This is a genomic window from Gardnerella sp. KA00255 (genome assembly GCF_049244095.1).
GTDB lineage: Bacteria > Actinomycetota > Actinomycetes > Actinomycetales > Bifidobacteriaceae > Bifidobacterium > Bifidobacterium vaginale_F.
In genome coordinates, this window is record NZ_CP058374.1 from 403,701 (window position 1) to 634,386 (window position 230,686).

194 protein-coding genes, 6 tRNA genes and 5 pseudogenes (2 of these 205 only partly in view) are annotated in these 230,686 nt (G+C 39.9%); 63 read left to right on the forward strand and 142 right to left on the reverse strand.

Translation table 11 applies throughout. The annotated features are described in order from the left end of the window. Both HXT51_RS01555 and HXT51_RS01560 read left to right on the forward strand, forming a co-directional pair. Window positions 1-138, forward strand: partial view of an FAD-dependent oxidoreductase gene (locus tag HXT51_RS01555; RefSeq protein WP_421776608.1) — the 3' portion only. The gene continues 1,905 nt to the left of window position 1, outside the view; the window shows 138 of its 2,043 coding nt (coding positions 1,906-2,043); its start codon lies off the left edge, out of view; it ends in the stop codon at window positions 136-138. Between the two features lie 67 nt (window positions 139-205). Further along, window positions 206-295 (forward strand) — tRNA-Leu (locus tag HXT51_RS01560). A 94-nt stretch (window positions 296-389) separates the two neighbouring features. Here HXT51_RS01560 and HXT51_RS01565 read toward each other — a convergent pair. Continuing rightward, on the reverse strand, window positions 390-1,340 hold the full coding sequence (locus HXT51_RS01565) for a DMT family transporter (RefSeq protein ID WP_421776609.1): 951 nt from the start codon (window positions 1,338-1,340) through the stop codon (window positions 390-392). Window positions 1,341-1,782: 442 nt separating this feature from the next. On the opposite strand from HXT51_RS01565, the gene HXT51_RS01570 reads away from it, so the two are divergent. Continuing rightward, window positions 1,783-2,187: a pyridoxamine 5'-phosphate oxidase family protein gene (locus HXT51_RS01570; RefSeq protein ID WP_415692075.1), complete on the forward strand. Its 405-nt coding sequence runs from the start codon at window positions 1,783-1,785 to the stop codon at window positions 2,185-2,187. Between the two features lie 145 nt (window positions 2,188-2,332). Here HXT51_RS01570 and HXT51_RS01575 read toward each other — a convergent pair whose 3' ends face one another. The 10 genes from HXT51_RS01575 to HXT51_RS01620 form a co-directional block, all read right to left on the reverse strand. Then, entirely contained in the window at window positions 2,333-2,782 is a 450-nt protein-coding gene (locus HXT51_RS01575; RefSeq protein WP_421776610.1) for a DUF3021 family protein, read from the reverse strand. 89 nt (window positions 2,783-2,871) lie between these two features. After that, window positions 2,872-3,393 (reverse strand): LytTR family DNA-binding domain-containing protein, encoded by a 522-nt coding sequence (locus tag HXT51_RS01580; RefSeq protein ID WP_421776611.1) that lies wholly within the window; start codon window positions 3,391-3,393, stop codon window positions 2,872-2,874. Window positions 3,394-3,533: 140 nt separating this feature from the next. Further along, complete coding sequence (locus HXT51_RS01585; protein ID WP_415706168.1) at window positions 3,534-4,352, reverse strand: histidine phosphatase family protein; 819 nt, start codon at window positions 4,350-4,352, stop codon at window positions 3,534-3,536. Window positions 4,353-4,376: 24 nt separating this feature from the next. Further along, window positions 4,377-4,799, reverse strand: a complete 423-nt coding sequence (gene rsfS, locus HXT51_RS01590) for a ribosome silencing factor (RefSeq protein ID WP_415692078.1) — start codon at window positions 4,797-4,799, stop codon at window positions 4,377-4,379. A gap of 14 nt (window positions 4,800-4,813) precedes the next feature. Continuing rightward, window positions 4,814-6,223 carry a bifunctional UDP-N-acetylglucosamine diphosphorylase/glucosamine-1-phosphate N-acetyltransferase GlmU gene (gene glmU / locus HXT51_RS01595; RefSeq protein ID WP_103084088.1) on the reverse strand — a complete coding sequence of 470 codons (1,410 nt, stop codon included), beginning with the start codon at window positions 6,221-6,223 and terminating at the stop codon, window positions 4,814-4,816. A 117-nt stretch (window positions 6,224-6,340) separates the two neighbouring features. Further along, a tRNA-Gln gene (locus HXT51_RS01600) sits at window positions 6,341-6,411 on the reverse strand. 91 nt (window positions 6,412-6,502) lie between these two features. Further along, window positions 6,503-7,525 (reverse strand): ribose-phosphate diphosphokinase, encoded by a 1,023-nt coding sequence (locus HXT51_RS01605; RefSeq protein WP_103084087.1) that lies wholly within the window; start codon window positions 7,523-7,525, stop codon window positions 6,503-6,505. Window positions 7,526-7,606: 81 nt separating this feature from the next. Continuing rightward, window positions 7,607-8,395, reverse strand: coding sequence for a nicotinate-nucleotide adenylyltransferase (gene nadD, locus HXT51_RS01610; RefSeq protein ID WP_103084328.1), 789 nt, complete (start codon window positions 8,393-8,395; stop codon window positions 7,607-7,609). Window positions 8,396-8,501: 106 nt separating this feature from the next. Then, entirely contained in the window at window positions 8,502-9,032 is a 531-nt protein-coding gene (locus tag HXT51_RS01615) for a phosphoribosylglycinamide synthetase (protein ID WP_421776612.1), read from the reverse strand. 28 nt (window positions 9,033-9,060) lie between these two features. Continuing rightward, window positions 9,061-10,338, reverse strand: a complete 1,278-nt coding sequence (locus tag HXT51_RS01620; protein ID WP_103084085.1) for a glutamate-5-semialdehyde dehydrogenase — start codon at window positions 10,336-10,338, stop codon at window positions 9,061-9,063. A gap of 200 nt (window positions 10,339-10,538) precedes the next feature. Here HXT51_RS01620 and thrC point away from each other — a divergent pair, with 200 nt between their 5' ends. Continuing rightward, window positions 10,539-12,071, forward strand: a complete 1,533-nt coding sequence (gene thrC / locus HXT51_RS01625; RefSeq protein ID WP_103084084.1) for a threonine synthase — start codon at window positions 10,539-10,541, stop codon at window positions 12,069-12,071. Window positions 12,072-12,187: 116 nt separating this feature from the next. Here thrC and HXT51_RS01630 read toward each other — a convergent pair whose 3' ends face one another. From HXT51_RS01630 to HXT51_RS01660, 7 genes and pseudogenes are all read right to left on the reverse strand, one after another. After that, the gene (locus HXT51_RS01630; protein ID WP_103084083.1) at window positions 12,188-12,751 is read right to left on the reverse strand and encodes a regulatory protein RecX; all 564 of its coding nucleotides are present in this window, start codon (window positions 12,749-12,751) and stop codon (window positions 12,188-12,190) included. Between the two features lie 63 nt (window positions 12,752-12,814). After that, window positions 12,815-14,062, reverse strand: a complete 1,248-nt coding sequence (recA, locus tag HXT51_RS01635; RefSeq protein ID WP_103084082.1) for a recombinase RecA — start codon at window positions 14,060-14,062, stop codon at window positions 12,815-12,817. Between the two features lie 334 nt (window positions 14,063-14,396). Next, the gene (locus HXT51_RS01640; protein WP_103084081.1) at window positions 14,397-14,636 is read right to left on the reverse strand and encodes a DUF3046 domain-containing protein; all 240 of its coding nucleotides are present in this window, start codon (window positions 14,634-14,636) and stop codon (window positions 14,397-14,399) included. Continuing rightward, complete coding sequence (locus tag HXT51_RS01645; protein WP_421776613.1) at window positions 14,623-15,369, reverse strand: CinA family protein; 747 nt, start codon at window positions 15,367-15,369, stop codon at window positions 14,623-14,625. The genes HXT51_RS01640 and HXT51_RS01645 overlap by 14 nt, the downstream gene beginning before the upstream one ends. Before the next feature lie 237 nt (window positions 15,370-15,606). Continuing rightward, window positions 15,607-16,218, reverse strand: a pseudogene (gene pgsA / locus HXT51_RS01650) (CDP-diacylglycerol--glycerol-3-phosphate 3-phosphatidyltransferase); the annotation flags it as partial. Window positions 16,219-16,459: 241 nt separating this feature from the next. Then, window positions 16,460-19,321 (reverse strand): DNA translocase FtsK 4TM domain-containing protein, encoded by a 2,862-nt coding sequence (locus tag HXT51_RS01655; RefSeq protein ID WP_421776614.1) that lies wholly within the window; start codon window positions 19,319-19,321, stop codon window positions 16,460-16,462. A gap of 144 nt (window positions 19,322-19,465) precedes the next feature. Next, a tRNA-His gene (locus HXT51_RS01660) sits at window positions 19,466-19,541 on the reverse strand. Between the two features lie 145 nt (window positions 19,542-19,686). Between HXT51_RS01660 and purT the strand changes: the two genes are divergently transcribed. The 6 genes from purT (at window position 19,687) to purD (ending at window position 30,233) form a co-directional block, all read left to right on the forward strand. Beyond that, the gene (gene purT / locus HXT51_RS01665; RefSeq protein ID WP_421776615.1) at window positions 19,687-21,045 is read left to right on the forward strand and encodes a formate-dependent phosphoribosylglycinamide formyltransferase; all 1,359 of its coding nucleotides are present in this window, start codon (window positions 19,687-19,689) and stop codon (window positions 21,043-21,045) included. A 194-nt stretch (window positions 21,046-21,239) separates the two neighbouring features. Beyond that, on the forward strand, window positions 21,240-22,028 hold the full coding sequence (purC, locus tag HXT51_RS01670) for a phosphoribosylaminoimidazolesuccinocarboxamide synthase (RefSeq protein WP_415692088.1): 789 nt from the start codon (window positions 21,240-21,242) through the stop codon (window positions 22,026-22,028). Window positions 22,029-22,222: 194 nt separating this feature from the next. Continuing rightward, a complete protein-coding gene (locus tag HXT51_RS01675; protein ID WP_421776616.1) occupies window positions 22,223-25,987 on the forward strand; it encodes a phosphoribosylformylglycinamidine synthase in 3,765 nt (1,254 codons plus the stop codon). A gap of 195 nt (window positions 25,988-26,182) precedes the next feature. After that, entirely contained in the window at window positions 26,183-27,670 is a 1,488-nt protein-coding gene (gene purF, locus HXT51_RS01680; protein WP_421776617.1) for an amidophosphoribosyltransferase, read from the forward strand. 122 nt (window positions 27,671-27,792) lie between these two features. Then, on the forward strand, window positions 27,793-28,827 hold the full coding sequence (gene purM / locus HXT51_RS01685) for a phosphoribosylformylglycinamidine cyclo-ligase (protein ID WP_421776618.1): 1,035 nt from the start codon (window positions 27,793-27,795) through the stop codon (window positions 28,825-28,827). 134 nt (window positions 28,828-28,961) lie between these two features. Beyond that, window positions 28,962-30,233, forward strand: coding sequence for a phosphoribosylamine--glycine ligase (gene purD, locus HXT51_RS01690; RefSeq protein WP_421776619.1), 1,272 nt, complete (start codon window positions 28,962-28,964; stop codon window positions 30,231-30,233). A gap of 223 nt (window positions 30,234-30,456) precedes the next feature. Here purD and HXT51_RS01695 read toward each other — a convergent pair whose 3' ends face one another. Together HXT51_RS01695 and HXT51_RS01700 are read right to left on the reverse strand one after the other, a co-directional pair. Further along, window positions 30,457-33,084, reverse strand: coding sequence for a bifunctional lysylphosphatidylglycerol flippase/synthetase MprF (locus HXT51_RS01695; protein ID WP_421776620.1), 2,628 nt, complete (start codon window positions 33,082-33,084; stop codon window positions 30,457-30,459). A gap of 2 nt (window positions 33,085-33,086) precedes the next feature. Next, on the reverse strand, window positions 33,087-34,475 hold the full coding sequence (locus HXT51_RS01700) for an alpha/beta hydrolase-fold protein (RefSeq protein WP_421776621.1): 1,389 nt from the start codon (window positions 34,473-34,475) through the stop codon (window positions 33,087-33,089). Window positions 34,476-34,789: 314 nt separating this feature from the next. Between HXT51_RS01700 and HXT51_RS01705 the strand changes: the two genes are divergently transcribed. The 5 genes from HXT51_RS01705 (at window position 34,790) to purK (ending at window position 39,577) form a co-directional block, all read left to right on the forward strand. Then, on the forward strand, window positions 34,790-36,982 hold the full coding sequence (locus HXT51_RS01705) for a sulfatase-like hydrolase/transferase (protein ID WP_421776622.1): 2,193 nt from the start codon (window positions 34,790-34,792) through the stop codon (window positions 36,980-36,982). A gap of 292 nt (window positions 36,983-37,274) precedes the next feature. Next, complete coding sequence (locus HXT51_RS01710; RefSeq protein ID WP_415706190.1) at window positions 37,275-37,673, forward strand: Fur family transcriptional regulator; 399 nt, start codon at window positions 37,275-37,277, stop codon at window positions 37,671-37,673. An 84-nt stretch (window positions 37,674-37,757) separates the two neighbouring features. Next, window positions 37,758-37,830, forward strand: a tRNA-Arg gene (locus HXT51_RS01715). A 75-nt stretch (window positions 37,831-37,905) separates the two neighbouring features. Then, window positions 37,906-38,421 carry a 5-(carboxyamino)imidazole ribonucleotide mutase gene (purE, locus tag HXT51_RS01720; RefSeq protein WP_415692095.1) on the forward strand — a complete coding sequence of 172 codons (516 nt, stop codon included), beginning with the start codon at window positions 37,906-37,908 and terminating at the stop codon, window positions 38,419-38,421. After that, entirely contained in the window at window positions 38,405-39,577 is a 1,173-nt protein-coding gene (gene purK / locus HXT51_RS01725; protein ID WP_415692096.1) for a 5-(carboxyamino)imidazole ribonucleotide synthase, read from the forward strand. Before purE ends, purK begins: the two co-directional genes overlap by 17 nt. Before the next feature lie 172 nt (window positions 39,578-39,749). Here purK and HXT51_RS01730 read toward each other — a convergent pair whose 3' ends face one another. Beyond that, complete coding sequence (locus HXT51_RS01730; protein ID WP_421776623.1) at window positions 39,750-41,627, reverse strand: acetolactate synthase large subunit; 1,878 nt, start codon at window positions 41,625-41,627, stop codon at window positions 39,750-39,752. A gap of 181 nt (window positions 41,628-41,808) precedes the next feature. On the opposite strand from HXT51_RS01730, the gene HXT51_RS01735 reads away from it, so the two are divergent. Next, window positions 41,809-43,008, forward strand: coding sequence for an SLC13 family permease (locus HXT51_RS01735; RefSeq protein WP_415706196.1), 1,200 nt, complete (start codon window positions 41,809-41,811; stop codon window positions 43,006-43,008). A gap of 100 nt (window positions 43,009-43,108) precedes the next feature. On the opposite strand, the gene HXT51_RS01740 is transcribed toward HXT51_RS01735, so the two are convergent. Continuing rightward, entirely contained in the window at window positions 43,109-44,224 is a 1,116-nt protein-coding gene (locus HXT51_RS01740; RefSeq protein ID WP_258004154.1) for an ROK family protein, read from the reverse strand. A gap of 546 nt (window positions 44,225-44,770) precedes the next feature. Here HXT51_RS01740 and gnpA point away from each other — a divergent pair. The 4 genes from gnpA to HXT51_RS01760 all read left to right on the forward strand — a co-directional run bounded on the left by gnpA (window position 44,771) and on the right by HXT51_RS01760 (window position 51,024). Next, window positions 44,771-47,020 (forward strand): 1,3-beta-galactosyl-N-acetylhexosamine phosphorylase, encoded by a 2,250-nt coding sequence (gene gnpA / locus HXT51_RS01745; protein ID WP_421776624.1) that lies wholly within the window; start codon window positions 44,771-44,773, stop codon window positions 47,018-47,020. 109 nt (window positions 47,021-47,129) lie between these two features. Further along, window positions 47,130-48,212 (forward strand): phosphotransferase enzyme family protein, encoded by a 1,083-nt coding sequence (locus HXT51_RS01750; protein WP_421776625.1) that lies wholly within the window; start codon window positions 47,130-47,132, stop codon window positions 48,210-48,212. 121 nt (window positions 48,213-48,333) lie between these two features. Further along, window positions 48,334-49,938 carry a galactose-1-phosphate uridylyltransferase gene (locus tag HXT51_RS01755; RefSeq protein ID WP_421776626.1) on the forward strand — a complete coding sequence of 535 codons (1,605 nt, stop codon included), beginning with the start codon at window positions 48,334-48,336 and terminating at the stop codon, window positions 49,936-49,938. A gap of 141 nt (window positions 49,939-50,079) precedes the next feature. After that, window positions 50,080-51,024: an ROK family protein gene (locus HXT51_RS01760; RefSeq protein ID WP_103084061.1), complete on the forward strand. Its 945-nt coding sequence runs from the start codon at window positions 50,080-50,082 to the stop codon at window positions 51,022-51,024. Between the two features lie 342 nt (window positions 51,025-51,366). Here HXT51_RS01760 and dnaG read toward each other — a convergent pair whose 3' ends face one another. The 7 genes from dnaG to HXT51_RS01795 all read right to left on the reverse strand — a co-directional run bounded on the left by dnaG (window position 51,367) and on the right by HXT51_RS01795 (window position 62,195). Further along, entirely contained in the window at window positions 51,367-53,574 is a 2,208-nt protein-coding gene (gene dnaG / locus HXT51_RS01765; protein ID WP_421776627.1) for a DNA primase, read from the reverse strand. A 139-nt stretch (window positions 53,575-53,713) separates the two neighbouring features. After that, window positions 53,714-54,997, reverse strand: a complete 1,284-nt coding sequence (locus HXT51_RS01770; protein WP_103084059.1) for a deoxyguanosinetriphosphate triphosphohydrolase — start codon at window positions 54,995-54,997, stop codon at window positions 53,714-53,716. Window positions 54,998-55,071: 74 nt separating this feature from the next. After that, entirely contained in the window at window positions 55,072-56,442 is a 1,371-nt protein-coding gene (gene alr / locus HXT51_RS01775; RefSeq protein ID WP_103084058.1) for an alanine racemase, read from the reverse strand. Between the two features lie 118 nt (window positions 56,443-56,560). Next, window positions 56,561-58,300: an ABC transporter ATP-binding protein gene (locus HXT51_RS01780; RefSeq protein WP_103084057.1), complete on the reverse strand. Its 1,740-nt coding sequence runs from the start codon at window positions 58,298-58,300 to the stop codon at window positions 56,561-56,563. Next, complete coding sequence (locus HXT51_RS01785; RefSeq protein WP_180978556.1) at window positions 58,290-59,147, reverse strand: ABC transporter permease; 858 nt, start codon at window positions 59,145-59,147, stop codon at window positions 58,290-58,292. Before HXT51_RS01785 ends, HXT51_RS01780 begins: the two co-directional genes overlap by 11 nt. A 4-nt stretch (window positions 59,148-59,151) precedes the next feature. Beyond that, window positions 59,152-60,138 carry an ABC transporter permease gene (locus HXT51_RS01790; protein ID WP_103084055.1) on the reverse strand — a complete coding sequence of 329 codons (987 nt, stop codon included), beginning with the start codon at window positions 60,136-60,138 and terminating at the stop codon, window positions 59,152-59,154. Window positions 60,139-60,491: 353 nt separating this feature from the next. Further along, window positions 60,492-62,195, reverse strand: a complete 1,704-nt coding sequence (locus HXT51_RS01795; RefSeq protein ID WP_103084054.1) for an ABC transporter substrate-binding protein — start codon at window positions 62,193-62,195, stop codon at window positions 60,492-60,494. 698 nt (window positions 62,196-62,893) lie between these two features. Between HXT51_RS01795 and pdxS the strand changes: the two genes are divergently transcribed. The 3 genes from pdxS (at window position 62,894) to HXT51_RS01810 (ending at window position 66,047) form a co-directional block, all read left to right on the forward strand. Continuing rightward, window positions 62,894-63,727 carry a pyridoxal 5'-phosphate synthase lyase subunit PdxS gene (pdxS, locus tag HXT51_RS01800; RefSeq protein WP_421776795.1) on the forward strand — a complete coding sequence of 278 codons (834 nt, stop codon included), beginning with the start codon at window positions 62,894-62,896 and terminating at the stop codon, window positions 63,725-63,727. Between the two features lie 9 nt (window positions 63,728-63,736). Then, on the forward strand, window positions 63,737-64,396 hold the full coding sequence (pdxT, locus tag HXT51_RS01805) for a pyridoxal 5'-phosphate synthase glutaminase subunit PdxT (protein WP_421776628.1): 660 nt from the start codon (window positions 63,737-63,739) through the stop codon (window positions 64,394-64,396). A 334-nt stretch (window positions 64,397-64,730) separates the two neighbouring features. Further along, on the forward strand, window positions 64,731-66,047 hold the full coding sequence (locus HXT51_RS01810; RefSeq protein WP_421776629.1) for an ATP-binding protein: 1,317 nt from the start codon (window positions 64,731-64,733) through the stop codon (window positions 66,045-66,047). A 144-nt stretch (window positions 66,048-66,191) separates the two neighbouring features. Here HXT51_RS01810 and HXT51_RS01815 read toward each other — a convergent pair whose 3' ends face one another. From HXT51_RS01815 to pgi, 3 genes are all read right to left on the reverse strand, one after another. After that, complete coding sequence (locus tag HXT51_RS01815; RefSeq protein ID WP_421776630.1) at window positions 66,192-69,740, reverse strand: BspA family leucine-rich repeat surface protein; 3,549 nt, start codon at window positions 69,738-69,740, stop codon at window positions 66,192-66,194. After that, complete coding sequence (locus tag HXT51_RS01820) at window positions 69,718-70,140, reverse strand: DUF1317 family protein (protein WP_421776631.1); 423 nt, start codon at window positions 70,138-70,140, stop codon at window positions 69,718-69,720. The genes HXT51_RS01815 and HXT51_RS01820 overlap by 23 nt, the downstream gene beginning before the upstream one ends. A 529-nt stretch (window positions 70,141-70,669) precedes the next feature. After that, window positions 70,670-72,364 (reverse strand): glucose-6-phosphate isomerase, encoded by a 1,695-nt coding sequence (gene pgi, locus HXT51_RS01825; protein WP_103084051.1) that lies wholly within the window; start codon window positions 72,362-72,364, stop codon window positions 70,670-70,672. Between the two features lie 439 nt (window positions 72,365-72,803). Here pgi and HXT51_RS01830 point away from each other — a divergent pair. The 3 genes from HXT51_RS01830 to HXT51_RS01840 all read left to right on the forward strand — a co-directional run bounded on the left by HXT51_RS01830 (window position 72,804) and on the right by HXT51_RS01840 (window position 73,767). Further along, window positions 72,804-72,876 (forward strand) — tRNA-Thr (locus HXT51_RS01830). Between the two features lie 199 nt (window positions 72,877-73,075). Continuing rightward, window positions 73,076-73,156, forward strand: a tRNA-Leu gene (locus HXT51_RS01835). A 167-nt stretch (window positions 73,157-73,323) separates the two neighbouring features. Continuing rightward, complete coding sequence (locus HXT51_RS01840) at window positions 73,324-73,767, forward strand: toxin-antitoxin system HicB family antitoxin (protein ID WP_421776632.1); 444 nt, start codon at window positions 73,324-73,326, stop codon at window positions 73,765-73,767. Between the two features lie 23 nt (window positions 73,768-73,790). On the opposite strand, the gene HXT51_RS01845 is transcribed toward HXT51_RS01840, so the two are convergent. Next, window positions 73,791-74,396 (reverse strand): pyroglutamyl-peptidase I, encoded by a 606-nt coding sequence (locus HXT51_RS01845; RefSeq protein WP_421776633.1) that lies wholly within the window; start codon window positions 74,394-74,396, stop codon window positions 73,791-73,793. Between the two features lie 236 nt (window positions 74,397-74,632). Continuing rightward, on the reverse strand, window positions 74,633-77,668 hold the full coding sequence (locus HXT51_RS01850) for a type I restriction endonuclease subunit R (protein WP_421776634.1): 3,036 nt from the start codon (window positions 77,666-77,668) through the stop codon (window positions 74,633-74,635). A 169-nt stretch (window positions 77,669-77,837) separates the two neighbouring features. Here HXT51_RS01850 and HXT51_RS01855 point away from each other — a divergent pair, with 169 nt between their 5' ends. Further along, complete coding sequence (locus tag HXT51_RS01855) at window positions 77,838-78,425, forward strand: restriction endonuclease subunit S (RefSeq protein WP_421776635.1); 588 nt, start codon at window positions 77,838-77,840, stop codon at window positions 78,423-78,425. On the opposite strand, the gene HXT51_RS01860 is transcribed toward HXT51_RS01855, so the two are convergent. From HXT51_RS01860 to HXT51_RS01875, 4 genes are all read right to left on the reverse strand, one after another. Next, a complete protein-coding gene (locus HXT51_RS01860) occupies window positions 78,422-78,961 on the reverse strand; it encodes a restriction endonuclease subunit S (RefSeq protein ID WP_421776636.1) in 540 nt (179 codons plus the stop codon). The genes HXT51_RS01855 and HXT51_RS01860 overlap by 4 nt on opposite strands. A gap of 12 nt (window positions 78,962-78,973) precedes the next feature. Further along, window positions 78,974-79,963 carry a site-specific tyrosine recombinase/integron integrase gene (gene xerA / locus HXT51_RS01865; protein WP_421776637.1) on the reverse strand — a complete coding sequence of 330 codons (990 nt, stop codon included), beginning with the start codon at window positions 79,961-79,963 and terminating at the stop codon, window positions 78,974-78,976. Between the two features lie 110 nt (window positions 79,964-80,073). Next, window positions 80,074-81,192, reverse strand: coding sequence for a restriction endonuclease subunit S (locus HXT51_RS01870; protein ID WP_421776638.1), 1,119 nt, complete (start codon window positions 81,190-81,192; stop codon window positions 80,074-80,076). Beyond that, entirely contained in the window at window positions 81,182-82,690 is a 1,509-nt protein-coding gene (locus tag HXT51_RS01875) for an N-6 DNA methylase (RefSeq protein WP_421776639.1), read from the reverse strand. Before HXT51_RS01875 ends, HXT51_RS01870 begins: the two co-directional genes overlap by 11 nt. Before the next feature lie 185 nt (window positions 82,691-82,875). On the opposite strand from HXT51_RS01875, the gene HXT51_RS01880 reads away from it, so the two are divergent. Continuing rightward, complete coding sequence (locus tag HXT51_RS01880; protein ID WP_421776640.1) at window positions 82,876-83,124, forward strand: type II toxin-antitoxin system HicA family toxin; 249 nt, start codon at window positions 82,876-82,878, stop codon at window positions 83,122-83,124. Between the two features lie 20 nt (window positions 83,125-83,144). Beyond that, window positions 83,145-83,543, forward strand: a complete 399-nt coding sequence (locus HXT51_RS01885; RefSeq protein ID WP_421776641.1) for a toxin-antitoxin system HicB family antitoxin — start codon at window positions 83,145-83,147, stop codon at window positions 83,541-83,543. A gap of 11 nt (window positions 83,544-83,554) precedes the next feature. On the opposite strand, the gene HXT51_RS01890 is transcribed toward HXT51_RS01885, so the two are convergent. Next, on the reverse strand, window positions 83,555-85,762 hold the full coding sequence (locus tag HXT51_RS01890; protein ID WP_421776642.1) for an SNF2-related protein: 2,208 nt from the start codon (window positions 85,760-85,762) through the stop codon (window positions 83,555-83,557). 498 nt (window positions 85,763-86,260) lie between these two features. Here HXT51_RS01890 and nox point away from each other — a divergent pair, with 498 nt between their 5' ends. After that, window positions 86,261-87,601 (forward strand): H2O-forming NADH oxidase, encoded by a 1,341-nt coding sequence (gene nox, locus HXT51_RS01895; RefSeq protein WP_421776643.1) that lies wholly within the window; start codon window positions 86,261-86,263, stop codon window positions 87,599-87,601. A gap of 207 nt (window positions 87,602-87,808) precedes the next feature. Beyond that, a complete protein-coding gene (locus tag HXT51_RS01900; protein ID WP_421776644.1) occupies window positions 87,809-88,960 on the forward strand; it encodes a 4-hydroxybutyrate dehydrogenase in 1,152 nt (383 codons plus the stop codon). Between the two features lie 427 nt (window positions 88,961-89,387). Here the strand turns inward: HXT51_RS01900 and HXT51_RS01905 are convergent, their stop codons facing one another. From HXT51_RS01905 to HXT51_RS01915, 3 genes are all read right to left on the reverse strand, one after another. Further along, window positions 89,388-90,422, reverse strand: a complete 1,035-nt coding sequence (locus HXT51_RS01905) for a class C sortase (RefSeq protein ID WP_421776645.1) — start codon at window positions 90,420-90,422, stop codon at window positions 89,388-89,390. Between the two features lie 556 nt (window positions 90,423-90,978). Beyond that, a complete protein-coding gene (locus tag HXT51_RS01910; protein ID WP_421776646.1) occupies window positions 90,979-92,631 on the reverse strand; it encodes a SpaH/EbpB family LPXTG-anchored major pilin in 1,653 nt (550 codons plus the stop codon). Between the two features lie 315 nt (window positions 92,632-92,946). After that, complete coding sequence (locus HXT51_RS01915; RefSeq protein WP_421776647.1) at window positions 92,947-97,155, reverse strand: hypothetical protein; 4,209 nt, start codon at window positions 97,153-97,155, stop codon at window positions 92,947-92,949. A gap of 59 nt (window positions 97,156-97,214) precedes the next feature. On the opposite strand from HXT51_RS01915, the gene HXT51_RS01920 reads away from it, so the two are divergent. The 3 genes from HXT51_RS01920 to HXT51_RS01930 all read left to right on the forward strand — a co-directional run bounded on the left by HXT51_RS01920 (window position 97,215) and on the right by HXT51_RS01930 (window position 100,039). After that, window positions 97,215-97,463 carry a hypothetical protein gene (locus HXT51_RS01920; protein WP_421776648.1) on the forward strand — a complete coding sequence of 83 codons (249 nt, stop codon included), beginning with the start codon at window positions 97,215-97,217 and terminating at the stop codon, window positions 97,461-97,463. 987 nt (window positions 97,464-98,450) lie between these two features. Further along, window positions 98,451-98,954 (forward strand): hypothetical protein, encoded by a 504-nt coding sequence (locus tag HXT51_RS01925; RefSeq protein WP_415692116.1) that lies wholly within the window; start codon window positions 98,451-98,453, stop codon window positions 98,952-98,954. Between the two features lie 50 nt (window positions 98,955-99,004). Beyond that, a complete protein-coding gene (locus HXT51_RS01930; RefSeq protein ID WP_421776649.1) occupies window positions 99,005-100,039 on the forward strand; it encodes a hypothetical protein in 1,035 nt (344 codons plus the stop codon). Window positions 100,040-100,223: 184 nt separating this feature from the next. Here HXT51_RS01930 and HXT51_RS01935 read toward each other — a convergent pair whose 3' ends face one another. The 3 genes from HXT51_RS01935 to HXT51_RS01945 all read right to left on the reverse strand — a co-directional run bounded on the left by HXT51_RS01935 (window position 100,224) and on the right by HXT51_RS01945 (window position 106,760). Beyond that, complete coding sequence (locus tag HXT51_RS01935) at window positions 100,224-101,261, reverse strand: class C sortase (RefSeq protein WP_421776650.1); 1,038 nt, start codon at window positions 101,259-101,261, stop codon at window positions 100,224-100,226. A gap of 651 nt (window positions 101,262-101,912) precedes the next feature. Beyond that, a complete protein-coding gene (locus HXT51_RS01940; RefSeq protein ID WP_421776651.1) occupies window positions 101,913-103,874 on the reverse strand; it encodes a SpaH/EbpB family LPXTG-anchored major pilin in 1,962 nt (653 codons plus the stop codon). A gap of 228 nt (window positions 103,875-104,102) precedes the next feature. Next, entirely contained in the window at window positions 104,103-106,760 is a 2,658-nt protein-coding gene (locus HXT51_RS01945; RefSeq protein WP_421776652.1) for a hypothetical protein, read from the reverse strand. A gap of 1,236 nt (window positions 106,761-107,996) precedes the next feature. On the opposite strand from HXT51_RS01945, the gene HXT51_RS01950 reads away from it, so the two are divergent. Both HXT51_RS01950 and rpiA read left to right on the forward strand, forming a co-directional pair. Next, entirely contained in the window at window positions 107,997-109,079 is a 1,083-nt protein-coding gene (locus HXT51_RS01950; RefSeq protein ID WP_421776653.1) for a ribonuclease H family protein, read from the forward strand. A 175-nt stretch (window positions 109,080-109,254) separates the two neighbouring features. Then, window positions 109,255-109,953 carry a ribose-5-phosphate isomerase RpiA gene (rpiA, locus tag HXT51_RS01955; protein ID WP_004105437.1) on the forward strand — a complete coding sequence of 233 codons (699 nt, stop codon included), beginning with the start codon at window positions 109,255-109,257 and terminating at the stop codon, window positions 109,951-109,953. 238 nt (window positions 109,954-110,191) lie between these two features. Here the strand turns inward: rpiA and HXT51_RS01960 are convergent, their stop codons facing one another. Continuing rightward, window positions 110,192-110,281 carry a 30S ribosomal protein bS22 gene (locus tag HXT51_RS01960; RefSeq protein ID WP_004268639.1) on the reverse strand — a complete coding sequence of 30 codons (90 nt, stop codon included), beginning with the start codon at window positions 110,279-110,281 and terminating at the stop codon, window positions 110,192-110,194. A 227-nt stretch (window positions 110,282-110,508) separates the two neighbouring features. After that, complete coding sequence (locus tag HXT51_RS01965; RefSeq protein ID WP_421776654.1) at window positions 110,509-111,123, reverse strand: hypothetical protein; 615 nt, start codon at window positions 111,121-111,123, stop codon at window positions 110,509-110,511. A gap of 87 nt (window positions 111,124-111,210) precedes the next feature. Here HXT51_RS01965 and radA point away from each other — a divergent pair, with 87 nt between their 5' ends. Further along, entirely contained in the window at window positions 111,211-112,740 is a 1,530-nt protein-coding gene (gene radA, locus HXT51_RS01970) for a DNA repair protein RadA (protein WP_421776655.1), read from the forward strand. Between the two features lie 161 nt (window positions 112,741-112,901). Here radA and ribF read toward each other — a convergent pair whose 3' ends face one another. The 5 genes from ribF to nusA all read right to left on the reverse strand — a co-directional run bounded on the left by ribF (window position 112,902) and on the right by nusA (window position 121,165). Then, window positions 112,902-114,203 (reverse strand): bifunctional riboflavin kinase/FMN adenylyltransferase, encoded by a 1,302-nt coding sequence (ribF, locus tag HXT51_RS01975; protein ID WP_421776796.1) that lies wholly within the window; start codon window positions 114,201-114,203, stop codon window positions 112,902-112,904. A 76-nt stretch (window positions 114,204-114,279) separates the two neighbouring features. Next, the gene (locus HXT51_RS01980; protein WP_421776656.1) at window positions 114,280-115,767 is read right to left on the reverse strand and encodes a tRNA pseudouridine synthase B; all 1,488 of its coding nucleotides are present in this window, start codon (window positions 115,765-115,767) and stop codon (window positions 114,280-114,282) included. Window positions 115,768-116,074: 307 nt separating this feature from the next. Beyond that, window positions 116,075-116,626 (reverse strand): 30S ribosome-binding factor RbfA, encoded by a 552-nt coding sequence (rbfA, locus tag HXT51_RS01985; protein ID WP_421776657.1) that lies wholly within the window; start codon window positions 116,624-116,626, stop codon window positions 116,075-116,077. A 2-nt stretch (window positions 116,627-116,628) separates the two neighbouring features. Beyond that, window positions 116,629-119,835 carry a translation initiation factor IF-2 gene (gene infB / locus HXT51_RS01990; RefSeq protein ID WP_421776658.1) on the reverse strand — a complete coding sequence of 1,069 codons (3,207 nt, stop codon included), beginning with the start codon at window positions 119,833-119,835 and terminating at the stop codon, window positions 116,629-116,631. Window positions 119,836-120,121: 286 nt separating this feature from the next. Continuing rightward, a complete protein-coding gene (gene nusA / locus HXT51_RS01995; RefSeq protein WP_103084311.1) occupies window positions 120,122-121,165 on the reverse strand; it encodes a transcription termination factor NusA in 1,044 nt (347 codons plus the stop codon). A gap of 289 nt (window positions 121,166-121,454) precedes the next feature. Here nusA and HXT51_RS02000 point away from each other — a divergent pair, with 289 nt between their 5' ends. Beyond that, entirely contained in the window at window positions 121,455-122,897 is a 1,443-nt protein-coding gene (locus HXT51_RS02000; protein WP_421776659.1) for a hypothetical protein, read from the forward strand. 344 nt (window positions 122,898-123,241) lie between these two features. Here HXT51_RS02000 and HXT51_RS02005 read toward each other — a convergent pair whose 3' ends face one another. The 6 genes from HXT51_RS02005 to HXT51_RS02030 form a co-directional block, all read right to left on the reverse strand. Next, window positions 123,242-124,183, reverse strand: a complete 942-nt coding sequence (locus tag HXT51_RS02005; protein ID WP_421776660.1) for a phosphorylase — start codon at window positions 124,181-124,183, stop codon at window positions 123,242-123,244. 390 nt (window positions 124,184-124,573) lie between these two features. Next, window positions 124,574-126,208: a hypothetical protein gene (locus HXT51_RS02010; protein ID WP_421776661.1), complete on the reverse strand. Its 1,635-nt coding sequence runs from the start codon at window positions 126,206-126,208 to the stop codon at window positions 124,574-124,576. 520 nt (window positions 126,209-126,728) lie between these two features. Further along, entirely contained in the window at window positions 126,729-128,336 is a 1,608-nt protein-coding gene (locus HXT51_RS02015; protein ID WP_421776662.1) for an InlB B-repeat-containing protein, read from the reverse strand. A 477-nt stretch (window positions 128,337-128,813) separates the two neighbouring features. Beyond that, the gene (locus HXT51_RS02020) at window positions 128,814-130,076 is read right to left on the reverse strand and encodes an ATP-binding protein (RefSeq protein ID WP_421776663.1); all 1,263 of its coding nucleotides are present in this window, start codon (window positions 130,074-130,076) and stop codon (window positions 128,814-128,816) included. A 306-nt stretch (window positions 130,077-130,382) separates the two neighbouring features. Next, window positions 130,383-131,240: a nucleotidyl transferase AbiEii/AbiGii toxin family protein gene (locus tag HXT51_RS02025; protein ID WP_415692131.1), complete on the reverse strand. Its 858-nt coding sequence runs from the start codon at window positions 131,238-131,240 to the stop codon at window positions 130,383-130,385. Next, complete coding sequence (locus HXT51_RS02030; protein ID WP_415692132.1) at window positions 131,237-131,827, reverse strand: type IV toxin-antitoxin system AbiEi family antitoxin domain-containing protein; 591 nt, start codon at window positions 131,825-131,827, stop codon at window positions 131,237-131,239. Before HXT51_RS02030 ends, HXT51_RS02025 begins: the two co-directional genes overlap by 4 nt. A gap of 429 nt (window positions 131,828-132,256) precedes the next feature. Here HXT51_RS02030 and HXT51_RS02035 point away from each other — a divergent pair, with 429 nt between their 5' ends. From HXT51_RS02035 to HXT51_RS02050, 4 genes and pseudogenes are all read left to right on the forward strand, one after another. Beyond that, complete coding sequence (locus tag HXT51_RS02035; RefSeq protein ID WP_415692133.1) at window positions 132,257-132,529, forward strand: type II toxin-antitoxin system Phd/YefM family antitoxin; 273 nt, start codon at window positions 132,257-132,259, stop codon at window positions 132,527-132,529. Continuing rightward, window positions 132,516-132,842 (forward strand): type II toxin-antitoxin system RelE/ParE family toxin, encoded by a 327-nt coding sequence (locus HXT51_RS02040; RefSeq protein WP_421776664.1) that lies wholly within the window; start codon window positions 132,516-132,518, stop codon window positions 132,840-132,842. Before HXT51_RS02035 ends, HXT51_RS02040 begins: the two co-directional genes overlap by 14 nt. Window positions 132,843-133,157: 315 nt before the next feature. Continuing rightward, on the forward strand, window positions 133,158-133,718 hold the full coding sequence (locus tag HXT51_RS02045; RefSeq protein ID WP_421776797.1) for an ECF transporter S component: 561 nt from the start codon (window positions 133,158-133,160) through the stop codon (window positions 133,716-133,718). A gap of 141 nt (window positions 133,719-133,859) precedes the next feature. Then, window positions 133,860-134,060, forward strand: a pseudogene (locus tag HXT51_RS02050) (energy-coupling factor transporter transmembrane protein EcfT); the annotation flags it as partial. Between the two features lie 143 nt (window positions 134,061-134,203). Here HXT51_RS02050 and HXT51_RS02055 read toward each other — a convergent pair. Continuing rightward, window positions 134,204-135,100 carry a hypothetical protein gene (locus HXT51_RS02055; protein ID WP_004122116.1) on the reverse strand — a complete coding sequence of 299 codons (897 nt, stop codon included), beginning with the start codon at window positions 135,098-135,100 and terminating at the stop codon, window positions 134,204-134,206. Window positions 135,101-135,192: 92 nt separating this feature from the next. After that, window positions 135,193-137,139, reverse strand: a complete 1,947-nt coding sequence (locus HXT51_RS02060) for a type I restriction enzyme endonuclease domain-containing protein (RefSeq protein ID WP_225791482.1) — start codon at window positions 137,137-137,139, stop codon at window positions 135,193-135,195. 580 nt (window positions 137,140-137,719) lie between these two features. Between HXT51_RS02060 and HXT51_RS02065 the strand changes: the two genes are divergently transcribed. The 3 genes from HXT51_RS02065 to msr(D) all read left to right on the forward strand — a co-directional run bounded on the left by HXT51_RS02065 (window position 137,720) and on the right by msr(D) (window position 141,076). Continuing rightward, on the forward strand, window positions 137,720-137,890 hold the full coding sequence (locus HXT51_RS02065; RefSeq protein ID WP_000873143.1) for a hypothetical protein: 171 nt from the start codon (window positions 137,720-137,722) through the stop codon (window positions 137,888-137,890). Window positions 137,891-138,275: 385 nt separating this feature from the next. After that, the gene (mef(A), locus tag HXT51_RS02070) at window positions 138,276-139,493 is read left to right on the forward strand and encodes a macrolide efflux MFS transporter Mef(A) (RefSeq protein WP_000417519.1); all 1,218 of its coding nucleotides are present in this window, start codon (window positions 138,276-138,278) and stop codon (window positions 139,491-139,493) included. A gap of 119 nt (window positions 139,494-139,612) precedes the next feature. Then, window positions 139,613-141,076, forward strand: a complete 1,464-nt coding sequence (gene msr(D), locus HXT51_RS02075) for an ABC-F type ribosomal protection protein Msr(D) (protein ID WP_368078507.1) — start codon at window positions 139,613-139,615, stop codon at window positions 141,074-141,076. Window positions 141,077-141,193: 117 nt separating this feature from the next. Here msr(D) and HXT51_RS02080 read toward each other — a convergent pair whose 3' ends face one another. Together HXT51_RS02080 and HXT51_RS02085 are read right to left on the reverse strand one after the other, a co-directional pair. Further along, window positions 141,194-141,484, reverse strand: coding sequence for a DUF5960 family protein (locus HXT51_RS02080; RefSeq protein WP_004121959.1), 291 nt, complete (start codon window positions 141,482-141,484; stop codon window positions 141,194-141,196). After that, a complete protein-coding gene (locus HXT51_RS02085; protein ID WP_004121956.1) occupies window positions 141,484-141,696 on the reverse strand; it encodes a helix-turn-helix domain-containing protein in 213 nt (70 codons plus the stop codon). Before HXT51_RS02085 ends, HXT51_RS02080 begins: the two co-directional genes overlap by 1 nt. 311 nt (window positions 141,697-142,007) lie before the next feature. Here HXT51_RS02085 and HXT51_RS02090 point away from each other — a divergent pair, with 311 nt between their 5' ends. The 7 genes and pseudogenes from HXT51_RS02090 to HXT51_RS02120 all read left to right on the forward strand — a co-directional run bounded on the left by HXT51_RS02090 (window position 142,008) and on the right by HXT51_RS02120 (window position 149,956). Beyond that, window positions 142,008-144,332 (forward strand): phage/plasmid primase, P4 family, encoded by a 2,325-nt coding sequence (locus HXT51_RS02090; RefSeq protein WP_004121944.1) that lies wholly within the window; start codon window positions 142,008-142,010, stop codon window positions 144,330-144,332. A gap of 418 nt (window positions 144,333-144,750) precedes the next feature. Beyond that, the gene (locus tag HXT51_RS02095) at window positions 144,751-145,698 is read left to right on the forward strand and encodes a phage major capsid protein (RefSeq protein ID WP_004121942.1); all 948 of its coding nucleotides are present in this window, start codon (window positions 144,751-144,753) and stop codon (window positions 145,696-145,698) included. A gap of 18 nt (window positions 145,699-145,716) precedes the next feature. Then, on the forward strand, window positions 145,717-145,884 hold the full coding sequence (locus HXT51_RS02100; protein WP_004121940.1) for a hypothetical protein: 168 nt from the start codon (window positions 145,717-145,719) through the stop codon (window positions 145,882-145,884). 71 nt (window positions 145,885-145,955) lie between these two features. Next, window positions 145,956-147,608, forward strand: coding sequence for a recombinase family protein (locus HXT51_RS02105; RefSeq protein WP_050567752.1), 1,653 nt, complete (start codon window positions 145,956-145,958; stop codon window positions 147,606-147,608). Window positions 147,609-147,684: 76 nt separating this feature from the next. Further along, a pseudogene (locus tag HXT51_RS02110) lies at window positions 147,685-148,284 on the forward strand (energy-coupling factor transporter transmembrane component T family protein); the annotation flags it as partial. Further along, window positions 148,266-149,117 (forward strand): energy-coupling factor ABC transporter ATP-binding protein, encoded by an 852-nt coding sequence (locus tag HXT51_RS02115; protein WP_421776665.1) that lies wholly within the window; start codon window positions 148,266-148,268, stop codon window positions 149,115-149,117. The pseudogene HXT51_RS02110 and the gene HXT51_RS02115, both read left to right, overlap by 19 nt. Continuing rightward, window positions 149,117-149,956, forward strand: coding sequence for an energy-coupling factor ABC transporter ATP-binding protein (locus HXT51_RS02120; protein WP_421776666.1), 840 nt, complete (start codon window positions 149,117-149,119; stop codon window positions 149,954-149,956). Before HXT51_RS02115 ends, HXT51_RS02120 begins: the two co-directional genes overlap by 1 nt. A 271-nt stretch (window positions 149,957-150,227) precedes the next feature. On the opposite strand, the gene HXT51_RS02125 is transcribed toward HXT51_RS02120, so the two are convergent. From HXT51_RS02125 to HXT51_RS02150, 6 genes are all read right to left on the reverse strand, one after another. After that, window positions 150,228-151,976 carry an ABC transporter ATP-binding protein gene (locus tag HXT51_RS02125; protein ID WP_421776667.1) on the reverse strand — a complete coding sequence of 583 codons (1,749 nt, stop codon included), beginning with the start codon at window positions 151,974-151,976 and terminating at the stop codon, window positions 150,228-150,230. A 171-nt stretch (window positions 151,977-152,147) separates the two neighbouring features. Beyond that, window positions 152,148-152,570: a GNAT family N-acetyltransferase gene (locus HXT51_RS02130; RefSeq protein ID WP_103084302.1), complete on the reverse strand. Its 423-nt coding sequence runs from the start codon at window positions 152,568-152,570 to the stop codon at window positions 152,148-152,150. Between the two features lie 68 nt (window positions 152,571-152,638). Then, window positions 152,639-153,943 (reverse strand): MFS transporter, encoded by a 1,305-nt coding sequence (locus HXT51_RS02135; protein ID WP_421776668.1) that lies wholly within the window; start codon window positions 153,941-153,943, stop codon window positions 152,639-152,641. A gap of 401 nt (window positions 153,944-154,344) precedes the next feature. Then, window positions 154,345-155,298, reverse strand: coding sequence for a hypothetical protein (locus HXT51_RS02140; RefSeq protein WP_421776798.1), 954 nt, complete (start codon window positions 155,296-155,298; stop codon window positions 154,345-154,347). A gap of 10 nt (window positions 155,299-155,308) precedes the next feature. After that, window positions 155,309-155,815, reverse strand: a complete 507-nt coding sequence (locus tag HXT51_RS02145) for a GNAT family N-acetyltransferase (RefSeq protein ID WP_103084300.1) — start codon at window positions 155,813-155,815, stop codon at window positions 155,309-155,311. 410 nt (window positions 155,816-156,225) lie between these two features. Next, window positions 156,226-157,197 (reverse strand): cell filamentation protein Fic, encoded by a 972-nt coding sequence (locus HXT51_RS02150; protein WP_421776669.1) that lies wholly within the window; start codon window positions 157,195-157,197, stop codon window positions 156,226-156,228. Window positions 157,198-157,439: 242 nt separating this feature from the next. Here HXT51_RS02150 and HXT51_RS02155 point away from each other — a divergent pair, with 242 nt between their 5' ends. Next, on the forward strand, window positions 157,440-157,688 hold the full coding sequence (locus tag HXT51_RS02155) for a prevent-host-death protein (RefSeq protein ID WP_102703089.1): 249 nt from the start codon (window positions 157,440-157,442) through the stop codon (window positions 157,686-157,688). Beyond that, window positions 157,685-157,828, forward strand: a complete 144-nt coding sequence (locus HXT51_RS02160) for a hypothetical protein (RefSeq protein WP_421776670.1) — start codon at window positions 157,685-157,687, stop codon at window positions 157,826-157,828. Before HXT51_RS02155 ends, HXT51_RS02160 begins: the two co-directional genes overlap by 4 nt. Window positions 157,829-157,891: 63 nt before the next feature. Here HXT51_RS02160 and HXT51_RS02165 read toward each other — a convergent pair whose 3' ends face one another. Then, window positions 157,892-158,494, reverse strand: a complete 603-nt coding sequence (locus HXT51_RS02165; protein WP_421776671.1) for a hypothetical protein — start codon at window positions 158,492-158,494, stop codon at window positions 157,892-157,894. Between the two features lie 469 nt (window positions 158,495-158,963). Here HXT51_RS02165 and HXT51_RS02170 point away from each other — a divergent pair, with 469 nt between their 5' ends. Next, window positions 158,964-160,238, forward strand: coding sequence for an ATP-binding protein (locus HXT51_RS02170; RefSeq protein ID WP_421776672.1), 1,275 nt, complete (start codon window positions 158,964-158,966; stop codon window positions 160,236-160,238). 447 nt (window positions 160,239-160,685) lie between these two features. Here the strand turns inward: HXT51_RS02170 and HXT51_RS02175 are convergent, their stop codons facing one another. Then, on the reverse strand, window positions 160,686-162,023 hold the full coding sequence (locus tag HXT51_RS02175) for an ATP-binding protein (protein WP_421776673.1): 1,338 nt from the start codon (window positions 162,021-162,023) through the stop codon (window positions 160,686-160,688). A 567-nt stretch (window positions 162,024-162,590) separates the two neighbouring features. Between HXT51_RS02175 and HXT51_RS02180 the strand changes: the two genes are divergently transcribed. Both HXT51_RS02180 and HXT51_RS02185 read left to right on the forward strand, forming a co-directional pair. Beyond that, entirely contained in the window at window positions 162,591-162,896 is a 306-nt protein-coding gene (locus HXT51_RS02180) for a type II toxin-antitoxin system RelB/DinJ family antitoxin (RefSeq protein ID WP_353938800.1), read from the forward strand. Beyond that, on the forward strand, window positions 162,893-163,225 hold the full coding sequence (locus HXT51_RS02185) for a type II toxin-antitoxin system RelE/ParE family toxin (protein ID WP_421776674.1): 333 nt from the start codon (window positions 162,893-162,895) through the stop codon (window positions 163,223-163,225). The genes HXT51_RS02180 and HXT51_RS02185 overlap by 4 nt, the downstream gene beginning before the upstream one ends. A 523-nt stretch (window positions 163,226-163,748) precedes the next feature. Here HXT51_RS02185 and HXT51_RS02190 read toward each other — a convergent pair. The 54 genes and pseudogenes from HXT51_RS02190 to HXT51_RS02455 all read right to left on the reverse strand — a co-directional run bounded on the left by HXT51_RS02190 (window position 163,749) and on the right by HXT51_RS02455 (window position 209,195). Beyond that, window positions 163,749-164,834 (reverse strand): hypothetical protein, encoded by a 1,086-nt coding sequence (locus HXT51_RS02190; RefSeq protein ID WP_421776675.1) that lies wholly within the window; start codon window positions 164,832-164,834, stop codon window positions 163,749-163,751. Between the two features lie 783 nt (window positions 164,835-165,617). Beyond that, window positions 165,618-166,115: pseudogene (locus tag HXT51_RS02195) on the reverse strand (Fic family protein); the annotation flags it as partial. A gap of 209 nt (window positions 166,116-166,324) precedes the next feature. Then, window positions 166,325-166,588 (reverse strand): integrase, encoded by a 264-nt coding sequence (locus HXT51_RS02200; RefSeq protein ID WP_103084292.1) that lies wholly within the window; start codon window positions 166,586-166,588, stop codon window positions 166,325-166,327. Between the two features lie 136 nt (window positions 166,589-166,724). Then, window positions 166,725-167,312 carry a DUF7010 family protein gene (locus HXT51_RS02205; RefSeq protein ID WP_103084291.1) on the reverse strand — a complete coding sequence of 196 codons (588 nt, stop codon included), beginning with the start codon at window positions 167,310-167,312 and terminating at the stop codon, window positions 166,725-166,727. Window positions 167,313-167,689: 377 nt separating this feature from the next. Beyond that, window positions 167,690-168,175: an NUDIX hydrolase gene (locus HXT51_RS02210; RefSeq protein WP_103084356.1), complete on the reverse strand. Its 486-nt coding sequence runs from the start codon at window positions 168,173-168,175 to the stop codon at window positions 167,690-167,692. A 191-nt stretch (window positions 168,176-168,366) separates the two neighbouring features. Beyond that, complete coding sequence (locus HXT51_RS02215; RefSeq protein ID WP_421776676.1) at window positions 168,367-168,687, reverse strand: type II toxin-antitoxin system RelE/ParE family toxin; 321 nt, start codon at window positions 168,685-168,687, stop codon at window positions 168,367-168,369. Then, window positions 168,684-168,989: a type II toxin-antitoxin system RelB/DinJ family antitoxin gene (locus HXT51_RS02220; RefSeq protein ID WP_004134770.1), complete on the reverse strand. Its 306-nt coding sequence runs from the start codon at window positions 168,987-168,989 to the stop codon at window positions 168,684-168,686. Before HXT51_RS02220 ends, HXT51_RS02215 begins: the two co-directional genes overlap by 4 nt. A gap of 209 nt (window positions 168,990-169,198) precedes the next feature. Then, complete coding sequence (locus HXT51_RS02225; RefSeq protein ID WP_421776677.1) at window positions 169,199-170,002, reverse strand: KilA-N domain-containing protein; 804 nt, start codon at window positions 170,000-170,002, stop codon at window positions 169,199-169,201. 25 nt (window positions 170,003-170,027) lie between these two features. Continuing rightward, complete coding sequence (locus HXT51_RS02230; protein WP_421776678.1) at window positions 170,028-170,933, reverse strand: exonuclease domain-containing protein; 906 nt, start codon at window positions 170,931-170,933, stop codon at window positions 170,028-170,030. 816 nt (window positions 170,934-171,749) lie between these two features. Beyond that, window positions 171,750-172,082: a hypothetical protein gene (locus tag HXT51_RS02235; protein WP_421776679.1), complete on the reverse strand. Its 333-nt coding sequence runs from the start codon at window positions 172,080-172,082 to the stop codon at window positions 171,750-171,752. A gap of 44 nt (window positions 172,083-172,126) precedes the next feature. Then, entirely contained in the window at window positions 172,127-173,122 is a 996-nt protein-coding gene (locus HXT51_RS02240; RefSeq protein WP_421776680.1) for a type II toxin-antitoxin system antitoxin SocA domain-containing protein, read from the reverse strand. A gap of 23 nt (window positions 173,123-173,145) precedes the next feature. Then, window positions 173,146-173,556, reverse strand: a complete 411-nt coding sequence (locus HXT51_RS02245) for a hypothetical protein (RefSeq protein WP_415706463.1) — start codon at window positions 173,554-173,556, stop codon at window positions 173,146-173,148. 418 nt (window positions 173,557-173,974) lie between these two features. After that, complete coding sequence (locus HXT51_RS02250; protein ID WP_421776681.1) at window positions 173,975-174,304, reverse strand: type II toxin-antitoxin system RelE/ParE family toxin; 330 nt, start codon at window positions 174,302-174,304, stop codon at window positions 173,975-173,977. Further along, a complete protein-coding gene (locus HXT51_RS02255) occupies window positions 174,304-174,606 on the reverse strand; it encodes a type II toxin-antitoxin system RelB/DinJ family antitoxin (protein ID WP_207760327.1) in 303 nt (100 codons plus the stop codon). The genes HXT51_RS02250 and HXT51_RS02255 overlap by 1 nt, the downstream gene beginning before the upstream one ends. A gap of 129 nt (window positions 174,607-174,735) precedes the next feature. Further along, window positions 174,736-175,170, reverse strand: a complete 435-nt coding sequence (locus tag HXT51_RS02260) for a hypothetical protein (RefSeq protein WP_421776799.1) — start codon at window positions 175,168-175,170, stop codon at window positions 174,736-174,738. Between the two features lie 395 nt (window positions 175,171-175,565). Beyond that, the gene (locus HXT51_RS02265; protein ID WP_101890230.1) at window positions 175,566-175,889 is read right to left on the reverse strand and encodes a hypothetical protein; all 324 of its coding nucleotides are present in this window, start codon (window positions 175,887-175,889) and stop codon (window positions 175,566-175,568) included. Beyond that, window positions 175,876-177,294, reverse strand: coding sequence for a hypothetical protein (locus tag HXT51_RS02270; RefSeq protein WP_421776682.1), 1,419 nt, complete (start codon window positions 177,292-177,294; stop codon window positions 175,876-175,878). The genes HXT51_RS02265 and HXT51_RS02270 overlap by 14 nt, the downstream gene beginning before the upstream one ends. After that, window positions 177,284-178,033 carry an ATP-binding cassette domain-containing protein gene (locus HXT51_RS02275; RefSeq protein WP_421776683.1) on the reverse strand — a complete coding sequence of 250 codons (750 nt, stop codon included), beginning with the start codon at window positions 178,031-178,033 and terminating at the stop codon, window positions 177,284-177,286. Before HXT51_RS02275 ends, HXT51_RS02270 begins: the two co-directional genes overlap by 11 nt. A 113-nt stretch (window positions 178,034-178,146) precedes the next feature. Beyond that, window positions 178,147-178,920 (reverse strand): Abi family protein, encoded by a 774-nt coding sequence (locus tag HXT51_RS02280; protein ID WP_421776800.1) that lies wholly within the window; start codon window positions 178,918-178,920, stop codon window positions 178,147-178,149. A gap of 773 nt (window positions 178,921-179,693) precedes the next feature. Continuing rightward, complete coding sequence (locus tag HXT51_RS02285; RefSeq protein ID WP_004128517.1) at window positions 179,694-179,873, reverse strand: hypothetical protein; 180 nt, start codon at window positions 179,871-179,873, stop codon at window positions 179,694-179,696. A gap of 493 nt (window positions 179,874-180,366) precedes the next feature. Continuing rightward, complete coding sequence (locus tag HXT51_RS02290; protein WP_421776684.1) at window positions 180,367-180,978, reverse strand: CadD family cadmium resistance transporter; 612 nt, start codon at window positions 180,976-180,978, stop codon at window positions 180,367-180,369. 561 nt (window positions 180,979-181,539) lie between these two features. Then, on the reverse strand, window positions 181,540-183,117 hold the full coding sequence (locus HXT51_RS02295; RefSeq protein WP_421776685.1) for a recombinase family protein: 1,578 nt from the start codon (window positions 183,115-183,117) through the stop codon (window positions 181,540-181,542). A gap of 1 nt (window position 183,118) precedes the next feature. Then, the gene (locus tag HXT51_RS02300; protein WP_421776686.1) at window positions 183,119-183,529 is read right to left on the reverse strand and encodes a DNA recombinase; all 411 of its coding nucleotides are present in this window, start codon (window positions 183,527-183,529) and stop codon (window positions 183,119-183,121) included. Beyond that, the gene (locus HXT51_RS02305) at window positions 183,499-185,094 is read right to left on the reverse strand and encodes a recombinase family protein (RefSeq protein WP_421776687.1); all 1,596 of its coding nucleotides are present in this window, start codon (window positions 185,092-185,094) and stop codon (window positions 183,499-183,501) included. The genes HXT51_RS02300 and HXT51_RS02305 overlap by 31 nt, the downstream gene beginning before the upstream one ends. Window positions 185,095-185,155: 61 nt before the next feature. Beyond that, entirely contained in the window at window positions 185,156-185,368 is a 213-nt protein-coding gene (locus HXT51_RS02310; RefSeq protein WP_019260894.1) for an SHOCT domain-containing protein, read from the reverse strand. After that, window positions 185,355-185,762 carry a helix-turn-helix domain-containing protein gene (locus tag HXT51_RS02315; protein WP_421776688.1) on the reverse strand — a complete coding sequence of 136 codons (408 nt, stop codon included), beginning with the start codon at window positions 185,760-185,762 and terminating at the stop codon, window positions 185,355-185,357. The genes HXT51_RS02310 and HXT51_RS02315 overlap by 14 nt, the downstream gene beginning before the upstream one ends. Before the next feature lie 148 nt (window positions 185,763-185,910). Further along, window positions 185,911-186,831, reverse strand: a complete 921-nt coding sequence (locus HXT51_RS02320; RefSeq protein WP_421776689.1) for a GH25 family lysozyme — start codon at window positions 186,829-186,831, stop codon at window positions 185,911-185,913. Beyond that, window positions 186,824-187,243, reverse strand: a complete 420-nt coding sequence (locus HXT51_RS02325) for a phage holin family protein (protein ID WP_421776690.1) — start codon at window positions 187,241-187,243, stop codon at window positions 186,824-186,826. Before HXT51_RS02325 ends, HXT51_RS02320 begins: the two co-directional genes overlap by 8 nt. 164 nt (window positions 187,244-187,407) lie before the next feature. Continuing rightward, on the reverse strand, window positions 187,408-187,731 hold the full coding sequence (locus HXT51_RS02330) for a toxin (protein ID WP_421776691.1): 324 nt from the start codon (window positions 187,729-187,731) through the stop codon (window positions 187,408-187,410). Next, window positions 187,731-187,895 (reverse strand): hypothetical protein, encoded by a 165-nt coding sequence (locus tag HXT51_RS02335; protein WP_019260890.1) that lies wholly within the window; start codon window positions 187,893-187,895, stop codon window positions 187,731-187,733. Before HXT51_RS02335 ends, HXT51_RS02330 begins: the two co-directional genes overlap by 1 nt. A gap of 45 nt (window positions 187,896-187,940) precedes the next feature. Beyond that, window positions 187,941-190,748, reverse strand: a complete 2,808-nt coding sequence (locus HXT51_RS02340; protein ID WP_421776801.1) for a phage tail spike protein — start codon at window positions 190,746-190,748, stop codon at window positions 187,941-187,943. A 12-nt stretch (window positions 190,749-190,760) separates the two neighbouring features. After that, entirely contained in the window at window positions 190,761-191,414 is a 654-nt protein-coding gene (locus HXT51_RS02345) for a hypothetical protein (protein ID WP_421776692.1), read from the reverse strand. 11 nt (window positions 191,415-191,425) lie between these two features. Then, the gene (locus tag HXT51_RS02350) at window positions 191,426-193,993 is read right to left on the reverse strand and encodes a phage tail tape measure protein (protein WP_421776693.1); all 2,568 of its coding nucleotides are present in this window, start codon (window positions 193,991-193,993) and stop codon (window positions 191,426-191,428) included. Window positions 193,994-194,484: 491 nt separating this feature from the next. Next, complete coding sequence (locus HXT51_RS02355) at window positions 194,485-195,141, reverse strand: hypothetical protein (protein ID WP_032812428.1); 657 nt, start codon at window positions 195,139-195,141, stop codon at window positions 194,485-194,487. Window positions 195,142-195,429: 288 nt separating this feature from the next. Further along, window positions 195,430-195,795, reverse strand: coding sequence for a hypothetical protein (locus tag HXT51_RS02360; RefSeq protein WP_014554474.1), 366 nt, complete (start codon window positions 195,793-195,795; stop codon window positions 195,430-195,432). A gap of 17 nt (window positions 195,796-195,812) precedes the next feature. Beyond that, on the reverse strand, window positions 195,813-196,385 hold the full coding sequence (locus tag HXT51_RS02365; protein ID WP_421776694.1) for a major tail protein: 573 nt from the start codon (window positions 196,383-196,385) through the stop codon (window positions 195,813-195,815). Continuing rightward, window positions 196,369-196,707, reverse strand: a complete 339-nt coding sequence (locus HXT51_RS02370; protein ID WP_421776695.1) for a hypothetical protein — start codon at window positions 196,705-196,707, stop codon at window positions 196,369-196,371. Before HXT51_RS02370 ends, HXT51_RS02365 begins: the two co-directional genes overlap by 17 nt. Beyond that, on the reverse strand, window positions 196,700-197,080 hold the full coding sequence (locus tag HXT51_RS02375) for an HK97 gp10 family phage protein (protein WP_285070214.1): 381 nt from the start codon (window positions 197,078-197,080) through the stop codon (window positions 196,700-196,702). The genes HXT51_RS02370 and HXT51_RS02375 overlap by 8 nt, the downstream gene beginning before the upstream one ends. Further along, complete coding sequence (locus HXT51_RS02380; RefSeq protein ID WP_421776696.1) at window positions 197,077-197,409, reverse strand: phage head closure protein; 333 nt, start codon at window positions 197,407-197,409, stop codon at window positions 197,077-197,079. Before HXT51_RS02380 ends, HXT51_RS02375 begins: the two co-directional genes overlap by 4 nt. Beyond that, window positions 197,410-197,688, reverse strand: a complete 279-nt coding sequence (locus HXT51_RS02385; protein ID WP_174142805.1) for a head-tail connector protein — start codon at window positions 197,686-197,688, stop codon at window positions 197,410-197,412. It abuts the gene before it with no gap. A 30-nt stretch (window positions 197,689-197,718) separates the two neighbouring features. Further along, window positions 197,719-198,903, reverse strand: coding sequence for a phage major capsid protein (locus HXT51_RS02390; protein WP_421776697.1), 1,185 nt, complete (start codon window positions 198,901-198,903; stop codon window positions 197,719-197,721). Between the two features lie 2 nt (window positions 198,904-198,905). Then, window positions 198,906-199,649, reverse strand: a complete 744-nt coding sequence (locus HXT51_RS02395; protein WP_421776698.1) for a head maturation protease, ClpP-related — start codon at window positions 199,647-199,649, stop codon at window positions 198,906-198,908. Window positions 199,650-199,765: 116 nt separating this feature from the next. Continuing rightward, entirely contained in the window at window positions 199,766-200,533 is a 768-nt protein-coding gene (locus HXT51_RS02400) for a hypothetical protein (protein WP_421776699.1), read from the reverse strand. 13 nt (window positions 200,534-200,546) lie between these two features. After that, window positions 200,547-200,981, reverse strand: coding sequence for a DUF7689 domain-containing protein (locus HXT51_RS02405; protein WP_421776700.1), 435 nt, complete (start codon window positions 200,979-200,981; stop codon window positions 200,547-200,549). 395 nt (window positions 200,982-201,376) lie between these two features. Next, entirely contained in the window at window positions 201,377-202,624 is a 1,248-nt protein-coding gene (locus HXT51_RS02410) for a phage portal protein (RefSeq protein ID WP_410294673.1), read from the reverse strand. Window positions 202,625-202,635: 11 nt separating this feature from the next. After that, a complete protein-coding gene (locus HXT51_RS02415; RefSeq protein WP_421776701.1) occupies window positions 202,636-204,228 on the reverse strand; it encodes a terminase large subunit in 1,593 nt (530 codons plus the stop codon). Between the two features lie 129 nt (window positions 204,229-204,357). Then, a complete protein-coding gene (locus tag HXT51_RS02420) occupies window positions 204,358-204,582 on the reverse strand; it encodes a DUF7678 domain-containing protein (RefSeq protein ID WP_020757781.1) in 225 nt (74 codons plus the stop codon). 150 nt (window positions 204,583-204,732) lie between these two features. After that, complete coding sequence (locus HXT51_RS02425; protein WP_020757782.1) at window positions 204,733-205,017, reverse strand: hypothetical protein; 285 nt, start codon at window positions 205,015-205,017, stop codon at window positions 204,733-204,735. A 163-nt stretch (window positions 205,018-205,180) separates the two neighbouring features. After that, on the reverse strand, window positions 205,181-205,345 hold the full coding sequence (locus HXT51_RS02430; protein WP_020757783.1) for a hypothetical protein: 165 nt from the start codon (window positions 205,343-205,345) through the stop codon (window positions 205,181-205,183). Next, the gene (locus tag HXT51_RS02435; protein ID WP_032819288.1) at window positions 205,329-205,979 is read right to left on the reverse strand and encodes a hypothetical protein; all 651 of its coding nucleotides are present in this window, start codon (window positions 205,977-205,979) and stop codon (window positions 205,329-205,331) included. The genes HXT51_RS02430 and HXT51_RS02435 overlap by 17 nt, the downstream gene beginning before the upstream one ends. Window positions 205,980-206,077: 98 nt before the next feature. Then, the gene (locus tag HXT51_RS02440; protein WP_421776702.1) at window positions 206,078-207,313 is read right to left on the reverse strand and encodes a site-specific DNA-methyltransferase; all 1,236 of its coding nucleotides are present in this window, start codon (window positions 207,311-207,313) and stop codon (window positions 206,078-206,080) included. Between the two features lie 14 nt (window positions 207,314-207,327). Continuing rightward, window positions 207,328-208,113: an S-adenosylmethionine synthetase N-terminal domain-containing protein gene (locus HXT51_RS02445; protein WP_421776703.1), complete on the reverse strand. Its 786-nt coding sequence runs from the start codon at window positions 208,111-208,113 to the stop codon at window positions 207,328-207,330. A gap of 11 nt (window positions 208,114-208,124) precedes the next feature. Continuing rightward, window positions 208,125-208,676 (reverse strand): P27 family phage terminase small subunit, encoded by a 552-nt coding sequence (locus HXT51_RS02450; protein ID WP_415696794.1) that lies wholly within the window; start codon window positions 208,674-208,676, stop codon window positions 208,125-208,127. A 159-nt stretch (window positions 208,677-208,835) separates the two neighbouring features. Next, window positions 208,836-209,195 (reverse strand): HNH endonuclease, encoded by a 360-nt coding sequence (locus HXT51_RS02455; protein ID WP_020757788.1) that lies wholly within the window; start codon window positions 209,193-209,195, stop codon window positions 208,836-208,838. 73 nt (window positions 209,196-209,268) lie between these two features. Here HXT51_RS02455 and HXT51_RS02460 point away from each other — a divergent pair, with 73 nt between their 5' ends. Continuing rightward, complete coding sequence (locus HXT51_RS02460) at window positions 209,269-209,667, forward strand: hypothetical protein (RefSeq protein WP_032842297.1); 399 nt, start codon at window positions 209,269-209,271, stop codon at window positions 209,665-209,667. 72 nt (window positions 209,668-209,739) lie between these two features. Here HXT51_RS02460 and HXT51_RS02465 read toward each other — a convergent pair whose 3' ends face one another. From HXT51_RS02465 to HXT51_RS02525, 13 genes are all read right to left on the reverse strand, one after another. Further along, entirely contained in the window at window positions 209,740-212,061 is a 2,322-nt protein-coding gene (locus HXT51_RS02465) for a glycoside hydrolase domain-containing protein (protein WP_421776704.1), read from the reverse strand. Between the two features lie 142 nt (window positions 212,062-212,203). Further along, window positions 212,204-212,632 (reverse strand): sigma factor-like helix-turn-helix DNA-binding protein, encoded by a 429-nt coding sequence (locus HXT51_RS02470; protein WP_004125740.1) that lies wholly within the window; start codon window positions 212,630-212,632, stop codon window positions 212,204-212,206. Continuing rightward, window positions 212,592-214,031 (reverse strand): SNF2-related protein, encoded by a 1,440-nt coding sequence (locus tag HXT51_RS02475; RefSeq protein WP_421776705.1) that lies wholly within the window; start codon window positions 214,029-214,031, stop codon window positions 212,592-212,594. The genes HXT51_RS02470 and HXT51_RS02475 overlap by 41 nt, the downstream gene beginning before the upstream one ends. Next, entirely contained in the window at window positions 214,012-214,302 is a 291-nt protein-coding gene (locus tag HXT51_RS02480) for a VRR-NUC domain-containing protein (protein ID WP_421776706.1), read from the reverse strand. Before HXT51_RS02480 ends, HXT51_RS02475 begins: the two co-directional genes overlap by 20 nt. Continuing rightward, entirely contained in the window at window positions 214,274-214,555 is a 282-nt protein-coding gene (locus tag HXT51_RS02485) for a hypothetical protein (protein WP_231108433.1), read from the reverse strand. The genes HXT51_RS02480 and HXT51_RS02485 overlap by 29 nt, the downstream gene beginning before the upstream one ends. A gap of 452 nt (window positions 214,556-215,007) precedes the next feature. Beyond that, entirely contained in the window at window positions 215,008-217,227 is a 2,220-nt protein-coding gene (locus tag HXT51_RS02490) for a phage/plasmid primase, P4 family (protein ID WP_421776707.1), read from the reverse strand. Then, window positions 217,214-217,492 carry a hypothetical protein gene (locus HXT51_RS02495; protein ID WP_421776708.1) on the reverse strand — a complete coding sequence of 93 codons (279 nt, stop codon included), beginning with the start codon at window positions 217,490-217,492 and terminating at the stop codon, window positions 217,214-217,216. The genes HXT51_RS02490 and HXT51_RS02495 overlap by 14 nt, the downstream gene beginning before the upstream one ends. 248 nt (window positions 217,493-217,740) lie before the next feature. Next, window positions 217,741-219,717: a DNA polymerase gene (locus HXT51_RS02500; protein WP_421776709.1), complete on the reverse strand. Its 1,977-nt coding sequence runs from the start codon at window positions 219,715-219,717 to the stop codon at window positions 217,741-217,743. Between the two features lie 226 nt (window positions 219,718-219,943). Then, a complete protein-coding gene (locus tag HXT51_RS02505; RefSeq protein WP_020757304.1) occupies window positions 219,944-220,492 on the reverse strand; it encodes a DUF2815 family protein in 549 nt (182 codons plus the stop codon). 4 nt (window positions 220,493-220,496) lie between these two features. Continuing rightward, a complete protein-coding gene (locus HXT51_RS02510; RefSeq protein WP_421776710.1) occupies window positions 220,497-221,627 on the reverse strand; it encodes a DUF2800 domain-containing protein in 1,131 nt (376 codons plus the stop codon). Continuing rightward, a complete protein-coding gene (locus HXT51_RS02515) occupies window positions 221,620-221,928 on the reverse strand; it encodes a hypothetical protein (RefSeq protein WP_004105034.1) in 309 nt (102 codons plus the stop codon). The genes HXT51_RS02510 and HXT51_RS02515 overlap by 8 nt, the downstream gene beginning before the upstream one ends. Before the next feature lie 11 nt (window positions 221,929-221,939). Next, a complete protein-coding gene (locus HXT51_RS02520; protein WP_016815920.1) occupies window positions 221,940-222,161 on the reverse strand; it encodes a hypothetical protein in 222 nt (73 codons plus the stop codon). Between the two features lie 60 nt (window positions 222,162-222,221). Beyond that, window positions 222,222-222,854 carry a sigma-70 family RNA polymerase sigma factor gene (locus tag HXT51_RS02525; protein ID WP_421776711.1) on the reverse strand — a complete coding sequence of 211 codons (633 nt, stop codon included), beginning with the start codon at window positions 222,852-222,854 and terminating at the stop codon, window positions 222,222-222,224. Between the two features lie 664 nt (window positions 222,855-223,518). On the opposite strand from HXT51_RS02525, the gene HXT51_RS02530 reads away from it, so the two are divergent. Together HXT51_RS02530 and HXT51_RS02535 are read left to right on the forward strand one after the other, a co-directional pair. Continuing rightward, window positions 223,519-224,091: an IS3 family transposase gene (locus HXT51_RS02530; protein ID WP_421776802.1), complete on the forward strand. Its 573-nt coding sequence runs from the start codon at window positions 223,519-223,521 to the stop codon at window positions 224,089-224,091. A gap of 45 nt (window positions 224,092-224,136) precedes the next feature. After that, on the forward strand, window positions 224,137-224,286 hold the full coding sequence (locus HXT51_RS02535) for an IS3 family transposase (RefSeq protein WP_421776803.1): 150 nt from the start codon (window positions 224,137-224,139) through the stop codon (window positions 224,284-224,286). Window positions 224,287-224,501: 215 nt separating this feature from the next. Here the strand turns inward: HXT51_RS02535 and HXT51_RS02540 are convergent, their stop codons facing one another. From HXT51_RS02540 to HXT51_RS02560, 5 genes and pseudogenes are all read right to left on the reverse strand, one after another. Beyond that, entirely contained in the window at window positions 224,502-224,927 is a 426-nt protein-coding gene (locus tag HXT51_RS02540) for a hypothetical protein (protein WP_103014072.1), read from the reverse strand. Next, window positions 224,893-225,618 carry an amidase domain-containing protein gene (locus HXT51_RS02545; protein WP_158245255.1) on the reverse strand — a complete coding sequence of 242 codons (726 nt, stop codon included), beginning with the start codon at window positions 225,616-225,618 and terminating at the stop codon, window positions 224,893-224,895. The genes HXT51_RS02540 and HXT51_RS02545 overlap by 35 nt, the downstream gene beginning before the upstream one ends. An 838-nt stretch (window positions 225,619-226,456) precedes the next feature. Next, window positions 226,457-226,702, reverse strand: coding sequence for a hypothetical protein (locus HXT51_RS02550; RefSeq protein WP_421775745.1), 246 nt, complete (start codon window positions 226,700-226,702; stop codon window positions 226,457-226,459). A 13-nt stretch (window positions 226,703-226,715) separates the two neighbouring features. Continuing rightward, a complete protein-coding gene (locus HXT51_RS02555) occupies window positions 226,716-227,279 on the reverse strand; it encodes a hypothetical protein (protein ID WP_103014073.1) in 564 nt (187 codons plus the stop codon). A gap of 296 nt (window positions 227,280-227,575) precedes the next feature. Next, a pseudogene (locus tag HXT51_RS02560) lies at window positions 227,576-227,722 on the reverse strand (MFS transporter); the annotation flags it as partial. A gap of 602 nt (window positions 227,723-228,324) precedes the next feature. Between HXT51_RS02560 and HXT51_RS02565 the strand changes: the two are divergent. The 3 genes in view from HXT51_RS02565 to HXT51_RS02575 are tightly spaced (at most 55 nt apart) and all read left to right on the forward strand, a layout consistent with a single transcriptional unit that may run on beyond the window. Beyond that, window positions 228,325-228,915 carry a hypothetical protein gene (locus HXT51_RS02565; protein ID WP_103014074.1) on the forward strand — a complete coding sequence of 197 codons (591 nt, stop codon included), beginning with the start codon at window positions 228,325-228,327 and terminating at the stop codon, window positions 228,913-228,915. 55 nt (window positions 228,916-228,970) lie between these two features. Further along, on the forward strand, window positions 228,971-229,309 hold the full coding sequence (locus HXT51_RS02570; RefSeq protein WP_103014075.1) for a methyltransferase: 339 nt from the start codon (window positions 228,971-228,973) through the stop codon (window positions 229,307-229,309). A 33-nt stretch (window positions 229,310-229,342) separates the two neighbouring features. Next, on the forward strand, window positions 229,343-230,686 hold the 5' portion of the coding sequence (locus HXT51_RS02575; RefSeq protein WP_103014076.1) for an ATP-binding cassette domain-containing protein. 258 nt of this gene lie beyond the right edge of the window; the window shows 1,344 of its 1,602 coding nt (coding positions 1-1,344); the start codon lies at window positions 229,343-229,345; its stop codon lies beyond the right edge, outside the window.

The following is a 230,686-nucleotide window of genomic DNA, read 5'->3' on the forward strand; positions in this document are numbered from 1 at the left end:
CCTAATCACGACGATTCCAATCTTCCTCAGCATTCATTTATTGACAATCAAAACAATCTATATAACAAGCCAGTTAATATAATTGATTTTCAACCAAATAAAGCTGTAGATAAATTTATTTCATTAAATATTAAATAAATTTGCAACACGCCGAAGCAAAGATTTGGAAAAGGTGTTATAGTTCTATCTGTTGCCTAAAAACAACGTCCGGGTGGCGGAATGGTAGACGCGCTAGCTTGAGGTGCTAGTGCCTATTTGTACAGGCGTGCGGGTTCAAGTCCCGCTCCGGACACCATGTAAATCTCAGCGAATATGGATTATATCCGCTGAGATTTTTTATTTCACATCACAGGCTTCAGCGAATATGTCACCATATCAGCTGAAACTTTTTATTTTTGCAAGCACTGTTTTTTATGCGCTATATGCTCTCCAAGACTTGCCAACAAAATAGCACCAAAGATTAAAGTGAATCCAATAAGAGCCATATATGTTACTCGCTCACTATAAAGAACACTGGAGAATAGAAGAGTAAACAAGCTTTCAGTGCACATAATTACAGAAGCATTGGCTGTAGAAAGGTAAATCAAACTATAATTTTGCATGATTTGCGCTACTACAGTTACAACCACAATAAGATAGAACATATTTGCAAAAGTAGACCAATTATTATCTGAACTGAAATTAGGCAATGGTTCACTTATTGCAGCTCCAGATAAGAAAAGTACGCCAGAAACTACAAACTGACCAAAAGTTAATGTAATTGGATTATACTTGCGAGAATAATATGCCAAGAATGTCAAATTAAAAGCAAACACTGCAGCACAAATCAGAGTCAAAGTATCTCCATGAGAAAGCGTAAGAACAAGCATTCCAGGCTTCAAAGCAACAAATCCAACGCCTGCAACACAAGTAACTGCAGCTAATAATCCCAACAAAGTGGGCTTTCTCTTAATAATAAGCCATGCTGAAAATGGCGCAATCACGCAATACGCAGCTGTAAGAAAAGCGCTTCTACCTGGATCGATCCAACGCAAACCCTCAGTTTGCAATACAAGAGTAGCGTAATATGTAATACCCGTCAGAATCGAAGGTACAATAAGTCTTTTAGTAAAATTCTTACGAATCGTCTTAAAGAAAATAATACCCATAATTACGCACGCTCCAACCATGCGCAATCCCATAAGCCACTGAGGCGGGAACACACTAAGCGCATATTTCGATGAAACATAGCTGCCGCCCCAAATTGCAGCACAAGTTAGTAACATGATTTGAGCCGAATGAACGCCAAGGCGTTTTGACTTTACAGATAATGACTTCGTTAAGTTGTTTTGCAAAAACATGTCACTCCCCTCCCTACTTACAGCAGTAACACAAACGTAGCATTAAAATTTTCTTTTATAAGACGGTAAAGCCTTATAAATTTAAAAGGATAGATACAAAAACAAGAAAAGTACAGTGCAATACTATTATTTAGTAAAATTTCCGAGATTTACATATTGTTAACAGTATATTTGCGCCTTCAAAGTTTATATATTTCAGAATCAGTGATTAATATCACATCGATTAATAAATTTCTATCTAATTTCATTAACCAAATCTTGTAATAATTATCTAAAAACAACGATAAAAAGCCAAAAAATGATGTTAAATCGCTTATATAATGCAATTAATTTAATTCAACTCGAGCAAGAAAACTACTGACTATGTCAAAAAAACTTATAGAATTGATTAAAGGAGTTATAAAATCTCAACAAAATAAAGATTATAAAGAAAGGAAATATTATGGCATCACTTACAGCTGATATGAAAGAATTTATTGCAAATAATTTGGCTTGGATTGCAACAGTAAGCAAGGATGGCGAGCTTGATCTTGGACCAAAAATGTCTATGTTCGTGCTCGACGACAATCATTTGGCATACCATGAGCGCACTGCAGGCCAGCATTATAAGAACTTGCAAGACGGCAGCCAGCTGGTTGTAGCAGTTGCTAATTTGGCAGAAAAGAAGGGCTATCGCTTCCGCGGAACCGTAACTCTTCACACTGATGACGCAATTTACGAAGAGCAGGTTCGCGTAGCTGAAGAAAAAGGCACAAAGAAGCCAGCTGCAGTTCCAGTTATGGAAATCACTGAGATTCAGGATTTGACTTCCGGAGCTACTGCCGGCAAAACTATTGCAAAAGATTAATTCATAATTTAAAGCAAAACGCCGAATTAGTACGTTTATAGTAGGCGTCATAAAATATCGAGTGGCGTTCGTCCTCAACGGCGAAGATGAACACCACTCAATTTTTTTATTTAATTATTTATTTAATTATTTAGTTGTCACTAATTTACTTGCTTTCTTTACGCAATTCGCGCAATCTAGAGTTCATTTCTTCCGCTTTCTTCTTCTCGAAGTAATAGATTATTCCAGCAATAGCAATCGGGAAAATAACAGTGAACGCAATCCATCCGCAAATAACCGCTGGCTCATCTTTGAATGAAATCCATCCAACAATCACAGACACAATAAATTGAATAGCAATTGGTGGAACTAGTGCAAAAACAAACTTTGCAAGATTTGACATACGCTCATTCGACCAAAAAATAGCGAACACTCCATAGCCTATGCCAATAACAAACGACGCTACAGCATAAGATGCGATTCTGTTTCCAACTGCGGTATGCGCTAACAGGCTCGACACAAAACTAATTGCAGTAAAAATAGTGCACGCTATGCCAATGCCTTTAACAATATTTTTTACAATTGTTTTGCCTAAAGTTGCAACTTGCTTTTCCATAATAATCGCTTCCTTTTTAAGTATTAAAATCTAGTAATAAATAATTAGTATTAAAATTTTGATAGTTTTATATTTAACTACGCTTAAAATTACATTCCTAAGCGCTTTTTGAACCCAGCTAAGCATCTGCGACTAATCCACTCAACGCTTCCGTCGTCCATTTTTACGCTCATACTTCCGCCGAATCCTGGATCAACTCGAACAATGCGATTCAAGTTCACGATTGCGGATTTAGATATGCGCACAAACGACGCGAATTGCGGATTGTCGAAATCCATTAAGCGCTTGTAAGACACGCACTCGCCTTTATCACTGTGAATGATTACGCGCGAATTTTCCACGCAAATCATAATCACATCTGGCTCGTGCATAACAATAATCGAATCGTTAATATAACCATATATGAATGAATTCTTGTTGCTATTTGCCGCATTCACAGTATTATTTTCAGCAATCTCAGCATTATTTTCAGCATTGCTTGCTTCTGCATTTTTAGAATCAACGCTTTGCAACTGAGATATAAGACGCTTAATATCATCGTCAATATTGTGAATTGACAACTGCGCGGACTGCTCCTCTTCTGGCGGAACAATAGCAATCATTACTTTCATAAAGCCTCCTTTCCATATTGCTACCGTTAGCGTTTGCTAGCTTTTTGTTTTGTAATTTTGACTATACGGCACTGTAAATAGTCTGTCTTCACAAAATCGCTAAACGGTAGCTTTCGAGGATTAAGCGGAAAAAATAAGATTCACGCAGTACCCCAAATACGAATAAGACGCTGGCTTGTAGGGTCGGCTGCAGGACCCTGATCATAAGCATCCAAACGCCAATGAATCGAGCCATCTGAGTTTTGACTTGGAATTAAGCGCGCCCAACGTCCGTTTCCCATTCCGCCAATCGTCTTATAAGAAGGATCTACTTTATCTAATCCAAGTAGTTTATGAACAGTTTGTGAAAGACAAGATCCATGAGAGAATACCAGCAAATCACGGTCCGATCCAGTTTTACGCGTCCAATCCTCAATAGCGGCAGCTGCACGCTCACCTACTTCTTGCTTAGTCTCTGCACCGTGATTGAGTTCCCCACCTTTGCCATCAACCCATGACTTAAAATCTTCAGGCCATTTTTCACTAATCTGCTGGCGATTAAGACCTTCCCACTCGCCAAAAAATCGCTCGCGCACGCCATTTTCAACATGCACATTAAGACCAATCTTATCTGCAAAAGCGTGAGCCGTTTGCTGAGCACGAATAAGCGGAGAAACAATCGCAACAAAACTATTATCTGCTTCTTCTGGCGTAATACGCACATGTTCTTCACTGTTAGGATTCTTTGGATCTTCTAAATCGGAAGCTCCAAAAAGAACGCGCAAAGCTTTACCAGATCTAGTAACTTGATCTATTCCTGAATCATCCAAAGCAATATCAATCATGCCTTGAAGACGAAATTGCGCATTATAAGGCGTTTGACCATGGCGAATAAGCATAACAGATCGAGCAATTCCTTCATGCGCACTATTAATGGAATTATTTACGTTACTCGAAACATTTTCTACGAAATCAACCATGGTTTGTACCGTACTTTCTTCTTATTATTCAGCTTTACTAGAATCTTCAGTCTCACTAGAATCTTCAGCTTCGCTAGCATGCTCTGGAAGTTGCAAATCTATAGACGGGCAATCATTCCACAAGCGTTCCAAACGATAAAATGCGCGCGCTTCTTCGTGCATAACATGCACAACAAAATCACCAAAATCAAGCAAAATCCACTGCGCTAATTCCAAACCTTCGCGAGACAAAGCCTTGCGCTTGTTGTCTTTTAAGTACAAATCCTTTTCTATTTCTTCAGCAACAGCTAATACTTGACGTTCATTCGACGCAGAAACCACAAGCATGGCATCAGTAATACCAAGCAAATTACTAACATCAAAAGCTTGTTGATTGGTAGCTTTTAACCTATCTGCTGCAGCCGCAGCAATTCTAATCGCGTTAACAGAGCTTTCTAAAGCTGCCATATGTTTCTCCTTAACTATCGCTCCCAAGCTGGCTTCCAGCCCTCAACAACATGCTGAGTATTTTCCGAATACACCATCGAATCCGCTGGAACATCGTGACGCACAACAGAGCCTGCACCAGTTGTAACTCCATCTCCAACAGTAACCGGTGCTACAAACAGATTTCCTGCACCAACGTGAGCATTAGAGCCAATAGTAGTGTGATTCTTATGTACGCCATCATAGTTTGCAGTAATCGTACCACCGCCAATATTCGTATGCTCACCTAAATCAGCATCGCCCATATAGCTTAGATGCGGAACCTTAGTGCCATTCCCAATATGAGCTTTCTTCATCTCCACAAATGCTCCAGCTTTACTTTCCTCGCCAAGAACATTTCCTGGTCGCAAATAAGTCCACGGACCAATATTGGCAGCTCTGCAAATATGCGATTCCTGCACGCGAGAACGCTCAACAACTGCATCTTCATCTACCTGAGCATCAATAAGAGTTGTATAAGGACCAACTACAGCACCGCTTGCAACCTTAGTGCATCCCTGAAGGAAGCAACCTGGAAGAACTGTAACATCTTGGGAAAGAACAACACCATCTTCAATCCACGTTGTTTCAGGGTCAAGAATAGTCACGCCTTCAAGCATCCACTTTTCACAAACGCGTTTATTATGAGCTTTTGCCAACTCTGCTAATTGCACACGCGTATTTACGCCTTCAACACTCAAAGGATCCGGCGCAGCCATAGCGCCAACACGACCAAGAGTATGCGCATGCTCAAGCGCATCAGTCAAATAAAACTCTTGTTGAGCATTCTTAGAATTCAAGTTAGCTATTGCATCTGAAAGAACTTCAGCATCAAACACATAAACAGAAGTATTAACTTCATGTATAGCTAATTCATTTGCGTTAGCGTCCTTATGCTCTACGATTCGAAGCACATCACCATTTGCTTCTCGCACAATACGGCCATAGCCAGTAGCATCTTTTAAAACCGCTGTTAAAACAGTTGCAACATTCCCATGATTTTTATGGAAGTCAATTAAAGATTGCAAAGTTTCAGTATCTAGAAGAGGCATATCGCTTGCTGCTATTAAAACAGCACCAGTAAGATTAGTGCCATTTTTTTCTTGACAAGACGCGTTCAAATCTCTCATTGCACACTGAACTGCTCGCCCTGTTCCAGGTTTATCGTCTTGATTTACAATTCGTACTTCTTTGTTATAGCTAAGCGCAGCAGAAGATACGCGATCAGCTTGAGCATGCACTACTACAGCAAGCTCTTCTGGTTTTACACCTGCAACAGCGTCTATTACTCTATTTAGGAAAGTTTTACCAGCAAAAGGATGCAACACTTTTGGAGTAGTTGAACGCATACGTGTCCCATCACCTGCTGCCAAAATAATTGCCGCGGCTACTTCATGCTCTTCCACGTGTATGCTCCTTACATTTAATCACAGAATAAATATCGCGTATTTAATTCTATTACTTCTCATAGTCGTGTAAAACAAAAAACGCCACCCGACTAAACGAGTAGCGCCTCAAGCAAGCTCCCTCACCTGGATTCGAACCAAGACAAAGGGTTCCAAAGACCCGTGTGCTGCCATTACACCATGAGGGAACGGCGGAAAAACCGCCGAGTATCTATTATGCCATAATATCGAAAAACGTCAAATTGGCGTGCCGCAAAGCAAACCAAACGAAATCAATACTTAAGCAAATAAGAATCCTTGTCCGTGATGTTCAGGATAAGTGTCGAACAACTTAGCAACTGATCCATCTTCAAACACTGCTTTAATAGCACTTGCAAGAAGTGGAGCAATTGAAAGAACAGTCAAACCATCCCAACGCTTTTCTTCTGGAATTGGCACAGTATCAGTCAAAACCACTTCGCGAGCGCCGCAAGACTTCAAGCGTTCAACAGCAGGACCAGAAAGCACGCCGTGAGTTGCAACTACTGTAACAGACTTAGCTCCAGCCTCTTTCAATACATTGCAAGCACCGGAAATAGTTCCTGCAGTATCAATTAAGTCGTCGACCATTACGCAATCGCGTCCATAAACGTCTCCGACTACACGATTAGCAACAGCTTTATTCGGGCAAGTAATATCGCGAGTTTTGTGGACGAAAGCCAAAGGACCGCCGCCCAAACGCTGAGCCCACTGCTCAGCCACGCGAATACGACCGGCATCTGGAGAAACTACAGTAACATTATCTAGTTCATCACGGAAACGATCACGTACATAATCAACCAAAACTGGCATTGCAATCAAATGATCAACAGGTCCATCAAAGAAACCTTGAGATTGAGCAGCATGCAAATCCACACTCATAATTCGATCTGCGCCAGCTGTTTTCAATAAATCAAACATCAAACGGCAAGAAATAGGCTCTCTACCGCGATGCTTTTTATCTTGACGAGAATACCCAAGCAATGGGCATACAGCTGTAATAGAACGAGCAGAAGCTCGCTTCAAAGCGTCAATCATGATCAACTGTTCCATAATGGATTTATTAACAGGATCACAATGGCTTTGTAAAACAAATACATCAGTACCACGCACAGATTGCGTATAACGAACATACATTTCACCATTAGCGAAATCGTATGCCGTAGTTTCCAACACTTCGATACCAAGCTGAGATGCCACATCACGAGCAAGTTTCGGATGGGCACGGCCGGTAACAAGAACAAGGTTTTTATCTGGCTTTCCTTCAAGGATGATGCTCACCATATCTCCAAACGCTAGTTCGCTGAGTTGAACTTACTTAATACTAGCCATTCACAAAGACTAAGCCGACAGGCCAATATTCTTCTACTCTTTTACGTATAAACCGTGCTTGACAATATATTGCACTACTCCATCTGGCACCAAGTACCAAACTGGCTCAGAATTCTCAGCACGCCTTCGAACATCTGTTGAAGATATAGCCAATGCAGGTATTTCTAAAATATCTACTGGAAGATGATTTAAATCTCTATCGCTTATATCGTTAGAATCATTAATATTCATTAACTTGCCAGAATCATCCATTCGAGCTGCACGAGGAACTAAAGGATAATTAGATGAGGCTAATTTTTCTGGCCTAGAATACCCTGGACGAGTAACAGCCACGAATCTAGCTAAATTCCACATTTCGCGAGCGTCTTTCCATTGCATAATTTCAGCAATAGCGTCAGCTCCAGTAATAAAGAAAAGTTCTGCATCAGGATGCTGAGCGCTTATATCTCGCAAAGTATCAATAGTATAAGTAACTCCAGGTCTATCGATATCAACTCTTGAAACAGTGAACTTTGGATTAGAAGCTGTAGCAATAACAGTCATCAGATAACGATCTTCAGCATTCGTAACTTTTTTATCTAGCTTAAAAACAGGCCTACCAGTAGGAACGAAAATAACTTCATCCAAATCATAAACCCAAGCAACTTCCGAAGCTGCAACCAAGTGGCCATTGTGTATAGGATCAAACGTGCCACCCATAATCCCAATACGCTGATGCTCGTGCAAATTTCCTCTTGTAGAACGACGCTTAGAATGAGCCGTAGCAACTGTAGGTGGAGCAGCTATTGTTTTATTTAAATCACCCTGAAATAAATCTGACATGCGTCGAGAATCTTCGCGATTGGCAATATTAATGCTATTGGCGCAACTGTTTGTACTATTGGAATTACTTTTTAAAGCACTCGAAGAATTCAAATCCGCAGCGCAATCATGATTCATGCGACTTGTCTTCCTTTTCTTCTAATCTGCTCTCATCAATAACTTCTGAAGCGGCATTAGCACTATTAGGATCAATATTGCCCATTTCTTCATTCCACTCGTCTGTTACGACTCGTTCTATTTCACTAAAAGTAGGAAGTGGGAAACTAGGCTGAAATACACCTCGAATTTTTGCAACGCTATTCGTCACATTAACCAAAGTGTCTGTCATTCTATCAACATCGCCTGCACGCTCGAAATCACTGAACGAAGCAATATCATCTTCCATGGAACGCATTGCAGTGTAAACTTCTTGCATTTGAGAATCGTCTGGAGGCATAACAACATCATCATCGCTTCCTTCAGGCCATCCCATAAGAACAGCATCGGCATATTCTAGCGAAGATCTCTGCGATGCAGTCGGTATGCCGTCTTCTATTTGCACAAGGAAGACATATCTAACAATAGATAAGCGCTCGGCCGCAACGTCAAGAGCTTCTAAAGGAGTTAAACAAGAACTTTTCTCATCCATATTTACCATATTCTTACAATACCTCACTTTATGCCCTTTATGCTCTTATTTGGCCATCGCCATAGCCAATCCACTTGGTTGTTGTCATTTCAAGCAAACCCATAGGGCCTCTTGCATGTAATTTTTGCGTAGAAATACCAAGTTCTGCACCAAAACCAAACTCGCCGCCATCCGTAAAACGCGTTGAAGCATTTACCATAACTACAGCTGAATCAACACTTGCAATAAAACTTTGAATAGTTGAATAATCTTCAGCAATAATGGTTTCAGTATGACCCGTAGAATATTTCGCTATATGAGAAGCTGCATCAGCATAATCGTCTACAACTTTCACACCCATATTTAGCGACAAATATTCTCGCTTCCAATCTTCCTCAGTGGCATGCTCAAGCTGCAATTCTTGAATATTAGCGGATTGCAAAATATTGTAAGATTCCTCATCTGCGTGCAGAATTACATTATGTTCAGCTAAAGCAGCAGCAATTTGTGGCAAAAATTCTTGGGCAACATCTCTATGTACTAATAATTTTTCAGCAGCATTACACACGCCTACTCGCTGCGTTTTTGCATTAATAATAATCGGTATAGCTTTTTTAATATCAGCACTTTTGTCTACGTAAATATGTACGTTTCCAGCTCCAGTTTCAATAACGGGAACCGTAGATTCTTGAACAACTGCTGCAATAAGATTTGCACTACCTCTAGGCACAAGCACATCAATGTGACCGTGAGCATGCATCATTGACGTAGCTCCGTCTCGTCCTAAATCGTCAACAGACTGAATCAAATCAGCACTAAAGTTAGAATTTTTAAGAACTGACTGTATAACTTCGATACTCGCCTGATTCGTATGAAGAGCCGCGCTTCCGCCACGCAAAATCGCAGCATTTCCAGATTTAATACACAAAGCAGCTACGTCAATAGTTACGTTTGGACGAGCTTCGTAAATCATTCCCATAACGCCCATTGGAACTCGAATTTGCGAAAGTTTAATTCCGTTAGGAAGAGTGTACCCGCGAACTACTTGACCTACAGGATCCTGCAATTGCGCGATTTTTCGCACGCTTTTAGCAGAAGCTTTGATTCGCTCTTCATCAAATTTAAGCCTATCAAGCTTTCCAGCATCCATTCCCTTAGCTTCAGCTTCTTCAAGATCTTTTTTATTAGCTGCAGCAATATTTGAAGCTGAAGATTCTAACGCGTCTGCCATTTTTTCGAGAAGAGCATTTTTTGCGCGAGTATCTGCATTAGAAAAATTACGCCACGCTTTTCGTGCACAATCCGCACGATTATTCACTAAATCATCAACAGACAACGTTTCCCCCTGTAGATTATTTGCCTAATCATCAATTAATTAATAGTAAAACAAAAGTATTTATACATATGAGATTAGCACACGCCCATTCGCCCAGCGCTTCAGGTACCATAATTTGATATAAGTTGTGTAAATAATTTACATAAATAATCTATGTAAATAAAAAATATTCTCTATAAATAGACGGTTACGGAGTCATTATGGCATCAGATACAGCTATTTTCCATAGCACTCGTTCGCTTAAGCCAACATACACATCAAAAGAAGCAATACGTAAGGGAATCGCTGAAGATGGCGGATTATTTGTAGCTGATAGCCTTGGTAGCGAGCGTTACGATATTTCTAAATTGCAAGGAAAATCGTATCAAGAAATTGCGCAAGATATTTTGCAACTGTTACTGCCAGATTATACTTCAGAAGAGCTTTCTTCTTGCATTAAACTTGCATACGGTAATCAGTGGGCTGATGATGATAGCGCTATTACCCCACTTCAGCAGCTTGGAAACACTCGCGATTTTGTGATGGAACTTTTCCATGGCCCTACTTGCGCGTTTAAGGACGTTGCTTTGCAAATGTTGCCACAATTAATGTCTCGCACTAAAACTCAAAATGAGAACGAATCTGATATTGAAAAAAACGTTATGATTCTAACTGCAACTTCTGGAGATACTGGTAAAGCTGCTTTGGCTGGTTTTGCTGATGTTCCAGGCACTTCTATGATTACTTTTTATCCAGAAGGAAAAGTTAGCCGCGTTCAAGAATTGCAAATGACTACACAGGCGGGCAAAAATGTGAAAGTTTGCGCAGTTCGCGGCAATTTTGACGATGCTCAAACAGGCGTTAAACAGATTTTCACGAATGCTGAGCTCAACAAAAATATTGAAGAAGATGCGAATATAGTATTGTCTTCAGCTAATTCAATTAACGTTGGCCGTCTTGTGCCTCAAGTTGTTTACTATTTTGCAGCATACAAGCAGCTTGTTGAACGCGAAGTTATAAAACTTGGAGACGAAATAGAATTTTGCGTCCCTACAGGCAATTTTGGCGATATTCTTGCAGGATATTATGCGAAAATGCTTGGTCTTCCAGTGAAGCATCTTATTGTTGCTAGCAATAGTAACAATGTGCTTTTTGATTTTTTGGTAAGCGGAACTTACAACCGTCAACGCGCATTCCATCACACTGTTGCTCCTTCTATGGATATTTTGGTCTCTTCTAATTTGGAACGAATGCTTTATTACATGTGCGATAAAGACACGCGTTTAATACAAATGCTTATGAATGACTTACAACAGTGGGGAGCTTTTGAGATCCCAGAAAATGTGCTTGCAAAGATTCGCTCACTGTTTGGTTGCGGTTGGGCAAATGAAGATCAAATTCGCGAAGCTATTTATGACTGCTGGAATAAGTACAAGTATGTGATTGATCCACATACTGCTTGCGGATTCTTCGTTATGCAAAATATTCCACATGACGAAAGCACACCTAGAGTATTGCTAAGCACTGCAAGTCCGTATAAATTCCCTCGCGTTGTTGCTGAAGCTTTGAATATTGAGCATGTGCAAGATATGGATGATTTCAAATGCATGGATGCGCTTAGTGAAGCTACAGGAACTAAAGCTCCGAGAATGCTTAGAGATCTTGAAAATCAAACTCCAAGGTTTAACGATGTTATTGATATAGCTGAAATGCCTAGCTATGTTCAAAAACAAGCACACAATTTTGCTAAATAACAAGTTAAGCTTCAAATGAAATAAACATTTTAAGATAAGAGAGGCTGATTCTATAAAAATTAGCCTCTCTACGATTAAACTATCTACAATTAAACTATCTACAATTAGCCTATCTGTTATTCTTCATCGTTTGCAAAAAGCTCTTCGTATATTTCTTTGATTACGCTTAAATCATGTCCTTTTCTAGCTCCAGCTGAAAAGAATCGTCTTTTTCGCACGCACTCGTCAAGATTCCTTGTTCTTGAAGCAACCTTCCTGCCTAATTCCCAAGCAGCTTCTTCAAAAACTCCATTTTCTCTAGCTTCTTGTAATAATTGCGACGAAGCACTTATAGGAATACCTTTTCTTTGTAACTCAACTCTGGTAGCGCGCTCACCTAACATTCTAGATGCGCATGACTGTATGAAACTTTGTATATATCGCTCGTCATCAACTAAATGTAATTCTTCTAAGCGATTTACTACTGTATCAACAGTATTTTCTTCATAGCCTTTTGCTAGCAGTCTATTTTTTAAATCATAAGAGGATCTTGCAGCATAATCTAATATGCGCAAAGCAGCTTCCTTACAATTATCAAAATCATCAGCTTTACTAGCATCAACCTGTTTTATAGACTTCTTATTATCTTCAGAAGAATTAACAGGTTTATGACTGCGAAGAAAATTTTCAACACTAATCATTTTTACGCTACCAATATCGCCTTATACAATCGCCTATTCATACATACACTGTTAAAGGATAGATTATTCTTCAAAACTATCTTCTTCACCTGCTTCTAAAAACGAATCTGATTCTTCTGAAGATTCAGAATTCGAAGTCTTAGAAGACTTAGAAGACTTAGAAGAAGCTTTAGAAGACTTTTCAGCCTCAGAAGCAAGTGATTCAGACTTATCAGTATTATCAACTGAATCATTGTCTTCATTTTCTGCAAATTGATCTTCTGGACGCATAAGGCCAAATGCAGCCTTAACTTTATCACTTATTTCTTCAGTAATAGCAGGATTGTCTTTCAAGAATTTACGTACGTTCTCTCTACCCTGACCTAACTGATCTCCTTCATAAGTGAACCATGATCCAGATTTCTTAATAACACCGCATTGCACAGCCATATCAATAACAGATCCTTCTGTCGAAATGCCTTCACCGTAAAGCACATCGAATTCAGCAGATTTGAAAGGAGGAGCCATCTTATTCTTTACAATCTTAACCTTAGTACGATTTCCAACAGCTTCTTCGCCATTCTTAATAGTCGTAACTCTGCGAATATCCATACGCACAGAAGCGTAGAACTTCAAAGCTTTACCACCAGTAGTAGTTTCTGGATTGCCAAAGAAAACACCAATTTTTTCACGAAGCTGATTGATAAAAATCGCAGTAGTTCCCGCTTGAGCTAAAGCTCCAGTCATCTTGCGCAAAGCTTGGCTCATTAAACGAGCTTGCAAACCAACATGACTATCCCCCATGTCTCCTTCAATTTCAGCTTTAGGAACCAATGCTGCAACAGAATCAATTACAATAACATCTAAAGCTCCAGAGCGAATAAGCATATCGGCGATTTCCAAAGCTTGTTCACCATTATCTGGCTGAGAAACAATAAGCGAATCTGTATCAACGCCCAACTTACGCGCATATACAGGATCCAAAGCGTGTTCAGCATCAATAAAAGCTGCTACGCCACCATTTTTTTGAGCATTAGCCACAATATGCAATGCCAAAGTAGTTTTACCTGAAGATTCAGGTCCATAAACCTCAACAACACGACCGCGCGGCACACCACCAATGCCTAATGCCATGTCTAGCGCCAGAGATCCTGTAGGAATAACTTCCACATCTTGCATTGGCCTATCGCCCAATCGCATAGCAGAACCTTTACCATACTGCTTTTCTACATTTGCTAAAGCAGTTTCCAATGCCGCCTGACGACGGGGATCCGTGCGATCAGCATCGATCAATCTACCGGCAGAACTTTTAGTTTTTGCTTGTTGCACCATGTTTGCTACTCCTTTCACACGTGCAGTCCGTATCGACGAGATTAACCTGCACATTGCGTCTGTGCAAGCGTTTAAGAGCAATGTGGTCAGAAGTTCAGTACACTACATTTGCATAGCGAAATGCAATTCACATAAACGCTAAGCTAACGTAGTACGACATTTACATAGCCTTCCACGCTGCAACCAGCCCGACATAGATTATTATATATCATTTTACGAACATTTGTTCGATTTAGCGTGTTGTGTTGAAAATTAAGAGATGCAAGACCAATAGACACAAGACTAAGAACTACAAGACCAAGAACTACAAGACCAAGAACTACAAGCATATAAATCAAAATTGTTTAGCCGGCATAGGCGGAGCATTATGATCCTTACCCCACCTTTTATCATCCGGAATACTCATATGATCACATAAAACATTCCAAACAATTCTAGGTTCAATACCAGCATCCAAAGCCTGAATCACATTCATGCCATCAAGCTTTTGCAAACCCTGATCTCTAGCAATACTTCGTCCGAATTCTCTTCCAAAAACCTCTTCGAGAAGTTGCCAAAATTCACGCTCTTTCAATGTTCCCACAACCTTCACATAGCAATAAATGCAATAATTTCAGCAACTTTGCAACTACACTGTTACGAACTTCTTCGCGATTTCCGCTATTATGCAATTCGCTTGATATAAGAGTCCCATAAACTGATTTATCTACAGTTATATCAAAATAATCTTCTAAACAATCTCGACTAAATATTGGTTTTTCTGAATAGCAAGAGTCAGAATCAGCACATGATTTTACATTTTCGTCAACATTCAAACAAAGCAAATCATAAATAGAAGAATTAAGCGAACTTTCAATATATTCCTCTACTACTTGCGGCAAGAAAATACCTACATACGCCAATCCTGCAGGCTTATCACCATCAGGCCCAGGGCCAGCAACTCCTGTAGTAGATAATCCAATTACAGGAAAATCGGGATTTCTTAAATCTTTAACATATCCCTTATAAACATAATCCCACTCTGAGCCGCTATATAATCGCGCAGCACCAAGAGCCATCAAACGAGCAACGCGAGCATCTACAGCCCCACGCGACTTTAATAATTCAACGTCAACACCAAGAACTTTAGCTTTAGCGTGAATATCATATGTCACAGCAGAACCAAGGAATACTCGCGAAGCTCCAGGCACGCTAACAAAAGAATCTGCAAGCAAGCCGCCAGTTAGTGATTCAGCAGAAGCAATATGCCAATGATTTTCTAGACAACAATCAAGAACACTAGAAGCATCATCTAAAATTGTCTTCATTTTCACATTCGCCTTTAATCATAAAACTAAAGAATATACTGCTATGCTGCTTATCACTAACGCTAATTTCTAACGATTATTAACACCTTCATTAAAAGCATTATTATTAACAGCACCATTATTCGCCGTATCAGTAGAACCCTCAGAATCAGGAACACCACCAGCAGAAGTTGGAGTATCAGCGACTTCGGAATTACTTACTGTTCCATAACCTTTTCTAATAGTGCGCAACGTAGCGAAAGCTGCCTTGCAATATCCGTAACCAGAATACAAAGCAAGAACTAAGGCAGCCCAAAGTAGGCTATACGCAATGAAATAGTAAACTAGCACCCAAGACGGTAAAGTATAATCCGTAGTTACAGCAAGAGGAGAAACAGGGAAAACAACCATAGAAATTCCGATTGATTGCGCAACAGTTTTGTACTTGCCAAGAGAAGAAGCGGCAATAACTTTACCGCCTTTAGCGATAACAATAAAGCGCAATAAAGTTATTCCAATTTCTCGTATTACAAATAAGACTGTAACAATCCACAAAATTTCAGAAAACATTGCAGCAATAATTAACGCACCAAGCATTAGAAGCTTATCAGCAATAGGATCAAGCAACTTACCTAATTCAGTAACCTGATTGTATTTGCGAGCCATCCAACCATCTAATTTATCACTTGAAGCAGCAACAACGAAAAGAATAAAAGCACCCCAACGCGAAGCTAAAGAATTGAAACCATAAGATCCAGATATCACATATAAGAATATAAAAACAATAGCAAGAAGAATACGAGCATACGTAACTATATTCGGTGCATAATTCCAGCCATGCAGCAAAGACATTTTATTGCTTTTTCTCATTTACCTACCTCCATGAATGCTACGGAATATGCCATAGCAAAAGCAAAAACTTGTTAACACTCTGTATTGAACCTAAAACTTAATTCTAGCAATGACCGCATAAATATCTATAGCAAATAAATATCTATAGCAAATAAATATCTGCAGCAAATAAACTTAAACTAAACTTAAACAGTAAATAACTACAGATACTAAATCGCTACAAATAGATACAGGTAGCTACAGGTAGCTGCAAATAGCGCTAACTTATAGATTCAGATTCTCCGCGTATAAATGCCAAAACTTTTGGCAAATCTTCCGGCTGAACCAAAACTTCGCGAGCTTTAGAACCTTCAGAAGGACCAACGACGCCTCGAGATTCAAGCAAATCCATCAATCGACCTGCTTTTGCGAATCCAACACGCAACTTTCGCTGAAGCATTGAAGTGGAACCGAACTGCGAACCAACAACAAGCTCAGCAGCCTGGAGCAATTCGTCCATATCGTCGCCAATATCGCTAGTTTTAAGCTTGTTTTGAGCTTGAGCATCCGCTTTTTGAGCCATTTGCTCAATATCTTCACGATACTTTGGCTTGCGCTGCGTGCGAACATATTCCACAGCTTTACGAATTTCAGATTCACTCACCCACGAACCTTGCACACGCTGAGGCTTAGCAGCACCCATTGGAAGGAACAAAGCGTCTCCTTGACCAATCAAGGTTTCTGCGCCAACAGTATCGAGAATAACCCTTGAATCAGTAGCAGATGAAGTAGCAAAAGCCAAACGAGAAGGAATATTTGCCTTAATTAAGCCTGTTACAACGTCAACAGACGGACGCTGAGTAGCAAGAACCAAATGCACGCCTGCAGCTCGAGCAAGCTGAGTAATACGCTGAATAGAACTTTCAACATCGTTCTTAGCAACCATCATCAAATCAGCCATCTCGTCTACAACCACAAGCAAATACGGATATGGAGCAACTTTTCGATTAGAACCAGCCGGAGCATGAACTTTTCCTTCACGAACAGCCTTATTGAAATCTTTAACATGGCGGAAACCGAAGAATTGCAAGTCGTCGTAACGAGCGTCCATTTCTTTAACAACCCACTCAAGAGCCTGAGCAGCCTTCTTAGGATCCGTAATAATCGGCGTAAGCAGATGCGGAATGCCAGCGTAGGCAGAAAGCTCAACGCGCTTAGGATCGACCATAATCATGCGAACTTGCTCAGGAGTTGCCCTCATAATAATCGAAGTAAGCATTGAGTTAATAAAACTCGACTTACCAGATCCAGTAGCACCAGCAACAAGCAAATGCGGCATTTTATCGAGAGCTGCCGTTACGAAATGACCCTCAACATCTTTTCCAACGCCTGTAAGCATAGGATTAGGATCATTCATAGCTTTTTGCGAGCGCAGAACATCTCCCAAATGCACAATTTCGCGGTCGACGTTTGGAATTTCAATACCAATAGCAGACTTTCCTGGAATTGGAGACAAAATACGCACATCCGTACTAGCTACAGCGTATGCAATATTTTTTTGCAAATTCGTGACTTTTTCAACCTTAACTCCAGGACCAAGCTCAACCTCGTACTGTGTAACAGATGGGCCTCTAAGGAATCCAATAACGTGAGCATCTACGTCAAATTGCTCAAAAGTGGAAGTTAGCGCGCGAATAACATTGTCATTAGCTTGAGTTCTTGCAACATGAGGCTTACCGTGAGCTAGCAAATTCATATCCGGAAGACGATAAGGCTTATTTTCAGGATCTGTTGAAGAGGCAGAATCACCAACGCTTGAATCTTTTAAGATTTTCGAATCGCTATTTTCTAAATCGCCTTCTTGAGATTTTCTATAACCTTCCATTTTTTCTTCTGGAATAGCACCCCAAGGATCTTCTGATGCTGAAAGCGGCATAGAAGTTGTTCCGCCAATATTTCCCATATTTCCAGCATTTCCCATAGAACTCATAGGAGCTTTAGGAAACTCATCAATACTCATTGTATTGAAATGATTTGCGCTAGAAGGACTAGATAAGTCAGATGAATCAGTAGAATCATGAGAATCGGAATGCCCTGAAGAAACAGAGCGACCTGAAGAATTACTACTTGCTACTCTTCTAATCGGAGCAGCAGATTCTTCATTAGCGTTTCCATGAACAGAAGCCGCAGAATCAAAAGCATCGTCTCCAGCATATTTATCTAACAGCTCTTTACCATTATCTTTGCGCTTGTTTTTAAACAGTGAATTAATCCACTTCAATAATGGAGATTGATTTTCAACATTTTTCTCATCATTTCCATCATGTTTTGGTACGCCTTCAGCAAATTCCAAAGAATCATCGTTTTCTTCAGAATTCAGCTCATTTGAATCTTCATCAAGTTCACTATTAGATGAACTAGAAATTACCCTGGAAGTATTGGAATTATTAGACTTATTAGACTTATTCGATAACTTATTTTCAGAACTTTTTTCAGATTTACTATCAGATTTATTCTCAGAATTTTTTGCAAGCTTAAATGAATGATTCTTGATAATAGAAGCAAAGAAGCCAAAAACATCCGTTACATGCAATCTTGAAATTAGCAATAACGAGAAAACAAATATAAGTATAAAAATCACTAATGCGAATGTTTTAGATAATCCCAACGAAAGAGGCGAACCTAATGCAAATCCAACTAATCCGCCAGCTTTTTGCAAATCAACTATGTTAAAAGCATCTTTATTTGGAACTAAAAGAATATCGATAATAGAGCAAATGGATAACAGTACAAGTAAAAATCCACCTATAACTCTCGGATTACCAGATCCAGAACCACTGTTTCTCATTAACCTAACAGCTATTACAGCTAACCAAACAGGCAATACGATGCTCATCATGCCTAAAACGCTTGAGGCTATAATATGCAGCCAAACTCCAATACAGCCTTTTACTCTAAACCATTCAGAAGCACAAAATAGCACTGAGAATACAAGCATTATGAAGCACAAACCATCTCTTCTATATGCTTCATCGTACTCACCTACACCAAAAATAGAGCGAACAACTTTACCGATAAGTCGCGGTATAAAAAGCAGCATTTTCTTCCACCATATTTCATTTGATGACTCTTTACCCGCCATATGCTGCTCCTTAAAACAGATAATTAGAAAATTACCAACCTTTTATATTTTACTCAGATAAGTGTTAATTCCCAAAAACAAATAAAACAAAACTAAAAACAAATACAAAAACAAAAAACGGCCGATATTTATCAGCCGTTTAAGTGGGGTGGCTAACGCGGCTTGAACGCGCGACCTTCTGAACCACAATCAGATGCTCTACCGACTGAGCTATAGCCACCATGTGCATGAAACATAATGAAACACAACGAATCACACAACAAAGGGATACTATACACTATTTTTTATTTCCACGCTAGTCCACTACTTTTCGGCGCGTCGCTATTAGAACACATAAATTCAATACTCAATGACACAATAGGCTTATGAGTTCTTACGATTACGCGCAACAAAGCAATTCAAACACCCGCATTTTTGGCTCAATCACGCAAAAAAACAACACTACTGCCTTACTTCTTGGCTCCGGTGAACTAGGTAAGGAAATTGCGATTGAACTTATGCGATTAGGCGTACGCGTGTGCGCTGCAGATAGCTACGAAAACGCTCCAGCAATGCAAATAGCTCACGAATATTACGTGCTAGATATGTCGAACCCGCAAGAATTGCAAGAACTTATTTCAAATGTAAAGCCTGACATTATCATTCCAGAAGTTGAAGCTATTGCTACTAAAGTTTTGAAAGATGCTGCTAAAAAGAATATTCAAGTCGTTCCTAGCTCAGATATTGCCGCGATTGCAATGGATCGCGAGCGCTTGCGTAGGATTGCGCACGAAGATTTAGGACTACCTACTACACCGTATCGTTTTGCTTCATCATATGAAGAATTAGAGGATGGAGCTAAAAAAGTTGGATATCCTTGTGTAGTTAAGCCTATTATGAGCTCTTCTGGGCACGGTCAGTCAATAGTTCGTAGTTCTGAAAATTTGCTTGCAGCCTGGAATGAAGCTCAGCATGGCAGGCGTGCTGCAGCTGGTCATGAAAATGAGTGTTCACGCGTTATTGTTGAAGCTTTAGCTCCGCTTGATTATGAGCTTACAGTACTCACAATAAGCTCTTGCGCAGGAATTACTACTTGCGAGCCGATTGCTCAGCGTCAGCAAGACGGGGATTATAGAGAATCTTGGCAACCTGCGAATATTCCTGAATCAATTCGCACTAATGCGAAAGATATTGCAAAGCGCGCTGTAGAAGGTTTAACTGATATTGCGCAAAAAGCTGGCGAAACAGGTTTTGGCGTTTATGGAGTTGAGTTATTCGTATTAAAAGATGCCTCACTATTATTTAACGAACTTTCACCTAGACCACACGATACCGGCATGGTAACTATGATTTCGCAATATTACAGCGAGTTTGCATTGCACGCATTGGCTATTTTGGGAGTACCAATTACATCTAACTATACAGAGCTTTCTTTGAAAAATAATGAAGTTGCGGCCAGCCATGCAATTGTTATAAATGGGAATGGGCCAATCGGATTTACTAATATTCCTAAAGCTCTTGATACAACACAAGTAGATCAAGATAGCACAGAAAATCAAAAGACTTCAGAAAATCATGATGGCGAAGAAAAAAATAGTGAAAACATGCGTTTAGGTTTGAGAATCTTTGCCAAGCCTGAAGTTCATGGTCGAAGAAGAATGGCTGTAGCATTAGCTACTGGAAAAAACGAAAATAGCGCACGCTTAAATGCGACACGCATCGCATCTTTGCTACAGACAAAATAAACATATGTTAAAGACGTTGGAAATAAAGGAATATTTAAATTTGCAAATCGCTGATTTTCAATAATTTTCAATGTTTACGTAATAAAAATGTAGGTAACAATTGTTAGTCTAAACGTGCTGGCTACGGTCAGGTAAACCTACAAATATTGTTGGTTTGCGCCTACAACTATGTATGCACAAAGAGAGGCGAGTCAATGGAAAAACTTGACAAGTTGTATGAAGGCAAAGCCAAAAAACTGTATGCTACCGATGACACCAATGTGCTCTGGGTTGAATATATGAACCAGGCTACTGCTGGTAACGGTCTGAAAAAGGCTCAAATCGCCGGTAAAGGCAGTTTGAATAACAGGATTACTTCCCTACTATTCCATCTGCTCGAGGCTCGTGGAGTAAAAAGTCACTTCCTCGGACGTATTTCAGATACAGAACAACTCGTGAAGCGTATGCGCATGTTCCCACTAGAAATCATAATGCGCAATACTGCAGCTGGATCCTTCGCAAAGCGTTATAACGTTAAAGAAGGAACTCCTTTGAAGAAGCCATTATTGGAATTCTGCGTGAAATCCGACGAACTTGGCGATCCATTTATTAATCCTGAAGGCGTTGTAGCTCTTGGATTAGCAACAGATGAAGAGATGGCAGAAATTACTCGCCAGGCTCATGCTGTTAATGATGCATTGCTTGATGTTTTCTCTAAGATTGACGTTCAACTTGTTGACTTCAAGATTGAAGAGGGCGTAGACGCGCAAGGAAATATTCTTCTTGCCGATGAAATTACTCCAGATACTTGCAGACTTTGGGATAAGCGCAACTCTGACTCAGATTCTTCTCATGTAAGCCACTTAGATAAAGACTTATTCAGACGAGATTTAGGCGATATAATCCCAGCCTACGAAGAAATCTATAGCAGACTGAAATCTCTTGCTCAAAGCGAAGGTTTGGATTGTGCTGAAATCAATCCAAACGAGTATGAAAAACACTAGATAATTTTGTGGCTCGCATCCTCAACTGGGTGCGAGCCATGTGCGTTCTTAAGAAGAACAAAAACTAAAAAACAAACAAAAAACTTAAAAATAAAAACTTAAAACAACAAAACAACAAAACAACAAAACAACAAAACTTAAAATATAAATAGAAGCAACAGGAATACAGCAAACAAATACAAGGCAGGTTCACCGTGGTATTTCGCGTGTATGTAGAAAAGCGATCCGGTTTTGCAGTAGAAGCGCAACAACTTCTCCACGAGCTTAAAGAAATTCTTGGTATGAGCGCGTTAACTTCAGTGCGCGTAATTAACAGGTATGACGTTGAAGGTATTTCGCAAGAATTATTCCAAACAGCAGTTCAAACAGTATTAAGCGAACCTCCTGTTGACAATACTTATGACTATCTTCCTATTAATACGTCTGAACACGTATTTGCAATAGAATTTTTGCCTGGCCAATTTGACCAACGCGCACAATCTGCTAGCGAATGCATTCAGCTTATTAGTCAAGGCGAACGCCCTCAAGTTCGCAGCGCAAAAGTAATCGCTCTTTCTGGAAATCTTAGTGAAAAAGATATTGAAACAATCAAACACTATGTAATTAATCCTGTAGAAGCACGAGAAGCGTCTCTTGATACGCTTACTACTCTTAAAACTGAAAGCATAATTCCTTCAGATGTTGAAGTACTTAATGGCTTTAACGATTTAGATGATTCAGGCTTAGAAGAATTCATTAATTCTCGCGGTTTAGCAATGGATTTAGCAGATGCAAAATTCTGCCAGCAGTATTTCCAAGAAGAACAACGAAATCCTACTATTACCGAAATTCGAGTTATTGACACGTATTGGTCTGATCATTGCCGTCACACGACTTTTGGCACTGAGCTTACCGATATTTCTATTGACGATAGCACTGTTCAAGAAGCATTTAACCGTTATCTTGATTTGCGAAAAGAATTAAATCGCGAAAATAAACCTATTTGCCTTATGGACATGGCAACTATTGGCGCAAAATACTTGAAGCATACTTGCGAGTTGAAAAATTTGGATGAATCTGAAGAAATCAACGCTTGCACAGTAAAAGTCAAAGTAGACGTAAACGGTCACGATGAGGATTGGCTGTTCCTATTTAAAAACGAAACACATAATCATCCTACAGAAATTGAGCCTTTCGGTGGAGCTGCAACTTGCATTGGCGGCTGCATTAGAGATCCTCTTTCCGGTAGATCTTACGTTTATCAAGCAATGCGAGTCACGGGCGCTGCAGATCCGCGCACTCCTATTAGCGAAACCTTAAACGGTAAGCTTCCACAACGCAAAATCGTAACTTCCGCTGCTGCAGGTTATTCTTCATACGGAAACCAAATTGGTTTGGCAACTGGCGAAGTTCATGAACTTTATCACCCTGGATACGTTGCTAAGCGCATGGAAGTTGGAGCAGTTGTAGCTGCTACCCCAGCGGATCACGTGCGCAGAGAAACGCCTAGCGAAGGAGATGTAATTATTCTTCTTGGCGGACGTACCGGACGTGATGGAATTGGCGGCGCAACCGGCGCTTCTAAAGCCCAAGATACGGATAGTATTGAAGAGTGCGGAGCTGAAGTACAAAAAGGTAACGCTCCTATTGAACGCAAACTACAACGACTTTTCCGTAGAAAAGACGCTTGCAGACTTATTAAGCGTTGCAATGATTTTGGCGCAGGCGGCGTTTCTGTTGCAACAGGAGAAATTGCGGACGGCTTGGTTATTAACTTAGATAAAGTTTCTAAGAAATATGAAGGACTTGACGGAACTGAACTTGCTATTTCTGAATCCCAGGAGCGCATGGCAGTAGATGTTGCTTCAAATGACGCTAACGAATTCTTGGAATACGCGCGCGAAGAAAATCTTGAAGCAGAAATTATTGCTACTGTTACTAAAGAAGCTCGAATGCGTATGACTTGGCGAGGAAAAACTATAGTCGACTTAAGCCGAGCATTCTTAGCATCAAACGGAGCTCCAAAACAGCAGATTTTGCATGTAGAAAGTGGAGAAAACTACGAAACTCCATGGCAGAATCAATCAGATTTGCCATTAGAAAAGCGCATGAACGCCTTAGTTTCAGATATTAATATTGCTTCAAATAAAGGCTTGTCTGAAAGATTTGATTCAACTATAGGTGCCACAACTGTTTTAATGCCTTTCGGTGGCGTAAATCAGCTTACTCCAGCTCAAGCTATGGTTGCTAAATTCCCGGTATTTGGTAAAACAAACACTGCTTCTGCAATGGCTTGGGGCTTTAATCCATACTTAATGGAAAAGAATCAATTTACTGGAGCTTATATTTCTGTTGTGGAATCTTTAGCTAAGCTTATTGCTACTGGTTTTACTCGCGAGCGCGCTTATTTGAGTTTGCAGGAATATTTTGGAAAGCCTCAAGATGTTCCTGAGCGTTGGGGTAAACCAGCTGCAGCAGTTCTTGGTGCATTAAGCGCACAAATTGATTTTGGTGTTGGAGCTATTGGCGGCAAGGATTCTATGAGCGGCAGCTTTGAGAATCTTGATGTTCCTCCAACTTTGATTTCATTCGCTGTTTCTACAGGAGATGCTCGTTTAACAGTTTCTCCAGAATTTAAGGGTGTAAATCATCGTGTTATTCGCATTTGCCCTAAATATAAATCTGATGGAATTACTCCAGAACGCGAAAGTTTCTTAGAAGCATTACGCGTTATGCAGAATCTTACGCAATCTAAAAAAGCTTTAGCTGCTTCTACTCCAGGTTATGGAGCGAGCGCAGAAAGCTTGTTTAAGATGACTTTAGGAAATCGCATAGGCGTTGTCTTGCAAAATATTAGCGACGACGATTTGTTCTCTAACGCATACGGATCATTCTTTGTTGAACTTGCAAACGAAGCCGATATTCCAGAAAGTTCCGAAAACGTTACTATTAGCGTTATTGGAACGACTTGCAAAGATTATTCCTTAACTTCTGCTTCTGGCGAATGCGTTGATTTAAACGATTTGCAGCAAGTTTGGGAATCTCAGATGGAAAACATCTTCCCTTACAAGCATGCTGGAAATGGAAAAGAAGCTAATCAGCAAGTTGCAACAATTAGCGCTAAGACAAGAGTTTCTAAGCATAATCACATGCGTTCTCACCGTTTGAAGCCGCTTTCTCATCCGCGCGTTATTATCCCAGTTTTCCCGGGTAATAATTGCGAGTACGATACTCAAGCTGCTTTTGAAAAAGCCGGAGCAGACGCTCATACGCTTATTATTAATAATTTGAGCGCAAAAGATATTGCACAGTCAGCTAAACAGTTGGTTGAAGAAATTAAGAAGAGTCAGATTGTAATGATTCCAGGCGGATTCTCTGGAGGCGACGAGCCGGATGGTTCTGCAAAATTCATTACAGCATTCTTTAGAAATCCTGCTGTTAGCGATGCGGTTCGCGATTTGCTTAATAATCGCGATGGCTTAATGCTTGGTATTTGTAATGGTTTCCAAGCTCTTATAAAACTTGGATTAGTACCATTTGGAGATATTGTGCCAATTGATACTGAATGCCCAACTCTTACTTTTAATACTATTGGACGCCATCAAAGCCGTATTGTTCATACTCGTGTAGCTTCAAATATTTCTCCATGGCTTGCAAATACGCAAGTTGGCGATGTTCATTCTGTAGCTATTTCTCACGGAGAAGGCAGATTTATTGCAACTCCTGAAGTTATGAGCGCTTTGATTGCAAATGGTCAAGTCGCAACTCAGTATGTTGACATCAATGGTCAGCCTTATATGGATCTTGATGTGAATCCGAATGGTTCTGTTATGTGCGTAGAAGGCATTACAAGCCCAGACGGTCGAGTTTTCGGCAAAATGGGTCATTGTGAGAGAAGCGGTGATGGCTTATATGTAAATATTCCTGATTTTAAAGCTCAAGATTTGTTCTCAGCTGGCGTGGAGTACTTTACTGCATAGTTAAAAATTAAAAGCTGTTAGCTGGTAGATAATTACTGCCAGCTAACAGCTAAAGAAAGTTGAATAAATATACAAGATTATTTTAAATAAAAGTGTCTTAATCATTGAAATATACTTGATTACGGGTGCTTATACAGTTGCTTATACTGTTACTTATGAAGTTGCTTAAAAAGTGACTGAAAATAGGGGGTGTAGATGTCTGCAGAGCTTGAAGATATCCATGAAGAATGCGGCGTTTTTGGCGTTTGGGGTCATCCAGATGCTGCAAGACTTACTTATTTTGGATTACATGCGCTTCAACATCGTGGTCAAGAGGGTGCTGGGATTGTATCTAACGATGATGGGCACTTGCACGGACACAGAGGACTCGGATTATTAACCCAAGTTTTCAGCAATGAAAAAGTTATGGATCGTCTTACCGGTAACCGGGCTATTGGTCATGTGCGATATGCTACTGCTGGTTCTGGAAGCGTTGATAATATTCAACCTTTCTTATTCCGTTTCCACGATGGAGACGTAGCTCTTGCACATAATGGAAATTTGACGAATTGCACTAGCCTGCGTAATTCTTTGGAAGATGAAGGCGCAATATTCCATTCAAATTCTGATACTGAAATATTAATGCATTTAATTCGTCACTCTAGTAAAGCAACTTTTATGGATCGCTTAAAAGAAGCTTTACAAACTGTTCATGGCGGTTTCGCTTACTTATTGCTTACTCAAGACGCATTAATTGGAGCAACTGATCCAAATGGTTTCCGCCCTCTTTCGCTTGGTCGTATGAAGAACGGCGCGTACGTGCTTGCTTCTGAAACTTGTGCGCTTGATATTGTGCGAGCAGAGTTTATTCGCGATATTGAGCCTGGCGAAATTATTGTTATTAATGACGATGGCTACACTATTGAGCAATATACAAAGCACGTTCAGCATGCAGTATGCTCAATGGAATTTATTTATTTCGCTCGCCCAGATTCTAATATTTACGGTATTAATGTTCATTCTGTGCGAAAGCGCATGGGTGCACGTTTGGCTAAAGAATCTCCTGTTGAAGCAGACATGGTTATTGGAGTGCCTAATTCTTCACTTTCTGCTGCTGCTGGATATGCTGAAACAAGCGGAATTCCAAACGAAATGGGATTGATTAAAAACCAGTATGTTGCACGCACTTTTATTCAACCAACGCAAGAATTACGCGAGCAAGGTGTTCGTATGAAACTTTCTGCTGTTCGCGGCGTGGTTGCAGGAAAACGCGTTATCGTTATTGACGATTCGATTGTTCGCGGAACTACTTCTAAGCGCATTGTGCAATTGCTTCGAGAAGCTGGAGCTAAAGAAGTGCATATGCGCATTTCTTCTCCTCCGCTTAAATATCCTTGCTTCTACGGTATTGATATACAAACCACAAAAGAACTTATTGCAGCAAAGCATTCAGTCGAAGAAATTCGCGAGTATATCGATGCTGATTCCTTAGCATTTTTGTCTTTAGATGGATTAGTCGAGTCGATTGGATTAAAAAAGCCTGCGCCTTATGGCGGTTTGTGTGTTGCTTACTTTAATGGTGACTACCCTACTGCACTAGACGATTACGGCGAAGAATTCTTGGCTTCACTTACTCCTGAAGAACGCGAACATTTGCAAGAAGTAAGAAAGCACAGTAAATACACACACGAAAATCTTATATAACTTAATAACTTAATAATTTAGTCGTTTACTAATTTAATTGTTTATCGCAATTTATAAATAAAAATAAAACTTAAGAAAATACTTATAACATAGTTATGAACATAGTTATGAAAGGAACCGATATGCCACACGCATATGAAGAAGCTGGCGTAAGCGTAGAAGCAGGATACGAAGTAGTACGTCGTATTAAATCTCATGTGAATCGCACGAAGCGACCAGGCGTTGTAGGTGGCATTGGCGGATTTGGCGGCTTATTTGATTTGGCATCTCTTGGTTACAAAGAGCCAGTGCTGATTTCTGGTACAGACGGCGTTGGAACCAAGCTTGTGATTGCAAAAATGATGAATAAGCATAACACCATTGGCATTGATTGCGTTGCAATGTGCGTAAACGATATTGCAGCTCAAGGTGCCGAGCCGCTTTTCTTCCTCGATTACATTGCGTGCGGAAAAAACAATCCTGAAATACTTGAGCAGGTAGTTTCAGGCGTTGCAGACGGTTGCGTGCAATCAGAAGCAGGTTTAATTGGCGGCGAAACTGCTGAAATGCCTGGAATGTACGACGAAGACGAGTACGATCTTGCAGGTTTTGCAGTAGGCGTTGCAGAACGTTCAAATATTGTTGACGGCTCCACTATTACTGCCGGCGATGTGCTTATAGGACTTCCTTCTTCAGGCGTTCATTCAAACGGATTCTCTCTTGTTCGCAAAGCTTTGTTTGAAGAAGCAGGTTTTAGCGTAGATACGAAGTTGGATGAGCTTAATGGCAAAACACTTGGTGAAGTTCTTCTTGAACCTACTCGAATCTACGTAAAAGCCTTGAAGCCACTTTTTGCTGAGCATCTTATTAAGGGAGTTGCTCATATTACAGGCGGCGGATTTATTGAAAATGTTCCACGCATGTACGCAGACGATTTGGCTGCAAAAATTGACACTTCAAGCTGGAACGTTCCACCTATTTTTGGCGTTATTGAAAAAGCTGGAAAAGTTGCGCACGCTGAAATGTTCAACGTTTTTAATATGGGCATTGGCATGGTTTTGGCAGTTGATGAAAGCCGGGCAAACGATGCAATGCGTATATTAAACGAGCATAATGAAACAGCTTATATTATTGGCAAAATGGCTAAGCGCGAAAACGCTGCAGTTGAGTTGCTATAAGTAAAAAATACGCAAAACAACAAATACGCAAAACAACAAATACGCAAAACAACAAATACGCAAAACAATAAGCAGCAAAATAGTAAGCAGCAAAATAGTAAGCAGCAAAATCTTAAAGCAATAAAGGATTAAAAATGAAAGTTTTAGTAGTTGGTTCTGGCGCTCGCGAACATGCTATTGCACACGCGCTACTTAAAGGAGAAAGCGTTGAAGAAGTAACTGTTGCTCCTGGAAATCCTGGTATTGCAGCAGATGGAATTCAAACTGCAAACATAAGTCAATCAGATCATGACGCTCTTATTAAGTTCGTTAAAGACAATAACTACGATTTTGCGTTCATTGGTCCTGAAGTTCCACTTATGAATGGCATAGTGGATGATTTTGAATCTCAAGGAATCCCAGCTTTTGGTCCAAACAAAGCCGCAGCTCAAATCGAAGGCTCTAAAGATTTCGCAAAAAAGCTTATGGCTCGTCACAACGTTCCAACTGCCTCCTACAAAACATTTGATGCTTTGGAACCGGCACGCGCATACGTTCTTGAGCATGGTGCTCCAATTGTTATTAAAGCGGATGGTTTGGCTGCTGGAAAAGGCGTTACTGTTGCTATGGATGAACAAACAGCAGTTGAGGCTTTGGAAGATATTTTCGTCGATCATCGTTTTGGTCAGGCCGGAGCAAAAGTTGTTATTGAAGAATTTTTGCAAGGTCAAGAGTTTTCACTTATGAGTTTTGTAAGCGGAACTGATTTTTGGGTTATGCCTATTTCTCAAGATCACAAGCGCGCTTATGACGGCGACAAAGGACCAAATACTGGCGGCATGGGAGCTTATAGCCCTGTTCCACAAATTAGCGACGAAACAGTTAAGCGTGCTATCGACGAAATTGTGCGCCCAACTGTTGAAGGACTAGCTAAGGAGGGTACGCCTTTTACTGGCGTGCTTTATGCTGGCTTAATTGATACAGCAACAGGTCCTAAAGTTATTGAGTTTAATGCTCGTTTTGGAGACCCAGAAACAGAAGTTGTACTTCCTCGCCTTACTTCAGATTTTGGTGCAGCTATATGGAATATTTTGCAGCATAAAAATCCTACTTTTACTTGGAAAGATAGCGGTGTTACGCTCGGCGTAATTATTGCTAGCGAAGGCTACCCTGGCACTTTAGTTACTGGAACTCCTCTTCCTCAAATTCCTGTTGACGAAAATCAAGGTCAGCACGTGTATTATGCAGGAGTAAAAAGCGATGAAGAAAGCGGAAAACTTCTTACTTCTTCAGGTAGAGTAGCTCTTGTGCAAGTGCATGGAGACGACGTAAAAGACGCTCAGAATAACGTCTACAGCATATTAGATAAGCTTAATCTTCCGCATATGTTCTTTAGGCATGATATCGCATCTAAAGCTTTAGAATAAAAGACAAATGTCTAAAACAATAAAGCTTTGTCTTTAGAACAATAAGTCTTTAAATAAGTCTTTAAATAATGCTTTAAATAATAAGGCTTTAGGATTTTAAGTAATTAGAATTCTAAAGCCTTAAAAAATAGTTACACGCCAAGTAACGCACTAAGTTACGCTCTAAGTCACATGCCAACGCACACGCTAAATTACACGCTAAATTACACGCGCAACTTACATATCACGCGTCTTTTTTATGCCCACTTTGCAAAGTTTTCACCATTTCTAATAATTGCTTAGGCTTCGTTTCAGGCAAATAAGAGTTTGTGACAGCTAGCGAAATTTGAGCTAATTTTGCAGAATCCTGATAACAAATATACACAGGACTTGCATCAGGCTGGAATTTCTTTTTGAAGAAATACAGGGATTTAAATCCATACGCAGGCTCCAAAATATCTGAAACCATTGTTAGAGCATGCTTTATTATGTCATTATCTTGAGCGTTCTGCGGCATTGATTTATCGCCATTATCCGCATCATCCATTCCAGCTAAAGGCGCTGCCGACAAGCTCATAAATTCAATTGCAGAATCTGGGTTATCTATCCCCTCATCACGCAATCTTTCAGCCATTCTAGCTATAAGAAATTCCATGATTCCATTAGGACTATCAGTACGATGTCTCATAAAATCAAGAGTCCAACCAACAACCTTATTATTTTTATAAACAGGCATCCAACTTGTAACGCCCAAAACGCGATTATGCAAATCAATAGCGTAAAGAATCATAACTCTAGGGTCTTGTAATTCTTCAATTCCACCAAGAGTAAATTTCATCTCAGGCAACGCTTTAAGCTCAGCCCATTCTTCAGAGATCTCAACAATTTGCTGCTTAATATCAACTGGAGCACTGTCAAAGCTGCTTAAAATATCAGTAATGCCTTCTCGCTTAGCCTTATTAATAGCAGTGCGAATATCCTGCCATTTTTTGCCACGCGTCTGCCAACCGCTTGGATTAACAAGCATTTCTGTACCGACTTTAATAGAATAGAATCCCAATTCTTCCAATACTTTACGCTGATTTTCATGAACAGCATAGAACACAGGAGTCCAAGAATTATTCTCGCAGAATTGTATGAATCCACGTAAACTTTGATTATATTCGTTTCTTTCTCCGAAAGGACCAGTAAGAGTAAGAGCTATTCCATATTTCACACGGTAAGCGATTCCCGATTTTCCACTTGAAGAAAACCAATAATGATTTCCAGACCAAGTGGTCATAAAACTCATGCTTTCTCCGCCAAGCTCCACTAATTTGCTTGCTTTCTTACGATCTTCTTCGCTTAAAACAATCATAGTTCTAAACCAACGTAAGCAAACCAATAGCATAACAATCCAGAAAATTACGCCTACGCCTTGCATAATAACAGAAGTTAGAATTGTTTTTGGCAAAAGCATAACTCTAGTTCTGCTGCCAAATCCCATTGGCATCCATCTTCCTGGAAGATCACTTAACAAGTGATATAAACTAGCTTTCGGTAAGAATTTTTTAGGCATCAATAAACCGTAGGAAATATACCCTGCAGCAGTTATTAGCAAAGTGGACAAAATAATAACAAGTCCAATTATGATCTGACGTTTATCTGTTTGAATTGGGAAATGCTTAATACTTAATGCCAAAGAAATTGCAATAAGAATAGGAGGCAATGCAGTTAACGCAAACGCTACAGTAACAGCACTATACTTATGATGCGCGCTTTGCAAATATATAAGCAAAGGCAAAATCGTAAAGTATGTTATTACAAATATTGCAGTAATAGCATTAACTATTATTGCTGTCCATGCTGCGAGCCGTCTTCCATGAAGCAAACCCCAAGCTATTAAAAGCATTACAATCATTGGCAATGCTGCGCGAACTAATAATCCTGTAAAAGCAGCATGCTGTAAGCCAGAATGAAGTATGCAATTAGCTGAAGTTGAATTCGTCATGCATCTAGTAAGCCACGATTTGCCATCTAATTCTGGAGACATAAACAAACCAAGCATAGTTAGTATGCCTGCATGAGATTTAGACGAAAGAGCCAGAATAGGTCCGATTGCCATAACTACTTGTGTTATTGCAAACAGTCTTCTAACTTCGTAATCAGTACCATGCCACCAACTATTTGACTTATTTTCTGAAGAATGAGTTATAAGCTTTCCAATAGCATGACCGCTTAAAGCAGCAAACATAGTGCAATAATCCCCTGGATTGCCACTGTATAGCATCATTGCAAAAGTTATAGTGTAGCCGAGCACCAACATTCTTCTTCGCAAAAGAATTGACTTATAAGAAGCAGATGCCATAAACACGCCTACTAATAACGTGAATGGCGAAAGATGTATAGGTATTCGTCTAATCCATCCTAAACTACTGATTATTGCAGAAAGCCCGCCTATAAGAACTAAGCCAAATATTATTCCAAAAATAGTGCTAATAATTGAAATCCAAAGCATGCGAAGTTTTCTTATGTGATTTTCTGCTAAACCAATCAATATGATTGCAAGAATCGCATTCACTATAAGAGACAAAAAACTATCGACGTAAATAAGCGTTTTTAATAGTTGTGAAATAAGTATAGGAATATTATTGTGCCCAAAGAATAAAGCACTTCCTATTTTCGGCTTTTTATAAAGAAATAATTTAGAAAGAGTTGCCTCAGGGCCATGAACGTATAAGTGCGTTATTGAAGTCGAAATCCAATTAACTACATTGAGAATAATTAAAATTGCAGCCGTATAAGTTGCAAGAACACGTTTTTTAATCCATACAAGCATGTCCTTATACAGAACTCTCATATGGTTAGATTGTGGTGAGGAAGCGCGTTTCATAATTACTCTCGTTTCACTAACTGTTCTTTAACGATTTTTATGTCTTTATATGAAGTAAGAGAAGGAAGTTTGCTAGAAATACCTGTACGCTTGCAAAAACGGTCAATTGCTACACTCAATCCTGCTTTTACAGTATGCCAATCATGACCATGCCCATTTGCAATCATTGTAATAACGCTTATGCCTGATTTATGCGCAGCTTTAGCAATTGATTCTTGACTTTTTTGAGATTCCACATCAAGTTGACCTGCAACTGAATAGTAATATTGATTCAATGGAGCTTGAAGAGTCATAATAGTAGAAGGAACATGATTCTCATAGGCTTGGGCGTCACCATTGAAATAACGGTCTATAGTTTTTTGACGATCTTTGTACGTTGGCTCTAATTCTCCAGAAGCTGCAAAGATATTTCCATAAACATCAGGATGAGCTGGAACTAATTGAGTACTGCAAGTTCCTCCTTGAGAGAATCCTCCCATCATCCAAAAGTCAGGATTATTGCTTACAGGTAGATTTTTCTTAATCCAATTAGGTACGTCTTTAGTAAGATAAGTTTCCGCATTCCCATAAACTGTAGTATCTGCGCAAAGAGAATTATGCGATTGGTTACCGTTTTGATCCGGAGAAACGACTATAGGCGCAAGACCGTTGTGTTTACTAGCATAATCGTCAAGAGTTGCAACAATATTACTTGCAGAAAAGAATCTATTAGGGCTTCCTGGCTGACCTGCTAGCATAACCATAACCGGCAATTTAGGAGGATTCTTTACTAATGCTGCAGGAGGCAGATAAACATTCGCTATACGAGCTTCAAAATGCGATTTTGTATTAGGTATTTTTACAGATCTTGTAATTCCTTTTGAAGGGATTGTAGGCAATTCATTTTGTTCCGCTAAATTATTCCATTGCTCAATTGTCATATGAGGGCTTTTTTTCATAGATTTTTCTAATTTAGGATATCCGCCTAATCCAAAAATAGATCCAATCGTTGTGTATTCGCCATAGATTATGTCTACTTGTAAAGCTGTGCTTATTAATACGAAGAAAATCGTGACTATTGAAATAATGCGCAATGTTGAGCGCGTCATAATGGCAGATGAAATTGCAAATCCTAAAAAGCCAAATCCGGCTGCAATACTTAGCATAACAAGTATTCCGACGCTTACTCCGAAAACCATAAAAACGTCTGAAATAAGCCAGATTATAAGCCACCCAACAAAGAACGATATAACAGATATTCCAAGTTTTACAAGAGTTGGTATGACATATTTTTTCTTTTTACCCCAATTAGACTTACAACATAACAATATTATTATTCCTAAGCCAGTTAAGCCAAAAACGCTTATTGGTAACCATCCTTGTATAAGACTGATAGATTCCAGCGATTTCATAATATTAACGTTCCAAGTCCTTATCTATTGCAAAATTCATACGTAGCTAATATAGTTCTTTTCCCTAATATTTTTCTATAAAATTTCTATAATTTTTCTATAAAGTTTCTATAATTCACTCCATAAATTTAAGTATTTTTAACAGTTTAATAGTAAAAACAATCGCATTAAGTGTAATCGTCCTTAAGTATGAAAGTCATATTTGTTTTAATCTATGACGACAGGAATAAATATAATGTTTTAGTATTGCATTTTCTCGTACAGATTATATACGAGTTTATTTTCTAAGAATGATTGAATGATTGGAATAGATTATGGACAAAACCACAGTTGAGTCTTTAAAAAGCGAAAAGAAAGAGGGTGAAATTAAAAATTTCTTTAAACGCTTACAAGCAATATTGGGTAAGTGTCGTATAACAATTCCACGCTGGCTTTATATTGTATTTTTCATTATTAACGATATCGCAATTATTGTTATTCTTCATACTGGTGTTCAAACCGGTAATCGCGAGCAAGTTTGTACAAGCTTAAGACAAAATCTTTCTAGGATGATTAAAGGAATATGGAAGGATCTGAATTTCATATTCATTTTGAACATGCTTATTGTCGCTGCGATTTATGCATTATTGCTTTTTATAACTAATCGCTTTTGGATTACTTCTATGATACTTCTTTCAGTTTCAATGGTTATTGCAACTGTTGAATACATGAAAATATTTGTACGCAATGAAGCTATTCTTCCAGCAGATTTGAATTTTTTGCAAAGTGATACTGGCAATATTTCAACATTCTTACCATATAATGCGCATAGAGTTATTTCATATGCAGTTATTGGGATAATTTTCTTTATTTTACTTTTTATATCCCTTAATTTTATAGATAAAAACCATGGAAAAGTAGTTTGGTTTAAACGTAAAAGTCTTAGATACGGCGTCCGCGGCGGTATTTTCGCATTCATATTCTTAATATTTACGTTATATGTTGCGTTTGTTGGAACTGTCGGATCTGCTGCAAATTCTTTTAACAAATTCATGGGCGATTTCCCAGTAATGTGGGATTCAGCATATGATGCTCAAACAAATGGACCTTTAGTTGCATTCTTTAGGCAAGTTAATACAAAGGTAATGCAAAAGCCTGCAAATTATAGCGAAGCCACTATGAAAGAAGTTGTAGCTCGTTATGAAAAGCAAGCTAATAAGCTTAATGATTCTCGAAAGAATAAGATTAATAACAGTACAGTTATTATGATTCTTTCAGAAAGCTTTGCAAATCCTGAGCGCGTTCCTGGTATTTCTTTCAATAAAAAGGTTATTCCTTTCATTGACGATTTAAAGAAGAATACTGATAGCGGTCTTATGCTTTCTTCAGGATACGGCGGTGGAACTGCAAATCTTGAGTACATGTCTATTACAGGCTTGAGTATGGTTAATTTCGATCCTTCTCTTACTAGCCCTTATCAGCAATTAGTGCCGAATACTTCATGGACTCCTACTATTAATCGATATTGGAATAATGGTAAAGATTCTTTAGCTTTCCATCCGTTTGAGCCGTCTATGTATTTGCGAGCTAAGAATTATAAGAGGTTTGGATTTACTAAGTTTTATTCGCTAAGAGAGCCAGATGTCATAGCTTATCAAAATCATATTGACTCTACTCCTTATGTTTCAGACGAATCTGCTTACGATAGCGTTTTGGATTCGATTAAATTGAAGAAAACTCCAGAATTCATACAATTAGTGACAATGCAAAATCACATGCCTTATAACAACTGGTATAAGGATAATGATTTCAAGGTTTCTTCTACTGATTCCAAGAAGCCTTTAGGCGTTGAGGAATCTTCAATAATTCAAACGTATGCTAAAGGTGCTAATTACACTGATAAAGCTACAGAGAAATTCCTCAAGAGCTTAGATGAATTAGATAAGCCAGTTACAGTGTTGTTCTATGGAGATCATCTTCCTGGAGCGTATTCCACTGCTAGTGCAAATAAAAATAACTCTCTTGTTTTGCACTTAACTGATTACTTTATTTGGTCTAATAAAGCTTCTAGAGAAGAGCTGAAGTCTGAGGAAAAGACTTCAGAGGAATCCTCGGAAAAGTCCTCAAACAAGTCTGATGAAAAGACTACAGAAAAGACTGCTAAAAAGTCTGAGGAAAAGACTGTTGCGAATACTGCTGCTAAGACAAATCAGTACTCTTCTCCTAACTTCTTCATATCGCAAATTGCAAGTCATATGAATGCTAAAGTTTCTCCTTATGTTGCTTTCTTGACTAAATTGCATGAACACATTAGTGCTATGGAACCACCTGTAGTTAATAGTGTGCAAACGTGGTATAGAATTCCTGCAGGTCAGTCGATTTATCTTGACAATAGCGGTAAGCCAATGGCTTATTCAGATATGGATAAAGAAACTAAGCAATTATTAGAAGATTACAGGCTTATACAATACGATATTACAGCTGGAAAGAATTACGTTCGTAATACTGACTTCTTTAAAATGCCGTAATTCATATAACTTAAGCAAAATGTAAAACTACCATAAATCGCACTACGTGTTTAAACATGCGGTGCGATTTATTTTATAAAGTTAAATATTTGATTAATATCTTTACTCACAAATTTATACGATTAAATCATGGAAGTTATGACGTTATAACATATACTTAAAGGCAGATTATGCGTTAATATTGCTTTATATACGAGTTTTAATAAAGATTTGTATGCAAGCTTTATCACGCGCTATATAACAAGCTTTATCGAGATTTATCGAGTACATGTCGCTGAAAGGATCGCTAAATATGGTAGGAGTTCAGCCAGTTAGAAGGCATACTAAGCAAAAAGAAACAGTTTTAGAATATTTACGCGAATCACGTAATTTCGTTTCAGCACAAGAATTGCACAGATTACTTGCAGACAACGGTGAAATCATTGGACTCGCAACTGTATATCGTCAGCTTAATTCACTTACTCAAAGCGGAGAAGTTGATACAGTTAGATACAACGGACAACAGTTATTTAGAATATGCGATGAAAACACTCACCATCATCATCTTGTTTGCGAACGCTGCGGTAAAACTGTTGATATAGAGCCGCCTGACGATGAAGGTTGGATTAACAAAATCGCACAATCTCACGGTTATAGCGTTGTAGATCACACTCTTGAAGTATTCGGTTTATGCCCAGACTGTCGCAAATAATCTTATTATTTTTTTGATTATTAAATAAAAAAATTGATTATTTAGCGAGTGTTATATTACATATTTGCTATACTAGCTTTTTGCGCCTCTGTAGCTCAATGGATAGAGCAACGGCCTTCTAATCCGTTGGTTGCGCGTTCGAATCGCGTCGGGGGCACTTTTTTATATGCTTTTTGCTTTTAATACACAACTATTCTCTATTCTCCTTAGCTTTGCGTAAAGTTAGCATTGCATGTCATGGGAGGTTATTGTGCCAGAAGCAAAACCAATTGTTGCAGTCGTAATGGGATCCTCTAGTGATTGGGAAACCATGCGTCATGCTTGTGAAATTCTAGACAGATTCCGTGTTCCTTATATGAAACAAGTTATTTCCGCACATCGCACACCAGAATTAATGGCAGATTTTGCTCATAGTGCGCGTGCAAACGGATTCCATGTGATTATTGCTGGAGCTGGAGGAGCCGCCCACTTACCTGGAATGATTGCGGCACAAACCACACTTCCTGTTATTGGCGTGCCAGTGCGCTCGCATGCGCTATCAGGCTGGGATTCATTGCTTTCAATAGTACAAATGCCAGGAGGTATTCCTGTTGCAACTACTGCAGTTGGAAACTCCGGAGCAACAAACGCTGGATTGCTTGCTGTAAGCATTTTAAGCACAACTGATAATCGTCTTGCTGATGAACTAGCAGAATATCGCAATGAATTAAAAGAAAAAGTTGAGGAATCAAATGCCAACCTTATCTGAAGTCACTAATGGCGCTGTTGAACGTTTAATGCCGGGAGCCACTATTGGAATTATTGGCGGCGGTCAGTTGGGTCGCATGATGGCTATTGCAGCTCGCCATATGGGTTTTCGTATTGGTGTTCTTGATCCAACACTTGACTGCCCTGTTTTCCAGGTAGCAGATTTGCAAGTTGAAGCCAATTACGACGATCCAGAAGGATTGCGCGAGCTTGCTGAGCGTTGCGATGTATTAACTTACGAATTTGAAAATGTTAACGCAGACGCACTTGATAAAGTTCGTCATTTAACTGCAATTCCTCAAGGAACTGACTTATTGCGCGTAACTCAAGATCGCGTAAGTGAAAAAACCTTTATCAATAGTCATGGAATCGAAACAGCTCAATGGCGTGAAGTAAATAATTTAGATGACTTAGATGCTGCTATTGACGAAATAGGCTTGCCAGCAATTCTTAAAACTCGTCGCGGTGGCTATGACGGTCACGGTCAAGATGTTTTGCGCACAGAAGAAGATGTTGCAAATATTCACCATCGTGCGGATCGCGGCGGAAAATTCCCTCCATCAATTCTCGAAGGTTTCGTCGATTTTGCTTTCGAAGCATCAATCCTTGTTTCCGGAAACGGTAAGGATTTCGTAACTTATCCTCTAGTGAAAAACGTGCATCACAATAGTATTTTGCACATGACTTTAGCTCCTGCAGTAGTTGATCCTGAAGTTGAAAAAGCAGCTCATGAATTAGCTTTGCGCTTAGCTAAAGGATTCGAATTAGCAGGAACGTTAGGAATTGAGCTTTTTATCACTAACGATAATCGCGTAGTAGTAAACGAGCTTGCTCCTCGCCCTCATAATTCCGGACATTACACGATTGAAGCTTGCGATATGGATCAATTCGAAGCACATATTCGTGGTATTGTTGGATGGCCTTTAAAGAAGCCTAAGCTGCTTTCCCCTGCTGTTATGGTAAATGTTCTTGGTCAGCATGTAGCTCCTACGCGTTCGCTGATTTTGGAACATCCAGAATGGCACGTGCACGATTACGGCAAAGCTGAGGTTCGTAAGAATCGCAAAATGGGTCATATTACTGTACTCTGCGATAATCCTGTTGAAGCTGCAGCAGCATTGGATGCTACAGGATGCTGGGATGACGAATTAGACTAATTCTGTATAAGTAATTCTGTATAAGTAATAAAAAACGTATAGAGTAAATAAAACGTATAAAATTTACTCTATACGTTTTATTTACTCTATATCGCTATATCGTTCGCTATATATCTATCGCTGTATTTCTATATATATTTCTATATCGCTATATTGATATATCGCGTTTTATTTATTCTATATCGCCTAATTTCTCAATCAGTTTCATGTTTTCGCGATAGTCCACAGGGCAAGCAATCACGTCAACTCCTGATTTTTGAGCTAAGGCTTCGCGAAGCATATTGTATAAATCTTCAGGTTTCTTAACAATAGCTCCACGCGCTCCGAAGCTTTCTGCAAGCTTTACAACGTCAGGATTATGGAAGTCAACATACTCATGCTCTCCTGCATGCAAATCCATCTTCCACTTAATTAATCCATACGCGTTATCTTCCCAAACCAAAATCACCATGCGAGCTCCAACTCGTACAGCAGTTTCAATTTCTTGCACATTCATCATGAAGCTGCCATCACCCATAACAGCTAAAACAGGATTTGTATTCCTCTTGCCTTCGCTATTTAGAATAAACGATGCTCCAACGGCTCCAGGAAGAGTCCATGCCATAGTTGAAAGGCTATTATCGATTATGCAAGTATTCGGATGCATAGTTGGATACAATCTAGCCATCCACATTTTCAAAGCACCCGTGTCAACAAGCACAGTAGTTCCTTCTGGAACAGCTCTTCGAGTGTCATACACAATTCGCTGTGGCTTCATTGGCATACTCTCGTCGTTTGCGCAAGAATGCAATTCATCGCTTAACATTTGGCGAATACGAGGATGACTTACATCAAACGTAATATTTTGCTTCTTTAAAACAGCTGTAAGAGCTAATAACGTCTGACTAATATCTGCCATGATATTTAGCGAAGCGGAATAGTGAGCATCAGTATCTTCCACAAAAGTGTTTATGTGGATAATAGTTTTATCATTATTAGGATTGATTTTCTTAGGATCAAATTGTTGAATAGAGAATCCTACCGCAATAATTAAGTCTGCAGTATCGAAAGCAAAATTCTCATAATCGCGATGCATAAATCCAACAACGCCTAAAGCATTAGGATGAGCATCAGAGAATACGCCTTTACCCTCAAAAGTAGTAGCTACAGGCACATTAAGCTGTTCTGCAAATTCACGCAATTCTTCTTGCGCATGAGATCTTGCAACACCGTTTCCTGCAAGTATGATTGGTCGTTTTGCATTTTTAATAATCGACGCTGCTTCGTCAATAGTGTCCTGCGCTGGGAGAATATGCAAAGGACGAGGCAATGCGAGCGGCTTGGCATCGGCAGGAGCTGGCATTTCGCTAATATCTTCAGGAATAACAAGGCATGTTGCACCTGGACGTTTACGCTGCGCAATTGAAAATGCTTTTCTAACCATTTCAGGAGCAGCAACAGGCGCAAGCATCATAGAAGACCATTGTGTTATAGGTTGGAATAACGAAACTAAGTCAATAATTTGATGCGATTCCTTATACAAGCGAGATACGTTTCCTTGAGCGCATAATGCAACAAGAGGAGTAGTGCTCGCGTTTGCTTGAGCTACAGGAAGAGTTAAATTCAAAGCTCCAGGTCCAAGAGTTGCAAGGCATACGCCAGGCTTTCCAGTTATATGAGCATAGGTTGCTGCCATAAATCCAGCGCCCTGCTCATGACGAGTTACTATGAAACGAATATGACCATTTCTTTCAATAGCTTCAAGAAGCGGGATATTTTCTTCGCCTGGAATACCAAAAATAACTTCAACGCCTTCGTTTACTAAACACTCAACAATCAAATCAGCAGTATTTTTCTTATGATTGCTTTTAACAGAGCTATCAACGCTAGAACTATTTGCGCTATTTAAACTACTTACGCTATCTACTTGCGATTCGTTATTTTTATTTTTGGAATCAATAACTTCTTGGTTAAGTTCATTTTCCATAACAGTTGCTTCTCGCTTCTTATGGTTTTGGGCCGCTAAATTCTTTTCCATTATAGTATTCGTATTCCCATCGTTAGCATTCATAGTATGTTGCGCGTGTCTTATAAAAAGGTCGGAATTTTCATAGTCCGATTTTTGCTATTAGCACTTGGATTTAAGGTCGATTTACATTGCAATTTCAATGATTTTGTCGGAAATAAAAACGAAAAATAGGTGCCGTTTACGGTACACTTGAAAGAGTTTTGTAATTTGTCACGGAGGAAGAATGCGACGCTGGCTTCTTAACTTAGTCAAGTGTGAAACTATCCTTATCGTGGCTACGATTTTGGCTATTATTTCTTGCTTCTTCGTAAAGCCTGATGCGCAATATCTTAGCTATGTTCATACTAATACTATTGCGCAGCTTGTTGGCTTAATGATGGTCGTATGCGGATTCCAGCGTATAGGTGTTTTTCGTAGTATTGGATCGCGCCTACTTAGGCATGCTAAAACTGAGCGCGGCTTAGTTATAGTGCTTATGTCGTTGACTTTCTTCTCATCAATGTTTATTACAAACGACGTAGCATTAGTTACTTTTGTGCCATTCGCTCTTTCTGTATTAGTTATGGCTAATGCAGAAGAACACTCTATTTTAGTTATTACGCTTATGACAATCGGCGCAAATGTTGGAAGTATGCTTACGCCTATTGGAAACGCTCATAATCTATATTTGAAAGCCTTAACAAAAAAGTCTACAGGCGAATTTATGGGCATTATGGCTCCGTATACTCTTACTGCAGCATTGTTAATGGTTGCTTTCGCGTTCGTGTTTTTCAAGTCGCGCAGAGTAGACGAATTTTCTGGTTTGCAAGGCGATGATATTGAGCAAAATGTTCTTGCTCCTTCTCATGGAAAACCTAAGCCAGATGAAATTCGATTAATGGGCTATGGAACAGGTTTTAGCAAATGGCGAGTAGTTGTTTATAGCATTCTTTTCGCAATCTGCTTATGCGGCGTAGCTGGCTGGATTCCAGATTGGGCAATGATACTTTTAATCGTTATTGCTTTTATAATTTGCGATCGTCATGTATTCCGCTCTCTTGATTGGGCATTGCCGCTCACATTTATTATGTTCTTCATTTTCATTGGAAATATGCGAAGAGTGCAAGGCTTTACTGAGATTGCTCAAATGTGGGTTGGAACTCATCCTATGGAAGTTTCCGTTGTCTCAAGCCAATTTATAAGCAATGTGCCAACTACTATCTTGCTTTCAGGATTCTGCAATAAGTGGAATCAGCTTATTATTGGAACTAACTTAGGCGGCATGGGAACGCTTATCGCTTCTATGGCTTCATTGATTTCTTACAAAGGTATTACTAACAAATATCCGCATCATAAAGGTAGATATTTGCTTATGTATACTTTAGTAAATATCTTATTCTTAGCTGTTTTAATAATACTTGCTTGGATTATAAATAATCAGTAGCAAATAAAATCAGTAGCAAATATTTAAAAATCACACTATAACAATAACGCAATAAAAATAGCGCTATAGAAATAGCGCTATAGAAATTAGGCTGTAAAAATCACGCAATTCCGCGATGTATTATCGGAACCATTTTACGTATAACTTCTACACCCTGACCGCGCAAAACCAAATCTTCTCCCTGCGAGCATCGATAAACTTCAGGAGGCTCACAGTATCCATTAGAGATATTGTTATGGAATTCTTCTCGCATGCCATCCAAGAAAGATTGACAGATAATATCTGAAGCTCCATAAATAGCAACATCGTGCAAATTAAGCAATCCTACTGGAACAGACATTATACGGCCTAAAGTACATCCTGCATCATGAAGGATTTTATCCCTATTTTCAGGATTTTCCGCTATACGATTTCGTAGAATCGGCTCAGAAAGCACTGATTCTAAGCATCCTCTCCTACCACAATTGCAAACATCGCCATCTGGATTAACAATAATATGACCTATTTCTCCAGCTGAAAAAGTCGATCCGCTAACGATTTTGTCATTTATATAAAGACTTGCACCAACTCCGCCGCTTACTGTAATAAGCATTGAATTTTCTGTAGCTCGCCCGAAGAATCTTTCTGCAACAAGCGAAACACTTGTATCGTGACTCACTATTGTTGGGATACCGGTTGCGTCTTCAATAATTTTCTTAATCGGAAAATCAGTTAAATTAAGACGCACTGATCTTACAACAGTCCCATCTTTATTAACTATTCCTGCAAGCGCTACACCTATTCCTAAAATATTTCTTTCAGTAGCAGAAGCAAGATTATGACATAGCTCAATAATTTTATTTACTTTTTCTTCATCAGTATTTCCACTAGAAACTTCGATTCGCTTAATAATGCTTCCGCACAAATCCATGATAGCGCCTTTAAAAGCGTACGAATCAGACAAATCTAGAACTATAACTCTCCAATATGATGTGTCTATGGCCAGTACTTTTGAACGCTTTCCACGTCCTTCACGCATATCATCTCCAACTTCGCGAAGAATATGATCTCGTATCATCTCTCCTGTTACTTCGCTTGTTGCCATTCGCGAAAGACCGATTTTATTACCCAATTCCACTCGTGGCATTTGTATAGTTGGAAAAAGCAAGTTAAAAATTGCTGAAATATTATTAACACGAATATCTGAAGGTAATTTCTTCATTAGTTCATTGCTCATCTCTTCCTCCGCTAAATAAAAGCACAAGCACTGCCACATTGTAGTTACATGTAATATTTAAAAACGCTTACTTCATTATATTACTTTTAAACATTTTGTCAATAATCTTTACTTTTGTTTATATTATTCAAAACTAGCTATTTTAAGCCAATCTCAAAGCTAATCTTCAAGCTTGTTTTACGACTTATATTAAACCTCGTATAAAAACTAGCATAATCTTAAAAATAAAAGAAAATACAAAAAATAATAAAATAACATTCTTTATATAATCGTAAGAAACCTGAAAATATGCCCTATTTTGCATTGAAAATATTAAAAAATATTTATGTCATCAACGTTGACAAAATAAATAACAGGGGCTACAATTTTTCTTAGATTGCGCGGTAGCAATTAAATTCAATCTCACAAAGGAGAGAGATGGACATATTAAACACTAAAAGTAAATATGTTTTCAGCTATTGTGCAATAACAAATTGCAAATACGTTGTACAACTCATAGCGAGTATTTATCAATGATGTAAATAAAAGCTAAAGGATGGATTTATTATGACTTCAACGGGACGTTTTACACTTCCAAGCGAATCAAATTTCGCAGAAAAAACTAAAGAACTCGCTGAGCTATGGGGCGCTGACGCTATTCGTAATTCAGACGGAACTCAACTCGATGAACAAGTATTGGCCCTAGGTAAGAAAATCTACAGCGCTTACTTCCCTACTCGAGCCCATAACGAGTGGATAACTCTTCACATGGATGAAACTCCACAAGTCTACTTGCTAAGCGAAAGAGTACTAGCGCAATCAAGTAGCACAGTTATACCTCTTATGGATCGTTTCTTTATTGAACAATTAACTCCAAATTATGATGCCGACCCTCATAAGTATTGGGAAGTAATAGACCGCACTACAGGAGAAGTTTTGCCAACCGAATCCTGGAGCGTGGACCCATCTTCGCACAGCGTAATAGTAAATAACACAATCCCAATGCATGAATACACGGCATCATTCCTGGCTTATATCATTTGGGATCCTGTCGAAATGTATAATCACCTCACAAATAATTGGGGAGATAAAGAGCATGAGATTCCATTCGATATTTATCATGAAAAAACTCGCGATTTCGTAATGCGAACCTTTGAAAAGTGGCTTAAAGACAATCCTCAAACAGACGTAGTACGATTTACAACATTCTTCTATCAATTCACACTTCTTTTCGACGAATCGCATAGAGAAAAAGTAGTTGATTGGTTTGGATGCTCTTGCACAGTATCTCCTAAAGCGCTTGACGATTTTGAAAGCGAATACGGCTATAGACTTCGCCCAGAAGATTTCGTTGACGCAGGATCATACAATTCAGCATGGCGTTGCCCACGAAAAGCACAGCGAGACTGGATTGATTTCACAACACGTTTTGTGCGCGAAAACGTAAAAACAATGGTGGATATGGCTCATGCACACGGCAAAGAAGCCATGATGTTCCTTGGAGACCAGTGGATTGGAACAGAACCTTATAAAGAAGGATTCGAAAAACTTGGACTTGACGCTGTAGTTGGTTCTATTGGAGACGGAACTACAACGCGCATGATTGCTGATATTCCAGGAGTTAAATACACTGAAGGCAGATTCCTTCCATACTTCTTCCCTGATACTTTCTATGAAGGAAACGATCCTAGTATTGAAGGTTTAGATAATTGGCGTAAAGCTCGTAGAGCTATTCTTCGCTCTCCTATTTCTCGAATGGGTTACGGCGGATACTTATCTCTAGCTGCAAAATTCCCTAAGTTCGTTGACACTGTTACGAATATTGCAAACGAATTCCGCGATATTCACGATAAAACTCACGGTCATGCAGCTGAAGGAGAATTAAACGTTGCTATTCTTAACGCCTGGGGTAGCATGCGTTCGTGGATGGCTTATACAGTTGCTCACGCTCTTCCAAATAAGCAAACACGCTCATACTATGGCATTCTCGAAGCACTTTCTGGCATGAGAGTAAATGTGAGATTCATTAGTTTTGACGACGTATTAACTAATGGAGTCGATAGCGATATTGACGTAATAATCACAGGAGGACCAGTAAACACTTCATACAGTGGTGGCGAAGTTTGGCAAAATCCACAACTCGTAGAAATTTTGCGCACGTGGACGCAAAACGGCGGCGGCATGATTGGTGTTGGAGAACCAAGCTCTTACTATAAAGCAAACGATAGCAGATTCTTCAAGCTAGCTGACGTTTTCGGAGTTGACGAAGAGCGTTTCCAAACTCTTTCAATCGATAAGTACTTCCCTGCTTTAGTTACTTCACACTTTATTACAGAAGATATTCCAACAGATGCAGCGAAGATTGAAGAAGCAAATAGTAATCGCGCTATTGCTCTTAGCGGTTGCGGCGGAGGCCAGCCAGCTTCGTTGAATGATATTGATTTCGGTGAAGCAATTTTGAACACTTATCCTATTAACGAAAACGTTGAAGTATTGCGTGCCGATAACGGAGAAGTTCAGCTTGCAGCAAACAATTATGGTAAAGGACGAGGAGTTTATATTTCTGGTCTTCCTTATTCAGCTGTTAACGCTCGACTTTTAGAACGCATACTTTTCTACGCAAGTCATAAGGAAAGTTTGTACGCTGCATGGAGTTCAACTAACCCAGAATGCGAAGTAGCTCACTTCCCTCAAGAGAATCTGTATTGCGTTATCAACAATACAGATAAACCACAAAATACAACCGTACAAAGAGCAGATGGCACTCTTAATCAATTCCATCTTGATCCAAGTGCCATCGCCTGGCAATCATTGTAGTTTCTCTCTCAACGCAACACACTCTACAATGATTTGTCAGTTAACACATTGAGCTGCTTGCAATGCAGCTTGCGGCTCAGTGTGTATTTTCACAGAAAGAAAATTTATTATGGATAACGAAACATTACACGAAATTGCACAACAATTTGACGTTGAAGAATCTTTTAGCACAATTACCCCTTATGGCAGCGGTCATATAAACACTACCTATTTAGCTGTTACTCCAAAGCGTCGATACATCTTGCAAAAAATGAATACAGACATTTTCCCTGATACTGCTAATTTAATGCGAAATATTAAATTAGTTACGAGCTTCTTGCGCGAGCAGGGACAAGAAACGTTGGAAATCATACCAACTCGTGACGGCAATAGCTATTACGAGTATTACGAAAACAGCGATAAGCCTGAAATGTATAGAATGTATGCGTTTATTGAGAACACTATTTCTTACGATTTAGTTCCAGATCCTGAAGTTTTCAGAGATGCTGGTGCTGCTTTCGGTAGTTTCCAAAATTACCTTGCTAAATTTGATGCTTCACAATTAGTTGAAACAATCGCACACTTCCACGATACTCCTCATCGCTTTGCTGATTTCAAGAAAGCTGTTGAAAAAGATCCTCTTAACCGTGCTAAAACATGCAAAGAAGAAATCGACTTTTACATGTCGCACGAAGATTTTTATCCAACTATTACTAAAGGCTTAGAAAGTGGAGAAATTCCTTTAAGAGTTACGCATAACGACACTAAATTAAATAATATTTTAATGGATGCAACTACTCATAAGCCTCGCGCAATAATCGATTTGGATACTATTATGCCTGGCAGCATGCTTTATGACTTTGGCGATTCGATTCGTTTTGGCGCTTCAACAGCTTTAGAAGACGAAAAAGATATTGATAAAGTTCATTTCAGCACTACGCTTTTCAAAGCATACGCACATGGATTTATTAGCGAGCAGATAAACAATATTACAAAGCGCGAAGCTGAGTTATTACCAATTGCAGGAAACATGTTAACTCTGGAATGCGGCATGCGCTTCTTAACTGATTATTTGCAAGGAGATACTTATTTCGCAACTCGTTATGAAACTCATAATTTAGTTCGCACTCGTACGCAAATTAAATTAGTACAAGAAATGGAAGAAAAATCCTCTCAGATACGCGAAATAGTAGACCTTATTATGCAATTCTAAATCGCAATAAAAGCGCAAATATTAGCGTATAAATATAGAACTTATTCGAGCAAAATATGAGCTAATGCTTACAAAAAAGTAAAATCATTAGCTCATATAACAGCCACTAACGAGGCGTATTATGTCAAATGCACTGAATGCTGTGTATGCAAGCATTGATGAGCTTGTTATGTTTGCACAGGAAAAATTGGAACTTGATCCACTAGATGCAAATATCACGAGGAATCGCATTTTTGCTTTATTTAATTTAGATTCTTATAAGTCAAACTTATTGGATGAAACACAAGTCAAACAAAACAATAAATGTGAATCAGCAGATAAGAGTGACGAAACACAAGAATCTAATTCTGTAGTAAAAATAGACTCTTCAATCGATGATATTTTACGCCGATTTTTTGAAGCAGCTTATAATGCAAATCTGCTTGACGAAAGCCAAGAAGAAGCATATAGCGATGAGATTATGGGATTGTTAAGCGCTAATCCTTCTAAAATCCAACAACTTTTTAAAAACATTGAGAGTAAAGATAGCTCAGTCGCAGCGCAACAATGGCTTTACGATTATTGCGTAAATAATACTTACGTTAAACAATCTGCTTTAAATAAAAACATTAGATTTAACTCGCATAATCTAATTATCACAATCAATTTAGCTAAACCTGAATTTAAAAATATGAGTAAAGCTGCCAGCGGAAACAGCGTTTCTGGAGGCTACCCAAAGTGCACTATTTGCCGAGAAAATGAAGGATTTGCAGGCAGAAACAAGCGCACTCTTCGCACATTGTCTCTAACTCTTGGAGGCAAAGAATGGTTCTGGCAGTTTTCTCCTTACGGATACTTCAACCAGCATGGTATTTGCGTGAATGCTGAGCATACTCCTATGGTTGTTAACCGAAATACTTTCGTGAATTTACTTGATTTTGTAGATGAATTTCCACATTATTTCCTGGGATGCAATGCGGCTCTCCCACGAATTGGAGGATCAGTTCTTGCTCACGATCATTACCAGGGAGGTGGAGAGCATATGCCAATGCATCATGCTCAGGTATTAAAAACTCTCCACCTTTCAAACCAACTTTCAGACTATCTTTCAAACCGCATATCAAACTATGAAAATACGATTGTTGAAATATTAGATTGGCCAGGCACAGCTATACGAGTTGTTTCTAAGTCTCGCGAAAGCATTATTGAAGTATGCGATTGCATTCGCAAAGCATGGGTGGATTACGATAATCCAAAATTAAATATTGCTTCAAAAGACGAGCATCAAAATCAACAATCAGCTTTATCTCCAAGCGTTATTAAAACTGATTGCGGCTATGAAATGAGTCTTATATTCCGAAATAACGCTGTTAGCAACGAGTATCCTGATGGGATTTTCCACGCTCACCCTGAATATTACGCTATAAAACAGGAGCCTATTGGATTAATTGAAGCTCAAGGATTATTTATACTTCCAGGAAGATTAGTCCGTCAGCTTAACGAAATCGCTAAAGCTTTAGAATCTGGGAAAACCGCTCAACTTCCGGATAATGAATCCGAATTTGGACTTGTTTGGAAAGAATTGCGCGAATCATTGCAAGGAAACACAGACAAAGATGCTATTAAAAACGCTATTAACGAAGAACTCGGAAGCATATGCGAACGAATTTTGTTAAACACGGCTGTTTTTAAAGATAAACAGGATCTTGTTGCTTTCCTTAATTCTTTAGGGTTTATTGAATCATGATTTGAAATCAAATGCGATTATCAAACAAGCATGATTGCAAAATACAACCGATTATCGAACAGACTAAAACAAGCTAAAACGAATCAAAATAGATTCGAAAGCCAAAACAAACGCGTGTGAAAGTTATAGAAAAGAGTTGTTATGAATACGCAAACTTCGAAGGTTCCGCATGATCTAACAATCGGAATTGACATTGGCGGTACGAAAATTGAGGGCATAATTATAGATGGTCAAAATCGCGTACTAAAAGAATTACGCATACCTTCAAGAATAGGTGAAGAACAGGTTGTTGAAGATATTACGCGAGTAGCTAAAGAATTATCCGAAAAACCTATACCCGTTGGCATTGGAATCCCGGGACAAGTTGATTGGCGTACAGGATGCGTAAAAAACGTTGTTAATTTAGGCATTTCTACTTTAGAATTAGGCTCTAAAGTAAGCGAAGCATACGGCTCTTGCGTACATGTTGAAAACGATGTGAATGCTGCAGCCGTTGGAGCAGCTAGCTTAGTCAACACAGATAACAATGCTTTATATAACGACCCTGATTCAACTATTGTTATGCTAAACTTTGGCACTGGATTAGCAGCTGGCGTTGTAAAATCAGGTAAAGCTTTACACGGTTTTAGCGGTGCTATAGGGGAAATCGGACACATACCCGTAGACGGTAATATGTTCCCATGCCCTTGCGGACAAAAAGGATGCTTAGAAACAGTAGCTTCAGGAGGCGCAATATCTCGTTTATGGCCTTCCGCCAATCCTGCTATGCCAGATTTAATCAGTAAAGCTGAAGCCGGGAATTGCGATGCAAAGCGCATACTAAACATTGTTGTTCACGCTATGGCTGATGCTGTACAAATCGTGCTTCAAGCTTACGATCCGCAAATTATTGCAATTGGAGGCGGAGTGGCTCGCACAGGCGAACCTTTGCTTAAAATTATTTGCGAAGAGCTTAACAATCGCGCTAGCACATGCCCATTTTTGCAAAGTCTTAATGTGACTAAAAGACTTGTGCTAGTGCCATCTGATCAGCCTGTTGGAGCACTCGGAGCAGCAATATCCGCTCGCGTCAATTGCTTTGCCTAGGTTAGGCAAAGATCTGAGTTTTTCGCAACCGGATAAGTAAACAAAAGTAAGAGCTCTTCCCCGATTTTGTTTACTTATCTGGCGTGTTGGTAAACAAAACCAAGAACACCTCCCCGATTTTGTTTACTTATCCGGCGTGTTGGTAAACAAAACCAAGAACACCTCCCCGATTTTGTTTACTTATCCGGCGTGTTGGTAAACAAAACCAAGAACACCTCCCCGATTTCGTTTACTTAGAGGGTACGTAAGTCCACAAAATCAAGAACACTCCCCGATTTTGTTTACTTATCTGGTTGCGAAAAACTTGAATCCCTGCCTAGCTAATAGAGAATCAGTTGGTGGTTAATTATTTGAACTAAAAACGCTCGCTTTAAGATTTTTGCGCTCAGCTTCCATAGAGCTGATTTGGCCAAGAAGATTCAACTTTTCTTGGCCATCTTGCAATTTGGCCATTCGCATTTTTGCAGCACCAATGCAACGCATGTATCCAATGTCTAAAAGTTTTATAAGAAGCTCATTAGCATATTGCGATTCAGCTTCGTTTGGCTTTCTAAGCATATCTGCCGGAGAACCAATCTGACTTTTAGCATTGCCAATTTGAATATTTTGGCCATTTTCATATTGCTGCAATGAAGAAGATTGAGATTGATTAGAATATTGACCGCCAATCGACGCATTGTAATCTTCACGACGAGCTGAAGGAAGCGGCAACGGCATAACAGCAAGTTCAGTAATAACTGATTCAAGCATAGGCCCCCCAGCTTTCATAAGCTTATGCAACCAAAGTCCTTGACTTATATTTGGCTGAGGGAATCCGTCTGCAGCTATAAATGCTTGGAAAATCGTTCTAAAAATTGGCGTAATAAAATTATTCAAAGTCAAACGCGTTAATAGCTTTTCTTGGAAAGCTAAAGGCATTTGCACTAGCATCGCCATAAATTGTTGCTCACACATGAAAACAGCATCATCAACACGATAATAGCTTTGAGATTTATACGCTTCACGCATCATAGCCATTTTATCTGCGGGATTAATAGCATAGGTTTTAAGAGGATTAAATCCTTGAGAAGCAGATCCTGAATTAGATTCAGAAGATGCGTATGCTCCCCCAGCGTATGCCGATTCTGTCATAAACCTTGGAGCATATGCGTCCTCTGTGCGCACGTGCAATCGTCTTCTAGCAGAATCAACTTCACGTCTCATAATAGATAAATCAATGCCAATAAATCGCGCTGCTTTACGCGTATACATATCAAGCAAAGACTTGTCTCTAATCTGAGCAACTAAAGGAGAAACAGCTTTGACAGCACCCATCTGACCAGTTGAATAAGTTGTATCAAAACGACGTATAACCGTATTTATAACAAAATCATAAAGCGGACTTGCACTATCAATAAGAGCTCTAACAGCTTCATCGCCACGCTGAATACGTAAATCACAAGGATCGAGATTATTATCCGCTACAGCAACAAAAGTTTGAGTCAAAAACGCTGAATCTAAGCCGAAAGCGTGAATCGCAGCCTTTTGACCAGCAGCATCACCGTCGAAAGTAAAAACAATACGCGAACTTATGTTTTGCCCTTTAACATTAAGAGGCCCAACAAGCTGAATACCACCTAAAGAATCATCCGCTATTAAGCGACGAACCATTTTCGCATGCTCAGCTCCAAAAGCAGTACCGCATGTTGCTACAGCTGTATCGATTCCTGCTAAATGACAGGCCATAACATCCGTATAGCCTTCAACTATAACAACTTGTCGCTTCGCAACAATATTTGGTTTCGCAATATCTATACCATATAAAACTTGATTTTTACGATAAAGCGCAGTATCAGGAGTGTTAATATATTTTGCACTAATAGAATCGTCGTCGTAAAGTTTGCGAGCGCCAAATCCTAAAGTTCTGCCTGTAGAATCACGAATTGGCCATGTAAGACGTCCTCTGAAGTAATCGTAAACTCCTCGCTGACCTCTACGAGCTAATCCAGCGTCTAATAATTCTTGATGTGTAAAACCGCGTGAAGATAAGTATCGTACAAGATTATCCCAACCTTGCAAAGCATATCCGCATCCGAATCGCTCACTTTGAGCTTGAGTAAAATTACGACCTGCTAATAATTTACGCGCTGGAGATGCTTCTGGAATAAGCAGATTTTTAACGAAAAATTCTTGAGCTGCATCATTTGCCTCTAGCAAACGAGCGCGTTTAGTTCCTACGTGAGATTGATCTGTATCATCTTTGCTATTTTCATAATGCAATTCAATGTGATATCGATCTGCTAGCAATTCAACTGCTTCACGAAAATCAATATTCTCTTTTTGCTCAACGTAAGCAAATACGTCTCCGCTTAATCCGCATCCAAAGCAATGCCATACGCCTAAAGCAGGTCGAACGTTAAAACTTGGCGTCTTTTCATCGTGGAATGGGCATAGGCCTACAAATGAACCAGTTCCAGCGGTTTTTAGCGTAACAGTTGCAGACACAATATCGTATAAATCTGCTGTTGCGCGTACACGCTCAATATCTTTTTGCGAAATGATTCCAGCCATAATTATTCACTATATCTTAAAGCTTAGTTAATTAATTACAACACTGATTACTTCGAAGAATCTTAGGAACAAATCTACGCTCACAATACATTCAGCACAACGCACTTAACCCAACACTCTTAGCACAAAGCAGCACGACTTAGCACAAGGCAGCGTGAAGAGTTGTAGCAGAACCGTCTGTAAGACTTGCAACCTGGTCAATAGCCACTCTAAGCCGCTCATCGTCATTAGTGCACTCGTTCCAATCCCCTACGAATACTTCTTCCATAGCATCGTGCGGACGAGGAGATTTACTCATAAAAACTTCCACTAAATCGGTAATGATTTTCTGCTCACGCCTATAAAACTCACGCTCGCGAGGAGCAATAATAAAATGAACAGCTAAACTTTTTAGCATAACCATTTCATAACTCGTGTTTTCTGGAATCACAACATTCGCACGATATCTGATTAACGCCCCATCGCCATATTTTTCACGAGTTGCTTTTTCAACAGAAACAGCAAAACGTCCTATAAGCATACTTGTTATATTTTTTAACTTAGCTAAAGATCTGCGTGAACCGTCGAAATTTTCCGGAAAAACATTAAGCTTACGCAAACGTTGAAAAGCTGCTAAAAGCTTATCGCAATCCCATTGCTTTCCATACCATGCATGAGTATCTTCAATAACACTGTCCGCTAAAGAAGGATCCGATACGCATTGTGTGTTAAAAGCGCCTACAACAATCGCATCCTCAATATCGTGCACGCTATAAGCAATATCATCTGAAAGATCCATTATTTGGCATTCCATTGGACGCGAGTTTTTAGGAGCACCAATTTTCAGCCATTCAAACACGTCGCGATCATCTGGATAAACGCAGAATTTCAAATCACGCTCACCTTTATCGTGCGCTTTTGCTTCATCCAATCCCCACGGATACTTTACAGTAGCGTCTAATGCTGCTCGAGTAAGATTAACCCCTGCACTACTGCCATTTTCTCGAAAAACTTTCGGCTCCAAGCGCGTAAGTAAGCGGAGGGTTTGGGCGTTACCTTCAAAACCGCCAATATTTTTCGCTATTTGTGCAAGCACGCGTTCGCCGTTATGACCAAAAGGAGGATGCCCCAAGTCGTGTGATAAGCAAGCGCAATCAACAACATCCGGGTCGCATCCAAGCATTGCCGCAATTTGCCTACCAATTTGAGCAACTTCCAAAGTATGCGTCAAACGAGTACGCACAAAATCATCCGATCCTGCAACTAAAACCTGACTTTTTGCTCCGAGTCGACGCAATGCAGAAGAGTGTATGATTCGCGCACGATCACGCTCAAAAGGAGTACGAACACGCGTATGATGAGGCTCACTCGCCCAACGCTCAGTGTCGTGCAAATCGTATTCGCCAACGACTTCATTATCTGATGCAATTACTTCGTCGCACATACAACACCTCTTTTATTTGCAATTAAGGCTATTATTAACCTTTATTAACCTTCTAAAAATCAAGCAGCAACAAACTATATAAGACTTTTTGCATCCAATCTTGCAATATCGCTAGAAGATAGCACTTCGTAAGCGTTGCGGTAAAGCCGCGGCACGCGAGGCCCGATTCCAGTCATGATTTCGTAGCTGATTGTCCCTGCAGCTTCTGCCCAATCGTCTGCAGTAGGCTCAGCAAATTCCACGCCTCTTCCAGGTCCAAAAAGCGTTACAGTATCGCCTTCACGAACGCCTAACTCTGCAGCATCGCCTTTTAAATCAACTATGAACTGATCCATGCAAACTCGCCCTGAAACGTTCAAAATTCGAGCGCCCTTATTGGTTTCCACTCTCACTGGTCCGCCCGGCTTATCAACATGACGCGCACCTTGCATATCAAATCCTGAAGCAGAACGCAAAATACCATCAGCGTAACCAAGCGGCACAATAGCAGTACTCGTATTATTTGGAGTTAAATACGTGCGCCCGTAGGAAATTCCATGCCCTTCTTCTACAGCTTTTACAGTGCCAAGTTGCGCTTGAAGCGTCATAGCTGGTTGCAACCCATAAGTTTGTGAATCCCCCATTGCAGGATCCGGCTCGTATCCATACAAACCAATTCCTGGTCGAACAAGCTCAAAACGAATTTCAGGACGATTAAGCGTTGCAGCAGTATTCGCTAAATGACGGATTTTAGGAGCAACCGATGCTTCTTTCATTCGTTTTGTAAACTCGTGGAATTGTTGGATTTGCCTGTCAGTTGCATCTACAAATTCCGGAACATCAGGAGAATCTGCCACAGCTAAGTGACTCCATTGACCAATAACCTCAATCACGCCTTCGTTAGAGTATTGTTGCAATTTTTCTAAAGCGGCACTAAAACCTTCTGGAGTGAAACCGTTTCGTCCAAAACCAGTATCGACTTTTACGTGCACGCGCGCATGTTTACCTAACTTTCGTGCAGCAAAAGCTACAGCATTAAGCGAGTCAATAGAGCCTACTGAAATATCGATATTCTCTGTAATTAGATCTGCAAATCTCGTAGTTGGAGCGCTAGTAAGCCAAGTGAGAATATGACAACGGCTGGAATCAATACCAGCCGCACGCAAACGTAACGCTTCGTACGGTTGAGCTGTGCCAAGCCAAGTAGCACCTCCAGCTAAAGCTGCGAGCGCACTAGGAATAAGCCCGTGACCATATCCGTCTGCTTTTACGACTCCCATAACTTCCGGCGCATTCTGACCAGGCTGCAAATCTTGACTAACTCGCGCAACCAAAGTGCGCATATTGTCTCGAAGCGCCTTCAAATCGACAATTACCTGCCCAGGGTATACGCTTAACGCGCGAGCATAGTTTTCAGCAAGTACTTCATTATTTACAAACTCACTTTGCTGCTTATTTTCGCTCATATTATTCCCTTATTCCCTTCGATTGCACAACTTCAATCGCAAACCTTCAAATTCGCATGCACTTTGTATATATGTAACTATATTAGACTGTAGGAAGCAAAAGCTGAAATATTAGAATTTACATTATTGCTGCGTTTACAAGAGCTTGAGTATAAGAATGCTTAGGATTATTAAGCACGTCACTCACTCTACCTGATTCCACAAGTTTTCCTTCATTAATAACCATAACGCGCGTTGCTAAATGCCCGATCATACCCAAATCGTGACTAACGAATATGCAAGCCATGTTTTTGCGCTCAGATCGAATTCTTGCAAAAGCGTCAAGTATTCTAATTCGTTCAGCAACATCGATAGCACTCATCGGCTCATCGGCTACTAAAACTCGCGGATTGTTGATTAAAGCTCTCGCAATCGCCACGCATTGAGCTTGACCGCCAGAAAGTTCGTGAGGGTATCTTTTTGCGAAAACAGAAGGATTTAATCCAACTAATTTCAACGTTTCGTCTACCTTGTTATTAATTGTTTCAGCATCAATATTTAATTGCTTACGCCAGATTTTTAAAGGCTCTGCCACGCTTTCTCTCACAGTCCAGCGCGGATCTAATGCCGCAAACGGATGCTGGAACACAAGCGAGGATTCTCGTCTAATAAGCGTATAAGCATTTTTATTTACTTTTGATAAATTAGGATTATTTACGACTTCACCGCAATAGGTAACATTGCCTTCGCAAAGAGTTTCAAGCCCAAGCATAGCGCGTATAAGAGTTGTTTTGCCGGATCCAGATCCTCCAATAATCGCTAAAGATTCACCTGCGCAAACATGCGCATCAATACCTTTTAATACTTCTAAACGATTTTTCGCCGAACCCAATATCACGTGAACATTTTTTGCCGTTATAAGCGCATTTTCTTCGCTACTGGCATTGATGGTATTTGATTTTTTGGAACTCTCGCTTAACGAATCTAAATCAGAACCCAAATCGGTACCTTTGTTTTCAGAAGTCGAATCAGAACCCAAATCGGTACTCGAATCAGAACCAGCTCTTAACGAATCTAAATCAGAACCCTCGTTTAATGAACCCAAATTTTGCGCTCGCAAAGTCAATTTTCTAGCTGCATCCACTAATTGCTTAGTCGAAGAAATACGCGGATTATCAAGCAAATTCTTAACATTTTCACTATCGATCACACGCCCAGAATCAAGCACATAACAACGATTAGCAGCACGCGAAAGCACCGAAAAATCATGAGTTACAAAAAGCATTGAAGCGCCCATATCGTCCACAAGCGAAGTAAGCATTCGCACAACTTCACTCTGAGTAACCGAATCAAGCGCAGTAGTAGGCTCATCAGCCAAAATCAAACGCGGAGACGTAATCAAAGCTGTAGCAATACCAACTCGCTGCTGCTGACCTCCAGAAAGCTCAAACGTGCGTTTAGATGCTAATTTGCTTGATAATCCAACCTTCTCTAGCATTGAAATAACGCGATTATGCACGTCATCCGCATTCAGACGATAATGTATGCGAAGCGGCAAAGAAACCTGCTGTTCTACTGTCAGCAAAGGATTTAGCGCGCGATTAGCCTGCTGAAATACTACTCCAACGTATTTTCCGCGAAGATTCGCTAAACTCTCTTCCTTTGCTTTAACAGTTTGAATATTGCCAAGCATGCAAGAACCTGAAACTTCAGCATTTGACGGCAGTAATCCAGTTATCGCTCGAATAAGCATCGATTTTCCAGATCCGGAAGATCCGATTAATCCAACTCTTTCGCCATCCTCAATCCTAAGCGTTACGTTATTTAATATGCTTACATTGCCAAATTTCACACTAAGATTTTGAATATCAACGCTCATTTTCCCCTACTTTATTCGTACTTTTTGATGAAGGATCTAAAACTTTGCGCAATACATCACCTAAAAGATTTAGAGCAACAACAACCAGCGTAACAACCAATCCAGGCCAGACAACCGATAAAGGATTTACATGAATCAACGAAACAGAAGTAGACAAGACTCGTCCCCAGCTAGGAACCCCTGAAGGAACACCAATACCCAAATACGTTAAGCCACTTTCAGCCAAAATCACAGTTCCAGCAGAAAGCGAAATCTGCACCATTGCTACAGGCATAATATTTGGAATAACATGTCGAAAAATCACACGATTCCTAGACGCGCCTTGCGAAAGCGCAAAATTTACGTAATCTGATTGCAAAACCAGCTGAGCACTTGGACGAATAATACGAGCTAAATTCAAACCATAACCTATACCGCATGCCAGTATAATCACGATAACTGTAGTTCCAAGCGGCACAACCAAAATAAGAGCTATAAGCACAGTAGGTATTGAAATTAACGCGTCAACAATTATTACAGAAGCTCCCTGAATTAAAGGCGATTTTGCAATCATCAAACCCAATAAGCCAAATCCAATAGAAATAGCAACGCATACAGTGCAAATAACAAGCAATAATTCCATACTGGAACCAGCCATAATCCAGCTAAGAGTATCCGCACCCGCGCCATCAGTACCAAGCCAATGATTAAAAGAAGGATTTTGCCACACGTTATTACCGTTTGTTGCAAGCAAAGGATAAGGAGTCCAGAACACAGAAATAGCAGAAACTATCAACCATAAACTTAAAACTATGCAAACAAATTTTCCGCAACTTGCGTGCCAAATGCGATTCAAAATCTTTAACATTACTTCACGCTTTCCCATCTTCATCATTGCTATACGAATCCTTAGCAAGACGTGAATCAAGCAAACGATGAGAAATGTCAACAATAAAACCAACAGTTAAGAAAAGCGCAGCAAGCATAAAAAGCTCACCTTGCACGGCAACAAAATCACGTAAGCCAACATCTCGAACCATACCCATTCCCAATCCAGGCAGTGAGAAAAGATTTTCGATAACCATAACACCCGTAACCATATGCGCAAAAGTTAGTCCAATAACAGAAACTAATTGCGGCAACGCAAGCCTCAAACCAACTCTCCATACAACCTGTTTGCGCGTCATACCGCATGCCATAGCTTGAGATGCAATCTCACTTCGCGAAATATCTTCAACAGCAGCGCAAGTGTATCGCATAAAACTAGAACCAACTATGATTCCAACAGTTAAAGCAGGCAAAAGAAGCGAAAGAAAAGCCTCTGTAAAATCACTCCAACCATCCGCAGGAAAATCCTGAGTCGGCAAAATACCAAAAATTCCAATACCCTTACCCAGTAGAAGAATAAGCAATAATCCACCCCACAGAGCAGGTATAGACCCGGCGATTAAAGCTGAAAATCGCGACAAGGATTGAGCTAATTTGCCTTCATGCGTAACTTGCCAACAGCCAAGCGGCACACCGATTAAAAGCGCAATAGCAAGACCTAATAAAATCAGTGGGAACGTGACAATAGCCCTGGACGCGATTACTTTAGAAACCGGTATTCCCGTAATCATAGAAGCGCCAAAATCGCCGCGCAAAATACCGCAAATCCAGTCAAAATACTGCGTGTACAACGGCTTATTCAAGCCAATCTCAGCGCGCAATTGTTCGACTTTACCCTGCGGAGCGTTAAGGCCGGCCATGACTTGCGCAACATCTCCCGGAAGCACTCGTAGCGCTAGGAAAACGACTACAGAAATGCCAAGTAAAGCAAGAATAAACAGCAATACTCTGTGGCAAATCATGCGCAACATAAAATGCCTCCTTTCTTAGTGAGTTTTCGCATTGAAGAAGTAAACAAAAGTAAGAAACCTTCCCCGACTTTGTTTACTTACACACCCAATAAGTAAACAAAACCAAGAAACCTTCCCCGACTTTGTTTACTTACACACCCAATAAGTAAACAAAACCAAGAAACCTTCCCCGACTTTGTTTACTTACACACCCAATAAGTAAACAAAACCAAGAAACCTTCCCCGACTTTGTTTACTTAGCGCCCACTGCTATCTCGCTCGCAAGCGAGGTCTGCCTTCGTTTTTACTAACGAAGGCAGAACAGATTTACGCGATAAGGAATTAGAAACTAATCAGCGCCTAGCAAATAAAAATCAGCTAAGTCGCAAATTGTACAGCGGCAAAATCTCCTGATTCATGTCAAACGGCATTCCTTCAAGATTCTTCACTTTCGCAGTAGTTACGCGATAATTAAACAGCCAATCAGCAGGAGCATCCTCGCTAATAATTCTCGCAGCTTTAGCAAGCAACTTGTAGGATTCTTTAGAATCAGTGCTAAGCATCGCCTTCGCATACAAATCCTGGACTTGCTTATTGTCGTATCCGTAGTAATACGTAGGATCCGCCCACTGTCCAAAATCGTGACTCTCATTGTGATCTACCATCGACAAATCATACTGTTTATTCTTATAAACATCCTGAAGCCAAGTAGTAAACTCAACAACATTAACTTTCAAATTGATTCCAGCAGGCTTAAGCTGCGAGCGCAACTGATCGCCAATTTGCGTGCCATAAATATTCGGATAAGTAAGCGTCAAATCCATAGGATGAGATTCGTCAAATCCTACTTCCTTCATCAAGGTCTTAGCGCGCTGCAAATCATGCGGATACAACTTAGTCAAATCCTCATAACCAGGGTCAAGAGAAGGAATCGGGCCTCCAAGAGCCAAGTCCACTCCTCCGCGAGAAGCAATAATCTGCTTGTGGTCAATCGCGTAACGAATCGCTTGACGAACTCGCTTATCTTTTGTGCGCTCGCCCTTCATGTTCATAGCCAAAACGAACTTATCGGTACCATTTCCGGCTCGAACATCATACTTCTTAGAATCATCCTTGAAAGGCTTGGCGAGTTGACCAGAAATAGGAGCTAATGCTTGCACGGAACCAGAAGAAAGCGCGTCTATTGCGGCATTGTCATCCACAAAATAGCGAACTACGATTTTCTCAGTTTTAGCAGTGTTAGCGCCTTTGTATTTAGGATTTGCCTTCAAAACAACGCGATCATTAGGCATAAACTTTTCAATTAAGTATGGGCCAGATCCAATAGCTTGAGTTTTCGCATCATATTTTGCGAGCTTATCAAAAACTAATCCAGATCTTCCGCACAAAGCCCACAAAAGCGTAGAATTTGGCTCTTCAAGCTTGATTTCAAAAGTATAATCGTCTGTAGCTTTAGCAGACTCAACTTTTCCAACCATATTCGATCCGCGATATTGCTTCGAAACAAGCTCGTTAAACGACCATTCTGCATCTTTAGCCGTAAGCTTGTGACCATTAGAAAATACGGCATCTTTACGCATATGGAACGTATATGTCAAGCCGTCTTTGCTTATATCCCAGCTTTCCGCAAGCGAAGGCGATACTTGATTCTTTGAATTGCGAACAACAAGCCCCTCGTAAACGTTGCCGATAAGCAGCTGATCGAGCGCTGAACCTGATTGGTTACGAATATCAAGATTTGTAGGAGCTAATTTCAAGCCGATTGTGACTGTTTTATGTTGCATAGCGCCAGTTGACGATTGTGAATTATTCAACTTCTGCGACGCAAATAAAGCACCGACGAATACGAAAATTAGAACCACTACTGTAAATACCCAGCCGTTTACTAATTTGTGCTTTGAGAAATATTTTGGTGACTTTTCTGCATTATTCAACGACTCATCTGTGCTAGCAGAACTATCATAGTTGTTATCTGAATCGACAGAGGATTTGGCTGAATCGACAGAGGATTTATCAGTTGATTTATAAGTCGCGCCGCTTTCTTCGTGCACGCTTTCTTCGGGTGATTTATTACCCATACCATAACCTTTCCAAATGGCATTAAAATGGCATTAAATATTAAATTGTCATTTTGTTATTTTTGTCATCTTTATTATTTTTATTATTTATTGTTTTTATTTTGCTTTTTAATTTTTGCTTTCTGATTTGTTTTATTAACTTTTAATCGCTCGACGCTTGATTACATAGTGCTCAAGTCACCGGCCTTACTAATCGTAGTCCATTCACATGTCATGATTGTTATTGGCGAGTCCAAACGCACAACCCTACAAACGCATAACCCTACAAACGTATAATCGTCCAATCACACAACCCTACAATCACACAAACATCTTATTTAACGAGAAAAATTCATAATACGCATAACGCAAAAATTCACAATGTATCTAATACAAAAATTCACAGTTCATCTAATACGAAAATTCACAATATTACTAACGCAAAAAATCATAGTGTAGATAAAGTTGTAATATTAACAAGGGTATATCCTACGAATGTGCTTAAATGCCAACAGAGCGTAAACCTGAAAACGTCTTTTGCACGCATAAAGCATGCAAATTTACATGCAGTCAGCGCGTTTACAGATTCGTAAAAACAAAGTTTAAAGCGAGGAATGATGTCTGAAAATTTGAATACTACAGCAACCGTGAACGAATCCTCAGATCCGCAAAATAAAAGCGGCGAAGACCGTACAGCATTGAACCGTCAATTGGCGCAAATGCTTAAAGGCGGCGTGATTATGGATGTCACCACACCTGAGCAGGCGCGAATTGCTGAGGATTCTGGAGCTTGCGCAGTTATGGCTTTGGAGCGTATTCCTGCTGATATTCGCGCAGCCGGCGGCGTTTCTCGTATGAGCGATCCAGCAATGATTCACGGAATTCAAGAGGCTGTGTCTATTCCTGTTATGGCAAAATGCCGTATCGGTCACTTTGTTGAAGCTCAGGTGCTTGAGGCTATTGAGATCGACTACATTGACGAAAGCGAAGTGCTTTCCCCAGCAGACGACGTATACCATATTAATAAGCGCGATTTTGCTGTTCCTTTCGTTTGCGGTGCTAAAGATTTGGGCGAGGCTTTGCGCCGAATTAACGAAGGCGCTTCAATGATTCGCACTAAGGGCGAGCCTGGAACTGGTGACGTGATTCAGGCAGTGCGCCACATGCGCATGATGAATTCCGCAATTCGTAAGCTTACAAGCATGCGCGAGGATGAGCTTTTTGAGGAAGCTAAGAATTTGCGCGTGCCTTTCGAACTTGTAAAGTACGTTGCACAAAACGGCAAGCTTCCTGTTGTTAACTTCGCTGCTGGCGGTGTTGCTACCCCAGCTGACGCTGCTTTGATGATGCAGCTTGGTGCTGAAGGCGTGTTCGTTGGCTCCGGCATCTTTAAGTCTGGAGACCCAGCAAAGCGCGCTGCTGCAATTGTTAAGGCTGTAACTAATTACAAGGATGCCAAGATGGTTGCTAAGCTTTCCGAGAATTTGGGCGAAGCAATGGTTGGCATTAACGAGCAGGAAATCAAGATTTTGATGGCTGAGCGCGGCGAGTGATTGAGGCGAATGATTTTGACAGACTCACCTATCAATACTGATAACTCCGCTGCTGGTTCCGCTACTGGTAACTCCACTGCTGATAACTCCGCTCACACTGTAGCAGTTTTAGCTGTTCAGGGTGCTTTTCTTGAACATCGTTTAATGCTTGAGAAACTTGGCGCGCGGGTTATAGAGCTTCGGCAGGCGCGCGATTTGGAGCAATCTTTTGATCGTTTAGTGTTGCCGGGCGGAGAAAGCACCGTGCAAGCTAAGCTTCTTCGCGAGCAAAATATGCTCGAGCCTTTGCGCGAGAGAATTGAAGGCGGAATGCCTGTTCTTGGCACTTGCGCAGGATTGATTTTGCTTGCGAAGCACGTGGAAGGTAACGAGGTTAACGGCTTCGGCACTTTAGACGTAACAGTTAAGCGCAATGCTTACGGCCGACAGCTCGGAAGCTTCCATTGCGAATCTGAGTTTGGAAGCCATAATAGTTCGTTAGATCTTGGTAAAGTGCCGATGACGTTTATTCGCGCGCCTTACATTGCAGAGGTCGGCGCTAATGCTGAGGTTCTTGCAACTGTTGACGGTCACATTGTTGCCGCGCGCCAAGGTAACCAAATCGGTACATCCTTCCACCCAGAGCTTGACGACGATACGCGAATCCACCAGCTTTTCCTGGATTTGTAATCTGATTCTTAATCGCATCGTAAGTAAAAGCTTAAATCTTACATAAGTTACATACAAAATAGCCTTCGCAAGTAGCAATGTTGCGGAGGCTTTTTGATTACAGACACTAACGCAGTGCGACTACTGCGCGAAGGTCTTATAATCGCCAACCAGAGACCATAACGCAGAACACAATCTGCAATAGCAACACACTTTTTAACGCTGACGTCAAAAAGTCATCAAAATACAAAAGTTTTTAACGCGGACGTCAAAAACTTTGAATTTTATGTAAGTTTTTGATATCATGATTAAAAAGTTAGAAAAGTAGAGTAAATGTTCAAAAAGGGAGATTGCTGTGATATACAATTCAGAAACACACGCACTCATAAATCGCCCAGAATACCTAAACCAGCTTATTGAACATAAAGACGTAGACTTGGTGAAAATCGTAACTGGAATTCGAAGGTGCGGAAAATCTTCACTACTCGACCTTTTCCACAAACATCTGCTTAATTCCGGCGTAAACGAAGACCACATTATTCACATGAATCTTGAGTCGCTTAAATACAGAAACATTACAAATTACGCGGAACTGTACGATTATATAAGCGAACGAATTCCAGCAGACTGCGCAGAAATCACAGAACCACAAACTGCATCACACAATGTAAACAACAACACCAATAACAACACCAAATCCACAAAAACTTATCTTATTTTTGACGAGCTTCAAGCAGTAGAAAATTGGCAAAAAGCAGTAGAGTCGTTCCGCATTGATTTCAACGTTGACATTTACATTACAGGATCCAACGCGTATTTACTTTCCAGCGAATTTTCAACGCTACTAGCAGGTCGTTATGTTGAAATCCGCATGCTGCCATTATCCTTCAAAGAATTCCTAGACTTTTACAACTTCCCAGCAAGTGCATCAACAGACGAAAAGTTCCAAAAATACTTGCAATTTGGCGGAATGCCAGTGCTAAGCGAGTATAAATTCAACGAAGCGCGTAGCATGCAGGCTTTGGAGGGAATATATTCAACCGTTATTTTACGAGACGTTTTGCAAAGAAATGAAAAAGCAGACCAAATTGTTTTACAAAAACTTATGACTTTCTTATGCTCAACTATTGGCAGCACAACTTCCCCAAACAGCATAAGTAAATCGCTTCGAGCTGAAGGAGATATTGAAAAAACTACAGTATCTGTTGCTAGCAAAACTGTTAGCGATTACATACGCATGCTAAGCAACGCTTTTATTATTTTTCCAGTACAACGCTACGATATTCAAGGCAAAGAGCTTCTGAAAACGCTTGGAAAAAATTACGTTATTGACTTAGGTTTCCGCAATATGCTTTTAGGATACAGGGGAACAGATCGCGGACACATTATAGAAAACATTGTATTTCTTGAACTTATTAGACGCGATTATCGCGTTTATATTGGAAAAGTTGGTAGCACGGAAGTAGATTTTGTTGCAGAAAAGCCTAACGAAAAAATATACGTTCAGGTAACCGAAAGCATGCAATCTCCAGAAACGCGCGAACGCGAGCTGAAGCCATTACGCGCCATTAAGGATAATTATGAAAAAATCGTAATTTCAATGGATCGCGATTACATAAACTCTTATGACGGTATTAAGGCGATTAACCTTACGGATTGGCTGCTTAAGTAAGCGCGCTCCGACCTGCTTAAGTGCTCGCTTTGAAGGAGTCTGAAATTATTGGAATTTCAGACTCCTTCAAAGCGTGATTTGGCTCAATTGTGAAGCACAGCGTGCTTCACATGCCAAATCAGCCGAACGGCTATGCCGTGAGGATTAGCGCTGTTTAGTGTGCTTGCCGAAGGTGGCCAAAGCAGTGCTTGGAAGCACAGACGCGACCCATCCATGACGACCGAATGCGCCAGAAACAGCGAATATTGAGAACAGTCCAATAGACAAGAACGTAAACATAACAGCCGACTGGCCTCCAGTATGCGGCAAAGGCACTGGCTTAACAAAGGTCTCCAAATAGTACATCGTAGTGAAGAACGTTACAGGAGACATTGGATTATCAGGCGCAGCACCATCTTCACCTTCGCCAAGTTCTGTCCATGCGCAAGTACTTCCGCTTGACTTCTTAAACATGATTTTATAAGTACTGCCCTGTTCTTCAGGTTCAGGCTCAGGTTCAGGAACTTCATCAGGATTTTCATCTTCATCATCGACATCTCTTACAGATTGCGATTCTCTTGCGGATTGCAATTCCTTTACACGCGATTTCAACCTTGCACTACGCAAGCCAGAATTAGAATCTTCTTCACCACCAGTATCTTCCTTTTGATTATTATCTATAGCATACCGCAACTTTGAAGCGAAACTATTTTTTACAATTCTGTACGCATAATCCTGCGATTTTTCGTTCTTTTGCCTCTCTAAAGTACCCGAATTATACAGTGCAGGAACATTATAAGTAGTGCCACCAGTAGTTCCACCCGAGTCACCGCTACCATCACACTTACATGAACCCATATCGCCAGGCTCCATTAGCTTGGCTTTAACAGGAATGTAGTATGCAGTATTTTTAAGATCCTCATTGTTTGAAATTGTATCTAAAATCGTAACATTATTAGTTACGACTATATTATCGCTGTAACCGTTCTCATCGAAGGAGAATATTTCACCCGTAGCAAAATTACTTTTGATAGGATCATCATCAGTATTATTCTCAAAACCACTAGACTGCAAGTTATTCGCAATCAACGTGCCTTTAAAACCACTGAACATACTATCAACAGAAACAGTAGTAGACTTAGAATTAGTAGGTTTTGTAAAGTTCTTATTGCTGAAATCTAATATAAGACTGTCGCCACTTTCTGCTCCTGCATTGGAAAACATCGAACTAAGATCCGTAACTTTTGAAATATCCCACTTGCTTAAATCTGCAACGCCGGTAAGTTTTTTGCAATCAGAAAACATGCTAAACATATTCGTAACATTGCTAACATTCCACCCTTCTAGACCTTTAAGATTACCCAAGCGAGTACAACCACTGAACATGCTAAACATATTCGTTACACTGCCAACATTCCAGCCGCTCAATGCACTTATATCAGCCAACCCTGTTATTTCTACTACTACATCACCTTTTTTGTTTGTATGCTCAAAGTAGCAATTGGAGAACATGCTGCTCATGTTCTTAACATTGCCAACATTCCACTTTTCTAGACCGCTAAGATTACTCAAGTTAGTACAATTGTTAAACATGCTGCTCATGTTCTCAACACTGCCAACATTCCACTTTTCTAGACCGCTAAGATTACTCAAGTTAGTACAATAGCTAAACATGCTGCTCATGTCCGTAACACTGCCAACATTCCAGCTGCTCAAAGGTTGAAGACTAGTTAAACTACCACAATTACTAAACATGTCGCTCATCTTCTCAACACTGCTAACATCCCAATCTTTCAAAGGATCAAGACTAGTAAGACTGCCGCAAGTGTTAAACATGCTGCTCATGTCCGTAACATTGCTAACATTCCACTTTTCCAAAGGATAAAGACTAGTAAGACTGACGCAATTATAGAACATTCTAGACGTGCTAGCTAATTTGCTTGTGCTGCTATTACTTGTATTCCAATTATCTAATCCTTTGATATTTTTAAGATTAGAGCAATATGCAAACATGCCATCCATTTTTTTAACGTTACTTACATTCCACTTTCCTAAGCCTTCAGTACTTTCGATGTTGCCGCACAGCGCAAACATTACCATCATGTCTTTAACGTTATTTACATTCCACTTTTCCAAAAATACAAGCGAACTCATACTCTTGCAGTATTCGAACATACCGATCATTTCCTCAACGTTTTTCGTATCCCAACCTTCCAAACCAGTAAAATCTGTTATGCTGGTGCAACCCTCAAACATTCTGTTCATGTTTATAACATTGCCAACATTCCACTTACTTAAAGGTTTAACCGAAGCAATCGCCATCTCACCTGCATACCCGTCTACTGGATTCAAAGTATCATGTTGATCTTGGTTCTTAATAACAGACGCGAACATTCCAGACATACTTCTAACATTGCTCACATCCCAATTTTCCAACCCTTTAAGAGATTTCAGACTAGTGCACCCCTCGAACATGTTGCTCATGTCTGTAACATTGCTCACATTTCTAGCCTTGCTATCCTTGCTAGCTGTCTTTACCCAACTACTCAAGGCACTTATATCAAACCCCTTCTCCTGACTATTCTTCTGAACCTCACGCACAAAATCAGGATCAGAAGCGCATTGATTGAACATTCCACTCATGTTCGTAACACTGCTTATATTCCAATTTTCCAACCCTTTAAGAGATTTCAAACTCGTGCGACCCTCAAACATTCCAGACATGTCTGTAACCTTGCCAACCTTATTTGCCCAACTACTCAAGGCACTAATGTCCGTTAAATTGTCTGAACCATATAAAAATTCATCCTTATTCTCATTACCTTCACTGCCCAGTATCTTAGTCCCTTTACCTTTGAACATGTTGCTCATGTTCGTAACACTGCCAACATTCCAATTAGCCAAACCATCAAGTTCTTCAATACCAGTGCACCCCTTGAACATGTTTTTCATATTCGTAACCTTGCTCACATCCCAATCTCTCATACCTTTAAGATTTTGTAGATTCGCGCACCCCTCGAACATGCCCTCCATATTCGTAACCTTGCTCACATCCCAACCAATTAAACTCGTTGGATCATAAAAATTAACATAAAAGAAATCAACAGCCAGTGAGGAATCCTTAAACAGATACGACATATCCGTAACATTACTTACATCAAAGTTTTTGCCATTACGAATGTGAAAAACGTTTGCCCCCGAAAAAAGACCTTCCTTATCTTTTGACAAACTACCGTAGCCATACGCTTTAACACCGTCTACAAAATCGATTTCGCCATCACCAGCAGAGAGAGACTCAATTTTTTCACGAATAGCATAAAATGCACCACTCTTCTCATTGGCACTGATAGCACATTTAGCTTCCCCTGATGGAGACTTAATCGTAACTTTAGTATTATCCTCGTTAATTTCAGCCACGCAAGCAGGAAGATTTTTAACGTCTTCTAGGCTTAATTTCTTACCAGCGTTGTCCGCATCGCGATCTTTGCCCTTAGTTTTTTTATCGTCTTTGCTATCTTTTTTAGAAGCTTTGTTAGCATTTTTGTCAGCATTTTTGTCAGATTTACCAGATTTACCAGATTTTACAGCATCTTTATTGGCATCTTTGCCAGCAGTTTTGCCATCACCTTTGCCAGCAGTTTTGCCATCACCTTTTCCAGCAGTTTTATTGGCACCTTTGCCAGCATTGCTGTTATCTGCAGACCCCCCCCCCATTAGGATTTTTAACAGTTCCCTTATTACCTACAGTACCTTCTCTATTAGCTTCCCCTCTACCAGCTTCCCCATTAGCTACCCCATCATTCCTCTTACCTTCTTTTTTATCTACCTCTTTAGCCTTCTTATCTCCTTTATCCCCTTTAGCAGTCTCCCCTTTAACTCCTTCTTTTTTACCAGCTTCCCCATTAGCTGTTCTGTTACCAGCTCCCCCTTCACCCGACTTATTTTGACCCCTATTATTCTCGGCAGCAGCAGCCAAAACAGCAGCAAACAATGGATTCTTCGTCACCTTGGCATAAGCCAGCCCCGGCAACACAGTTACGCTTAAAATCATAGAAATTACACATGAAACGGCGCCTATTGCCGAAAGAATACGATGCTTCCTACTCTCCTTCATCAAACTACCTCTCAAATGTAAACAAATCCACTACCGGCGTATAAACAGGACACAAAACGCATCTCCAAGAAGGTTCACCGGCGAACGCAATCTTTACACACTCGTTTTATATTATACACTCACGCACATAAATCGGAATAGCGAAATTTATTCGTGTAATACTAAACGTGTAGTACTAAATGTAGAAAACTAAACGTAAATAATTAAACATAGAAAACTAAACGTAACGAATTAAACGCAGCGAACCAAACGTATAGAACTAAACATAGAAAACTAAACGTAGAAAATTAAACGTAACAAGCACATCGCCATTGATGCGTTTGTTACAAAAATAGAATAAAAACGTAAAAATAGAATAAAAAATATACACAACTGGGGCTGAAATCCACTATAGCTTTAAGAATTTCACTATAGCCTTGCGAATTCCACTATAAATTATGAAATCCACTATAGCTTTACGAATTCAACTATAGAATCGCAGTGAAATCCACTATAGCCTTGCGAATTCTAACCCCAGTCGAGTACTCACTTACTTGCGATGAGCGCGATAGAAGCGAATCAAGCTCTGGGTAGAAGCATCCTGAGCTGCCAAAGCTTCATCATCCTTAGAGATTGCAGGAGTAATCTGCTTTGCAAGCTGCTTGCCAAGCTCCACACCCCACTGATCGTAGGAATCCAAGCCCCAAACAGTGCCTTCAACGAAGGTGATGTGCTCGTAGAGAGCAATCAACTCGCCCAAGCTAAATGGAGTCAAAGCATCGCCGAAAATGGACGTGGTTGGACGGTTGCCCTTGAACACGCGAGCTGGCACAATCTCTTCTGGAGTTCCTTCAGCGCGAACTTCGTCAGCAGTCTTGCCGAAAGCAAGAGCCTTAGTCTGTGCAAGATAGTTGCCCAAGAAGAGCTCGTGCACATCCTGATCGCCATCCTTAGTAGGATTTGGCGTGTTCACGAAAGCAATGAAATCAGCTGGAATAAGCTGAGTGCCCTGGTGAATCAACTGGTAGAAAGCGTGCTGGCCGTTAGTGCCTGGCTCGCCCCAGAAGATTTCGCCGGTTTCGCTTGTTACAGGAGTGCCATCCCAGCGCACAGACTTACCGTTGGATTCCATGGTGAGCTGCTGCAAATAAGCTGGGAAGCGGTGCAAGTACTGATCGTATGGAAGCACAGCGTGAGAAGCAACCTTGTAGAAGTTGCGGTACCAAACGTTGAGCATACCAAGAAGTACAACAACGTTCTTCTCGAATGGGGTTTCAGCAAAGTAAGTATCGATTGCGTGGAAGCCCTTCAAGAACTCTTCGAAGCGCTCTGGTCCGAGAACTACAGCCAAAGAAGTGCCAACAGCGGAATCCACGGAGTAGCGGCCGCCAACCCAGTTCCAGAATCCGAAAGCGTTGGTTGGATTGATGCCGAACTCTTCAACCTTCTCAAGGTTGGTGGAAACAGCCACGAAGTGCTTAGCAACAGCTTCAGCCTTCTTTGCGTCGCTTCCGTCAATAGCACCGCACTCCTGGAGCTTGTTAAGCAACCAGGTGCGAGCAGTACGAGCGTTGGTCAAAGTCTCCAAAGTAGTGAAGGTCTTGGAAACAATGATGAAAAGCGTGGTTTCTGGATCCAAATCCTTGGTCTTTTCTGCCATATCGTTTGGATCGATGTTGGAAACGTAGCGAGCGCTAATACCAGCGTCAGCATATGGCTTCAAGGCTTCGTAAACCATGACTGGACCCAAATCAGAGCCGCCAATACCAATGTTTACAACGGTCTTGATGTTCTTGCCGGTAACGCCCTTCCAAGCGCCGGAACGAACTTCGTTAGCGAAATCGTAAATGCGACCCAATACTTCGCGCACGTCTGCAACGGTATCTTGACCGTCAACAATGAACTTGCCAGCATCCTCTGCAGGACGACGCAAAGCAGTGTGCAAAACTGCACGATCTTCGGTATTGTTAATGTGCACGCCGGTGTACATTGCCTTAGTGCGCTCGTCAAGCTTAACTGCCTTTGCAAGGTCAGCGAAAAGCTTAAGAGTTTCAGGCTTAATCAAATTCTTAGAAAGATCGAAGTGGAGATCTCCAGCTTCGAAGCTCAACTTATCCACGCGATTTGCATCCTCGGCAAACCACTTCTTCAGGCAGACGCCTTCTGATTGCAACTCGTCGTAATGCTTCTGCAATGCAGCCCACTCTGGGGTTTTTACGGCGTCAACTGGCGGATTGATGGCCATTGTAAGGTCCTTTCATATTCTGTAACGTGACGTGATGTGCGGTTTATGCCGCTCTATGGCAAACCGCTACTATGACAGATTCCGTTCGCGCACGTATATCGTATATATAACGTATAGCGCTATGTAACGCATAACGCATAAATAACGCTATATAAGCCACATAACTGATATATAACGAATACATAATGTATAACGATATATAACGGATATATAACGATATATAACGCGCGCAACGCAACTATCGCATCACAATCATCCACTTCACAAGATACTCACAAAAGAAGACAGAAGTACACGATATTCGAACGTAACATCACTACTAACTCACTACCAACGCGATACCAACTCACTACTAACACGCCACGCAGTAGACAAATCTAAAAAAATATAGTAAGCTTTCGTATTCGTGCGCGAGTCGCGAATGCTTCTCGGGCAACATGCCACTTTAGCTCAGTCGGTAGAGCGTCTCCCTCGTAATGAGAAGGTCGACAGTTCGATTCTGTCAAGTGGCTCTCTAGCCCGTTCGGGTGTATAAATATTTTATTTGTATTGTCCGATAGGTTTTACTTAGCGGATTTGCTATATGCGGATTCACTAACTGTGGATTTGCTATATGATGAATGCTGATCTGCTGGTTGGCTGGCTTGTAGATTTGCGGATTTGCTAATCTGCTGGTTGCTGATTGACCGGTTGGCAAATTGGCTAGATAACGCGCGAGTGGCGAAATGGTAGACGCGCAGGATTTAGGTTCCTGTGTCTTACGACGTGTGGGTTCAAGTCCCATCCCGCGCACTTTCTGAGACTTAAGCGGATATGTCTCATATTCCGCTGAGATTTTTTTATTTTCCATCACCAGTTATGCATTAAACGCATATGCCTGAAATATACATTGACACCACATATAACACCACTTATACTTTTATAAAACCTTTAAAAATCAGCATAATATGAAATCAAATATGACTAAAACAAATAAAGCTAGCAAAAATATCACTCACAAAAACAACGCCAAAACACTCACAAATAAAACACTCAGCTACTACATGTCACTCCCATACAAGCTGGAAATTGTAAAAGATCCAGATGAAGGCGGATTTGTGTCCTACTACCCTGATTTACCAGGATGCATAAGTTCGGGAGACTCAGAACAAGAAGCAGCAGCAAATGCGCAGGACGCTAAGCACGCTTGGCTTGAAGCAGCTATTGAAAGCAAAATCAATATAAAAGAGCCATCTCGCACTGAATTAAATGACTATTCCGGACAATTCAAATTGCGTCTTCCTAAAGAATTACACAGACAGTTGGCTGAGCAATCTCAAGCTGAAGGAATAAGCATGAACCAGTATTGCGTATATCTTCTTTCGCAAAACAACGCTATTGAACGCGTGCTTGAGCGAGCGTAGAAAATAAATACCTAGCTACTTTGCTAGCAATCACCAGCAATTACTTGCAATGCAACTTCAATGCCTCGAAGCATATCAGCTAAACTCATAGAACTCGTACTCGGCTTATCGAGAATCTGCTCAGGCAAATACGGAACGTGAATAAAACCGCTCTTAATCGGCAATTCCATAGTCTGGCAATAATGACAAACACTGTAAAGCACGTCATTGCATACGTACGCACCCGCAGAAAAAGACACAGACGCCGGCAATTTCGCTTTACTCAAAGCCTCAACTATGCTCACAACTGGCAAAGTCGCTTTATACGCCACATCGCCATCTTGCACAACAGGCTCATACCAAGGCTTATATCCACTATTATCCGGTATGCGCGCAGCTCTACAGTTAACACCAACATACTCGACGTTAAAACAAGCAGAACCGCCAAATTGCCCTAACGAAAGCACAGCATCAGGGTGAACTTCCTCTATTTTCTCAATAACTTTTCGCGCGCCCTTGTTAAATTCCGTAGGAATCTGCAAACGAACAAGTTCCACGCCCTCAGGCGCATGCACTGATTGCGCGATCTCCCACGACGGATTTATAGACTCATTATCAAACGGCGTAAAACCAGTAATCAAAATACGCATTACAATACCCCTAATACAACTCTCACTTATCAAAACATTAAAACGCATCACAAAAACTTTACATATGTGAATGTCGTTGTATATAAACTGTATACAAACTGTATATAAACTGTATACAAACTGTATACAAACTTCAGGATTCCACTACGTAATTCATGTTCGCAAAAAGATTAGTGATAGTCATATTGCGAAATAACCACACAGCTCACCCACAACACGCACAGACCTTTACCGCACTACAAATCTGTTCTATCTGCCCATTGTTCACACTGCTTTATAACAGTTTCAAGTGCATACTCTAAATCGCTAGGAGGGTATTTATACTTATTGAGAAGACGTTTAACGCAAATTCGCATTCTAGCGCGTACTGTTTCTTTCTTTTGCCAATCAATAGTGCGATTTTTACGTAATGTTTCTGTAAGCTCTTTTGTGATAGCAACAAGCTGATCATTCTTGTAACGATCTTTTATCGCTTGCGGCTTCGTCAAGGCATCATAAAAAGCAAGCTCTTCATCAGTAAGGCCAAGTTCTTTACCAATACTTTTTTCATGCATAATCTGTTTGGCCATATCAAATAATTCTTCTATGACCTTTTCGTTGGTAATCATGCCATTAATGTATCTATTTATAATACTTTGCATTATTTCGCTAAACTTTTCAGATTTTACAACATTTGTCTTTTTGTATATGCGAACCTGTTCCGAAATAAGACTTTCCAAAATCTTTACAGCAATATTCTTTTCCTTCATTTTTGAAACTTCACTCATAAATTCAGGGTCAAATATTGAAAAACCTTCCTTAAAATCGGAGAAAAGATTTATAACACCCTCACTTTTAATACTATTTTTAAGAAGATCGTTAATTCTGCTATTCATCTCTTGAAGAGAAATTTTCTTGCCAGATCCGCTATAACTTATACGAGATAAAATAACGCGTACAGACTCAAAAAATGCCGCTTCAACTCTTAAATCACGCTCAACAATTGACGAGCATAAAGATAATACTTGATGCAATAGAAGCGCTTCTTTTACAAAATTCTTTAATTCTTTCTCTTTACTTACATCGAGTATAAAATTGACTGCTCCAGAAACAGCTTTTGATCTTTCTAAATTAGTTCCATTAACAAATTTTGAATAATCATATCCATAAAAAAGATCTTTGCAAATCGACAATTTTTCTAAGAATTTAGGATAAGCAGAATGAGATATATCCATATCACCATAATTTTCTTTATCCCTAACAGTATAGTCTTTCATAGCCTGCTTCAAAGCAGAAATAATGCCTACATAATCTACTATTAAGCCACCTTCTTTACCTGCAAATACTCTGTTTACGCGCGCAATAGTTTGCATAAGGTTATAGCCCTTCATCGGTTTATAAATATACATGGTCGAAAGCGACTGCACATCGAATCCAGTAAGCCACATGTCAACAACTATCGCAATCTTCATATCACTATTGTCATCTTTGAACTCTTCTGCAAGAGCCTTACGATGACTTTTATTGCCTATAATTGCTCTCCACTCTTCAGGATCTTTGTTGCTTTCAGTCATTACAACCTTGACTTTTTTATCCCATTGAGGTCTTAATTCAAGAATCTTATTATAAATTTTTATTGCAATTTCACGAGAATACGCAACAATCATTGCCTTGCCTGTTAAAAGATTTTCGCGATAATTCTCATAGTGATTAATAATGTCTTTAACAAGTGAGTCTATTGTTGAATCATTACCAAGAATTGCATCAAGCGTTGCAACTTCTCTCTTACTTTTCTCAATGACTTCAGAATCAGCATAATCAGCCATTGCGTCATATTCATTATCAATCATGCGTAAAGTTGATTCATCAAGCTTAAGTTTTACAACTCTACTCTCATAGTAAACTGGAGTTGTAGCACCATCTTCAACAGCTTGAGTCATATCATAAATATCGATATAATCACCGAACACTTCGCGAGTATTTCTATCTTTAGCTTCAATAGGGGTTCCAGTAAACCCTATAAAAGTTGCGTTAGGCAGAGCATCCCTTATAACTCGCGCATTGCCTACTTTAATTTCTCCTTCACTGTTTACTTTTTCAGAAAGACCATATTGACTACGATGCGCTTCATCAGCCATAACAACAATGTTTTTGCGATCTGATAATGGCTCAGAAGATTCTTCAAACTTTTGCATAGTAGTGAAGATAATTCCGTTTGCTTTTCTTCCTTCAAGCAAACTCTTTAAATTATTACGACTTTCAGCATGTTTAGGCTCTTGCCTAAGAAAATCCTTGCACTTAGCAAACTGAGAATATAATTGATCGTCTAAATCATTTCTATCAGTAATAACAACTATTGTTGGGCTGTTTAAGACTTGTTGAAGCAAGTGCGCATAAAACACCATAGACAACGATTTTCCACTGCCTTGTGTATGCCAAAAAACACCGCCCTTTCTATCTGTTTCCGACGCATGTTTAGTTGATTTAATAGCTTTTTTAACAGCAAAATATTGGTGGTAGCCAGCTAAAATTTTTATTAATTCACTACCATTTTCTGAAAAGCAAATAAAGTTTTTTATAATATCAAGCAAGCGTTCTTTAGTAAACATGCCTTCAAAGAAAGTATCGAATTGCGCATATTGCGTATTTTCATAGCTTCCATCTTTAGATTTCCAACACATAAAACGATCTTCTTTGGAAGTAATAGTGCCAGCCTTACTCGTAAGCTGATCACTTATAACGCAAATGCAGTTGTATATGAACATGGAAGGAATCTCTTGCATGTAATTCCTAATTTGCAAATAACCTTCTGAAGCATCAGTGTTTTCTCTAGAAGGAGATTTCAGTTCCATTAAGACTACTGGTAATCCATTAAGGAACAAAATAACATCAGGTCGCTTATTACTATTTTCAATATATGTCCACTGATTAGCTACAACAAAAGAGTTATTATTCTTATTTTCGTAGTCTGCAAGGTAAATAATATCTGAATGTTCTTCACCATCTTCAAAATATTTTACTTCAACGCCATTTTGCAAATAATTCATGAATAATTCATTCTTTTGCACAAGTTCTGCATTCTCAAAGTTTTTGATTTTGCTCAATGCTGCTAATATCGCATGTTTTGATGCACTAGGATTCAGCCTATACAGAGCATCATTAAGCTCTTCTTCGTATAAAGGGCTATGAAAATCACGTTCTAAATCTGGAGCATATACATGCCTATAACCCATATTTTGAAAAAGCTCTATTATAGAATTTTCATAATCTGCTTCAGTATATGATTCTGACATGCTTCACACTCCATCGTATTAGGATTTCTATAATTATCCTACTATTTGAGAAGTTTTGCACTATATAACACAATTTATTTAGATAAACAAGAATTTAGAGCAGCAAATCCAAGAACTATATAAAGAATGGTTTATTACTAATCGTGAAGCCAATTGGCAGCGTATACCTTTGTCAGATATTATATTTTTTCAAGAAGGTCCAGGTATCCGAAATTGGCAATATGTTGAAGATGGTGTCAAATTCATCAATATTAGATGCATTAACAATGGACTAATTGATACTTCAACCGCCAATAAAATATCTTTAGAAGAAGCAAGTGGAAAATATTCTCACTTTATGCTTGAACCATATGATATTGTTATGTCTTGTTCAGGTACTTTGGGTAGATATGCAATTGTTTTACCTCAAAATTTACCATTATGCTTAAATACTAGTGTCATTAGATTTAGACCTAAGCAATACAAAGACGACTATTCATTTGTGTATGGTTATATGACTTCTAAAGAGTTTTTAAATCAACAAATCACTATGGCTAATGGCAGTGCTCAGGTTAATTTTGGACCAACTCACTTAAAAAAGATTGAAATAGTTGAACCACCTGTTGAAACAAGGAAAAAATTTAATGATTTAGTTTTCCCGTTAATTGAAACTCAAATATCATTACGAGCAGAAAATACTCGCCTAGTAGAGATACGAGATACTTTGCTTCCTTGCTTAATGTCTGGTGAAATTGATGTGTCCGAGGTTGAAATTTAAGCCGCTAAATTCTTGTTTATTGCTCTGTTGTTTTTAATCTTTTCATCTGTTTTTCGTAAAACGGAAGATATTCTCTTTTGTTCACCAATTTCTGGCAACTCAAATGTGTACTCCCTCATTTGCTTTAAGGAAATATTTTTTATTGTTGTTCCTGTTGCATTGCTCTCAAGATACTGCTTAAATGTCGGCGAGGAAACGATATAATATATAAAATCTTTGTCTACAGATTCTTTAACATTAAAATAGCAGGCGCTTTTTCCAAGAATTATTTTTTCTGAGTCATATACGCCAACATTACCCAAAGTTCCGTTTATGGAAACTAGAATTGTTCTATTTGTTAATGGTTTCTTATACTTTTCATATTGGCTATAATCAACTCTTTTTGTTTCTTTTTTTATTAGTATTTCACCATCTACGAGGTTATTCCCATTAACAAATGCGTATTCTCCATTTTCTGTATATTTAGGTGTTCCGTGTAGTCCGTCCCCCAAAATATCAGTACATTCTTCCAAGGTAGTGGTTCTCCATTCAACCATAGTTTTTCCTCTCTATCCTATATATTTCCTATGTGCCAATTTTACATTGCTTTGTTTCACCATCGCATATTGCAGTGTAGTATCGATCCGCTTATGGCCAAGCAGTTGTTGCAATTGTTCGATCGGCATACCTTTGTCAATCGCCATCGTAGCAAGCGTGCAGCGGAACTTATGTGGATGAACTTTCGGAATATCCAGATGTTTACCCATTTCACGCAAGCGTGATTCTATGCCACCAATTTTAATTCTCTCATGCGGAGAACGCAAAGTGACGAATAGTGCCGGATTATCATCAGTGCGTTCTTGCAAGTAGTTAAGCAAATGAATCTTCGTTCGTGCATCAAAGTACACCATTCGTTCCTTACTGCCTTTACCGAACACCACACATTCTCGCTCTTCAAAGTTGATATCATCTCTGTTAAGGAGAACCAGTTCTCCAACACGCATTCCCGTTGAGGTAAGCATATCTATAAGTGCCAGATCTCTTGCTTCTTCGCAATTATCGCGCATTTTCTCCAAGGCTTCATCGGTGTATGTTTCTTTGATAGTTAAAGCCGCTTTAACCTTATGGATACGACGTGCCGGACTCTTTAGAATATAATTCTCATCCTCCAACCAAGAGAAGAAGCTCGATAGAATTCTTCTAATATTGTCCACAGTAACCTTGCTTGAGTTTTTCTCATGCTGATATTCTGTCAAATATGTACGCAGATCATCTGTTTCCAGCTCTCTGACATTCTTTTTAATTCTTGTTGTCATACATTCAATTGTTGCCCGATAGTAAGTTAACGACTTTTCAGAGCATCCCTCGATCCGCTTGGCTGCGAGAAAATTATTCAGAAACTGTTCATTTGTTAGCTCCGCATTAGCTTCTTCCTCTGTTTCACTTACTTCCTTATGGAACAATGCGTGTTCCAGGACTTCTTGCAGCTTTTCTAACTGCATATTGTTGAGGCAGCCGAGCATGCCTTGCATAACCTCATTGATTACTTTCTGTTTCATAGTCTATTCTCCTTTTCTATCGTAGAGAAAGACTACGGAGTGGCAATCCCTATTTTAACTCTCGTCACTCGCAAGAGTTATGGCTGTGCGTTAAACAAGAATTTAGTGGCTTAAAGGTCGATGTTGGAGACATCGAGTTCACCGGTCATTATTTTAGGTAATAACGTATCTCGAAGTTGTTCTAAACGACAAATTTCATCGTAATTGTTGCGAATAGTGGCATCCATTGGAGCAACTAGTACTTCAAATTCTTCAAGCTTTTCATTTGATGGTATAACGAGTGGCATTTCGTTCAGTGAATTTCTGTTAATTGAGCCAAACACAGTACCCTCTCCATTAAAAACACCTAACTGTTTTTTTAAGGAGAACATTGTGTAAAGCACGAAAGATTGATGATTATTCTTTGAGTGAATAGCTGCAAGTCCTCGACCGATACAACAATCAGTATGAGCAACATTTAGGTCACCGACAGGTGCTCGAACACTCATTAAAGTGTCATTAGCACAAGCCATTCGCTTCGGTTCAGTTGTATAGAGGCGAACAGTTGGAAATCTGAAACCAAATTCGGCTCGACCTTGGAAGAAAATTATGCCATTACCATGTTCGTTATAGCTACTGCCACTTGGGGACTGTCCCATTGTAATATTGGCTATATCGCTCAATGTGCCTTTTGTCCATTCTGAGCTTGCATTATCAATGAACATCTGCTTATATATTGCCTGTGCTTGCTCTTCTAAATTCTTGTTTATCTTATTATTCAGTTCAATCTTGTCATCTAATGATTTTAAGATATTTACAACTTTGTTTTGATCCTCATATGAGAATTTTGGCACTTCATATTCCATGATGGCTTTTTTATCACCACGCGGCATCTTTGTCCCTCTTGATGTAGCTATCGCATAATTGAAAAATGAATCATCAGCCAGTGCATAGTGCAGGAACTGACTGTTTATTACACCCTTAGCCCTAAATACAAGAACATCGTTTGAGCATCCTCCATCGAAAGTCGCATACCATATCTTCTTAAAATATGGTCGAATATTCGAGACCAGTACATCATTCTTCACAAAAGCCTGTGTCTGCTCCTGTGTGGGAATTGAAGCCGCTTGAGTTATACCACTCTTATTTGGTAGCATATTTTCTGTCGAAATATAGGTATTCTCATCAAGAGCTGATATCTTTATTTTTTCTTTTGCATACTCGCAGATGTCTGAAAGCTTATATCTCATACCCAATTGCCCCCAAATTCTTCTTGATTTCAGCCTCTAATTCATGCGATTTTGCAAACATTTCTGAAAGTTCAGAAGTAAGCCTCGTCATCTTCTCTTCAAATGGCTCTCCGTCATCATCCTTCTCTTCAATACCAACATATCTTCCTGGAGTAAGAATGTAATCTTGATTAGCTATACCTTCTGTTGTTGCTACTTTGCAAAAACCTTTAACATCTTCTAAAGTTCCATTTTGAAAAGCTTCAAACGTGTTGGATAATTTTTGTATATCGTCATCTGAAAGATCCCTATGCTTACGGTCAATCATATGACCCATATTCCTAGCATCAATAAAAACAGTTTTACCAGTCTGCTTCTTATTCTTCGTAATAAACCACAATGTAACTGGTATAGTAACGCTGTAGAAAAGCTGAGTCGGCATAGCAATAATGCCTTCTATTAAGTCATCTTCAATAATTTTCTTTCGTATGTCGAATTCTGAAGTAGTCGATGTAGACAAAGCACCATTAGCAAGAACAAGACCAATTTTCCCATTTGGAGCAAGATGATGAATCATATGCTGAATCCAAGCGTAATTAGCGTTTCCTGCAGGAGGAACTCCATACTTCCAACGAACATCATCAAGTAGTTTTTCTTGATTCCATGGATGATAATTGAAAGGAGGGTTAGCAAGAATAAAATCAGCTTTCAAAGTAGGATGCAAATCATTAGTAAAAGTATCTGCCTGATACGGTCCTAAATCAGCATCAATACCACGAATAGCCATATTGATTTTAGCCATCTTCCACGTATCTGGATTAGCTTCTTGTCCATAAACAGAAATAGTTCCACGGCGATGACTGTGAGCCTCAATAAACTTCTCAGACTGAACAAACATGCCACCACTACCGCAGCAGCAATCATACACGCGGCAATTATCAAACGGCTTTAATACAGAAACTAAGGTTTTTACAATGCTAGACGGAGTATAGAATTCTCCACCATCTTTACCTTCTACAGCTGCAAATTGTGCTATGCAATACTCATAAGTTCTTCCAATAATGTCTTCATCAAGTCCATTACCGCTCATATCAATACTATTTGTAAAAATATCAACAACATCACCAAGAACCTGCTTATCCAAATCAGGATTTGCATAATTTTTCGGCAATACGTTCTTAAGGCTCTTATTTTCTTGCTCAATAGCAACCATTGCATTATCGATGACTTTGCCAATTTCAGGAGTATGTGCTGCAGAAGCAATTACATTCCATCTTGCATTTTCTGGAACATAGAAAATATTATCAGCAAGATACTCGTCACGATCATTTTCAAAACCATCATTTTCTTCTACAAGTTCTTTATAACGCTTCTCGAATGCAGTAGAAACATACCTCAAAAAAATTAAGCCAATAATTACTTTGCGATATTCAGCAGCAGGAATATGACCCCACAACACGCATGCAGCATCCCATAATTGCTTTTCAAAACCTATATTCGCCGCATTTTTATCAGCCATCTATACAACCACCTATCTATTTGCAAAGCTTAATCATCCACAGAATAAATCTAGTATTAAGTTTACATCAATTAACGATTTACTAATTAAATCTAAACATAAAAGAGCGCAGCCATTGACACCACATATAACACCACTTATACTTTTATAAACACAACAAATACGCTATTTTAATGGGGAGTTAAATGTCACAATGGGACAAATTACTTAGAAGAATACTCAGCATATCCAAAGATATGCGATTTGATGAATTGAGAAAAGTATTAGAATCTTACGGATATGAAATGTGCAATCCACGAAGCGGAAGTAGCCATTATACTTTTCGCAAAGAACACGCAAACCCGATAACAATTCCAAAACATGAACCAATAAAAAAGATATACGTAGAAATGGTGAAAGCTGTAGTAGAAGCAGCAGACGAAGAAGAAAAATAGTAAAAAGTAGGAAATTGGATATGATAAAAACACTAACAAATAAAACACTCAGCTACTACATGTCACTACCGTATAAGCTGGAAATTGTGAAAGATCCGGATGAAGGTGGATTTGTGTCCTACTACCCTGATTTGCCAGGATGCATAAGTTCAGGAGACTCCGAACAGGAAGCAGCAGCAAATGCGCAGGACGCTAAGCATGCTTGGTTTGAAGCAGCTCTTGAAAGCAAAATCAACATAAAAGAGCCGTCTTACCATGAGCTGAATGACTATTCTGGCCAGTTCAAACTGCGCCTTCCTAAAGAATTACATAGGCAATTGGCTGAGCAATCTCAAGCCGAAGGCATAAGCATGAACCAGTATTGCGTGTATCTTCTTTCGCAAAATAACGCTATTGAACGCGTGCTTGAGCGAGCGTAGAAAATAAATACTTATACTAATTCAGTCTTAGTATTGTTTTCGACCTTACTTTCGATTTCTTCGGAAACATCTTTTACATTATCCTTGTTCTTACTAATACGATTAACTTCATCATCAACGAGTTTTCCTAATGTTTTCTCATCAATTTCAACTTTTTGAGCCGCAACAGATTCATCAGCAAATCTATTAAAGATTTCCTGTTTATTTTCAAGGACTTTTGTAATTCCTTCATCAATAGTTTTTTCAGCTAAAAGATGATAGACAATCACATCCATAGATTGACCCATACGATATGCTCTGGAAATTGCTTGATTCTCAGTAGACGGTTTAAGCTGAGGCTCACATATAACTACCACACTGGCGGATTGAATATTAAGACCGGTACCACCAGACATGATTTGAGACACCAACACACTTCCAGCTGGTGCATTATCAAATTCTTCAATAATCTTTATTCGTCTTTCTGGTGAAACCGAACCATTTATCAAACCAATGCACTTGTTTGAGAACACATCAACTACTTTATGCAAAGTATCCAAATAGAAAGAAAAAATAAGTACTTTTCTCTCCTCTAATTCTGCTTCTTCGACTATTTCCTTTAATAGTTTTGCCTTACTTGAGTTACGCATATCATCAACATTCCACGAAACTCGCCTAATAGCATGGAAATTACCACTCATCAAAGCTTTTTCGTATTCAGATTCTTCTTCTGTATTAAGCTGGCACCAAGATTTATTCTCAATTAACTCAGGAAGTTCAAATAAAACATCTTCTCGTTTTCTACGGTAATAAACAGGAGCTATTTTCTCTTTAAAAAGATCTGAAAGAACGAAACTTCTTGTACCAGCAATTTCGGCAGCAATATCCGGTTGCAATAATTTTATAAGTCTCACCATTTCACTAACTTTATTTTCAAGAGCAGTTCCTGTCATAAAAAGAATATTGTTAGCATGATTAAGAATTAATTTTGTATTCTGATAGCGTTTTGTTTCTGGATTTTTTATATAGTGAGCTTCATCTACAGTAATCATTGAGAATTCAAAATTATCTGGTAGGTTAAAATATGATGTCATTTCATAAGTTGTAACAGCAACACCACCATTGCTTATCCAATCTTTTAACGCAAATTCTCTATCTCTTTGAGAACCATGCACCTTAACTACTCTTAAATTACTAAATCTTTTAATTTCCTTGCACCAATTCACAATAATGCTTGCAGGACATATGACAATGAAATGAGTACCACCTTCATTTCTTAAAGAAACCATTGAAGCAATAGCTTGAACAGTTTTACCAAGTCCCATTTCATCACCAAGCAACACTCTTTTTTGGTGAAGGATATATTTCACACCCAATTGTTGGTATCGTCTAAGCTGACATGATAAACCATCTGACAATATAGGCTGTTTCTTAACTTCGCCAGCAAGCCCTTCAGGTAAACCATAAAAATCGTCAACACTTCCCAATAGCCACGGAACAAGATCTTCAATAACATTCGCACATTGAATCGGATTCTTCTGTAATTCATCCCACGGATCACAGCTAAAATTACGTATCTTATCTAAATTTTCTAAAGAAAGATGAGCTTGTTGACCATATTCACCAGCTAATATATCACTAAGCAACCTACAAGCTTCAATTGCGCGCTGTCTATTTTCATTTGACGCAAAAGCCCATCTCAAAAACCCTTTTGCCGGTTTAGCTTGTTCGACAGCTGACTCTATAACGGGAAAATACTTATCAGCTAAATTATTACTAACCTTCGTAAACCGACTAGTATACCTATAAAGAAAAGCAAAGCGAATGATATCTTCTACATCTTTGCTTTTATTGCTTAAACTAAGCTTCAGTTTAACTCTCTTTTTTAATTCTTCTACAGTTTCATTGACAATTCTTTTTATTTCAATTGCACCATTCTCGCTAATACCTCTAATAGCCGATAATTCATACACTGATGCTTTAAATACATCAGCAAAATTATTAAAACCAGCATTCTTAAGAATTGATACTCTTATACCTTTTTTCTCACGATTAACTTCTACAATCGAAACATTTTTTGCCATTCTGATAGCTTGATTAGATATATATTTTTGTGCAACATGCTCAAGAAGCGCCCTAGCCTCATCTTGTTTATTATTTAAAGAAACAAGATTGTATTGCAAATCTTTATGCAGCCTTATCAGATTCCTAGCATCTGAAAATGAAAATTCTCTTCTCATGTTTCTCCTTAAATCTGCAGCATTTTAACTTATTCTACTAGCAATCACTTGCAATCATCCGTAATTACTTGCAGCACAACTTCAATACCACTTCATATAACTCTCACTTTTTCAAAACATTAAAGCGCATCATAAAAAAACTGTACATATGTGAATGTCACTGTATATAAACAGTATACAAACTTCAGGATTCTACTACGTAATTCATGTTCGCAAAAAGATTAGTGATAGTCATATTGTGAAATAACCACACACTCCCCACAACACGCACAAAATCAAAATTGGTAAGACTCACATTCATGTAATAAGATTGTGCGCTAGATGTGCAATCACGCTGCAGCGTGAATTAAACAAAGCAGTTGAAGCACATACAATAATTTCAACAGAATTTAGCGGAATTAAATTAAACTAAATTAAACTAAATTAAATTAATTTCAGCAGAATTCAACAGAAATAAACAAAATTAAAACTAGATTCAACGACGAAAAGAGATTACCGATGACCAAGATTATTCAGATTGGCGCAAATCATGCTGGCACTGCCTGCGCTAACACCATTTTGAGCTACCCAGGAAACGATCTTACAATTTACGATCAGAATAGCAATATTTCCTTCCTTGGTTGCGGCATGGCTTTGTGGATTGGCAAGCAGATTCAAAGCAGCGATGGTCTGTTCTACCAGAAGCCAGAAGATTTCGTTAAAAAGGGCGCAAAAGTAAATCTTGAAAGCAAAGTTCTAGACATTGATTACGCAAAGAAAGAAGTAACAGTCGAACTTAAAGACGGCACTGTTATTCACGATTCTTACGATAAACTCGTTTTAGCTACTGGCAGCCTTCCAAACAAGCCACGCATTAAAGGCATTGATCTGGAAAACGTGCAAATGGTAAAGCTTTTCCAGAACGCGCAAACTGTTATTGCTAAGCTTCAAGAGCGCGATTTTAATAACGTTGTGGTTCTTGGCGGCGGATACATTGGCGTGGAACTTGCGGAAGCTTTTAAGCGCCTTGGCAAGAACGTGACTCTCATTGACATGGAAGACCATATTCTTAACGGCTACTTTGACCCAGAGTTTTCCGATAATTTGAAGAGAATTATGGAAGATAAAGGCATTAAGTTTGAGCTTGGTCAAACTGTTGAAGAGATTGTTGGAGATACTGAAGTCAAGGCTGTTAAAACCAGCAAGGGCACTTACGACGCAGACATGGTGATTTGCGCTATTGGATTCCACCCGAATGTTGCTCTTGGAAAAGATCACTTAAAGCAATACGAAAATGGCGCTTTCCTAGTTGACAAGAAGCAGCAAACTTCCGACCCAGACGTGTACGCTATTGGCGATTGCGCTACAATCTACGACAACGCTCGAAGCCGCGTAAACTACATTGCGCTCGCTACTAATGCCGTTCGAAGCGGCTTGATTGCAGGCCACAACGTTTGCGGAACTCCTGTAGAAACAGAGGGCGTGCAAGGCTCCAGTGCAATGATGATTTACGATTACAAGCTTGTTTGCACTGGTTTGAGCTTGACTGCCGCTCAAAAAGAAGGCATGGACGTTGATTACGTTGATTTTGAGGATACTCAAAAGCCTGCGTTTATGGAAGTTGAGAATCCAAAGGTGAAGATTCGCATTGTTTATAAGAAAGACACCAAGGTGATTGTTGGATGCCAGTTAGCGTCTAACTACGATATGTCTGCAGCAATCCACCTGTTCTCACTTGCCATTCAAAAGAAGGTCACGATTAAGGAACTTGCTTTGTGCGATATCTTCTTTATGCCTCACTTCAACCAGCCATACAACTACATTACGATGGCAGCTTACACGGCTTTGTTGAAGGGCTGATTAGACTTTTCTGATTAGCTTAGGCTGAATCGCTTTTTGCTGATTAGCTTATGATTAGCTTATGATTAGCTTAAATCGCGTTTATTAACCAAGCAATTTGTTCTATAATGGAGCAGTTGCTTGGTTTTTTAATCATCCGCGCACAAATCGCGAACCAAAACGCGCCTATTAGCGTGAAACCTGCAGATTAAAACAAAGGAGTCTAGGATGAAGCAGCTCTCTATTAAGCCGACTATTCACAAATTTGAAAATACGCGCGATTTTGCGCAAGAGTTCAAGCTTGGCAAGGGTGATTTGGTTATCACGAACCAGTACATTTGGGAGCCTTATTTTGGCAGCTTGAACCTTGATTGCAATGTGATTTTCCAGGAAAACTACGGCAAGGGTGAGCCGAGCGACGCAATGGTTGATGCAATCGTTAGTGACATTCACACAACTCCAAAGCGCGTGATTGGCATTGGCGGCGGCACTGTTTTGGACATTTCCAAGGTTTGTGCTTTGAAGCAAACAAGCCCGCTTGAAGATTTGGTCGACGGCAAGATTCCTGCGCAAAAAGGCGCGGATCTTATTCTTGTTCCAACTACTTGCGGCACTGGTTCCGAAGTTACGAACGTCGCAGTGTTCTCTCTTACCAAACGCAATACGAAAAAGGGTTTGGCGAACGATGCTTGCTACGCTACGGACGCGGTTCTTATTCCAGAATTGTTAAAGAGCCTACCGGATTACGTTTTTGCAACCAGCTCTATCGATGCTCTTACGCATTCGATTGAATCTGCTCTCTCCCCTATTGCAACCGACCTCACGAAAATGTTTAGTTACAAGGCTTGCGGACTTATTTTGCAAAGTTATATGCGAGTTGTTAAAGAAGGCATCAGTGCAAAAAGTCAAGTTGTAAGCGATTTGGTTTCTGCAAGTCTTTACGCTGGAATTGCGTTTGGTAATGCTGGTTGCGGTTGCGTGCACGCTATGGCTTATCCGCTTGGCGGCACTTTCCACGTTGCTCACGGCGAGACGAATGCTGCTCTTCTTACAAGCGTTTTGCGCTACTATGCTAAGCATGATGCGGAAAACAGCGATTGTGCAGAAAATACTGCAAATAACGAAAATACTGAGCTTTCGAAGCTTTTCGACTTTATGGCCAATATTCTCGAATGCCAGAAATCAGACGTATTAGACAAGCTCGACGAAGTGCTTAACACGATTCTTCCTAAGCACAAGCTTCACGAGTATGGCATGAGCGAAGATATGATTCAAAGCTGGGCTGCAAGCGTTGTTAAGGAGCAGCAGCGACTTTTGAAGAATTCGTACATGCATATGGACGAGTCTGCTATCGCCGAAGTCTACGCGTCTACTTTCTAAAGTTAAAGTCAGATGCCATATTTATGAAGTAGCTAAATTAAGCGAGCTTCCCCCGATTTTGTTTACTTACACACCCAATAAGTAAACAAAACCAAGAACACTACCCCGAAATTGTTTACTTACACACCCCAAAAGTAAACAAAACCAAGAACACCTCCCCGATTTTGTTTACTTATCAGGCATATAAGTCCACAAAACTGAGCGCGACGACACACTCGAGCGTCAAATTCACCAATCAAGGACACTGGTGCAGAACGCGTACTGCACCAGTGTCTTAAGATAGGCAAAATCTGACCCTAGTGCAGAAACCATACTGCGCCAGTGTCAAAAGATAAGCAAAATCTGCCCTGCCTTCGTCTTTACTGACTCAGGCAAACCTCGCTCGCGTTGAAAGCGCACTGTGCTTCACAATTAAGCCAAATCACGCTTACAGCCACACAATTAGATGCTTGGCGCGCAAAAGCTTGTTACGACGGCGATTGCGTATTGTAATCACGATCATCGCTACGAGAATAGACGTGCAGAACGCCATTGCAATCACGAATAGCGTCATCCAAAGCGGCCATTGCACGCGATCCTCCGGCGGCTTCACGAGATCCGGCAGCACGCGATACCCTGTCACCAAAAGCCTATGCGAGTTCACACCATACGGGGTACAGGTAAGCAGAGTCGCTAAATCGCTCCCCTTTTCACGCTGAAGCAAGCTTATATCGTGCGGCTCAACCACATTGATTCTGGACACTTTGTATCGCAAAGTCTCGCCTTGCACGTCAAAATAGAAAAAGTCGCCCTTCTTTAAATCCACCAAATCATCAAACATTGTGGCATCGGCAAGACCAGTGTGCGCCGTCACAACAGAATGACGATTCTTACCCCCAACCGGCAAATCCGTGCCATACAAATGACCAGCACCATGCGCCAAAACCTTTTGCGAACTACCGTGATAAACAGGAAGTTTTACACCAATTTTTGGAATTTTTACGATGCCTATAATGCCCATCGGCTCATCAAGCGCCTTGAGATAGCGCTTGTACTCAGGCGTATTAGCTATATCCTTTTGACCATCCGAACCATACGGATCCGTAGCAAGCTTGCTTTCGCGCGTTTTATTGTAAAGCTTTGCGGCACGAATGTGCGCACGGCGAACTTCACTAGCCTGACTGTGGTTATATTTGTCGTATGCGTTAGAAATTTCCTTAGATACGCGATTATTCCAAAGCGTTGACGCAACAGGATACGTAAAGCACAAAATTCCTGCCAGCACGAATGCGATTGGCTCGATGATGCGGCGGAGCTTGGATTTTGGTTTTTTCGTTGGCTTTGTTTGGGATTTCGCTGCGGATGAGGCTTGGGTTGGAGTCGAGACGGTTTCAGTAGTTGCGTCTATTGCTTGAGCAGAGGATTTTGCTTTGTTCTGCTTGAAGAAAGCATATACTTTCGTAACAACATCGTTTAATTTCATGCTTCCTCGTTTCGTTGGATTTAGATTTGATTTATGATTTATTTATTTTTTGCTCGCTAGCTCGCTTACGAAACTCAAGCTGAAAGTCCACTGGACTTTCAACGCAAGCGAAGATATGGCTGTGGCGGTGAGGAATAAGGATTACTTGTCTCGCAGACGTTACGCTCTCGTACAGTACATGGTTTTTAATGCTTGTGCTACTAGTGTTTGGATTCTTAGTTAAGTTTTGATTCCCAATAGGATTGGATTATGTGAAAGTCTGTTTAGAATCGCTCCACTCTTATATTGCTCGACCAAGCAATCCTTATCCCTCACTACTACTTGGTATGCACACATGGGCGAAAAATCTCAAATCTCTGCCTACTTGGTAGCAAAGCAGATTCCAACCAAACCCTCACTAGATCTAGCAAATCGACTTGCATGAGCGCTTAAAGCACATGAATATTGGAGCCGAGAGCAACAAGTCGTCCCAGCTCCAATATTTATGCCATCAATCAGGCAGCCAATCAATCAGGCAGCCAATCGATCACGCGACCAGCAATCACACTGCCATCAATCAGGCAGCCTGCTGCTCCTCATCATTCTTGCGATTGCGCAAGAATATGAACATTCCAACAGCAACCAAGCACATGCCAGCCAACGCGAAGATAATCACGCCATAAGCACCAGTCTTTGGAAGTTTGAACCAGGATACATTGTCCTTAGTTGGGACGTTTTCTATGGTAACCACTTGAGCTTGAGCATTATTTGCAGCGGTCTCCAATTTAACTTCATAAACCTTAGTAGAGCGAACAAATCCTTCTGGAGCCTTAACCTCAACAAGGTAGAACGTCTGACCAACCTTGGCAGAATAATCATCTGTAGTGCCACTATCACCAGTTTTCTTAGTTCCAAATCCACTAAGAGCAGAATTGCAATTATCCCCAGTAGGATCATTCGCACACTTCTGAGCTATTTCTTTAGATGCTTCGCCTTCATCACCAGCGAATGCTTTGAATTCTGCATCTTTTATAGTTTTATTCGAATCAGTTCCATTAACCTTCAAGATATGGAATTTACGGAACTCGTTATCCGCACTTCCTCCAGGAATTATCTTGTCAGGGACGCCATCGCCATGACCTGGAACAAATCCAGACTTGTTAGTTAATTTCTTATCACTACCAGTGAAATTAGAAAGATCATTTTTTAGCTTAAGTTCCAACTTAACCTTTACGCTAACATCAGCATTATTGGCATCATTTACAGCAGTTGCAATTTTTTCAAGACCATCTTGTGTAAATGTAACCTTGATGCGAGTACGATCCGCTTCTGGGCTATCTGATTTAGAATTATCATGACTTTCTTTTTCAACATTGTAATAGGTTTTACCATTTGAATTTTCAAGTTTACTATCACCAATACTAACTTCTTTAACGACGCCAGTATCTACAGATTCATATGCATCAGTTACAGCATCATCGAAGACAGCAAAACCCTTAAGCTCATCCTTTGTAATTCCTTTATCACTGTCAGCAGCATCAGATTTTTTCTTATTAACTTTTGCAGTAATGGTGTAAGGCAATGTGTCACCAGCACCAACAATCTTTCCACTATCAGCAGTCTTGGTTACATTATCCTTAACGTTGTTGTTCTTAGGATCAACTGACACTTCATATGTATAAGTGTTGCTAGTAGATTCCTTTGCACGTGTAATCTCAGGAACTGTCATGAAGAATGGCTTCACATCAGTAGCATAATTAGTAGGAGCAGACTTTTCCTTTACCAAATATAAGCCTAAATCAACGTTATCAAAGACAGCTTGACCCTGACCTTCGGTGGTCTTTTCTTTCACATCACCCAATATAAGTTTTGTTTCATCAAGAGGCGTGGAATTAAGCTGCTTTACTTTAGCAGCAAGCTTAGTCCATCCGTCAAAAGAAGTTAAATCTACACTAAGGCCCGTAGGGTCATTATCACTCTTAATAAGAGTAACCTTTTGAATTGTAAAAATTGCACCATTCAAAGGCTTATTACCGTCAGATGAATCCTTCTTGTTAATAGTGATTTTGCCCTTTTGCGCCTTGCATGCAGTATTCCAAGGTGCTTGATTATTGCAGGTGTCAGCCGCCCAAGCAGAGTTACCAACCACCACGGCGCCAGCGACGCACAGCGTGCCAGCCATTGCGAGCGAGGCGAATGCAGCCACGCATTGTTTAGTGAATTTATTCACTTTCTTCTCCTTTGTTCGGTGCCCTTTAAGGGCAGGGTTTGAGGAAAATACGTTTATTTTTTAATGTTTAGTGTTGTATTTTTTATTGTTTAGTGTTGTATTTCGTGTTTTATTTATTGTTTTGTTTATTGTTTTGTTTATTTTGTGTTTCGCTTTATGTTGCGCATAACATTGCGCGTCACATTGTGCGTCACATTGCACCTTGTGTTTCGCATAGCATTGCGCAACAAGTTTTAGCGAGAATCGCAACGCAAGCTTGCAGTCAGTTATGTCTTGCGACTAACCAGCCAGCAGGATTGCGTGCAAATTTTTTCATCAGCATCGCCGCCTTTCGCTACGTCGCCTTAAAGCGCGAAGCTTTTTGGCAGTTTTGCAGATGAAATCTTTAATTTGCACATTGCGAATCAGTGTATTTAGCAACGACTTCTTACACAACAAAACCTTGGGAATCGCTGCCTTACGCAGCAACATCGCCTTACGCAACAACACCGCCTTACGCAGCAACATCGCCTTACGCAGCAACATCTCAAGCACCGCGCGCCCCCACTTGGTTTGCTCAAGGAAGAACCCAACCGCCATCACGCCCGTGCCAATCACAGCAAACGCTCCAAGCAGCACGTTCCAGTTCACTCCGCCGGTCTTTGGCAGCGCGAATTTGTCAACAACAGTTACTGGGAAGAATTTGACAGCATAGTCAACGCCACTCTTGTCGGTAAAGCCCATAGCAGTAGCAAAGTCATTATCAGTAACGCTAATCTTGCTATTCTTAATAGCGTTCTTATACTTACCCAAATCCTCAAGCTTCATCGCGAGCACAACGCAATAATATTTGCCAGACTTCGTAGGAGCTTTGCTGCTGGTGATAGTTCCGCTCGCACGCTCCATAGTGTCGCCAGTGGTATCGAACAAAAGATACTTACCTTCAGGATTGCAGCCATCACCTTTCTTACCACTCTTACGGCAAGTTTCCTGCTGTTGGAAGTCCGCATGATCCCACGCCTTCTGCCAATTAAGCTTGAAGAACAGATTATCGAGATTCTCACTCCAGGTATGAGTTGTACTCTTTTTAACTTCATCACTGTCGTCTCTGCACAAAGCTCTAAGCGTAATACCTTCACGCTTGGCTGTGGACCACGAGTCAATGCCCATATCCTTCAGCAAGCCAACGCCTTTCATAACAACAATTCCATTCGTGCTATCTACAGGCCCAGTAAACTTGCCATTTTCATACTGCTTGTAAACGTTAAGATGCAAATCGTTGTCACCAATAGCTGGTCTAGTAACCTTCACCTTTGCGTACACAGGGTGACCGTAGTTAATCGAATCCTCCTGATCCGTGGAACTTCCATCCGGGTAGTGCACAACAACCTCTGCCCAATACTCGCCCTCATCCTGCCACTTATCAGGCCTAAAAGTAACGGAGCCTTTGCCGGTAGCGTTCTTATCTTTTGCTTCTTGCTTACCTTCAGCTTTGTTGTCTTCGCCGCCTTCAAAATTCGCCCAAGGCAAACTTTTTGATCCAGAGTTACTAATATCGCTAGCCTTAACAAAGCGCTTAATACTAAACCACGTGCCTTTAGGCAAAGGAACATCATCTTCAACTCCGCCCAAATCATCTTCTGAAACGCCATTAGCGGTTACTTGCTTGCCGTCTACTGTGATATGCGCATAACTCTTTGGCGTCGAAGAACTGTTATCAGTCTGATTTTTAAACGCACCTGCTCGAACAGTCGGAATTTTTACGTAAGTCGGATTGTATCTTTGGTTGTCTTTAAGTTTGACGCTAAATTTAAAAGTATTATCCGCCCATTCCGCAGTTCGCTTAGAGCCAGCACTAGATGAGCCAGATCCACCAGATGAGCCAGCACTAGATGAGCTAGATCCGCCAGAGCCACTATTATAATTCGCTCCAAAATCGAACAATTTGCTATGATTTTTCGCATTCTTTGCTTCAGAATCAAACTTTTTTAACCAATCAGATCCTTCATGGAACGCACACACTTTGCACTCGAAATTGCCACTCTTCTTAGGCTTTCCATCAATTACCGCGCGCGAACGCTCCAAAGTGTGCACATTGTACGAATCGCTAATTAAATAGTTGTAAACAAACGGCTCAACATTGCATTTCCCAGTTCTCTTACACTCTCTTTCCTGACTCTCGCTGGCATGATCCCACGAATGATAATCCGTAAAGCGTAGACCATTTATTATTCCGGCATAACTTTGATTCGCCGAACCAGCAGAACTTTGATTCCCAGAAGACTCACGCTTCCCAGAACCAGAAAACTTCTGCTCCCCATCAGGCGGAGTAAGTACCGTAAAACTTTTGTTGTCATTCTCTTCGTGACACACAGCGCGGAACTTAATTTTCCCAATGCCATTCCACGACCACGAGTCGAGTACTATCTTCTTATCTGCGTCAATTTTGCGTATATTTTTATAGTCGTTTTCGCTATATCTGCGATACATTTTATGGTCAGTATCACTACTATTTGAATCATGCATACCCTTGCCTTCATGAAGGTCAAGGTGTAAATCGTTTGCTATCGGATCATGCCTAGTAACTTTAACTGGAGCATACACAACGCTTTTTTGCTTGTCATCCTTAGTTTTTCCACCATTGCAAACATTGCCTGCGTTCAAGTCTTCAGAAGTAGATCCATCTGGATACTTTACAATAACAGGAGTGTTATAAGGATTTGCACGCGGGTGAATAACTTTGCTTGGCGCAAAATGTACGATGCCATCTTTTTCGTGATTTTTACTAATATCCGACCAAGACAATGTTTCATCGCCTATTGGCTCATTTCCGCCAAAATAGTACGTATTCCTTTTCGGCTTATTATTACGCGCCAACTCAAACTTTGTATCTTTCGGGAAGTAATTTTTACCGTACTTAGCAATAGCATTACTAACTAAAACACTATCCGGATTACAAGTTTTAACCTCGTTAAAAGGCTTCTCGCTATCCTTGCCATTGTTGAAAATATTGTTAAAATCTGCTTCTGTTTGATTGTATTTAGGGCTATGCAAAGAGGCTTGAGGAAGCACGCGAATTGTGAGAGGGTGACTTCGTACAATTCGATTATTACCATAATCAAGATTGAATGATCCAGGCGCTGGATACTTGATTTCTATAGAAAACGTAAGCAGGCCATCGTCCTGTCCGCGCGTTTTTCTTTTCCAATCCGTAGGCAAAGGATTATATGTTACTTTACCTCTGTACCTATCTATTTTGACGCAACCCTTATCCCTGCTAACATTACAACCGCTAGAAGTTCCGTTATCTTCACGAACACCACTAGGTAATTTTCCATTAAACCTGTATTCTATGTGTTTTTCGTCAATCTTTACAGGCAAATCTGTTGTTGTAAGGTTTTCAGTATCTTGGCTAAATGTATCTAAAATTCCACCTTTTTGTTTAGGATCTCCAAACCAATTAGTGTTCCAGTTTCCCCTACTACCCCAGTTAATTATTTTTGAAAAAGGTTTAACGTTTATAGTTGTTCCATACGTAGTAATTGGAACATTATCGGTCCAACCGTAATCAGTTGCAGTACTGTTTCCTGGCTTTGAAAAATCTTTAAGCATATTGCGCCTGTACACAGGGTACTTAATCTGATCAGTGTCATTAGGATGCATGGAGTATCTATAACTGAGATTATCTGGTATACCGTCACCATCACTATCGAATGGACCAATAATCATAAACTTATTTTTGCGACTATTACCAGCACCCTTGCTTCTATCTCTTTCACTTGTAAATCCTGCAACTATAGGCATGCGATAGAGATCATCTGCAGAATGATTATTATCAAATTTTGCTGTAATTCTCCAATGATACTCAGGAGAAATTGCAAAACCTTTCCCATAGTTAATGTTTATTTTATCGAAAAAACCTACTCCAAATTTTCCTTCATTTTTCCACGCGTAGAGTTCTTTTACTGAGTACTTTGTTGGAATGCCATTTTTCATGTAACTTATATGCGACATTTGGCCAGAGCCAACACCTAAATCTCCACTTGCTGGACCAACACTATTATTCCAAGGACCGTCACATGTAGAACCAAAATCACAAGAATTAGCATTATTATAAATATTGAGATAACCTTCATGCGCGCGTTGAAGATGAGTTCTCTGCATACGATCTCTGTCGAAATAATACTTAATTCGTTCCACAGTTATAGAGGATTTATCAAGACCATTTGGAAGAAAAGCATACAATGTTGGATTTGTTCCAAAAGGACGGTTTATTCCAGAATCATCAGCAAAATTTTTTCCATAACTAGAGCCTAATTCCCTTTTGTTATAGCCTTTAGGATTAAAAGTAATCTCCCACGTTATTGACTTATTATCTTGGGAAACTTGCGGATTAATATATACGTCTCGCTCTGCAGTTGTTGCGTCATTTGATGCCTTGCTGATTGGTTTGCCATTGTTATCTTCGGTTGTGGCAGCGAGGTAACCGTAGCCACCGTATCGCCAATAGATATCGTATGCGCCGGCTTTTTCGGTTGGGAGCATAATAAAAGTTGCGAAAAGTGTGACGACGGCGATTAGGAGCGCGAGGATTGCGCAGTGGGATGTTGGATTTGGTGCTGGGTGCGATATCTGGTGGCGAGAAGTACAGGATGCTGGGTGGGGGTATGTTTGAGGTGCTGTTTGGCGGATGGATGTTTGGCGTACTATTGGGTTGTCTGAAGTTTGGGATGATGTTGAGAGTGATGTCGAGTTGGATGATGTTTGAGATGATGTTTGAGGTGATGTTGTGCACTCTGCTTGAGACGCGGCGGATACGCTTAAATCTTGGGATGCGCGAGAGAAAAGACTAGCAACGAACGACGCAAATATGCGGAACTTAGCTGGTAGCATTCTCTCACCTTTCTAACTCGCCATTGCGCAAAATACGCGGTCTAATCCAACTAACGTGACAACTACAGATAGTGAGCATAACATACCTGTATCCCCTATATGAAATTGCACTTACTGGTAAAAGGCCTCTAATGCCTATACCCCCACGATAGCGAGAAATCTCAAGTAATCTATGCGAATTTTGTACATCTTGAAAAAATTTGCCAAATAACCAATATAATTTTAAAAAATATGAAACAACGCTGTTTTTTCAGAAGATTTTTAACAAATTAAATGTTTATTTTCTATGCTTGTCATGTCTTAAATATATGAAAAAAATACGATATATTGTTATAATGTATTTACAATTCCACTATATATTGTGATTATTATCACAATAGTACACGCCGAAAAAACTTCATTTTTGATTGTGAAATTTCATTTTTGCCCAGCCTCTCTCACTCATCGCCTGAGCACTAAGCGCGACGACCTGCTTGAGCGATGCGATATAGCGCGCGAAGGCAACTCGGAGCGCCGAGCTTGCTAGAAGTTGAAAGCACAGTGCGCTTTCAACGCAAGCGAGGTCTGCCTTCGTTTTTACTAACGAAGGCAGGGTGATTTATTTGGTATTGCATTGTGAATTTAGTAAGCGAGCTAACAAGCGAGCTTCCCCCGAATTTGTTTACTTACACACCCCAAAAGTAAACAAAACCAAGAACACCTCCCCGAATTTGTTTACTTATCCGGCGTGTTGGTAAACAAAACCAAGAACACTACCCCGAAATTGTTTACTTATCAGGCATATAAGTCCACAAAACTAAGCGCGACGAAAAACAAAATCGCCACAAAACCATAAACAAAATCCGATGCAAAAATACACGAAATAAGCATGGAATATATAGGAATCGCGTAGTAGCATTTATAAAATAATCTACTGATCAATTAATAGAGAGTAAAGAGAGAACAAAATGAATAATAATGATCCGAGACTTGTTATATTCATTATTGGCGTTATAGTACTCGTTCCTGCATATTTCATAATTATGGGACTCGAATCAAGCAAGCTCAAATCAGAGGGAAAGATTATAGATCGCAAGCATCATTTCGCGAAATACACAGAAGTATTCATATTAAAATCTATGCCATTTGAAGATATTTGCGATGCAATCGTGAACACTGAATATTACGGCAAAGCCAAAGCTGAGGGAAATACTATGATGCGTTTTATTACGATTGAAGGCAATAATTGGCTTGGGGAATTTTCGCCGGTTGACTTAGACGAGCCTATTTACAACGATGGTAAATTAATGCAGGCTTATCAGTTTTCGTTCTTGCAATGGACCCCTGGAAAATCGAATAGCTTTGATATGAATATTGCTTTGACGGCCTTGGAGAAGACGCTGTTGCACTTGGATCCAATGACGCAAGTGGCAATAAAGCGAAACCAAGTGAACACAAAAACGGAATTCTAAGATTCGCAAATCGTCAAATCATTAAATAATCAAATCTTAAGGAGCTTCAAATGAATGATAATCAAGGACTAGGCGTAATTGTTGTTATTGGATTAGTTATAGCTCTTATTGCCATAAGATATGTTCTCTCATATTTGGTTAATTTTCTATTTAACAAAGGTAGCGATGTTATTTCGAACGGAATAGCAGAAGTTCGCGGCGAGATGGAGCTTTCCGATTTCGAATATCTCGCAAACTGGTATGCCGACATGTACAACGTAAGATACGTTGACGCTAAAAATGGCGAGAATGCGTATAATCAGAATCAGCCTTACGTGAATCCGAATAATACGAATCCAACTAATACGAATCCAACTTATGTAGACCCTAACTACGTGGATCCAAACAACACAATCACAAGAGGTACGAACGCGGACACAAACGCAAACGCAAATAATGCGAGCGATACTAGCGTGAACGATGCTAGTGTAAGCGCGAATAATGCTAGTGTAAGCGCGAATAATGCTAGTGTAAGCGCGAATAACACTAACGCTAATAACACCACTAGCGCAAATCCGCCTTACGTAGATCCAAATTACGTGGATCCAAGCTATGTATATCCAAGCGCGAACGCGAACAATGCGAATAACACTAGCGCAAATCCGACTTACGCAAATACGCCTTACGTGGATCCAAACTACGTGGATCCAAACTATGTGGATCCAAACTACATGAATCAGAATAACCAGAATTGGAACAACCAAAACTACGAATATTCAAATCAGAACTACAATAACTACGATAACTACAATTATTCAAACGATCAAAACTACGCAAATCAAGGTTACGTGGATCCGAACTATGTAGATCCGAACTACCAGAACCCAAACTACACAAATGCAAATGCGCAATATGTAGACCCGAATTATGTGGATCCGAACTACCAGAATCCGACTTACGTGGATCCAAACTACGTAGATCCAAATAGCCAGAATTATAACTATCCAAATAACCAGAACTACTCAAATTATCCGGATAACAACCCAAACTATCCGAACTATCCGAACAATTACCCAAATAATCCGAATTACCCAAATTACAACTAGTATTATTGCCTAAAATACAGTTTGCTATTGGAACACGGATGCAGCCGCGCACATACACACGAAAGCAAACGCAACAATGCGCATAATAAGCGCAAAATGCAACCGCGGCACATACGCACGAAAGCACGCTAACGCTCGGTCACAAAATACAAACCGCGCATCACACACCGCGTTATAGCCAGCGTTAGTTTAAATGCCTTCCATGCGGCGCAATATTCTTACGATGCCTGCGAACCGCGGCAATAATCATCGTGGCGAGAATCACGAAACACCCTATAAGCGCTAGCACGAACATCGTCATCCAAAGCGGCCACTGCAACTTGTCGCCCGGCGCGGAAACCGGATCCGGTAGCACGCGATACCCCGTCACCAACAGCCTCTGCGTATTCACGCCATACGGCGTACACGTAAGCAGCGTCGCCAAATCGCGCCCCTTCTCGCGCTGAAGCAACCTAATATCATGCGGATCAACCACGCTAATGCGGAACACCTTGTAACGCAGCGTCCCCCCTTGCACGTCAAAGTAGAAGAAATCACCCTTCTTCAACTCCACTAAATCATCAAACATGGTCGCATTCGGCAAACCAGTATGCGCTGTCACCACCGAGTGACGAGTTTTACCCCCCACTGGTAAATCCGTGCCATACAAGTGCCCAGATCCATACGCCAAAACCTCCTGCGAACTACCGTGATAAATCGGCAGCTTAACGCCAATCTTCGGGATTTTCACAATACCCATAATCCCCATCGGCTCATCCAACTGCTTCGCATAATCCTTATACTCTGGCGTTTTCATATAATCCGTTGTGCCATCGTACGGATCGGCCGTAATAATCGACTTATGCCGCGCGTTATAGCGGCGAGCCGCGCCCAAAATCTTCTCGCGAGCACTCGCAGTTTGCTTACGACTCAGCCGATCATAAGCCACAGAAACTTCCTTCGACACCTTGTTATTCCACAACGTTGACACAACCGGGTACGTGAAGCACAAAATTGCTGCAATCGCGAGAACAATCGGCTCGAGCGTGCGACGGAGTTTGGATTTTGGTTTTTTCGTCGGCTTTGTTGCGGGTTTTGATGCAGATGAGGCTGCTGTTGACTCGGGAACTTGGGTTGGAGTTGATGCGGTTTCAGTAGTTGCGTCTATTGCTTGAGCAGCGGATTTTGCTTTGTTCTGCTTGAAGAAAGCATATACTTTCGTAACAACATCGTTTAATTTCATGCTTCCTCCGTTTTCTATGTTTATGTATGTAATTTTATTTTATGTAGTGCGAGTTTGGGTGGTGGGTGAGGAATAAGTATTACTAGCGCGACGACCTGCTTGAGCGTTTAAAGCTTCTGCCTAATGTTGCTGAGCTCTCGGAGTTTCTATCATCGCAGGCTCTTTGACTGAGCTTGAAATTGCATAAGGCATTTCAAACTCCTTCAAAGCGTGATTTGGCTCAAATGTAAAGTCCAGTGGACTTTACATGCCAAATCAGCCGAACGGCAATTAGCCGTGAGGAATAGTGCGCTTTCAACGCAAGCGAGGCATGACTCTGGCTGTGAGGGATAAGGGTTACTTGTCTCGCAGACGTTACGCTCTCGTACAGTACATGGTTTTTATGCTTGTGCTACTAGTGTTTGGACTCTTAATTAAGTTTTGATTCCTAATAGGATTGGATTATGTGGAAATTTATTTAGAATCGCTCCACTCTTATATTGCTCGACCAAGCAATCCTTATCCCTCACTGCTACTTGGTAGCACGCATAAGAAAGTGCATGTGAAAAAATCTCAAATCTCTGCCACATGAATATGAGTCTAGGATTTAGTTAAGTAAACCCTAGACTCACACTTTGCTATTAGACTACAAGACCAGCTTCAGAAAGCGGATCAAGCGTTCTGCTGCTGTTCTTCTTCCTTGCGATTGCGCACGTACATAATCACGCTCGCAACAATAAGAACCATGCCCACGACAGCGAAAATCAGTATTCCGTAAGCACCAGTTGCAGGAAGATTGAACCAGAAGCTCTTGCCGTCGTCGCCACCCTTAAGTGGGAAGTCCTCAAACTGCTCAGTCGTAGTCTTATCTTTCTCAACAGTCACAGCGTGGACTACAGGAGAAATCGCATAACCCGTAGGAGCTTTAACCTCAACAAGATAAACCGGCTCACCAGCGCGAGTCTTGTACGGAGTTGTAAACTTACCTTCAGCGTTTGTTGTAGCAGTATGTACGTCAGTAGCAGCAGCGCCAGCTGGTTGGGAAGCACCAGCATTTGCAGTAGCATCACTAATAGTTGACGCAGCCTTGCAATCTTTAATCTTGTCTGCTTTCTTGGTAGGATCTGTTAATTTTTTAGCACAAGCATCAGCCTTATCTTTATCAGCAAAAATCCTGAACTCAGCACCAGAAAGATCAGTCTCTTTACCATCCTTCATGTAGTACTTATGGACATCAAGGAAACCGAAGTCAATAGTCGCCTGAGCCTTCTTATTATCAGGAATGATTGGTGGCAAGTCGCTCTCATTACTCTCATGAGCCTGGAAGAAGCCAGACTTATTTATAATCTGATCCTTGCTAGTGTCATCTGCAGTCTGACCATCCGCAGGAGCAGTACCACCTTTGAAAGCATCGCTAAGCTCAAACTCGAGATCAACCGTAACCTTAGGAGCTTCTGCGCCTTCCTGAACATTATTCAAAGCATCAGCAATCTTACCTAAGCCAGCATCTGTAAATGTTACAAGAATACGAGTGTAGCCTTGAGCAAGATCCTTACCTTCAGGTTTAGAATTATCAGTCACTAAAGTGACACTGTAATCCTTAGTGTCAGTAGCAGAAGTACCCTTTTCAAGAGAAGTTGTGCCAATCTTCACAGTCTTCACAGCATCAACAAGAGTTGGATCAGTTGTTGCGCCAGCAGCCTTTTTCACTGTCAAAGCAGCAGTTGGAGCATCATCGAAGACCTTATAACCCTGAAGATTAGCAGCAGTCAACTTACCCTCTTTAGGCTTAGCTTTGTTCACTTCTGCAGTAATCGTGAAAGGCACTTTATCCTTCACGCTAGCGAACTTAGTCTTATCGTAAACCTTCTGAATAGTAGCCGAGAGATCCTTATTCTTCGGCTTCACAATAGGATCATAGTTATAAGCCACAGTCGTCTTGGTGTTAGTCTCCTTGCCAGTCGTGGTGTACTCCGGCAAAGGAAGCGTCATATAGAAGGATTGCAAGTCAGAAACACCATAGCCCTTAGGCGCGCTAGTTTCCTCAACCTTATACAAGCCAAGATCAAGATTATTCTTGCCATCACCAAACTTGGCTATACCATTTTTATCAGTGTTCTTCGGCTCAATAGCGTTAGTAGCATCAAGCTTGACTTCTGCATCATCACCACTGTCTTTAATAGTGTGATCATTCAACTTAGTAACAAGCTTCGCAATCTTCTGCCATGAATCAAACTTGCTAAGATCTAAGTCAACATACTTGTCACCTTCCTTAACAGAAGTGACCTTAGTCAATTTGAAAGTAGCGCCTTCAAGCGGCTTGTAACCAGCAAGGCAAGAAACCTTTGTTCCCTGATGAATAATCTTCCCGCTACCTCCAGAAGGAGTAGAAGAAGGAGTAGAAGAAGAAGGAGTTTTAGCGTCCTTATCCTTCACGCACTTAAGGATGGTTATAGTACCTTTCTTAGGAGCATAATTCTCCCACGGAGCCGGAGCAGGTGGTTGCGTTTGAATCAACTGATTAGGACCACCCCACGCAATGCCAGACATTGTTACAGCGCCGGCGACGCACAGCGTGCCAGCCATCGCAAGCGACGCAACCGCCGCCACGAATTTATTAGTGAACTTTTTCATGTTCACTCCTTTCATTTGCCGTCTACGGCAACTAGAGAATTAGTTTGCATTAATCATGCTCATACGAGTAAAGTTTTAAAATTTTTTGCATTTACCTTGTGTTATCACGCTCCCAAATCCCGAAAGATTGCGCAATAAAACAATGCGCGAAACAGGAAGGCTTTATGCGCAAATGCGTACGTAGTCGCCTTATGCGAAGCACCGCGAGTAAATGCATATACAACTGCTTTATACGTGATTGCATAAGCCTCGCCACCTTCCCAAAATTAATTTGCGGCCGCACTCACTTTGACTTACCACAAAGCCAGCAGCCAGCAGATTCACCAATAATGCTGCAAGAATACCCAGCTGCAAATTCCAACTCTGCCCGCCCGTGTTCGGCAAAGTGAAATTACTCGCCAATTGAATATTGAGCGTAAAAGCAGCAAAATCCTTATGTTCCTTAAAAGCCGTAGGAGTAGCAGAAGTTAGCGCAGAGCTTATCAACGTAGGCGTTAAGCTGCCAGATTGAGCGGCTTTGCTTATTGCATCATCAAACTTAGTAAGCGCTTCAGGCTTCAACGCATACACAACGCACTGGTAATCGCCAACCTCAGTCGGCTTTATGCTCGGCTTTATGCTCGGCTTTATGCTCACTTCCTTATCAGTTCGCGCAGCCACATTCGTCTTAGGATCAGCCGACGCGCAAGTCTTATCGCCTTCTTTATTAGAGTGGCACGTATTTTGCTCCGTATCCTCAGGCACACTCAACCCAAGCTCGGCAAGATTGCTACTCCAAGTCTTGTATTCAAGATTCTCCGCAGCTTGCGACGAACCAGAAGGCTGCTCACTTTGCGAGCCAGATTTCGCACTGCTAGACGAACCATCGACAGCAGTAGCGCCATTTGAGTCACCGACAGCAGAGCCGCCACCTCCGGCATCAGCAGCAGCCTTCTTCTCGCCCTTCGAGCACAGCACGCGCAACGTAATCTTCTTCGTGCTATCCGCCGCAGAAGTAGCATCAACAAACGGCTTAAGCTCCATACCGAGCATCGCAGAAATCTTGTTATTGTCGCTAGTCAACGCTGTTGTAGAATCCTTAAACGGATACACTTTCAGCGTAAGATCATTATCACCAATTTCTGGCGGCTTCGGCTCTGGAGGCTTATTCGACTTCACCTCAATCGTAACTGACTTATAATCCCAGTCAATGCCTTGCTTAATAGACGCTTTATTAGTCCACTTATCTTCAACAATGTTTTGTTCTGGCTTTTCAAACAGAGATTGCTTATTAGTTTCTACTCTAGTATCAAACTCGTCTAATACTGTAGAATATACCTTAGTTTTACCGTTTCCTGAGTTTCGCTCTAATTTAAATTCATCATCTTTTTTAATAGCAAACACTCTGCACTCAAAAGTCCCAGACTTCGTAGGCGTGCCACTAATCCATCTTTGAGATTCCTCAGTATACTTATCATCTTCATACAAAGCAGAATTATCTGCAACTTGAGGAGGTTTAGGTCTGTCCTTATTTTCCTTATGCTTGAACTGAGTTTGCGTACCTAGACTCAAACCATTAACACTGCCTACCGTATAACTGGCATTATCATCACTACCAGTTTTGCAAATCATACGATGATAGATAAAACCAAGCTTTTTAATCGACTTAGAATCAATAAAAAGCTTATTAATAGGATCGTAAGTGTCTGTATTATCAGTACCGCTAGTAGTGTCTCCGGCAACACCTTTAGGCTTTGGATTTATAATAATTTTATTATCTTTTATCTGAGCACCAGCTTGCTTATTCACAAAATCATATAAGCTCAGCTTTAAATCATTCTGCACGTCAGATACATCAACTTTTACACTTATTGTAGCGTATATTTTTTCGCTTTCGTAATATGCATAAACTTTAAATTTATAACTACCGCGATCCCATTTGCCTGGGCGCAACTTAACAGAACCATCAAAGCCTGTTTTATCTTTACTAGTATCCTTAACTTTAGTGGCACCATTATCTTTTTCAAAATTCGCCCAACTTGGTACAGGATATTTAAGATATTGTTCTAATTTAAACCACACGCCGCTCGGCATAGGGGCTGGTTTTCTCTTAGTACCCTTAAGTTTAATTTCGAATTTTGGCTTAATAGTTATAGTGTTACCAGGCTGTATTAAAACAGGATGATTATTATCGACAACACTCTCATCATTATAGTAGCTAACAACATAGCATTTTTTAAAAGGCTTACTACCACACTCTTCCGAGAGACCAGCGTCTTTCACACTTCTGTCAGTGCCTTTAACAGCATCCGCAAAGGCGTCTTTCTTTTTAGAGTCTTTTGCGTTTTTCTTTACAGCAGTCTCAGCTAACTTAGCCTTATCGACACCATTGTTACTAACGGTCTGCTGCTTTTCAACAGGCTTCGATTCCTTATTATTAGTTAAAGTGCTTGAAGAGCCAGTATTTTTCTTATTAGGCTCAGTATTATTATTAGATTCGCTCTGCTCAGTCTGCTGCTTATTCGATTCACCATCATCCTTAACAGAACCAGACTTAGTAGAACCAGCCTTCTCGCCCTCAGTTTTCTCAGTAACAGTAGTATTTGAGCCAGCGCTTAAAGCAGAAGTTGGAGCAATCACAAAAGTAGCAAGCAACGTTGCAGATGCTACAAATAACGAAAGTAACGCTCGACTCGTGCACGAACCGCACGCTTTTTGAGACGAATTTTTAGATGATTTTACGAACGAGCTTTTGGACACATTTTTAGACGCGTTTTTGGACGCGTTTGAGCGCAAAGCGGCGCAAGAAGCCTTTTTAGACTCTCTTGCAACGCCAGAGTCAATGTGACGAGCAACAAAATCTCTAATCGCGCGCAAAACTTTTAATAAAACCTTCTGAATATTCATAAATATTCCTTAATATTCCTTTAAATGCTCTATATACTCTCCCTGACCTTGCACAATAAATAAAGGCTAAAGGTAATGTCTTTACTGCAAGCACAGCCATGAAAACCGTTAAACAGTACGATCAAAACCCAATGCAATGTACAGCTGTAAGCATACCCCCCCCCCATGGTGGAATTCAAGCAAAATTCACGAATTTGACAATCTTTTTGAAAACCACTTTTTCTATGAAAATAATCATGAAATACGTTAAAAAATATTCAAGATAACACATGTTTTTAGAATATTTTACCGTGGACGATTTTAGTTCTATAAACTTCGGGCGTGTCGCAAACCACAATATAACAACACTCAACCATCCGCCAACTACTAAATACAGTGATTTATTGCATATCCACACACATCTATCCATTAGCCATTAACTCAGAAAATGAAACTGCACCAGTGCCCAAAGGCAAGCAAAATCCGACCCTCGCGCAGTTTTATTTCTGCATGAGTGTCCCCAAAGTGCAGCGTACTGTACTTCTATTAGTTAGGCAGAGATTTGAGATTTTTCGCAGTGAACGAGATCTTTAGTGCCACTTTCCATCGCGCACGCAGTAACAGCTCAACACTTCGCTGGCGAGGAAGTCCACTGGACTTCCTCTCTGTGCCAGCTCACTCATCGAAGGAGCTTAAAGCGCACTATGCAGCTTTAAGCTCGGTCGATTCGCAGCCCTTCGATGGTGATTCATCGAATGAAGAAGAAAAATTGAAAAATCTCGGTGATTAACCGAAGATTAAAAGACTAAACATGCCAAGAGCTGTCGAAGTTTCTCTTAGAGCAATGTAAAAATCTTGCGATGAGAGAAACTCCGAGAGCTCAGCAACACTGCATAGGAAAATTATAAAATTCTGTACTGTACGAGAGCGTAACGTCTGTCCTCACGGCTAATTGCCGCTCGGCTGAGCTTGCGTTGAAAGCGCACTGTGCTTTCAACCCTGAGCAAGCTCACGCTCCGAATTGCTTTCGCGCGCTACGCTTTAAGCGCTCAAGCAGGTCGTCGCGCTAGTAATCCTTATCCCTCACCGCCTGAGTCATATCCTCGCTTGCGTTGAAAGTCCACTGGACTTTCAACCCTAAGCAAGCTCGGCGCTCCGAGTTGCTTTTGCACACTACGTTCTAAGTGCAAAAGCAGGTCGTCACGCGCATCGCGATACTATAGAATTGCACGTATAGATACTTTCGAAAGGTTCGCCATGATTGTTGTTTCTACTGATGGTTCCGCGCTCGGAAATCCAAACGGCTCAATGGGTTGGGCTTGGGCAGATCACACCGATGCGTCTGGCAACGCCCACGAACACCATCACACTGGAAACGCAGATGCCGGCGGAGCCACTAACGGCACGAATCAAATCGGCGAATTATGCGCGGTTTTGGAGGCTTTGCGAGCGCATCCTGGAAGCGAGCCGCTAACAATCGAAAGCGATTCGCAATACGCTATAAACTGCGCGACTACGTGGATTCACGGCTGGAAGAAGAACGGTTGGAAGAACTCCAAAAACGAGCCTGTGAAAAACGCCGAGCTGATTCGCGCGATTGACGCGGAAATTACCAAGCGCGAAGGTGCCGTAAAATTCGTGTGGGTTAAGGGGCACGCTGGAAACGCCGGCAACGAGAAGGTTGATACTTTGGCGCACGGGTATGCTGAGGATTGTCGCGATGGTATGAAGGTCGGCTATTTGCCTTTAGAAGGCTGGAAATCGCTGCTTTCTTCTTCTTACGCGAATGGCACTGATATCCCCGACGATGCGCATCTTCTTCTCGATAATAAAATTTCGAGCGCGGAATATCACAAAAATCGCACTGTAGGATCGGATACGAATCCTGATTTTCTTTTAACTAATAAAAATATAGAAGATAGCGATACTAAAGCTAACTCAACTACAGATAGCGATACTACAGATAACGTAATTAAAGCTAGCGAAACTAATACCAACGATACTACAGACTCTACAGATAGCGTAACTGCAGATAGTGATACTACAGAAAACGAAACTACAGCTATCGCACAAAAACAATCCCAAGAAACACAATCCCAAGAAACACAATCCCCCGAAACGAAATCTACACAAACACAATCCCAAGAAATTCTAAAATCCGTACCAGGACTAAGCGTATCTGGCGTACTTCAATTCACTCCACCGCCAAATACCAGCCCAACTTTTAACGGTGAAGCGCGTTATATCTCCGGCACAATAAACGTAAGCGGATACGTGCAACCTGATGGCACGCTACGATTAGATCCTACATCTTTTTATATCCGCACAACTTCCAAATAGATAAAGCTAATCTAAAACTAGCAGCGAGAACCAAAATAGTTAAAAAATCAGCCTAGAGACTAATATTATACGTGTACATGATGTGTACGCGAGCGCATATAACATGCCTCTCCCGCAATAGCGATGGAAGTTCATCGGCGAACTCGGGAATAACAAAAACAAGAAAGCAGGAATAATGGATAAAGCACAACAAGACGCGCTTAAAAAGGCAGCAGGCATTGAGGCCGCAAAGATTGTAAAGAATGGAATGATGGTTGGTCTTGGCACCGGCTCTACAGTGCGCTTCTTGGTTGACGAGCTTGGCCGCAGAGTTAAGGAAGAAGGCTTGAGCTTCACGGGAGTCACCACTTCTCGTCGCACGCAAGAGCAGGCAGAAGGCTACGGCATTAAGATTCTCGACATTAACGAAGTGGATCACATTGACGTTACAATCGATGGTTCTGACGAAGTTGACAAGAATTTCAACGGTATTAAGGGCGGCGGCGCGGCACTTCTTTGGGAAAAGATTGTGGCTATTAACTCCGACCGCATTGTGTGGATTGTTGACGCAAGCAAGGTAGTTGATACGATTGGCAAGTTCCCACTTCCTGTTGAGGTGATTCCGTTTGGCTCCGCGCAGGTGATTCGTAAGTTCGAAAAGCGCGGATATAAGCCAGTTTTGCGTCTTGATGCGGACGGCAAGGAAGTGCGCACCGACGAGAACAACTTCGTGGTTGATTTGCATATGGAGCGCATTGAGCATCCGCAGGAGTTGGCGAAGGATTTGATTGAGACTGTTGGCGTTGTGGAGCACGGCCTGTTCTTGAACATGGTCGACACAGTGATTGTTGGCGATCCAAACGGTCCGCGCACTCTTACGAATCCAAATAAGTAACGCAAAAACCTTACGAATAGAGTCCGCAAACGCGGGCTCTATTTTTTATTACTGCACGAGTGTCCAGAAAAAGGGGTACATATCAGCACTCTAAGTAAACAAAACCAAGAACACTTCCCCGAATTTGTTTACTTATGGAGAGTATTAAAGCGAAAACAAAAAAGCGCCGGAAATCCGACGCTTCAAAAAGTCTTACGTGCCTAAACGTTCAGACACGCATCAACGCATAGCAAGAAAATTACTTGCGCTGGTGACGAGTCTTACGCAGCAGTTTGCGGTGCTTCTTCTTGCTCATCCGCTTGCGGCGCTTCTTGATGACAGAACCCATCTGAAGCCTCCATTCCTATGTAAAGTGTGCAACTTGCCTAATGTTACACCGTTTTGACGACTTTCGCACACTATATCAAATAATTCCCAAATACAACACGCGCAAAACGCTAAAACATGGCTGAACAACGGCTAAAACACAGCTAAGTCACATTTAATCTGCATCTAAACTTAGCAAATCAAAACGCTTAGCTAATCACATCTTAGCCCATCAAAACGCTTAGCGAATCACATCGGGAAACTACGATAGAATCGCTCAACCGACTGCTTAGAACCAGATGCCTGGAACACAGCAGTATCATTTTGCCAAATAACAGTTGCCTGATTCTTATCCTCTTCCGAAGTGCGCACAATATAGCTACCGGTAGTTTTGCCTGAAACTTGAATCTTTCCCGAAGCCAAATCATCGCCCTTCAAGCCTGAAGCCAAAACCTCGTACTGCTTATTTGCCGCATCCTTAGTCGGCCATTGCGCAACAATAACCGAAATGTCAGCGCCAGATTCGCCCGTGGAATACTTAACAGTGTATTCCTCTAATGGCGCCGCAGAAGTCCACGTAGCACTCGCCGAAGCATCCACCCTTGCAAAGTCAAGGACGCTATCCGGCATTTCTTTCAAAAGCGCAGTAGCGTTAGTAGGAAGCTTTTTTGCCGGAATAGATGGAGTTTTTGGCAACGCAACAGCATGATTTGAACGCTGAGTAGACGAATGATTCAAAGCCCATCCTGGCCACACAAAAGCCGAAAGAAACGCGAGGATAACAATACAACCAGCAGATGCTAAAACAATAAACAATCCACGGTGAGAATGAGGAGTAATACTCGAATTGCTACTATATGACATGTCTGTATTATCGCACAGTGCGATGACGGCAATTCGCAATAAACCGCTAGCCCGAAAAATGTCTAGAAAGCCATATAGCGTCTAAGCATGGCTGCAAAATCTACTACTAATTATCTCTGCTCTGAATGCGGTTGGAGCGGATTAAAATGGTATGGCCGCTGCCCGGAGTGCGGAGAATGGGGCACAGTTAACGAGTTTCACGAAGCGCGAGTTAGCGGATTATCTCGTACAACACGCGAAGCGCGGGCAATTGCACCAGCGCGGGCAATTGCATCCGCAAAATCTACGTCAACATCATACGCAGCATCGGCATTAGCGAAATCCAGAACAACAACAACATCAACAACAGCGGCATCAACAGCCACAGCCACATCCGCATCATCAGAATCAGCATCCACATCAACATCCGCGCAGCCAATCACGCAAATTCACGCAGACGATAGCATGCGCATTCCAAGCGGATTCTCTGAATTCGATCGCGTTTTAGGCGGCGGATTAGTTCCAGGCTCAGTCACGTTAATAGCAGGAGAACCAGGAATAGGAAAATCCACTTTACTCCTCGAAACCGCTGGAAAAGTAGCTAAAAGATCGCAAGAAACCAAATCAAACCCAGTCTTGTACATTTCTGGAGAAGAATCAGCCGCACAAGTTAAACTCAGAGCATCTAGGATTAACGCGCTAAACGACTACTTACTTTTAGCGTCAACAACTAATCTCGGCACCGTGCTTTCGCTTATAGAACAATATCAGCCAACGTTAGCAATAGTGGATTCAGCGCAAACAATCGTTTCCCAAGACGTAGACGGAATTACGGGCGGTTCCACGCAGGTTCGCGAAGTGGCGAGCGCACTGATTGACGTTGCAAAAGCGTATGAAATTCCAGTGCTTTTAGTAGGACACGTAACTAAAGATGGATCAATCGCGGGCCCTCGAACTTTGGAGCACTTGGTTGACACGGTTTGCCAGTTTGAAGGCGATAGCCAGACTGCTTTGCGCATGCTTAGAGCTGTTAAAAATCGTTTTGGACCGACAGACGAAGTTGGATGTTTCGATATGAGCGGCGAAGGCATTGAGGAAGTACCGGATCCTTCTGGACTGTTTTTGTCTTCTCAAGAAGCGCAAACTGAGGGAACTTGCGTAACGATGACTTTAGAAGGACACCGAAGCTTGCCTATAGAAATACAAGCGCTCGTAACTAATTCTGCACTGCCGACTCCTAGAAGAGCTGTTTCTGGAGCGGATAGCAACAGGATTGCCATGCTTACCGCCGTACTTTATAGGCACGGACACGTAAACCTTTTGTCGCAGGATTTATATGTTTCCACGATTGCAGGTGCAGTGGCAAAAGAACCGGCTTGCGATCTTGCAATTATTGCCGCTCTTGCTAGTGCTGCTAAAACTAAAGCTGTTAAAAGTAACACCTGCGCGATTGGCGAAATCAGCTTAAATGGACAAGTCCGCACAGCTCCAAGAATGGAACCAAGACTTCGTGAAGCCGCGAGACTTGGATATAAGCGAACCATAATCTGCCCTATGCGTAAGAAGATAAGCGTACCGGGATTAGAGATAATCGAGGTGCGTACAGTACGTGAAGCATTGCAAGCACTTGGGTTGTGAGAAGTCTGAAATACGAATATCAGACTTCAGAAAACTCCATAAAACCAAGCAACCCTTCTTGCTTTTGTTTACAAACACGCCCAATAAGTACACAAAACCAAGAACACTTACCCGAATTTGTTTACTTAGAACGCATGTAAGTACACAAAATCAAGAATACTTCAGAATACTTCAGAATCAGCATCTGTAATAGCGCGAACGTTCTCAACGTCACGCTTAATCGTATCCTTCAACTCGTCAACAGAGCTAAAAGTATGCTGAGGTCGCAAGAAATTAGTGAATTCTAAGCATACGCGATGCCCATACAAGTCTTTCCACTCATCAGTTAAAGCATACGCCTCTACAGTATGTTCTTGAGGATCGGAACCATTGGAATCATTCGACAAATCTCCAGCACCATCTCCACCAGCGAAAGTAGGCTTAGATCCGATTGAAATAGCTGCCGGCCAACGCCACGGAGAACGCGCACCTAAATGTAATTCATCGCGACGAAGCAAGCTGGTAGTAGGAATAATATCTGAAGAATCGTTCTCCTCAGTATCAGATCCGCCAACGCTACGCACAGCATCCGAATCTAAATCAATAAGCCAGCCAGCATAAACGCCATCAGCTGGAATATATCCTTCAATCGACTCACCTAAATTAGCTGTCGGATATCCAAGCTCACGACCGCGCTCATTTCCGTGAACAACAGTTCCCTCAACTCTATGTGGCTGACTTAAAACCTCACGAGCATCCTTCACTCGCCCAGTCGCAAGCATCCAACGAACATTCGTAGAACTCCACGCGCGAACTTTTTTATTTGGAATTCCCTTGCTCCACGCGCGATATTCAGCCTTATTCATGCCTTCCGAAGGGTCATGCGGATCGCCATCTTCTTTAGGCTCTTCGCGCACAATAGGATCTGGAACGCGAACTTCTCCTGGACCGCAATCGTCAACAACAATCAACTCAAAAACGCCAGTCGCACTCGCAAGTTCGCCAATCGTATGAATATTACCAGCACGACGAGCTCCAAGCTCAGCATCCTTCCCAAGAACTAATGCGCGCATGCCAAGCTTTCCAACAAGTTGCCCTAAGAAGAATCTATAAGACTTAGCCGCGAAAGCTAGGCTGTATCGAACTATAAGCACATGGTCAACGCCCAAATCAGACATAACACGCAAACGCTGACGTATACTGCTTAAAGCTTGATCATCAGCTGGGATATCGCTAGAAGAATCGCCAAAGTCATCGTATTTGTCTGGATTTTTGTGAACAGTACTAGGACGAGGATTGAACATGATAACGACGGAAAAAGCGCCATTGCGATGAGCAATATCCACGGTTCTGCTGATTATTTCGCGATGCCCGCGGTGCATGCCATCAAATGCACCAATTGTAACAACTGACTTTTTTTCGGCGCTTAAGGTTGGCCAATTAATCATGCCGTTTGCATCTGGTCTAATATCTATGACCTTCATCATATTCCTGCTATCAAGTCCAATCTTTTACTCATCATGACTCTTACAAAATCCACATACAAAGTCACGACTATTTTCACTCAGCTTCTAGTTTACCAGCCTTCTGCTCTGCCGGAAATACCACAACAGGCTTGATTTTCCCACAATTGTCATTTTCCGCTGGTTCTACGATTGCAACAACGTCAACAACTACAGATTTTGAGTCAGAAGATCCGTTATATGCGTAAATATTACCAGATTTATTAGTAGAAGACTCACAAATATCGGATTTATTACTATTTTCGCTAATAGTTTTATCGACTTCCTCTACTGTATAAGTTAAAGCCGGATATTTTACTGCAGTCTGATTATTAACTTCAGCCTGATTATTAACTTCAGCCTGAGTCTGCTCGCAAGTCTGTGCATTAGCCTGAGTTTGATTGCAAGCCTGCTCGCACAAGTCCAAATCCTGAGATTCATACTGCAAATATGGCTTCGAGAACAGCTCTAAATTAGGAACTTCGGCATCTTCAGGCAACTCGATAAAACGCCCAAAACGCAAATCTTCCGCTTGCGATTTATTAATGCAAACAATAGGAAGCACGTATTTTGCGACCTGCAACATAGTTAAGCAATAGTGAGATATGCAAGGCGCACTTGAACATTTGTCAACAGAACCAGTCGCACCTGAACACGACGCACCGAAATCTTCCAAGGGAGCAGCCTTCAAGCGAGTTTGCAATACGCCATTTTTATCCGTAAACTCTTTAGATTTAGCGCAAAGCTTAAGCACTCGAGGATTGTCGACAGAGAAATAGCCAATATTAGTACGTCGTAATTGAACTAAATGACCGCCAACTCCAAGCATACGACCCAAATCTCGAGCCAACGCACGAATATACGTTCCACTAGAGCAAGTAATATTCGCGTGCACGTCAATCACCTTCGCACCGCTTACGCCTTCAGTTACTTTTGCATCTAGAACAGAAAAATCATGAATAAAAATCTTCCTAGATTCTAAATGCACTTCCTTCCCCTCGCGAGACAACTCATAAGCGCGTTTTCCGTTAACCTTAACGGCGGAATACGAAGTTGGAACTTGCATAATACTTCCAAGAAAATGCTTGGAAATTACGGATTGCAATTCTTCAATAAACGACGCACTATCAAACGACTCAGAGTCAACCGAATCTCCGTCAACCGAAGCTCTGCCAACCGAAGCTCTGCCAAAATACTTGCTTCTAAACGACACGCCCGATGCAGCTTCAGAAGATGCAAAATCATCCTCGAAAACTTCATTCGAGATAACATCTCCATCAGCATCATCGGTGGTAGTCGCCTCACCAAGACGAATAACCGTTTCGTAAGTCTTATTCTGCCCAAGCAGATAATTAAGCAAACGAGTTGCACTCCCGAAACCGACAATCAACAAACCTGTTGCCATTGGATCAAGAGTTCCAGCGTGGCCTACACGCTTTGTGTGCAAAATGCCACGAACGCAATCAACTACGTCATGGCTTGTAACGCCTTGAGGCTTATCAACAAAAATAAAACCAGACTTTGGCATTTTCTCTCTCTTTAACATTTTTACGGCTTAATAAACTTAACCGACAGCGCGCCCTAAACGGTTAAACAACTCCAGCGTCTTAAACGATTTATATCACTTAAGACTCATGTCCATCTCGCTTAAGACGCCACTGTCAATAAGTTAATTAGTAAGAATCGGAAAAATTTCACGAATCTTAAGTTTTAGAAGAATCATACTACTTAAAGCGATAAAAATCATCACCTAAATCAGAAAATTTTTCAGATTAATCCTAAAAACAGGATTTATCTGCCAAATCATCCGCTAAATCATCCACAAAATCGGATTAAGATTCTTCTAAATCATCCTATAACGATTCGTCCTCAGATTCGTACTCAGAAGTAGCGCCATCCTCTAAAGATTCATCCTCAGAATATTCATCCTCTTCAGATTCATCATCATCTTCAGATTCCAAAGAGTCAATTTCTCGCGGCTTCTTATACGGATCGACATCTCCCGCATATTGAGCATTTTCACGCGCTTTAGCTAATTCTTCATCTCGTTTTCTAGCAGCAACAAGAATATCCTCAATTTCATGCGCTTCAGTTGGCACTTCGTCATAAATAAACTGCAATTGCGGCGTCAAACGCAAGCCAGCTTTAGCACCAACAAGCGAGCGAAGCCTACCGTGAGCCTGCTGCAAAGCCTGGGCTGCACGCTGACGCTCACCCTTCTCTTTGCCTTCGTGACCAAGTTGCGTCCAATAAACTTTCGCAATCTGCAAATCGTTCGTAACGCGCACTTCCGTAATAGTCACGCTAGAAAGACGCTTATCGTGCAAATGCGATTCCATATTAGACGCAATAACACGCTGGATTAACGCCGCTATTTTCGCAGCCCTAGGATTTGTTCCTGCCATAATTACTTACGCTCAATCTGCTTCATTTCAAAGGTTTCGATTATATCGCCAAGCTCAATGTCATTGAAGCTACCGAGATTAATACCGGCTTCGTAACCCTCTTTGACAGATTGAACATCGTCTTTGAATCGACGCAAGCTGGAGATTTCAAGATCGTTGACAGTAGCAACGCCGTCGCGCAAAATACGGCACTTCGTACCGCGCTTGACTTCGCCGTCTTGAACCATAACACCAGCAATATTGCCGAACTTGGACGAGCGGAAGATTTCGCGAATCTCAGAGTGAGAAGTAACAACCTCTTCAAATTCAGGCTTAAGCATACCTTTCAAAGCAGCTTCGATATCTTCGATTGCCTTGTAAATAACCGAGTAGTACTTAACTTCCACGCCTTCGCGTTCAGCCAAATCAGCAACCTGACGGTTTGGACGCACGTTGAAGCCAATAATCACAGCCTTATCAACAGTTGCCAAGTTCACATCGTTCTGAGTAATTGCACCAACACCGCGGTGAATAACCTGGATTCCAACTTCTTCAGAAACCTCAATCTTCATCAAGGAATCTTCCAAAGCCTCAACGGAACCAGAAGAATCGCCCTTAATAACGATGTTCAGCATATCAACTTCAGACTTAGCGAACTGTTCCTTAAGGCTTTCAAGAGACACAACCTTGCGACGCTTAGCAAGCTGAGCTGCACGTTCTGTAGCCGCACGCTTCTCAGCAATCTGACGAGCAGAACGATCATCCGAAGTAACCAAGAACAAGTCGCCAGCGGTTGGAACTGAAGTCAAACCAAGCACCTGAACAGGAGTGGAAGGAGCCGCATCCTGCAAGTGATTGCCGTTTTCGTCGAGCATTGCGCGCACACGGCCGTAAGAAGTGCCGGCAACAATAGAATCGCCAACGTGAAGTGTACCCTGCTGCACAAGAACAGTAGCAACAGCACCACGACCCTTATCGAGTCGAGCTTCGATAGTTGCACCGCGAGCGTCCATATTTGGATTTGCCTTAGGATCAAGCTCAGCGTCAGCAGTCAACAACACAGCTTCAAGAAGCTTATCGACGTTCGTGCCCTGCTTTGCGGAAATATCCACAAACATAGTGTCGCCGCCGTATTCTTCAGCAACCAAACCGTATTCAGTGAGCTGGCCACGCACCTTTTCAGGATTAGCGCCTTCAACATCAATCTTGTTAACGGCCACAACAATTGGCACGTGAGCAGCCTGAGCGTGGTTAATAGCTTCAACAGTCTGAGGCATCACGCCGTCGTCTGCTGCAACAACAAGAATTGCAACGTCTGTAAGCTCAGCACCGCGGGCACGCATAGCAGTAAACGCTTCGTGGCCTGGGGTATCGAGGAATGTAATCTTACGAGGCTTACCTTCAAGATTTACCATGACTTGGTAAGCACCAATACGCTGGGTAATGCCGCCGGCCTCGCGCGCAATAACATTCGACTTACGAATAGTATCAAGCAAGCGAGTTTTACCGTGATCAACGTGACCCATAACAGTTACTACAGGCGGACGAGATTGCAAATCGTCATCTTCTTGCAATTCTTCTTCGTCCAAATCAATATCGAATTGCTGCAAAAGCGCCTTATCTTCTTCTTCTGCAGAAACAATACTGATATTCCAGCCGATTTCTTCGCCCAAGATTTGGAATGTTGACTCATCCAAGGACTGCGTAGCTGTTGCCATTTCTCCCAAGTGGAAAAGAACAGTTACCAAAGCTGCTGGATTCACATCAATCTTTTCTGCCAAATCAGAAAGAGTTGCACCCTGACGCAAGCGAATCGTAGCGCCATTACCCGAAGGAATACGAACGCCACCAATCACTGGTGCTTTAAGCTCTTCGTATTCACGACGCTTCGCTAAACGATTCTTACGAGCCTTAGAAGACTTGCCTCCCTGACGTCCGAATGCACCTGCAGCACCAGCACGACCGCGACCGCCTCGCGATGGTCCACCATTTGGCGCTCCAGCAGCAGCTGCTTGGAATCCTGCTGCAGCTTGTGCTCCTGCAAAACGTGCTTCAGAAGAAGCTTGACGAGAACTACCACCCGATGCATGCGAACGATGTGAACCACTCCATTGGCCTTGACGTGCTGAACCGCCTTGACCTCCCTGGCCTCCTTGTCCGCCTTGGCCTTGTTTGCCGCCGCGACCGCGACCGCGACCATTGCCATTACCAGCACCCTGGACTTGACCGCCCTGACCTGGCTTGCCACCGCGATTGCTTTCGCCCGGACGAGACATTGGATGAGGACGAGGAATATCTCCAGGTGTAGGAGAACGCATGCCCTGTTTACGACTAAATGGATTATTGCCCGGACGAGGAGCATTTGCACCAGCCCCATGAGCTTGATGAGGACGAGGACGTGGAGGCATTTGCGAACGATCAGAACGATTATCGGAGCGCTCGGAACGATTCGAACGATCTTGACCTTGGCCATTTTGACCTTGCGCTTGGCCACCCTGACCGCCTTGTTTTGCGTTACGCGACTGAGAACGCGAACCATCACGACGATCCGAACGACGATCATTCCCATTAGAGCTGTTAGCACCGTTAGCAGAACCGTTAGTTCCGTTAGAACCGTTAGCAGAACCGTTAGTTCCGTTAGTCCCAGCATTTTGATGAGCGTGAGTGTGAGCTCCTGGCTTAGGAGCAGAGGATTCAGACGCAGTGTGTGCTGCTTGCGCTGACTCGCCACTATACGCATCGGAAGGCTTTTTCTCGCCACTATTGGCATAAGAATTATCCGCAGAATTTTGCGAATTAGCAAAATTATTTACAGCGCTATTGTGGCCAGGCTTTTCTGAAGACTTATCAGAAAGCTTTTCGGAAGACTTCTCGCCGAACTTTTCAGAATCGGCACCCGCATTTTTAGAATCGCCTTTTGAAGAACTAACCTTTGCGGAATCCATCTTCTCATTCGTAGCTCCATTCGATGCTGAATTCGAAGCAGACGAAGACGACGAAGATGAATTAGCGCCAGAACCAGCTACTTTTGTGCCGGCTGACTTAGTTGCGGAACTATTATTACTACCGCCGTCAGAAGCAAATGCTGTCTTCAAACGACGCGCAACAGGAGCTTCAACAGTGGAAGATGCTGATTTTACAAACTCTCCCATGCTCTTCAAACGCTCCAACACGGTTTTACTATCTACACCAAATTCTTTGGCTAGTTCGTACACGCGCTTTTTTACCACTCAGTGTTCTCCTCAGTCTGTGGCAGCGCTAACCCACGCAACCACGTTTATTATTGCGAGTTTTTATGTATTATCGTGCGATATATCATCGTGCGACCATGATTTTGTACCTCGTCTATCACTGGATGAAAGCAAACGCATTCACCCAGCAACCTGCTAAGCCACTTAATAAGCCATTTAAGCCACTTGCCCAGATTTCAGCTAATAGCATACCGGAAACGTTGGATTCGATATCAACCCAACTTTCGATTCTCCTATCAGCCTAATTTTGAATCCGACTATCAGCCTAATTTTCAGCTTGTGCTAACTTAGCAGCCTCAACCTTTTTAGCATGCTCTTCAGCAGATTCGACACCAATCTTCCAACCCGTTAACTTTGCAGCCAAACGAGCATTCTGACCTTCTTTACCGATTGCCAAAGAAAGCTGAGCATCGTGAATATACGCAATAGCAGTCTGACTCTTTTCGCTTACAACAGTTACTTGTGTTGCAACAGCTGGCGAAAGAGCTGCAGCTACAAACTTTGCTGGATCTTCAGACCAGTCAACAATATCTATCTTTTCTTGTCCAAGATTTTCCATAACAGCGCGTACACGAGCACCGCCAGGACCAATCAAAGCACCCTTAGGATTGACTCCGTCCGTATTTGCACGGACAGCAATCTTAGTGCGAGCGCCGGCTTCACGAGCAATAGACATAATCGACACAGCTCCAGAAACAAGTTCAGGAACTTCACGTTCAAACAAACGGCGAACAAGTTCAGGATGCGATCTTGAAACAACAATTTCAGGCCCACGCAAGCCGCGCGCAACATTCACAACGTAAACTCGAATGCGCTCACCGTGACGATAACGCTCACCAGGAACCTGCTCACGACGTGGGAGAATTGCCTCAACATCCCCAACTGCAACATGTATATTCGAAGGATCCTTAGAATCTTGCTGAATAATGCCATTAATCAGCTTGCCTTTTTGACCAGAAAAAGCTCCAAAAACACGGTCATCTTCTGCTTTGCGGAAAATCTGGCTAATAACCTGTCGCGCTGTAGCGGCGGCAAGACGTCCAAAATCATGGGGAGTATCGTCATATTCCTCCCCCAAAGTTGTGGCAGGATGAGGATTCTCTTCCGTAGGAACACCTGGTATTTCATCTCGTGCCCAAACAGTAAAAGTACCAGCGCGTTCATCTAATTCAACGCGAGCATGCTTAGCAGGATGCGAAGTCTTCATATATGCAAGACGTAAAGCCTCGGCGAGTGCCTCGTCCAGCTCTTCGGCATTAATCCCCTGCTGAGCCGCAAGCTGATGCATTCCCGCCAAATCCAATTCCATCGTGCACGTCCTCTCGTATATTTAACTTATAATTCACTTATAATTATTTGTAGTTATGAATTTTCATTTGTATTTATAAATCTTCAATTACGCCATATTTCTATAATCAACACTTTTTCAGTCTAATTACATAAAATCTATACAATTTACGTAATTAAACAGCTTTATTATAAAAACAAGCATAATTTTTAAGTATTTCCATTATTTAAGAGATAATTTTAGACATCATTTGATGTTGAAAATCTAAAAACTCCGCATTGGTCACACTCGTTGCTTATTCTATTAGATTATGCAGACACTTAAAGTTTTGTTAAAGGATTCAATACGCAAAGCAAAAAGTACAGCTAAAACCGTTATTTCAGTAGTCTTTTGCTGCGGAATCGTACTTTCACTATCTGCATGTAATAATGTTCGAATAGACCAAAAGGCACTTGAACAGTCCTCAGCAAAATCTAGCCTTTGCGCGAGCGCCTATCGTATAGCTCAAAAAAATCAAAAATATATAGATGCTAATAGCTCTAGTAATGATTCTGAAAACGCTAATAACGCGAGCAGTGATACTGGAAAAACCGATAAAAGCAACGATACCGAAAACTCTGCCAAAAGCAAGAATACCGTCAAAAACAATACTGAAAACTCTGCCAACAACGCTTCCAACAATTCTGTCAACAGCGCTTCCTCAAAAACAGAAAAATCCGCGCAATTAAATTACTCATTACTCAAACAAACCGCTAAAGCGTGGCAAATAGTCGCAGAACAGTGCCCGAGTAGATTTGCTGAAGGAATAGTAAAAAGCACACAAATAACAGTAAAACTAATACAAAATAACAGCGATTTTGCCAAAGAATTTGCCGAAGAATTTACGAAGGATTTTTCCGAAAACTCATATAAAGACTTTGCTGAGGCCTCGTCTAAGAACTCATCTGAAAACTCATCTGAAGAATTTGCAGAGAATCCTGAAAATTCAAAAAATAAATCAGACGATTCAGATTCTAAAAAATCTTACGCTTCACAAACCCCATCCGATCGCTTAACGCGCGTGGCAGATGAAGCGGAAACACACATGTTTGAAGCTATACGAAAATTTGCGCACGATCACGAAAGCTTACGTTTGACGCACGCCCCTATCGCGCGAGCAGCACTTGGAGAGGATCAACTTGCTTTTATTTTGCAAACGCTCGCCTCAAATCAAAAAGACCGGGATTTGTTTAAAAAAGGCGAAAACGCGGCAAGCATATCTGATACTTTCATGCATTTTGCCGGAAAAGGCAAGGATATTCGCAAAAAAACATATGATTTCCCATTCGAATCATTGGATTCGCAAAAAGCAAAAGACACTGCTACTGGAAAGAATCTTAAAGTTGAGGCAATTGTCTATATGGATTGCGCGCGAACAGAACTTGCAGCTTTAAACGAAAATTTTGCATTTACTGGATATGACGCTAAAAGTGAGATTCCAGAAGCAGATTACGACTATGCCAATTCAGACAACTCCTCCAATTCAGATAACTCCTCCAAGAGCGGCAAAACTGCAGATTCCTCTCACAAGTCAGGATCTCACAAGCCTGGATCTCACAAGTCAGATTCCTCATCTATCAATCTGAAAAAATCTTCTATAAAAGAAGTAAATAACGAATTGCACAATATTCTAGCGAAACTCGTAATCTCAAGGCTTTTGCGCGCTTACTCAATGGGATACCCAACAGACGTATCCGCAATTCTCGCTAAATAATTTCGCGCTCATCCACAGCGCCACTAAGTACACAAAATCGTGGAAACGTTCTTGATTTTGTGGACATAGAGGGTACATAAGTACACAAAATAGGGGAAACGTTCTTGATTTTGTGGACTTAGAGGGTACATAAGTACACAAAATCGGGGAAGGGTTCTTGATTTTGTTTACTTATTGGGCATATTGGTAAACAAAATCAGGGAAGGGTTCTTGATTTTGTTTACTTATTGGGCATATTGGTAAACAAAATCGGGGAAGGGTTCTTGATTTTGTTTACTTATTGGGCATATTGGTAAACAAAATCGGGGAAGGGTTCTTGATTTTGTTTACTTAGATCGCAAAAATCAAATACGCAACGCAGCTTCAATACAAAGCTCAAGCGCATAAGCTTTAGAGTCTCCGCCCCAATTACGCTCATCGTAATTTTCAACATCGTGCAACGTATCTGCAGTATAAAGAATCTCACCCCATACAATCCCACGCATTTGCGCACAAGCCGCTAAAGCAGAACACTCCATTTCAACAACCGCGCATCCCTCCTGCTTACGATTAGCAACTTTCGTCTTAGTCTCACGGAAAAATCCATCCGTAGTCCACGTTTTAACTTCATGATAAGGCAAATTATGCGCCTGCAAAGTTTGCAAAATAGCACGCCTCGAACGCTCTGAAACATCAACATAACGACTTGGAGGCAAATAATGATAAGAAGTCCCCTCATCCCTTAAAGCTTTATACGGAACCAGAAAAACGTTTTCCGCATAATCAACTAGCGATCCGCAAGAACCAGCACTAACAACTTCCCTAACGCCGTAAGAAATCAACCAATCTAAGATCTGAACAGCGGCAGGAGCGCCAACTGGAGCCTGTACTAAGCAGATTTTTTGCGTTTCTTCTACTACTTCACTGTTTGTATTTTCTCTTACTTTATCTCCTACTTTTTCGTCTAACTTTTCGTCTAACTTTTCGTCTGCTTTATCCCCTACTTTCTCCCCTACTTTTTCGTCTGAATTCTCCTCTGAATTTTTCTTTACATTTCCCCTTACGTTATCCCCTAGTTTTTTCTTTACTTTTTCTTCCAAAACATATATCGGATACACTTTAGTTGCAGATTCAAAATTTGTTACAACCGTAGCTTTCTTACTTAAAGCATACTTATCGATTTCATCGCCCAAAAAAGCAAAAACCGCTTTAGATGGTAGCTGAACAGCAATATCATCGTGATTTGGCATTAAAACTGCACTTTTATTGGAATCATACTCTAAAATCGGCAAATCATATTCTGTCATACAATCAGCTCCGTAATACAATCAGCTCCGTCATATAAGCCATTCAATTTTACATACCAGCATGCGCATTATCGCACAAAAATCACAAAGTTTCTAATCGAAATGAAGATTTTTGCCATTTGCGGCAATTTTCTTCATCGACACAACCCAGAACGTAGCCAACCCAACAGTCAGACAATTCTAAAGTAGCCAATCGCTGCAAATACCTAAACCCACAAAGTAGCCAAACCCACAAAGTGGCCAATCGCTGCAAATAACCAATCCCAAAATCAGCACTGCCTTCGCTAGTAGAAACGAAGACAGACCTCGCTCGCGTTGAAAGCACAAAGAACAACTCTCAGGCATGTAGCAAAAATCACACGACAGCGATAATTTTCTAGTAGTAAGGTACTACTTAATTTTTATGCCAAATTTTTTCATTACTTTCAACAATTCTGTATTATATCTATCATCATTAGTCGGAGTATTGTTCAACGGTCGATCAATATCGTGAATAACTACACGGAATGGCAGAATATGCTTATTGGTGTCACGCAATACAATTGCCTGCTCAACAGATAAAAATGGGTTAAATACTAAAACATATTTGTCTTCAGAATGATCAAGGTAGCTTTTCAAGTGAATCGCGTAAATAAACACATCGAATTTATTAGGGTTATCTTTTGACGGTATAACTAATTGATAGATTCTATATCCATAGTAGTCATCTTCTGATGAATCCGGAACATCAACAATACCAACAACACCACCAGGTGTTACTGTTGTTCTTTCAAAACCCTGTTCGTAAAGCATGTATCTAGCTACACTCATCAGGCTATCGCGGTGAGCCGACTTGTAATAGTCAACTGCGTTACCATTTTTATCGACGTATGTCGGCTTATTTCTATTCTGGTCACTATATGACAAAAGAATAGGTTCCCAAACAGTACGCCCAGAGGGCTCACGTGTACCATCATCCTTTTCGACACACATCGTATTATCGCCAAATTGACTTTTGCTTAATAAACCAATAAAATCAGCCTGACCTTTTGTACTGTATTTATGATGAGTAATTATATCTTTAGATTTAGAATAATCTGCTTCATTTGTGCAATAAAATTTATAGAGATTAAATAGCTGTTGTTCATCCTGCTTGTTATTAGCGACTCTATTCTTAAGAATCGGGCCCACTTGCCCTCCAGCATCTTCTTCGGATTCTATTACAGAAGGTGTCGAATAATCCTTCGGCATATTGAGGTCTCGCTCAAAGCCTTTATTATCAAATTTATCTTCATCTGTTTTTGGATCATACGGACGCAGCCCAAGCCCCTTACCTTCTAAATCCTTGCGCGACCAAGTAGAGTAGTCTTTTTGGGGAATGCCGTTTTCATCGCGCCCCTGAATAAAGTTGATAATATAATTAGTCGTCCCACAGATAAACTCGCGCGGCCCCTTAAACATAGTAAATCCAACTATCACTACAACACACACAATGCCAAGCATAATGAAGGCATTAAGCGATTCCTGCCACTTTTGCAATTGCTTCTTTTTTTGCGTATTGTCGTGCACAACGTTGGAACTGCCCGCGTTCATTGCATTATATGGAGCAGACTGCTTTACATAATCGGAAGAATACGAACCCGTGCCATTCGAATTTACAGTATAATTGTCTGGATATTGAGCCGAAAAATTATTGGCATTTTGATTGTACTGATTATTCACATATTCTTGATTATTATAATATTGCGAATTTTGATATTGTGAATTTTGATATTGATTAGGATATTGTCCATACCAGTTTTGATTATGAGCATACTGAGATTGCTGATACTGGTTCTGTTGATACTGCTGATTCTGAGATGGCTGATTCTGCTGATACCTATCATTGCCATTGCTATTATTCGCACTATTATTCACGCTATTATTCACAGCAACCGATTCACCTTGATCATGTAAGCCATTATCATTGTTTGGATTTGTCTGATTCTGCTCATTCGATTCATAGTTATCTATATCATTCGAGCCATTCTGATTAAACTGTTCCATCTCTACCTTTTCTCTAAATCTATACAATCTAAATTACACATAAACATTAAATAAATATAGATTTTTCTAAGATTTATTCTGCAAAATTTTAAATCAAAGAAAACACTGCAAGCAACAACACAATTCCTTAAAATGTAGCGAAAAAGCAGGTCATATCACCACAAAGTAGCCGATCGCTGCAATTTTGCACTTAATGGCTAATTGCGCCAAACAGAATTCGCACCAACGCAGTACGCAATCTGCACCAGTGTCGAAAGATAGCCAAAATCTGACCATAACGCAGAAACCATACTGCGCGCGTGTCTACGATTGCTAATTCTGACTCAATCTAGCCGTTCCAAATTTTGTGAATTCGTACGGCATGTAAGCACACTGTATGTAAGTTCACAAAATCGTGAGTATAAACACAAAAACGGCCTTAACTATCAACTTAGTCAAGGCCGCCTCGCGTTTACTTCATAAGACTTTACTAAACCTTATAAAAGCACGTAAAATTTCAACTTACACAAGTAAACGCTAATTATCTTCTGGATTTTGCTTCAAATATTCTCCTCAATCGCACAACAGCGAAACTGGCAATAGCAAAACCTAAAGCCGAAATCAGTGCAACAACCGAAGCTGGCTCACCAGTCTTAGGCAAAGCTGGAACATGCTTTTCAGCCTTCTGACCAGAAACAGGCGATTTCACAGATTCATGTGCTATCTTATTCACAGGTTCCGGAGTTTGAGATTCAGGAACTTGCACTGGATCCTCCAGCCCTGGTTCAGGCTCAAAAGGTGCAGGCAAAATTGGATTTATAGTAGGTGCCGGTTTTGGTGTTGGTTTCGGATTCGGATTTGGCACAGGATTCTTCGTAAAAATGGCATATACAGTCGTATCACTATTTACTGTGGTTTTACCAGTAAACGCAGTACCTTTACCATCCGCCTTAGTATTCCACTCTTTAAACGTGTAGCCATCTTTAGTTGGATTCTTAGGCATTGACTGATCAGTTAACGCATCAGAATCAATAGCCTTACCAGTTTCCACCTTTACCGTTTGAGTCTTATCGCCATCCTTGAATGTAACAATGCTTCGAATCTGCTTCCACTGAGCAGTAAACGCAGTATTAGCATTCAACGCATACATATCATCAGGCTTGTAGGCTTTACCAGCAGCATCCACCCAGTTTAAGAACTGATAATCTTCGCGCGTAGGAGCATTTAATAGTTTAACCTTCAAACCTTGCCGTCTTAAAGCACTTATTTTTTGTTTTCCATTGCGAAACGCTCCGCCGTTTGCATCAAACGAAACTTTTGCATTCCACTGTGCGCGAAGTAAAAATTGATAGTCACCCAAAGGATCTAAAATCTTATCATTCCACTGCGGCAAGTCACAGCTGGTATCCGAAAATAGGGACTTATTGGTCCAATAGCGACGCGTGCCTACCATGTTATGATCCCGATAATACTCAATATCAGGAAACTCGGTATACCATCCACCAAACACTAGATTCTCTTTTGTTGGGTTAGCTGGGAAATCAACCGTATTATCTGTTTTTACTGTATTTGTGATTGCATCTGTTTTACCGCCAATATTTCCGCCCTGAAGATCGAATTTCACGTTCAATTTGCCAAACGAAATCCGCAGAGGTATAGGCTTACCATTGTCGAGTTCATATTTAACGGTGAATTTAAAGTAGCCATTTTCTGGAGAAATATAGCCGTTTTCCGAATGAATATATGTACGATCCCTATCATAAGAAATATGATAGCCCTTGGGAATTTTACCAGTATCAATAGTGATTGTTAGTTTTTGCCCTTCTGCAAAATTGCCAACAAAACGCTGAAAGTTAGATTCTAGCTTGTTGGGTACTGTGGTTTTATTTCCCTTTTCATCCTCGACGGTTATCGGAAGATTTTTCCACATGCTTTCAATATTTGATTCGAGTTGCCCTGTAGCACCTGGATGAATGTGACCAAACCTAGGATCTTGGGCAATGTCCATATCAAGTAAAAACGGATATTTCTTTACGCCTGCAGTTACTGTATCAGCAGCCTGTGCGGTCGCTGCCCCCGCAAAAAGTCCAATCGTAGCTACAAAAGCGACTACTAGACTAATAACTTTTTTTATTCTTTTATTATTCATTTTCATTTCAAACCAAACTAACAATTATCGCAATAATAATTTTTATTAATTTCGAAAATTTATATAGAGTAAATCACGCTAAAATGCATATAAATATGCAGAACCACTCACCTATTTCAATGCAAAATAAATAAGGCATAAAGTAGTGAAAATTATAAAAAATTATGTCACAAAAAAGACAGCATCACACTGTCTGTCTGTCTGTCTGTCTGTCTGTCTGTCTGTCTGTCTGTCTGTCTGTCGAGGATTATATTTTTCATAATCTCAGTTTGTCAACCTCCGTTACCGAATTAACATGCGGAATTATAACAAACAGACCCATTAAATTCTAGTGTTATATAAACTCTCAAAACACACTCTGGCCAATCGCTGCAAATACCTAAACCCACAAAGTAGCCAACCCACAAAGTAGCCAATCGCTGCAATTTTGCACCTAATGGCTACTTGCGCCATCTCAGCTGTAAAAATCACAAATCCTTACATGTAAATAGTTTCAGGATTAAGAAGGAAATTCAGCAATCCCAATACAAGAACGCCTTCATCAGTATGCCAAGGCTTTACGCTCCCACCAACAAGAATAATCTTACGGAACGCATCACTAATATTCATCAAAGATTTCTCTTCTTGCAACGTCTTCTCTCTAGTAGGTAACGCAAGTGCAGATTGAATATAAAATCTTTGATCTGCCATATTTACAACAAAATCAACTTCCGTTTGTTTGCGAACTGATTTACCATTTTTATTCACTTCACTAACTTGCACACTACCAACATCCACCTTGTAACCAAGACGTTTTAACTCATTGTAAATAACATTTTCCATTATGTGAGTTTCTTCCATCTGCCTAAAGCCAAGCAACGCATTCCTCACACCAAGATCCGTAAAATAATACTTCACAGGACTACCTATATACTTTCTGCCTTTAATGTCATATCGAATAGCACTCTCTAAAAGGAACGAATCTTCTAAATAAGAGATATATCTCTCAACAGTCGTTCTTGTAGTCGAAACCTGTGAAACAGATTTAAACGTTTGGACGATTTTTCTAGTGCTAGTTAAAGCGCCAATAGATGAAGCGATTACTCTAGTAACATCATCAAGTTCACTTCTTTTCCGTATTGCATGACGATCAAGAATATCTCTTTTATAAGTGTTTTCAAAAACTGATTGAAGGAACTCGCGTTTTTGCTCATCGCTTTCCATTAAAACAACTTGAGGAAGACCACCAAATCTCCAATATTCTTCCCAAGCATCTCGCTCATCTTTTTCATTAATAGACATGAATTCAGAAAACGAAAGAGGATAAATTCTAATCTGATCGCTTCTTCCTCTAAATTCTGTAACTATATCCGACGAAAGGAATTTAGAATTACTACCGCTAACGTAAACATCTAGATTACTAATATGCAGAAAACTATTAAGCACATCTACAAAATCGTCCATCATTTGAACTTCATCAATAAACAGATAGTATATCTTATCGTCTTTCAGAAGCTCATCAACATGCGCAAGAATATTATCAGGATCACGCAAGTCTTTATTTCTTCTATCGTCCAATGCTATGCGAATAATATGATCATCTTCTACACCATCCGCAATCAAATGGTCATAAAATAGTTTCATTAAAATATACGTTTTACCGCATCTGCGCATGCCAGATATTACCTTGATAAGACCATTATTTTTCGCCGAATCGAGCTTTTGGATATAATAGTCTCTTTTTATTTCTTTAACAGGCATATTTAGCATCCTTTCAATAAGTATTGTGCAAACGCGCGGCAGCACAAAGCTCTTATTGTTATGCAAATCTTTTTATTGCTACTGTCGTTACACAAATCTTTCCGCAAGCACTGCAACAAGTATGCATAACTAGCCAATCCCAAAGTAGCCAATCGCTGCAATTTTGCACCTAATGGCCACTATTATAATCTGGATAATTTAAACTCTCAATATCCCAATGTAGCCAATCGCTGCAAATTTACAACGATTGGCTACTAAAACAAGATTCCAGACGATTTAGAAAAGTTATTCAAATAATAAAATAACTTAATCTACAATCTCATTATGAAAGAACATCAAAAAGAAATTCATATCTTGCATTATTTCTTCCCACAAAAGACTTTTAGCCCAAGGCGCTTTTCTTTGATAATCCTTCCACTTTATTCTCAACACTTCACTATCTTTAATCCTATCGAAAATTTCATTCACGTTACTAAGTAAATAAAGGGTATCTCTCGTTTGAGAAGTAGCGTAAAAAGCTTGAGCTATCTCTTCTCTCTTAAAAGCGCTATCCCCTTGAGACACTCTAAGAGCATGCAAATCATAAAAATCTCGCATTCTAGTGTTAAATTCTTCCCTCACAAGAATTGTTTGCAACTTTTCCGCTAAAATCGTTGCAATTGGATAAGTCAACAAAGAGATAGATTCTGAAAACATTAAAGGCAATTCTGCTTCCATAGCAGATGGAGTAATAGCATGCCCAGTTGAAATATCGATTTTAACAGGAGTTTTTGTACCATCAAAATCTGCAACTAGGCTAGCTCGTACCCCTGGATAGTCAGATTCTTGCATAATAGAATCAAGTGTTTGTAGCGTAAATTTAACACCGTCATCAATATTAATAGATATTACATCTGATATAAAAATGCGCACATCATCTTCACTAAGAGAAATATTTTGCATAGTTGTATCAATATCCATTGTCGTACGAAGATTTACGCCAACAAGATAAGAAATCAGCATTCCACCTTTTAGAACAAAATTGTCTTTATAGCGCGAGCGAGAAACACGATCTAAAAAACGCTCCATCATATATACGCGCATTAGCACTCGAGGATCTACACCCTTTTGGAGTGCAACATTCTTTATTTTTGCTTTAAGCTGATTAGCATCCTTCATTCTCATAATAACACCCCCAAATATTGTGATATCAACTTTGAAACCCTAAATTTTTTAGCGTAATCACTCAGTATATCAAGTCGCTTATCCCTTCTTTTAACATAAGCTTTTAACGCACCAAATACAACCTGTGCATCTATTTGAGAACGAGAACGCAAAATATCGCAAATTGTGCGCTCTAAATCATAAGAAGGTACAAGATTACCTTCAAGCGACATAATATTTGTCTTACCAATTCCTAAAAAATCTGGTTTTATATAAAACACTCTAACACCAGTCTTAGTTAGACTACTTGCATTATAAGTTGACGGAACAGTCACTGTTAAAGAAGAAGGTTCTCTATCAGTCAAATTATGTAAAAGAAGGGCAGATTCATGTGAAAAAACAGCAACAGATGTGCGCTTTGACAATAAATTCATCTCATCATTCCACAAATTGCTCTTAACGTAAACACCTTTTGATACGCGTTCTAAGCTTTCATCTTTAATAAATCGATAAACACTAGACGGGCTAATTCCAAGTTCTTTGACGGCACTATCAATGCTTAAAACTTGCTTTTTCTCTATGTAATTGCGCAATTGATTTCTTAGCATTGCCCACCTACTTTATGACATGTTTACGCTGATTTCATATATTATATCAGCATAAACGTATCAAATACGCAAGTAAATCTCAAAGTTGCAAATAACAAAATAGCCAAACCGCAAAGTAGCCAATCGCTGCAATTTTGCACTTAATGGCTACTGTAATTACGAAAATCAAAACCATAGAGGCAATAATCTAAGACAATAATCTAAAGAAATAATCATATAATATCTTTAGATTACATTAAACTAAGTTAATATTTCATTTATGCACATAAAACAAGACCATACAAGCTAATTCAAAAACTCGATAAGCAAATTCAAAAAAAAATAATAAAATAACCAAAACCAAAAATAACAGAATACCAAAATAACAAAATAACAGAATAACAGAATAACAAAATAACAAAATAACAATCATCTCAAAGGACTCGCACGATGCCAACTATTAAGTCAAGCACAGATTTACGCAATAACTACAACGAGATATCAACATTCTGCCACGAAACAAAAGAACCAGTTTTCATTACAAAAAACGGTCGCGGAGACTTAGCCGTAATGAGCATCGACTTATTCAACAAGTTCATGAGCAAATACGAACTATGCAGCTTACTTGATCAAAGCGAGTCTGATTTCAGCAACAATCGCACATTATCTTTTGAAGAATCAATGCGAAACTTAAGAGAAGAACTCAACAATGGCGCAAAGTAACCCAAAATACACAATAATCGTTTCGCAAAGTTACCATAAAGATTTGCAAGACATAGTTCATTACATTGCGCACAATCTAGACTCGCCAATTACAGCATCCGAATTCCTCGATAACGTAGAAGCCACTGTTTCAAGCCTATCTACAATGCCTTATCGATACCGATTGGTGAACGATGATTACCTGAGTAGTAAAAACTTTAGAAGATGTTTCGTTAAAAAATATGTGATCTTCTATAAAATTTGCGAAGAGAACAAAACGGTTATGGTGCATAGAATACTTCATGCTAGACAAAACTGGGCTGACATACTGTAAATTGAATCTATATTTTGAATAGTTAAATTTGGAATAGTTGAATAATAACCACTTTAATTTTGATAGAGAAGTTATATATCTGTGATTATTTTCCGCAAAAATTTAATACAAAACAAATAATAAAGAATCAGTTAAAATAACACAAAATAAACAATATAACAATTTATAACACATTAATTTTCAACTACTTTAATAACATTTCTCAAAGCGTATAATAATCGTTAATTTACTCCTTAACTGAAAGGAAGTCATAAAATGACAAAGAAAGTAAGGAATATTTAGAGCGTTAAATTAACTACCGCTTCACTCGTACTAATACCAGCCGCAATTGGCATAAATTATGTTGCAAAACTCTTCGCCAGCATGCTAAAGCTACCTCTTTGGCTTGGCTCATTGGGCACTTGCATTTCAGCATGCTTAGCAGGCCCAGTTGTAGGCGGAATTACTGGATTTTTGACTCATATTATTTACGGCTTAACGGCTGATTCCATTTCTACAGTTTATGGCATCACAGCTGCTGCAATTGGCGTAAGCGTTGGAATTGCGGCGCGATTAAAATATATGAGCAAATGGCATCACATTCTTATAACGAGTCTTATCGTTGCAGCTATATCCGTAATCATTTCTACACCTCTAAACATGATTTATTGGGGCGGTACAACTGGAAACGTTTGGGGTGACGCTGTTTTCGCAGCAATGGGTTCCAAAGGATTCTTTGCATCATTCGTAGATGAGCTTGTTATAGATATACCAGATAAGATTGTTGTTTTATTCATAGCAGCTGGAATTTATAAAGTTCTTCCTAAGAGTTTAATAGCTATTTATCAATCTGATGATGAAGATCTCGGATCTAATTATGAAAGCCTTAAGAAATAAACGTTTATCGCCATCACATAAATCCGTAAATCCATATATCACTTAAATCACATAAATAGCGCAAACGTTAATTTTTAGCGTAAACACTAAGTTTTAGCGCAAACACTAATTTTTAGAATAATCACAATAAGACGGGATAGCATGAAAAGCATCAGCCTATTTGAAGATAAGCACTCGTTTCTAAACGGTCTATCTGCAAAAAGCAAACTTGCATACATAATATGTGCCATGAGTACACCAAGTTTGATTGGCGGCTATGCTTCTTTCATTTCCTTCATTATTTTGAGCCTGATATTACTTGCAACGTCAAAAGTCCTAGCAAAAATAAAAATCGTAATACAAAGGAGTGTTCAGTAAGGGATTAAAAGAAAACCAACTGAAAGCCTTTAAGCGGGAACATAAGAAATAAAACGACCATACAAGAGTAGAGATACTCTGTGTGGCCGTTTTCTTATACTCAGATACCGAAATAGTATTTGAGATTTTTAGAACAAACCTTGTATTTGAGCTTGTATTAACACTGCAGTAACGCTGGCACCTGTATTAATTAAAAAGTCTTTTAGTCCAACCAATGCTGATTTTAAAATATGCGGTTTCTTCTCTTCTTCAATTTTTAATTTGATGTCAGCTAATAATTCTGTTGCGGTTTCTATATCCTCTTTTGATAAATCAGATTCACTAATACTTTTTTCAACGGCATCAACTACATCCTTAACTTTATCATAGGAAAATGTAACTGTATTCTCACTTCCAGACACTATCTGTACATTATCGGATGGCGAATTGATCACACTTGTATTCCCGTAATAATTATTCACGGTTTGCGGCATGTTCACTGCGGATTCTTTTTCAGTCTCAGAGAAAACCATATTTTCCCCTACAATACCTTCCGATTCTAATTTCAATGTCCATTCTAAAATAGTATTTTTGACTTTTTCTTCAATGTCTTTAACTGCAGTTGTAGGTACATGTAATGCATAATCCATTGGAAGTAGCGAATCAGCCATTTTATCAAACAATGCAAGTTGTTCGCCTGAAAAATCTAAAGTTAATACATTTCCTGAGGACTGACATAAAGAAATGATTTCAGAAATTGAATTTACTAACTTTCTTTCACAAATCTTTTTTTCGTATTCATTATCCTGTATTGAGGTTGGAATCCAACCGCGATAAGGATTGAAAGTTTTTAAACTTCCACGAACCTTTCTATACTCAGGGCAAGATTCTGGGTCAGGATAACCATTTAATTCGTGTTGAATCCATTGATCAAAATCAGCAAGCTTTAATTTTGATGCAATCAAATGTGCTTTGCGTAATATATTAACAACATCGCAATTTGATGACACAATTTCATTCTGTAATTCTAAAACAATACTTCCCATGTTATTCACCATCCTTCTTTCTACCATATAGGGCACTATTCTCAGCAAACATCATAGTTCTTCACATAGAAGCAATAAGGAAAAGGAATAATCTAACTTTCTGAAGTTGTTTCAGAATGCTCCTCAAAATTTTCTACCTGCTCCATCACCTTTGTGAACACTTCAGGACTATACTGTGGCGGATAGCCGTTCTTAACCAAACAAATCTTTATCTTCAATTTTAACTGATTACGCACATTCTGATTGTTGAGCCAGTCCACAAATGAAGACTCGGTATCTATTATTTCCTTAACTTTTTTAGCAAGTGTCTTGCATTTATCGTTTATCACAACACCGTTAACTTCTTTGTCAATGCCATATTCAAACTTATACTGGTCACGAAGAGCAATCAAAATATCATAGAATGCCTTTTCTTCAAAGGTTAATCCTATTTTACGGAAACTCTCACGATTTTCGTTCATCTGACGAAGTATCACTAAAGCTTGTTCAGTTGCAGCCTTAATAATATCTTCTGAGGCAGCTTCCTGTGTTGCCCCGGCTTCTTCAGCAGTAAGGTGCTTACGTCTTTCATGGTACTCATCAATAGTCTTTTCAATCATTTCTTGGAAAGATTTCGCTGCTAATTGGTTAACCCTGCCATATTCCTTTATTTGCTTACGGAGCATTTTGATAAGTAATTCTAACTTTGTAGCAGGCATTTCTACATCTGATAATTTTTCAAAGTATTCAGGAGAGAAGATATCTTCTTCCTCGCCACTTTCAAGAACACTTTCTACCTTATTGTATTTTAATGCCTCTTCAACCATCTTTGATACCACAAGATTCATAGTTTCAGCATCAACATCGCTGGTTCCACTCATTTTACGAACGAAGCCTGCTATAGCCATAAAGCACTGTGCAAGCGCAGATTCTTCTTCGCCCAGATTTCCAGAAGGTTGGCAAATATCAAAAGCACTTCTCATTCTCTTAACAGACTTTAAGAAATATGTCTTAAATGAGACCTGATTAGTTTTTCCGTTTCCTTCTGTCTGCAAGACCTGTGCTGATGTAAAGACATACTCAGCCGCTTTGGAAAGTAATTTATATCTTTCAACAGGGTCACATTTCGTATTAAGGAATGGAGCTAAGTCATAATCTGTAAACAGTGCTTTAAGTATTTCAATCTCCTCCCTGAATGCAGAGGTAGCCTGCTCAACGTCATCCGATGTGGGAGCAACTGATGTATCACCACCGTAAACCTTCATGGCCTCACGCATATTATCGCGAATGCCAATATAGTCGATAACCATACCATATTCTTTGCCGGGATATTTTCTGTTTACACGACTGATAGTTTGAATCAGCAAGTGCTTCTTCAAAGGCTTATCGTTATATAAATATGTAAGTGACGGAACATCAAATCCCGTAATCCACATATCAACTACGATAACAATATGGAAATTAGACTTTTCCTGTTTAAAGGCTGCATCCAGTTCTTCGCAACGTTTATCATTTTTAACTCCACCAAGATAGTTATACATCTCAGCTTCATCATTACTTCCAACACTCGATACCATAGCCATAAATGGCATAGGCTTTAATTCTTTAAGTTCTTCATCTGTTGCAGTAACTCCGTCAGGAGTTTTCTTTTCTTCAAACCATTCCGGATATTTATCCTTGAATTTCAAAAGAAGTGAATATGCAATTTTTCTGCTAGAGCAGACAATCATTGCTTTCTGAATTCTATCTGGGTCACTATCACAAGATGAAATATAATGGTCATGAATATCTATAGCAAGCCTCTCCAAGCGAGAAGGCTCGCCAAGGATAACTTCCATAGAACTCATTGCACGTTTACTGGCTTCAATATCATCATACGTTGCACCATCATCGGCACACTTTTTATAGTAATTTTCAATTTCTTTAGCTTTGGTCTTATCAAGTAACACCTTGGCAATACGAGGATGATACTTAATAGAAACAGTTAGTCCATCTGCGACCGCCTGATCCATAGTGTATCTATCAATTTCCTGACCAAAGGTCTGATATGTTTCGGCAATAGGAGTTCCTGTGAAACCTACAAACGTAGCATGTTGAGGCGGTAAGTTTGCTAGTCAAGGAGTAAAACGACGAAGATTAGCATTTACTTCCGCCCATGCGATAGCTGTCCGTGATTGACAAGTGCTAGCACGCAGACAGAACGGAGATAGCGAACCGCTGAGTGTGTCGCTCTGCTCGTAAAAGCTTAGAAACCTTTGAACGAAAGGGATAATGAAAGCCTTGATTGCAAGGCTTTTTGCTTTATGGTGGGTAAGTATCAGAGTGAGAAAATTTTTGGAATGAGTAGAAGTGATAGCTAGAAATTATCAGTTTCTATTTCCATTTACCCTGTGGGTACGTGTTTGTTTCCATTGACAAGGAGTTTGTGGGAATAGAAATGTACCCACCTTGTTTGAATCAAGTGAAGTGTAGTTGAAGGAAATCTGTTGAAAGCAATACTTCATTTTACCGAATAAGTAATAATTTAGGCAACTTCAAATCGATTAAAAAAAAACTATTTTAAAGGTTAAGAGTAGACAAAAATTGTCCACTCTTTTTTGCAAACTCAATTTATCAATAAATGAAATGAGGGAATGTAAAATGAAATATTTTGAGGTTGAGTTAGAAAATCCTGATGAATTTTTAAAACTACAAACAGAAGATTTTGTGAAAGCTAATCGCTTGCTACTAAGGAAGATAATCCAGAGCGTTACAGTCTATGAAGAAAACTTCGTCATATCCTTTAAATCTGGCATCGAATTGGAAGTATGAGTCTCATTCCATAACTTTTATATTGAACATATCATCTTGTTGTGTTATACTATAAATTGATATAAACAAAGATGTAGGAGGAACCGAAACTATGACAGCCTCAATGCGTTTAAGATAAGCTGGCAATAAAAAAAGCAGAATCTATACCCGATGATAGGCTTTTTTGTTGTGCTTATTTATACGATATTGAGCATTCATTAGTTACGGTGAGGATATTGGTTATTTAACTATACCTTTATTTAACTATGTCTTTAATATGAATGTTTCCAAATTGTATGTATGCAGACCAAAAGCCACATTGTGGGGTTTGGCCTGCATTTTTTATTGCCTAGAATGCTATTCAAAATAGAAATTCAAGCAAAATAATATGCAGGAGATAATATAAATGGAAAAATACAACAATTGGAAACGAAAATTTTATGCAATATGGGCAGGGCAAGCAGTATCATTAATCACTAGTGCCATCCTGCAAATGGCGATTATTTTTTACCTTACAGAAAAAACAGGATCTGCGATGGTCTTGTCTATGGCTTCATTAGTAGGTTTTTTACCCTATGCGATTTTGGGACCTGCCATTGGTGTGCTAGTGGATCGTCATGATAGGAAGAAGATAATGATTGGTGCCGATTTAATTATCGCAGCAGCTGGTGCAGTGCTTGCTATTGTTGCATTCTGTATGGAGCTACCTGTCTGGATGATTATGATAGTATTGTTTATCCGTAGCATTGGAACAGCTTTTCATACCCCAGCACTCAATGCGGTTACACCACTTTTAGTACCAGAAGAACAGCTAACGAAATGCGCAGGCTATAGTCAGTCTTTGCAGTCTATAAGCTATATTGTTAGTCCGGCAGTTGCAGCACTCTTATACTCCGTTTGGGATTTAAATGCTATTATTGCCATCGACGTATTGGGTGCTGTGATTGCATCTATTACGGTAGCAATTGTACGTATACCTAAGCTGGGTAATCAAGTGCAAAGTTTAGAACCAAATTTCATAAGGGAGATGAAAGAAGGAGTTGTGGTTCTGAGACAAAACAAAGGATTGTTTGCCTTATTACTCTTAGGAACACTATATACTTTTGTTTATATGCCAATCAATGCACTATTTCCTTTAATAAGCATGGAACACTTTAATGGAACGCCTGTGCATATTTCTATTACGGAAATTTCCTTTGCATTTGGGATGCTAGCAGGAGGCTTATTATTAGGAAGATTAGGGGGCTTCGAAAAGCATGTATTACTAATAACAAGTTCATTTTTTATAATGGGGACCAGTTTAGCCGTTTCGGGAATACTTCCTCCAAATGGATTTGTAATATTCGTAGTTTGCTGTGCAATAATGGGGCTTTCGGTGCCATTTTATAGCGGTGTGCAAACAGCTCTTTTTCAGGAGAAAATTAAGCCTGAATATTTAGGACGTGTATTTTCTTTGATCGGAAGTATCATGTCACTTGCTATGCCAATTGGGTTAATTCTTTCTGGATTCTTTGCTGATAAAATCGGTGTAAATCATTGGTTTTTACTATCAGGTATTTTAATTATTGGCATTGCTATAGTTTGCCAAATGATAACTGAGGTTAGAAAATTAGATTTAAAATAAACAATATTGGAGGAATATTTATGTATCTTATTTTCATGTAACTCTTCCTGCTAAAATCGCAGGGTTTTCCCTGCATACAAGCAAATGAAAGCATGCGATTATAGACAGGAGGAAATGTTATGGAATTAATATTAAAAGCAAAAGACATTCGTGTGGAATTCAAAGGACGCGATGTTTTAGATATAAATGAATTAGAAGTATATGATTATGACCGTATTGGTTTAGTAGGAGCAAATGGTGCTGGAAAAAGCACTTTACTCAGGGTACTTTTAGGAGAATTAACTCCCCCAGGATGTAAAATGAATCGTCTGGGTGAACTTGCCTATATTCCCCAGTTGGACGAAGTAACTCTGCAGGAGGAAAAAGATTTTGCACTTGTAGGCAAGCTAGGTGTTGAGCAATTAAATATACAGACTATGAGCGGTGGTGAAGAAACAAGGCTTAAAATAGCACAGGCCTTATCGGCACAGGTTCATGGTATTTTAGCGGATGAACCTACGAGCCATTTAGACCGTGAAGGAATTGATTTTCTAATAGGACAGCTAAAATATTTTACAGGTGCACTGTTAGTTATTAGCCATGACCGCTATTTTCTTGATGAAATAGTAGATAAAATATGGGAACTGAAAGATGGCAAAATCACTGAGTATTGGGGAAACTATTCTGATTATCTTCGTCAGAAAGAGGAAGAACGTAAGAGCCAAGCTGCAGAATACGAACAATTTATTGCGGAACGTGCCCGATTGGAAAGGGCTGCGGAGGAAAAGCGAAAACAGGCTCGTAAAATAGAACAGAAGGCAAAAGGTTCTTCAAAGAAAAAAAGTACTGAAGACGGAGGGCGTTTAGCTCATCAAAAATCAATAGGAAGTAAGGAAAAAAAGATGTATAATGCTGCTAAAACCCTAGAGCACAGGATTGCGGCCTTAGGAAAAGTAGAAGCTCCGGAAGGCATTCGCAGAATTCGTTTCAGGCAAAGTAAAGCATTGGAGCTCCATAATCCATACCCTATAGTCGGTGCAGAAATTAATAAAGTATTTGGGGATAAGGCTCTGTTTGAAAATGCATCTTTTCAAATTCCGTTAGGAGCAAAAGTGGCGTTAACTGGTGGTAATGGAATCGGAAAAACAACTTTAATCCAAATGATCTTAAACCATGAAGAAGGAATTTCTATTTCGCCTAAGACAAAAATAGGTTACTTTGCACAGAATGGTTACAAGTACAACAGTAATCAGAATGTTATGGAGTTTATGCAGAAGGATTGTGACTACAATATATCAGAAATTCGTTCAGTGCTAGCATCTATGGGGTTCAAACAGAACGATATTGGAAAAAGTTTATCTGTTTTAAGCGGTGGAGAAATTATAAAATTGTTGCTTGCTAAAATGCTCATGGGTAGATATAACATCCTAATAATGGATGAACCCAGTAACTTCCTTGACATACCAAGTTTAGAGGCTTTGGAAATACTAATGAAGGAGTACACCGGAACTATCGTGTTTATCACCCACGATAAACGATTACTCGAAAATGTAGCAGATGTAGTTTATGAAATTAGAGATAAGAAAATAAATCTGAAACATTAAATTTAAGGTAGTCGCTGGTCAGTATAGTCTGTTCTGGTTGGCGACTCCATTGTTAAAGAGTATAAAGACTTTAGATTTTATGAATATTAAAAATAGGAACAGTCAATTGAACTGCTCCTATTTTTCTGCTAAATATATTGTAGTTTTCTTATATGTATAATGATAGATTAGCGGATTCTCATCTACGGTACTTACTTCAAATATGAAGAAGTGATCGCGGTTACCTGCATATTTGTTTTCTAACGCTTTTAGTGCGAGTAGGTTATCTCCATGTATGAGCATGTTTTCTGTATTAGGATCATTTTTGCAGTTTGATTTTTCTTTATCCTCAACTAGAATCCTAGGCTCTATTTTGATTTCTTTATCCTTACCAAGCCACGTAAGTTCCAGTTTTTGATTATTAGCCATTACTTTTCATCCTCCGCTATAAATTCCAAAATATCGTTGGGCGTGCAGTGTAAAGCTGTGCAGATACCTTCCACTTTTTCCAGTGATATATATTGCCCAGTGCGTAGTTTCGTAATAATGTTGGCGGAAATATTGCTCATTCTCATTAAGTCCTGATTGGAAATATCTTCTTCAATCATGCGATGTAATAGTTTTTTATAACTAACAGCCATAATTCCCTCCTTATTTTAATAGTTAAATATTATCACGATTCTGTGAGTATATCAACGATATAAAGAGCTAGCCACTCCGGAATATAGCAGATTAAAAAAGTCTCCTTTGCTATTCATTCAAGGCAAATGCCTAATGAATGCTTAGGAGATTTTTATTGTCAAAAATTTTTTCTAAAACCGTCAGATTACACCCTCTTTCATGGCTACCAAGTAGAAGACCAAAAAAACTTTTTAAGACAGGTTAAAAAGTCGGCTTTTTCTTTTGCCTGTGATGTAGAAGGGATAAGCCTTCTAGAAAAGGAGGATCAAATATGGATCTAGAGAAACTGCCAAAAGCACTAAAGAACAAGAATATCTTTTGTTCATGGAAGTACGAGCAGCAAGAAAACGGTAGGCTCACTAAGCCGCCTTATAACCCCATAACGGGAAAGAAAGCAGCTACAGACAACTTAAGCGATTTCACCTCGCTTGATGATGCCATGAAAGTAAAAGACCAATACGACGGAATTGGTATAAAGCTTGTTGATAACCTCTTAGGCATCGATTTAGACCACTGCATCGATAATGGCATCATTAAAGACTGGGCAAAAGAGATTATTGCCCATTTCAAGCACGCTTATATCGAATACAGCCCAAGTAAGCATGGCTTTCATATCTTGCTTCTGTTTAACGGCGCATACGATAAAAAGTCTTATTACATCAAGCATGGGGATATTGAGGTTTACAGCGCTCTAGCTACGAATCGCTATCTAACAGTTACGGGCGACGTGTATCAGGAAGGCGAGCTTTTAGAAGACGATGAAGCCATCATGTGGCTTTTAGACACGTACATGAAGCGAAACATAAACACTCATGAAAAAGAAAATAACGCGTGTACAAGGTCATATTTAAGCGATACATCTGTTATTGAAAAAGCTGGCAACGCCATAAATGGAGCTAAATTTACAGCACTTTGGCATGGTGACATTTCGGCTTACCCTTCTCATAGCGAAGCAGATGCCGCGCTTGTGTCTATTCTTGCCTTTTACTGTGGCGGTAACAAGGAGCAAATAGACCGACTTTTTCGTAAGTCTGCTTTATTCCGTCCTAAGTGGGATGAACACCGTGGCGCGGATACTTATGGCAACACAACCATTCAGAAAGCTGTTTCTAAATGTCATACCTTCTATGAGCCTTTCCATAATGCAAGTGCTGAGGAAGACTTTGATGATCTCTTATCTAAATTACAGGAACTAAAGCCTGATGAAAATATACGATATCGCAACGGTGATTTAGGTAATGGCAGATTGTTTGCTGATATTTTCCAAAACATTCTGCACTATGTACCGGAGCGCAAAATGTGGTTCATCTTCGATGGTGTACGTTGGACTTGCGATATTGGAACGCTTAAAACGATGGAACTATGCAAGGATTTAGCTCTTTCTCTTATACGTTATGCTGGTGTCATTAAAGACGAGAGAACCCGTTCCATGCTTGTTGAGTATTGGAACAAATGGAGCAGCCGTCGTAACCGTGAGATTTATATCAAGGAAGCTCAAAGCGTTTACCCCATTTCGATGGAAGCGTTCGATAAGAACATTTATCTATTTAACTGCCAAAACGGAACTTTAGACCTTCAGCACGGTGTATTTCGCAAGCACTTAGCAACAGATCTTATTACCAAAGTATCACCTGTGTTTTATGACCCGAAGGCAAGAAGTGAACGTTTTCGCCAGTTTGTCGATGAAATTATGAGCGGAGATTGTGAGAAAGCCTTGTATCTTCAAAAGTCATTAGGCTATGCGTTAAGCGGTGATACACGCTATGAGTGCATGTTCTTTCTTTTTGGAGAAAGCACAAGAAACGGTAAAGGCACACTCATGGAAAGCGTTCTGTCTGTGATGGGCGATTACGGAAAAGCGGTACGCGCGGAAACCATTGCTCTAAAGAAGAACCCTAATAGCTCACAGCCGACCGAGGATGTAGCACGCCTTGCCGGTGTTCGCTTTGCCAATATATCTGAGCCGAGCCGAGGACTATTCCTTAATTCAGCCCAAGTTAAATACATGACGGGAAGTGATACCTTAAACGCTCGATTCCTGCATGAGAACAGTTTTGACTTTAAACCACAGTTCAAACTGTACGTGAACACCAATTATCTGCCCGTCATCAGCGATATGACAGTGTTTAGTAGCGACCGCATGCAGATTATTCCCTTTAACAGGCATTTTGAAGCGTGGGAACAGGATAAAACCTTAAAGGCGGAGTTTTCTAAAAAAGAGGTGCAAAGTGCCATTTTAAACTGGCTTCTTGAAGGCTTTACCCACCTCCGAGATGAAGGCTTTAAGCCGCCTAATAGCGTTCTTGATGCCATTTTTAGTTATGCCCACGACAGTGACAAGATGGCACAGTTTGCTGAAGATGTACTCGTTAAAGACCAGAGCTCTGAGATTCGAACGGCAGTTGTATACGACCACTACAAGAAGTGGTGCATTGATAACGGCTGTTTTTCTGAGAACAGCAGAAACTTCAATCAGGAATTAAGAAAATTTGCCGAGGTTGTAAGAAAGCGTCCCAAGACAGGCGGAGAAAAAACCACGCTTCTTAAAGGCTACAGGCTTAAAAGTGAGTTTAGCGATTTTTTAAGTGGCAACTAGTGGCAGTTAATAACCTATATCCCCATATAACCCTATAAGGCAATAACGAAATTTAACTGCCACATCATGCCACGTTTAAGGAGGTGGTGCCTATGATTGCGTAATTCGTATCGCAAACCTGTGTTGAACATGAAGAAGAAATACTATCATGCACAAATCAAAATACTGAAATGATTTCAGCTTTTTGACAACATTGAAGAAAGAAAACCTGCCTAGGTACTGTGCTGTTAGAAATTTATTCGCATACTACTTTCTGAACCTAACCCCCTAGGGGGGGTCAAATCTCTAAAGAGTACCCCTTCGGGAACGGGCGCAGGGTCTTGCGTGCAAAAACAGCGAATTCAAAAGGGTAAATGGGCAAAATCAAGCAAATTACTGCAGTAATTGCAGAAAACAGTAATGAAAGGAACTAACAATTATGATTAACAGAGATATTGAAAAAGAAATGAAACTAGCAAGTCAGGACTACCACAACACGTTTTGGAACGTACTGCGCGACGCAAATGGTAATGCGAACAATATTGCAGGAAAACTGCGCCACATTCATACAGGTGCCTATGATTTGCCGACTTCTTCTCTAGCAAAACTCGAAGCAAAACTTGCAAACAAAAGTAATCTTAGAAAACTGTGTACAGTGGTAAAAGCACACTCGCAATCAAGCAAATTGTTCATCTATGAAGGTACACCGTTCACTAAATGGATGAAAGATTATGATGCGAATATCATTACGCATATGCCTATTAAAGATGGCTTTAAGCGTATTGATGTAACGGATTATACCCTAGTTAACCTTATTCGTTTGGGTACGGATTTTACAGCTGATCTTGACTTTGATATCGAAGAGTTCATCACAAGCGAACTGACAAAGCAATTTACATTGAGTGAGTCGGAAGCTTTTATAAATGGCGATGGGATAACTAAGCCGACAGGAATTTTATCAGATACATCAGGTGCTGAGGTTGCTGTGCAAGCAAAAGAGATTTCCGCAGATACCATCAAACATTTATTCTTCTCGCTAGATAGTAAGTATCGAGAAAATGCCACGTGGCTTATGAATGATGAAACTGCTCTTTATCTTCAAACCTTAAAGGACACTACCGGAGCATACATCCTACCTGATTTTGATGGCAACTTAATGGGCAGACCTGTGGTCATTGACAATGCCATGCCTTCTTCGCAAAAGGGAGCAAAAGTTATCGCCTTTGGTGATTTTTCCAACTATTGGATTATCGAACGCCATAACCCAACCATCAAGGTTCTAAACGAAATATTTTCTCTTATAGACCAGATAGGTTACCTCTCTTTTGAGTATTTGGATGGGAAACTGGTACATCCTGAAGCAATTAAAGTATTGCAACTTTCTTAAACAAGGAGGTCAAAATGCATGGATGAACAAATTAAGGATACACCGGTAAAAACCGAAGTGTTAAGAATCGGAAATACTGAATTTACGGTTAACTCTCTTGAAAGCAAGAGTGCTCAGAAAGGTGTCAAAGACCTAATCAAACACCTTATTTTAAGCAATTTAAACCATGTAATAGAAGCTAAATAACTTGATAAATTCTGAGTTATACGGGAATATATACTGACCGCTTGAAGGCTGTCGGAAAGGAGGAAAAACAGATGAATAAACTAAATAGACAGCCTTCTTATACTCTAGATAATGTAGGCAAGATAACGGCACTTTACTGCCGTTTATCCAAAGACGATGAATTACAAGGTGACAGCAATTCCATTATCAATCAAAAGAGCATGCTGAAAAAGTATGCCGAGGATAATCATTTCAACAATCTTATGTTCTTTGTAGACGATGGCTACTCGGGTACTAATTTCCAGCGACCTGATTGGCTTAAATTAACTGCTCTCATTGACGAAGGAAAGATTGGAACCATTATCGTCAAGGACATGTCACGCTTGGGTAGAGATTATCTGCAAGTTGGTATGTATACAGAGATGGTATTCCCTAACGCTGATATTCGCTTTATTGCAATAAATAACGGCGTAGATAGCAATAATCAGTCAGACAACGACATGACACCTTTCATCAACATCTTCAATGAGTTTTATGCTAAAGACACAAGCAGAAAAATAAAAGCTGTGTTTAAAGCAAAAGGACAAAGTGGGAAGCCGCTCTGCATCAATCCTCCTTACGGATATCTTAAGGATCCTGAAGATAAAAATCATTGGATTGTAGATGAAGAAGCTGCCAGTGTAGTGCGTGAAATCTTTAGACTCTGCGTTAATGGGTATGGGCCTAGCCAGATTGCCAATGAGCTAATCAAAAGGAATATTCCAACACCTTCTGAGCATTTTTTCTCTCTTGGTATTAAAATTCCTTCCGCGAAATCGGAGATTAAGGGAGTCTGGAATCAAAAAACTATCTCTAATATGCTTGAAAAGCAAGAATATCTTGGGCATACGGTCAATTTCAAAACAAGAAAGAAATCGTACAAGTGCAAGAAAACATTATTGAATCCCAAAGAAGACTGGCTAATTTTCAAAAACACACACGAAGCAATTATTGACCAGGAAACTTTTGATATTGTTCAACGTATAAGAGATGGTAGACGAGTGCGTACCAATCTTGGAGAGATGCCGGTGTTATCGGGAATGCTATTTTGTGCGGATTGTGGTAACAAGCTTTATCAGGTTCGAGGAAAAGGTTGGAGCCATGATAAAGAATACTTTGTCTGTGCTACATATCGTAAGCAAAAAGGCAAATGCTCATCACATCAAATTAGAAATATTCAGATCGAAGCAATACTGCTTCACGAGCTACGAATGATTACTTCATTTGCCAAACAGCACGAAGAAGAGTTCGTGGGACTTGTGATGAAGAAAAGCGAGAAAGAACTAACCCAAAAGTTAAAGTCCTCTAATAGGGAACTCGAGCAAGCAAAAGCAAGAATTAGCAAACTTGACACAATTGTTCAGCATCTCTATGAAGACAACTTAGACGGTAAAATTTCTGATGAACGATTTAAGAGCATGTCTGAGTCCTACGACAAGGAACAAGCTGAACTGAAAAGCAAGATTGAATCCCTTGAAGCCTTTATTTCTAAAGCGCAAGAGGAATGTCTCAACGTGGATTCTTTCTTGAAATTAGTACGACAATACACAGATATACAAGAACTTAATGCAGAGATCATTCGAACCTTTGTAGATAAGATTTATGTTGAAAAATCTGAAAAGGTAGCAGGTACAAGAACCAAGAAACAAACCATATGGATACAGTGGAATTACATAGGTGCAGTTGATATTCCACTCCATAAGTAAAATCGGCGTAGCCGGTAGTAATACCGATTACGCCGATAATTTTTTAGGAATTAAATCCCTAAGTGAATGCCCCTAAGTCACTGGTTTTATTATTGTCACTATTTTTATAGTTCAAACTTTCTTCAGATCAGGAAACTACACGATTTTATTCAAACTAGGACCTTTGATTGCTCGCAAAGAAGGCTTTGAATTTGCATTGAAAATTGTGCTCAATGTATTAAATATTTCGTTTGCATTTTGCGTTCTAACGCTTACAACTAAACCATCCGATATGATGCAAGAAATGTTACAAGCAGGATTATCACCTAAAATTGGTTATGTTTTCGTTTCGCTATTTCAAATTATTCCACAAATAACAGAGCAAACTTCGACTATAGTTGACGCACAAAGAAGCCGAGGATTGAAAACAAAAGGCTCTATTATAACGCGTTGCAAAGCTTTTTTGCCGCTAATATCCCCGATTATCATGTCGTCTTTCACAAGCTCTAAAGAAAGAACTATAGCTTTAGAAGTTCGCGGATTCTCATGCACGAATAAAAGAACATTCATAAAACCATTCAAGCCTAGCAAATACGATAAGCTATTTTTATTACTTTGCTGCATCGTACTAATTTTGGCTATTCTCTATTCGATACTCCATAATTTAGGATATATAGCATGTCCGCTATTAGCATAGAACACTTAAAGTACCGATACCCTTATACTAAAACTCTTGCGCTAAACGACATTTCTTGCGAGATATCTAAAGGTGAATTTATTGGCGTAATAGGCGCTAATGGAGCTGGCAAATCAACCTTATCGCAAGCCCTTTTAGGTCTTGTTCCTAATCTTTATCATGGAGCGTACGGCGGAAAAGTTGAGATAAACGGCCTTAACGCAAAAACTACACCAATAGATAGTCTCTGCAAAAAAGTTGGTTTAGTTTTCCAGAATCCTTTTAATCAAATTACCGGCTCAAAGCTTACCGTGTATGAGGAGATAGCTTTTGGCCTTGAAAATCTTGGTATTGAGCAATCCGAAATGCAAAGTCGCGTAGAGCAAATCATGGAAATGCTTAATATTTCGAATCTTAAAGATTGCTCTCCATATGATTTATCTGGCGGTCAAATGCAGCGCATGTCTATTGCTGGAATTTTAGTTATGCAACCAGAAATAATAGTTTTAGATGAGCCTACTTCTCAGCTTGATCCTAAAGGTTCTGAAGAAGTTTTTAAGGCTGTAGAATCTTTAAAAAATCAAGGCAAAACTATTATTATGGTTGAGCACAAAATGGAAAAAATCGCGCAATATAGCGATCGCGTAATGCTTTTAAGCGAAGGAAAACTTGTTGATTTTGATACTCCACAGAAAATATTTTCTCGCGAAGATTTAAAAAAATATGGCGTAAATCCTCCTGTTTATACTCAGATTTGCAAGCAGCTTTCAGCAAAAGATGATAACGGATTGTACCCAATAACTCTTGAGCAAGCGTCACAAATTTTACGATCACGCGAAGGGAATCGCTTATAATGACTCCTACTATTGAAATACGCGATACGTCTCCTACTATTGAAATACGAAATGTATCTTTTTCATATGCTCAAAAAACGCAAATATTCAATGATTTAAACTTATCTTTTGCTCCTGGAGCATGCGCTATTGTTGGTCAAAACGGCACTGGAAAAACAACTTTACTTAAGATTCTTAGAGGACTTCTTACGCCGGAATCCGGAAGCGTATGCTTAAATGGTAAGGATATTGCAAAATGTAGTGTTCCTTCTCTTGCTGGAGATATTGGTTTCGTATTTCAAAATCCAGATGACCAGATTTTTGAATCATCTGTTATACGCGAAGTAATGTTTGGACTTTTGAGAATTGGAATTGATAAAGATAAAGCATTAATTCGAGCGAAGGAAAGTCTAAAACTTGTAGGACTTTTAGATAAAAGCGAAGTAAATCCTTACGATTTAAGCCTTTGCGAAAGAAAAATGATTGCTATTGCGTCAATTTTAGCAATGGACACGCAAGTTGTTATTTTGGATGAGCCTACAATCGCTCAGGATGATTCCGGCAAGCGCTGTCTTGAATCAATTATTAAACACCTTGTTTCTCAGGGGAAGATTGTGATAGCTGTTCTTCACGATATGGATTTTGTAGCTCGAGTATTTAATCGCGTTGTTGTGCTTTCAAATGGTCGGGTTCTTTTTGACGGTACCGCGCGCGACGCTTTTAGGCGAGACGACATACTGTCTAGCGCACAACTCGATAAGCCAGATGTTGTAAAGCTGTGCGAGAAACTGGGTTATGAAGATACGTTCCTATCGGTTGAAGAATTTGTGAATGCTTATCGTAAACGAAATAATCGCTGATAGTGGAAACCAAACTGCACCAGTGTCTTAAAACAAGCAAAATCAGACACTAACGCAGCGCGACGACCTGCCTAAGCGCTGCGATTTAGCGCGCAAAGGCAACTCGGAGCGCCGAGCTTGCTTAGGGTTGAAAGTCCAGTGGACTTTCAACGCAAGCGAGGTCTGCCTGAGTCAGTAAAGACGAAGGCAGGGTGATTTATTTGGTATTGCGTTGCGAGCTTCCCCCGAATTTGTTTACTTACTGGAGCTTTGCACAAGCGTTAAAACAACCTCACATAGACACAGTGTAAAGCGAGTAGAAGTAAGCCTTCTGATTCATAAGATCCTCAAAGCTTCCGCGCTCAATAAGCTCGCCGCTTTTCATCACAAGGATCTCATCATATTGCTTAAGCGAATTGGCATCCAAGCGATGAGTTACAACAAGTCGAAGAATTCCTTGCAAATCCAAAATAGACTGCGTTACGTTCACGCTTGTCTCGTTATCCAATGCGCTCGTTGCCTCATCAACCAGCAGAATCTCGGACTTTTTAAGCAAACTTCGCGCAATAGCAATACGCTGCTTTTCACCGCCAGAAAGATGACTACCGTTCTCACCGCACTGATAATCCTTACCTTTAGCAGCAATCAAATCATCCAAACCAGCCAAATGAATCACGCGATCCACTTCCGAATCCGGGAACGGCTTAAAAAGCGTAATATTATCTAAAATCGAAGCATCAAACATAAACACAGACTGCTGCATAAGAGTCGTCTTATCGTAAAGCGAACTCTTGCTCACATTGCTAAGCTCGTGATTATCCAGCTGCACATTACCTTCATAATCCTTGTAATAGCCCATAAGCAGATTAATCAAACTACTCTTACCAGCTCCAGAAGGTCCTACTATCGCGTAAGATTTTCCAGCTTGCAAAGTTAGATTTACATTTTTCAAGACTTTATGATCAGCATCATAAGCGTACGAAACATCGCGCAAAACAACGCTTTTAATAGAATCGTCAATGATCTCGCCAGAATCTTCCTTAGCGTTACTCATATAATCAGCCATCTTACCAATAAGCTTCTTAGCGCCCTTCATCTCGCCAAGCATTTGCGGAAGAGTTGCAATAGGCTGAAGCACGCCATTCATCAAATTAGTGAAAGCTAACACCATTCCAGCAGTAATAACACCAATATGAGCGTTAACCATCCAAGCACCAATAAGCATCACGCCAAGCTGAGTCCCAAGACTTGAAATTGTGCCAAGAGCAGAAACAGTAGTCATCGTTTTTTCGCGAAGATTCTTCGTATGCTCAAGCTCCATCGACTGATTCTGATAACGGTTAATAACCTCTTGCTCCGCCTTAAAACTCTTAATAACCGAAACGCCGTTCAAAACATCCTTCGTCAGGGCCGTGTAAGACTCGTTCGACTTAGAAACCTGCTCCTCGCGAGTGGCAATTTCGTTAGCTGTAAGAATCGAGCACGCCATAGGAAGCACGGAAATAATAAGAGAAATAACAGTGAGCAGCGGACTATAGTAAATCATAAGAGCTAGCGAACTTACAAGCATAAGAATGTCTTGAACAAAATCAAAAATCTTCTTCAAATACTTTTCTTGAATACGCTCGCAATCATTAGTAAGTACAGAAAGATACGTGCCGGAATTCGCAAGAGAAAAATCACTATAACTCTTTTTTAAAAGCTTCTTGATAACAGACTCTTTATACTGATTCATTGCTTTTTCAAGAAAGCGAGGGTATGCACTGCGCTTCAACGCGAAAATCAGGGAGATTACCAGCATAAAGGAAACACAAAGCAGCAAAATAGTAGTTAAAGAGTAGGATTCTTTACCTGCCATATAGTCGAAAATAATTTGCAAAATCCAGGAAATAGCAGTAAAAATCATAGACAATGCAATAAAAACTATCATCGAAAGAAAAGCTACAAGCTTGTTTTCTTTGAAAAATAGTTTTACGTAATTTTTTACGTCGGGATGTAGTTTGGATGATTGCTGATTTGCCGTATTGTCAGTTTTGTTCATTCCAGTTACCTCTCACTTCCTTTATATATCTCTTCTATCGCTGCTATTCTGCTATCTCTAGTATTTCTAATATTTATACTATTTTTGCTATTTCTACTTTTTGCTATTTCTTTTCTAACATAATATCGATAAAAATAACTTTCCAATATAATATCGATAAAAGCAACTGTATCATGTCCTATCTTTTATAAAACCGCAACACTCGATTTCTGAAAGCTCAATAAAACCAGCAGACTTATAAAAAGCAATAGTTTTTTCAGTAGAATCCGTAGTCAACTGAATTTGACGAACATTAGGATAGCAATCCACAATCGCCTTTAACAAAGCAGACCCTATCCCCTGGCGTTGATACTCAGGCAAAACAAGAATATCCTGAATAAGAACAACCGTATACCCGTCACCAACGGCCCTAACAATGCCAACTAGCTCATCATTTTTATACGCAGCTAAAACCTTGAGCGAATTGTTAAAACCATTTTCCAAGGCAGCTAAATCATCTGTGTACGCAGACCAACCAACGGAATCATACAGCTTTGGAATATCTTTGCTATCATACTTTTCGTACTCTTTGATTTGCACATCTGTTAGATTCATTTACAATAACACCTCCGAATACTGTTGGAATCGACGCTAGAATCAACGTCAAAATCGACGCTATATCCCTAGTCTGTAGCGTAACTAGTGTTTGGCAGCTGAGGCAAAACAACAAGCAGGCCGGCGGTAAAAATCAGCGCAAGTATAGGCAAAAGCTGCCATTGGAACGTAGACGAGAACACAAATCCAATCCAAGATCCGCTAGTAGCACCAATCGCAAACGCGAGGCGCGCCCAACCAGAAAACTTTGCGAGCGAACTACCTTTAAACAGAATCTGACGCGCAACAATAATCGGCTCTACTAGTAGCATTCCGCCAATCGCCTCAAGGAAGAACGCAACCCACATCATTGGCAAAAGACTACTAAACATAAAGAAATAAGAAATCACACTTGCAACAATTCCTAAAATCGCTACTTTTCTTAAACCGAGTTTTTGGGAAGAATGCGCATATAAAACGGACGCAAGCACGCTTCCTACACCAGTGAAAATATACAGTATTGTTAAAGATTTAGAGCCATATTGATTACCAAGACCAAGAAGAATATAAGAAACAGAGCATGCAGGAATAAAAGCAACCAAAAGAGATCCAGCAAGAAGCATGATTTTACTCTTGAGCGATGGATTCGCAGATTGCTTAGATGTAGATTTGTTAGTCGCATCATTTGCTTGATTTTCTTGCGATTCATTCTCTGCATCTTGCGACGCTTCCTCTACTTCATTAGTCTCATTTGATCCTTCACCTACTTCGCAAGATACTCGCGCAATGTCTTGTTTCATAATAAATCTCGTGGCGCAAGCTGCAAAAGAAGTTACGGACGAGAAAATCAAAACCGCAGGAACCGACCAGCTTGCAATCCACGAACCAAGTGGAGAGCCAAGCAACGTTCCAGTAATACTAGCCAAAACGCTTACAATGCCACTGTAGTTGACAATCATGCTGTCGTCTCCGCCTGCAGCATCAACCTCGAAAACTTCGCTAGCAATATCAATCACTTGCCCAGTAATCAACAATGCGCAAGAAAGAGCCACAAGTGACCACTTCCACGCTAGAGAATTGTAAGGCATAAGAAGCGGCAGCAAACTGAGCACGCCTTCCACGCCCTCAGTCATAGCAAGAGCGCGAAAACCGCCAAGCTTATCAACAATCCAACCAGAGCATGGCGAAAGAAAATCAGCAACCGTCATAAAAGTCTTACGAAAACCAATCACCCACGCCGGCAAGCCAAAAATAATAATCGAAGGCAAAACCGAGCCTTCATACGCTTGATTGCCAAGCATAGAAAAACAGAAGCCAACCAAAGCCCATCGCAATGCTGGACTAATAGATCTCATACGAATAAAGACATTATCTTTGCTAAAAATTGACTTCACAGCTACCAGCTCTCCCCTAAAACTCTTTCAAAATAATGCAAGCCTACATAACTACTCGCATGAAAACTTACATGCAAACTTACACGCAAACTTACATAACTACTCGCCAATCGCTATCAAACTTAAATAATCCACTACAAACTACACAAATCCAATAGCTTATTTGACAAATTTGATAACACTATACTCTCGTTTAAAAAAAAAAGCAAAAATTGCATCTAGAATCTCGAGAAGTAATCTTAAATCCACCGCACGCTAAACCTTTTAACGATAGCCCTCACTGAGCCTTGCTATACAAAGGCAAAAATGCACACACCTAATCAGCCTTTGACATCAATACTATGGTCTCTACGTACGTAGAGCCTTTTGCTAAAAGGAGAAGAAAACAGTCTTATAAAATCTTATGCTTCTACTGCGGTTCTTTTCCGTGGGTGCTGCTTGATAACGAGGACAATATCGGTAAGCACAATGCCAACGACTACGCTTACCCATACTAAGCTCGGTGTAAGAAGCCAAGCGAGAACACCAAAGATCAGCAGTCTAAGCAATACAACAATAACTAAGAAAGTCAAACTTTTTGTTAGGCATTTCTGTTGATCAGCCTTCAATGCGCCCATCAGAACCATAATCGCAGACGCCGCGCAAGAAAATAGCATATTGCCCAAGAATATGACAAGTAGCGTTCGCCAGCCAGCGATAGTACCAAGCATCCACCATTGCAGCATCAATGCAAGCAAAAATGTGACAACATCGCATACTGCTTCCATCAGCATATTCGCAACAATTAACGAGGAAAATGTTAAAGACACACCTCTAGAAGTGTCTGTTTTATCTGCGCTCTCATGCTGTAATGCAATCATGTTTCTCACCTCGGAGCGCTTTACGCGCTCTTCTTCAAGCATTTGAACGCCAAGCTCAACCGATTTCTTTGAAGCTTCATGTAATTGCGCATCCGTCATACCTGGCTGCCAAGGCTTTTCAAAAACAAACATCAACACACTAGTAATCGCGGCGCCAATAATAATGCTTAGCAGCGTGGTATTGGAAACAAGCAATAAAGCAATACCAGAAGTCACCAGCAGCCTGAGCACAAAATCGATGATTCCAATAAGCAAATACCCGTCATCCGGCCTACGATGCCTATACCACTGCAGATACGCTGTACTTAGCAGCGAAAACACCACAACACTCAGCACGAGTATGACCACAGTTTCCCAACCTAGTACGCGGTGCCCTACGAACTGCTGTACAAGAAGCGCAATAATCAGCGTGCAAATACCAGCAACAGTTTCTATAATCACATTATCCCAAAAAGCATGCTTGAAAAGCACTGGCCTTACCTTCGTCTCACTCATCATCTTTCCTCTATATATTAATCCAATACCTTCTTGTTGTAACATTTCCCCTTGGTAGGCTATTTTTCACTTTGTTCTCCAAAATTCCACCATTATTTTCTATAACTCGTATGGATCCGATATTATCGTCATCGCATGTAATCAAAATTTTATGTAGATTTAAAGTCTCTTTACAATATGTAAGTGCCATAGAAAGCATTTTTGTTCCATAGCCCTTCATACATTCAGATTGCCTAACTTCGTACCCTATGTGACCACCATAGTTAATTAAAAAAGAATTTAATTCATGCCTAATATTAATTTCACCAATAAATTTTTCATTATCTATCAGCCAAAATGTAGTAGCTTTAACATAATTTGCAGGTAAATTTATACCATGTTCATAGTTATAAGAACTCTCTATAATTGTCTCAGGGTTTATAAAACGTCTTTCTGCATTCGGCCTAAAAATTTCATCTTCTTCATTTGCTTCTATATAACTTTGGATATATTTACTATCTGGTCTAATTAGTCGCATACGTGCTCCTTATTCCCAATATGCAATTCTAATAAGAATGCAATTCTATTAAAATTGGAATCCATAATAGTCTGTTTAGCTTTAATAGTATTACTATTAAAAAAAAACCATACATACAAGCTTTATTAAAGAAAAATTTTTTATTTTTCCAATTAGTATAGGGTTTTCACACCCATAAAATTTTTCTCTTCCATAAAGCACAGCTTTTACTAGAAAAATGCATGATACAACCAAATATACAAACAAAAAAGTGGGTGCACATTTTAACTATAAGAATGTACTATTGCAAAAGGTTTACCAATTATTATATCAATGCTAATTTCTTCGTTTACTAGCAAACTATACTCTTTCATAAACAGCAAGATTCACAAAGCCAAAAGAGCCAGAAGAACCAACATAATAGCGCGTGTTTAACGCCTCCAACAATATTCCCTCATAAACGAAGCAATCACCTGCAAATCTTCACCCTCATAATACTCAACAAGCAACTTCTTAAACTCAGGAACCTTATTTTCTGGAATAACCAACAAGCCTTTACCGTGAGAAATCAAATAATGATTCGCAAAAATCACAGAAGCCCTCTTATTCCCATCTAAAAATATCTGCGACTTCATACAATAAACGCATAATTCAATCGCAATATCAATAGGCTCTTTCCTTCCAACTCTACCTTCAACATTCTCACTATCTTCCTCACCTTCAACAATATTCCTTATTTTTTCTTTAACATCTATTTCATTAGGAATAGGCGGAATATAAGTAGATCCACCAATCGCAACAGGAACACCCCTGATACGACCACCGTCTAAGAAAAAACCCTCATTAACAAGCTTCGCTATATGACTTAGCATGTAATAATCAGACCTGCTTAATACAACATCCTCGTCTAAAATAAACTCCCAAGCATGCTTCAAATTCAAGATTTTTTGAACATCACTCGCAGAAACACCAAACACTTTCCCATTATCTATAATCTCTTCAGTCTGAGGAAAAGTAGTAGCAACACCTTCCAAAACCGCCTGATCGTAAATATTCGCCTTTAAGTTAGCCCTTGAAAAAGCAATATTGTTCACCAAATCAGCAGATAACTCACTATTAGAATATCCAGCATTCGCAAGCTGCCTTACTACAGCGCGAAGTTCCTTACGCAATTGCCTAGATTCACTTGCATTGCGAAGAAGAAGATTATACAAATCGTCCGAATACACACCAACATACGTAGACGTCAACTTTCCTGAAACACGCTTTCTGGTGTATAAATATTTACCATCTCCACGATTTTTGATTTCAGGAGTACCATCATACGCAAGCAAACTCAAGCGAGCATTAATATCAGCCTTTTCTCTAAGCAATTCTTGCACATCATCATATTTTGCAGCCATCTTCACACTCCTTTTTCACATAAATTGGGGAACATTTACTTAAATAAAATACCGTTTTGTTCCCCAATAATCAATAATGTAGGGAACTTTTTTATGATTATTTCACCGATTTGTTCCCCAAAATATAAGCAACTAAATCGCATATAGACTATATGTCATTTATAAAATAACTCTCAAAATACTTAGGATTTATTTATCCTAAAATATATGCTATAATTCTCCTAAAAATGGAGGTTATACATATGAATGTAAATACAGACACACTTGTTTCTATTTCCGAAGCAAATCAAAACTTTTCTAAAGTTGCGCGACTTGTTGACACGTACGGATCAGCTGTTATTTTAAAAAACAACGCTCCTCGCTATGTAATTTTAAAATTCCCGAAAGCCAAAACTGAAAAAGTTACTGTTCCAACAGACGATGAAGTTATGGCTTTATCCAACATGTTCATCAAAAAGAATAAAAAAGTCTATGAGGAACTTGCCAAATGAAGTATTTAACACGAGAACAGGTGATTAAACTTCACCAGGCTCTGATTGAAACAAGCGGCGGTTCTTCAGGTATACGAGATGTAGGAATGCTTGATTCTGCATTAAAGACTCCACTGCAAACATTTAAAATCATTTTTTAGAATATGCCAAACTCTATTTCGTGCTACTAGTCACAGTGACGGACACAAAACACCAAAACAGTATTACTTCACTACAGCTTTCCCATTAAGGCAGTGCACAACGTAGTGAGCACATCCATCTGTTTTGTACCCAAGATCTGCTTTATGCTTATCACAAACTTCAGCCACGCCATTCTCACAATCTACTTCAAGACATGCGCCTTTGGTAATTTCTCCTTCTAAAACACTCGTACCATTTAACGTATCCACCATGCAAGAAGCAACAACCTTAACATTATTCGCCACAGCAGAACCATTAAGACACTTTAGAAAAACATCATTCGCCTGAACACTTCTTGCTTCCACCCTGCCGTTATGAACTTCCGCATAAATCTTGTCAGCTTTAATATCTGCTACTAATACTTGATTCGACTCAGCTTCAATCTCACAAAAATCAACACTCTCCGGCAACGAAACAATTACCTCAGGACTGCCTTTAGCAAGCCAATGCAACCAGTAAAAAGCCGATACTTTTTCTGTTTGAACAAGTTTTATATCGTCTTGATTTTCTTCAATATGAAATATATCTTTTTCACAATTAACATAACTAATACTAAAAGAATCAGCCCTTCTAACCGTTAAGCTAACATCTTTCGTTTTTGCTACAAACTTCCTACTATTCGCCACTTGAACAACTCCCTTGTTAAATATCGAGTTATAGACCAAAAATCAAAAGACCCGACTTGGTCCGCATTGTTAAGAGGCGCATCGGGTACTGTTAATTACATACGCTACACCAATGAGAGTATTTTATTAAATCTTTCAAACTAACACAAATTTTTTCTTTCTAACAAGATTATTTAGTCTTACACTCACCTTCATGAACACAAACAAACGTCAGAACGAAAACGCAAACTATCACAGCGCACTAAATATCTTGCCCTTTATGAGTTGATGACATGTATTTCACGCACCGCGCTTTCCAATCATCTTCACTGATGCCGCCAAACATCGGAATAAAAATCTGCCAATCGTCGAAACGAAAACCCGCCAATCGTCGAAACGAAAACCCGCCAATCGTCGGAAAATGATGATAGAATTCATAATTATCAGTAGAAAATACGAGCAGACTTAATTATAAAACAGGGTGACAGAGTTGAAAAAATATAGGAAAAGAATTGCCGACGATATTTTAAAAAGAAAGCTAGAAGGCAAAGGCGCAGTACTGATTGAAGGGCCGAAATGGTGCGGTAAAACCACTACTGCAGAACAATTTGCAGCAAGCGTTCTATATATGGACGACCCGGAAAAGAAAGAACAGAATATCGCTATGTCGGAACTAAGTCCAAAGCGATTACTGAATGGCGATACTCCAAGATTAATTGACGAATGGCAGCTCGCTCCAAAACTTTGGGATGCAATACGGTTTGAGGTGGATCATCGTAGTAAGCTTGGTCAATTTATACTAACTGGTTCTGCCGTTCCTGCGGATACTACAGAAATTACTCACTCTGGTACTGGGCGCTTCACGTGGCTAACGATGAGACCAATGAGCTTGTATGAATCCGGTGATTCCACTGGCGAAGTTAGCTTGGAAAACCTTTTTTCGGGAACTAAGGATATTGAGGGTGATTCAAACTTAAGTATTGACCGCTTAGCTTTTCTTGTATGCCGCGGAGGATGGCCACAATCAGTGGATATGCGTGATGAAATTGCTTTAGATCAAGCTTTTGATTACTATGACGCTGTTGTACATTCCGACATTAATCGTGCCGATGCCGTACAAAAAAATGCTGAAAAAGTTAAGCGCCTTATGCGCTCATACGCAAGAAATCAAGGAACACAAGTACCAAATACAGTGCTTTCGCAGGATATTTCCACTAACGAAGATACGCCAATTAGCGAGGAAACTGTTGCGTCGTATGTTGATGCGCTTCGCAAAATATTTGTTGTAGAAGATATGCCTGCCTGGAATCCAAATCTAAGATCAAAAACTGCTATTCGTTCATCCGATACACGTTACTATATTGACCCGTCTATCGCTGCAGCGGCTTTGGGAATCGGACCAAACGACTTGATAAATGACTTAAATACTTTCGGTTTTCTATTCAAGACACTTTGCATCAGAGATTTGCGCATTTTTGCAGATTATCTAGGCGGCGAGGTTTATCACTACAGAGATAAAGACGGACAGGAATGCGATGCTGTTATTCATTTGAGAAACGGTAAATACGGTCTTATTGAAATTAAACTCGGTGGCAGCAAACTCATTGAAGATGGTGCAAAAAGCCTTAAAGCGATGAAAGATAAAATCGATACCGATAAAATGAACGCGCCATCTTTCCTTATGGTTTTAACTGGAACAGGCGACTTTGCGTATTGCCGTAAAGACGGTGTTTATGTGGTTCCTATCGGCTGCTTAAAAAACTAATAGGAAGCCTTGCTCTGACAATAATGCGCTAAACCTTTTAACGATAGCCCTCGCTAAGCCTTGCTACACAAAGCCTAAAACGCAGCAATTAGACTGCAAGCACAGTAAAAATCATCAAAACGATATCTTGATTCAGTGCGATTTACAAAGGAACGCCACTGATTCTGTATGGATTGAGAGAACTCCAAGTATAGCTACACTTTTTTGAGTGCACACTATGGATAGTGGGTGCACTTTTTAACGATAGGAGCGAGCTATCGTTAAAAAGTTTAAGATTGGCTTGATAGCTTGATTTTTGGGAATGAAATCAGCCTAGAAGCCCCCCTAGTCTGGTTGTAACGTTTCGTCGATTGACACTCTTTTAACTTTTGCACTAGTTTATTTCTATATCTTCTAATCGTTCCCTTTTGAATTATCTTTCTTTCTTAATTATTCTCTTTCTCTTTCTCAATCGTTCTCTTTCAGCGCAAGTTCTATAAGCTTATCCGTGTAATCAGCCATAAATAACGGAATATTCAACATATCATCATCTAGTTTGAGATTATTCAGCGAGAATCGTATGCGTAATTTCGTTTGATTAGGGAATAATTCTTTAAACTTTTTCAAACTTCTACTATTAATATTTGCTTCAGATTTAACCTCAATAGGGAAAATATCATTTTCTCGTTGAATAAGAAAATCCACTTCATACGGCGGATTCGTTTGAGACCAGTATCTAGGCATCACTTCAAATTGAGTAAGTAGCGCTTGCAAAACATAATTTTCTGTTAAAGCACCCTTAAACTCAGTAAACAGCCTATTACCTTCCGCAAATGCAGTAGGAGCAAGTTGAGATAATCGCCTTAACAAGCCAACATCTGCCAAATAAATCTTAAAAGCAGATACATCATCATAAGCAGCAATAGGTAAACTCGGCGCAGTATTTCTATAAACTTTATACACCAATTGTGCCGATACTAGCCATTGCAAAGCATCTTCATATTCTCTTGCTCGCGCACCATTTTTAACAACTTTATACAAGAATTTTTTGTTTTCACGCGCAAGTTGAGACGGAATAGAATTCCAAATCATTGATATTTTAGGAAACTCACTAACATTAGGATGTTTAGCAAAATCTCGTTCATAAGCTGTTATAATCTCAAACAACGTTTCTTGCATTGCGCTTACATCTCGCGCTTTAGCCCACATTAAAACTGATTCAGGCATTCCCCCTGTAACATAATACATTTTTAATTTCTCGTATAGAGGATTAAAAAATGCGTCTGGAATCGGCTCTATTTTATCGATTTGTTCAATATACTTCGCTAGATTTTCATCTCCATTAGCAAGCAAAAACTCCGTGAAATTCATTGGATTTATTTGCATAAAATTAACTTTTCCAACTGGGAATGAAGATGGTTTTGCAAGCGTTATTCCAAGTAATGATCCAGCGCAAGCAACATGATACTGCGGAGCGTTTTCGCAAAAATATTTCATCGAATTTATTACTTCTGGACAGTCCTGAACCTCGTCAAATATAATCAGCGTGTTTTCTGCTTCGATTTTTTGACCACTTGCAAGCATGAGGTTTTGTAAAATTCGCTCCACGTTTTTAGTGGTTTCAAAGAATTGCTTATATTCTTTGTTTTCGTCGAAGTTAAAATAAGCAATATTTTTATAGTAAAGCTTACCAAATTCTTTTAATATCCAAGTTTTACCAACTTGACGCACGCCTTTTAATATCAATGGTTTACGGTACGGCGAGTTCTTCCATGCTAAAAGTTTGCTCATAATCAGCCTTTTCATGATTACTCACCTTTCACTTGACGTTACGCTATTAAATATTGCAACCGTATTATTGTTTTGTCGCGTTGCTATTTCTACGCGTAGTTGCACTGTTGTTCTGTTATATTTTGCGTTATCTTTTATCGTATATCACATTATTATATACGTTTTGGTGCATTTAATCACATTATTATACGTATTTTAGTGTTTTTTATCACATAATTATACGCATTTAGTAACACTCAGCATAAAATAAAATAAAATAATCAATCAAATTTTTACTAAATCATGCATATGCCTATGCTCATTTACCATTGTCATCATCACATGTCATCAAAACGATATCTTGAAACAGTCACGATTTGTAAAGGAACGCCACCGATTCTGTATGGATTGAGAGAACTCCAAGTATAGCTACACTTTTTTGAGTGCACACTATGGATATTGGGTACACCTTTTAACAATAGGAAAAGCTATCGTCAAAAAGTTTAAGATGGTTTATCTCGCTGAAATAAATATATTGCTTTCAATTGCTTGCGTATGCTTGCAACTATTTTGTAAAATAAGCACAGAAAGGATGCAAACACAATGACAAACACGAACGCTGTATATGCAAGAATCGATACAAATCTTAAAGAAAACGCTGAAAGCATATTGAGCCAACTTGGAATAACACCGTCTTCTGCGATTCAAATGCTTTACAGCCAGATTGTTTTACAAAAAGGCATGCCATTTGAACTTCGCTTGCCAACTAATAAGCCTACTGCTTTAGGCAGCTTAACAAGAGCCGAGTTGGATAAAGAATTACAAAAAGGCATCGACTCTATTTCAACTGGCAAACAATACAGTGCAGATGAAGTAGACCAATTCTTCGCTAAGGAATACGGCGTATGAGCACAACCTATAGCGTCATTTATTCTCCGCAAGCGTTCCTTGATCTCACTGAGCTATACGAATACATTCGCTTTAATTTACAAGTTCCTAAAACGGCGGAAAAACAAGTCAACCGCATTAAGCATGCTATACGTTCTCTTGAGACTATGCCTATGCGATATCAGCTTGTTGAGTGGGAGCCGTGGTTATCTATGGAAATACGAAGAGTTCCAGTCGACAACTACACTGTTTTCTACCAAGTAGACAAAAACCAAATGACTGTAACAGTTATTCGCATATTCTACTCAGGCAGAAATATAGAAAGTATTGTTAACGACCCAAACAATTAATACGCGATTTGGGCTAGAAAAGTACGGGTAATGTATCTACACTTTTTTGAGTGCACACTATTGATAGTGGGTGCACTTTTTAACGATAGGAAAAGCTATCGTTAAAAAGTTTAGATTAGGGTTATTCCCCAAAATGTGTGTACAGAATTTCTGGTTTTTGTTCTTATTTGAGGCGTGTTAGGTGTAGTACATGCTTAAAAAGCATGTATGAAGAACAGGTCTTGCAATAATCATGTTTGTGGTGTATGCGGTAACTGCCTAGTTAGTAGATATAAATAGTGAGAAAGAAATGTCGTAATAGCAGCTATTATCGAATCCTAACAGTACTTGGCAAACGGTGTCCTATTGACAAATTCATAGATGATTACGCGAAAGATGAGCGCAATACGCTAACTACACGCCGACTAATAGACACACTTTTGGGCCGATTACCCTTAGTTTCCCCTACACGCACGACAGAATAAATCGGGCTTGACACTGCAAAATCATTCACAAGCATCAAGCCCAATACGTCAATTGCCGATCATTGCAACCATTTTGGATTCACAGCTGGAATTCCCGGATATAAACTCGTATTTTTCTGAGCTGTCAAATAGAGAAAATCTTTATTAACTTTTATTTTTTTCAATAATTTTCCAGTCTTCCTATCAAATCGTTCGATAACGAAATCTTTCAAATCAGAGGTATCGATAATCGATGGTATACGAACTATTTCATGGTTTCCTACCAGCAAACGATAGTTGACGCCAGCTGACGACTCTTGACGCGTAGCTTTATCTAACAATCGGCGAAGAACACCTGTTTGCGTATCAAGAGTAAACACTCGTCCATTCTCGGTATCAACAATATGAAGAAGCTTTTCATCGTATGCCTGTGCGTTTATGTAGCCAGCAATCTCATAAGAGACTGTGGTCGGACCATACAACACTTGACCTTTGCTGTTCTTCAATGGAATTGTTGTTATTTTACCAGTTTTCACATCCCATCGCACAAGAAAATGTTCCTGAATAGCTTTAACATCATCAGCAGAATCGCTGTGTTCTACTGCCATATCCTTTGTGCGAGCAGACGATGGACCATACGAATATAAGAAAGTAATCACACCATTGTTGCATCGTGGGCTATAAGCAGCATCAATTACTCCTGTAGATTCATTTTCTCCTTGATATAATTGCTCACCCACCATGTCTTTTTCATGGTGCCGCGATACCTCATTTAGGCCAACATTTGCTTCATTGACCATGCGATACAATACAACTTCATGCTTGTCTGTTTGAGCAATTGCATACGCTTGATTGCCACAGGTAGAACAAGTTTTAATAAATAGGCTCTCTGAAAATCGTATTGTTTGCTGCTTACTCTCACCTTTAGAAGTCGTAGAAAGAATCTTATATGTTGTTTTACCTCTATGCTTCATCATGCTTTCGTCATACAGATCAACAAAACCGCCATTAGCAAGAGAAAATGCAAAATTCTGACGTTGCACCTTTTCTATAGAGTTTACTGTAGGTTTTTTAGCGTTCACTGGTATGAAATAACTATCATGGGAATCTGTATAGTGAAGCGCCTCAGTATTCCAAATTGGCGTTTGGCCTTCTATATTGCTCACCGTATGCAGCTTAAAACTGCCATCTTCATAAACAATTGACATAAATGCGTTGCCATTGGGAACAAGAGATGTCTGAGGGTTATGCAGCGGGATTGCAACAACCGCATGCTGCAACCGAAGATTTTCAAATTTCTCCGAATGAGCAGATATTGTATATTCTGTCGATAAAGCCCAATGAAAGAGACCTATAGTAACGGCTGCAATTACAGCAATTATACCTATGACCCCGAAAATCCAGACTACTACTCTATGAGTTTTATTCCCAGTTGTGCTTATTATATTTTTCACAATATTTCTTTCTCTATAAGAAGGCATACTATGCATCTTTACAATAGTAAAACACCTTGCTCTTATGGTATGCTTCTATGAAAAAATATGCAATACTCTTTTACGTGCCATCGCCATCCATACGCCAGGAGATCGTCGAATCCGCCATCCGCAAGTCAATGTATTGAATCAACGCTTCGATTTGGCACGACTGCTTCATCTTGGTGTCGAGTGTGTAGACAGATTCGTGCTCGTTCGCTGGAATTGGTCAAAGCATGTTTTTGCTCGGAAACACACCGATTTTTGCCCTTATACGTTCTCGGAAAAGTTCAAAGGATATGTTACTACCTATGATATGCAAATCCGTAGATTTGACGTTCGTTTCAAGACTTCGCTCTGAGGAAATAAGTCCGAAATCCCATCGTCTCGACATACCTATTCGTGAAACCAAAACTATACATTGAATGTCCGTTTTCCTCTATTCGATATATGGTTTCTGTCTCCAATGGTCGCTTTTTAATCCTCAATGTTCACTTTTTTATATTTCTGGTTCCTGCTGTTTGGCTTATCTGGTATCGTCATTTCTATTTTTCCTGCACTAAGCAAAGGAACAAGATACCTTTCTCTGAAATTCTTGCTATCCGTAAGGACAAGGTAATCCATCATCTCACGCTTACTTCGCGGTGTACTGCAAAAATCAATTAATCTCAATAACCTTTGTTCCAAATCTTGGGGGGTGACTTGATGGGTATCTTGAGGGACGACTTGTGGGGTACCTTGGGTAATCGGCCCGACCTTGGCAGTTGCCGCCTCAGAAAGAGGAATCACTGTCGTAAAAACATCTGCCTCTGTAAAGACAGGCTCTCCACCAGAATACATCTTCGTGTATTTATAGCTGTTGCGCATACCGCTTCCCAGTTCGTCAGCAAGACCGATCTCACGGAACACTTTTGCTATCGGCGGATTCTTTGCAAATGGCTTGAATGTTTTCAGATTCAAGTTTCCGTGCCCATGCGGATTGAGAGAACTCCTAGTATAGCTACACTTTTTTGAGTGCACACTATGGATATTGGGTGCACTTTTTAACGATAGGAAAAGCTATCGTTAAAAGGTTTAAGATTGGCTTAATAGCTTAATTATTAAGCATAAAAAAAAACAACCTAGAGAGGATTACCCCTAGGCTGACTTTTGTAACATTTCAAACGCTCACATTCTTTTGGCTTTTACGATGCCCTTTCAATATCCACACTAATCTCTGATTTAAAAGTTACGCTGAACTTGTCCTCGTAAACTTTTATTTTCTTGATGTACTTTCTTACTAGCTTCTCGTCATACTCACTAATATCGTGACGTTCACTTTTCAGAAAATCTTCCATTTCTCTGATTCGTATTTTAGCATCTTCTTGACCTGCTTTTTCTATAAGAAGCTGCTGTTTCTTAACTTTAAGCTCATCAATCTCGTTGACAGTTTTCGTATATAGTTTCATTACGTGTTGGATACAATGAAACCTTAGCTTTGAACTCTGAAACTTTAGCCTTGAAACTCTGAAACCTTTTTAGGCATCAAAAAAGACGGTATTACTACCGCCATTATTTACACATAACGTATTTAGATTTAGATTTCTATTTCATAGAAACTTGATCCTTGCTAAGCTCTACAAACTGGGATTTGTTGTAGTTATCTCCCATTTTCTTTAATTCCATATGTAATACACAAACAAATACTATCTCAATAATACATGCCGCAACAGCAACCGTTGTCCCGTTTAATGCACATCCTAAAATCAAGGAAATCATCGGAATGGAAATTGCAGCAACTGTGTATCCCTTTGATTGATACAACCATGAATACGGCAGTAAATGTGCTCCAAACACCATAGCGTATACCATAATCATCTTTCCCGGAACCGCACTAAACACCCACATAACGATTAATAAATAAATCATTTGATTTAAGGTGAAAATGAAGCCTAATTGTCCAAGTGGATTTTGTTTTGAAAAGATATCCACCTTTATAAGTTTACCAATGAGCCAAGCAAGCGGTAATAATGGGCATGAACAGCAAAATACCAATAAATTTTTCATATCCATATTGATATCTAAAACTGACACAAGTACTATCAGAAGCCATATAATCACCGATGCCATGATAAATGGCAATCCTTTTTTCTGCTTTATGATGATATCATTCCTCAATTCATCTAAGCTCATTGATTTCTCCTTCAAATGCTAATTTACACAATCTGATATTCCACGTCGTGGCAGTGTAAAGGGACTACGGTAATCAATCCAAAACATAAGTGTTTCAAGTATCAAGGTTTGAGACTCCGCTTTAGACTTCTGATTTTCTTCTCCCTCTCCACCGAATTCAATGATCATTGCTACGACATCAACGCGTATTCTGTGCCTTTCGAGACTCCGATAAGCGTAATTGTATCATGATCTATGTTTTCATAATCTATGTAAGAGAGTACATCTTCGAACTGCTCTAATGGTATCCTGGCTAATGTTTTCGACTGATTGTTCTGTCCGAACATAAACAGAAATAATGTTTATGTAACGATCTCTTGCCATAATAGTGGGATTCATTAATATCTTTCATCTGAAATTATATGCTCTATTCCACTATGCTCCGATTTAAGATATTCTTTCATAAATGTAGGGTAAGCCTTGCACTTATCAAGCTCATCTATAGGTAACCAATGCATTGTCTCTTTAGCACCTGACTCTGTAGTACTATGGCTCGTAAAATCTTTTTTGCCCAGGGACTTCATCATGTAGTAGAGTGTAATCTCATGGAAGTCTACTCCATCTAAGCTAGAGCTACCGATGAATAAGTTCTCGTGTATGACGGCAAGGTGATCGACCTCGTAATTAAGACCTGTCTCTTCAAATACTTCTCTCTTTACGGCTTCTTCTGATGTCTCACCCATGTGAACCGCTCCGCCAACTGAGTAGTAATAGTCGTCCTCATCATTTCCTGCAAATAGCACACAACCTTCTTCTACTATGATGGCTGCTGCTCTATATCTAAATGCTTTTTTATCGTTAATAAATCCGCAATTATGCTCCATAACTTTTTCCACTATAATTTTCCTCTTTTCTATTCTTTTGATCCATTTGATTTTGTTTAATTTTATTCTCTTGTCAACAACGCCACAGTCTCGACTTGGATTGAGAGAACTCCTAGTATAGCTACACTTTTTTGAGTGCACACTATTGATAGTGGGTGCACTTTTTAACGATAGAAAATATTGCCAAAAGTTTAATTGCCATTTACAACTTTCTCAATATCTCTTTTCCCATAAAGCACACGAGAAACCATAACCTCATGCTTTTCTTCAAAAACAAAATAAAAAATAAGAAAATTATCACACGCCATGAACCTTAAACCTCTACTTCTCCATGGCTCAAAACTAACTAAACGATGCGCAAGAGGAAACTCATCAAGACTCAATATTGCTTTCTCCAACCTATTTACCTGCCCCTGCGCGTTTTTCAAAGACAGTAAATTAAACGCAATATAAGCGTAAATACCGCGCAAGTCTTCTTCAGCCTCACGCGAAATGTGCACCGCGTAAATCATAAATCAAATTCCCTATGCAATGACGCAAAAACCTTATCCGCAGGCTTCACATCACCAGATAAAACCGACTTATAACCCTTTTCCAACTCATCATTCAACTCACCTTGAGTCATAGAACTCACATCACGCGGCTCTCTATAACCCAATTTCACATCAAAAGGAAGCCCCTGCTGTAAAACAACCTGCTTATAAAACATGGTAATAGCACTCGAAGGAGGAAGACCCAAAGAATTCAATATATACTCTGCCTGCTCTTTTAACTCCGGATCAATACGAGTATACAAGTTAGCTGTTTTCGCCATACAATCACCCCTTATTTCTTACGATGATTATACAACATTGCATTGGCATTGCAATGTCATTGCATTAACATTAGCATTAGACAAATCATAGTGAGAATCAAGAATATCTCGCGTAACAAAGAGATACAATTCATCCTTATTCATATAGTTTTCTGGTATACGAACTCTTCCCGAGACACAGCTACTGTTTCACAATGATACGACGCAGCTTATTGCAATTTTTTAATTGATTCACTTTCAGACAGTATCCTCATTTGTTCAATAGCTATTGCATTTAATTTCTCCAATCTTTCAGATTGACTCATACCTTCATTTATAAATACCGCATTAAGATTCTCAAGATTAGAAAGGCAAACAAGCTGAGATATATCTGCATAATCTCTAATATTGCCTTTTAAATCCGGATTTTCATCACGCCACTCTTTAGCTGTTATTCCAAATAAAGAAACATTAAGAATATCCGCTTCATTTGCATAAATAAAATTGATTTTTTCTTTTGAAAGTTTATCTGGTACAAGTTTGTTCTTAATGGCATTTGTGTGAATTCTATAATTGATTTTTGCCAAATTTCTTTTAATATCCCATCCTAACTTCTTCTGTTCTTCTTCCTTTAGACGTTCAAATTCTTTGATTAAATATAATTTAAAGTACGGCGATACCCAAGAGGCAAACTCAAACGCTATATCCTTATGAGCATAAGTTCCACCATATCTTCCCGCTCTAGCAACAATACCGATAGAATTGGTTTTCCCCACCCATTGCTTAACAGATAATATAAAACGGTTAAGTCCTGCTTCATTTTTAATTCCCTCGAATTCGATGGAATTAAAATTCGTGTTATACATTTCTTCCCAAATACCTAAAAACTCTATTGTATTCTTGTTCCTAAGCCACTTTTCAATCAAAGCAGAACCGTTATCAATATTTCTAACCATATCCGTTAAAGAAATATAATCTCTATTGCCAATGGCAATAATGCTGATCTCTGAACCTTCAACATTTATTTTAGACACCTAACTACCTCTCAATCATCCAACTTCACTCATTTAACAAATCATAGAAAGTACGCTCATCAATAATTTCTATATCTTGCCCCTCAAGCTTGAGCTTTTCTGCTTTCTTATGCTTTGAAGACTTCTCACCTTTAAGAATTGCATTGTAATCATTATCCCCAAGTATCAGATAGTTAGTCTGCTTAGTCACACTATTATCTAAGACACCGCCAAGATTCACTACAAGCTGCATCGCATCCTTGCGAACCATTTTCTCAAGCTTACCAGTAAAAACCACGTGCCGATTATAGAAAAACCCATCTTTATCAACAACCACTTCATCAGGCTTAATTGCTTTGATATCTATCCCTTTACCACCGTGACTTCCGCTAGCAGGCCATAAATCTTCAATTACTAGATTCTTCTCAGCCATGCGTGTTTTAACAGCATCATATAATTCTTTCGTCGCAATACAATCAGCTAAAGCACGATGCTCATTATTATGCAAACCCAAATAATCAGTTAAATCAGAAAGCCTGTGATGCTTCAACTCAGGATACAGTTTACGAGCAAATTGCATCGTATCCATATACTGATTAGACAATTGAGTCTTAAAACCCTCATTCAAAAAACGCATATCAAAAGAAGTATTGTGCCCAAGAATAATATCCTCACCAATAAATGAAAGCACAGCCGTTTTCACATCAGCGATAGACGGCATACTCTCCAACATGTCATTAGTTATTCCTGTTAACGCTGTAATAAAACCATCTACTTCTACACTCGGTTTAACCAGCTGATCATAACGGTCTACTATTTCATTGTTCCTGACCCTTAAAATACCAATTTCAATAATTTCATCGTAATACGCAGATAAGCCGGTCGTTTCGGTATCTAACACACAATAATCATCAATAATCTGCCTAGTATAGTTAGTATTCCCGCTATACATAAAATACCCCCAACCCCCAAAAACGATTATTATAATCCAATTATAAAGAAGAACTTTACGCTAACAACTCATATCACAATTTTTCTCTAACAACTCATATCACAATTTTTCTTGAAACAATATTATCGAATATTCCCGAATCACTTAAAACTACAATTTTTCAAAAAATATTCAACCCACCCTATACCAAAATCTCTAACATACTACAAGCAAACCCAACATAAACAACGCGAGAAGTAAGCTTAAAGCCGCCATACGCTAAACCTTTTAACGATAGCTCTCGCAAAACCTTGCTATACAAAGGCAAAACGCAGGAACTAAACTGCGCACATAGTATGTGTCATCAAAACACTATTTTGAAACAGTCACGATTTGTAAAGGAGCGCTACTGATTCTGTATGGATTGAGAGAACTCCAAGTATAGCTACACTTTTTTGAGTGCACACCATGGATAGTGGGTGCACCTTTTAACGATAGAAAAAGCTATCGTTAAAAGGTTTGCCAATTATTAACAAATCCCAAATGCTTCAAATCCACTAACGGATATTTATCAATTATCTTTGATAACTTACTAGAAAATTCCTTGTAATGTTCATTTTCAGGTTATAGGCCAAAAATCAAAAGACCCGACTTGGTCCGCATTGTTAAGAGGCGCGTCGGGTACTGTCATTTATATATGCTACACCAATGAAAGTATTTTATTAAATCTTTCAAACTAGCACAAATTTTTTCTTTCTAACAAGATTATTTAGTCTTACACTCACCTTCATGAACACAAACAAATGTCAGAACGAAAACGCAACTTATCACCACACACTAAATATCTTGCCCTTTATGACTTGATGACATGTATTTCACGCACCGCGCTTTCCAATCATCTTCACGAACGCAAGCAAACGCATCCGTTACAGACTGCAAACCTAAACTTTTAACATACTTACAAGCAATATTAAAACTATTGTCAACGCTAATCTCTTCATTTACCAGCAAACTATACTTTGCATACACAGCAGGAACAGCAGAGCCAATATCATCAAATAGAAAAGGATTCATATCACTTAAAAATGAAGCCAATTCTTCACTTTTATTTTCTTTCCAATAATGATTTAACGCGTAATAAATCATAGAAAACAATTCAAACTTATTCACAACTATTCCTCACGCGAATCATTATTTAATATTTCAACAAATCCTTACAAGCTAGCAAACACAGCTTTCGTATACAACTGGATATCTCTAGGAGAATTCATACCATACTGCTCTTTAATTTTCATAAAATAATCCCCAATCATCTGTTTATCAATAATCTTATTTGAAGAAGCACCATCTGGAAGATCTCCCCTAGTATTGATCCACGGAGACTCATTGTGTGTGAAGTCTTCCAAAATCTTTCCACTATAACAACAAATATTTCTGATCACACTATCTAAAATAGCCTTCTCCTGAGCGGTAAATATAGAAGAGTCAAATGATTCGACCTTTGAAATCGGATCAAAATGATAATCCGAATACCTCGCATAAATATCCCTGTAAACAGGCCCATGAGCCCAAGCTTCACAATCCTCAACAAAAATGTACTTTTTGAAGAATGCATAGAAGAATCCTTGGATATAATAAAGACTCTTCTGCAACGCTAATGGCGTGATATCCTCGCACTGATTTAAAAGATATGCAACAACTTCACTTATCTTCCCATCAAGCATGCCATTATTACCAATCAAAGCTGTAACAGCTTTATAACTTTTCTCGTAAGTCTGCTGAGAAATCAATCGACCCTTATTTTCTTCCAAAATACTCAGATAATAATCAGGATCATCAAATAGTCGATTCAAAGTTTCAGAATATTGCCGAGTCGGTATATCGCCATCCGCATAACGAGTAAACGTGTGCTCTCCCCATCCCAAAAGTATTGATAGTGGACGCTTACCAATATCATAACGTTCAGGAATTGCTCGAATCTTTTCAAGAGAAACGATACCATTCTCTTTTCGATAAACATCATAAAGCGCTTTCAAATTAGATCCACTAATTTCTTCAACATCTACATATGCTCCACAATTAGCACACTTTGCTTCCATGCCAACATAGTGATACTGAACACCACGAATAGTTCCAGTCATCTCCTTTTCTTCAACAGTATATGAAACTTCATCTCTACATTCTTCACAAAATACAACTTTTACACTCATAATAATTTCTCCTTTAAAACTCTCTATCTAAACAAATAACTAATAGGCCTATTAAGCTTATGGAAAGAGATCACAATTGTTCTTCTTCCATTCTTACCTTTAATCACGTTAAACTTCGTGTATATATCTACCAACTCTTGTTTTCCCAACGCATTAGCCAATGTTATTCTAGGAACAAAAACATAAAGAACTTCGCGCTCATATCCTATCTTCATATTTTGCAGACTATGACAAAAATCATCAACTGAAATTTGCATTAAGATTTCTTTTCGCTTCTTTGGATAAATGTTATATTCGTTGATGAAATTTATATTCTCCTGACGATTTTCATTCATTGCGATATTAAAACGACCAGCATTAATACATTCTTTTATCATCGAAAGAACATCTTCAATCTGCTTTCTAGTGTAATTTTGATTATAGTACGGATTCATGCTTCCCCCTAACCCCTTCGTGTACTATTGTACTAAAAATTGTTCAGAAAATCAAGAGGTTTGTACTAATTAGTACATTGTGATATTAGAATTGTTACAGCTGCTCAGCACGACTCATTCTAACGTAAACAATCGCGAGGAACTGGCTTAAAGCCACCGTACGCTAAACCTTTTAACGATAGCCCTCGCTAAGCCTTGCTACACAAGAGCAAAAATGCAGGAACCGGTCAGCGTACTAGACACGCAAACACCTTTTAATTCAGTGCGATTTGTAAAGGAGCGCCACTGATTCTGTATGGATTGAGAGAACTCCAAATATAGCTACACTTTTTTGAGTGCACACTATGGATAGTGGGTGCACTTTTTAACGATAGCTTTTTCTATCGTTAAAAGGTTTGAGATTGGCTTGATAACACGTTTACATTACAATTTGTTCCAGTTGCTTAGCCTGGTCTCTCCTCACGTAAATAACCGCGAGTATTTGAACTTCTTTTCTACTCTCATCAACACAAAAATAAACGTAATAATTTTTTACGCGTATTCTTCTAAAACCAAGCTCACACCACGGCTGCTCACTAATTAACTTCACACGATAAGGCATCGTCTGTAAAGACATCATTTCCGACTTCAACAGCTCGAGCATTCTTTTAGCCACTATCGGTGCTTGTAACTCCGTGGCGATATATTCTCGAATAAGTGCAAGATGCTCTTTCGCCTGACGAGTGACTTTTATCTTATACTCATCCATTAAAGACCTCGTTCAAGCTCTTCAAAAACATCATCTATCGGATAACTATCACCACGAACCGCCTGATCATAACCTTTAGCCATCAACGCGTTAAACGTTTTCTCATCCATATCATCTTGTGCTGGAAGAGACTTTGGAATAGTAAGCGAAAACGGAATACCCTTATTAAGAATGATTTGACGATAAAACATGTCAATAGCAGTAGCCCTAGGAATTCCAATCGTTTCCAGAATCTGCTCCGCCTGCTGCTTAATATTTTCTTGTATTCTCACATTCACATTCGCTGTTTTAGTAACTGCCATATCAATCAACCTCCATACACACATCATAAAATACTGTATCGCATATTGCAACACAATTACATGAATGGGATTTTTCGACTGATATATACACTTTCAATATTCACACTAAGCATTTAGTGCAAAATATTACTATTTCTTCTTATAACCTATAGCAACATTACCTGTTTTATTAAGTCCCGGTACTTTAAGAACATCAGAACTTGACTTGTCTTTTAAATCAAATCTCCCAACCAAAAATAAAGCTTTAAGCCCTGGACCAGGTAAATTGAAAGATGAGTCAACTAACTTGATACGCTTATCTCCAAGAGTTACTTTAGACAAATCATAATGAGAATCAAGAATATCCCGTGACACAAAGAGATACAATTCATCCTTATTCATATAGTTTTCTGGTATACGAAACTCTTCCCGAGACACCGCTACTGTTTCCCAATGATACGACGCAAACTCCGCCTTATCCTCACCATCGGCACATCCAGCAAGAGAAAAGAGAGAACCTATCAGCAGAAGCATAACAAGACAACTTTGAAAAATGGTTTTACAAAAAATAGTTTTACTCCTCATAACACCATTACCTTCCTTTTCTCTAACACGACTTTGTATCAAATAATCATAAAACAGACTATTAAGTAAACAAGATCTACCATTCGCTCTGATTACTGTAATAATCTTAATAAACATATTATTTTTTTTATCGATTTGTCTAGATTATCGACACTAATCTCTTCATTTACTAGCAAACTATAATTTTCATAAAAGCAAGGTTCGAAGAAACAGAAGAACCAGAAGGATCAATATCATCATGCTCGTTTAACGCTTCCAACAATATCTTGATAATAGATAAATAAGATAAGCGCCCCTGCTTAAACTACCACACCTACCGCCAGAATAAACATATACGACTTCAAAAAGCCATAGAATACCTGAACACATAGGCTCCAAATTCTAAACATTTTTCATTAGATTTTATTCTTTGATAGCGCCTCCAACATTTTCTTTCTTTTTTGCAATGCAGATAAAATAGTAAAAAATACAAGAGAAAAAACAAATAGAACTAGAAATATTAAGGTTAATATCCATGGGTTTTGTAATCCAAATCCCACCATAATAGACCCTGAACTTGTTTCATGCGCATCAAAAAACACGCTACCAAAAAGGCCCAGATGATGACCCATTTCCCTGCCTTTTGTAAACATAAGTATGATTACTGTTGCAGCTGTTAGAACTGCAGTTAAAATGAAAGATAGGGTTATTGCACTAATAATTTTCTTAAACATATTCATAATATTCCTTCATTTGTGTTGATTTTATACCCATTATTGAGTGAAATATGCACACCGCGCCAATAGATAACCATAATAAAACTGTGATGTTCCCAGGTATTTGCCAAACAAATATCGTAAAAGATATTAAAATTACAAGGCATAGTGCAGTAATCATTCCAACCAAAACAGAAAACGGATTATGCTTTTCCGCAGGAAAGAAAATACTAATAGCAATAGATGCTATAAGTGTAATCATACAAATGAATATTGTTTTTCCTACTTCTGCAAGATTAAGTCCTTTTATAGAACTTATTGCTAATACAGGAACACCTATTACAGATTCAGCTAAAGCATATGGAGCAAATAGATATAAGTACAGCCGACATGGACTCAACTTATGGCGATAAGTCTTATGTATAGCTTCTGTCGTTGGAAGAGCATAAACAGCCTGAGTAGATATAATAGCTAACCAATATGGGGGATAATATCCATGTATACCAAGTACAACAATAGATAAAGTTATAACAAAAAATGTAGCTAACAGAAACTCACCACTACGCACTATAGCTTTCAGATGGATAATGAAAAGACTATGAGAATTTCCAAGTGGAATTTTGAAGAAGTATTTCCAGCGCGAATGTTGATTAGGCGCCACAATAAGAATGACTAAAAGCACAATCACAGCAGAAATAAGAAAAACAACCCCTGCTGTTAAAACACCAAACTTATCATATATCAGAACAAAAAATCGAGAGAACCCATAGTAGGTTCTGCCTTCATAGAACGCGTCAAGAAATCTATTGGATTCACGTTGTACATACATATAAGCACTGAATAGTATGGATCCAAAGAAGCAAGGTATCAGAAAGCTTCTCCATCTCTCTACGTGAAAAACCTGTAGAAATCTATCAAATCCAAGATATATAACGTCCAACAATAAATAAAGAATTACTACTTGACCAATAATTCCAAAAAAAATTTCTGGGAATGTTTCACACCCTCCACGTATTGCCATCGAGAATGTCATAGGGCCAGATACAAGCGAAACACAAGATAATACTGTTATAGCTTCAAATATTGTGTAAGCTAAAATTCTCTGCTTATTTGTTACAGGAAGAGTATGCGTTAATTCAATGAGCTTATCTGCCTTCATGAATAAAACACGTATAATTATGAAAAACAGTAAAACCCACAGTCCTACAGTCATCGAAATGCTTTGACACACAAGAGATACCGCTTTACTGCTGAAAACCATTCCACGTACAACAATAAATGTTAGGAAACAATAACCAGCATAACTTGCCAAAGCTGTAAAAAACAGAAGAATTTTTGCACAACTAGATTGCATAACCTTGTGTAAAAACAACCTTCTAGCAAAGAACAGAAACAGAAAACGAACTAGCCTGAGAGTATTAGTATTCACTACCCTCACCGCCCAATTGTGGAATATTTGCTTTGACAAATGCATCTATAGATCCATATTTTGACACTAAAGCTCTGCACTCTTCATATACCAAAATTTCACCATGACTCATTAGTGCAATATGATCAGCAATTCTTTCCAGCATTGAGAAGTTATGGGTACAAAGAAGAACGCCATTCTTTTCACAAACCATATTGCGAATATCAACTTCAAAGTTATAAAGAGCTTCAATGTCAATACCATTAGGAGTTTCATCAATCATAGTTAGAGGGCGAGCAACCATTATTGCAGCGATTAGCTGAACCTTTTTCCGCATGCCATGTGAATAATCCTCTATCAAGTCATCCCAACGATGATCCATCTGATATCTACTAAAAAGTCTTTGAACCTCTAATATGTCACATTGCATTCCATACATATTATGTATGAAACGCAAATATTCTAAACCCGTCAAAAACTCAGGTAAATAGTCATTAGACGCAAGAAGAATTGAATCCTTCTTTGCTTCCTTAGTTGTACTAAGATTCCCACAAACAGTAATCTCTCCCGATCTTGGTTTTATAAGATCACCAGACAATCGAATAAGAGTGGATTTTCCAGATCCATTAGGCCCAATAAGACCAGTGACTCCACCAAAATCCACAGAAAACGAAAGATTTTTTACCACTTCGTGAGCACTATTATATCCAAAGGATAATCCCTTTATTTCTAGCGCTTTTAGCTCGTTCTCTCCGGACATAAACAAAACCTTGCTTCAACAGTCTATCTGCATTCAGTATATACTGAGGTGTACCAAGTGTGTAATTAGATTAAAAGAAAGCATACATGCACACTGAAATATAACAGTATAAGCTAGTTAGCCCAAAGAGGTAAAGCCTGCCAATGATCAGGTACCCCCGTTCGTTCGAAAGGGATAATCTTATTGTGGGGAAATGTTTCAAGGGTATTGGCTAAAAGATTACCGCCTTCTAGTCCTAATTGGACGTGAAGGAATTTAATAATACTTATCTGCCCAAATAACCTGTGCGTAAGAGTGTTTACTGGCTTCATAAGCTCATGGTCTATTGGTTTTGGCTTGATATCAAAACCACGATTAAAGAGCCGAGCATGATGAGCAGAAAGATTACGCAATATGTTCAAAGATTTCAGTGCTGATTCTAGCTGCGGAGCTGTCATAGCACACAAATTCGCAATCTCATTGCGAACCTTGTTTGGGCTAAACCGATACAAGTGGGATAGCATACCCCAGTCCATGATTTCAACTGCAACCCACACTGGTAATTGCCCGACATATTGATTGCGATGATGCGCTACAAAGTCTTCTTGTGAGTTTCTCACAGCTTCTGTATATTTAGAAAGCCACACTTCATGTTGGGTTTTATGCGTATTCTTTTTGTCAGCTTCACGCGCAACAGCATTAAGATTCTTAACGTGTATATGCACAAGTGGATCCACTTTCCCCAAGTGGTAACCCAAAAGAGCACGCAAAGCCAGTTCTATAGGCGCAAGGGTTGTAAACACGGCACTTCTAAGACGAGCATCAAACTCATACAATTCAGTACACAAATCCAAAGATGTACCAGGCTGGAAATTATCTGTGGGTTTGCCAGAATTAACATCAATAATGCGTGCCGAATACCAGTATCCAGAAGTCGATAGTAGTTACGCGTCTTAAGTATGTGACTTGCTTGTGTGGTATTTTGGATTTCCATGCCACGTGAGAGTAATAGCTTTACTTGATCTTCATAACTTTTATGGGGCTTAATCGGCTTACTGGTCACAACTTCTCCCAACGAAAAGGACCAGCCCTGGACTCCCACCGAAGCAGGTAGCGGAACTGGTCTTGTTGATTGTTATGGTAACACGCACCTTTGTCAATCGCGGGTAAGCAGCAAAAAAGTGTGCCTAAAACCCAAGTTTTTGTTGAAATACCAAGGAAAACTCGCTGTCGTTAAGCTAAAAAAACTTAACATTCAGCATTACATGACATTTTCGTAAACATGTACTCGCGCATTCAGGCGTATACAACCGTTTTAGACGTACTATATTTCTCTCATTAATATCATATGTTTAAAACCTCTTTAGCACTCATGATTACGAGAGTTTAGAGCATATTTAACGAGTGGATTGCAGGCATACGTTTTATTATCACTTCAAACATTTATAAACTATATAGCATATTCACTTACTGCAATAAAGCGATATTTCACTCAAGACACACCGATCAATAGACATACTTTTTGGCCTATAACCCGATTACCCTAACTAATCACCGGCTAAACAGGACGGACATTGAGCCTGACTTTAAGATTCATAAAAAGAAGTGACTATTACTGACAGAGATCAGTAATAGTCACCCAACGTGAGATATTCAACTATTGACTTGAACCAAACAAAATTCAATCAGTCTTTCGAAGGACAGTCTTAAGCGAGATTACTGTGACACCAATAGCAAAAGAGGTAAAACCAATTCTAATAGCAAGTGTGCCATCCCATATTAAGGCAAGCAGCATCGCGATTAAGGCAACCGTCAAGCCGAATGTCGCTACTTCACGGCAAAAACGAACGAGCTTGTCCATTATCCTTAAACACCTCCTCATGCACATACTAATAATAAAGTTTCACTTTACCTTTTGAGCTATATTTTACCACTTCACAAGGTGGGTGCAAGGTGGGTGCAAAGTGGCGAATCGACTTGCATGAGCGATTAAAACATAATTCGCGAATGCACATCGATTCGCTGAGCTTGCTCAAAGTTGAAAGCACAGTGTGCTTTCAACGCAAGCGAAGTACGTTAACATCCTGTACACTCAACCCTACACCGTTGATATCTTCACCCATACAGCCAAAACACGCTCAAAAACCACAAGAACTCAGCCTAAAGCCGCCACTCACTAAACCTTTTAACGATAGCCCTCGCTAACCCCTGCTACACAAGGACTAAAATGCACCCACCTAATCAGCCTCCTGCATCTTATAGCACAGTGAAGCGCCGTGACGGTGGGAAGCACCACTTATTTTTCTCGTTTGAGTTTGAACATAAAAATAGCAGATAAAGGGAAGGAAATAAATTTACACCAAAGTTAGGACTTGACCTATGAAATAATTAATCGTTCTATTTTCAATCAATATATAGAGACCGAGTCCAATAAACACGACAGGTACAATTACTTTTTCGTACTTTTCCACAGTCTCTCCGATAGCAGAAATTGAGGCGAGATTTTGAGATAATTTGCATAGAATCAAAATCCCTAAGGCAAATATTACTAAACTTATACTAATCTCAATCAAACTCTTTCCTGTAAAATAAGGGATATAAATTCCTAAATTATCTCCACCCATTGCCACTGTTAAACTTGTAAATGCTAAGATTTTTGATCCATTTCCGGTAATTTTCCCCTCGATATCTTCTTCATCAATATCTTCATCCACAAAAATTGCTCTTATACCAAGACCTAGCGGAATTAGACCAAGGAGTCCGATAATCCAATCTTGTGGAATAAAATTTAAAAAGTAAGCGGCAATAAGACTAGCCAGTACAAGCAGTCCTGTACCTAAATACTGCCCTACATAAATTGATTTCAAACCTTTCTTTCCTTGACTAGCGAATAAAATAGTCAAAACAACTAAGTAGTCAATGGATGTAGAAACAAAAACTAATAAAGCGGATACTATTGTTTCCATTATTCCTCCTTTCAAAATGTTAAATTTTTTAGACAAGGGGGTGCAAAGTGGCGAATCGACTTGCATGAGCGATTAAAACATAATTCGCGAATGCACATCGATTCGCTGAGCTTGCTCAGAGTTGAAAGCACAGTGTGCTTTTAACGCAAGCGAAGTACGTTAACATCCTGTGCACTCGACCCTAGAGCGTCGACATGTTTCCTCATACAGAAAAATCGCACTCAAAAACCGCAAGAACACAGCTTAAAGCTGCTTCGCATTAAACCTTTTAACGATAGCCCTCGCGAACCCCTGATACACAAGGGCAAAAATGCACCCACCTAATCAGCCCTTGACATCAATACGACACTCTCGACGTGGATTGAGAGAACTCCAAGTATAGCTACACTTTTTTGAGTGCACACTATGGATAGTGGGTGCACTTTTTAACGATAGGAAAAGGCTATCGTTAAAAGGTTTACGTTTGCTTAATAGCTTGAGTTTAGCATAAAAACAGCCTAGAGAGGATTCCCCCCTAGGCTGAGTTTTGTAACATTTCAAATGCTCACATTCTTTTGGCTTTTACGATGCCCTTTCAACATCAACACTAATCTCTGATTTAAAAGTTACGCTGAACTTGTCCTCGTAAACTTTTATTTTCTTGATGTACTTTCTTACCAGCTTCTCATCATATTCACTAATATCGTGACGTTCACTTTTCAGAAAATCTTCCATTTCTCTGATTCGTCTTTTAGCATCTTCTTGACCTGCTTTTTCTATAAGAAGCTGCTGTTTCTTACCTTTCAGTTCATCAATCTCATCAGCTATTTTCGTGTAGTCTTTTTTAGCTTTAAGCAAGGTTAGTAGTATCGCTTGTTTGTTTGCAATTTTTTTATCAACCGTTTCAATCTCGCTTAAGTTGTTGCCCGCGATAATTTCTCTAATATTGTTATTCAACGTATCCAATACTTCATCCGGTATACTAAACACCTTGTTTATGGCTTTCACTGTAGCAGACTGCAGTTCGTTCTCTTGTACTGTCGGAGCATCGCAAGCACTAGGACCATTTTCCACTCTGGTGCAACAACGCCAGACAACAGAATGCACTCCTCGATTGTTCCAAGCAATTCTTCTGTAAACATCCCCGCATTTAGAACAAACACATAGGCTGGATAGAGCGTACTTGCTGGAATAAACTCTCCTTTTTTTATTCTCCTCACCGCTAAACATGTTGGCTCGTCTTACCATTTCTTCTTGAACTTTAAAGAAAATATCTCTTGGAATAATAGGCGTGTGACTATCTTTGACATAATACTGTGGTTCTGTTCCATCATTTTTTATACGAACATGGTTGATAAAATCTGTCGTGATGGTTTTTTGTAAAAGAGCATCACCAATATATTTTTCGTTTTGCAAGATGCCTTTAATATTAGATAAATTCCATTTTAAATGCCCGGCACCGTTTTTAACACCGTCTTTTTCAAGACCCTCCGCTATATCTCTAAGACTTGCTCCTTCTAAATATTCTCTATAAATCCTTCTTACAACTTTTGCTTCCTGTTCAAGAATTACAAGATTCCCTTCATCGTCTTTTGTGTATCCTAAAAACCAGTTATGGTTGATTTGCACTTTGCCTTCCTGGTAGCGGAACTTAAGTCCAAGCTTCACATTCTGAGAAAGCGACGCGGATTCCTGTTGAGCTAAAGAAGCCATGATAGTAAGCAATAGTTCTCCGCTTGCTTCCATGGTGTTGATGTTTTCTTTTTCAAAAATGATCGGGATGTTTTTGTCTTTCAACTGTCTAACAAATTTTAAACAGTCGATAGTGTTTCTCGCAAAACGGCTAATCGACTTAGTGATAACCATGTCTACTTTGCCACTCATGCAATCGTGGATCATGTCGTTGAAACCGACACGTTTTTTCGTGCTGGTTCCTGAAATACCGTCATCAGCGTAGATGCCGGCAAACTCCCAGAGAGGATTTCTTGAAATATAATCCGTATAATGCTGAACTTGCGTGTCATAACTTGTTGCCTGTTCTTCACTGTCAGTACTAACACGACAATACGCTACTACTCTTAACCTCGGCTTATCTTCATGCTTATCTACCGTATTCCCCGCTATTTTTCTTGGTGGAATAATTGTAACGTTGGCATTCATTTTACACCTCCTTGATTTGACTGTACGCGTATACTGCTTGCCGATAAGGATCATCGTATTTCTTTTCTACCTTTTCTAACTGGTAGCTTGTAATAAGCCGAATTTCCTTTATTGGCTTAGGCTCTTTATAACGATGATTCCTGATAGCATTCTCATGCCTTATTTGTTGCACTTGTCTAAACATATCCTCATCGATAATCTGAGGATAAAACTCTGTTCCTAAATACAATTTCTTGCTAAGAATTTTGCCCGTGACTGGCCAATCCCTTTTTATACCTGATTTTTTAGCAGCTTGAGAAATATTTTTAAATTCAAGATAGAAACGAAAAAACTCTCTTACTTTTTGAGCTTCTTTTTCGTCTATAACCGCTTTACCGTCTACTATTCGGTAACCATATGGGATGTGTGCCATGTTTCTTTCACCTCTTCTTCTAATTCCAATCCGCATTTCAAATGAAAAATAAATTCTGTTCTGCTTTTAACTACGACATCGTCTACAAAATCCAGAAAATCCTCGTCCTTAAACTCGCTAAACACTTCTGTGACGATTACGAACCGTTGAAGTTTTTGTGCCTCGTTTAAGTGCGTTAAGTTACCGTTTAAACTGTTGGAAAGCTGAAGTTTTTCCTTAAGACAAGTATCCATTTCCGTTTTAAGCTGATTGCTTTCCAGATAGTAGGAATCCATCTCAATGTAGCCACCGGCTAAAAGCTTACTAAGTACTTGCTCTTGTTCTTGCAATTTAGCTATTTTTTCTTCGAGTTCGATAACTTTGTTCAAACCGTCTTTATTATTCACGTTTCTTAAGCTTTTTATGAAAGGCGTTAATATTTGAACGTATCCTGCTTTTAACTTGTTTAACATTTGCAGGAAAGAAATTTTAAGATAACTTTCCATAACAGACTTTTGTGAACAAGCATGAATATCTTCAAGATGCGTTATACAAACCCATATGCCATACGCCTTATTATGTTGATAAATTATTCGTCTTTTACACTTGCTTCCACACTCACCACAACGAATTTTACCTGAAAACGCATAAAGCTTATTGTACTTACCACTACCACATACTATGTTATTTTCACTTCTTCTCCACGCGATAATCTCTTTTACAAGATTAAAAGTTTCATGACTGATGATAGCCTCGTGATGGTTTTCAATAACATACTGTTTTTTCTCGCCACAGTTTTTATGACGGTTAAAACTATCATCCGTGTATGTTTTCTGAAAAACCACATCCCCTGTGTATGTTTTATTAGTCAAAACAGCGTTCACGGTACTTGAAGTCCAACTTCCGCCCTTTTTAGTTGGAATCTTTTTATCGGTCAATACTCGTGCTATTGCTTCTCCCCCCATGCCGGAAAGAGCCATGTTGAAAATTTCTTTTACTACCCTGGCTTGCTCGGGAACTATAATCATTTTCTTATTCTCGTTTTTATACCCATACGCAGGGCAGGGAATGACGAAGCTTCCATTTTCGAACCTTTTTTGGATTGACCACATGTTGTTTTCCGAGATGGATCTTGACTCGCTTTGCGCAATGGAACTCAGGATAGAAAGCATGAGCTCCGAACTCATATGCTCGGTATCAATGTTTTCTTTCTCAAAATACAAATAAATACCGAGACCGGTAAGTTTTCTAACTATTTCAAGACAGTCAACCGTGTTTCTTGCAAGCCTACTAATAGACTTTGTAACGATCCTGTCTATCTGACCGCTTTGACAGTCTTTAAGCAGTTGTTTAAGACTTTCACGCTTACCGATTTTCGTGCCGCTAATACCCTCGTCAAAGTAAAGCCCCGCATACTCCCAGCATGGATTAGACTTAATATAGTTTTCGTAATGCTCCTTCTGCACTTCTAGACTGAGAAGCTGCTCATCACTATCACTAGAAACTCTCGCATACGCTGCAACCCGCGTCTTTTTCTTAAAACCAGTTTTTCGTATTGTAGAGTCTATTTTTATTATTTCTTTCACTATTTCCCCTCACTTTCAGCTAATACTATTCATCACTCTAAAAGCAGTGTTTATCAAGCTTTTAACCCAATAATTCCTTGTAAAACGGGTGAAATTTTTCCCTGTTAAGACGGCTTATTTTTTCTTTTTCTTGCTCGCTGATAAGCCCTTTTTTAAAGAGTGAAACGGTAAGTTTTTCGGCTATTTCAAAACGAAAATCCGCCTGCATACTCTCTTTTGTCCAAGCCCTCGCTTTAACATCCTTTAGCCTGTGAACATCCTTACTGATTTGCATGATGCTCACCTCCAAAACGATGTTCTATATAGCAGGCGTGGCAGCAGTATTTTCGAGTCTTATTACCGTAAGAGATAAAAGAATTTTTGCAGTTAAGACAAGCACACTCATAGTTTGCCTGTCTTTTTACCAACTGTGTATGCTTACTCCACCACGTGTTTCTACACGCGTCAGAGCAGAAACGTTTAACTTTACGACCAGCATTCTGTTTAACAGGCTTAGCGCATAAATCACATAATTGAACGCTATTGCCAACATTTACGCCGCCAAGATTGTTGCGCTTACAGTAGCTTTTAACCGTATCAACTGAAAGATTTAACTGTTTAGCTATTTTCGTATAGCCAAACCCTTCACTACGAAGTTGTATGACTTGCTGTTTTTCTTTTATATTCATTTGCCTGTGCCTCCTTACATCACAGGCAAAGAAAAAACAGTGTTTTTTAACCTCTTGGCTTGATAATTTAACCTTAAAAAATAAAAAAAAGCCCGAGGATTGCTCCAATGTAGGAACAAGCCTCGGGCTTTACATGTTTCAAACTGTTTTATAAGAGTTCGTTTACTCGTTTTTGTACCGTATCATAATCGTATCCGGCTTGAGTTAGACGCTGTTTACGAGTGCTACCGTTACCCCAAGCGCCTCGGATTACTTCACATGCAAGCTCATCAACTGACTTTCTACAGGCTTTAACACCGAGAAGCTTATTAACTTTATTTTGCACGCTCGCATAATCGTATCCGGCAGAAGTTAAACGCTGTTTACGCTCATTTCCGTTACCCCAAGCGCCGTTAATAACTTCTCGCGCCACCTCATCAATACTCGAGGTGCGCGTAGCTTGGTCAGAGCCGCCGTTTTCACACCCGTTTAGGCCAGCGTTTTTAATAATGCTTGGATAATCCTTGTAAGCATAATCCATGTCAACTCTGCCGGCTACTCCAGGAACGCTGCCGTTTGACGAGTATTGCCAAAGACCATACGAGCCTTGATAACTGCAGTGCGTGTTCCACTGTGCTATCCACAAAGCGTAACGGTTTCTAACATGAGATGACACAAGATTATTAGCCACTGAAAGCGAAGTGTAAAAACCTGCATAATACCCGCAAGATTCAAGCTTGCTGCAAAAACTGGTAATTAGTGAATCGCAGAAAGCTCGCCCACGGTTAAGCTGGCTTTTTTCTTCCAAATCAAAGTAAACAGGATACTCAAAACTCTTACCTGAAAGCATGTTAGCACAGCTTTGAGCTTCTTCAGCTGCCTCAGAAGCAGAGTTTGCGTACGAATACCAGTAGGCTCCCACGTCAAGACCGGCTGTTTTTGCTTTACGATAGTTCTGTTCAAACCACTTGTCTTTGCATCCGATACCGTATCCTGCTCGAATGATCACAAACTCAACGCCGGATGCTTTTACCGCGTTGAAATCAATGTCACCCTGCCACTCTGATACGTCTATTCCTTTTTTACTCATGAGTATTGTCCTTTCTGTTCTTGTCGTGTAATTGTTCTAAAACGTTTTTTAATTTCTCAGGCACGGGAAGCCCCAGGTGAGCCGCGTTTTCGGTTAAAGATAATCCTTCGTTAGATAGGTAGAAGAAAATTACTGCGGTTCTCATCACGCTTCCTTGTTTCAAAACATGAAAATCTATAATGTTTGCTATGCCAACAAGCATAAAAATGAGCACCTTTCTAAAGATGCCCTTAAAACCAATGCTGCTAGACAGTTTCTTATCCGTGACCGCACACATCACGCCTGTAATATAATCCGTTACCACAAATAAAACGAGTGCGAGGATCAGCCCGTCGCATCCGCCTAAAAAGTATCCCAGCCAGCCGCCTACCAGTGTGAAAGCCAGTTGAGTACTATTCCAAAATCCTCTCATAATTCTCCTTACAAGTTTTCCTAACATTTGCCAGTACTCTTATAAAAACAAAAAGTAAAAGTAATAAAAAATGGCAGGCATGGTTTAACCCACACCTGCCCTAGCATTTCAGCATTTCAGCATTTCAGTATTTCAACTGATATTATTTTTTCAACACATGACTGCTACTTAACACATTCTTCAGCATCTTCACCTTTCCCAGCCGTTTCAGTTTTTTCAGTTTTTTCGGCTTTTATTTTCAAAATCTCGTCGTTAAGTTCGCGTTCTCTAGAATTAAAATAGTCTTCTAACTGTTTCACATACACTTCATATTCCATCGAGTTTTCCGCAATCACTGCCGAACGCATATCAGATAATACGCTTGCAACAATGCCTTCTATCATGTAAGTAGGTATTGGTATTTGCTTATTCAACTCGACTATTTTTTCGTTTAACTCAGCCTTATATTTTTGCACAGCTACCGCGTAGCTAATCGTCGGTTTCACCACTACTCTCCTCCAATCTTTTTTAGAATAATATCCAGCTTGTGGCTGATTTCGCATAAAATTTTCGTATTATCAACTACAGGTGTCGTAATACTTTCTGTCACGTCTTTTAAGCGCGTGCCTTTATTAGCCACTATTTTGTTTGTGTGAATAATTAGTTTCTCCATAACAAATTCTCCTCTACTTTCACTTAACGCTTCCACCCGCGCTTTTTAATAGTATTTAACTTTCATGAGTATCCCGTTTTTAAACACCATGTGAGCATTAGAACCCCATTTTGAAGCTTTCCCATCCTGGTTCATTTCAATAATCTGCACATAGTTAATATCCGCGTCTACTCCTGCACCGTCTTGCCAAACAGGATCTATAATCTTGTTACCATGCATGTAAAAGTTGCATCCAGCGTGAATACCATACTCTTTATAAATGCTTTGCGAACGTGAAAAACACAGCATAGTAGCGTATGTTTCTTCATCAGCTGATTTACGCTGCGCGAAAGCCATATACTTTCCGTCGCTAGTAAGATGAAAAACTAGACCCTTGTGAGAATTATCTTCTTCCCACTCGCCGGTTCCAACATAGCCAATATACACGCCGTTACGGTAGAAGTTGTTCCCATTTTTATCAAAAACAGCTCTTTTATGATCCTCATCAACTTCACCATCGTAAAGTTCTATCTGCCCGGGTGTTATTTGCACGTATTTACTCGAATGGTTAAACCCGAGAAGGAAACTGTTATAGTTTTGCTGCATGAAACTACCAAAATCACCTTTTTTAACCATTGAAGATATGGAATCTTCTACTATGGTTAGTTTAGAAATAGCCTTATCAGCCGTGAATTTAGCAGCCTCAATGTCTTTATCTTTAACTCTCAGCCAAGCGAACGTTCTAAAACTACTTATACTGTCAGCGGAAACGTAATGCCACAGTTTGCTTGTCCCAGCTTTATACGGGTGTTCAGACTCAGGATAATTTTCACCTTCAACCTCAATAATGTTAATATCTTCAGGCAGTTTAGACACGTATCCTGAAATTTCTCCTGAATACTCTTTTTTAATGCTATCAATCTTAAAACCATAATTGTCAAACGGAGACCAGTTAGTTCTAAAATGTAGCCAAAACTCACTTGATGGAACAAACACTGTTGCGCCAGAAATTTTTTCACCAGTTAAACCCGGTATAGCGTAAATTTTATCCTCATGCTTGTAAAAAATGTCTACAAAATCGTCAAAAGCTGATTCCGTATGCGACTTCTCATTAAATTTTACGGCTAAACTTTCCTGCTTAACAATAAGCCTGTAAGCGTATCCGGTTGACGTGTCGTAGAAAAAATCACCAACATGCTGCATTTTTTCACTATCCGTCAGCCACAAGCTCATAGGAGCGTTAAAATGGCTTGGAGTATACGAACCGTAATAGTTACCGTTTTTCTGTTTAAGACTATGGTTAACGCTTTCAACACCAGCCTCAATCTTACCGTCTGTAACATTCAGTTTCGTGTTGATTTCACTTATCGTGTAATAGTTTTCAAGCCTCCTACCAGTGTCTTTTATAGCCTCGTTTTTTGCTTTACTAATCTGCTTTTCTACCTGGGAAGTGTAAGAAACTGAAAGTTTTTCCGCGTCAATCGAATGCCCGATAATCCTGTCACCATACACCATGCCGTCAAGAGTCATCGCAGTACTGTAAGGCCCTGAAAAACCGTTATGGCTTCCAGCAATACCATTCATGTTAACCTGTAAAACTTTCGTAGCAGTGTTTTTATCAGGCGTATCCATGTAAAGGTCACGAACCCACATGCCTTTACTATCGTATTCGCTTATCTTATAGCCGCTTTGAGAATTACCCATTTGCGCTTTAATATTATCTATCGCAGCTTTAACACGCTCGTTATCAATTTTTCTAGCTTCAACCGTTTCTTCTTTTAACGTTTGAACAGCATGCGACAAGTTTTGCACATACCCTTTAGAAATCCTGCTCGCAAGCACGATTCTAACTTCGCCTGGTTTTTGAATCGGTATAGTCTGTTTTACTACAGGAAACACTCGGTCCATGCCAAATTGTGGAGCGAGGCAACGAACCCTATCCCCACACTTAATCGTCGCATAATATAAACCTAACTCGGATAAGTCAACCGCGCTAAGGCTTATTTCTACATGCTCAAACTGGTTATCCTGTAACCATTTAGTAGCTTTACGCATAAGATTAGTTGGGACTGTCACATTATTAAAATTAATAACTTTACAAACCCAGCCGAATGTTTTTTGCGCTTCACGAGATACTATATAGTTTTTCCCATTGTTTATTGAAGTAATATCAACATGCTTTTTAAGAACCTCGTTTTCACCATTCTCGTTTTCCAACTCTTTGCCGAGAGGAATAACCGCTGTAGTAACATCCTCTGCTGAAAGGTTTTCCGCGTATTCAAGCAGGTTCAAGCCGAAACTAATATGCTGGCTTGTAGCTTTACCTATTTCTTCTAAACGTAGGTAGTCTAAGTAAAGTTTCCCGTCTTCTTTCCTAAGACGCAAATATCCGCCAAGTTTTTCAACCATTTTTCCCATGATCGCTTCAAGCGTGGTTTCAAAATTAGTAAACCTGTATAGTGAATCATTCGAGTCAGATACGGTTACGAAACCAATTCTTATTTTCTTATAATCATCTACCTGACTGTTATGAGCTTGTAAAAGTTTTTCTAAAAGCTGGTAGGAACTCTGATCATGATATTCTTTCTGAGGTTGAATACTATCCGCTAAGTAAGTTAACAACCCTACGCAAGTTACTTTCTTACTACCATACAAGTCTTTTACTTGTTCTCTAACCTCGCCGAAGAAAATCTCCTCATCGTCACGCCACACGCTTACTATTGATTTCCGGTTTTTAATAAGCTCATAGCAAGGGTTTTGACTAGGGCAAGTAAACGTTAACGTTCCCGCAGTGTTAAGTTCCAAATTTAACGTGATATCATCAAGTACCGCTTTGTCATCATTCGGATAGTAAATCGTATTACCGTCAAGCATGATCCTGTACACTCACAACCACCCCCTTTTATAGGAAATATTTACCATCCCGTTTCCAACGAATGTTAAGCGCATGCTTATTTTTGAACGAAGCTGTGGGAAACGGTTAACACCTGTTTTAATCTCATACTTTTTACCATTAGAATCCAGTAGCATACTGTTAGATGACAGGTTGTTAAATTCTGGAATCAGTGTCATGTCAAAATCGTGAACGAGTGTTATTTCCCGCTTATCATCTACTTGCACACCCCATATTGTGTGAACACCATCCGAATCATCTACACTATACTTATATGGTTGCAGCTTATAGTTGAGTGTGAGAGTTGAATAGTTTTTATCCGATTTAAAATCACTAACCCACATTCGACCCTGATAGTAGAACAATGGTTCATCATCAAGAGACAGTTTCACACTCTTGCCGTGGATTAACGTTTTAACCCTATGGCATGTTTCACTCCACTTGTTTTTGTTTGCAACAATGAATTCAAAACAGCCTTCACGCATCTCGTATAACACTTCACCGGCAAGACTTTCACTAATATCAATACTTTCCTGCCTGCCTGGTATTTGCAAATACTCTAATTTAGGTTCTGGAAGTTGAACGAGCGGACGGCTTGTAGCAACCAGCCCTAGATCGTTAAAACTATGCAACCCGTTTATTAGCATCCCATACACTTTTACCACCCCCTTGCTTTTCTTGTTTGAAGCTTAAAAAGCTCACTGTCCATCCTGCTAGCAATACCACCCACTAGTTCGCCAGTGTCGAGCACAATACTCTGGTTGGAAAACTGTGGGAAATACGCGTCCATAATCGCTAGAATCTGGTTCATAACACTAAGCATTTGCGTGTTCGCTCCCGCGCTCATATTCTGCAAAGTATCAAGCCCCATAATCACTTCCGGACCTTTCTCTCCGCCGCCAAGCATACGCCCGTTTTTCTCACCGAAAATAGTCGCCCCGTTTAACAGCATTGGCTTGTTCATTGCTTTCTTATACCAGTCGATAGCAAGATACGGTACAGACGGTGGCGTAAGAGAGAATTGTCCTTTAATACTAAAATGCGGCAGTTTAATATGAGGAAGACTAAGTTTTATGCCAGAGAAAAACCCTGTTATAGCGTCGATTACTGCTTTAACCTTGTTTTTCGCCGCTTCAATCGGAGTGATGATAGCGTTTTTAATACCATTCCAAACTGACACAACCGTGTTTTTAATACCGTTAAACACAGACTTAACCATGTTTGCTACTGAATTAAACACTGTTGAAATGCTTGTTTTAATACCGTTTACCACGCTCATGATCGCAGTTTTAATACCATTCCAAACACTTGTTGCAGTGTTTTTAATACCGTTTAAAACGTTAGTGAAAAACGATACGATACTATTCCAAACATTCATGAAAAAGTTTTTCACACTCGACCACAGTTTGTTCCAACTAGTGCCAAAGAAAGACAAAAACACGTTAAAAACGTTTTTTAACGTGTTAAATACTGTTATGAACGTGTTTTTAACCGCGTTCCAAACAGCAGTAAAAATTTCTTTTACGCCATTCCAAAGCTGAGACCAGTTACCGGTAAACAATCCTATAAAAACGTCTAAAACGCCTGTGATTAAATCAAGAACGGTTTTGAAACTAGTAAAACTTAAATTTAAAGCGCCTTCAAACAGTGGAGCTAGAATAGCACACAAACCATTCCACACTGTTTTAAGCCCTTCAACAATACTCGTAAAATCAATACCAAGGCTTGACAGTTTTTCTTTAACACCATTAACAAAACCGGTGAAAGTTTCCTTAATTTTCTCCCAAACAGCAATAACACTGTTTCTAAACTCTTCGTTAGTATTCCATAAGGTTACAAAAGCTGCTACCAGAACACCAATAACCGCAACAACCGCGAGTATTGGCGCGGATACTCCACCTAAAACAGCGCCTAACCCTTCAAGAATGCTAGAGCAGGAAGTAAAACTTGCGAACATTTTACCTATAAACAAAGCTAGTTTAGAAAACCCTTGTATAGCAACACCTATTTTAGAAATACACGTTCCAAGAACCACTAAAAAAGGGCCGACTGCCGCAGCAATCAGCCCAAGTGTCACTATAAGTTTTTGGCTTTCTGGAGAAAGCTGTTTAAATTTAGAAAGCCATGCTGATATTTTCTGCATTAATGGTGTTATGACGGGAAGTAAAACATTACCAATAGTCGCAGCAATATTCTGCAACTCTGTTTTTAGAATCTTCATAGAACCCGAAGCGCCCGCAGCTTCACGCCCAGCCTGCCCTTGAGCGTCAGCAGTCTGCTCCATAATAAGAGCCAAAGTAGCAGCCTGTTTCGCTTGCAAGCTCATCGCGCCTCTACCATCATGCAAACCCATGGCAAGAGCTTTAGCTTTAATAGTCGCCTCGTTAACACCCATACCATAATTGTCAAGCATCGCATTATTACCTTTAAGCGCGCCTGTTAAAGCAAGAACAGCAGACTCGGTTGTTCCACCAAACATAGCAGACAAGTCGCCTGCAAGAGCAACCAGCTTCTGACTCATCTCGGCTGCTTCAGCATCACTTTTCCCACCAATATTTTTCAACATCGCGCCCATAGTATTCGCATACTCTAAAGCTTGACCTTGAGCAATACCATAATAGGATTTCAAACTTCCTGACCATTTAAGCATCTTGTTAGCAGACTTACCGTAAATCTGCTCTGTAGCCCCCATAGCATCCTGTAAGTCTGCTGCAGCAGTAAAACCAGCAGCACCAATAGCAGCAATCGGCAGCGTAACTTTCGTGCTTAAACTTTGACCAAGAGATGACATACCATCTCCTAGTTTCTTTATCTTTTTACTCGTACTATCAAACTGGCTACTAAGCTTGGTTAAACTAACACTACCTACCTGTTTTAATTTTTCTTTTAAACTATCAAGATTATTTTCTGTCTCAACAATCTCACGCTGCAAAGCATCATACTTGTCTTTACCAAGCTCCCCGTTTTCCAACTGTACTTTAGCCTGCTTATCCGCCTGTTTCAAAACGTTAAGCTTATTAGACGTTTCTTGGATTTCTTTCTGCAAAAAAGCCTGCTTTTGGCTTAAAAGCTGCGTGCTTGTCGGATCAAGTTTCAAAAGCCTATTAACATCACGAAGCGACTGTTCGGTTGAGCGAATAGTCGAATTCACCTGTTGTAAAGACTTATCTAAGCCTGTAGTATCCCCACCAATTTCAACAGTAATACCTTTAATCCTGTTTGCCATAACATCACCTCCTTCCTAAAAATAGGCATGAAAAAAGCACCTACTATTTAGTAAGCGCTAGAAATAATCTTCCATGATTAATTTATCAGTAAATCAATCTATTCAAGTTCTTTAGTTCTATTTCATTTATATTTATGTTCGTATAGCCGTCTTTCAATAATTCTACTCGTACAGATCTAAATAAATCCTCACATACATCTGGACGATTTAATGTTTTTAATCGATCATCATAATGTACTGTAGTTGTTAGAAATAACTTATCACAATCTATTCTAGTTGGTCGCGTAAATGGATTCCTAGATATATCTGGCTGCTCATCATGATAATGAACCATTGGGTTTCTAATAAGCATATAAGGTTTTAGTGTTTGACATTTAATATACTCATACACTGTACCCGAATGTTTATTACAAATATACATATGTGAAGCCACAGCCATCCCATCCGATATAGACGGATAAGGCACTTTCATCCTCACAACATCTTTTTCGTTAATCAATCAGAAGCCTCCCTTCTTCGTCAATATCGACGAATACTGGATTATGGAGTTCTTCATTTTCCGCAAGAGTAAGCATCATATCGAAATGTTTCTCCGTAAGTAATTCCGAATCAGATTTTGAAAATACAAAGTATTTTTTATCTAAATTTATAATTTTTGAGTTTTCTACCATATTTGTTGAATACATTGCATCTAATGCATCGATCAGTTTTTTATCATTATAATTGAAGTCCGATTCATCTAAATCTACTTGATACTCACCAGACACAATGCGATTTTCTTTTGATTTCCAAAGATTCATCTGATGTGTAAGATCAGATAATTCCTTTTCCGTCATAGTACCAACTATAAAAGCGCATTTTTCAGCCCTTTTAACATTAATAGCTTCAACATTTTTATCATACGCATTCTGAGCCGCCACATTAAAGCTTGCTCTTTCCTTAGTATAATCTCCCCAAACATTACTAAATACCGGACCTTTTTTATACCCTCTTAAATGACTAAAATCAGGTGTTTCTCCAGATACTTTCGTAAAGGCTTCATAAAACAGCAAAAATTTTTGCAACTTTAAAGGGGTCTCATATGATGTATTGTCATTATTCTTTAGCCAACCACTTAAATATAGTTTTCTTTCATTTGAATAAATCATATTCATACTCCTTTCGTAAATCTTTTCATTTTACATCAATCTGATATTAATGTAAATATATTTTCCCATTTTTTGTGCTTATTACTATATTTATCATTATCATACCAAAAATACTCAAGTCTTTAAATTAGAACTTATCAAACTCTGCTTGGCTTGCGAGCTTATCGTATTTCACACTATCGTTTGCTTTCTCCGTCCACATGTCTAAAACCATGCCGATGGTTAAAAGATCCAGTTCGCAAATACTAATCCCGATTTCTGTGCATCTAAGAAGAAACAACGCGGTTGTCATTTGCCGTGTTGTTGCTTTAAATTTTTTTTAGATTTTACTTCAGTTTCCAAGTTTGCTCCCCAAAGTTCTAGAATTTCAGGAAGAATCTCGTAGATAGAAAACATTTCAAACTCGTCAAGCCACTCATCAATACTCGCTGGAATACTATTATCCGCGTGATAAGCCATGATATAAGCCACGTTTTCAAAAATTTCAAGATCTGCTATTTCAAAAACACCCTCGTTGATTTTAAACGACTGCTCTAATTTTGACAGGTCTTTGAAAATATCACGCTTGAATTTAATACGATACAATCTTGGAATAGTGGCGGAAGAACGAAACTTCACGTCTTTACCATTTACTTTTACTGTTTTTTCTAACACTTTTACCCCTTTAAAACTTATTTGATTTCCGTGTTAACTTGCGGAACGTACACGCTCTTATACCATTTCTCATAGGTTTCTTTTGAAGTAGTGTCACCGCTACGGGATTTCACCAAACCATCTTCTCTAGGATCAGCCGTAAGCGACAAAGTTTCCGTACCCGGTTCTATAGTGTCTTCCTTAGTTTCTGACTCAATAGACGGTCGTGTTGCTGAACAGTTATATAAAACGTGTCTGATCGCGTTCACGTCACCATCAAACTCAAACAGGAGCGCGAATTTTTCTGTCTCACTAATCTTCGCGTTTTCAACCAGCACACCGTTTTTATCAAGTTTTTCTTTTAATATTTCCGTTCTAAACCATTCAGGTATAAGAGCAATTTCCAAGTCGCCACTGTAACCGTTGTTAGCAGTCGACCTGAAGTAAACAATCCCGTCAGCGTAAAACGGTGAAGATTCACCCTCAGCCTCAAGGCTTATACTCACCGCCCCCGGAATCGGCTTAGGCTCATCGTAGGAGAAACCACTCGAATCTTTTTTAAGTTTTGCCGCATACACGTTTTTCAGATTGTATTTAACCTTGTTTCCCATTTATTGTTACCTCCATTTCAAAAATGTAGAGTGTTTCATAAAGCTGTTCCGACTCTATGAACGCTTCTGTTTTGTTATAAAAAATGCCGTGCCTATCAAGCACGGCCTCAACTTGTTCTTCCAGTACGGGGTTCTTATAGTCCGCGTATAGTTCAACATGAACTTCGTTTGCTTTAAAATACGTTTTCCCATCTGCCGCAAAATTACTGCTCGCAGGCGTTAAAAACAGAAGAAAAGGCGGATTAGGTGATTCTCCCTCAGCAAAATGATGGTAAGCAAAAGGAAAACCTATTTCTCGCATAATGCTTAAAAGTCTAGTCATGTTCTATTGCCTCCCTTATTTTTTCTTCGAAGCTTTTAACCGCTTTTTCTTCCGCAAGCTTAATGTGTGCTCTTGCTTCCACGCGTCCGCCGCCTCGTTTAGCATGACCGTACTCTAACAAGTGTGTAAGCTGATACTTGTTTCTAGAATGCACTACGAGAACTAGCCTGCTGCCTGTTTCGCTTAATGTTTTAACAGCCCAACTTTTCGCATACGCTCCAGTTCGTTTAGGAGCTGTCATGTTAATTTCTTCTTTTGCTGTTTTACCAGCGTTTTTTACTGCTTCTTTTACTTTCCCGGTTGTAACTTTCGCGTAAGTTTTAAGCTCTCTAATAACTTCTTTAGAGAGGCTGCCAATACTTACTTTGCTCACTTTTTACACCTCTTACAGTGAAGTTTCAGGCTTTTCTTCCTGTAATTCATGTGGTCAATACCTAAAATCTCATAAACCGTATCACGGAAAATAATCCTGTAACCAAGCGATGAGACTACGGCTGTTTCTTTCGAATAGCGGATAGTAAAATCTATTTTTGACTCATCCCACACGTTTCCCGCCGAAGTCTCTTCTATGGGACTTTCAGCACTCACCGTGGCGTAACACTCGTAATATTTACTCCACTTAACCTTATGATTACCAACCTCATCAACTTCAACACTGTTTTTAAGCAGCACAATACGCTCGTTTAATAAACTTATTCTCATTTAAAACCCCGTTTTTCTAACAGTAAAAAGCATCGAACGTAAAGTGAGAGTTAGCGCGTGATGGTCTGCTTCTTCCCGATGCTCATACAAGTAGCCTGTAGCGTATAAGACTGCGAGCCGATACTCGTCAAAGTTTTCACTAATCAAACTCCTATCGTTTTTACGAGCCACTCCCTGGCAGAGTTTTTCAGCAGAACGAATAAGGGTGTTGATAAGCTCATCATCTTCTCTACTATCCACCCTAAGATAGTTTTTTGCTTCCTCAACTGTAACTATCATCAACACCCCTCCTTAACTTTTAGCCGTCTTTTAAGCTGCTACGCTTGTTTTAACAGGCAGAATCTGTACTGCTTCTTTAAGCACGAGTTTTCCGTCTACACGCTCTTTAGCAACAAAACCTATCATGCCGTTTCCAGCGAAAAGCTCAGTAAGCTCTTTAAACGAGCGTGAACCACGGTCACCAATGTTGTAGTACGAGTAGTCGCCAAAAGCCACCATGTTTTCAGGCGCGTAAGCAGACGTGTATACCGGGTATCCGAGAATCCTGTTCGGCTCATCATCCTGGTATGAAGGCTGCCAAACGTACGCGCCATTATTGTCTTTAAGTTTTCGTATGCTCGCGACTGTTTTATCGTTCATAATAAAACTCGCGTTTTTACGGTATGGTCGCCTCAAAGCGTGAATAAGATCAATCAGATCATCAGTTTTAATACCGGCTGTTTCTTTAAGGAACGTGCCGCCGTCTTTCTTGTTGAAAATACCAGTCGGTTTTCCCGCGCCATCCCCGTTAAGAAAAGCGTCTTCCTCAGCGTTAGCCAAAGCCATGCCGAAGGATGTGAGAAGATGATTCTCGAGGTTAAACGCATTATCATACAAGAGTTCTTCAGTAACTTTTACCGCAACGTGAAGCTTATGAGCGTCAAGCAGGATTTGAGCAAACTTGGAATCCCCAAAGTTAAGGCTTGCGCCTTCTTCAATCCAAGCCGCCGCAGGATCACTCATCGCAACATTAATCTTATGCTCTCCACTAGTAGTAATCGTGGTAGCAAGAGAGCGAATAATGTTTTCTTCTTTCAACGTTTCAATCAGACGATTATCATACTCTTCCGGCACAAGATACCCGCCGTCAGCGTCCACGCCTTCCTGCAACACGTTATCGACTCGTTTAAAATTACTTCTAAGAGCTGTAAGCATTGCCTGCTTATACTCGTCACGCGCACGACCTTGCTTTTCAGAGTTCACACCTGTTTTCATAGGTTTTGCAACAATCGCCTCGGATGTTGGTTTTGAAAGCTCCTTATCCATTTTTTCCATCTGCTCTAAACGATCAATTTCCATACTGTAAGCTTTCACTTTCGCTTCCATCTCATCATAGGTTTTCGCGTCTTCTTCTGAAATAAGCCCGTCCTTGTCACGTTTAGACTCAAGGAAAGCTTTCGCACCCTGCCAAGCCTTATTACGTTTCTCAACCATGTTTGAAATACTGTTCATCATATTTACCTCCAATTTTTGATTAAAAAAAGACGATCCATAAGATCGTCTGCACTAATATTGTTTGTTTCCTTACCGCTTATCCGGCAGGCTTTACATATTTTTTCCAATAACGTGTTTTGCACGCTTAATTTCGAATACAATGTTGAAACCTGTGGTATGCCAATATCAGCGGTTTCACCTCTAGTTAAAACACCGTCCGCAAACCCGAGTTCTACCGCCTTGTTAGCATCCATCCACGTTTCCGAATCCATTAAATGCGACAGTTTCACACGGTTAAGCCCTGTTTTAATCTCGTAAGCGTTAATAATGGACTCTTTGACCTCATCAAGCATTGATATTGCTTTTTCCATTTCGCCTCTGTTGCCAAAAGCAACAGTCATAGGATTATGAATCATAAGCATTGACACCGGGCTCATATAAACCTTTGTGCCAGCCATCGCAATAACCGATGCCGCCGACGCCGCAATCCCATCAATCTTGACCGTCACACAACCCTTGTAATCCATGAGCATGTTATAGATTTGTGCCGCAGCCACACAATCCCCACCAGGCGAGTTAATCCACACGGTAATATTCCCACTACCAGCGTTTAACTCGTCTTTAAAAAGTTGTGGTGTAATATCATCATCAAACCATGATTCTTCAGCAATCGTACCGTTAAGAAACAGTGTCCTCTCAAAAATCTCATTATTCTCATTAGTCTCATTGTTTTCCTTTTGGTTTTTCCACTGCCAAAACTTCCTCATTACCTTTTTCCTCCTCTCTTATATAAAGAAGCGACCAAGATTTTCTTGGTCGCTTCATGTTCGTATAACACTCATATAATACCTAAAGAACTAGCTTTACAGTTAGATAATCCACCTTACTTGTATGCTCTTCCATTTAAGGAAACTAGAGAATCAAATAATTGTGTTTCATCTAGAATACTCTCAGTTGGAGTTCTTTCCGTTATTGCAAGTTCTTTATACTTACTAGTAATTCCCTTAACAGCTTCTAATATCGATGGTTTAGAAACTTTGGAATCGCTTTTCCTATACTCTTTAATTAAATCAGAAACTGCAAAAATCCCTAATTCCTTAAATTTCTGAGTTCGGTCATGATCATTCAAAGTTTCATTATTACTGATTCTTTCAACATTAAACCTTGTATTGTTTACTTTTTCGTCATAAGCCATCCTAAACTCTAACGAATTTTTCCAACCATAGTCAGAATTGTAAACAAACTTTTCACCAGTTATGTCTTCAATAGCCATAGCTAGAATATATTCATAGCATCCAGCATCTCTACTATCATAAATAGCATCGTAAAGAGGTTTAATTGCCTTCAGTCCCAGTTTCAATATTCTTTGATAGTTTTTAGAATTCCTAATAAACTTTCCTGGATGTGCCTGCATAGCCACTTGTGGATTAGTCTTCGTCTCAGTTTCTATTTCCACCCTCAACTTATTCATGGCTCCCTTTATATCATCTAACTTTTCAGCATAAGCCACATTTACAGGCATCAATTTATGAGCTATATTCCCACTATTCTTTGATGCTTGATTATTTCCAATAATAAAAATTCCAGAAGATACAAATAGAACCAATAAAAGTAAAGTTCCTAGCGAAATATACATTTTTTTCTTAGACATAGTATTACGCCTCCTAGAATTCTATATTCGCAGTGTATTTGTGTTGCAAAGAACCATAAACAGAATTAGGGTAATAAGGATCATGACTACCATGGTTAAACAGCTCCAATTGTCCCCATTTAGCACGGCACCACTTAAGACCAGTAACTTTTGCAAAATGAACAATTTTATCAGGAGAATGACCATACGCTAGAATAAATGGATCATATTTATAAGGTCTATAACCTTTCTTTGCCAGATAATTATCCAATTGCGCTTTAGTAGCAGCATCATCACCAAAGTCACTAGGCCATTCGTACGTCATACTACCAGTTGCAAATCCTAGACAATTATATGCTGGCGTAGCCTTATCGCTATAAAACCATGTCCATGAAATACTATCATAAAACGATTTTGGTTGAGATAAAGTATACGCATAAGCAACAGAATTGGATGTGAAAAACAACATTCCAACAACCATTACATAAGTGGTTATTGCTGATAACATCTTTCTTTTTCTAATCATTTGTAAGCACCTACTTAAAAACAACATCTTTAACTAAGATTGAGATTAATCAGCTTTTATCTCGAATGATCACTATTCTTGTACATTTTATGATTTTTTTATAATGTCACATAAATTATTCCATCCTTTCTGCTATTATTAATTTGTTGTATACTCTCATAGTGTAGGATATTATCTTAGCTAAGTATCCATAGAGATTAAATTCTATTTTTCGCTTAACGTTAAGATAATTCGTTATGTCTTCGTTGCCTAAATGATTCATCCACTGTCTAAACAGTTATACTATAATAATATTAATATAACATGTTATATTAATATTATCAAGACACAAATTCATCTTAATCACCTAACTTATTTCTACCAATTACAGTGAACGCTCCAGCACGGTTAAGCGGGAGCATGTTACCGTTAATCAAATACAAGTCACCACCCTCACAGGCGGGAATCTTATCCAAGTTTTCTAACTGTCTAATATCGTTCGCGCTCATCCAACCGTTTTGACGAGCGGTAGCATAACCATTCATACGACTCTGATAGTCTCCTCGAAGAAGACCATCCACGTTAAACTTCACATAATAAGTTTCTTTCTCCTTATCAGTAAAAAGCCGCCTCGTAATAGACTGTTCAAAACGCGCCACCCAAGGATCAAGCGTGTATTTCACAAACTCCAACGACTGCTGCTCAATATTAGAAAAACTCGACTTTTCTAAATCACCAACCATGTGTGGTGGGACTCTAAAAATACGAGCAATCTCGTTAATCTGAAACTTACGAGTTTCAAGAAACTGTGCTTCGTTAGGCGAAATAGAAATAGGCGTATACTTCATGCCTTCCTCTAAAATCGCTATCTTATGCGAGTTAGAACCCGAGAACCCCTTATTCCAACTATCCCTCATACCAGACGGATCTTTCACTGTACCGGGGTATTCCAAGATTCCGCTTGGTGTAGCACCGTTAGCGAAAAACGATGCACCATACTCTTCCGTAGCTATCGCCATACCGATAGCGTTTTTCGCCATCGCAATAGGCGAATAGCCAACAAGCCCGTCAAAACCAAGACCGGGAATATGAAGCACGTCAAAAGGCTTAAGTTTCACACTCGTTTCTTTACCCGCTAAAACATCACTATCATTTAACGTATACTCGTAAAAAATTTGGCCACTCTCATCCCGGTCAACTCTCATACGATCAGGCATTAAAGGGTATAAGCCTAAAACCTCGCCTTTACCGTTTCGAATAATCTGCGCGTAAGCATTACCCCATAACAATAGATGCGTCATCAATGTTTCTCTAAACACGAAGCTTGTCATCTCAAGATTCGGCTCATCATGAAGCACCTTATACAAAGGATGTTTAACAGCTTTAGCCGTACCCGTACTCGTCCGCTCATACACGTGAAGCGGCAGACTCGCCACCGCCTCAGACAGGATACGCACACACGAGTAAACCGCCGTCATCTGCATCGCCGAACGCTCATTCACCCTCTTACCAGAAGAAGACATGCCACTAATAAACCTTTGAGCATTCAAGTTAAAACGATTCTCCGGCTTATCTCTGCTCTTAAAAATCTTACTAAAAATACTCATGACCCTCCTTATTACATGAATAGGATTCCTCGAGCGTCATACACGCTTTGAGTGTTCGCGTTACCGCATCTGATAGCACGGTCAAGTGCCATGATGGTGGCTATAGCACCGTCGATTTTCTCGGTTGATTTTTCCTTATCTGCCTTAATGTTTCCTGCCGGATCTGTGCGGATGAAAATGTTATCCATGTTCCAGCGAAGCACCGGATTCCCTGCGTGTGCGATTTTCTGCTCGAGTGTAAGCTTCATAAGCTCCTTGGTAGGCGGACTCATATCCTTGAATCCCTGTCCGAACGGAACCACGGTAAACCCCATGTTTTCAAGGTTTTGCACCATTTGCACTGCGCCCCAACGGTCGAAAGCAATCTCACGAATATTGAAACGTTCACCTAAAGTTTCGATGAATTTTTCAATAAACCCATAGTGAACAACGTTTCCTTCCGTGGTCTTAATAAACCCTTGTTTTTCCCACACGTCATACGGCACATGATCTCGTTTCACGCGCAAACTCAAGGTTTCTTCAGGCACCCAAAAATAAGGTAGGATACGAAACTTATCCGACTCATCTAAAGGCGGAAACACAAGCGAAAAAGCCGTAAGATCAGTGGTGCTTGAAAGGTCAAGACCCCCGTAGCAGACCCTGCCCTCTAGTTCTTCCTCATTCACCTGAAAACCGCAAGCATCCCACTTTTCCATCGGCATCCAACGAATAGACTGTTTCACCCACTGGTTAAGACGAAGCTGACGGAAAGCATTCTCTTCACCAGGATTTTGCCGGGCTGACTCGAAAGCAGCCTTAACTTTCTCCATTTGAACCGTCACCCCAAGAGAAGGATTAGCTTTCTTCCACACCTTAGGATCCGTCCAATCATCCGAATCTTTTGCACCATAAATCACTGGGTAAAAAGTTGGATCAATTTTCCTACCCTCGAGAATATCCACTGCTTTCTGATGCGTCTCATAGCAGATAGAATGCGTATCCGTACCGGCTGTGGTAATCAGAAAATATAGTGGCTGCATGCGAGCGTCCCCGGAGCCTTTAGTCATCACGTCAAAAAGTTTACGGTTTGGCTGCGTGTGAAGCTCATCAAACACGACACCGTGAATGTTAAACCCGTGTTTAGAGTACGCTTCAGCCGACAACACTTGGTAGAAACTGTTAGTTGGTAGGAAAATAATACGTTTTTGCGAAGCTAAAATTTTAACCCTACGATTAAGAGCCGGACACATTCTAACCATGTCCGCCGCCACATCAAACACGATCGTTGCCTGCTGACGGTCCGCCGCACAACCATAAACCTCGGCACGCTCCTCATTATCCCCACAGCATAAAAGCAAGGCTACTGCAGCAGCAAGCTCACTTTTACCCATTTTCTTAGGTATCTCAATATACGCGGTATTAAACTGACGGTAACCATTCGGTTTCACCACGCCAAACAAGTCCCTGATAATCTGCTCCTGCCAGGCTAGGAGCTTAAAAGGCTTACCAGCCCACGTTCCTTTCGTGTGTGTTAAACATTCGATAAAACTTACAGCATAATCCGCAAGCTCCTTACTATACGTTGAATCTTCTTTTTTAAACTTAGTAACCTCGTATGCTTGCAACTTAAGCTCCTCCTTTCTTTAGGCATAAAAAAAGACGCTTACAGCGCCCACATCATTTCTTAGTTTTTCTTAACGAGAAACAGGGCCTTAAGCCCTGCTACTTTTAACTAAACTTAAAGTTTTTACTCTTTAGTTTCTTGTGTCAAGGATCATTTCTAAAGCCTCATTTGCAAGCTTGCTTGTTGGCATCATGTCCCAGCCTCTATCGTAGTTTGCGATAACCTTGTTATTGTTTTTCAAAGTAAGCTTGGAAATTCGCCCCTGGTTAATCCCATATTCGCTTGGCTCTTCAAAAACCTTCATACTGTAGCTTACAACCTGATCTTCAACTCTAAGCGTATCTTGTTCCCACATGATTTTTTCTCCTTTTTCTGTGTTTTTTGCTGATACTATATATCACTCTAAAAGCACATAATAGCAAGCCATAAACGAGAAAAAATCGCGGATAATTCCACGATTTTTCTCCAGCCTTCCAACCCTATGGCTGACTATCCCCCCTTTCTTTTAGCTTCTTTCTTGTTGAATCGCTTGATACGCTTTTTGAATATCCTTGTCCAAGGTTTCAGCATCCGCAAACAGTTCAAACTCCGTATCGTTTAGTTTTCCTCCGCTTACCTTCCAAAGCTCCTCGTGAGCTTTACTGGCGCAGGTTTTTGCTGTTTGCGCAATGTCGAGCATGCTGATAGCCGAACTAATTTTCCCTTCTTCAGCTTTTTTGACTGCGTTTAATGTGTAGCGTCTGCATGTTTTAACTTCGTTTGCGAGGTTTTGTAAAATTTCTTTTTTCACAGGTTTTCTCCTTTGCGCACGTGTTTTTGCTGATACTATATATCACTCTAAAAGCGCGCAATAGCAAGCTTTTAAGCCAAGAAACACCGGGTATTTACACGTTTTTCCCCCACCAGTTTTCGCTAATTTTTTTACTCTTAAAAACCGTTAAACGTTTCTAAAATCATGCGGAAATAATCATCACCCAAAAATCATCTACCACAGTCAAACATGCTTTTACAAAAACCTCGTTCTCTTGCTCTAAAATCGCGAAAATTTCTTCAACCAAAGAACCTGTAGTACAGTCTTCACTCAACACGTACGCCTGGTCTTCACTCGAATACAGCATTACGCTCACCCCCGTTTCTAAAAGCACAGGACCCTTCTAAACGGGAAAGCATAATTTTCCTGTCTTGTTTAAACTCGTCTCCTATAAACCCGAGTCTAAGAAGAAAACATCTGAAAGCATACTTATCGTTAACCGTCTCACGCTTACTATTATTTACGCGTTTAATTTCCACGCTCATTTTACAAAGACTGTTTATAAACTTCGCATAGGATGCCAAGCCTGGTTGGTTAGCCTGCTCAAACCAAGGAAAAATAAGCTTATCATCTTCTTCCTTAATATTAAGACTGTTCACTCCTAACGCTTTTTTAATAAGATCACCCTTATTATCAAGAATTTTCCTAAGCTTTACCACATCAGCCTTATCTTTAGGAAACTCAACACTAAAACATTGCGTACCATCACACGCGCAGACTGGAAGACTTATACCATAGTCAACGTCTAACATGTTTTTCAAATCATCTAAGTTCTCTTCACTACTACACGTGACCGTACCATCTTTACTAATGTTGAAAACACCTATCTTGTAAGACATACTCGGAGTTTTTAAGTAAACAGCCTTTACTCCCGTAGAATCCTCTATAGCTTTAATAAGCGGCTGCCTATCTTTTCCTTTTAACCCGTATTTTAATTCCATTTTGCCTCCTTTAGATTTTTTCGGGTACATATATAAATCACTCTAAAGAAGGCTTATAGCAAGCGTTTGCAAACTATTTTTCATATAAAATACGAGTCTTACTCGTTAGCACATACTTCAGTAAACGAGTATTCTTTACCGCCTCTTAAAACTTTCACACTCTTATCATTTCCAACCTGCTCAATATAACGTTTCACAATCACGTCACAATATTTCTCGTCAAGCTCGATAGCGTAGCAGATTCTACCAGTCTGCTCGCAGGCTATAAGCGTGCTACCACTTCCAGCAAACGGATCTAACACAAGCGAGTTCGTCATACTCGAGTTTTTAATCGGATACGCTAAAAGAGCTATTGGTTTCATGGTTGGATGATCAGCGTTTTTCTTAGACTTTTCAAACTCCCAAACTGAAGTTTCTTTCCTACCCGCATACCACTTGTGTTTACCTTTTTTCTTCCACCCATACAAACACGGTTCATGCTGCCACTGGTAAGGGCTTCTACCCAACACCAGCGACGGTTTCTTCCAAATACAACAACCTGAAAGATAAAACCCCGCGTCCTGGAATGCTTTTCTAAAATTCAAACCCTCCGTGTCAGCATGAAACACGTAGATAGATGCATCATCTGCCATCGCCTGCTCCATGTTCACGAACGAGTTGAAAAGAAACTGGTAAAACTTATCATCCTCCATATTATCGTTTTTAATTTTCCCAGCAGAACCCTCATAGTTCACGTTATAAGGCGGATCAGTAACCACCAGATTCACTTTAGTATCCTCAAGAAGCGTCTTAAATGTTTCTAACTTAGTAGCATCACCGCAAATAACACGATGCTTACCAAGCGTCCACATGTCACCTGTTTTAGAAAAACACGGTTCTTCCAATTCTTTTTCAACATCAAAATCATCATCACTTACGTCTTTATCAGCATCAAAAATACTGGAAAGCTCCGCCTCGTCAAACCCGAGAAGATCAAGGTTAAAATCCGCGCCTTCAAGCTCCGACAACTCAACAGCTAAAAGCTCACTGTCCCAGCCTGCGTTAAGTGAAAGCTTATTATCCGCAATAATATAAGCACGCTTTTGTGTTTCAGTTAAATGGTTTTCTTTCACACACGGAACTTTTTTAAGACCCAATTTTTGCGCCGCGGCAAGCCTGCCGTGCCCCGCGAGAATCGTATTATCCTCCGCCACTAGAATCGGGGATAGAAAACCAAACTCGCGAATACTTGCCGCTATCTGAGATACTTGCGCCTCAGAGTGAGTGCGAGCGTTTCTCACATACGGGATAAGCTCACTTACGTCAGCCAAATAATACTGCATTTCTTTTTCCATAAGCTTTCCTCCCGTTAGAAAAGACCCCAGCAAGCCAGCTTTTCAAAACCACCCACCGAGTCAATATAATCTTTCGCAATTTTCACAATCTGCGCATACGGTTTACCATCAACCATTTCATCCCCGATAGCACAAGAAAACTCAACCACCCGACCGGTCTCCTGCGCTTTCAAAAACGCGTAAATATTAACCGACACATCAGCTTTCGTAAGATCCTTACCATGAAGACCGCCGCCCGTAACAGCATCATCCATATCTGACCCGAGTTTTCGATTAACCGCTCCCGTATCCACGCTGATACCACCCGTCCAGTCGCCTAAAGGATTAACAAACGCATTCGGATACTCTTTCAATAAGTCTTCTCGTTTAGCGTGAGACTGGCAGATGATAAGCTTTTCACCATCAAGAACATACTTGCCGTCATACGGATACTTTTCATAAACCTTTCGAGCAATAGTAGAAAGTTTCTTCTGCTCGCCTGTTAGTGGTACGCCTTTAAAAATCCCGTTATCGCCACAGCGAACCATACCATCCTGGTTTCGGCTTAAATGCTTATCCTGTGGCACGACCGTAATATCAATCTTTACTTTCCCAGGGCTTAAACGGTGGATAATATTTTTAATATCCTTAAACTTAAACATCACCGTGCTTTCAATACACACGGCACACTTACCATGCCCGAGCATCACTTCAACAGCGATCTTTGGATTCTCATCCAGCTTGTAAGCCAGATCAACAATTGCTCCAGCAATACGATCCGCAATCTTGTCCGGGTGACTTGGATTTACTTTTTCTATCATAATTTTTTCTCCTAAATGTTTTTACGTGTAATAAGCAGGCGTTCCATTAAATCGTTTTGAGGTGAAACGCCATCAAACTCAGTCGAACAGTTTTCTTTCACAATTTGGAAAATCTCATTCCAAAGCCTGACCGCCTGATTCATGTAGTTAATACCAATGTTGATAAAAGGCGATGGTATCGGTTTACCCGTGGTTGGATGCTTGGAAAGAAACCCGAGTTTACTGGTTACTTCCTCGCATTGAATCCAACGAGCACAGCTCATCGCATACCGTTCAATAAGAGGAGACGGGACTTTACTGCTAACACCAATGTCTTTTAGCCACTTCCATGTTTCAGCGAAAATTTCTTTAGCCTGAAGCTGAGTACCGTCTTTTTGCGTGGCGGATAAAAACTCGTGAGGAACAGGCATTTCAGCACCTTCAAGCTCCGGAATATCAAGCACGCTTAAAGGCCTGCCACCAGGGTTTCCTTCACTCGCTTTTTCAACAACCGCTTTCTTTTTACGCCCGGCACCCACGCGTCTGCCGCCACGACCGCCGATATTATTTGATTTTGTAGGCAAACTTTTCGCCTCCTTCCCACGTGAGTTTTAACTATTAAAAAATTTTTGTGTCTGATTTTGCCTATTACCCTTTTGAATTCGCTGTTTTTACGCAAAATACCCTGCGCCCGTTCCCCATGGGGTAGGCTCGTAGAGATTTAAACCCCCCTAGGGGGTGGGTTATTTGTTATGCCAGCGATCTCCACGCTTAGCGTGAATTTTAGAGTGACAGGATTTGCATAGAGAAATAAGATTATTCCTCTCATGCGTTCCGCCTTCAGCAATCGGTTTAATATGATGAACCTGCTCAACAGGCACAAGCACACGATTCTTAAAGCAAAGCTCACAGAAAGGATGCTCTTTCACATAAGAGTCCCTGACTTTCTGCCATGCTCTGCCGTAACGCTTGTGAGCATCATAAGGACGCTCGTATTTTTCGTAGCGCCTGTTCTCTTGTTTTAAGTGTTTCTCACAAAACCTGCCGTCAGTTAGGTTCGGACAGCCTTGATAAGAACACGGTCTTTTAGGTTTTCTTGGCAAGACTCATCCTCCCTTCGGGAAGCTTACACTTGTGATACAATTGTTAAAATAAAATAGTTTACAGGTAGTTGTTATGAAAAAATGTAAAACCGTAGCAAATATCCTTTGGGCATTAGGCGTTTTCTCATTACTTTTAGTGATTTTAGAAGAAAGAAACATTACGCATTTTCTTCCCATATACTCAGTCCATAAGCCTACAACTACAGAGCAAATTAACCTATCCAATACGCTAACGCTATCCATTTGCTGTATAGGCTATCTTCTTTTAGGCATATCACTAGTTCTTAAAATCGTTACCGCTACATCAACAAAGAAACTGCCTCAAACTAACAAGCCAATATATATAAAGATCATACTTATCTCATTAAAAGTAGTAGCAGTCATTTTCACACTGCTCATAATTGCCTTCTCCTTATTATTTGCTTTCTTTTCCTTCCTAGTTTTAGTTGTTGATTTTAATACTCCGCAATAAGTAACTCAAAATAAGAAGGAGTTCACAGCATTAAAATGCTATGAACTCCTTCTGCCTATAGAAATATGATAATTAGCTTGCCATAAACTCCGCATACATTTGACCTAATATCTTGGCTTCCGTCACCGTAGGCAAAACATCAGTTTTAGCAGCTTGTTTCAAAAGGTCTTTATTTACATTTTTTAACGGGCCAAAATCTATACCATCAGCTAGTTTCTTGAAGGCACTAATGACATTATCTTTAGACGAATTAAATCGTTCTTGATAAAACATCTTGATTCTTTCACGCTTACTATGCTGATATAGCTGTGATATAGATTTTGAAAACCTTGTATCACTATTATCTTTCTTCATGGAAGAAACAATGAGATAGGCATCTGCGTCTGCAACCACGTCATCGTAACCAAATCCTTGTCCATCAGTTTTGCTACCCAAATGCTCCTTTAACCACTCCGATAAATCTTGATCTTTGGCAACCCTCCTATAATTTCCAAACATTTGTAGTAAATCTAACGACCATCCACCTAAATCACCTAAGCTGTAATCACCTTTATTTTCTGGTATTCCCCAGCAAATATAGCCTAAGGCAGTAGCAGCCATATGAGCAATATCTATAGTTGATACTTTGTCCTTAATAGAAGGCTGTTTTGAACATACAGCATGACATACAGACCGAGACTCCATATCGTTTTTGTCGATATTAGGTTCTGGAGTGTAAAGCCTCCACAATCCAAAGTATTTGTCACCCCAATATTCTGGTTTTCGCAGGTATTCAAGAATATATTGGCCAACCGCAAATCGATATGCAATCAATGGGTTAAAAATACCTTCAAACGCTTTCAAACACTCTTTTTCTGTTGTAGTCACCCATTTAATAAATTGAGTTTCGTCTTGCTGATATTTCTGAGATGATAGCACACTATTACAGGCTGGTATTTTCCCATTGTAAGCAACTTTGTCTAAGTCCCATTTACCGCCATATCCTGAGATTTCATGGAATTGATCATAGTTCCAGTTTTTAGGAATTGGGAATCCCAGATTGCCACTAAAACCAGTAGACATATCTGATACGAAACTAGAAACAGACAACCCTACATTAGATATCCTTGTACACACATTACGTGACGCATAAATGCCCACTGAGTAACGAGAATCAATAGTTTCATTAATACCTTTAAAATAAGGAATAATGTTACTATCAATCTGATAATCATAAATATCCATGTCTACCGCAAAATAGATTACTGTTGCTGGTACGCCTTTAGATAATGCTGCTTCACTAGCTTTCTTACCGTGTTCAAGACCTTTTTGATACGTAAAGTCGCTAAGGTTACGACCATTTTCTTGGAAAATAGGGAAATATTTCAAGCCTCCGTCAACAATACGTTTCAGCTCACCTTCACGGATTTCTTTAAACGAGCCACCTGTTAAATAACGTCCAACAATTTCATATCCATCACGTTTAAGAGTATTGAGTAATTCCGAAGTAATTTCAAAACGTGTGTCGCATGCTTTTGCTTTTCTGTCTGGATTGCCTTTACTAGTTAACAATGACATCCACGTGTTAACATCAAGTGCTCCGCTGACTGGAAGCTTATAGTCTTTCTGGAATTTGGTGAGTTGCTCAGCAAAATCATCATCCCAATTCTCATTTTGAAGACAATCATATCTAATACAATTAAGTACAGCTTTTGCTAACCACACCCACTTACCATAGGAAGAAGCGTTTTGCCTGCTAATAGTTTTCAAATTACGTCGTGTACCATGTCCAAAATTGCCCGTGGCATCATCAGGCGAATAACCCTCTAACGACTGTAAAATCTGAATAAGTGCAGTGTTCATTTCTCGACCATACAAGCCGTCACAAGGAATGATACCAGCATAATCCTTATAGGTTCGATTAACAGTTTGTTGAATAATTCTAACAACGCCAGTACCACCGTAACGATTTAGTAAAACAAACTGTTGCATAGAAAGAAGAGCTTTCATTACATCAATTGTGACTGTAGAATCACCACCAATACCCATATCATTCTTCAACTCTTTAACAGCACGCCCCGTTCCACTATAAAAGTGTTGCGTAATATTATTACTTGTCGAATAACCCTTACACCATAAAGCACCCTGAATAATAGAGTAAACATTACTTTTCGACTCATCACTATCATCTTGTTGTTTAACACCGTGCGGATAACGTTCGTTAAATTTCCGTGTTGTACCAGCACCAAAATTATTTGCTGTTGCTGTTATACCAAGCTCAATCTGCAAAGCACGAATAAGCCCATTAATTGTATCCCAACCAGTATTCCCATCAGTAATAACTGAACCAAACCCAGGCTTATCACCATAGGTTTTGTTTAACCATTGCTGTGTTTGCAATACCATCTGATCCATGTTGTGCCCTCCTTTTAGGCATGAAAAAAGCCCTGAAAGATTACTCTTCCAAGGCTTAGTATTTATAATTTTTGCTAAGTTTATAATACCATATAGAAGGCAGTGTCATCTCGTATCAGAGCGTACCAAACCGTACCATTTTTTAGATTTGGATTAGATTATCTGGTAAAACCATGTGCTCTAATGCTTTACCATGCCATCTTATAATCGTCATTCTGCTAGCATGGAGTTCTTTACCAATATCCTCCCACGTCATGTTACTCATGTAACGGTAGCGTAAAATCATCTGCTCATCCACGCTTTCAAGTTTAGAAATCACATCCAAAATCTGCTCTTTCAAACTGATAAGCAGCGTGATCTCCATGTTAATCTTGGCTTCTAAATCCATAACCCTTATAAGAGCTTTCACAAACGGAGCTTCCACGCTTCGAGTCGTCTGCACATACTCTCTGTCGTATCTTAATGAAGAAACACTTGTAGCAAGCTCACGCAGTCTTACTACTTCATCCATGTCAGCCTTAATCCGTTTATCAAGAAGATAGGCTTGCCGTAAGTATTCTTTTTTGTTCATTCTTACCTCCATTTTGAGGTAAGTTCTCTCTAGAACCCCTTTCCCTCACTTCGTTAATTGATAGTCTTGCTTTAACCGACTCGATTAAAGCATCCTGCACTTTAGCCTTCATGCTTAAAGCCCTCATCACATCCTCATCAATCGTGTTCTTAGTGATGATGTGATGGATTACAACCGTGCTGGTTTGACCCTGACGGTTAAGTCTAGCGTTCGCCTGCTGGTAAAGTTCTAAACTCCAAGTCAGGGAAAACCAGATAAGAGTAGAACCGCCAGCCTGTAAGTTAAGACCATGACCTGCAGAAGCCGGGTGAATCAACGCTACAGGAATCATGCCGGCATTCCAGTCAGCAATATCAGCACTCGTTTTAATCTCACGCACGTTAAAACGATTCTTAATCCGCTCAAGATCATGCTTAAACCAGTAAGCTACAAGAACCGGTTTACCGTTAGCAGCCTCGATTAAATCCTCTAAAGCATCAAGCTTACGATCGTGAATATGAACGCTTTCTTTTTTCTCGTTATAAACCGCGCCGCCTGCCATTTGAAGAAGCTTATTTGAAAGAGACGCTGCGTTAATAGCATCAATCTCTTTACCCTCCAACGACACCACCATATCCTGTTTCAGCTCATCATAGAGTTTTCGCTCCTTACCGGATAACTCTACTTTCACCTCGTTTATCACACACGCCGGCATTTTCAAATAGTCTTTTGACTTCATCGAAATCGTAATATCAGCTATCTGCTTATAGATTAAACTCTCAGCACCATCTTTAGGCTTATAGGAAAAAATCATGTGCTGGTTACGCTTATCAGGATCAAAAAAGTTCTGCCGATAATACGTAATATAGCGGCCAAGTCTTTCACCCATATCAAGCAGCCTAAACTCAGCCCACAAATCCATAAGCCCGTTAGAAGAAGGAGTTCCTGTAAGACCTACAACCCTTTTAACTTTCGGCCTAGCCTTCAATAATGCTTTAAAACGTTTCGCCTGATACGATTTAAAACTTGAAAGCTCATCTATCACAACCATGTCAAAATTAAACGGCAGGCCGCTTTTCATTATCAGCCACTCCACGTTTTCACGGTTAATAATATAAACGTGAGCAGGCGTTTTTAGTGCTTGAATCCGCTCCTTCTCACTACCCGTCACGACAGAATAAGTCAGGTGTTTTAAATGCTCCCACTTTTCTAACTCTAAAGGCCACGTAGTGTTCGCAACCCTAAGAGGAGCGATAACCAGAGTCCTGGAAACATCAAAAAAGTCAAGCATCAGGTCGTTAATCGCTGTAAGACTTATAACACTCTTACCAAGTCCCATTTCAAGCAAAACCGCTGAAACCGGGTGTGTGATAATAAAATCAGTCGCATACTTTTGATACTCATGTGGCTCGTATCGCATCAATCACACCTCCAATCTGACTCTTGTCATCAACCACGAAAACCTTAAAACCTAAAGCCTGTAAATCCTTCATCCGTTTCACCTGTAAAACTCTAGGCTTTTTACCTGGTGCTTTAAGCTCCACAAAACCAATCTTGCCCCCATGAAGTAAAACCAGCCTGTCAGGAAGCCCGTCAACGGAAGGACTCGTAAGCTTTATAGCCATGCCTCCCGCAGCTTTAACATCACGAACGAGTTTTCGCTCAGTTTCCTTTTCTCGTAAAAAGCCCATCAGATACCTCTTTTGCCATCTCGATTATTTTCTTATCCACTTCGTTTCTCGGCTCATCAGAAACATCGCCGTAAAACACGTCAATATAGTGATTGCTTAACTGTGGGTGATCTTTGAACATATTGTCCTCAGCATGCGAAGATACTTCATCAATCATGTTCATGGCTTTTAACAGTCTGTCTTGATCTTTCGCTAAAAGCACCGGGCTAATATCGACCACTAATTGGCTAATCAGACTCTTAGTCAGTCGCATTGTTGCTCCTGCTTGCTTGTAGGTTTCTACTGTTCTCTCTTGTTTGTTAATCATGGTTTATTCCACCTTTCTCAAATCTTATTTTTCATTTATTGAATAGAGTTGTTTCACTCGTTGGTTTTGCCCCGTTTACATCAGGCGAATGTTCTTTGTGTAGCCATGTATGCTTTAGACCCATCTTTTACTTTTCTCTATATACACTTATATTTCTTTTATTTTTTTCTCTTATATAAAAAGTAAAGAAAAAGGGTACACTACAATACAAAACCCCTATTTATCAGGCTTTTCTTTCTTGAAAACGTGCATGGTAGCGTGTAGGCAAAGACTATTTTCGTGTATGAAAAAATCCTATAGAACATTTTTCTCTGAACCCGGTTTTTACCATACGAAACATTTGCCTACACGCCAATACATTTTTCAGGAAGTATCTTTCAGTTTTACCGTGTTTTCCATCAAAGAAAATCCTCCTGTGCCTGCAAATTCGGATTAATGGAAAGCCCACACCACTGGTAGCCTTTACCAGTCCGTTTTTTGCTATAACCCGCTAACAGTAAAGCCTTAGAAAAATCCCTATCGTTTCTAACATATTCACCGTTAAGGTTTGCCCACTGACGGTAAGACAAGTAAAGACTCCTACTCATCTCCGTTTCATTCACACCCTTAATGCAATAATCAGTAATGAAATGGCCTATCCAGTCGTTTTCAGCCCGATAAGCGTCCTTAGCCTGCTCTACCACCTTACAAGTAGGGAATTTATAACTGTTTTGGATATAAATCTTGGCTCCTTCAATCATCCATTGAAGTATTGCCCCACCTGCTTTTTGCAAAAGTTCATCAACATAGTCTGTTTTCGGATTCTTGATTTCTTTCGTAAACGGTGCGACAAAGATTCTCCGCCACGTTCCCTTATCGTTTGAACCGACTTTCGGCAGATGGTTCGTGTAGAGAATAGTTGAGTGGCTTGGTGTAAACGTAAAAGGAGCATAATATTTCCTCTCAGCTGAAATATCATCCACGCTTGCTATCTGTTTCAGCATGGAAATAGAAAGCCTTTGTCCTTCCTCGGTTTCCGAGGCAAGAATAAACCTTTTACCGCAAAGCTCTGCTAAATCCACTTTCACGTTTTTAGCCCGAGTGGTTAAAGACTCCGCAGGTATTTTCCCCGCATAATCTCCAAGCACGTGTGCTTCCGCATTAAACACGGTCGACTTACCGTTACCGCCTGACCCGTACACTAGCAAAAGCGATTCTTCAAACACTTGACCTATAAGCGTACTACCCGCATGGCTTTGAAGAAATGTTTGAAACTCTTTATCACCTGCGGTAACCATATCAAGCGTTGTCTGCCACAATCCCATGTTCTCCTGTGAAGGGCAAACAGCGGTCATTTTCGTACAGTACGAACACGGATCATGTGCTTTTAGCATGCCTGTCTTTAAATCCACGATTCCGCAAGGCGTGTTTAGAATGAAAGCATCACGGTCCAGTTCTTCGTTTGCAACTTCCAGCATGGATTTAGCAAGTTTCAATATCCCGGACACTTTACTGTGATCATTCATCTTCTTAGCAAACGAAAGATACTGTTTTGCCCGATTCACTTCACTCTTAGCTTTATCCGCCTGCTCTTTATCACCTGATGATTCAGCTTGAATGAACTGTTCGTAAGCTGTCTTAAACTCAACACCAGCATTCTTCAAAACCTTTTTAGCAATAAGCATGTAAAGTTTCATAACTTTAAGCTCAGACGCTTCCCACTTCTTTCCCGTCCAGTAAAGCCAGCCTGCAGACATCGTATAAACAGCCTTATTCTTGTTATGTTTGGCAAAAACCTCAGCCATCGCAATATCCGTTAAATCATCCGGCTTATACTCCTCATAGCTTTTGCCATACTCGCTAGGCGGAATATAACCTTCCTGACTTGCTACTTTAAGCCCGAACTTTTTAGCCGAATACCAGATTTTAGATAATTCTGCGTCAGGCAAAGGAGGATTACACCGCTCAGCTTCCCTCAAAAACTTCTCATGCGCTTCATCTGTCGCCCCATAACGTTTGATAAGCTTTCCTGCAATATGACTAAGCCTAGAGTTTCTCTGCCCTGATGGTATTTCTTCTGTTCCTGCATCAAATTCACCAAAAGCTTCTTCCGAGAGAAAATCAGTAATTGTTTTTTCACCCTCATAAAGTTCTACCAGCGGAGTTTTAACACCGTAGAGAAAACGTGCAGCATCAAGAGCGTTACTGTCAAAATACGGGAATACTGATTGAATCCTTGTTTTAAGCTCCACATAAGCTTTAGCATCGCTTACTTCTTCAATTGGAAAATAAACGTGAAAACGTGGTCTTGCACACTTCCCATGCTTGTCTTTCATATGGTTTCTACTATAAGACGCATAAAAGCACACGTTCGGAAACGCTAAAGCAACATCAAAAGGCGTCACCCAGTCTTTACCAACATCAGAATGATCGTTATCACAGTCCATCGGAATACAGGTAGACGAAATGAAATTATCTTTAGACCGATAACTGTTAGTAAACTGTGCTGTGACATGGTCAAAAGAGATAGCCTTATTAAAACTATCTCGATCACAGACTTTTATTTCGTCAGGATACAAGCAGTTACTACTGTTTCCCACACAGGAAGCTGTATAAATTTTGCATTCAAGCATCAACATTCACCTCCAAATCCTTATCCGTAAAATACTTAATCGGCTGCCTGCGTTTTTCAGCCAGATTGATTTCTACTTGCATGCCGCCTGTGATTTTCTCCCCGAACACCCACAGCTCGTTGCACTTGCCTAAGAGAATAATGTCCATAAACATCGCATCCCCTCTATGCTTTTGATTCTCATCATCCATGAACGGGAAAAGCAGGTGTGGAGTGATAGGAATTGCTCCGCGTGAATACGCGTAAGCCGCACACCGGATAGCGTGGTTCACGTTTCTTTCTTTATCTCCACGGTAGGGAGCACAAATGTAGACGATAGGCTTAAAATTCGGTGTCGTTTCTAAATGCTTTTTATAAGACTTACCCACTTTTAGCCTCCTTTAACACCACGTTTTTGCTTACTAATATTGTTTTTAATAGTCATTCGCGTATCCTTTTACGTTCTTTCTGAAGGCGGTATTGCCTTCTAAATCACAGGCAAAGAAAAAGAGCAGGTTTTTAACCCTGCTCCTAAAATTTTTTAATCTTTTTTGTAAAACTCACACTCGTAGCCGTCAGCTCGTAAAACAAGCCCTTCTGCCCAAGGTGGTGTTCTTCCCATTAGCTCACACACGCTTTGAACACTCACGCTTTTATCAGTTTCAATAATGGCTTCATCATGCACGTGAGCAACGATGCGATATTCTTTCAGCGTTTGCATGGCGTAAAGTAGAATGTCACGAGCTATAGCTTGCGTAATGTTTTCCACGAATTTAGGACCATAACTTTCCATCCGCTCCCATTTTTTAGTAGATCCCACACCCTCATAGGTGACTGATTCGCCACCATACTTGTTTTCTTCCACACGTGGCTTCACATAGTAAAGGCATCTTTTCGAAGGCAGTTTGATGATAAGAAACCCACTCTTGTAAGTGAACACTATATTGTGTGTTCGAACAGAAATGTGTTCGTGTACACACTGTTTTACCGCTCTGTCCACATCCCACCACAGTGTGGTCACCATCGGGTTAGATAATCTCCATGCGTCAACAAGTGGCTGCAGCTCATCCTCACGAACCCCCATGTCGAGTGCTCCCATAGCTTTTAACGCTCCAACAGAGCCGCCGTATCCAAGAGCGAGTTCCGCGATCTTACCTTTCTGCCGTAAATGCCCGTTTACTCCGTGTTTTTCAACAGGTACGCTAAACATTTGAGAGGCTGACGAGCAGTAAATGTCTTTACCTTCCGCGAATACTCGCATACGCCATTTTTCACCTGCAAGCCAGGCAAGGACTCTAGCTTCGATTGCTGAAAAGTCTGCGACAATAAACTTCAATCCAGTGCGTGGGATAAAAGAGGTGCGGATAAGCTGGGATAAGGTATCCGGAATATCCTCATAAAGCATTTCCAACGCTTCAACATTTCCTTGTTTAACAAGACTTCTAGCCTCCGCTAGATCAGGCAGATGGTTTTGTGGTAGGTTTTGTAATTGTACGAGCCTTCCTGCGAATCTTCCTGTTCGGTTTGCGCCATAGAAGCGAAACATGCCACGCTCCCGATAATCCATGCAGGCAGCGTTTTTCATCGCCGTATACTTTTTCACCGAGGATTTAGCAAGCTGCTGGCGAAGCCGTAAAACTTCCGCCAGTTCTTTACTCACTGTTTTAAGTTCTTTAGCGACTTCTTTTTTACCAAGCGACTCCATTTCAAGGCCATGCTTTTTAAGCCAAGAGCGCATTTGTAGCACGGAGTTCGGGTTTTCTAAACCGGTAATATGCTTAAGCTCATCCATGAGATGTGTTTTCACCTCCTGGTCGAGTTTTATGGCTGATTCAACGAAAAGAGGATCTATTTCAATCCCACGGTCGTTAATGGTTTGGTCGAGATAAAACTCCTGCCATAAAAAGTCTGGTACAGGAAAGCGTGAGAGTTTTTCTTGAATACTCATTTCAACTTCAACATCACGCTTGTTATACGATTTAAACAGCTCCCATTTTTCCTTATCGTGAAAATACTTGTTTCTTGTTCTTCCACCGTTTACTTTCGTAGGATTACACGGCAGGCAGAAGTATTTAATAAGATTCTTACCTTCAGTGAGTTTCTGCTTATCAAGCCCCAGTACTGTTCCCACGGTTTCCAAAGACATGGGAAGCCCCAGGGTGGCTGACCAGATCATTGTGCAATGCCAGGAGCTTGGGTTTAAAAACAAGCTTTCACTTTTCACTGTCTGACTAGGGTTAACATTGATGCCTTTATCTCGCAGGTAGCGTGATAGGCAGACTCTTTCAAACTGAGCGTTAAACGCCCACTTGGTCACTGTTTCATCTGTTAAAGCAGAAAGCACAGTATCGGGTATGGTTTCACCTTGTGCTAAGTCAACGACCTGAACTTCACTACCGTCCACACTGTAGCCAAAGAGCAGTATTTCAAAATCCTCTGATTCTGCGTACTTGTAAACCCCACATTTACCAAGATTTACACTCGAAAACGTTTCTAAATCCACACTCAAATTTTCCAAATTACATCACCTCCAAGCTTATAAAAGAGGTGACAGAAAACCTGCCACCCCGCTTATAGAATCTTCTAAATCCTGTTTTTCAGGAATCTTCTAATTCCTATTTAGAATGTGTTTAATATCAACGTAAAGACTCACGAGTTTCTTTACCGTGAAATCAAGAAGTAATACTCCTATAAACACTGAAATAAAAACCGCTATAACAATTTCCATAATTAACTCACGCTCCTTATGCTAGAAAGTCATCATCTTCTAAAGTCGTAAAATCATCGGTTGCGAGGCTACGTCCGCCGAGTGGCTCACCGTCTCGAATTTTTTGAATATTGCCAAGACCGCAAGCAACTCCCTTATTACCGTTAGAGTTAAACGCGTAGAAGTTGATGGAAACCCTCGCATAGCAGCCTGAATACACTTCACTGCGATCCATGATTGGTTTTACCTGTTTGTCTACAATCTGCGGAGCCGTGGTTGAGTTCGCGTTAATAAAGTAATGTCCTTTATACGCTTCATCATCACGCTCAATATCCCCGTCCCTGAGCGGGAGTTTAATTGCTTGCTTGTTTGGTTTCTTACCGCCGAACTTGCCGACACCTTCCTCAATCGCAGCATCAATAGCTTTCTCAATAGCGTTTACTGTTTCAACATCATCTTTAGGGATAAGCAGTGAAACACTGTATTTTTCAGGGCCGCCGTTAATAGACTTTGGCTCCCAACCGTTGAAATAGGAAAGACGCGTGTTCTTACCAGTGATAACCTTCGTGTTATTTAATTTAGACATAGTACTAATTCTCCTTTTTGAATTCTTGGTTTACATTTGTTACGTTAACTTTTGCCCGTTTATCCGAGTCTGGTACGAGCGTAAGTTTTCCGGACGGTTTGATAATGAGGTCGCCCAGAATATCCTCAAATTTTTTCTTGCCCATCAGCTTTTGCATTTCCGTTAAACCGATAAGACTAGTTTTGAAAATGTCGGTAAAGCCTGCGGCTTTCGCTTTCTCAATAACCGCTGTCTCGTCCTTAAACTTGCGAACTGAACGTCCTTCCACGAGTTTGAAACCATGCCACTCTTTGCCGTGGTTAATAGCTGAATCTGTGGCGTACGCTAAAACATCATCAGCCCACTTCGTAAGAGTTGGAATAGTTTTAAGAACCTCCTCAATCTCACTATCTGTTAAAACAGATGGCTCTTTGAACTCAAGTTCTGCGAGTTTAAGGTTTTCTTCCGCCCGTTTACGGCATACTGCTTTTGCTCTGCAAAACCTGCACCAGTCACCGGCTTCAAATTCGCCTTCGCCTTTAATAGCAAGCTCTGCTTTAGGCTTAAGCACGCTTTCAGCCCAACAGATAAGCTCTGCGACAGGTAGTGTGAAAGTTGATACGTTGTCACGTCTTGGCTGAAAAATACTCATCTCAACGCTTTGAATCTCGTACAAGCTGTCGAAAAGCGTTAAAGCTCCAAGAGCGTAGCATTTCATCTGAGGATTCTCGTAAGCGTCAACCAGCACGCCTTGACCGTATTTAAAGTCGATAACCTGCAGCGTTTTCTCGCCTACAATAATGCAGTCCGCTGTACCAAACCCGTCCGGCACGTAAGCTGAAAAATCAACTTTCTGCTCGATGAGAAGAATAGGATCTTGACAGTTAAGTTTTGCCTGCTCGTATTTTTCCATTACGAAATCCACGTAAGCATCCGAGCATTCCTGCATCTCGTTTGAGTCATACTCGGTTGACGGTTTTTCGCACGGACGGTTAAGAAGCTTATTCAGCTTGTACTCACACCACGCGTGTGCCGCCGTTCCTTCCTCGGCTGCCACAGAAGTAGTGTTTTCAAACTTTTCTTCTAAAACAGCGCTCGGAGTACACTTAATCCACCTGTGAGCAGAAGAAGGGGAAAGTAAAGCATGCTTAGTCACTTGTCATACCTTTCGCCTCTTCAAGAAGCTCAGCGTACTTACTTTCATCAAGTTCTGAAAGCTTGTTAGCTCCGAACTTGACGATAAGCGCTTTTACTTCCGCGGTTTTACCATGTTGGCTAAGTTTTGCTAAAACCGCTCGCACATCCTCTAAACTCACCTTTTTAACAGACTCCTTATTATTAGAAGCTGTTTCTTTACAACCAACACCAGAAGCACCGGCATCATCAAATAGTGCTTTAAGATGAGCTGTTAAGTTTTCCAAGTCTTTGATGACTTCTCTCAATATTTCCTTGTTCACGGTTTTCCTCCTTAAACTTCTTTGACATCAACTGACTGAACACTCTTTCCAGGATCTAATAGGTAGACTTGCGAGTAATCACCAAACAACCAGCGGATAAACCGCTGAGGTAATCGCATCACAGCTCCACGTAGAACCTGTTTCTTCTCACCGTTTTCACCGGTGACGTTAATAACGATCTTGTGTTTCACGAGTTTTGCCTCCTTTCTATAAGGGGTTTCTTCCTTACACATCACAGGCAAAGAAAAAGGAGGAGTTTTTAACCTCCTCCAAATAAAATTTCTAGAATTTTTTTAACGCGTTTTTCTAAGCTTTTCGAGAGCCTTATCCAGATGCTTTTTCACACCGGCAGACGAGATACCAAGCATGCTCGCAATCTCTGACTGAGTGTATCCTCCAAAAAACATCAGTTTTACTACTTGACTCTGCTTATCTGTCAGCGCTGAAAGCATTGATTCTGTTCTCTCTGACATTTCAAAACCATAATCATCAGCACTAAAACCATAATCATCAGTAGTACTAAGAGCTTCAGAAACATGACTTTTATCTACCTCAAGCTCACCATCTGCATCAAAATCAAGCGAAAGATTATAGTTACGTGGAAAATGCTCTTCAGCAGCATACTCAACATCATCCTTGTTAGGCTCATAACCGTGCTTAAGATTAAAACGCCGGATATATTCTTCTTTCCACGCCCTAATCTCAGCTTTTTCTTCAGCAGTTCTACCTGGACGCAGGTTCTTATTGTTGTAGTAAACCTCACTGTCATCCATTGAGTGAAGCATCTTAATATCCGCTTGAGTGACACCATTTTCGCCTGGCTTGATTTCGATAGTTTCTTCACTATAACTACTATCTTCATTACGAACACAACTTGTATACTTATATGTTGCTCGATCGTTGCTATTAGTTTTGCGAGTCCTCATGCTCACCCTTCCCGCCTGCAGCGGTAGGGTGAAGACACATACAAAAAAGAGCCGATACTTTATGAAGTACCGACTCTAATACCTGAAAAACAGCCATAGTAGAATAGAGGTACTTCATAGGAGTCATGAAAAAACCATGAGGATCCTATTGACGTATCTCATCGCCCTATAGCTAATCAGGCTTTAACTGTTTATTAGTAGTGTCTTATTGATTAATCATTAACCACAATCTTGTTAATTGTTCCAAAAATTCTTATAACATTTACCCGCTCTTTCTTAAAACCCGTATCATGAGTGTAAAAAAGAGTGGAATAATCTCGTTTTTATAACAGTTTGACATGTAAAAACCACACTTGCCTTGAAAGCTACGTGCTTTGAGGTTTAAGCGTTAACAATGTTTTCACCCCCCTTCTCGTTAAACAACACCCGTTTTAGAAAACAAAACGAGCATTAGCCACGCTCTAATAGAGTCCCAACCGTAGCTAATAAAGTCCCAACTGTATTTAATACAATCCCAACAAATCTAATATAATCCCAACCGTATTAATATCAGAAAGCCTCACTCCGCAAAAAGTGTTATAGGCCTAACTACTTTTAGTATTACCGTTAGAGCTTCTGATTAAAACACTTCAGATAAAACGTTCAAGTTATTACTATGCTAAAAATGCTCTTCAAAAAAACTGACAAATACGCACATATACGAGGTTGCATACACAAGATTGCAGAAGAAAACTTCTTTACTTATGACTCTCCTAGAATATGGTTAGTGTTGAGAACTAAAGGTATTAAAGTATCTGAAAAAGTAGTAAGACGGCTCATGAAAGAAGAGTTAATTGAGATTAGATATGCCAGGCGTAAAAGACGCTATTCAAGTTACATAGGAGAAATTACTCCCGCATGCAGTAACATCGTTAATAATAATTTTCATGCAAATTCACCTAATAAGATTTGGCTTACAGACATTACTGAGTTTTCAGCAAAAGAGTCAAAACTCTATTTAAGCCCTATGATTGACTGTTTTGATGGTAAAGTGGTCTCTTACGCTCTTTCAAACCACCCATATCAGTGTCTTGAAGATGAAATGTTAGAAGGGTCTTTATCTACCCTCGACACTACAGAATGTAAAAGCTTAGCTATTCATACCGATAGAGGAAATCACTATAGAGGTGGCGGGTGGATTGAGAGATTAGAAGGTCTTGGTATTACACGCTCCATGTCAAGAAAAGGAAACAGTTGAGATAATGCTGCCTGTGAAGGCTTTTTTGGACGAATGAAAACAGAAATGTATTATCCACTTAACTGGGATAGTACAGAAGAATTACGTAAAGCTATTCATACTTACATTGATTTTTACAACAACCACAGAATTAAAACAGGTCTTAATGGAAAGACAATTACGGAACATCGTGCTATAGTTGCACAAAATGTCTAAAAACTGTCCTAAGCCCCTTTTGGCCTATAGCTCATGAGACGCAATAGCACTCGCAGTGATGAGAATATATAAAAATCTAGGCGAATAGCACAAAGGTTATTCGCCTAGAATCTGGCAGGTATATAGCAATCGGTACTACATTCCCTTATGAGAAAAACTAGTCATCGAATGCGCAAGAATATACCTAACTGTAGATTTTTCATATGGTTTTACTGTCACTTTATTTTGCGTTGTTCCCAGAATGCTAGGAATGTCACCACAGCACCGGACAAGATTGTAGCAACGGTGTTAATCTGCGTTCCAGGGCTCCAAGCATAGCTAACAACAGGCAATTTCAGCACACTGCATGCTATATAATCGCCAAATAGAATAATCAACAATGTAATTATAATCACTGTCACATCCACGATAGCTATAACTTTTCTGCGGTACAAACAAGTAGTTGTTATTGCAACCAATAACTGAATCAACGCACCAACAACCCCGCACGCCATGAGAGCGTAGAATGGAGCGTACAGAGCAGAGGTGTTCAACCAGAAGCGATAAACTAGTATTCCTAGGCCTGCTAGCACAGCTATTAGGGGTATTAGCTGTAGCCTATTACCTTTAGCGGCGGACACGATAGTACGTTCCTCTGCCATTTGAATCTGGCCATCCGCCATTCCATTTAAGGTAGTTGTTGGTATGTTGTGCAATCCGCAACTTTCTACCGCTCTTGGTGTGGACGAAGCCCACATGATCTACAGTCCCATCACTTGTGAAGTCTACAGCAATGAAATCTCCACTACGCACATTAGACACGAAACTATCCCAGTGCTTTGTGCTATAACCAGACCCCATGTAGTTTTTGAAAACATTGGCATTCACCCATGATGTAGAGCGATCTCCCTTCGATTTCCACCACCATCCTTTATTTTGATCATTATAGGTATCCATTGGTACACCACCGGCGTGTAGGATCTGCGAAGCAAAATTAGTGCAGTCAACAGGGGCACCATACCATTTCTTTTCCTCACCATATTTGCCATTAATCCCTGTTGCCCACTTCTCGGCATAAGCGCGAGCCTTACTAAGGTCGATACCGGAATTTCGCAAAGCATAAACTGGTCTATCATTCCCATTTTTAGGCTTGGTTGGAATCCACATTTTTGCGAGAGCAATACCATCGTCTTTAGAAAGCTCACCTTCGGAAATCTTAAGATTGAACGCATCTAACTGTTCGATAATTTGTGAGTTCTCTTTAGGGTTTTCATAAACATCAAGAAATTGAACCAATGGTTGTAAATCTGGACGGCCATCCAAAACTTCAGTAATAATAATCTGTTTGTACATAGATGCTGTGTCGACGGTTAGTTCTGGTAGAGAATATTTGGTTTGAGCAGCTCTGAGGTCACTCGCGTAGAGAGCAACATATTTAGCCTTGGCAGCATCGCCATTGACATAGGTATCTAATAAATATAAAGTCTTCCCTTGGAACTTAACAGTATTAGTTGCAGTTTCTTGATTGGCAAGAAAGTCTTCACTGTGAGGCGGGGATGCGGATGCCATTGATGGAAATATTCCAATTGTAAACAATAGGCAAAATGCACACATTTTTACTGTGGATTTGTGTTTCATAATATTACTCCTTTGAATTAATTACAACAACACAATTATATATTATACACAAACTTCTTTGAATGTCAAAATGTCACAGTATTAGTAGATCATTGCTGCTTTAGACGCTTTGCTCGGTTGGTTAATTGCCGCATCTGATGGTGCGGTTCAACGCAATGATGGCAGCGACAAGGCGAAGCCAACACAAGCTTGGTTGGCTTTCTTCAATACCTACTCGTTCGTCCAGTCATCTTCTGATGATGCTTCGTAGCACGTGAGATGATTCAAGGGATGATTAGATGAGTGCATTTTAAGCTTTGTATAGAATAGTTTTTATTTCAAAAAATATATAAAACCAATCTAGTGATTTTTGAAAATAAAATTAGGAATATTAAATTTATTGCATTAAAACTAAAAAGAAGGTCTATAGGCCGAAAAGGGGCTTATGATAATTTCTTAAGTATTTTATGCAGTAATAGCACGATTATCTTTTAAGCCCCTTTTGTTTTCAATGTCAAGTAATACTAAATGTTAAGCTTTTTTAGCTTAACTACAGCAAGTTTTCCTTGGTATTTCAACGAAAACTCGGGTTTTTAGACACACTTTTTTGCCGCTTACCCTCAAAAATAGTTCCTTCATTAGGCAACGACATCGTTGTCATCAAAGCAAGCATAAACATAAGCGGACCGAGCGCATTTCCATACGTTTTGAACATCACACCAAAATCATGGCCGAATACCACCATCGACAAGTAAAGGAACATAAAATTCACAGCTGTAAACATAACCAACTTCAGCACGAACATAAGAACCTTGTACATAAGAATATCCTCCTCACTTACTCCACGGAGTCGCACACCAAATAGCAGAAGCTGCTAAACTTGCAGCTAGGGCCACAGCTCCACCTCTAAATGCGGCTGGACCAACTGCCTTTAAAATATACATAGCAGCTTGCTTCCAAAGCTGATTTTCAAGTAACTTTGTTAAAGCACCATGAAATATTCCAATAAGGCTGCTTAGACCAGTAGTTTCAAGTACACATTTAGCATAATCCTTCGAACGCACTGCATGATTATCATTAGACGAAATCTTATCAACAGATGCATTTGCATTGAGCTTATGAATTAAATTCTCAAGCACTTCTTTCGGAACATGAGAAAACTCCCCTGCTTGTGTTATAGTCCATTTTTTATTAATTTTATTAAACTTGAGATACCTTGAAAAAATAATTTCAAGACGCTTAGCATAATTATCTATATTCGCATCACTGACATTACTTTCTACAACACTTGGTCCATTATCCACTATCTCACTAGCTTGAGCAGTTGATACCAGAGAAATACAGGTTGATAATGCTGCAACAACTACAGCAATAGACTTAAAAATATGACATTTCATAGAAATTCTCCTTTGTAATTACAATATATAAAAGACCTATCATTAGGTTTAGTACTCATCTTATTCCATAATTTTTTGCCATACAATTGTTGTTGTTATTTTTGATAATATATAAAATGTATAAGGTGTTCTCAGTTTTACTTGTAACAAATAGGAATAGGGTTATCCCCCCCCCAAATACTAAATTATGCAAATAGACTACAATTAGAATACTCAAAATCACAACTACATCCCTAGTCTGTAGCGTAGCTCGTGTTTGGTAGCTGCGGCAAAACAACAAGAAGACCGGCGGTAAAAATCAGCGCGAGTATAGGCAAAACCGATCCTTCATACGCTTGATTGCCGAGCATAGAAAAACATAAGCCAACCAGAGCCCATCGCAATGCCGGACTAATAGATCTCATGCGAATAAAAATATTATTCTTACTAAATATTGACTTCACAGCAACCAGCTCTCCCCTAAAACTCTCTCCAAACAATGCAAACTTGCATGCAAGACTACATAACTACTTACACGCAGGCTTACATGCAAACTTACATAACTACCTTCAAATCGCTACCAAACTTAAATAATTCACTACAAACTACACAAATCCAATAGCTTATTTGACAAATTTGATAACACTATACCCTTGGCCAAAAAACAACAAATAATAATACAAAACAACAAAAACACTACAAAAAAACAGGGATCATAGACTAAAACAGTTCAAAACAAAAAGAGTGAAAAACAAAAAGCTTTCGGTTTTGAATGTCCCTAGTAGCAAACAAAACCGAAAGCAACACACTCAACACTCAAAACACACACGCATACGCAACCAACGCCAACACAAACCAGAGATAAAAATGTTAAAACAAAAACACAATCACTTTTATAACTCAATAAACATTACTGCTTTAATCAAAAACAATCTTGTTATACACTAGCTAAGCAATAAACAATAATGTAAAATAGTTTCATTATATTGTGTAGACTGTTTTATATTGCGTAAACTATTAAATTCTCATTTGAGAATCAAACCGCACTAGCAAAAGGTAGGAGTTTGTGAAAAATGATTTCAATTATGCCGACGATTCCGAGCGCGAATCAGACTCAGAAGCTGGAACAATATCGCCAGGCGTCAATGAAGAACGCTCAAAAACAAATCATGAATCGAAGAATGACTCGAATACTGCTGGGAGTGTCGACGGAATTACGTCAAATGACATTAACGAAACAATAGATTCAACTACCTTTGAAGAAAAACAAGCTGCTTCACTTATATTTGCACTCAAGACTCTAGGTTATAGCGACGAATGGAGCGGAATACTGCCAGATCCAGAAAGTTTTAATTTGTACCCAACGAATGTACAAGAAAGAATACTTAATCAGGCAGATGCTTTTACGGTCGATGAGTCTAAACGACAAGACAAACTTGTTAAAGCAGAAATAGAAACATCTAAAAGAAATACATGGATAAGCGCTGTACTATTTGTTTTATGCTTGCTTTCTGGACTAATAGCTTTCCTTATTACAAATAACCAATGGTCATGGACGCCATTGGCATTACCAGCAATTTCGTTCCTAAGAGATTTAATAACACACATAAAATCTCATTCAAGTAAGAATGAAACGGATAAAAACAGTAAAAACTAAATAGACAGGTAAAAACTAAATATACGGAATTGAAGCCAATAAAACCATTGAGTTTATGCCACTGGACTTTTTCCACGACAGTCTTCCGAGCGTAGATGTCGTTCTGTTGGATTCGATTTTAGCTGATTGGGATGATGACTGTTGTACAAAAATACTAAGAAATATTCTTCGATCGATTCGCCAATCTAGGGCGAACTTGGTTATCTCCGAGGCGATCAGATTTTCTTCTTCATCACATGTTGATGCTATAGGCAAACTGGCGCTAGCTTGTGCTGTTCAAGGACGGGTCAGAGAACCTGAAGATGTTCGGTCACTTGTTCTAGCTGCGGGTTTCACAGACTGTGAGCATGTTACAGAAAGTCCGATGCGCTTTTCCTTAATAGCACGACCTTAATTCATCTTTATTATTTCTCTGTGAGGTAAGAATATGGATCAGAGTGCTGTACGTTTGAATGGCGTGAGTCACAGTTTTGATGGAGATGTGCTCGTATTGAACGACATCTCAAGCCATGTTTCTAATACACGTATCGCAGTTGTCGGTGATAATGGAAGTGGCAAGTCAACGCTCTTGCGTATCATCGCAGGCACGATTTCTCCATCTCATGGCTCCGTAGTCCTAGGATCCGCACCGTATTTCATGGCACAGAATCGTAGCCCTGATGATAATCGCACGGTTGCCGAGTTTCTTGGTGTTGAGTGGTTCTTGAGGTCTTCCGAAAGACTTGAGGAAGGTAATTATAATGAGGAGGACTTAGCGTATTTAAGTGATAAATGGGAACTTGCGAGCCTGCTTGAGTCTGTTAAAGAAGAATGGTTCCCACAACTAGAGTATTCACGGTTGATCTCAGAAATCTCTGGTGGTGAGTTCGCGAACTTGGGGTTAGCGCGAGCTCAGATTGCCAAGCCGAGAATCTGTTTGCTTGATGAACCATCGAATAACCTTGATTTCGCTGGAAGAGAGCGGCTGGTGCGCTTTATTGCCGACTTTAAATACACCCTTATCGTGGCAACACATGATCGAAATATCATGGATTGCTTTGACAAGATTTGGGAAATCCGTGATGGTAGATTGACTCAGATAGATGGATCCTTCGCTGATTACTTGAACCATGTAAAGAATAGGCGAGCTGAGGCCACTCACGAGCTTAACAAAGCGCGAAAAGAGGTAAAAAGGCTGAAAAGTTCTCTTAGAGAATTAGAGCAACGGCAATCAATTCGTAGGAACGGTAATCAACGTGCATCGATTCAGAAGCGCGGCTCTAAAATGTCTATGAACGGTCTCAAAAGTAAGTCTGAGGGTACCTTAAGCAGACAACGATCACAGTTAACAGAGAAACGCCAAGATGCCGCTGAGACCGAATTGGCCGCAAAAAATAACATCGAAAAAGAACATACTATGCGTCTCGACGGTTTGCTGTCAGATCAAGAGGGCAGTAGGCGTCAGATTATATGTTTGTCTTCATGCACTGGCTGGCAAACCATTATCGGTGGTGACGATCGCGTTGCACTTGTTGGTGCTAACGGTGTTGGAAAGTCGCGCCTCATAGCAAGCATTAACAATAGCTCCTTGAGGTGCTCTGGTCCGGCTTGGGCAGAACCTTTGACCCCTGATCTTGAAAGTATTGGTATTCTCTCTCAGAACTCACTACATCTTGATCACTCAAAAACGATCTGGGACGAGCTTGTGCAAGGGATACCCAACCTTGAACGGCAACGAGTATTCGCTGTCATTGCTCGGCTTGATTTTAGCAGCGCAACGCCTGACAGCCTT

Bases quoted from the DNA above. Each gene is read 5' to 3' on its own strand.
- HXT51_RS01585 (WP_415706168.1), bottom strand. From the start codon at position 4,352: ATGGTTGATTTCGTAGAAAATGTTTCGAGTAACGTAAATAATTCCATT.
- HXT51_RS01740 (WP_258004154.1), bottom strand. From the start codon at position 44,224: ATGAGCAATGAACTAATGAAGAAATTACCTTCAGATATTCGTGTTAAT.
- HXT51_RS01840 (WP_421776632.1), top strand. From the start codon at position 73,324: ATGACTAAAACAAATAAAGCTAGCAAAAATATCACTCACAAAAACAAC.
- HXT51_RS02430 (WP_020757783.1), bottom strand. From the start codon at position 205,345: ATGCTGTATTCGAGTGAAGACCAGGCGTACGTGTTGAGTGAAGACTGT.
- HXT51_RS01790 (WP_103084055.1), bottom strand. From the start codon at position 60,138: ATGTTGCGCATGATTTGCCACAGAGTATTGCTGTTTATTCTTGCTTTA.
- purE (WP_415692095.1), top strand. From the start codon at position 37,906: ATGTCATGGGAGGTTATTGTGCCAGAAGCAAAACCAATTGTTGCAGTC.
- HXT51_RS02265 (WP_101890230.1), bottom strand. From the start codon at position 175,889: ATGAATATGTTTAAGAAAATTATTAGTGCAATAACCCTATCTTTCATT.
- HXT51_RS01815 (WP_421776630.1), bottom strand. From the start codon at position 69,740: ATGGGGGGGGGGTCTGCAGATAACAGCAATGCTGGCAAAGGTGCCAAT.
- HXT51_RS02125 (WP_421776667.1), bottom strand. From the start codon at position 151,976: ATGAACAAAACTGACAATACGGCAAATCAGCAATCATCCAAACTACAT.
- HXT51_RS02405 (WP_421776700.1), bottom strand. From the start codon at position 200,981: ATGTTGTTTTTCACATCCAATTCTGTTGCTTATGCGTATACTTTATCT.
- HXT51_RS01735 (WP_415706196.1), top strand. From the start codon at position 41,809: ATGCGACGCTGGCTTCTTAACTTAGTCAAGTGTGAAACTATCCTTATC.
- HXT51_RS01905 (WP_421776645.1), bottom strand. From the start codon at position 90,422: ATGAAATTAAACGATGTTGTTACGAAAGTATATGCTTTCTTCAAGCAG.
- HXT51_RS01565 (WP_421776609.1), bottom strand. From the start codon at position 1,340: ATGTTTTTGCAAAACAACTTAACGAAGTCATTATCTGTAAAGTCAAAA.
- HXT51_RS01700 (WP_421776621.1), bottom strand. From the start codon at position 34,475: ATGAAATCGCTGGAATCTATCAGTCTTATACAAGGATGGTTACCAATA.
- HXT51_RS02485 (WP_231108433.1), bottom strand. From the start codon at position 214,555: ATGCGACTGACTAAGAGTCTGATTAGCCAATTAGTGGTCGATATTAGC.
- HXT51_RS02145 (WP_103084300.1), bottom strand. From the start codon at position 155,815: ATGCGACTAATTAGACCAGATAGTAAATATATCCAAAGTTATATAGAA.
- HXT51_RS01580 (WP_421776611.1), bottom strand. From the start codon at position 3,393: ATGAAAGTAATGATTGCTATTGTTCCGCCAGAAGAGGAGCAGTCCGCG.
- HXT51_RS02440 (WP_421776702.1), bottom strand. From the start codon at position 207,313: ATGGAAAAAGAAATGCAGTATTATTTGGCTGACGTAAGTGAGCTTATC.
- HXT51_RS02570 (WP_103014075.1), top strand. From the start codon at position 228,971: ATGCCACTGGACTTTTTCCACGACAGTCTTCCGAGCGTAGATGTCGTT.
- HXT51_RS02420 (WP_020757781.1), bottom strand. From the start codon at position 204,582: ATGTGGGAACAAGATACGCTTAGAGTTGAAGATCAGGTTGTAAGCTAC.
- HXT51_RS01920 (WP_421776648.1), top strand. From the start codon at position 97,215: ATGTTGGATTTGGTGCTGGGTGCGATATCTGGTGGCGAGAAGTACAGG.
- HXT51_RS01575 (WP_421776610.1), bottom strand. From the start codon at position 2,782: ATGGAAAAGCAAGTTGCAACTTTAGGCAAAACAATTGTAAAAAATATT.
- HXT51_RS02335 (WP_019260890.1), bottom strand. From the start codon at position 187,895: ATGGAGAAACTAATTATTCACACAAACAAAATAGTGGCTAATAAAGGC.
- HXT51_RS02065 (WP_000873143.1), top strand. From the start codon at position 137,720: ATGAAATATTTTGAGGTTGAGTTAGAAAATCCTGATGAATTTTTAAAA.
- purF (WP_421776617.1), top strand. From the start codon at position 26,183: ATGTCTGCAGAGCTTGAAGATATCCATGAAGAATGCGGCGTTTTTGGC.
- HXT51_RS02005 (WP_421776660.1), bottom strand. From the start codon at position 124,183: ATGACAGAATATGATTTGCCGATTTTAGAGTATGATTCCAATAAAAGT.
- rbfA (WP_421776657.1), bottom strand. From the start codon at position 116,626: ATGGCAGGAACAAATCCTAGGGCTGCGAAAATAGCGGCGTTAATCCAG.
- HXT51_RS02250 (WP_421776681.1), bottom strand. From the start codon at position 174,304: ATGGATGAGTATAAGATAAAAGTCACTCGTCAGGCGAAAGAGCATCTT.
- HXT51_RS02220 (WP_004134770.1), bottom strand. From the start codon at position 168,989: ATGGCGAAAACAGCTAACTTGTATACTCGTATTGATCCGGAGTTAAAA.
- HXT51_RS01875 (WP_421776639.1), bottom strand. From the start codon at position 82,690: ATGGCTGATAAAAATGCGGCGAATATAGGTTTTGAAAAGCAATTATGG.
- HXT51_RS01925 (WP_415692116.1), top strand. From the start codon at position 98,451: ATGAATAATAATGATCCGAGACTTGTTATATTCATTATTGGCGTTATA.
- HXT51_RS02175 (WP_421776673.1), bottom strand. From the start codon at position 162,023: ATGAAAAGGCTGATTATGAGCAAACTTTTAGCATGGAAGAACTCGCCG.
- radA (WP_421776655.1), top strand. From the start codon at position 111,211: ATGGCTGCAAAATCTACTACTAATTATCTCTGCTCTGAATGCGGTTGG.
- HXT51_RS02210 (WP_103084356.1), bottom strand. From the start codon at position 168,175: ATGGAGCATAATTGCGGATTTATTAACGATAAAAAAGCATTTAGATAT.
- HXT51_RS02215 (WP_421776676.1), bottom strand. From the start codon at position 168,687: ATGATTTACGCGGTGCACATTTCGCGTGAGGCTGAAGAAGACTTGCGC.
- HXT51_RS02140 (WP_421776798.1), bottom strand. From the start codon at position 155,298: ATGAGTGAGACGAAGGTAAGGCCAGTGCTTTTCAAGCATGCTTTTTGG.
- HXT51_RS01890 (WP_421776642.1), bottom strand. From the start codon at position 85,762: ATGAGAAGAGAATTTTCATTTTCAGATGCTAGGAATCTGATAAGGCTG.
- HXT51_RS01750 (WP_421776625.1), top strand. From the start codon at position 47,130: ATGGATAACGAAACATTACACGAAATTGCACAACAATTTGACGTTGAA.
- HXT51_RS02385 (WP_174142805.1), bottom strand. From the start codon at position 197,688: ATGATAGTTACAGTTGAGGAAGCAAAAAACTATCTTAGGGTGGATAGT.
- HXT51_RS01900 (WP_421776644.1), top strand. From the start codon at position 87,809: ATGAAGCAGCTCTCTATTAAGCCGACTATTCACAAATTTGAAAATACG.
- nox (WP_421776643.1), top strand. From the start codon at position 86,261: ATGACCAAGATTATTCAGATTGGCGCAAATCATGCTGGCACTGCCTGC.
- HXT51_RS02095 (WP_004121942.1), top strand. From the start codon at position 144,751: ATGATTAACAGAGATATTGAAAAAGAAATGAAACTAGCAAGTCAGGAC.
- HXT51_RS02035 (WP_415692133.1), top strand. From the start codon at position 132,257: ATGCCAACTATTAAGTCAAGCACAGATTTACGCAATAACTACAACGAG.
- HXT51_RS02325 (WP_421776690.1), bottom strand. From the start codon at position 187,243: ATGAGAGGATTTTGGAATAGTACTCAACTGGCTTTCACACTGGTAGGC.
- rpiA (WP_004105437.1), top strand. From the start codon at position 109,255: ATGGATAAAGCACAACAAGACGCGCTTAAAAAGGCAGCAGGCATTGAG.
- HXT51_RS02115 (WP_421776665.1), top strand. From the start codon at position 148,266: ATGTCCGCTATTAGCATAGAACACTTAAAGTACCGATACCCTTATACT.
- HXT51_RS01795 (WP_103084054.1), bottom strand. From the start codon at position 62,195: ATGGGTAATAAATCACCCGAAGAAAGCGTGCACGAAGAAAGCGGCGCG.
- HXT51_RS01645 (WP_421776613.1), bottom strand. From the start codon at position 15,369: ATGAAGACAATTTTAGATGATGCTTCTAGTGTTCTTGATTGTTGTCTA.
- HXT51_RS02460 (WP_032842297.1), top strand. From the start codon at position 209,269: ATGAAAAAATGTAAAACCGTAGCAAATATCCTTTGGGCATTAGGCGTT.
- HXT51_RS02275 (WP_421776683.1), bottom strand. From the start codon at position 178,033: ATGTCCGGAGAGAACGAGCTAAAAGCGCTAGAAATAAAGGGATTATCC.
- HXT51_RS01960 (WP_004268639.1), bottom strand. From the start codon at position 110,281: ATGGGTTCTGTCATCAAGAAGCGCCGCAAGCGGATGAGCAAGAAGAAG.
- HXT51_RS02100 (WP_004121940.1), top strand. From the start codon at position 145,717: ATGGATGAACAAATTAAGGATACACCGGTAAAAACCGAAGTGTTAAGA.
- HXT51_RS02105 (WP_050567752.1), top strand. From the start codon at position 145,956: ATGAATAAACTAAATAGACAGCCTTCTTATACTCTAGATAATGTAGGC.
- HXT51_RS01870 (WP_421776638.1), bottom strand. From the start codon at position 81,192: ATGAGATATAAGCTTTCAGACATCTGCGAGTATGCAAAAGAAAAAATA.
- HXT51_RS02315 (WP_421776688.1), bottom strand. From the start codon at position 185,762: ATGAATATAAAAGAAAAACAGCAAGTCATACAACTTCGTAGTGAAGGG.
- HXT51_RS01695 (WP_421776620.1), bottom strand. From the start codon at position 33,084: ATGAAACGCGCTTCCTCACCACAATCTAACCATATGAGAGTTCTGTAT.
- HXT51_RS02435 (WP_032819288.1), bottom strand. From the start codon at position 205,979: ATGGAATTAAAATACGGGTTAAAAGGAAAAGATAGGCAGCCGCTTATT.
- dnaG (WP_421776627.1), bottom strand. From the start codon at position 53,574: ATGGCTGGAATCATTTCGCAAAAAGATATTGAGCGTGTACGCGCAACA.
- HXT51_RS02445 (WP_421776703.1), bottom strand. From the start codon at position 208,113: ATGATAGAAAAAGTAAATCCAAGTCACCCGGACAAGATTGCGGATCGT.
- nadD (WP_103084328.1), bottom strand. From the start codon at position 8,395: ATGTCAGATTTATTTCAGGGTGATTTAAATAAAACAATAGCTGCTCCA.
- rsfS (WP_415692078.1), bottom strand. From the start codon at position 4,799: ATGGCAGCTTTAGAAAGCTCTGTTAACGCGATTAGAATTGCTGCGGCT.
- HXT51_RS01880 (WP_421776640.1), top strand. From the start codon at position 82,876: ATGTCACAATGGGACAAATTACTTAGAAGAATACTCAGCATATCCAAA.
- HXT51_RS02540 (WP_103014072.1), bottom strand. From the start codon at position 224,927: ATGGCAGAGGAACGTACTATCGTGTCCGCCGCTAAAGGTAATAGGCTA.
- HXT51_RS01935 (WP_421776650.1), bottom strand. From the start codon at position 101,261: ATGAAATTAAACGATGTTGTTACGAAAGTATATGCTTTCTTCAAGCAG.
- HXT51_RS02030 (WP_415692132.1), bottom strand. From the start codon at position 131,827: ATGCTAAGAAATCAATTGCGCAATTACATAGAGAAAAAGCAAGTTTTA.
- HXT51_RS02120 (WP_421776666.1), top strand. From the start codon at position 149,117: ATGACTCCTACTATTGAAATACGCGATACGTCTCCTACTATTGAAATA.
- gnpA (WP_421776624.1), top strand. From the start codon at position 44,771: ATGACTTCAACGGGACGTTTTACACTTCCAAGCGAATCAAATTTCGCA.
- pdxS (WP_421776795.1), top strand. From the start codon at position 62,894: ATGCTTAAAGGCGGCGTGATTATGGATGTCACCACACCTGAGCAGGCG.
- HXT51_RS02290 (WP_421776684.1), bottom strand. From the start codon at position 180,978: ATGGAAACAATAGTATCCGCTTTATTAGTTTTTGTTTCTACATCCATT.
- HXT51_RS01885 (WP_421776641.1), top strand. From the start codon at position 83,145: ATGATAAAAACACTAACAAATAAAACACTCAGCTACTACATGTCACTA.
- HXT51_RS02465 (WP_421776704.1), bottom strand. From the start codon at position 212,061: ATGGATCAGATGGTATTGCAAACACAGCAATGGTTAAACAAAACCTAT.
- HXT51_RS02010 (WP_421776661.1), bottom strand. From the start codon at position 126,208: ATGGAACAGTTTAATCAGAATGGCTCGAATGATATAGATAACTATGAA.
- HXT51_RS02505 (WP_020757304.1), bottom strand. From the start codon at position 220,492: ATGTCTAAATTAAATAACACGAAGGTTATCACTGGTAAGAACACGCGT.
- HXT51_RS02490 (WP_421776707.1), bottom strand. From the start codon at position 217,227: ATGTTGATGCTTGAATGCAAAATTTATACAGCTTCCTGTGTGGGAAAC.
- HXT51_RS02090 (WP_004121944.1), top strand. From the start codon at position 142,008: ATGGATCTAGAGAAACTGCCAAAAGCACTAAAGAACAAGAATATCTTT.
- HXT51_RS01915 (WP_421776647.1), bottom strand. From the start codon at position 97,155: ATGCTCCCAACCGAAAAAGCCGGCGCATACGATATCTATTGGCGATAC.
- purM (WP_421776618.1), top strand. From the start codon at position 27,793: ATGCCACACGCATATGAAGAAGCTGGCGTAAGCGTAGAAGCAGGATAC.
- HXT51_RS01950 (WP_421776653.1), top strand. From the start codon at position 107,997: ATGATTGTTGTTTCTACTGATGGTTCCGCGCTCGGAAATCCAAACGGC.
- HXT51_RS02365 (WP_421776694.1), bottom strand. From the start codon at position 196,385: ATGGGAAACAAGGTTAAATACAATCTGAAAAACGTGTATGCGGCAAAA.
- HXT51_RS02285 (WP_004128517.1), bottom strand. From the start codon at position 179,873: ATGGACAAGCTCGTTCGTTTTTGCCGTGAAGTAGCGACATTCGGCTTG.
- HXT51_RS02205 (WP_103084291.1), bottom strand. From the start codon at position 167,312: ATGAGCTTAGATGAATTGAGGAATGATATCATCATAAAGCAGAAAAAA.
- HXT51_RS02055 (WP_004122116.1), bottom strand. From the start codon at position 135,100: ATGGGAAGTATTGTTTTAGAATTACAGAATGAAATTGTGTCATCAAAT.
- HXT51_RS02160 (WP_421776670.1), top strand. From the start codon at position 157,685: ATGAAGTATTTAACACGAGAACAGGTGATTAAACTTCACCAGGCTCTG.
- HXT51_RS02085 (WP_004121956.1), bottom strand. From the start codon at position 141,696: ATGGCTGTTAGTTATAAAAAACTATTACATCGCATGATTGAAGAAGAT.
- purK (WP_415692096.1), top strand. From the start codon at position 38,405: ATGCCAACCTTATCTGAAGTCACTAATGGCGCTGTTGAACGTTTAATG.
- HXT51_RS02395 (WP_421776698.1), bottom strand. From the start codon at position 199,649: ATGAGGAAGTTTTGGCAGTGGAAAAACCAAAAGGAAAACAATGAGACT.
- HXT51_RS02470 (WP_004125740.1), bottom strand. From the start codon at position 212,632: ATGAACAAAAAAGAATACTTACGGCAAGCCTATCTTCTTGATAAACGG.
- HXT51_RS01860 (WP_421776636.1), bottom strand. From the start codon at position 78,961: ATGGTTGAATGGAGAACCACTACCTTGGAAGAATGTACTGATATTTTG.
- HXT51_RS02255 (WP_207760327.1), bottom strand. From the start codon at position 174,606: ATGGCAGTTACTAAAACAGCGAATGTGAATGTGAGAATACAAGAAAAT.
- HXT51_RS01770 (WP_103084059.1), bottom strand. From the start codon at position 54,997: ATGTGCGACGAAGTAATTGCATCAGATAATGAAGTCGTTGGCGAATAC.
- HXT51_RS01850 (WP_421776634.1), bottom strand. From the start codon at position 77,668: ATGTCAGAATCATATACTGAAGCAGATTATGAAAATTCTATAATAGAG.
- pdxT (WP_421776628.1), top strand. From the start codon at position 63,737: ATGATTTTGACAGACTCACCTATCAATACTGATAACTCCGCTGCTGGT.
- HXT51_RS02015 (WP_421776662.1), bottom strand. From the start codon at position 128,336: ATGAATAATAAAAGAATAAAAAAAGTTATTAGTCTAGTAGTCGCTTTT.
- xerA (WP_421776637.1), bottom strand. From the start codon at position 79,963: ATGAAACAGAAAGTAATCAATGAGGTTATGCAAGGCATGCTCGGCTGC.
- HXT51_RS02000 (WP_421776659.1), top strand. From the start codon at position 121,455: ATGCAGACACTTAAAGTTTTGTTAAAGGATTCAATACGCAAAGCAAAA.
- alr (WP_103084058.1), bottom strand. From the start codon at position 56,442: ATGAGCGAAAATAAGCAGCAAAGTGAGTTTGTAAATAATGAAGTACTT.
- HXT51_RS02525 (WP_421776711.1), bottom strand. From the start codon at position 222,854: ATGAGGACTCGCAAAACTAATAGCAACGATCGAGCAACATATAAGTAT.
- HXT51_RS02340 (WP_421776801.1), bottom strand. From the start codon at position 190,748: ATGCTTGACGGTAATACGATTTACTATCCGAATGATGACAAAGCGGTA.
- purT (WP_421776615.1), top strand. From the start codon at position 19,687: ATGAGTTCTTACGATTACGCGCAACAAAGCAATTCAAACACCCGCATT.
- HXT51_RS01615 (WP_421776612.1), bottom strand. From the start codon at position 9,032: ATGGTAAATATGGATGAGAAAAGTTCTTGTTTAACTCCTTTAGAAGCT.
- HXT51_RS01965 (WP_421776654.1), bottom strand. From the start codon at position 111,123: ATGTCATATAGTAGCAATTCGAGTATTACTCCTCATTCTCACCGTGGA.
- HXT51_RS02150 (WP_421776669.1), bottom strand. From the start codon at position 157,197: ATGGCTGCAAAATATGATGATGTGCAAGAATTGCTTAGAGAAAAGGCT.
- HXT51_RS02480 (WP_421776706.1), bottom strand. From the start codon at position 214,302: ATGGGCTTTTTACGAGAAAAGGAAACTGAGCGAAAACTCGTTCGTGAT.
- HXT51_RS02300 (WP_421776686.1), bottom strand. From the start codon at position 183,529: ATGGCACACATCCCATATGGTTACCGAATAGTAGACGGTAAAGCGGTT.
- HXT51_RS02535 (WP_421776803.1), top strand. From the start codon at position 224,137: ATGTATTATCCACTTAACTGGGATAGTACAGAAGAATTACGTAAAGCT.
- HXT51_RS02245 (WP_415706463.1), bottom strand. From the start codon at position 173,556: ATGAATCCGTACTATAATCAAAATTACACTAGAAAGCAGATTGAAGAT.
- HXT51_RS02545 (WP_158245255.1), bottom strand. From the start codon at position 225,618: ATGTACAAACAGATTATTATTACTGAAGTTTTGGATGGCCGTCCAGAT.
- purC (WP_415692088.1), top strand. From the start codon at position 21,240: ATGGAAAAACTTGACAAGTTGTATGAAGGCAAAGCCAAAAAACTGTAT.
- HXT51_RS02380 (WP_421776696.1), bottom strand. From the start codon at position 197,409: ATGAGAATAAGTTTATTAAACGAGCGTATTGTGCTGCTTAAAAACAGT.
- HXT51_RS02320 (WP_421776689.1), bottom strand. From the start codon at position 186,831: ATGAGTAAAAAAGGAATAGACGTATCAGAGTGGCAGGGTGACATTGAT.
- HXT51_RS02310 (WP_019260894.1), bottom strand. From the start codon at position 185,368: ATGCAAATCAGTAAGGATGTTCACAGGCTAAAGGATGTTAAAGCGAGG.
- HXT51_RS02020 (WP_421776663.1), bottom strand. From the start codon at position 130,076: ATGCCTGTTAAAGAAATAAAAAGAGACTATTATATCCAAAAGCTCGAT.
- HXT51_RS02180 (WP_353938800.1), top strand. From the start codon at position 162,591: ATGACAAACACGAACGCTGTATATGCAAGAATCGATACAAATCTTAAA.
- HXT51_RS01605 (WP_103084087.1), bottom strand. From the start codon at position 7,525: ATGGTGAGCATCATCCTTGAAGGAAAGCCAGATAAAAACCTTGTTCTT.
- HXT51_RS01930 (WP_421776649.1), top strand. From the start codon at position 99,005: ATGAATGATAATCAAGGACTAGGCGTAATTGTTGTTATTGGATTAGTT.
- pgi (WP_103084051.1), bottom strand. From the start codon at position 72,364: ATGGCCATCAATCCGCCAGTTGACGCCGTAAAAACCCCAGAGTGGGCT.
- HXT51_RS01655 (WP_421776614.1), bottom strand. From the start codon at position 19,321: ATGGCGGGTAAAGAGTCATCAAATGAAATATGGTGGAAGAAAATGCTG.
- HXT51_RS02230 (WP_421776678.1), bottom strand. From the start codon at position 170,933: ATGTATAGCGGGAATACTAACTATACTAGGCAGATTATTGATGATTAT.
- HXT51_RS01730 (WP_421776623.1), bottom strand. From the start codon at position 41,627: ATGAATGCTAACGATGGGAATACGAATACTATAATGGAAAAGAATTTA.
- HXT51_RS02350 (WP_421776693.1), bottom strand. From the start codon at position 193,993: ATGGCAAACAGGATTAAAGGTATTACTGTTGAAATTGGTGGGGATACT.
- HXT51_RS02240 (WP_421776680.1), bottom strand. From the start codon at position 173,122: ATGAGTGTAAAAGTTGTATTTTGTGAAGAATGTAGAGATGAAGTTTCA.
- HXT51_RS02155 (WP_102703089.1), top strand. From the start codon at position 157,440: ATGAATGTAAATACAGACACACTTGTTTCTATTTCCGAAGCAAATCAA.
- HXT51_RS02400 (WP_421776699.1), bottom strand. From the start codon at position 200,533: ATGTCTAAGAAAAAAATGTATATTTCGCTAGGAACTTTACTTTTATTG.
- HXT51_RS02530 (WP_421776802.1), top strand. From the start codon at position 223,519: ATGCTCTTCAAAAAAACTGACAAATACGCACATATACGAGGTTGCATA.
- HXT51_RS02410 (WP_410294673.1), bottom strand. From the start codon at position 202,624: ATGAGTATTTTTAGTAAGATTTTTAAGAGCAGAGATAAGCCGGAGAAT.
- HXT51_RS02550 (WP_421775745.1), bottom strand. From the start codon at position 226,702: ATGTACAAGGTTCTTATGTTCGTGCTGAAGTTGGTTATGTTTACAGCT.
- HXT51_RS01940 (WP_421776651.1), bottom strand. From the start codon at position 103,874: ATGAAAAAGTTCACTAATAAATTCGTGGCGGCGGTTGCGTCGCTTGCG.
- HXT51_RS02025 (WP_415692131.1), bottom strand. From the start codon at position 131,240: ATGAGAATGAAGGATGCTAATCAGCTTAAAGCAAAAATAAAGAATGTT.
- HXT51_RS02390 (WP_421776697.1), bottom strand. From the start codon at position 198,903: ATGATGAACAGTATTTCAAACATGGTTGAGAAACGTAATAAGGCTTGG.
- HXT51_RS02080 (WP_004121959.1), bottom strand. From the start codon at position 141,484: ATGGCTAATAATCAAAAACTGGAACTTACGTGGCTTGGTAAGGATAAA.
- recA (WP_103084082.1), bottom strand. From the start codon at position 14,062: ATGGTGCAACAAGCAAAAACTAAAAGTTCTGCCGGTAGATTGATCGAT.
- thrC (WP_103084084.1), top strand. From the start codon at position 10,539: ATGGCATCAGATACAGCTATTTTCCATAGCACTCGTTCGCTTAAGCCA.
- HXT51_RS02185 (WP_421776674.1), top strand. From the start codon at position 162,893: ATGAGCACAACCTATAGCGTCATTTATTCTCCGCAAGCGTTCCTTGAT.
- HXT51_RS02345 (WP_421776692.1), bottom strand. From the start codon at position 191,414: ATGCTAATAAACGGGTTGCATAGTTTTAACGATCTAGGGCTGGTTGCT.
- HXT51_RS02475 (WP_421776705.1), bottom strand. From the start codon at position 214,031: ATGCGATACGAGCCACATGAGTATCAAAAGTATGCGACTGATTTTATT.
- HXT51_RS01705 (WP_421776622.1), top strand. From the start codon at position 34,790: ATGGACAAAACCACAGTTGAGTCTTTAAAAAGCGAAAAGAAAGAGGGT.
- HXT51_RS01760 (WP_103084061.1), top strand. From the start codon at position 50,080: ATGAATACGCAAACTTCGAAGGTTCCGCATGATCTAACAATCGGAATT.
- ribF (WP_421776796.1), bottom strand. From the start codon at position 114,203: ATGAAGGTCATAGATATTAGACCAGATGCAAACGGCATGATTAATTGG.
- HXT51_RS01630 (WP_103084083.1), bottom strand. From the start codon at position 12,751: ATGATTAGTGTTGAAAATTTTCTTCGCAGTCATAAACCTGTTAATTCT.
- HXT51_RS01710 (WP_415706190.1), top strand. From the start codon at position 37,275: ATGGTAGGAGTTCAGCCAGTTAGAAGGCATACTAAGCAAAAAGAAACA.
- HXT51_RS02355 (WP_032812428.1), bottom strand. From the start codon at position 195,141: ATGATTTATTCAAATGAAAGAAAACTATATTTAAGTGGTTGGCTAAAG.
- nusA (WP_103084311.1), bottom strand. From the start codon at position 121,165: ATGGAATTGGATTTGGCGGGAATGCATCAGCTTGCGGCTCAGCAGGGG.
- HXT51_RS01755 (WP_421776626.1), top strand. From the start codon at position 48,334: ATGTCAAATGCACTGAATGCTGTGTATGCAAGCATTGATGAGCTTGTT.
- HXT51_RS01945 (WP_421776652.1), bottom strand. From the start codon at position 106,760: ATGAATATTCAGAAGGTTTTATTAAAAGTTTTGCGCGCGATTAGAGAT.
- HXT51_RS01780 (WP_103084057.1), bottom strand. From the start codon at position 58,300: ATGAGCGTTGATATTCAAAATCTTAGTGTGAAATTTGGCAATGTAAGC.
- HXT51_RS02520 (WP_016815920.1), bottom strand. From the start codon at position 222,161: ATGTGTAAGGAAGAAACCCCTTATAGAAAGGAGGCAAAACTCGTGAAA.
- HXT51_RS02040 (WP_421776664.1), top strand. From the start codon at position 132,516: ATGGCGCAAAGTAACCCAAAATACACAATAATCGTTTCGCAAAGTTAC.
- HXT51_RS02370 (WP_421776695.1), bottom strand. From the start codon at position 196,707: ATGACTAGACTTTTAAGCATTATGCGAGAAATAGGTTTTCCTTTTGCT.
- purD (WP_421776619.1), top strand. From the start codon at position 28,962: ATGAAAGTTTTAGTAGTTGGTTCTGGCGCTCGCGAACATGCTATTGCA.
- HXT51_RS02130 (WP_103084302.1), bottom strand. From the start codon at position 152,570: ATGAATCTAACAGATGTGCAAATCAAAGAGTACGAAAAGTATGATAGC.
- HXT51_RS02295 (WP_421776685.1), bottom strand. From the start codon at position 183,117: ATGAATGCCAACGTTACAATTATTCCACCAAGAAAAATAGCGGGGAAT.
- HXT51_RS02200 (WP_103084292.1), bottom strand. From the start codon at position 166,588: ATGAAACTATATACGAAAACTGTCAACGAGATTGATGAGCTTAAAGTT.
- HXT51_RS01820 (WP_421776631.1), bottom strand. From the start codon at position 70,140: ATGAAGGAGAGTAGGAAGCATCGTATTCTTTCGGCAATAGGCGCCGTT.
- HXT51_RS01980 (WP_421776656.1), bottom strand. From the start codon at position 115,767: ATGTTAAAGAGAGAGAAAATGCCAAAGTCTGGTTTTATTTTTGTTGAT.
- HXT51_RS01570 (WP_415692075.1), top strand. From the start codon at position 1,783: ATGGCATCACTTACAGCTGATATGAAAGAATTTATTGCAAATAATTTG.
- HXT51_RS02555 (WP_103014073.1), bottom strand. From the start codon at position 227,279: ATGAAATGTCATATTTTTAAGTCTATTGCTGTAGTTGTTGCAGCATTA.
- HXT51_RS02260 (WP_421776799.1), bottom strand. From the start codon at position 175,170: ATGAGGAGTAAAACTATTTTTTGTAAAACCATTTTTCAAAGTTGTCTT.
- HXT51_RS01845 (WP_421776633.1), bottom strand. From the start codon at position 74,396: ATGCGTATTTTGATTACTGGTTTTACGCCGTTTGATAATGAGTCTATA.
- HXT51_RS01785 (WP_180978556.1), bottom strand. From the start codon at position 59,147: ATGTTAAAGATTTTGAATCGCATTTGGCACGCAAGTTGCGGAAAATTT.